The organism is Rhizobium rhizogenes NBRC 13257, from assembly GCF_000696095.1.
Lineage (GTDB): Bacteria > Pseudomonadota > Alphaproteobacteria > Rhizobiales > Rhizobiaceae > Rhizobium > Rhizobium rhizogenes.
The window spans coordinates 57,672-288,357 of sequence record NZ_BAYX01000006.1; the positions used below are offsets into that span (position 1 = coordinate 57,672).

A 230,686-nucleotide genomic window follows, 5' to 3' on the forward strand; every position below is an offset into this window, starting at 1 on the left:
CCGTCATGATCGCGAGCCAGAGCGTACGCCAGGCGACGCCGCAGCGGTCGCCGACGACGAGACAACTTAAGCTCCAGACCGAGGGATCCTGGATGTTGGTAATGAAGCCATCCGGGTTGAACGATCCATCGAAAGCCTGGAAGGCGCCGACGAACATGCTGCCGACCGGGTAGAAAACGAAGATCGCGACCAGGATGATCAGCATGGCAATCGCGCTGACGACGAAGGCATCGCCCTTCATGACGCCGCGTTCGGCAAGGCCAAAAGAGAGCAGCAGGACGAAGACGATGCCGGTGAGGACAGCGCCCGCGCCCATCGGCGGCTGCCCATCCGCAAGGGCGCCGAACAGCGTTTCACTGATCGTCCAGCTCCAGCCGGAGGTGACGATTGCAAGGCCCTGCAGCGTCAGAAAGAAAATACCGAGGCCCCCCGCCCAGGCAAGCAGCGCACCGCGGTGCATCGGATTGGACAGGAAGCGCGCGACGCCGCCAAGCAGAAGCAGCACAACGGCTGCTGCGAGCCACCACCGACCGTGCTGGACGATTTCCAATAGTCCGGGTGCTGTGGAGGGGTCGCCCGGAAAACTGGAAAGCCAGCCAAAGCCGAAGAAGCCGCCTTCTATCCGATACCATGGGAGTAGTATCAGGGCGGCTATGCCGAGGAGAAGCACGATATCCAGCGGGCGATTGCTTTTGGTCATGGTTGGATTCCGCGTCCCGTTCTCTATCCGTTGGAATTGACGCCGGCCGGAGGAGTTTCGCTCCGGCCGCGCAAATGGTCGAAACAGGGCGTCAATTCGCCTTTGCGGCGATTTCCTTGTCCCAACGTCCAAGAAGAGCCTTGCGAACCGTGGGGTCGCCATACTTCTTGAAGTCGTAATCGATGAGCTTGATGTCCTCGAACTTCGGCGCCTCCTTCGGAATTGCCGCCGATTTGTTCGATGGCAGCTGGTAGGACTTTGCGTCCTTCATGTGCGACTGCGCATCGGCGCTGAGCGCCCAGTCGTACCATTTCTTGGCGTTCTCAAGGTTTCTGGCACCCTTGATGATCGACATCGAGCCGATCTCGTAGCCGGTGCCTTCGCAAGGTGCGACAGCCTTGATCGGGAAGCCCTCGACCGTCTGTGCGACGGCGTCGTGCATGAAGACGACGCCGATCGTCGCTTCACCGCGCGCGGCTGCCTTAACAGGTGCCGAGCCCGACTTGGTGTATTGCGAGATGTTGGCGTTGAGTTTTGCCAGATAATCGAAGGCCTTGTCTTCGCCCATGATCTGCACCAGCGTTGCCAGCGTATTATAGGACGTGCCCGAGGAGTTCGGATTGGCGATCTGGATCTCGCCCTTGTAGGAGGGGTCGAGCAGGTCGGCCCAGCACTTCGGCTCCTTCAGGCCCTTCTTCTGCAAGATCGCGGTATTGTAGCCCCAGCCGAGTGCGCCGGCGTAGACGCCGACTGTCCGGTAATTCGCACTTTCGGCCTGCTTCTTCGCCCAGTCCTGAAGCTGGTCGAAGAGTGGCGATTTATACTCCTGGGTCAGGCCTTCGGTCGCGGCCTGCAGGTGAGGGTCGCCCGTACCGGCCCACCAGATATCTGTCTTCGGATTGCGCGCCTCGGCGCGGATCTTCGCATAGGTCTCGCCTGCCGAGAGGCGGACCATGTTGACCTTGATGTCGGACTGTTTCTCGAACAATCCCTTCATCAGATCGCAGACCTCGGGATCAGCAGAGCAGATGACGTTGAGATCGCCTGCGGCATGAGCGGAATAGGCAGCAAAAGATACCCCCGCGGCAAGCAGTGCCGCGGCCAATTTAACCGATCGCATAATGTCCTCCTGGTGACGACGGCGCCTCCACGCCATCCGCTTTTGCAAGCGTGTGCAAATGCTGCACGAGCTAGTTATCCGTGTCAACCACTAATGTCATAAAACTGTCACATATGATGACTCACAAAACTTGCACGCGATTGCAAATCGTGCACAATTGCGATCGATATGTTGAGGACAGCTTGTGTCGGATAAGGTCTTTGTAAGCGCCGATGAGGTCGCCAGGAAAGCGGGCGTTTCGCGCTCGGCCGTCTCCCGTACCTTTACTCCGGGGGCGAGTGTTTCGGAAAAGACCCGGCAGAAGGTGATGGAGGCCGCCGAAGAGCTCGGCTATCACGTCAACCAACTTGCACGCGGTTTGATGCGCAATGAAAGCGGTATCGTCTGTCTCATCGTTTCAGATGTCGCTACGCCCTATCGCTCCGCCCTCCTGCGCGAATTGACGCTACAGTTGCAGGCCGCCGGCAAGGTTGCCATGCTCGTCAATACTGACCGTTCCGATGGCGGTGTCGATCGCGCACTGCATCAGGCCATACGGTATCGGGCCGATGCCTCGATTATCCTGTCCGGCCTGCCGGACAAATCCATCACTCAGCTTTGTTTGCGCAATGGTCAGCGGTTGGTTCTGATCAACCGCGACGATGATCAGCCGGGGCCGCTGCGCATCAATCTCGATGACCATGAGGCGGCAGGACGCGTGGTGACGGCCTTTGTCCGCGCCGGCTGCACCCGGCTTGCATTTGCCAATTCCGAAGCGGGTACGCCCAGTTTGATGGCCCGGGAGACGGGCTTCATAGCGGCGGCCAAAGCACATGGTCTTGATGTGATCGTAGAGCGCCATGGTTGGACGGGATATGAGGCCGGGAAGGTCGTCGCACAGCGGATGCTGACCAGGAAGGAAAGACCCGACGCGGTATTTTGCGCGACCGATCTGCTCGCATGCGGGTTCATGGACGCAGCGCGCCACCAGTTTTCTCTGTCGATCCCGGATCAGCTTTGTATCGTCGGCTTCGACGACATCGAGCAGGCATCGTGGACGTCATACCATCTGACGACATTTGCGCAGCCGGTCGACACGATCGCGCGTGAAGCCGTCACATGGCTCGTGGACGGACGAAAGGATGCGCCCGATGGCCAATCGTTGAAACTGCATGCTGATTTGGTCTGGCGTGGCTCGGTGCGGGGAGGATGAGCCTTGCCTGTGGATACAGGGCGTATTGTTGCCGCGCGGGATGACGAAACCGCATAATCGGTGTCATGGGAACCAATGTCTGGGAAGAAGAGCAGAACATATCTGGGGCAATTGGCGAGCGAGGCCGCGAAGCTTTTCAGCGGGCGAACGATCGAGCAATATGCCGCGCTCTGCTATCGGAGACAGCCTTCAGGCGATAGCATCGAAGTCCTGCTGATTACGTCACGCGACAGCGGCAGATGGGTCATCCCCAAAGGATGGCCGATGGACAAAAAGCTTGCGCATCAGGTTGCCGAGCGGGAGGCCTGGGAGGAAGCAGGCATCAAGGGAAAGGCGAAGAAGAAGCCTTTTGGTTACTATACCTATCTCAAGCTGTTGGATTCCGGCGAAAGGATACCATCGCTTGTGCAGGTCCATCTTCTTGAAGTCTCGGGGGTCTATGCTGAATTTCCGGAAAAGGACCAGCGATCAATCGCTTGGTATCGGCCATATGAGGCGGCAGCTCTTGTGCGGGAGCCGGAACTCAAAAGCCTTTTGCGCATGATGGAGGATGGATTTCATAAATCCCTTCAAGCGCACAAGAAGATTTGCTGACATCGGCGACCTTTTTACTGAAACTCCCATGGCGTCGACAGCTGAACTACATTGCAGAGCAGTGGCTTATGCGATGATGTCTGAAATCGAATGCGAGTTCGATTTTTTTCAAGAGCGACAATGGTATCTCTAGCAGGCTTCAAAAGGGCTTCCCAATCTCGTCGCTAATCCGAGTCTGATTATTGAGATAAGTGGGACTTTGGGGTTGCGCCCCGTCGGGTGTGTGGAACTGGCGCCTCGCTTCGCAAGTTTAAGGTCGGATTTCGAACCAGCCTCTCGTGGCACGAATAATGTTCCAGAGCTTGCCTGGAAGTACAATCGCCGAAGCCATGGATGGGCTCAACGCAACAGCGATTTCATGATCTCGTTCGCTTTGCGCCAGCTCAACCCATTCCGGATTCATCACCAGCCCCTGTCCGACGGCGATCAGGGAGAGACCTAACTCCAGGGCTCTTTGGGCCTGTTCAGGTGCTCTGACTTGGCCTGCGGCGATGACGGGTATACGGCCGGCGACGCGCTCGACGATAAGCTCAGCGATGGGACTGCCGTCGGCATCGCCGATGGGTTTGGTATGAAGCACGCTCGATAGCGACACATGCATGTAGTCCACGCCGGCCACGACGAGACGATCAATGAGTTCGTAGGTATCACCGATCCGAAGGCCGCCTTCGTCAGCTTCTTCGGGCGAAATCCTGTATCCCAGCAAGAACGGCCGCTGTGCATGCAGGTCGATGATCCGCTTTACCTCCCGGACGACCGCGAGTGGGAAGCGCATGCGGTTCTCCAATGAGCTGCCCCATTCGTCGTCCCGCTGGTTGAACAGCGGCGAGAAGAAGTTCTGGATCAGAAACCCGTGTGCTCCATGCAATTCGACGCCATCGAAGCCTGCCTCGATTGCACGACGCGTGGCTTCGCCAAAAGCGATTATGACGTCGAGAATTTCATTGTGGCTTAAAGCCCGCGGTGTGTTGTCACCATTGTTGAATGCACCCTGGGCAGCCTTCAGGGCGCTCGCGCTGACGATCTCGCCATTCGGAACGAGTTCCGGTACGGCTTTGTTGCCGGCATGGAAGATCTGGAGGATGGCCGGCGCACCGCCGCTCTTGGCCGCCTCTGCCAGACGGCGCAGGCTGGGCGTGAAGCTATCGCTGTGGGATGCGAACTCGCCCGTAAAGCCGATGCCATTCGGCAGGACATGGGTGCAGCCGGTAATCACAAGGCCGACGCCTTTTGCCCTGCGGCGATAATAGGCGACCTCTTCGTCAGAGACGGTTCCGTCCTCATTACCAGACCATGTCGTCATGGGTGCCATGGCAATCCGGTTGCGAAGGGTAATGCTATTGACGAAAGCGAACTCTTCGAAAAGTTTCGCATGTGTCTTGCTCATGATCTCGATGTCCTCTTGCCGCTCTAACAGCGCATGGTGCTGAGCAATAAATAGTGGAGGACAGGTGTGCTGATTAGGCGCTATAATCTGCATAAACTTAGAAATAGGATTTATGAATGAGAAAAGGTGATTTCAGCGAGTTGGCGGCATTCATAACCGTCGTGGAAGAGGGAAGTTTCACTCGCGCGGCCGCGAAGCTTGGCCTCTCTCAGTCCGCACTGAGCTACGCTGTTCGAATGCTCGAGCGACGTCTGGATGTGCGTTTGATTTCGCGGACGACGCGCAGCCTGTCGATGACAGAGGCCGGGGAGCGCCTATTTAACAACCTGCGTCCTGCATTCGATCATATCGACAGCGAAATCGCAGCGCTCACCGCCCTGCGCGATAAACCCGCAGGCACGATTCGCATCACCACCTTTCGGCATGCCGCCCGAATGGTACTCTGGCCCGCGCTGCTGAAGCTTGCGCCTGAGTATCCTGACATCGTCGTTGAGATCAGTGTTGATGAAGGGCTCACCGATATCGTCGCCGGCCGATTTGACGCTGGCATTCGCCTTGGTGAACAGGTCGAGAAGGACATGGTATCGGTGCGGGTGAGCCCTGAGGTTCGAATGGCGGTCGTCGGATCGCCCTCTTATTTTACCAATCGAAAACGCCCGGAAACGCCACGGGACCTGAACAACCACTCTTGCGTAAGCTATCGGCAGAGCCGGGGAGGTGGTCTCTATGCTTGGGAGTTCGAGCGCGACGGTGTCGAGCTGGAGGCGCGTGTTAGCGGATCGCTCATTCTCAACGACAACGAGATGCTGGAAAATGCGGCCCTTGACGGACTTGGACTGGTCTACGTCTTCGAAAGTCAGGTTTCCCAACATATTGCCGAGGGACGGTTGATCCGCGTTCTGGAAGATTGGTGCCCGCCATTTCCGGGCTATCACCTCTACTATCCAAGCCGGCGACAACATACGCCAGCCTTCTCGCTCCTGGTGGAGGCACTCCGTTACAGGGGGCCGTAACCAGCCGATTTGCGTCGCGCATATGCTGGTGCGGACGACTGCCTCCACGATATCAGACGCTCCGGACCGCCGCTCAGCGCCAGTATTTATCAATCTCATTTCTAGCCCCATGCAGAAAATAGGGGCTAATCGCGCATTGCCGCCCTCCTTATCTCCCCTCACGGGGACGGACGTCAAAACCATTGTGCCGGTGAAGTGATCTAACTCGCTTGAGCGCAAGATGAACTGACACGGATCGTCCTCCTTAGATGAAACGACGGCTTCGCCGCCAAATTTCAGGAGACGACTTATGGACAAAAACAAGCAAGGGGTGGCTTCGAATGCTGGGGAGCACCTGGGCCTCGGTCGCCGCGATTTTTTGATCAACGCCGCGCTCGCCGGGGCGGTATTACCCGTCGCATCGTCGGCCTGGGCCGCCTCGCCGGATCAGTCCCAGATCTCTACCTTCCAGGCAGGACAAGGCCAGATGAAAACGCGCAAACTCGGAACGCTGGAAGTCTCGAAATTGGGAGCCGGATGCATGAGCATCAGTGCCAACTATGGCCCACCCGCCGATAGAGCCCAGGGTATCAACACTATTCGCGCCGCTCACCAAAACGGTGTCACATTCTTTGATACCGCTGAAGTCTATGGGCCCTATACGAGCGAAGAGCTCGTCGGAGAAGCGTTGGCACCCATTCGCGATCAAGTGAAGATCGCAACCAAATTCGGCTTTGCAATCGATGGCACGATCGGACTGAACAGCCGGCCCGAACGGATCAAGCAGGTGGCAGAGGCCTCACTCAAACGGCTGAAGACCGATCGCATCGACCTATTCTACCAACACCGCGTCGACCCGAACGTGCCGATCGAAGATGTGGCCGGCGCGATCAAGGATATGATCCAGGAAGGCAAGGTTCTGCACTTCGGTCTGTCGGAGCCGAGCGCCAGGACAATTCGCAAGGCACATGCGGTCCAGCCTGTGTCGGCGGTCCAGACCGAATACTCCGTGATGGAAAGAAGCCCGGAACACAACGGCGTTCTCGCCGCATGCGAGGAGCTAGGCATCGGCTTCGTCCCTTGGGGTCCCGTTGGAATGGGCTATCTCACAGGGAAAATGGACGGGAACACAAGGTTAGATGCGAAAACCGATCTCCGAACGACATTCGATCGTTTCAGTCCTGACAATCTGGCGGCCAATATGCCGTTCGTCGAGTTGTTGAAGCAGTTCGCCGAAAAGAAAGGTGCAACACCCTCGCAGATCGCGCTCGCCTGGCTACTGGCGCAGAAGCCTTTCATCGTTCCTATCCCCGGCACGCGCAACATCGATCATCTGAATGAGAACCTGGGCGCGCTTCGGGTTGAGTTGACGCCGGAAGACCTCCGCGAGTTCGGAACGGCTCTCTCGGCACTCACAGTGCACGGGGCACGCATGAACGAAATGCAAATGGGACTGGTTGACCAAACAACCTAGGCGTCCAGCCGATTGTCGCCCTGCCGGATGTCCGCGATGGGCCTGGCAAGGCGTTCTCCGCACGAAAATGCTCATGCAAATACAGCCCACCTGATCTCATCGGGTTCGCCGGAATAGGGCGATCTCGATTACGTGTGTCAAATCTTGCCCAGCGGGCAAACGAAGGGAACGTAAATGGCTGAAGCCAAACCCGAGAAAATTAATGCACCATTCGCCGCGATCCTTCGTCTTGTCGTGATCGTGGTCGCCTTCGTCTTCAGTGCCATCTGCCTATTCAGCTCTTCGGCAATGGCGCAAGCAACCGGAAACCGAGCCACGTTCCCTAAGAATTTCGACGAATACGTGCTCTATGCGACCTACGATCGTGGCTCTTCCAAAGAGGAAGCGTTTGCGACCCGCGCAACCCTGGAGATCGCGAAGAGCGGCCGACCACTTCCGCCGGGCACGCAATTGGTCCTCGGCATCTGGTCGGATTATAAACTCACTGGTTATTTCGTCATGGAGAAAGGGCTGGATTGGGGTCTCAGTGTCCCAGAGGAGCAGCGCACCGGAGACTGGCATTTTCAGCAGTTCGATACGAATATGCAGGTGAGGCGGACCGCGTTCGCCGAGCGGTGCCAGTCGTGTCACGGGTCTCAGGCAGACAATGACTTCATGTTCACCACCGACAGAATGCGGGCCTACATCCCTTGAAGCCGCTGTTTCTCTTGCGGTTGTTCTTCGATTTTGTGGCGGTCGGCTTGTTGCTGGCCGCTCTGGCCTACAATTGGCTCGGTAACGTGGGGCATGAAATCATCGGCACCGGCCTGTTCCTGCTGCTGATCAGCCACAACATTTTCAATCGCCGCTGGTACGGCACAATCACCAGGAACTGGCGCGCGCCGCGCGGCATCGTCACTAAACTAATCAATCTAGCACTTCTGATCACCATGATGACCCTGCTCGCCACCAGCGTCATCATCTCGCAGACGGTCTTCGGCTTCCTGCCATTGACCAGCAGCTTCACCTTACGCCAGGTCCACGCGTCGGTGGCTTATCTGGCACTTTTGATCGCCGCCGTTCACCTTGGCTTGCACTGGTCGATGATCATAGGCGTTGTGAGCAGCAGGCTCGGCATCACGACTGAGAGCAAGCTCCGCACGGCTGTTTTCCGCGTGGTCGCCATCATGATTGCTGCCTGCGGCATTTGGAGCTTGTTTGCAGTCAATGTCGGGTCGAAGCTGTTCATGCAAACACGCTTCGACTTCGGGGATTTCGAAACGGCGACGTTGCCATTATTTCTGCACCACATGGCAATCATCGGATTGGGTGCGTTTGTTGCCCACTACGGCATGAAATCGATCAAGGATCGGAAGCGCCTGGCGGCATAGTCCGGCTACGGGCCCGTTAAATCCAGGGCCTATTCAGAAATACAATTTCTATCTTCATGCGAATTATGCATCCTAATCAAATAGATTGAGCCGATCTATCTTCCTGTCTGTCGAGACCGGGAGTTAAGCGTGATCAGGATTTGGTTCATCACAGCTGTGAGTATCGGCATCACCGCAGCGATCGCCCTGATTTTCCCGGGCATCGAAGGTCGCTTCAGCGACATACGAGCCGGTGACGAACTTTCCAGATCGACGGATCGGCTCTCCAATTCCCTCAACGGAAAATCAAAGGATCTTACGCAATGAAGAAATTCGCTTTCGGTGTGGCCGCCGCCATTGTCTTGAAGATCGCTACACCCGCTTGTGCCCAGGATCTGCAGGCTCCCGGTTACATGATCGCCAACTACACGATCAAGGATCAGGCCGGCTATAACAAGTACATGGAAGAGGCCGGTCCGCTCGCTCCGAAATTCGGCGGCAAGATCATCGTATTCAACCTGAATGCCACGGCAGTGGAAGGCGAACCGAAAAAGGTCATGGCCATCGCTGAGTTCCCCAGCCTGGCCGACGCGCAGCGTTTCTACAATTCTCCGGAGTACACAGCCGCGAGGAAATTCCGCGTCGCTTCGACCGAAGGCTCCGTCATCATCACCGAAGGCTTTGTCCCTCCGAAACAGTGACGGCTGAAAGTGGCTGCACGAGCCCTTAAAGCGCGTCCCGCCTTCCAACTTTAACGTCTCAACAAAAACCAAGGAGCCTGACATGGGCAATCAGTATGACACCACCGTTCAGCATGAAGGCGCCGCCTCAAACAGCCGGCGCCAGCTTCTGAAAGCCGGCGCGGCGCTCGCCACTCTCCCCATCATCGCTGTCTCCGCTGCAAACGCGCAGGCTGCGGACAACCAAACGACAACAGGCGCAACCGTGACCGACGCAAAGACTGAAGAATTCATCAACGGCATGGCCGACCTGATGGCGCATTCGACCCGTACCCCCATCCTGCGGTGGCCAAACGAATACGGCATGGACTATGAGGAGATTTTCTTCCCGGCGATGGATGGCGTGACAATCGAGGGCTGGTTCATTCCTGCCGATTCAGACAGGCTGCTCATCTTCAATCACCCGATGCCCTGCAACCGCTATGGCTATCCCGGTCATCTGGATCCTTGGAAGAACTTCGGCGGCTTCGAGGCAAACTTCCTGCCCGAATACAAGATCCTGCATGACGCGGGCTACAACATCATTACCTACGATATGCGCAACCATGGCCGTAGCGGCGCCGGCAGCGGCGGCGTCAATGGTCATGGTGTACTCGAATATCGCGACGTTATCGGATCGTTGCGGTATGCCAAATCCCGTCCCGACACCAAGGACATGAAGACTGCCCTTTACAGCCGTTGCCTGGGCGCCAATGCCACGATCGTCGGCATGCATAAGCATCCGGAGGAATTTTCCCACATCAAGGCGATGGTCGCACTTCAGCCCGTGACGCCGGCGGTGTTTGTCCAGACGGCGATGGAGAACCAAAAAATCGCAAATGGTGTCGACCTGTTCGACGCGGCGTTTCACAAGCGCACCGGCTATCATCTCATCGACGTCTGGCCGATGGAATATGCCAAATCCGTGACGGTTCCGACACTGGTCGCGCAGGTTCGCAACGATTTCCTGACCAAGCCGTCCAATGTCCAGGAGATCTATGACACCCTTTCCTCAAAGGACAAGAAGCTCTTCTGGATAGAAGGCACGGACCAGCGCTTCGAGGGATATAACTACTTCGGACGCTATCCGCAGCTGGTGCTCGACTGGTTCGCCACTCACATCAATGTTGCGTAGGCGGAGACGTCTCACGCCATAAATAGAAACCCATGTTTTGATGCTCGATCGCCCAATTCTCCTTATGCTTATGAGGGAGGATTGGGCACGGTGCGATTTCGTCTCGGCGATGGATAAAGTGGGATCTGGCCCTGTGACGTTTGGCGGCCTGGCTTACGGTTTCGGGGCAAACTTCTCGCTGCATTCATAAATGCTATTTCTAAGTTCATGCAGATAATGCCAGCTAATCCTATCGAACCAAACGATCTATCTTCTGGTTCATCAAGAACAGGAGTTAGACATGAGCAGGGTTTGGTTCATTACAGGTGCAGGCAGCGGTATCGGCGCCGCAACTGCCAGAGCGGCACTTAAGGCTGGTGATCGCGTCGTTGCGACTGGCCGAAACCTCGACAAGGTACGGAGCGCTCTCAGCGATGTCGCAGGCGACCGCCTCGCGTTCGTCCAGTTGGATGTCGCCAATGAGGAACAGGCGAGGACCGCGGCGGATGAAGCCGTGAAGGCATTCGGCCGCATCGACGTTCTGCTCAACAACGCGGGCTACAGCCTGCTTGGCAATTTCGAGGAATTGAGCACCGCGGAAATCGAGGGTCTGATGTCGACCAATTTCTACGGGGTCATGTACGTCATGCGCGCGGTCCTCCCGGTCATGCGCAGGCAGCGATCGGGCCGGATCATCAACATCAGCTCACTTGCCGGGATCATCGGCTTCAAGCACTGCGCGGCCTATAGTGCCTCGAAATTTGCCGTTGAAGGCCTCTCGCAGGCGGTTGCCCAGGAAGTCGAACAATTCGGCATCAAGATCACCGCCGTAGCACCGGGTTTCTTCCGGACGGATCTCCTCGATGCTCAAAACGCCAAATATGCCGCCAGCACGATCGAAGACTACGCGGCCGAGGGTAGCGCTGAAGACATGTGGTCAGGCTATAACGGTAAACAGGGCGGCGATCCTGCGAAGCTGGCTGATGTCCTTGTAACGTTCGTCGGCTTGGAAAATCCGCCAAAGCAGTTCGTCGCTGGAAGCGATGCTCTTGCGGCCTACAAATCGGTGCTTGAAGGACGGTTAGATGAACTGCGCGCATACGAGGAGTTGTCCAAGTCGACAGACGGTTCTTTCTGAAGATCGAGTGACTGGCCCACTGCGAGTGGCACATCGCTTCAAGGCGTTGTCGTAATGATTATGATTTAAAACTCGTTTTCGATCGATAAGCTTGCCCGGTTGCGAATTTCCGTTCACGCAACCGAAGCGGTGCCGATTGAGGTGTCAGAAAACCAATATCGTTGCAACAACCCCAGATATGCCTTCGGCAACCACGGTGGGTCCATGAGCAACGTCCGTCCAATGTGTCGTATTTGAGTGATAGAGGAAATTATCATCTATATATCCCAGTCGCCCGACGCATAGGAATCGTGGGGTCACATCCGTTCAAGACCCCTACAGAATGTCTCTCATGCGAGATAGTCCTCAAGCAATGGCTTCGCCAGTCGACCTGCGGTAAGATGCGCCGGAGGGGCCATCGCGGTCAGCGGGGAGGGGGCATGGAGCGCCGTCTTGCAGCAATTCTGATCGCTGACGTCGCAGGCTACAGCCGCCTGAGCCAGATCGACGAGGAAGCAACGCGCCGCAGCTTCAAGACTGACCTGGATGATCTCATCGAGCCCAGAATCGCTGAACATCACGGCCGGCTGGTCAAGACCATGGGCGACGGCCTGCTCGTCGAGTTTCATAGCGTCGTCGACGCCCTGCACTGTGCGATCGCAATCCAGCGGGAGAAGGCGAAACAGAAGCAGAACCTGGCCTCCGGCGATGCTGTACCGCTGCGGTTCCGCATCGGGGTTAATCTCGGCGACATTATCGTCGAGGACGAGGATATTCACGGCGATGGCGTAAACATCGCCGATCGCATGCAGACGCTAGCCGAACCGGGCGGCATCGCCATCTCCGGCACGACATATGATCAGGTAAAGACGAAGATCGATGCCGGTTTCATTTCGCTCGGGCGGCAGAAAGTCAGGAGCATTGTCGAGCCAATCCGGGTCTACCAAGTCGTTTTCGATCCGGCGGCTGCCCGCCGGTTTCCGCGATGGTCCAAGCGCGTCCGCCGCGGCGCCATCCTGGCCATCGTACTATCTCTGATTGCCGGCGGCGGCGCTTATCTCTGGCAGAGGCTGGACATCGGTGAGACGCCGGCACTCGTCCGCCGCTTCGCCTATCCTCTGCCAGATAAGCCTTCGGTTGCCGTCCTTCCTTTCATCAACGTCAGCGGCGATTCAGAACAAGATCATCTGGCCGAGGGGCTGACGGACGATCTGATTACCGAACTTTCCAAAGTGTCGGGCCTTTTTGTTATTGCTAGGCATTCGGTTTTTGCGTTGAACGCCACGGGCAAGACTACGGAGGTAGCAGCTGAGCTCGGCGTGCACTACTTGCTCGAAGGCACGCTGCAGCGGGCGGGGCCACAGTTGCGGATTAACGTCAAACTGATCGACGCGCTGACAGGGCTCTCCATGTGGGCGGAACGCTACGACCGGCAATATGCGGATCTCTTTGCAATTCAAGACGACGTGACGGGCAAGATCATCTCGGCTCTGAAGGTGGAGCTTAGCGAAGGCGAGCGCACGCAGATCGAGAAGATCCCGAGCGACAACCTCGAGGCTTACGACTATTACATGCGCGCGGAGCACGAAGGGTTGCTCTACAGCGACGTGGAGACCTATCGCCGAACGCTTTCCTATTACCAGAAGGCGATCGATCTCGATCCGAATTTTGCCGACGCGCATGCGGGGATCGCACGTGTTGCAGTCGATGTCTGGCGCAACGACTACAATTTTCTCTGGTCGGCGGCGGTGGCGCGCAAGATCGCCTATGACGCGGCGGGGCAGGCGCTGAAGCTCGACCCGAACAATGCGCGCGCTCATACCGTACTCGCCTTGTTGCAACTGGTCGACGGGAGGGAGGCCGAAGCCCGAGAGTCGGCAAACCGGGCTGTGGAGGCCCAGCCGAACAGTGCTGAAGCCGCAGGTAACTTGGCACTGATCCTGTCCCATACGGGAAACCATGACGAGGCCATTGCCGAAATCGACCGGGCGCTCAGGCTCGATCCGTCGCCATCGCCGAGCTTCCAGCTGCTGGCGGGCATCGTTCTCTACACGGCGCGAGACAATGGCCGTGCTGTCCCTCTAATAGAAGCGGCGCGCGACGCATTGCCGAACGTCGAACCGGCGCGCGAATATCTGACGGCGGCTTATAGCTTTGATGGCGACCGGGTGCGGAGCGCGGCGGAGAAGACTAAGCTTCTGGAACTCTTTCCGGAAAGCAATCTCGCCTATTACGGGTATCTCTACGATTACTGGCGTCCAGTCGAACTGGAACATCACCTGACAGGGCTGAAGGCTGCGGGCATTCCGGCATGGCCTTTCGGGTTTGTCGGGAACGATGCCGATCAGCTCGACGAGAAGGCGCTGCGCGATCTCATCGACGGAAAGACCTGGGCCGGAAAACACAAGAACGGAACGGCCTTTGTCCAGTATTTCGACAAGGCAGGCAACACCGCCTACAGGAGCGCCAATACCAATATTACCGGCACGGTCGACGTGAAGGGAAACAGGCTGTGCGAGAGGTTTAGCGGGTACTTCCTGGATCGCATGGTCTGTGGGCAGGTCTACCGGAACAGGGACGCCGGACAGCTCGACGCCCAATATGTCCACGTGACCCCTCAGGCACTAAGCTTCTTTTCGCCGGCGCCATGAGGGTCAGTCTGCCGGCATGTGCTGCCAGTCCTTTTGCATTTTGTCCGAAATCAGCGTGTTCTGGACTTCCGACCAGTGTTGCTTGGAGTCGACGACCTTTGTCGGCTTTTTCTCGAAGCCGTCGGCGGCGCCCGGATCGTAGCTCAGGTACAGCTTGCCATCGATGATGCGCCAGGCATTCGGATCGATATTGGTGGTCACCGTGCCGAACGAAACGCCGTCTGCACAATAGCCGCCGTATTGCGGCGCGTATTTGCCGGGATCGGCGATGAACAGGTCACGATTCCTGGCGCTGGCGAAATGCCACTCGGCACCAAGCCAGCGGTGCGAATAGGCCGCGGAACCTTCGATGGCCTTGTTTTCAGTGAAATATGCCACCGGATCGTATCCCTTGATCGCGACGTCACCGAAATAACCGGTGTTGACCGGCTCCTCGGCACAGACCGGCGCGGCAAAGGCGATTGCCAGGCCTGCGAGGATCAGCGCGGCGGGTCCTGTCTGTTTGCGAGACATGTTTCGGTCCTCCCTTTTTGGGCAGTGAATATGGCGCTATTGACGCTTGGTGCATTCGGCAAAGAGCCATTCGCCGACGAGATCAGCCTTCTGGCAGACCGCTCCGGCTTTCAGCAGTAGTCTGACCGCATCCCAATGGGACCGCCATCCTGCCTGGGTCAACGGCGTGTAGCCGTTCCGTTCCTTGGCTTCTAGGTCGGCCTTGTGTGCCACCAGGAAGGCCACCACATCGGCTTGTCCTTCCTCCGCAGCAGCATGCAGCGGCGACATATGATAGAAGTTCTTATCATCATTGACTTTCGCACCTTTCGACACGAGCAGCTCGACGACGTCGAGATGCCCGCCGTAGGCGGCGGCGTGCAGTGCGGTAAGGCCGCCCTTGTTGCGGCATTCGATATCGGCACCGTTTTCCAGCAGTAGTGCGACGATATCCTTCCGCCCGGCGAGCGCAGCAATTAGCAGGGGCGGCTCGCCGGACTCGTTTGGTGCGGCGATATCAATGCCGGTCGCGATCAATCGGGTCACGCTTTCCCGATCGCCGGTCCGGGCGGCGTCATGCAGCGGCCCTGCGTAGACGAGCGGCGTCCAGAGCAGAAGGCATACTATAAATCCGCTGACGACCCTCATCGCATACCTCGTCCAATAGAATGGAACTCACCGGCGCGAAAGAGTACGCAACTTATCACGAATACGGGCTCTGTCGCAAACTCGAAGTTGAGACGGGGAAATGCTTCTGCTCAGCTTTTACGCGGCCAAGATTTCAAACTGATCGACAAGTGACGGTGCGGAATTGTCTGCGTACCTGGCTTGTCATTTCCGCATCATGTGAACCATTTCAATGCCGCACAGGATAGTTGTTGCGCAGGTGATCGATTTGATGCCGAACATAGACCGGATCCGGCGCTTGATTCGGCGATGGTCCTGCTCAATCCGGTTATCGAGGTATTGGCTCTGCTGGATGCGGAGCGGCTTCAGTAGCCGTTGCGATTGGTCTCGAAGCCAGCTCTCGCCATCGCAGGCAAGATCGCGATGGCTGCGATGAGAGATTTGAAACGCACGGTTTTCCCTTTCGGTCGCTCCGGTTAAAATTTAATCTGGAGGCCGATATTGCCCTCGAGTATCCGTGTTTTCTCATCACCAAGATTTGTCGTATAGTCCGCTGTTGCGAAGATGCTTACCTTTTCCGTCAGACTTGCGGTGATACCGCCGCCGACTTCCAAAGATGTCCCATCGAGTGTCGTTACAATGGGATTCCCTCCGAAACTGACTGTCTGATCGGAGGAGAAATTGTGCCAAAGGTTCGCCTTCAAATAAGGCTGCAGCGTTCCCGACGCCGTCTGATAACTGCCCTGAAGCCGCAGGCCAATTCGTCCAGTCACAGCGTTATCGGCGTCGAATGAGACCGGCGAAAATCGATCGGATTGATCATCAAGCGACAGGTGTTGCAAGATCAGCTGTGCTTGCGGTTCGAGTGCCCACTGCTCCGTGAGGATGACGGGGTAACCGCCTTCAAGGGATGCGGAGACGGCCGTTCCGTCGATACGAATGCTTTCACCAGCATTCGAGCTGGCATCACCGCTGAACCAGGTGCCCATCACAACACCATCAATGTACCAGCCTTCCGGCGCGACATGAGTCCAATAGCCGCCGAAACTCGTCCCGTTGACATGCACATCGCCGACCGCAAGATCGTTCCAGCCGAGGGCTCGTCCTTTGACATCACCCTTCATGTTCGCATAGCCGAAGAACAGGCCGAGGCGATCGACATGGCCACTGTCCGATTCATGGCCAAAGAGATCCTGTCCGGCTTGGAGGCCGAACAGATGACCGTCGAAGTTCGGATCGACCGTCCCTTCCCATTTCGTGTCGACAGACTGGCCGAAAACACGTCCCCACGCCGCCGGCAGGTAGCCGCCGCCTTGAAGCAGCATCTGTTCTCCCCGCCGCTCGTGAAACGTTCCGAGCGTCGATAGCGCCAAGTGGTACGCGGCAGGTGCGACGACGGAATAGGTCGGCACTTCGACACGATAAAGAGGAACCACATCTCCGGTCACAGGCGTTGCTCCCGGTGTGGGCGGAGCGACCGTAGTGCCCGGAACCGACACAGGCGCCGCCTGGGTTGACAGCACAGACGATTGTGCGGGGGGATCAGCCGGTGCTGCAGGCGGCGGTGCAGGAGGAGCCTGCGCGGCGGGATCGGTTTCCTGCACGCCCGATGACGTATCCTCGGGTTCAGGATCGTCAGGATCGACAGGAAGAGGCGGTACGGGTCGCGTTTGTGGTGGTGGCGATGCCGCTGTTTCCGGCATTTGCGGCTCGGGTCCTGTGAGCTGGGGAGACAACGGATTGGGGGCCGGAGCAGGTATCGGTGATGGGCCGGCGAGAGGTGTTGTGATCGCTGAGCGCAGATACCAGTTGTCCTGCGTGTTGGCGGAAATGCCGCCCTTGAACAGGTAGTATTCGTAGGCGCCGGCGGCGACGCGGCCATCAAGCGAGAAGGCACCGCTTTCTGTACGGCCGCCGTTCACCGCTTCAATGACCATAATGCCGTCTCGGGTCGTGGCGGCGCCGGTTCCGCCGACGTTCACAATCCCCATGCCAGTTGTTCCTGAGGCAGTGCCTCCGCTGATCACCAGCTTGTCGGACGCCGAGGCATCATTGCCAAGGATGGTGTTCAGAAAAATAGTACCGTTATTGCCGGCATAATTGCCGGCGATTGTGAATGTGTCGGTAGTGCCGTTGCCCGCATTCGTCAAATCGATGCGGCCGGCATTTAGAACATTGGCAAGCTGTCCGGCAGTGAAGGCGGCAATCCCTCCATTGGAGCCGCCGCCAAACAATGTGCTCGATGAATCTACAGTCAAGGTGCCGCTGGTCGTATCGGCGTCGCCAAGCGTCAGAGTACCGTCAAAGGTAAGCTCTGTATCATTGGTGAGATCGATCGTTTCCCAGCTGTCGAAGCGGGCAACTTCACCAGTGGAGACGTTGTCGAAAGTCAATCGATCGACGCCGAGGCCACCGGTAATTCGCGTGGAGGCACCAATATTTGAATTCGTAAGATTTCTAAGCGTGGCCGTGTCGTTATCACCGCCGAGATCGACGGCGCCATAAATGATACCGCCGCCGTCCCAGGTGAATGTATCGGTGCCAAAGCTCATGGTCACGTTGCCACCAACCGAACCCCCCGTTACCGTCACGCTGTCGGCGCCGCCGCTGACGCTGACATTGCCGCCTATCGCCCCGCCCGAAAGAATGACAGTGTCGTTGCCGAATCCGGTTACGAGATTGCGATCGATGGTCCCGCCTGACATGTCGAAAAGGTTGTCATCAAGCTTCATGTTGACGCGCCCGATGCGGCCACCGGTCATGACAGCGCGATCGCCATCATCGAAAGCGTCGATGATGCGTCCGTCGGACATGAAGAACGTGTCGAGATTGTCACCCTGATTGAGCGACCCAACCTCGCCGCCCGTCATTCGGAAATCGTCGACGCCGCTGCCTTGCTGGACATTGCCAGTAACTTTGCCGCCGGAGATAATGAAGAGGTCGGCTCCATTGCCTTGGTCGACGCTTCCACTGATCGTTCCGGAATGAAGCTCTATGATATCGGAACCGGCGCCGAACGAGACATTGCCATTGATGGTGCCGGTCCCGCCTTGAGGCATGAGCAGCGAGTTATTGCCCCCCGAATCGGCAAGGCCGCCAATCGATATTCCACTGTCGCAGACGTAGGTATCATCACCGGTCGGCGCTGCAAAAGTGCACGCCGCGTTCACGGAACTGGAAAAGAAAATGACGGTCCCAAACGTCAGTGTCGTCCCGGACAAAAGGATTGCCCGAGATTTGGCCGCGATACGATATTGCATTGCCCCCTCCCGTCTTTCCACAGCACTGCCATGGAAAGTTATTTCGCCCCTCTAAAACAGTATTAATCTATTCAACTACTGGTGGGCAACCCGGAAAGTATCAGGTGGAAATTGCTCGATTAAACGCAAGTCCGTCAGGTGAACGCGGGCGACAGCGGCGTGGTTTGCGTCGCGATCTCACTCAGTTTTACATTTCGTCGTGACCCTACTTCGATATAGAAATAGCAGATTCATCAATGGGTTAATGGCGACTGGATGGATCAACGTCAAATGGAAATGCGGGTCAGAACGTTATGAAACTCGACACTCCGCCCGTGGAGGCATTGGTGTCCTTGGTCTTCCCAAAGAGAAGGTCGTGCTGACGGGCGACCAGGAATGCATCAACCGGCTTGAGAAGAACAACGTAAGTTCGCAGGCCTATCTCGGCACGCTCGCTTCGGTTCTGGGGCATCCGATAGACGGCGTTCTCTTCCGATATACGGCATTCGATATCAGTTTGCCGCCGGACGCCAAAAGGATTGACGAAGACTGGCAGGCGAATAGGAAGACGAATGCGGAGTTCACCCTGAACGACTTGCCCTCACGGGAGGGCGTGGAAGCCTTCCCGCAGACGCTTTCTTTGCTGAGGCGATTCAACCCCGGTGGTATCGCCAACATCGATCCGAAACAGGTGATCGCATCGGGAGCCGCGGAACGGCACCAGATCCTTCCGCAAGAGGCCGGGCTTCTGCAATTGCTGCAAGACGGATCGCTGGAGGCGAGTGGAAAGGGCTACCTCGCCCGCAAGCCGTTCACCAGGTATCCGGCGGGGTTGGCCGGAGCACATTCGGTTACCTTTGTCTTCCCGGAAGCGATGCAGCTTCCGGCGGGGAGCCGGCCAGGGCCATTCGCGCGTACAGGTCTTGCTTGGTGACAATGGGCCGAAGCCTTGGTGTGAAGCAGTATTCGCATTGAAGAATTTGGTGGGTAGCATAGGAAGCGAAGTGAAGCTGTAGGCCCCGACGTCTGAACTCAGTGGGTTCAAGTTCGTTTCCCTTCAAGAGCGCCCTCTGCGACTGGCGTCGGAAAGCCCATTGATTCAGCGTAATGACGGGTCGAAAGTTCAAATCCGCGCCAGAACGTTTTGGGCTCAGTAGCAGTTCATTCGAACAAGGCCTCTATCTCAGCACATTTTTATGCGGCTTGATCGGGTCAGGAAGATCTTGATGTCCGAGCAATGAAAGCAGTTCCCGCTCCACGGTTCGCTGCATCGCATCCAACGGCAGAGCGTTTGGTTCCCGGCCGAATGGATCCTCGAGTTGATGGCCCAGTGCATCGAGCCCGAAGAATGTATAGGCAACGATGAGAACGGGTAGAAGTGTCCACCAATCCAGGGAGCCGGCCAGCGCAAACGGCAGGGTCACGCAAAAGACAAGCGCGGTGCGGTGGAGGAGCAGGGAATAGGCGAACGGCACGGGTGTAAGCGCTATCCGCTCGCATCCGCCCTGCACCTCGGAGAGCGCGGTGATTTGGCCCTCCAGGACCGAGTAATGGATTGCTCCGATCTGGTGCCCGCGCATGAGCGTCAGGCAATGTTTTCCGATGTGATCGAGTACAGCGTTTGTCGGGTTGGGATTGTTTGGACCGAGGCTCATATCGAACCAGGGCTTGATCGCGGCTCGCTCGTCCTGGCCACGCAAGCGCGCAACCAGCCCGGCGGAGAAGCCGCACAGGCCGTGAAGAAGGAAGGTCCGGTCACGCTCCTCCAAAGCGGAGGTCTGGCGTGCGAACGACCGACAGGCGATGATCAATTCGCCCCACAGCTTTCGCCCCTCCCACCAGCGGGCGTAACAGGCGTTGTTGCGAAAGCTCATGAAGACCGAGAGCGCGATGCCGATCAGGGTGAAGGGAATGGCACTGATCCGCGCGAAGATGCCCGGATGATCCTGTGCCGCAAAGATTGCCACTATACTGATGAATGAAATTCCAATGAGATGGGGAGCGATCCGCGGCAATATCGAGCCGTTGATTGCAAACAATATATCCTTGAAACTGGGTTTCGAGCGTAAGATCATTTCGATATCCGTGATGTCGCAAACATTTCCCATGCACCTGGTATCGCGCATCTGAGAAAACCGCGCCGAAGCCTCCCCATCGTTACAGGTGCGATCGTGGAGGCAGCCGTTCCATGTTTGGCCCCTGTGCCGCTTCCAGCAGATTCTGTCGTATTCATAATTCGTGCCAGATTCCGGGGCGAAGGAAAGTCAATGGCTTAGCGTTTGCTCTCACAGCTCTCTCGGACAAATTGTCCAAATTGCCTGGACAATTTGTCTATAGATTTCAATAGGATAACGTGTTTTACTGTCGCCACGATCATTTCCGTGGGGGTGCTGAAGACATGGCCGACAACAAGCCTCAATACAAAACCTACCACCATCCTGCCGGTGGATGGGGTGCTGCGGCTGCAACGGCAAAGGTATTGCTTGAGCAGAGCGTCGTCACCAAAGGATCCCGGGCTCTGCTCGCCATGAACCAGCCGGGTGGTTTCAAGTGTCCGAGCTGCGCCTTTCCAGATGCCGATTGCAAGAAGACCCTCGAGTTCTGCGAGAATGGTGCAAAGGCTCTCGCGCACGAGGCAACCAAGTTCAGAGTCACCCGCGAGTTCTTTGCAAAGCACACAGTGACTGAGCTGATGGAGCAGTCGGACTATTGGCTTGAGATGCAGGGCCGCCTGACGGAGCCGATGCGCTACGATGCGGCGTCCGATCGCTACGTGCCGTGCGATTGGGATACGGCGTTTGCGATGATCGGCGATCATCTGCGGGCGCTCGAAAGCCCCCATCAGGCGGAATTCTACACCTCGGGCCGCACGCCGAACGAGGCTGCGTTCCTGTATGCGATATTCATTCGCGAGTTCGGCACCAACAATTTTCCGGACTGTTCCAACATGTGCCACGAGCCGACGAGCCGTGGCCTGCCTCCCGCCATCGGCGTCGGCAAGGGGACGGTTATTCTCGAAGATTTCGAGCATGCCGAAGCCATCTTCGTCATCGGACAGAACACGGGGACGAACTCACCTCGCATGATGACCAATCTTGTCGAGGCGCGCAAACGCGGCGTCCCGATCGTTGCCGTCAATCCCATGCCGGAGCGCGCGCTCATCCGCTTCACCGAGCCGCAGGATGTCGTGCAGATGGCAACCTTCGGATCGACGCCGATCGCGAGCGAATTCGTTCACATCCGCATCGGTGGCGACCTCGCCTTGTTCAAGGGGATGATGAAGGTGATCTTCGAGCGTGAAGCAATGGGCGAAAAGATCATCGACACCGATTTTATTGAAAAACACACTGTCGGGCTGGATGCGATCCGCGACGATACCCTGGCTCAGGAATGGTCTGACATCGTCAGAATTTCCGGACTGGAAGAGGCTCAAATTCGCCGCTGCGCCGAGATCTATATTCGCTCGCGCGCGACGATGATCTGTTACGGAATGGGCCTTACCCAGCACCAGCAGGGCTCGCGGCTCCTGCAACAGGTGGTGAACCTGCTTCTGCTGCGCGGCAATTTCGGAAAACCGGGCGCCGGTATTTCTCCCATTCGTGGTCATTCGAACGTTCAGGGCGATCGTACGGTCGGGATCGATGAAAAGCCCACCCAAGCCTATCTCGACCGCGTCCGCGATGTCTTCGGCTTCGAACCGCCGCGCGAACACGGACATCACACGATCGAATCCGTGGAAGCGATGGAAAATGGCACCGCCAAGGTCTTCATCGGCATGGGTGGAAACTTCGTCAGAGCGATCCCGGATACCGACCGATCCTATGCTGCTATGCGTAAGCTATCGCTGACGGTCGGAATTGCGACGAAGCTGAACAGGGGGCATGTCGTTCACGGGCGAGATGCCCTCATCCTGCCTGTCGTTTCCCGTTCCGAACAGATACAGACATCGGCTGGCGAGCAGTTCGTCACGATCGAAGATTCGATGTCCAACGTCACGGCCTCTCGCGGCGTTTTGACGCCGGCAAGCCCGCACGCGCTTCCGGAGGTGGAAATCGTCTGTCGCATGGCGCTTGCGACTTTGCCGAACAGCAAGGTTCCGTGGGAAAGCTATATCCACGACTACAATCTCATTCGCGACAAGATCGCTGCGGTCTATCCGGAGATTTACAGCGACTTCTCGGAAAAGATCAAAAACCCGAAAGGGTTTCATCTCGACGTGCCGCCACGCCGCCTCGTTTGGCCGACGCCGAATGGCAAGGCGAATTTTCTGCTTCTACCCGGTCTCGAGGTCAATGTTCCGATCGCCGACCCGTGGATGTTGCGATTGGCCACCGTCCGGTCGCATGACCAGTTCAACACGACCATCTATAGCTACAATGACCGGTATCGCGGTGTTTACAACGACCGCATGGTGCTCTTCATGAATGCCGAGGATCGTGCTGACAGAGGCCTGGAAGAGGGCTCTCGTATCACGCTTGAAACGATCAGCGATGACGGCATGCAGCGTCGCGTGGATGGCTTGACGGTCCTGGATTATCCGATGCCGCGCGGAGCGATTGCCGGATATTATCCGGAACTCAACCCGCTCCTGCCTCTCGATTACTATGATAGGATCAGCGGCACACCTGCCGCCAAATCAATACCAGTGCGCGTCGTTGCAGCCTGAGCAGACCTGAACTGTCGATCAGCCGCCTGATCTTCGGTGACCACGGTTTGTCGAGGAAGTGTATTCTGGATTTTCCATTGGGGAGGAAGAGACGTTGCTTGAGCAGCTGGATCCAGTGATTTTGGCGCGTGCGCAATTCGCGTTCACCGTCTCCTTCCACTTTATCTTCCCGGCATTTTCGATCGGGCTCGCGAGCTATCTGATGGTGCTCGAGGGCCTGTGGTTGAAGACGGAAAAGGGCGTTTACGCCAATCTCTATCGTTACTGGCTGAAGATCTTTGCCGTTGTATTCGGCATGGGCGTCGTTTCAGGCGTGGTCATGTCCTACCAGTTCGGCACCAATTGGTCGGTCTTCTCGACCAAGGCAGGTCCGATCGTCGGTCCACTCATGGCTTATGAAGTGCTGACCGCGTTTTTCCTGGAAGCCGGGTTCCTCGGTGTGATGCTGTTCGGCATGAGCAAGGTCGGCAAGAAGCTGCACTTCTTCGCGACCTGCATGGTGGCGCTCGGCACGCTCATCTCGGCGACATGGATCATTGCGGTCAATAGCTGGATGCAGACGCCGGCGGGCTTTGCAATCAATGCAAAGGGGCAGTTCGTGCCGGCGGGTTCATGGCTGCCGATCATCTTCACCGCCAGCTTTCCCTTCCGCCTTGTTCACACTGTCATCGCCGCCTATCTCACCACGGCGTTCGTCGTTGGCGGTGTCGGCGCCTGGCATCTCCTCAAGGACCGCGCCAATCCCGGCGCGCGCAAGATGTTCTCTATGGCGATGTGGATGGCTGCCATCGTCGCGCCGATCCAGATCCTCGCCGGTGACGCGCATGGCCTCAACACGCTGGAACACCAGCCGGCCAAGGTTTTGGCCATGGAGGGTGACTATGAACCGAGCCCGAATGGCGCGCCGCTCGTTCTGTTCGGGCTCCCGAGCAACGACGAAGCCCGTGTCCGGTATGAAGTTTCCATTCCCCATCTCGGCTCCCTGATCCTCAAGCATGATCCATTCGCACCACTGCCGGGCCTGACAGACTTTCCGCGTGACCAATGGCCGCCGGCGCATATCATATTCTGGTCGTTCCGGATCATGGTTGCGCTCGGCTTTGCCATGCTTGGGATCGGTCTCTGGAGCCTTCTGGCTCGCTTTCGCCGGAAGCTTTACGACTGGCCGTGGCTGCATCGCGCTTGCGTTGTCATGGGGCCAGCCGGCTTCGTTGCGGTGATTGCCGGCTGGGTGACGACCGAAGTGGGGCGTCAGCCTTTCACGGTGTACGGATTGCTGCGAACCGCGGAATCGCATTCGCCGCTTGCAGCACCCGCCGTCGCCGTGTCGCTTCTCGCCTTCGTCGTGATCTATTTCAGCGCCTTCGGTGCGGGCACCTATTATTTACTGCGCCTGATGTCGAAGCCGCCAGAGCGGGGAGAGACGGAGCCGCCGAACGTGCCGCAACGCGCGGCGGGTATCACACCAGCGCCAGGCTTCATAGCGCCTTTGCCGGGGAAGGAATAACCATCATGGCCAGCATTGATCTGACTATCGTCTGGGCAGCGGTCATCGGCTTCGCGGTGATGGCCTATGTCGTGATGGACGGTTTCGACCTTGGCATCGGCATCCTATTTCCAACATTTGAGGTCGGTGACGAGCGTGATCAGGCGATGAACTCGATCGCACCGGTATGGGACGGTAATGAAACCTGGCTGGTCATGGGGGGAGGCGGACTGTTCGCTGCTTTCCCGCTCGCCTACGCGATCATTCTTCCGGCGACCTATCCGTTGATGATCGCGATGTTGCTCGGCCTGGTCTTTCGCGGTGTCGCCTTCGAGTTTCGCTGGCGCGATCCGCGTCATCGTCCGTTCTGGGATGTGGCCTTTTCCATCGGCTCGTTCGTTGCGGCATTGGCGCAGGGGATCACGCTCGGTGCGATCCTGCAGGGAATCCACGTCGAGAACGATGCCTATGCCGGCGGCTGGCTCGACTGGCTAAGCCCATTCAGCCTGTTGACAGGTATCGCCGTGGTCGTCGGTTATGCCTTGTTGGGCGCAACCTGGCTCATCTGGAAAACGGAAGGGTCGAGCCAAAGCCATGCGCGCCGCGTAGCCTTCTGGGTTGGTGCTGCAACGCTCATTGCCCTCGCGGCGGTGAGTGCGGCGACGCCGTTCCTGGCCTATGATTACTGGCGGCGTTGGTTCGCAATGCCCGGTGTGTTGCTGACCGCCCAGGTGCCATTACTCGTACTCATCTGCTCGGCAACGTTTTTCTGGAGCTTGCGGCGTGAATTCGAACGTGCGCCGTTCCTCATGGCCCTTGCGCTGTTTTTGCTGGGATTCATCGGTCTGGGGATCAGTATCTACCCCTATATCGTGCCGCGCGCGGTAACGATCTGGGATGCCGCCGCGCCGCGCGAGAGCCAGATCTTCATGCTTTTCGGAGCGCTTGTCATCATTCCCGTGATCCTCGTCTACACCGGTTGGGCCTATTGGGTGTTCCGAGGCAAGGCGGGCGTCCACGGCTATCACTGATGAGTCCCGTCGCCCCTCTTTGGAAGCGCCTTGCGTGGATGGCTGCCATCTGGGCGGCGAGCGTTGCCGCGCTTGGGCTGGTCGCAGGTGTGATCCGGTTATGTTTGCACGGTTAAGGCTATTCGATCTGGGTCAATGCAAAGGAGGTGCGCGATGATATCCGACTCGCATTTGCATCCACCCCCGTCCGCGCGGCTTGTCGTTTATGCAGCCCTCGCCGGCAATATTGCCGTTGCAGTGACCAAGCTTGCCGCAGCCATCATCACGGGCAGCGCGGCCATGTTCAGCGAAGCGGTGCATTCGATTGTCGATTCCGGCAATGAGGGATTGCTTCTTTATGGCTATCGCCGGGCCGCGCGGCGACCCGACATCTTTCATCCGCTGGGATTTGGTCGCGAGCTCTATTTCTGGAGCTTCATTGTCGCCCTCTTGCTGTTCGGGCTTGGTGCCGGCGTATCCTTGTATCAAGGGTGTCTCCACATCATGGCTCCCCAAGCCGTCGAGCATGTCATAGTGAGCTATGTCGTGTTGGGTCTTTCTTTCCTCTTCGAAAGCACGTCCTGGATCATCGCATGGCGCAATTTCGCGAGAGTGAGGGGAAAGCTCGGTTTCTGGACGGCGTTCCGGCGAAGCAAGGATCCACCCTCCTTCATGGTGTTGTTCGAGGATAGCGCGGCTCTCATAGGGATTACGATTGCCGCGGCGGGGATAGCGGCCGCTGAGGTGTTCGAGATGCCGGTTTTCGATGGCATTGCATCCATCCTGATCGGGCTTGTCCTTGCGGTTACAGCCCTTCTGCTGGCAATTGAAAGCAAGAGCCTGCTGATTGGCGAACGCGCATCGCCGGCACTTGTCGACGCAATCTGCCGGATCGCTCAGGAACAGCCGGGCGTCATCCACGCCAACAGCGCACTCACAGCGCAACTGGCGCCCAACCAGGCGGTGGTAGCCCTCAGCATAGAATTCGACAATGCGCTCGGTACCAAGCAGATCGAGGCCTGCGTGGCCGCGATCGAAAAACGGGTCCAAGCGACCCATCCCGATGTGGTCGCGCTCTTTGTGAAGCCGCAAACCCTGGGACAGTTCGAGAGCGCCAGAAAGAAGCGGTTCGGCGACTACCTGTTTCCCATCACACGATCGTAGCTTTGAATACACGGCTATGTGGCGGCGCAAAGCCGTCTTCATGGGGACGTGGCGCAGCTGCCATCGACATTCTGTCCAATTCCGATCAGACAGAATGTCCGCGTTCAATAAAGGCCGATCTTCAAGTCATTGATATAGCTATAATTTATGCATTGGCATGCCTGTTGCGTATAGCTCTGTTGCATTGTGGATGGCAGCGCCAGCAGGGCCGCAATGCCGTCGAAGCGTAAACAGACGAGGGGTCTACAGGCCGTCCTGCAGGGTGCACTCGAAAACACTTCAGTGATCAAAGGAAGGTTCCATGACGACTATCAATCGAACTTCCGCACTTTTAGAAGCATTCGCCGAAGCGCGTGCGAAATGGGGGTGGTTTGTTGCCCTCGGAATCGTCTTCATTGGTGCGGGCGTGATTGCGGTTGGCAATCTGCTTCTGGCGACGCTTGCGACGGTCTATTATGTTGGTGCGCTGATGGTCGTCGCCAGCATTATACAGATCGTCCAATCCTTTCGGGTCAAGAGCTGGGCCGGTTTCGTTTTGTGGCTTCTCAGCGGCGTTCTCTATGCCGCCGCGGGCATTACCACCTTTTTGAATCCGCTTCTGGCATCGTTCATTTTCACGCTGTTGCTGGTACTGCTTGCTGTCGCGGCAGGCGTTTCGCGCATATGCCTCGGTTTCCGGACAAGCTCCGAATCCGGCTGGGGATGGATCGTCGCGTCCGGCGTGGTGACAACAATCGCGGGATTGACCTTCCTGCTTGGTTGGCCAGTTAACAGTCTATGGCTGCTGGGATTGATTTTGTCCGTCGATCTGATTTTCCAGGGCTGCGCGTTCATTGCATTCGGTCTGCGTTTGAGAACGGCACACGAGGAGACCGTCTCAGCGTGAATGGTCGCCGGGATACAGGTGATATCGAGGAGCGAACCAATTCGTGGGAGAGATGAAATGACTGGAAAGACCAAACCGGAAGATGGACATCATCGGGCAGCCGAATCGGCCGCAACCGTTGAGCAAGCTGCAAAGAGCTCGCACGAGGCCGCGCGTAATCAATTTGGCGGAACCAATGCCGACCATGCCGCGACACATGATGGCCGCGCAGAGGCCTTCGCCAAGCTCGAGGCAGAGAATGCTGATTTGAAGGATCGTCTGCTTCGAGCCTTGGCGGAAGTCGAAAATGTGCGCCGTCGCGCCGACCGCGATCTGAACGATACACGACAATATGCTGTCGCGAAATTTGCCGGCGACATGCTGCGTGTGGCTGACAATATGGAGCGCGCCATCGCCAGCATTCCCGCCGAGGCGCTGAAGGATGAGGGGGCGTTCAAGACGCTGATTGAGGGTATCGAGCTCACGGAAAAGGAAATGCTGCGCTCTTTGGAAAAGCATGGCGTCAAGAAGCTCAATCCCATGGGAGAGCGCTTCGATCCCAATTTCCACGAGGCGCTGTTCGAGCTGCCCGATCCCTCCGTGCCGAACGGTACCGTCACCCAGGTTGTCGAGCCGGGATATGTCTTAGGGTCGCGCCCGCTGCGCCCGGCCAAGGTCGGTATCGCGCGCGGTGGCGTCCAGAGCCAGCCTGTCCCGAGGGGAGAAGGGGAACCGAAGGGTTGAACCCATAGGCATGTCATCGAAGCCGCTCGGGGTCGTGTCAATCCTGCGGAGCGTCAGTTGACGGCGAGGAAGAATCCGACGGAGCCACCGGCGATAGCTTGATCATCGTCTGTTGAGCCATTGCGCTATTTGCGATGACGATGTGGCGTTGATCGTCGGTTTTCAGAACCGTATAGCCCAGCGAGATGTTTTCGACTTCTCCGACCTCAAGCCCGGTCGGCGCCTGGATCTGAAGGCGATCGCCCTGTCGGAACGGTTTATAGAGAACGAGGCTTATTCCGGATACCAGATTGCCGAGCGTCGTCTGTGCCGCCAGTCCCAAGATAACCGACATCAGGCTGACGCCGGTCAGCAAAGCAGTGCCTAATCGATTGAGGGCCGGAACCAGGTGCGCGTAGAATGTGATCAACAACACCCAGATCATCAGGATCGAGAGGCGGCTGAGAAAGGAGATCGTGATCTGGTCGATGCGCTCGGATTTGTCATGTCGGAGCACCTCGATCATCAGTCGTCGAACCAGCCAGGAAAGGCATATCCCGACAAGGAAAAATAGCCCTGCGAGTAACGTTGCGCCCATCAGCTGGTTCGGGTCGATAAATCTGAGCATCGATTGGTTCTTCCAAGAAGTTGCTGGGCTATCACCACCCTGAAGCTTTGCTAAAAGTCCAGAACGGGAACTAGGGAGTTGGCAGGCAGCGCGGGGCCGCCAGCCGGCCGTCTGACCAGCATCTCGGCGCTTACCAGGGGAAGTTGGGCGGACGCCGATTGGCGTGGGATAATATCGGCGTGATTGCCGGTACGGCGCGCGTAAAGGAACATCTCGCGGGCGTCCGCGATCGCCACGGGCGCAGCCAGCGGCAATTCCCGCCAGTCAAGCGCGGTGTCAAATCCCCGACCCGACAGGGCGCAAAGCAGTGGCGCGAGGAACAGTCGGGCAACGGTCATCGCCGCAGACGGATTGCCTGGCAGTCCAAGCACATGCTTTCCGTAGAGTCGGCCATACCAGACCGGTTTCCCGGGCTTCATCGCCACGCCGGCGAATTTCAGCTCAAGCCCGAGCATCTTCAAGGCAGGCCGGGCCAGATCTCGATCTCCATGGGAAGCGCCGCCGGCAATAACAAGGACGTCGGTGTCAACGCACGCTAAAGCGACGGCCGTGCGGATGGCCTCGGCGTCGTCCGAGAGGAGGGCTGCCCCAGCTGTGTCCGCACCCCATTGTTTTGCCATCAGCTGGAGCGGCAATGTCAGACTGTCGGGTATACGTCGATCGGTTGAAGCCGCCGCTCCCGCAGGGGCAAGCTCGTCACCGCTGGTAATGACGCGCAGCCTCGGCCGCTTGTAGACATGCATGGTCGGCTGATCGGATGCGGCGGCGACCAGCAATCTTGGCGGATCAAGTTGCGTGCCCGGATCGAGAAGAACTTGCCCTGCATGGAAGCCGGATCCCTTCAGCCGAACGTGGAGTGCTGTGGGCACGGGGCCAACGATGCGGATAATTCCATCCCGTTCTCCGGTCAGCTCGAAGGGGATAACGCGATCCTTGCACCGCGGCATGGGCGCACCCGTCATGATCCGCACCGTCGTCTCGGGGCCAAGCGCAGGAGGTGCGGCATCGCCGGGATAGCTTGCGCCAACGAGGCGGAAATCTCGCCTGTTCGCCTGCACCGCACGGTCTTCTACGGCGAAGCCATCCATCGCAGCGACATCCTCGCGCGGCGAGTCGACGCGTGCTCTTACTGCTTCCGCCAGTACCCGAAAGCCGGCATCCCCGATCGGGATCTCCTGTGATGCCAGTGGCTCTGCTTGCGAGCGCAAGATGGCATGCGCCTCGTCGAGCGTATGTGGTGCGGCGCACGGTATTTCCATTACTGGCATTCCCGCATGGTAGCGAGTGTCGTCTCGCTGCAATTCGATTTTGACATCTGATCCAACATCCTGCTGCCTCTCATGGTCACCAGCATCTCCGCAGCAACAAGCGTGCCATTCCGTTACGCTAGCAACATCAATGGCTTAGGTAATATTTTCCTTCGTTTTCAGACATTTTGTCCAAATGTCGGGAGAAGTTGTCCTCGGCGCTTCTGAAAGAGCGCGCGTGTCCCGTCTCATCTGACATGAGCATGCCTTCGCCGACCATCGCTACCGTCTTTGCGTCCCCCAAATTCGGTACGGACAATTTGTCTGGCTCTGCAAGGACATCTTGTCCTTCGTCCCCATTCTTCCCTTCCTAACCCATTGAAATTGTTATTTTCGTAAACTGGCACGTCTGTTGCTGTCTTTTATGGGTGGGGAATATCGACGTGTTATGCGCGCAGGGGAGAAACGGGCTGGCATGCGAATGCGCCGGGCAAGACGAGATGGTTCGATTGCAGAATCCAAGGCGGGGGAACCTTGTCGCGATCGATTTGTTTTTAGGGATCTTCCCCGAAGAGTGGGCCGGTTCCGACATGGCGAACAGCCCAAGGAGAACATCGGGCGGCGGAGATGCGGCAAGAAGCTCCGTAGATCTTAGAGTTCCGGCTATCGCCGCGCCAATGAGCCGAACAGACACGGAATAGACCATAAATCTAAATTCAAAGAGGAGAAATGTGGTGGTCAAAGTCATCGGAATCGATTTGGGAACGACCAATTCTTGCGTAGCCGTCATGGAGGGCAAGAATACGCGGATTATCGAAAATTCCGAAGGCGCGCGTACGACGCCTTCGATTGTTGCGTTTACAAGTGACGGTGAGCGCCTGGTTGGGCAGCCGGCCCGACGGCAGGCGGTGACCAATCCCACCAACACAATCTTTGCCGTGAAGCGTTTGATCGGTCGCCGTTACGACGATCCGACCGTCGAAAAGGACAAGGGACTGGTTCCCTACAAAATCGTCAAGGCCGGGAACGGCGACGCCTGGGTCGAGGCCGAGGGCAAGACCTACTCGCCGTCGCAAATATCGGCTTTCATCCTACAGAAGATGAAGGAAACGGCGGAAGCCAATCTTGGTGAGAAGGTGAGCCAGGCGGTCATCACCGTGCCGGCCTATTTCAACGACGCGCAGCGTCAGGCTACGAAGGACGCCGGTAAGATCGCCGGTCTGGAAGTCCTGCGCATCATCAACGAGCCGACAGCGGCAGCGCTTGCCTACGGGCTTGAGAAGAAGAAGCAGGCCAAGATCGCGGTGTACGATCTCGGCGGCGGCACCTTCGACGTTTCCATTCTCGATATCGGCGACGGCGTCTTCGAGGTGAAGGCGACCAACGGCGATACGTTCCTGGGCGGTGAAGATTTCGACATGCGCCTTGTCAATTATCTGGCGGATGAATTCCAGCGCGAGCAAGGGATAGATCTGAGAAAGGACAAGCTTGCTCTGCAGCGTCTGAAGGAAGCTGCGGAAAAAGCCAAGATCGAGCTTTCCACATCCACACAGACCGAAGTCAATCTGCCGTTCATTACGGCGGACGCTACCGGCCCGAAACATCTCCAGGTCAAGATCACGCGGGCGAAGTTTGAGTCACTGGTTGAAGATCTCGTGCAGAGGACTATCGAGCCCTGTCTCAGCGCCCTTAAGGACGCGGGCCTGACAGCCAACGAGATCAGCGAGGTGGTGCTGGTCGGCGGTATGACCAGAATGCCGAAGATCCAGGAAATCGTGCAGAAGATTTTCGGCAAGGAGCCGCATAAGGGTGTCAACCCGGACGAAGTGGTTGCGGTCGGTGCAGCTATCCAGGCGGGCGTGCTGCAAGGCGATGTCAAGGATGTCCTGCTTCTCGACGTTACCCCATTGTCGCTCGGCCTTGAAACATTAGGTGGCGTCTTCACCCGCCTCATTGAGCGCAACACCACTGTGCCGGCCAAAAAGAGCCAGGTGTTCTCGACTGCCGAGGACAACCAGAACGCCGTCACGATCCGCGTTTTTCAGGGCGAGCGTGAAATGGCCGCCGACAACAAGATGCTCGGGCAGTTTGACCTGATGGGCATTCCGGCGGCACCACGCGGCGTGCCGCAAATCGAAGTGACCTTCGATATCGACGCCAACGGCATCGTCAATGTCTCGGCGAAGGACAAGGGCACGGGCAAGGAGCAGCGCATCCAGATTCAAGCCTCGGGCGGCCTGTCGGAGGCCGACATCGAAAGAATGGTCAAGGACGCGGAAGCGCATGCCGTCGAAGACAAGAAGCGCAAGGAAGCCGTGGAGGCAAAGAATTCTGCGGAAGCACTGCTGCATGCGACCGAGAAGGGCGTGGCGGAACATGGTGGAAATCTGTCGGAGGCCGATCGCCGCGCGATCGAAAATGCGATGGCGGACCTGCGCGAAGCGGTGAAAGGCGACGACGCATCCGCGATCAGTGCAAAAGCGAGCGCCCTGCAACAGCAGTCAACGAAACTGGCGGAGGCGGCTCAAGCGGGGACGCAGAGCCCGTCCGATACCAGCGCGTCTCAGGCTGCCAATGACGATGTCGTCGATGCCGAATTCACCGAGGTGGAAGACGACGACAAAAAGACCTCACCGTAGCGGGTCTTGTGCGGCGGGGTTGGTGCTCAACCCGGCCAAATCGAGTGCAGTGGCCGGGATACCCCGGCCACCCGTATCCGGCCGGTGTGCATGTTTCGTGATCAATAAGATTCTTCCGGAGTAAGTTGTGAAAAATCCTTACGAGGTTCTCGGTGTTGCCCCGACGGCGTCTGCGGCCGAGATGCAAAGCGCGTACCGCAAGCTTGCGAAGAAGCTGCATCCGGATCTCAATCCCGGCGACAAGACGGCTGAGGAAAAATTCAAGGAGGTCGCGGGTGCCTATGACTTGCTCGGCGATGCCGAGAAACGGAAACGTTTCGATAGCGGTGAAATTGACGCTTCGGGCGCCGAGCGGCCGCAACATCCATATTATCGGGATTTCGCCGGCGCGGATCAGGGCCATCCCTATTCGGATACCGCCGGATTTGCTGACTTCATGGATGCGGACGATGCCTTTGCCGAGCTTCTGCGGCGCGGCCAGAGAGGGCGTGCGAACCGGCGCGGGCAGGATATGCACTTCCGTCTGCCGATCGATTTCGTGGAATCGATCGTGGGCGCCAACAAGCGCCTGACATTGCCGGACGGTGGCACGCTCGACGTGAAGATCCCGCCGGGTTTGGTGGACGGACAGGTCCTCCGTCTCAAGGGCAAGGGGGCACCTGGTGCCGGCAAGGGCACTCCCGGGGATGCCCTGATCGAGGTTGAGGTTCTGCCTGACCGGCGCTTCACCCGCGAGGGTGACGACATCTCCCTGGAGTTGCCGATCTCGCTGTCCGAAGCGGTCCTTGGCGGGCGTATCCGCGTTCCCACCCCGACCGGGGATGTCACGATGTTGGTGCCAAAGGGGTCGAACACGGGGACGACCTTGCGCCTGAAAGGCAAGGGTGCGCCTCATCGTGGCGGCGGCCAAGGCGATCAGTTTGTCAGGTTGAAGGTGGTTCTGCCGAAATCCCCGGATCCCGAACTCGAGGCGTTCGTGGCGAACTGGAGCGCCGGGAAAGATTTCAATCCGCGCGAAGATAGGACATCATGATGAACAAGCAGGAGTTTCTAACCTCTTCAGGCCTTCAGGTTCAGACTCTGGAATTCTGGCTCGAGCAGCGCTGGATCATCCCGAAGAAGCAGGCGACCGGTGGGATCGGGTTCTCCGACATCGATATCGCGCGTGCCCGTTTCATCCGAGAGCTACAGGAGAATCTCGGAGCGAATGACGAGGGCATCGACGTCATCCTGCATCTGATGGATCAGCTCCACGGAATGCGTCGGGCGCTCGCGCAGTTGCGCCAGGATATGCAGGAACGCTCGGTTTAGCGATGCCGTCGCCTGGTTGGCAGTCAACGTGCAATTTTGCCTCGGCTTATTTGTCGCTCTGCGGAAAGTTGCGGCGTTGATGTAATCTATCGTTGCGTAAATCGTCATGCTAGCCCGTCAGTTGGCTGATGTCGGAGGGAAGTTGAATGGCACAGGATCGAACCAATGATAGTGCCGAGCCTGTCACAGACCCGGAGTTTGGGCCGTGGCTGGCCCAGGCATCGATCCTGATCGTTGACGACGAGCCCGGCATACGCAATTTCCTGGTCAAGATTCTTCTGCCACGCTGCAAGCTGATTGAGGTGGCCGCAGACACGAAAGAGGCGTCGCGCAAGCTCGACGAGCAGAATTTCGATGTCGTCATTCTCGACAATATCATGCCGGGTCAAAATGGTCTCGATTGGCTTGCCGAACAACGCACCATCGGCTTCTTCGCCGATGTCATCCTGATGACCGCATATGCCGATCTGGATACCGCGATTGGAGCCCTGCGCGCCGGTGTCGTCGATTTCATTCTAAAGCCGTTCCGCTCGAACCAGTTGCTGAACGCCGTGGCGCGCTGTCTCGACCGGATGCGGTTGCAGCGCGAGAATGAGGTTCTGCGCCAGGAGCTGAAATCGCCATCGCATCAGATCTTTCTGCGCAACAAGCTGCTTGGCGAATCCAAGGCGATCCAGCACGTCCGCGAGACCATCGCACGCGTTGCGCCCTTACCGACCTCGGTCCTCCTGACCGGCAAGTCCGGAACGGGGAAGGAGGTCGCCGCCCGTTCGCTTCACTCTCTTTCCAACCGATCCGACAAGCTTTTCGTGCCGATCAATTGCGGTGCTATCCCTGCCGATATGATCGAAAGCGAATTGTTCGGTCATCTGAAGGGGGCTTTCACCGGCGCGGGGAGAGCTCGCGAAGGCCTGTTCATGCACGCGCATGGCGGCACCGTGTTTCTCGACGAAATCGGCGAGCTTCCCTATGCGCTGCAGACGAAGCTACTCCGTGTGCTGGAGGATCGCCGCGTGCGGCCCGTCGGCTCGGAACGCGAGGTTCCCTTTGATGCACGTTTCGTCTTTGCCACCAATGCCGATCTTCCAAAGCGCGTCGAGGCCGGCGCCTTCCGCGCCGATCTTTATTTTCGCATCAACGTGATGCAGATTCATCTGCCGCCGTTGAAGGATCGCGGCGATGATGTGGCGGAGCTCGCGACGCTTTTCATGCGTGAATTTGCCCAGCAGCTTGGCATGCCTCCGATCGCGATCGATGACAGGGTCCGTGCCTCGCTCGCGCGCTATGATTGGCCGGGGAATATCCGGGAATTGCGGAATCTGATCGAGAGAACGGTGATCCTCGGCGGCTTTCCGGAAGACATCGAGAGGGTCGCCGATGACGATGATGGCCATAGTGGGGGGCACAGCCTCGCGGAGATCGAGCGGCGGCATATTCTGTCCGTCCTGCGCGAGGTCGGCGGCGACCGCGAAGAAGCGGCTCGCCGGCTGGGTATCTCGCGCAAGACCGTCGACCGCAAATGCGTAAGTTGGCATGTTTAAACGCGTGCCCGGCATGATGATCGGGAAAAGATCCGTGCGCCACCGCCTGCTGGCGATCGCGCTTGTGCCGATGCTCGTCATCCTGCCGCTGCTGCTTGGCATCAGCATTTACCGCTGGAATAGCCGGTTCGATGCCATGACCGTCTCCAAGGTCAATGATGACCTGACGATCGCGCATCAATATTTGGGCCGGATCCTCGAGAATACGGAGGGCCAGCTTTTTGCCGTGAGTGAATCGGCCCGGTTTCAGGAGCTGCTTCAGAAAGGCAATGGCTTAAACGGCAATTTTTCGGCCTTTCTCAAGGGAACTGCACAGGGACGCAGGTTCGATTTCCTCTATGTTGTCAGCGACGACGGACATATCATCGTCAGCGGATACCCGATGAGTTCCCCGCCCATCCGCTGGAATTGGCCGGCCATTGGCTCGGCCCTTGAGGGCCGCTCTAAGACGAGTATCGATGTCTTTGGACAGGCCGAACTTGCTGCGATATCGCCGGAACTCGCGCAACGGGCACGCATTGAGATTGTTCCGACCGTTGGAAGTGCTGCGACCAACCTGACCGAGGAAACACGCGGTCTGGTCCTCCAGTCGGCAATCGCCTTGATACTACCCGACGGTCGGCGCGCAGCCCTGGTCGGTGGTATCCTTTTGAATCAAAACCTCGCCTTCGTCGATACGATCAACGACCTCATCTATCACGGCTCGGGTCTGCCCGAAGGCAGCCACGGCACGGTCACCTTGTTCCTCGATGATGTCCGTATCAGTACCAATGTGCATTTGTTCGAGGGCCGTCGGGCCATTGGCACGCGCGTCTCGGCTGAGGTTCGCAACGCCGTGCTTGACCAGGGACGAACGTGGCTCGATAGCGCCTTCGTCGTCAATGGCTGGTATATCTCAGGCTATGAGCCGATCCTTGACAGCTACAATCGCCGGGTCGGCATGCTCTATGCGGGGTTTCTCGAAAAGCCGATTACTCAGGCAAAATACGAGACATTGCTAACGATCGTAGCCGCATTCCTCATCGCTGTTGCTGCGACCGTTCCGCTGTTCCTGATATGGGCCCGCAGCATCTTCAAGCCCCTTGAGCGCATGACCGGCACCATCGCCCGTGTGGAGGGCGGCGATCTCTCCGCGCGAACTGGTCCCGTCGAGAATAGGGACGAGATCGGCCAGGTGGCGTTGCATCTGGACCATTTGCTCGACCTCACTCAACAGCGCGACGCCGAGCTGCGTCAATTGAACGAGGAACTCAATCAGCGGGTCGAGCAACGGGCGCTTGAACTGCACGACGCGACACGGCAATTGGAGACGACGACCAAGCAACTCGTGATGTCCGAGAAGCTGGCGGTGATTGGGGAGATCACGGCGGGGGTCGCTCACGAGATCAACAATCCGATTGCGGTCATGCAAGGCAATCTCGAAGTGATCCGCGAGGTGATGGGATCCGATGCCGACAATGCCAGTACGGAGTTTCGCCTTATCGGTCAACAGATGCATCGTATCTCGGAGATCGTCACCAAGCTTCTCCAATTCGCCAAACCACAGGAATATTCCGGCTATTCCGAACACTATGCCGCAGCCGGCATCGTCTCCGACACATTGCCGCTCGTCCAGCATCTGCTCAAGAAGACGACGATCGCACTTGAAAGGGAAGATCGTGCCTTGCGGCCGATCATGATGAGCCGAACCGAATTGCAGCAGGTTCTGGTCAATCTGATCGTCAACGCCATACATGCCATGCCGAATGGCGGGCGGCTGACCTTGCGAACGATTGACTCCGACATGGACGGGCAGGCGGGAGTTGCCATTCAGGTCGAGGATACGGGCATGGGCATGGCGCCGGACGTGATTCAGAAAATCTTCGATCCGTTTTTTACCACCAAGACCCGGGAAGGCACGGGGCTTGGCCTTTCGGTCAGCCAGATGCTGATGGCGCGACAGGGCGGCAAGATCGCAGTCAGGAGCGAGCCCGGCAAAGGCACGACGTTCACCGTCTGGATGCCGGAAGCACATTGACGCTCTCAGGCTCGCACGGACATTTTGTCTTGCATTCTCCCGACATATTGTCCGCCTTTGATAGCTGCCTGATCATATCTCGTTGATTTCATTGCCCGCTCGAACTGGCACGCTCGTTGCTCAAAGACTCTCTGAAGCAGGAGCGATGGCATGCGTCCGGAGGAGGTGGCTCAATGAACGCGGAAAAATATACAGATCGTGCAAGAGGCTTCATCCAATCCGCGCAGTCGCTTGCCACGCGAGAGGGAAACCAGCAATTTACACCTCTCCATATTCTGAAAGTTCTGCTTGATGACAGCGAGGGTCTTGCCGGTGGCCTGATCGACCGCTCGGGCGGCAATTCGCGTGCGATCCTCAGCTCGACCGAAGACGCCTTGGCAAAATTGCCGAAGGTGACGGGTGCGGGGGCCGGACAAGTCTATCTCGCGCCCGAAACCGCGCGCCTCTTTACGGCCGCGGAACAGGCAGCGGAAAAAGCAGGCGATAGCTTCGTGACGGTGGAACGGCTGTTGCAGGCGCTTGTCGCCGACAAGCACGGCGAAGCCGGAAAACTTCTCGCACAGGGAGGCGTTAATCCGCAACAGCTCAACGCGGCCATCAACGCCTTGCGCAAGGGTCGCACCGCCGATAGTGCCTCGGCTGAAAACGCTTATGACGCGCTGAAGAAATATGCTCGCGATCTGACGCAGGCGGCGCGGGACGGCAAGCTCGATCCCGTCATCGGACGCGACGAGGAAATCCGCCGCACGATCCAGGTCCTTTCGCGGCGCACCAAGAACAATCCGGTGCTGATCGGCGAGCCAGGTGTCGGCAAGACTGCCATCGTCGAAGGGCTGGCATTGCGGATCGTCAACGGCGACGTACCGGAAAGCCTGAAGGACAAGCAGCTGCTCGCGCTCGATCTCGGTGCGCTGATCGCCGGCGCGAAATATCGCGGAGAATTTGAGGAACGTCTGAAAGCCGTGCTGCAGGAAGTTACCTCCGCTGCGGGCGGGATTATCCTGTTCATCGATGAGATGCATACGCTGATCGGCGCCGGAAAAACCGACGGCGCAATGGATGCGTCCAATCTGCTGAAGCCGGCCCTGGCGCGGGGCGAGCTGCATTGCGTCGGGGCCACCACGCTCGACGAATACCGCAAGCATGTCGAGAAGGATCCGGCGCTTGCGCGGCGGTTCCAGCCGGTGTTCGTGCCGGAGCCGACGGTCGAGGATACGATCTCGATCCTGCGCGGGCTGAAGGAGAAATACGAACTCCATCACGGGGTCCGGATCGCCGATTCCGCCTTGGTGGCGGCTGCGACGCTGTCAAACCGCTACATCACGGACCGCTTCCTCCCCGACAAGGCCATCGACCTGATGGACGAGGCCGCGGCCCGGTTGAAGATGCAGGTCGATTCCAAGCCGGAGGAGCTGGACTCTCTCGACCGTGAGATCATACGGCGCAAGATCGAGCAGGAGGCGCTCAAGAAGGAAGCGGATGCCGGTTCCAAGAGCCGGCTGAAGACGCTCGGCGAGGAATTGACCAGGCTGGAAAAGGCGTCGGCCGATTTGACCTCGAAATGGCAGTCGGAGAAGGGCAAGCTCTCCGACGCCCAGAAGATGAGGAGCGAGCTGGAACAGTTTCGCACCGAACTCGCCAATGCCCAGCGCTCCGGTGAATATCAGCGGGCTGGCGAGCTTGCCTACAGCACGATCCCGGAGCTTGAGAAGAAACTCGCCGCCGTCGAAGCCAGCGAGAATTCCTCGATCACCGAAACGGTGACGGCCGACAATATCGCGCAGGTGGTGTCGCGCTGGACAGGCGTGCCGGTCGACAAGATGCTCGAGGGCGAGAAGGATAAGCTTCTTCATATGGAAGAGATGCTTGGCAAGCGCGTCGTCGGCCAGGCGCAGGCCGTGCGCGCTGTGTCGACTGCCGTCCGGCGCGCCCGTGCCGGGCTGCAGGACCCCAGCCGCCCGATCGGCTCGTTCATGTTTCTGGGTCCCACTGGCGTCGGTAAGACCGAGCTTGCAAAGGCGCTGGCGGAGTTCATGTTCGATGATGAAACGGCGATGGTGCGTATCGACATGTCGGAGTTCATGGAGAAGCATTCCGTCGCGCGGTTGATCGGCGCTCCTCCGGGATATGTCGGCTATGACGAGGGTGGTGTGCTGACCGAAGCCGTGCGGCGGCGGCCCTATCAGGTCGTGCTCTTCGATGAGATCGAAAAGGCGCATCCGGACGTGTTCAACGTCCTGCTGCAGGTTCTCGACGACGGCCGCCTGACCGACGGTCAAGGTCGCACAGTCGACTTCCGCAACACGCTAATCATCATGACCTCGAACATCGGCGCGGAATATCTCGTAAACCAGCCGGAAGGCGAAAAGACAAGCATGGTGCGCGGTGAGGTCATGACGATGGTGCGCGCGCATTTCCGTCCGGAGTTTCTCAACCGCATCGACGCCATCATCCTGTTTCACCGGTTGCAGAAGAGTGAAATGGGGCAGATCGTCGAAATTCAGTTCGCGCGATTGCGGAAAATCTTGGATGATCGCAAGATCGAGCTTACGCTCGATGCGAAGGGGAGGACCTGGCTTGCCGACAAAGGGTGGGATCCTGCCTATGGCGCCCGTCCGTTGAAGCGCGTGATCCAGCGCTACGTACAGGACCCGCTGGCGGAAATGATCCTTGCGGGCGATGTGCGTGACGGTTCAACGGTGAAGCTCTCCGCGGGCAAGGACGGCCTCACATTCAATGGAAAGAAGCCGGTGATGGTGGAGGAAGACGATTTTGACCTCGTCTGAACCGACTGTCCAACAACCCGTTTCAGTCGTGGTGTCGAGGACGAATTTGACCCGATCGCCGTACGACCATTGGCAACGTTTTATCGAGGCAACAGCTGAACGAAGGAGAAAGCTGCAATGACGGACAAGATCAAGGAAAATATGGAAGTCATCGGTGCCGATGGCGTGCACGTCGGAACGGTGGATCGCCTGGAGGGCGACCGTATCAAGCTCAAGAAGAGCGACAGTTTCGGGCGCCATGAGGGACATTATCACTACATTGAGATCGGTTTCGTCGCGGGCGTCGAGGGGGACAAGGTTCGTCTCTCCGCGAATGCCGACATTGCCGTGACCCTGGAAGAAGAACAATCCGGGCGGCCGGTCAACTTGTGATGAACGCCTTGAGGCAGCCGGTCAGGCTGCCTCAATCACTCTGGTCTTTGTAAGGCTGGGTGTCCCAGCGTCAACTTCGTCTTCAACCTGGGAAAGTTGCAGCGATGCCAGAATATGATCTCTACATCAACGTCAAGAAACCCGGCATGGGCCTTTATGTGCACACCGGCGCGGCTCTCCCCGATTTCGCGGATCCGAAAGACTGGGTCTTCGATGGTACCGCGGCACAGGATCTGTTGCCGCCGAGCGTCGTGGAAGGTGTCGAAGCGGATGGGCATGCCTTTCGCGACATGGATTGATGGCGTCGAGAGCCGACGGATGAGCAGGCCGCATTCTCAACAAAGGACAACAAACGGATCGCCAATGGACGCAAATTCTCCCACTGCCATTTCTCAGCCGGTTGTCGCAAAGCTGACGCGGGCAGCGATATTTCTCGTCGTGACAGTCAATTCCGGCTCGCAGCATGATGCGACCGTTCGCGCCTTGTGCGGCGATCTGTCCGGACTGCTGCGTGCCGTCGGGTTCCGTGACCTCGAGGGCCGGCTGTCCTGCGTCATGGGGTTCGGCTCCGACGCATGGGACCGACTTTTCGGAACGCCAAGGCCGATGGATCTGCATCCGTTCCGCGAGATCCGCGGTCGGCATCATGCCGTCTCGACACCCGGCGATATCCTCTTTCACATCCGTTCAACCCGCATGGATCTCTGTTTTGAACTGGCAGCACAGATCATGTCGCGGCTCAGCGGCGCGGTCTCTGTGATGGATGAGGTGCATGGCTTCAACTATTTCGACGATCGCGACTTGATCGGCTTCGTCGATGGCACCGAGAACCCGGTGGATCAGGACGCGGTCAAGGCGACGATCATCGGCGAGGAGGACCTTCCCTTTGCTGGCGGCAGCTATGTCGTCGTGCAGAAGTATCTGCACGATCTGACGGGGTGGAACGAAGTACCCGTCGCCGAGCAGGAAAAAATCGTCGGGCGCATGAAACTCTCCGACATCGAACTGGATGATGCCGTCAAGCCAAGCTACGCGCACAACGCCCTGACGACCATCATCGAGGACGGCGAGCAGCTGGAAATCGTGCGTGACAACATGCCGTTCGGCGAGGTCGGGAAGGGGGAGTTCGGTACCTATTTCATCGGCTATGCCCGCTCGCCACGCAGGATCGAGCAGATGCTCGAGAACATGTTCATCGGTCGGCCGCCTGGAAATTACGATCGGCTGCTCGACTTCAGCCGCGTGGTGACCGGAACGCTGTTCTTCGTGCCCACCGCGACGTTCCTGGATGATGTTGTGGCTGGTGATGCGGCCCCATCGGTTATTGCCCCGAGTTCGAAAGAGCCCGAGGCGGCGGAGAGAGTTCAGTCGCGATCGTCCCCAGGCGACGGCTCGCTCGGTATTGGTTCTTTAAAAAATGAGGCAGGTTATGAATAATCTTCATCGGCAATTAGCCCCCATCTCCGACAGTGCTTGGGCACAAATCGAAGAAGAGGCGTCTCGCACGCTCAAGCGCCATTTGGCGGCGCGTCGGGTCGTGGATGTGCAGGACCCTGGAGGTGTCGAACTGTCGGCGGTCGGCACCGGCCATCTCAAACCTATCCCGGGACCTGGCGATGGGGTTCAGACTGCGCTTCGCGAAGTGAAGACACTTGTCGAGCTGCGCGTTCCGTTCAAGCTGACGCGCCAGGCGATCGACGATGTGGAGCGCGGCGCGGAAGATTCAGACTGGTCGCCTGTCAAGGATGCGGCGCGCAAGATCGCCTTCGCCGAAGATCGCTCTGTCTTCGATGGATATGCCGCGGCGGGGATTCAGGGCATTCGCGAGGGCAGCAGCAATCCGATATTGCCCTTGCCTTCCAATGTGAGGGGATATCCGGATGCGGTCGCCAAGGCTGTAAGCCAGTTGCGATTGGCCGGTGTCAATGGCCCCTATGCGCTTGTGCTGGGCACAGAAGCATACACCGCAGCCAGTGGCGGCAGCGACGACGGTTATCCGGTCTTCCATCATATCGAGCGTGTCGTCGACGGAGGGATCATCTGGGCGCCTGCTAACGAAGGAGGATTCGTACTCACAACTCGCGGCGGCGATTTTGAGCTGGATATCGGCCAGGATATCTCCATCGGTTACCTAAGCCATTCCAGCACTGTCGTGGAACTGTACCTTCAGGAGACCTTCACCTTCCGGATGCTGACCGCTGAGGCGGCTGTCGTGCTCGCGCCTTCGGAAACGTGATCGTGAAAGCGATACGGCTGTTGAATTCCGCCGTTATTTGACCCGTCTTTCCACTTGGCGCTGACTCTGCTAGGCGGAGACAGGCCCATGAAGGGCTTCACTATTTTGAACTAATTGTGGACTATCGTGAAATGGCAAACGAGGTGAGTTTCGTATGGAATTCAACATCCCGCGCACAGGTCTCATAACTGCGGTGGTAATCCCCCGTTTCTAACGGGGGATTACAATGAGAGGGAGAACCAGGCTCGGCTTCTCGTCGAAAGTAGTTGCAGATTGGTGATGAACTCGCCATATAATTGAAATATGGGCGGCCGGAAGTCAGTGTGGCAAAGTGGATACACTTGTCGCTGGCTAAGCAGAAAGCCGTAATTTCCTAAAAATAGTCCGTAATTTTCTAAAATACCGCTGTCACGAATGGAGCGATGCTGGCCATCGTAACCATTCGGTGCGCTATGGACACTCAATTCTCAGGTTTTGAAATCTTTGCTCCGAAAGTCGAGGTAGCCCGGACTGCCTTGCAACGGCAATACGCCGACCGCCTACCTGCGCTGAACTTGATCATTTATTTGCCTGCCTTGCCTATGGGTTGACCTCCCCGGCCTATGCCGAACGGGAACCGGCCCTTCATTTCGATATCTGCCGCGCTCTGGTTGCGGAATGGAGTTGTTTGTCCGGTTTCCAGCATGCTGGCAAAGCCAGGACCAAACAGGATCAGATCTGACAGGACTTCTATCGCGTGATGGATTTCGCCGCCGGCATCGAATGTGCCCGAGGCATCGATCACCCGTGACTTGAGTGTAGTGCCATACAGCTAACCCTTACGAATTCGGCGATGCCGATGCTTCAATCGATCGGGAGAGTCCGCATGAACACTGACAAGATTATTATCTTTGACACCACATTGCGTGACGGCGAGCAAAGCCCCGGGATCAACCTTGACGCCAGTGAAAAGGTCGAGATCGCGCTCATGCTTGAAGGGTTGAAGGTCGACGTAATCGAGGCCGGCTTTGCCGTCTCCAGTCCCGGCGAGTTCGACGCGATCAAAGCCGTGGCGCGCGTCGTCAAGGACAGTACGATTTGCAGCCTGAGCCGCGCGGTCGAGCGCGATATCGACCTGACGGCGGAAGCTGTTTCCGGTGCGGCGTCGTCCCGCATCCATATCGTGCTGGCGACCTCACCTATTCACATGAAATACAAGTTGCAGATGACACCGGAAAACGTGCTCGAACATGCCGTTCGCGCGGTGCTCCACGCGCGGCGCTATTCTGAGGATATCGAGTTTTCCTGCGAGGACGCGAGCCGGTCGGAACCGGAGTTTCTCGCGCGCTTTGTGGAACAGGTGATCAAAGCCGGTGCGACCACGGTCAGCCTGCCGGACACGGTCGGCTACGCGACGCCGCACGAATATAGCAAGCTGTTCACCTATTTGCGTAATGTCGTGCCGAATGCTGACAAGGCCGTGTTCTCCGCGCATTGTCACAATGATCTGGGTATGGCTGTTTCCAACTCGCTTGAAGCGACCCGGCAGGGCGCGCGCCAGATCGAATGTACGATCAACGGCATCGGCGAGCGCGCTGGTAACGCGTCGCTGGAAGAGATCGTCATGGCGCTGCATACACGCGAGGATTTCTTCCGATGTCAGACGTCGATCGAAACTCGCCGGTTGACCGCTGCATCCCGGCTCGTCTCGGAGATCACGGGCTTCGTTGTGCAGCCGAACAAAGCGATCGTCGGTAAGAACGCCTTTTCGCACCAATCCGGCATTCACCAGGATGGCATGCTGAAGAACCCGTTGACCTACCAGATCATGACGGCCGCGGAGGTCGGCGCCGACGAGTATCGGCTGGTGCTCGGAAAGAATTCGGGCCGCAACGGTTTTCGCATGTGCATGCGCGCTCTGGGCGTCGAGTTCGGCTCGGATGCTGATCTTGATCTCGCTTTCTCCCGCTTCAAGGATATCGCCGATCATAAGGCATCGCTTTGTGATGAAGATCTTCTGGCGACGGTTGCGGGTATGGAGGCGCTCTCCAGGGAAAAAAGCATCGCATAATGCTGCTTCCAGAACATGGCATCGGGAATGGCTGTGTGTCGGAACCGTGTTTGCTTCGGATCCGGGGAAGCGGGCGTCAATGTTGCGCAGAATTGAGGAACAGGGGTCATAGCGGAGAGGCGAGCAAATGACGGTGAATCTTCCGGTCGAAACGACAAGCGATGTTCGGGCCATCAAGCTGAAAACAGGATATGAATTCCTGATCGACACCCTCAGGACCTGGCATGTGCATCACTATGCCGGCGTTACGGGGGGAGGGGTCATCCATTTGCTCAAACATCTCGAGCCGATGCGTATCCCCGACGACGGTGCCGAAACCCCGGTTTTCTTCAATATCGGAGAATATGTCGCCGGCTTCATTCCCCTTGGATACTATCTCGCAAGCGGGAAGATCAGCGCGGCTATTGCAACGACGGGAGCCGCAACGCGGTTGCTGACCTGCGGCCTGAGTGACGCGAAGCTGCACAATATTCCCGCAATCTACCTCATTCCCCTCAGTCCAGCAGATACGCGACATCGCGCACCGCTGCAGGACACGAGCCCGGAGGGGGCCGGCGTTGTGGCTCAGTTGAAGGCCGAGCTGCCGTCCGGCACGTTCGTCCTGGACGACCCAGACCGTATCGAAGAACAACTTGAGCAGGCGCGCAGGCATCTCGATCAGGGCTCGCCGATCGCACTCCTGATGCCGCCGGAAGCACTCGGACAGATGGTGCCTGAGCCGGTCTATGAGCTCCGGCATGGCAATTATGCCAATAAGCCTGATGACATCGACCAAGCGTCTCTTACCTATTTTCTGGCCGAGTTCCCGCGGCAATCGGCCGGGCGTCGGGTGATCGTGCTCGCCGGGGAAGAGGCGGCCATGTATCCAAACATGCCTGTCCTCACCACACGTTTGTGCAAAGCATTACAGGCACCGATCGTCTGGAGCATAAACGGGGCGAATGCGGTGGCGCGTAATAACACCTTCGGTTTCGGCTATCTGGGCTTCGGCGGCAATGATCGCGCAATGCAGCTCTGGAGAAGCCTCGGCCCCGACGATGTTGTCATTACGCTCGGGTTTTGCCCTGACGAATACACCCTGAATTTCTCTGACATACCTGCCCATACGACATGGAACTTCACCAACCTGACCGCCCCATACGGCAGCGTTGGGGGCGAGTTTCGACATCGTGTGCGCGGCGAATATTTCGATGTTCGAGGGCCAATCGATCAGGTTCTGAGCGAAGCGATCGTCCGGCTCGAAGATGTCCGACCGCCGCGCCCTCCGGCACCGGCTTTTGTGGCCGATCTCAATGATCGCGAGATCATGCCGCCGCGCGCCGGGACAATCGATATTGCCCGATTTTACCAGGAGCTCGATCGTCAATGGCTGCCGGGAAGCATTGCATTCGATGATGTGTGCCTTGCCTACAAAGACCGTCAGTATGTCACGCAGCGCCCGCATCCGAACGTCCGCTTCCATTCGCTTTATCGCGGTTCGGCAATGGGCGGGGCATTCGGGACGGCAATCGGCGCAAAGCTTGCAAAACCGGACGCGACGGTCTTTGCTTTTACGGGCGACGGATGCTTCCGGTTGATTGCCGGTTGCCTGGCCGAAGCCCGATCATTGGGGATCGTCTTGTTCGTGCTGGACAACGGTGCACTCGGCATCATGGTGCAGGGCCTGCCCGTGGTCATTCCGGACTATTCATCCTCCCGCTATCACAGCGATCTGCACCGCATCGACTTTGGATCGATGGCGCGCGCATGCGGCTGGGAAAGCCGCAAGCTGATGCCGGATCTAAGCAATCTGGCTGAGATTATGCGCGAAAGCTACAGTCCGGGTCATCCATCCATATTGGTTGAGGTCCCGGTCGACGCAGAGCAGGTGGTTGGACAAAATCCGCGGGCGAACAATTTATAGCATTACCCCTTTCATACATATCGCCGGTCGCGCGAAAAGCATTTCCATTACGGGGAGCGCCATGAACACGGGCACTGATCTGGATTTCTTCAATCTTCTTTCGCAGAGCTATTTCAGGTTCACAAAGAAATCGCTGGTGCCCGAAGAGCGGGATGCTTCCATTGCTGCACGCTGGCTTTATGAAGATGCGCCCTTCTGTCTGCTGGCCCACAATACCGATGCCGATCCCCGTTTCATCTATGCGAACAGGACGGCGCAGGCATGTTTCGAATACGACTGGAATGAGTTTGTAGAACTTCGCTCGCGCTTTTCCGCCGAAACACCGGATCGCGAAGAGCGTCAGCGCCTGCTCGATGCCGCCAAACGGGATGGTTACATCACAGAATATCGCGGGTTGCGCGTGGCAAAGTCAGGAAAGCGATTTTGGGTCGATCATGTGACCCTCTGGCAATTGATCGATGAGAACGGCAGTCTGCACGGACAGGCGGCTCTTGTTCCTTATTGGCATGATGTTTGAGCCGAGAAACAGGCTTCCTGCGCCTTCTGCACTTTCAGGCTCATTTGCGAAGTCTGGCGGTAAACTGCCGATGATGGAGAGCAGCATTCAGGCTGGAGCACAGACAGACTTTTAGGGGGTGATCTTACCTTCCGCAAACCAGCCCAGTGTTGCTCGATACCGGGCACCGACGGTTCTCGATCGGTTGACGCGCCGGGTTCTCTCTACGCAGCATTATCTCAAACCGATAAGCCGATGTCGAAGACCGCGAGCGAGGATGGAACCTAATGTTGTTTTCTTGGTTGGGATTTGTGAGTCCAAACCAATGGAGGACGTCATGCAAGACAGGCCCAAGGAACACGGCACCTCGCAGCAGCGACCGGATGCGGAGATACGCCAGGAAATCCATGAGAGACTAGACGAGGATCCGTTGCTGGATGCCGGTGGCATCTTCATTTCTGTCATCGGCGGCCGTGTCCTCATCGAGGGCTCGGTCGAAAACGACGAGGCCAAGCACCGGGCCGAAACTCATTCCCGACAGGTGAGCGGCATCAGCGGTCACGATAGCAATCTTTGTATCCGCAAGCCGCAGTAGGATGCGAGGCCAACATGCGCGCTTTGTTGTTCGTCATTCTGGGACTGATGGTGGCGTCGATCCTCAGCATTATCGTCATCAAACCGTTCGTGACCGGTACCAACCAAGATTCGACTGTCGACCAGAAGACCATCGAGCAACCGGCACCAAAACCGTAACGCTTTGACAAATTACTGGTTCTTGGGCGTGTCGTTTCCATGTTCCTCCGGTACATGGTTGGGCGGGATGACCGGCGTGTTGCCGACGGGCGGCGCTGGCTTTTCCAATTCGCTGTCCCCGGTTGCCGGCGGTTTCAGCACGCCGCCGCATTCCGAGAGCTTCGAGTTTTCGCTCCTCGGATTTGGTGTCGCCTGGCCATCCATTGTCTGGCCGCTTGTATCGGGTGCCTGGCAACGCTCTTTGCTCGGCGTCTGTTGTGCTGTGATTCCCGCCGGTATCGCCGCCATCAGCGAGGCGGATACAAGGAAGACCACTCCGTGATTGGACGGAAACCGCCCATTCCGCCGCTTATCCATGATTTTCTCCATCGTTGAAAGGACGGAGGTTGCAGGCCGGATGGATAGGAAGCTCGGCTGCCGTTTCGTTGGCCATGGAGAGAAAACGGAAAAATCTCCCTGTTCTTCAGCACCATCATGTCCGTTTGACACGGCCTACAGCCTCATAAAACTAACGCATGGCTATGTGCATGGTTCCGCTCGAAACAGGTCGGTTTTGCGGATTACAAGAGGTCACGGTCGAGCGCCCTTCCATCAATTGCAGGGCCATGCTTCGGCTTCCTTCAGGGCGGAGAAGTCCCGCACAGTTAATCTAGGGGCTATTCAAGCCTTTGGTTCGAAGTGGCCGGCCATTCGCTCCGCCGTGTGACGTCCCCGACTGCTTACGCCAAAGCTCCAACCAGGCCCGTTAACGTGACTGTGCCGGCAATTGACATGCCTCGTTCGTTCTGTATTCTTTTATAAAAATACTTATAACATAATTAAGGAACAATGAACCGGGAGACTTGTATGAAGAACCTCGTCGCATTGCTGCTCGGCACGGCACTCCTTGCTTTGCCTTCGATCCTTCTCGCCCAGGAAAGGGGAGGGGTGATCAACGTCGCCACGATCGGCGAGCCACCGACCCTCGACCCAATGTCGTCCACGGCAGATCTCGTCGGCATCGTTACCCAGCACATTTTCGAGACGCTTTACACGTTCGACAAGAGCTGGAAGGTAACCCCGCTTCTGGCTGAAAGCCTTCCGCAGATCAGTGCTGACGGTAAGACCTATACGATCAAGCTGCGCACCGGCATCAAGTTTCACAACAACACGGATATGACATCCAAAGACGTCGTCGCATCGCTCAACCGATGGGAAAAGGTCGCCTCTCGCGGCAAGCAGGTGGCAGGCTTCATCGAGGCGATTGCGGCCGTCGATCCCACGACCGTCAAGATCACGCTCAAGCAGCCCTATGCGCCACTGACCTCATTGCTCGCCTTCAACAATTCCGCGGCAATCATCATTCCGGCCGACAAGCAGGATGAGCCGATGAAGGAGTTCATTGGCACCGGCCCCTATATGCTCAAGGAGCGCAAGGCTGATCAATATATTCAACTCGTGCGTTTCGATGGCTACAAGTCGCGGGATGGCGAAAGCGACGGTTATGGTGGCGCCCGTCATCAGTATCTCGACGAGATCCGTTTCGTGCCGGTCCCCGACGCAAACACCCGCGTCGAGGCGGCGGTTTCCGGCCAATACGATTATGTCGATTCCATTCCTGTCGAATCCTTCGACAAGTTGAAGGCATCGACGGCTTCGCAGCCGGTCATTCTGAAGCCATTCGGCTATCCGGTGTTCGTCTTCAACACCAAGGACGGCATCGCCAAGAACATCGAAATCCGCCAGGCGATCCGCCAGGCGCTCAACATGGAAGACATGTTGGCGGCGGCGTTCGGTAGCCCGGATTTTTATGCGCTGAACGGAGATATCTATCCGAAAGCCTATGTATGGCACACGGATGCCGGCGTCGACGGGGCGTATAACATCGGGAAGCCGGAAGAGGCCGCGCAAGCGCTGAAGAAGGCGGGCTACAATGGCGAGCCCTTGCGTATCCTGACCAGCCGCCAGTATGAATTTCACTACAAGATGGCGCAGGTTGCGGCGGAATATCTCAAGCTTGCCGGCTTCACCGTCGACTTGCAGGTCGTCGATTGGGCGACGCTCACCCAGCGCCGTACCGATCCGAAGCTGTGGGATATCTACATCACCCATAGCCCCTTCCTGCCCGAGCCCGGCTTGATCGGCTCGCTGTCGACGAGTTCGCCGGGCTGGTGGGATACGCCGGCGCGCCAGGCCGCTGTCGATGCCTTCACAACGGAAGTGGATCCCGACAAGCGTGTCGCGCTGTTCGCGAATGTGCAGAAGGCGATTTACGACGATGTCCCCTTCATGAAGATCGGCGATTTCAACGCGGTGTCCGCCGTATCCACAAAGCTCGAGGGCGTCACTCCCGCTCCCTGGCCGTACTTCTGGAACGCTTCGATCAAGAAGTAGCCTGACCAACACGGGCGGCCGGCCCTTTTTGGCCTGCCGCCTCTTGATCATCCCCTGGTCGTTGGCCGGAAGGATCAGCCAATCATGATACGTTACGTTCTACAGCGCCTCTTCGGCATGATCGTCGTCATGTTTCTGGTCGTCACGATCGTCTTCATCATTGTCCGTGTCACGCCGGGCGATCCGGCGGCCGTGATGCTCGGGCCGGATGCGACACCGCAGGATATCGCCGATCTTCGCGCCCGACTGGGTCTCGACCAATCTCTGGGGATCCAATATCTCTACTATATAGGAAAGCTTCTGCAGGGTGATCTTGGCCAGTCGATCTTCCTGAATATGCCGGTGACCTCGGCGCTGCTCGATCGCGCCGAGCCGACGTTTTTCCTGACGCTGTTCTCCCTGGCCATCGCCTGCATCATCGCGCTGCCGATCGGAATTTACGCGGCATACCGGCGTGGGTCATTCGTTGATCAGGCGGCGACCGCCGTGGCGATGTTTGTCGCGAGCATACCGAGCTTCTGGCTCGGCCTCATCCTCATGCAGTTCTTCGCAGTGCGCCTCAATCTCTTTCCTGTTTCAGGCTATGGCGGCCCCGGCTCGAGCTTCGTCGACCGCATGTATCATCTGATGCTGCCGGCCTTCGCGCTCGGTGTCGTTTCATCGGCACTGATCCTTCGCTTTACGCGGGCCTCGATGCTGGATGTGCTTGGCGATGATTATATCCGCACCGCCCGCGCCAAGGGCCTCGTCGAGCGCCGGGTCATCCTGAAGCATGCACTCAAGAATGCCCTGATTCCGATCCTCACCGTCATCGGCCTCACAGCCGCGGTGCTGATTTCAGGCGCCGTGGTGACGGAGACCGTCTTTGGCCTCCCGGGCGTTGGCAACCTGGTCGTCTCCGCAGTGCTCAGGCGCGACTATCCGGTGATCCAGGGCGCGCTGCTGGTCATCGCGGCCCTCTACGTGCTGATCAATTTTGCTATCGACATGCTGTATCTGCTGATCGATCCGAGGGTGCGTTACTGATGACGGATATTGCCATCAAGCCTGCTCAAAGCGAGCGCAGTAAATTCTTCCGCCGGCTTTTCAGGAGAAAGACGGTCGCCATCGGCGTCCTGATCCTCACGATCTTCGCGCTGCTTGTAATCTTTGCACCCTTGATCGCTCCTTATTCGCCCTCGAAGCTTTCCATCGTCAATCGCCTGAAGCCGCCGAGCGGCACGTTCTTCTTCGGCACCGACGAGTTCGGACGCGACATCTTTTCGCGCACCATCTTTGCCGGCCGCCTGTCGCTGCTGGTGGGCGTCGCCGTGGTCACATTGTCGGCAGTGATTGGTGTGACGCTTGGATTGTTAGCCGGCTTCTTCCAGCAGCTTGACACCCCGATCGCTCGCCTGATCGACGCGATGATGGCCTTTCCGGATATTCTGCTGGCAATCGCGCTGGTCGCCGCACTTGGTCCCTCGCTGACCACCGTGATCATCGCCCTTTCGGTTGTCTACGCTCCGCGTCTTGCCCGCATCGTGCGCGCATCGACGCTGGTTCTCCGCGAACTGCCCTATGTCGAAGCCGCAAAGGCGCTTGGAATATCGACCTTTCACATCATGACACGACACGTATTGCGCAATCTGCTGTCGCCGATCCTCGTCCAGGGTACCTTTCTCTTTGCCAATGCGATGCTGGCCGAAGCGGGGCTTTCTTTCCTTGGGCTCGGCGTCAGCCCGGAAATACCGACCTGGGGAACGATGATCGCGGCCGGCCGGCAATATATCGGTCAGGCCGACTGGATGACGCTGTTCCCCGGTATTGCCATCATTCTCTCCGTGCTCTCGCTGCAGATGGTCGGCGACGGACTGCGCGATACTCTCGATCCAAGACTGCGAAAGGACCTGTAATCATGTCATCCGGGGATCAGGCGAGAAAGCCGCTTCTGCTCACCAACGTCAAGCCCATGGCCTTCGGCAATGCCGCGCCGCAAGGGATGATCGATATTCACGTTGGCGCCGATGGTCATATCGCCGCGATCGGACCCTCGTTGTCCGTTGCCGACGATGTTACGCGTATCGATGCAAATGGAGCATGGATCTCGCCCGGCTGGGTCGACCTACATGTGCATATATGGCATGGCGGCACCGATATCTCCATCCGCCCATCGGAATGCGGTGCCGAACGCGGCGTAACCACGCTGGTCGATGCCGGATCGGCTGGCGAGGCGAATTTCCACGGCTTCCGTGAATATATCATCGAGCCATCCCGAGAGCGGATCAAGGCCTTCCTCAATCTCGGCTCCATCGGCCTGGTCGCATGCAACCGCGTAAGCGAGCTGATGGATATCCGCTCCATCAATCTCGACCGGATCCTGGAGGTCTATGCCGAGAATAGTGAGCATATCGTCGGCATCAAGGTTCGTGCGAGCCATGTCATTACCGGTTCGTGGGGCGTAACGCCGGTCAAGCTCGGCAAGAAGATCGCCAAGATCCTGAATGTGCCGATGATGGTGCATGTTGGCGAGCCGCCGGCGCTCTATGATGAGGTTCTTGAAATTCTCGGTCCTGGAGACGTCGTTACCCATTGCTTCAACGGCAAGGCGGGTTCGAGCATCCTGGAAGACGAGGATCTCTTCAACCTCGCCGAACGGTGTGCGGGCGAGGGCATTCGCCTGGATATCGGTCACGGTGGCGCCTCCTTCTCGTTCCAGGTGGCCGAGGCCGCGATCAAGCGCGGCCTGTTGCCGTTCTCGATCTCGACAGACCTGCATGGCCATTCGATGAACTTCCCGGTCTGGGATCTGGCCACGACGATGTCGAAGCTGCTTTCGGTCGGCATGCCGTTCGACAAGGTCGTGGAGGCCGTCACCCATGCTCCGGCATCCGTCATCAAGTTGTCGATGGAAAACCGCCTGTCGGTTGGGCAACGTGCCGACTTCACGATCTTTGACTTGGTCGACTCCGAGGTGGAAGCAACCGACTCCAACGGCGATGTCTCGGTGCTCAAGAAGCTCTTCGAGCCGCGCTACGCCATCATCGGCAGTGAGGCGATCGCAGCCAGCCGCTACATTCCAAGAGCCCGCAAGCTCGTGCGCCACAGCCACGGCTATTCCTATCGGTAACCACGGCGCCAACTACGATTTCAGACAGGAATTTGCGTGAACAGGTCCCCAGCAATGACAACAACCATCGGTTCTCCCTATGAACGGCTAGCCGCGCTCGGCATTGAGCTGCCGCCCTCGCCGCCGCCGATAGCCAATTTTGTTACGCATGTGCAGGAAGGGAATATCCTCTATCTTTCGGGACAGGGCCCGCGCGAGGCAGACGGTTTCATGCATTCCGGCAAGGTCGGAACTGATGTCGCCGTCGACGACGCCTACAGGCACGCGCGCCTGACCGGCATCAATCTGCTCGCGGTCATGCATGAGGCGCTCGGGGACCTGTCCCGCGTCAAGCGCGTCGTCAAGCTGCTCGGCATGGTCAATGCGGTTCCGGGCTTCGAAGACCATCCAAGCGTCATCAACGGATGCTCGGATCTCTTCATTGCTGTTTTCGGCGAGGCTGGTCAGCATGCGCGCTCGGCTGTCGGGTTCGGCTCGTTGCCCGGCAATATCACCGTCGAGATCGAAGCGATCATCGCCCTGAACGACTGAAGGAGAGTGTCCTAATGGTTGCGCCAGCCCATCACTTTTTCTATCCGTTCAGCCGAAGCACGCACATGCGCGGTGTAGTGGTTCTCGTCGGAAAAGGCCTTCTGTTCCGGCAGGACGATGGAGATGGTGGCAACGCATTGGCCATCCCGATCGCAGATCGGCGAGGCGATGCAGGCAACGGCATAATCGGACTCGCCGGCCTGGATCGACAGGCGATCACCGAAAGCCCTGACGGCTGCTTCGGAAAGGGTCGCCGGATCAACCTCGGCGCGTCCCGTCGGCGAGGAGCGCGCGCATCGCCTGAAAAGCTCGATACGCTCGTCCGTGGCCAGATGGCCGACCAGAAGGCGACCCGAGGCGGTCCAGTTGAGCGGCACGCGGGTTCCGACGCGAGAGGCGACCTGAAAATGGCTCGGCCCGTCGGCCATGGCAAGCACCAGCATGTGATCGCCGTCGCGCCCGCATACCTGCACCGTCTCGGCTACCTCCCGGCAAAGATCATGCATTTCGTGCGTCGCCACGCTCATGAAATCCAGCGAGCGAGCATAGGCGAGCCCGTAGTGGTAGAGCCTCGGACCAAGCCAAAGGGCACCGTCCGCGTTGCGCGTCAGCATGTTCTTTTCGACAAGATCGTCGACAATCACGTAGATCGTGGAAAGCGGCGCCTTGACGGCTTTGGCAATCGCGTAAACTCCGAGAGGAGAACCAGTTTCGTAAAGATAATCAATCACCTGAAGCGCACGATCGATACCGCTGACGCGGGAGCGACGAGCAACCTTGGTGCTTTCGTCGTCGGTCGGATCCGCGCCGTCGGGATCGTCCGGAGATGATATCTTTGCGTCCAATTCCATGCTCCTCGAGCAGTTTTAGAGCCTATTACATTATTATGGCATAGTTGTCGATGAGGCAATCGAAGCGATCCTCGTCGTCGAACAGAGAGACAGGAGAAATAAATGTCCGATGATATCCGTGCATCGATCGGTCTTCGCCCGGTCATCAATGTGTCCGGTACGATGACAAGCCTTGGCGCTTCCATCGTCATTCCGGAAGCAATCAGGGCGATGTCGTCGATCTCGCCGCAATTCGTCGAGATCAACGATCTCCAACGCAAGGCAAGTGCCGTGATAGCGCGCCTGACCGGAGGCGAGGCGGGTTTCGTAACGGCATCGTGCTCGGCCGGCATCAGCCTTGCCGTTGCGGGCGCCATCACCGGCAACGATCTGCTGGCCATCGAGAGACTGCCGGATGTCGTGCCGGAGAAAAACGAAGTCCTCGTTCAGATGGGGCATGTGGTCAGTTACGGCGCGCCTGTCGATCAGGCCATAAGGCTTGCGGGCGGCAAGGTCGTTCTGGTCGGCCAGGCGACCTCCACGCACCGGTTCCACATGGAAAATGCCATTACCGAGAAGACCGCCGCCGCTGTCTATGTCGTCTCGCATCATGTGGTCGACCACGGGCTCCTGAACCTCAAGGAATTCGTCGAGATCGCCCATGCCAAGGGTGTGCCGGTGATTGTCGATGCCGCTTCGGAATATGACCTTAAGGTTTTCGTTGAGCAGGGGGCGGACGTGGCATTGTATTCAGGCCACAAGTTCCTCGGAGGGCCGACGTCGGGCATTGTCGCGGGCAGGAAGGAACTGGTCCGGCATGCATTCCTTCAAAACATGGGCATCGGCCGCGGCATGAAAGTCGGCAAGGAAAGCATCTTCGGCGTGATGGCCGCGCTCGAAGCTTGGGAAAAGCGCGATCACGCCGGTATCCGTGAACGTGAAACCGGCTATCTCAATCTTTGGAAGCAGACGCTGGATGGCCGCCCGGGTGTTACGGCCCTGATCGAACCCGATCCCACCAACAACCCACTGGATCGACTGCGCGTCATTCTGAATCCGCAGGAGGCCCATATTACCGCCTGGGATCTGTCAGATGCCTTGGCGCGGGGTGCGCCTCCGATCATCGTCCGTGACCACAAGGTGGAGCATCAATATTTCTATCTCGATCCCTGCAACCTGCACCCGGGCGAGGAGATGATCGTGGCGGGACGTCTGTCCGAGGAGCTCGACAAGGCACGCGCTTCCAACGAGATCATCGCGACGCCCATCGAAAATCGCAGCAAGCATCGCTTCGACGGAATGTTGCGCTGGCCGGATTGATGCGCCACGCCTGCCCGAAACGACAAGGAACCAAGCATGGCCAGCATGGACGCGCAGACGGTCGACGCCGCTGAACCGGTTCTCTCGGTCGAGAACCTCACGACCTCGTTTCTGATCGATGGGGATTGGAAACCGGTTGTCCGCGACATTTCCTTTACGGTTGCGCCGGGAGAGACCGTCGCGATCGTCGGGGAGTCCGGATCGGGAAAGAGCGTGACGTCGCTCTCGATCATGCGGCTGCTGCAGAGAGACATGAGCCGCATCGAAGGCAGGATCATGCTGGGTGGTGATAACCTTCTGGCGCTGCCGGAACATGCCATGCGCCGCGTTCGTGGCAACGAGGTTGCCATGATCTTTCAAGAGCCGATGACCAGCCTCAATCCGCTCTTTACGATCGGCGATCAGATCTCCGAGGCGTTGCTCTGCCATTCACCGATGTCGAAAGCCGAGGCACGCGCCGAGACCATCAGGCTTCTGGAGAAGGTTCGCATCCCCTCTGCCGCTGCCCGTTTCGATGAATATCCACATCGCTTTTCCGGCGGGATGCGCCAGCGCGTGATGATTGCAATGGCGCTTGTGTCGAAGCCGAAACTCCTCATTGCCGACGAGCCGACAACGGCGCTCGACGTCACCATTCAGGGGCAGATCCTCGACCTGATCAAGATGCTTCAGGAAGAGGAGGGGACATCGGTCCTTTTCATCACTCACGACATGGGCGTGGTGGCGGAGATCGCCGACCGGACGGTGGTCATGTATCGAGGAGAGCAGGTTGAGACCGGAGCAACGGCCGATATTTTTCATCGCAGCAAGCACCCTTACACTCGCGCCTTGCTGTCGGCCGTACCCGTGCTCGGTTCCATGAAAGGGCATGTTCGGCCGCTGCGTTTTCCCGTGGTCAACACGGCAACGGGCGAATCCGATGTGCCCGAGGAAGCCGTCGACACGGTTGTCTCCAGCCAGCGCCCAGTCCTGGAGGTCAGGAACCTCAGCAAGCGCTTCGATATTCATTCCGGCCTGCTCGGGCGCCTGAGCGGCCGCGTCCATGCGGTCGAAAATGTCACCTTCGATCTCCACGCTGGTGAGACCTTGTCCCTGGTAGGTGAATCCGGTTGCGGCAAGTCGACGACCGGTCGCGCAATCATGCGCCTGATCGAGCCAAGTGATGGCGCGGTGGTGGTGGAAGGCAAGGATGTGCTTTCGCTCGATAAGAAGGGCATGCGCCAGATGCGCAAATCGGTGCAGATGATCTTTCAGGATCCCTATGCAAGCCTCAACCCGCGCATGACCGTTGGTGCCGCGATCGCCGAACCTTATCTGGAACATGGAATGGGCACGGCAAAGCAGGCCAAGGATGTGGTGGCCGACCTACTATTGAAAGTCGGGCTCTCGCTGGAAATGGCAACGCGCTACCCCCATGAATTTTCCGGCGGCCAGCGCCAGCGCATATGCATCGCCCGCGCCCTTGCGCTGGAACCGAAGGTCATTGTTGCGGATGAGAGTGTCTCGGCGCTCGATGTCTCGATCAAGGCGCAGGTCATCAATCTGATGCTCGATCTGCAGCAGAGCCTCAACCTTGCTTTCCTCTTCATCTCGCATGATATGGCGGTCGTGGAGCGGGTTAGCCACCGTGTTGCCGTCATGTATCTCGGCGAGATCGTCGAGATTGGCCCAAGGGCGGCGATCTTCGAGAACCCGCAGCATCCCTATACGCGGAAGCTGATAGCAGCTGTTCCTGTGCCGGATCCGGATCGCCGCCGCGAAAAGCGCACTGTCGCAAACGACGAGATCAAAAGTCCGATCCGGCCAATCGACTACCAACCCGCAAACGCCGGCTACCGTGTTGTTGGGCCGGGCCACCTGGTGGCTGCCGCCCTATAGGCCACTATTAGGCCCATACCCTGAGCGCCCGTTCCATCCTATCGGCTGCGAAAGTGACGACATAGGCGATCACCATGTAGACCACGACAGCAATCAGGAAGGCTTCGAGGTAGTAGAAGTTCAGCGCAGCGGTCAATTGCGACTGCGCGAAGATGTCGACGACCTCGATGGCAAATCCAAGCGAAAGCGCCTTCATGATGACCATGATCGAATTGGCGAGATCCGGGATCGCCGCAACGATCACCTGGGGCAGCATGACCCGCCGGAACAGTTGGCTCCGTTTGTAGCCTAGCGAGTAGGCAGCGTCCGCCTGGCCGGTGTCGAAGGAATTCAATGCGCCCTTCACCACCTCAGCCTGGAATGCGGCGACGCAGAGCGTCAACGCGACGATGAGCGTAACCCAGTTCGGCGTCGCGTGACCGTTGAACTCCACCCCGACCAAAGAAGACAGGAAGTGAAGTGCCGGCGGAAGGCCGTAATATGCAAGGAAGATCACGATCACCATCGGAACGCCCTTGAAGACGATCTTGTAGGCGACCACCAGCTCCCGCAACACGGGGACGCGCCGATACTCCGCCATCGCAAACAGGCTGCCGACGATCGTCGAGAGGATGAAGATCGCGAGCGCCATGGCGAGCGTTACAGGAACCGCACCAAGGATGTCCCAGAGATCGGGAAGAAGGACTTCGGAATCGAACATGTCATGACCTCCTTTCGATCAGACGCTTGCCATGATGGTGGCCTTGGCCGTCGCGGTCCTGGGCGCGAACTTGGAATTTCGCTTCTCGAAGAACCGCACGATGAGCCACGCCACGAGGCATAGCAGCGAATAGATTACCGCCAGCACGAGGTAGGTCTCGAACTGGTACTGATTGTAGTCCCGCTGCATGACCAGATGCGCCGTCGCCATCACGTCCGCCGCACCGATGTACATGACGAGCGCGACGTTGTGGATCAGGTAGATGATAGAGTTCCCGTAACCGGGCAGCGCGATGTGCACCGCCTGCGGACCGACGACGCGGGCAAGCTTCTGCCGGAAACTATATCCCAGGCTGTCGGCCGCATCGTGTTGACCGCGTTCGACGGCCAGGTAGGCCGGCCGCAGAACCTCGGACAGGTAGCCCCCATGGTAGAGGCTGAGGCCGAGCATCGCAGCGACATTAGGGGAAACGAAGTCGTCGATCTTCAGCAGGCCGACGACAAGCGGGAGGCCGTAAAACGCGACGAACAACTGGAGGACGACCGGAACGCTCCGGGCATAGGACACGTAGAGATCGGCCAGTTGGCTGACCACGGGGATCCTTCGAACCCGGAACGTCGTCGCAATCAACGCCAGCACGAAGCCGACGACCATGGCTGTGAACGTGATCGCGAGCGTCAGGGGCAATGCCTTGAACAGCTCGGAGAGCGTTATGGAAAGGTCCACCTTGGAACACTCCTTTTTGCGATTTCAGCCTTGATCGTCAGCGCGTGGCGTGCCGTTACTTCATGTAGGTAGTGATGTCCTCGCCGAACCATTTCTGCGAGAGCTTGGCGAGCGTACCATCGGCCTTGAGCTCCTTCAGAGCCTTGTCGATGCCATCGGAAAGCGCCTGGTTTTCCGCGGAGCGGTGGATCAGGACGAAGGTGTTGTTGATCGAGACAGGCTCGCTCGCCTTGATGTCGAGCTTCTGGTTGTCGATCACGGTCTGTTCGCCCAGATTCGACGGCAGAACCAGCGCGTCGTACTTGCCGTTCTGGACTTCCTTCAGGCGGTCCGGGTACGGGATTCCGGCGCTCGACGCGGTGATCTCGATCTTGGTGTCGGGGTTCTTTTCCTGCCACGCGGTGGCGAATTTGTAGATGCCGCCGCCGGCCGTGACAGGCACGATCTTCTTGCCGACGAGGTCCTTCATCTCGTTGATGCTGCTGTCCTTGCGGCTGTAGATCTTGATCAGGCTGGCGCCGATCGGGCTTTCCGGAATGAGGAACTGCTTTTCACGCGCGGGCGCCCGATAATAGCCGCCGGTCGCGATATCGTACTTGCCGGTTGCCAGGCCGGTTTCCTGTGCGATGTCCGCGGCGCCTTCCATCTCGAACTTGTACTGAGGGAGTTTCGCATTGATCGCCTTCAGCACGTCGGGCTCGTAGCCCTGGGGTTCGACACCGATCGCGCCCCACGACAGCGGCTTGGATTCCGCCGCCGTCGCGATCTTGATGGTCCGGACGGAATCCTGGGCATAGGATGCGCCTGCGGTAGCAAGGGCGATTGCAACGCCTGCTACGGCAAGGCCGAAGGTACGGCGGGAAGTTGACTTGATGTAAGACATGTCAGGCATCCTTTCTCTAGTGGATTGCAAGCTCGGAATTGAGGAATTGTGCAAGGCGTGGGTTCGACGGAGCATCGAATATCTCTGCCGGACTGCCGTCGGCTGCGACGACACCCCGGTCCATGAAGACGATGCGGTTCGAGATGTTCTTCGCGAACTGCATTTCGTGGGTGACGAGAAGGGAAGTGATCCCGGAGGACGTGACGTCCTTGATCACCTTCAGGACCTCGCCGACGAGTTCGGGGTCGAGCGACGACGTTGGTTCGTCGAAAAGCATCACGTCTGGTTTGACCGCGAGCGCACGCGCGATACCGGTACGCTGGAGCTGGCCACCCGAGAGCTGGGACGGATAATGGTCCAGCTTGTCGGAGAGGCCGACGCGGTCAAGTTCCCGCCGAGCGATCTCGCGTGCTTCGTCCTTCGACTTGCGCTGCACGACAACAAGCGGATCCATGACGTTCTGAATGACTGTCATGTTCTTGAAGACGTTGAACTGCTGGAAGACCATGGCTGTCCGGAGCCGGATCGCCTGGATTGCATTCTTGTCCGGGCGTTGGAAGTCCATCTTGATCTGGTCGAACGCGATGGTTCCGGACGCGGGCTTGGCGAGGTGGTTGATGCATTTCAGCAGCGTGGTCTTGCCGGTGCCGCTCGGGCCAATGATCGAAACGACGTCGCCGCGCTTTACCGAGAGATCGACGCCGTTCAGGATCTGCGTGCTTCCGTAGGACAGCTTTAGGTTCTTGATCTCAAGCATTTCTGGTCGGTGTCCTTTCGGAGGATAGTTCGGAAAGCGTTTCCGTCTCGTCGTCCGCCCATTCGTCTCCAAGGAGTTCGGGCGTGTCGAAAGCTTGAAGGTTTTCGAAATGGCGCTCGCGGTCGGCGACGAAGAGCGCTCTCACGATGCCGCGGGCGAGCCGGTCGGCGCCCTCGCTGATGGCGGGAATGTCGCCGGTGAGCTTGCCGTGGCTCAGCGTGGCAGGAAAGTTAAAGCAATGAATCTGCGACAGTGCAGGGCACGCGCCCGGCTCGATTTCGAGGAACTCGAACGCCTCGCCGAGGTCGGGCGAGCCTTCCAGTTCACTGTTCGGCATGTCCGCCGGCACGGGAAAGCGGTCGCGCCAGAGACGGATGTGGGACGCGACGGCGGCGAGTTCCGGCCGGCTTGTCAGGTCGACCTTGAAACCCGTGCCGAAGATCAGGAAGTCGACCGGATAGCGCCCCTTCGGCGTCGTCACCACGAGATGATCGTCGTCCTGCGCCAGCGCGGTGATCGGGTTTTCCAGATGAAGATGAGCCTGCGGGAACGCGCTGACGCGCAGCACGCTCGGCCGTGGCGGTGGCGTCTGCTGGTCCATAGCGTAGTGCAGGAATTGCCATTTCCATTCGTCGGGAAGGCCCGCAAAACCATGGACGACGCCCTGGCTGCCGATGCCGGTGAATTTGTTGATCCGCGGCAATTCCTTCCGCCGAACGAACATGTCGAGGCGTGCCGCCCCAGCTTCGAGAGCGGTCGCGGCATTGTCCATCGCCGAAGCGCCGGCTCCTACGACACCGATGCGCTTGCCCTTCAGCGCGGTGAAATCGATCGCATCGGCAGTATGAGCCCAGAGCTTCCGATCGATATGGTCGGCGATGGAAGGCACGAACGGTCCACCCAGGCCGTCACGGCCTGTCGCGAGAACCACATGGCGCGCGACCGTCGTTTCGGTCCGGCCGTCCCGACTGCAGACGACATCGAGCATGCCGTCCGCGCGCGGGAGAACCGCGTCGACGGATATTCCGTTGCGAACCGGAAGGTCGAGCACCTGCCGGTACCAGATCAGGTAGTCCATCCAGATTTCGCGCGGTGCCCGGTCGAGTGCGCCCCAGGCTTCGGCGCCGTACAGCGCTTCATAGTAGGCGCGGAAGGTGAGGGCCGGCAGCCCCATCGCCGGACCGGTCAGTTGCTTGGGAGAGCGGAGGGTTCTCATCCTTGCGAAGGTGATCCACGGCCCCTCGTGCCCGGCTGGCGCCTTATCGAGCACGACATGGTTGGCAACGCCTAGCCGCTTCAACATTCCGGAAGCGACGAGCCCGGCCATGCCGCCACCGATGATCACGACGTCGACGACCGGCTTGCCGTCGACGTCGCGGGAAGGAACCCAGGACTTGGCCGGAAGCTCAAGCCAGGCGAGATCCTGCTTCAGTCGTGCCTCGAGGGCGTCGAGTCCTTGAGGGACGGAGATCGGGTCGCTCACGAAGGGGTTCCTTCCGGCAGCATCGTTTGTCCGTATACGGTGTCGGCCAGGGCCTCGACGCCGCCTGATTCATGCAATCGGCAACCCGGCATTGCCAGCGCCACCGCGCGGGCCGCGTCAATGACAGCGGCGACGGTCGGCGTCATCGGCAGTGCGGCAGGCGAGATCGCGCCGAAGAGGAAAGGTATGGTGTGGTCGAGTACGCGCATCACAATGCCCTCGAGCGGGACACCGACGACGGTTGCCGGCTCGACGATGGCCACTCCCAGTCCGGCACGGACCATTGTAAGGGCCGTCATCGAGGCGTTGACGTCGATCATCCGCTGCGGCACAACGCCCGCCCTTTCCAGAGCTTCGTCGACGCGGTGCCGCAGACGGTACGGGTTCGCCAAGGTGATGATGCGCCGGTCGGCAAGATCTGCGAGACGCACGACGTCGTCACTGGCGAGCGGATCGTCTGCGGAGAGAGCGACCACACATGGCGCGTCGGCGACCCAGTGGACGTCGAGGCCGGGATGCTCCAACGGCAAGCTTGAGATACCGAAGTCCGCCGATCGGGCAAGCACGGCCTGCACGACGTTCTCGGCGGCGAGCGCCTGCACATGAAGATGACGCGGAATGAGGCTCGGTGCGACGGCCGCGATCGCCTGCGGCAAGATGCCGGCCGCAAGTGACGGCGTGGCGGCGATCGTCAGTGACGCCGGCTCGTCCAGACCGATCGCGTTCGCCCGTTCGCGGATATGGGCAAGGCTGGCCAGGTGGCGTTCGACCTCGGCATGAAAGAGCAGGCCGCGTGCGGTCGGACTAATGCGCGGTCCGCTTCGATGCAGCAACGCATAACCGATATCGGCTTCCAGATCCTGAATGAGCCTGGTGACCGCCGGCTGCGAGCGCCCGAGGAGCCGCGCAGCCCCGGTCACGCTGCCAGCGGACATCACCGCTGCGAAGGCTTCAAGTTGCCGGATATCGAAAGAGTTAGAATGCATAATGGACATCAAACATTCTCCTTCATGTCAGTAAAGCATGACAATTCTCAATTGGCGAGGATCAATAGATAATTATTCTGCATCAAGCGCTTGCAATCATTAATATTTGACATAATTGGACGGCAAGCCTACCTAGTTCGAATGCCTGCTGACGTATTGAGGAGCCTGTTTTGACACTCATCGAAACCCTAGTCTCCGTGAAGCCGGGTTCCGCGCTTGCGCAAGCCATGGAGAAACGCGCCGAGATCTTGCGTCTGAGCGAAGCGGCCCATGACGCAGTACTCCTGCCGCGCGATCCCGGCGGACTTTCTCACGGACTGAGGGCCGCGCTTGCCGCCCGTATGGCGCGGCAGAACCGCAATCCGGCGCTCGCAAGCCACTACGATACCCTTGTGGCTCAAGCCAACGACCCGATTACGGCCACGCTCGCAGACCCAGAAAACAATGTGACGGACCTGCGTACTGCGGAGATCGTTCGCCATGCCGATCGCCTGACGGTCACGCCACGCGATGCGACGCGTGCAAATGTGGAAGCGTTGCGCCAGGTCGGCGTAACCGACGCCGATATTGTCCGGCTCGCGGAGCTTGCGGCCTTCGTCAACTACCAGGTTCGTGTGCTCGCCGGCCTGAAGCTGCTTGGAGAAATGCGATGAGCGAGGTCGTCCATACCTTCACCACCACGATACCGCGCTGGCAGCCCTACGTGGTTCCAGTCGATTTCGCGACCGCTACCGAAGAGCAGCATGCTGCGATGCAGATGACGCCATCCAACAAGGGCATCTCGCCCTATGTACTCACCCTGGCTCACGACCCTGAGACGCTCGCAGTCCGCTCACCCTTGTTCAATCTGATCATGTATGGAAAAGACGGGCTGGCCGGAAGCGAACGCGAGCTGGGCGCCGTCGCCGCCTCCGTCGTCAACCGCTGTGTCTACTGCGCCGCCGTCCACGCATCGCGGTTCAACAACCTGACGAAACGTACGGATGTTATCGAAGCTGTGTTTGCAGACGGTCTCGCGGCGACGCTCGACGAGCACCTCCAGGCAATCTTCGACTTTTCGGCACGGCTATCGACCACACCGCCCGAGGCGACGGTGGCCGACGCACAGGCGCTGGCCGATGTCGGGCTCGACGAACTGGAAGCTCTCGACCTCGTCCTCTCGTCCGCCATCTTCGGCTGGGCGAACCGTCTGATGCATACGCTCGGCGAGCCGATGCAGGACTAAATGGTCCTGGCGTTCGGCCTGTGCCGGCTGGGCGGTACTGGTAATTTGTCCGGGAGCACGCGGTGACCAGAGGAGGAGGTTTGAGCGGTCACATAGGATTGGCTTTGTGCCTGTATCGTCATATGGCGGGTAAATCCCCACTTTTGTCACATGTCTTAAACGTCACTTTCAAGTATCGCTCTGGCGTGCGCCAAAAAGATATGGAAAACTTTAGATTGTAACAAAGCTCCTTCGTCAGAGAGGGAGTTACAGTTGGTGTTTGCAATATGCATAGCAGCTCGCTGCTATGCATATTGAGAAATCGGGCTTTCGCAAAGCGCCACTTACTGCTGGGCTTAACTGCTGACCGCGAAGATGCGGCCGATCGTATTGAGCAGGATCTGGGCGGCAAGAATAGCCGTAGTGCCGGTGTGGTCGTAGTCGGGCGCGACTTCGACCAAATCGATGCCGACAATCTCGCCGCGCTTGGCCAGCCCTGCAATCAGCTCCAGAACCTCGTAATAGATGAAGCCACCGTGGCTCGGTGTGCCGGTACCAGGGGCGATTGAAGGATCGAAACCGTCGATGTCGATGGAGAGATAATAGCGTTTTCCCTCAGGAATGCGCTCCAGCACATTTTCCACGCCGAGCTTGCGGATTTGCCGAACGGAGAGGATTTCCGATCCATGCGCTCGGGCATAGTCATAACCTTCCTTGGCGGTGGAAGAGACGTTGCGGATGCCGAGTTGCGTCATGCCCGTAACCCACGGCTTTTCCGAGGCGCGGCGCATCGGGCTGCCATGACCGTAGCGGACACCATGACGCTCGTCGACGAAATCGAGATGGGCGTCGAACTGCACCAGATGAACCGGCTCCTGATCGCTGAAAGCGTTGATGCAGGGAATGTTGATGGAGTGGTCGCCGCCGAGTACGACGGGGAGCGCGCCCGCGGCAAGGATCTTGCGAACACCGAACTCGATATTGGCGTGGCTCGTCATCGTGTCGGTGTGCACGATGTCGGCATCGCCTATGTCTACGATCCTGACGCCTTCGAGATAGGTGACGTCATCTTCGTGATCATAGGCTCCGGCATGGCCGAAGGAAAACAGCGTGGAAGCCTCGCGGATGCTGCGTGGCCCGAAGCGGGCACCGGAGCGCCATTGCGTGCCGAAGTCGAAGGGTGCGCCGAGGATTGCGACATCGGCGTCGATCGCGTCCCAGTTTTCGACATAAGGGCTTTTGGCGAAGGTGGAAATGCCGACGAAGGGTAGATTCAGCCGGCCCGTATTGTAACCGTGAGCAGCCATGGGTCTTCCTTTCAAGATATCAAAATGCGCGTTCGCGCCAGGTTTGCAGGAATTGCGAAAGGCGCTCGCTTTTCGGCGCCGCGAAAAGTGTTTGCGGCGGACCGTCCTCAACAATGCGGCCCCCGTCCATGAAGACGACGCGGTTGGCCGCGTGCGCGGCAAACCCCATTTCGTGGGTGACGATGAGCATGGTCATGCCTTCGGAGGCGAGCGCTCTCATGACCGAGAGAACCTCGCCCACCAGCTCCGGGTCCAGTGCCGAGGTCGGCTCGTCGAACAGCATCACTTTCGGTTTCATGGCGAGCGCCCGGGCGATTGCCACGCGCTGCTTCTGCCCACCGGAAAGATTTTCGGGACGGCGGTCGGCGAACGCTGTGAGCCCCACCTTGGCCAGCGCCGCGTGTCCTGTTGCTTCCGCTTCGGCGCGAGTGACGCGGTGGACGAGCCGGAGCGCAAGCGTCACGTTGTCGAGCACGTTCATGTGCGGCCAGAGATGGAAATGCTGGAAGACGATGCCAAGAGGACGGCGAGCGTCGGCCAGCTCCTTCGTGCCGGCACGTTCACGCCCCAGTGGCGTCTCCCGCCAGCCCATCATCCGGCCGAACACATTCACCTCGCCGGCGTCGTAGGGATCGAGAAAGGCAATGGAACGCAGGAGCGTGCTTTTGCCTGAGCCGGAGGGACCGATGATGCAGGTGACATCGCCGGCATGAATATCAAGATCGATGCCGTTCAGTACCGTTCTTCCGCCGAAGCGTTTCTCAAGTCCGCGAACCGATATCGCCGCCGGTGTTGCTGTCATGTCAGAAGCCTTTCGCTGCAAGGCGGCGCTCTGCGTAGAAGCCGATCCGCGCAATGGTTTCAACGAGCGCCCAATAGAGCAGGGCGACGGTCACGTAGGGCGTGACGACCGCGAAACTGATGGAGCTGATGGTGCCCGCGACTTTCGTCAGTTCGCCGAGCGTGATGACGGACAGAACGGCCGATTCCTTCACCAGATTGATCGCCTGCCCAATGGAGGGCGGAAGCGTCAGCCTCATCGCCTGCGGTAGTTCCACGTACAAGAATGTCTGGCCGGGTGTGAGGCCGAGCATGGCGGCCGCCTCACATTCGCCCTTCGGCACCGCATTGAACCCTGCGCGGAAGATTTCCGCGAAGGGGCCAGCACCATAAAGACCGAGACCGACAATGCCGGCGACATAGGGGCTGAGCACCAAACCGAATTGCGGACCGCCGTAATAGAGAAGGAAGAGCACCAGTGCCAGAGGTGCGCCGCGGGCGAATTCGACATAGACCCGGATCGCTAGGGACAGGGGCCGCAAGCGGCTGCGCAGGGACAATGCCAGCAGGATGCCGACCAGAACGGCGATGCAAATTCCGCAAGCCGACACGGCGGCCGTGATGGCAAGACCGGAGAGATAAAGCGGAAGATCGTTGAAAAAGCCGATCATCATCGTCTGGCCCCTTGCGTGAGGCGGCGCTCCATCAAGAGACCGATACCGGCCAAAGCCGCGCCGACGGCCACATAAAGCAGAAGGGCTGAGGCATAGGCCTCCAACGGGCGGAATGTCGACGCCGCCACTTGCTGTGCCCTGCGGGTGACATCCATGACCGCGATGACGGAGACGAGGGAAGAATTCTTCACCAGCGCCTGCATCTCGCCGACAAGCGCTGGCAGCATCGTGCGTACAGCTTGCGGCACCTCGATGCACAAGAAGGTTTGAGCCACCGTAAGTCCAAGCATTTCGGCCGCCTCGATCTGTCCCCTCGGCACTGCCAGAAGTCCCGCGCGGTAGATCTCCGATTGGAAGGCGGCGGTGTTGAGTGCCAGTGCCAGGGCAGCAGCTACCGGCGGCTCCAGTTCGAGGCCGAGAAATGGCAGCAGATAGAAGATAACGAGAAGCTGGACGAGAATCGGCGTGCCACGCCAGAACGAGACATATAGTCCGGCGGCGGCACGTCGCAGCCGGCCGCTGCGCGAGGCGGCCGCAAGCAGCACGGCCAGTGGCACGCCGAGCAGAAGCGCCGAAAAGCTGACCGTGACGGTGGTGAGGAGACCATCAAGAAGAGCTGGCCAGACGCCTGCCAATGTTCTGTCCATGAGCGGTTCCCCCTTGCCCTTACTTAGCGGCGGGAAGCGCTTCCGGCAGTTCCATTGGAGCGCCAAACCACTTTTTCTGCAGCTCGGCAAGCTTGCCGGATTTGTTGAGCTTGATGAGTTCCGCGTCGATCAGCGCGTTGAGCGAGGTGCTGTCGGCGTCGTTGCGGCCGGCCCAGGAGAAATAGGTCTTCGGTCCGAAGGTGGGCAGCACGACTTCGAAGATATCCGGCCGCTGGCGCGCCGCTTCAAGCAGGTTCGGCAATGAGTTGACGACGGCGTGGATGCGACCCGTAGCAAGGTCGGCATAGGCTTCGGAGAAGTCGGTGTAGGTCGAAACGGTTACGTCGGCCTTACCGGAAGCTTTCAGTTCAGTCGTGAATGTCTCAAGCGCCGCGAGTTGGGCGGAACCTGCCTGCGAGCCGACGGGCTTGCCGGCGATATCTTCCGGCTTGGTGATTTCGGCATCGCCCTTTCGCTTTAGCACAGCCATCGTGGCATCCGCGATCGGTACAGAAAGATGATAGGCGTTCATGCGCTCCGGCGTGACTGTGACCGAGGTGACGACATAATCGAAGCGGCTGGCAGCAAGACCCGGCAGGATACCCTGCCAGGGCAGATCGAGGCGCTTCAGCTCGACTCCGGGCAGTTCTTTCATGACGTCTTCCATGATGTCGGCGGAATAACCAACGATCTTCCCACCCTCGACAAATTCGAACGGCGCAAAACGCGCCTCGGTGGCGACGGTGAAAACCTTCGTCGTCTTGATTTTGTCGAGCAGGTCGGCCGCGTGCGCGACGGGTGCCATCATGGCGACAGCAAGCGCAGCGCCCGCCAGAAGGATTCTCGAATTCCGGATGATTGTCATAGTCTTGTTCCCCTGCTTTTTCGAGATCGTTTCGTGATCCCTGAAGGAGAGGAAAGCATGGACAATAGCTCAGAAAAATAGGAAAGTGATGAAGTTTACATCAGAATTATTAATGTGAGGACAGCGGATGCTGCTGGCTCAATCCGATCTCCGATCCTTGACGGTGTTTCGCGCAGTCGTAGAGCATAAGAGTTTTCTCGGCGCGCAAATCGCGCTCGGCCTCAGCCAGTCCGCCATCAGCTTCCACATCAAGGCGCTGGAAGATCGTTTAGGTTTCAAGCTGTGCCGACGGGGCCGCTCAGGTTTCGAGCTGACGGATCGTGGCGTTATCGTACACGAGCGGTCGAAAGGGCTTTTTCTGGCACTCAATGCCTTTGAAAGCGACATTGGCGCACTCAAAAACCGCATTACCGGCACACTGAGGCTTGGCCTGATCGACAACACCATCACTGATAGCGACCTGCCGATCCACCGGGTGATTGCTCGTATCAGCGAGAAGGCCCCCGAAGCGCGCGTTGAACTGGCAATCGACACCCCTGACGCGCTGCTTTCCGAAATCGCCAATGGCGGATTAGACATCGCGCTTTTACCGGAAACACAACCCTACCAGGGTCTGAAGCTCTCCCGACTTCGGGAGGAAATCCATTCGCTCTACTGCGCCCAAGGGCACCCGCTCTTCAAGCAAGGGGGCGCAGAGCTGACGATAGAACATATCGAGTCTTTCGATTTCGTGGTGCGGCCGTACGCCAACATGCGTGAATTGCAATTCTTTCCGCGGGCACGAACTCGCGCAGTCGCCTCGAATATGGAGGCGCAGGCGATGTTCATTATGTCCGGACACTATCTCGGTTACTTGCCCGACCATTATGCCCGCGACTGGGTTCAGAAAGGTTGCTTCCGACCGCTTATGCCGGATGAAACTCGAATTCACTCCACCTTCATCATAGCCACGCGTTCCGCGGAAAAACCTTCAACCATCCTTGACTTCTTCATCCGCGAACTGGCCGGCATTGCGTCGGAATCCTTACACAAGAGGCATTCTCCCGCAGTGGCGGGCGTGGCGCGGCTATAAGGCTTGCCCAATTCTGCGGTGGTATAAAGTTCCCGCAATCATTTCACCGTTGATGCGGACCACCGGCGACACGAATTTCATGGCGGAGGTGATGAAAACCTCGGCGGCGGCTAGCTCTCATGGGCTGTGAATGCGCGTTCTTCCACCGCGCAGTTCACAAGCATAACCCTTATGGAAGGGGCGGGCGGGCAAAGGGAGCGAATTCTATCCCTTCCGCGGCGAGTGCGTTGCGCAGCGACTGTGCCATTGCGACAGCGCCAGGAGTATCGCCATGGACGCAGATGCTGGCCGCCTGGACCGGCAGCTTGCGGCCACCGATGGTTGGGATTTCTCCGTCACGAACCATGGACAAAACCTGGTCCATGCTCTTTTGCAGATCATGAATGACCGCGCCTTCTCGCTGCCGGGATGTCAGCATGCCGTTGTCGTCATAAGTCCGGTCGGCATAGACTTCGCAGGCGATTTTCAGGCCGGCCCTTTCGGCAGCCTTCATGGTCTCCGAATAGGGAAGGGTGAGGAAGACGAGAGAGGGATCGACAGCCTTGATGGCACGCACGCAGACATCCGCCAGGATAGGATCTTCGGCTGCCATGTTGCCGAGCGAGCCGTGGGTCTTCATGTGGCTGATCGGCCAGCCGAGTGCGCTTGCCATGCCCTGGATCGCAGCGATCTGGTAGATCAGTTGCGCCTCGATATCCTCGGGACGTTCGCCGGAGATGCGGCGCCGGCCGAAGCCGTAGAGATCCATGAAGGAGGGATGCGCGCCGATTGCAACGCCTGAAGCCTTGGCGGCGAGGATCGTGTCGCGCATGACCACCGGATCGCCGGCATGGAAGCCGCAGGCAATATTGGCGGTCGTGATCAGTTCGAGCATGGCCTTGTCGTCGCCGATCGTATAGGCGCCGTAGCCTTCTCCCATGTCGCAGTTCAAATCAATCGTTGCCATGCAGCTTGCTCCCAGTCGACGATTCCGGCCTGATACGGCAGCATAATTCTCTACCGTTCTGTTGCATTGCACGAACTTTGTTCATATCATCCGGCCACGGTTGACATACAGTTGGTATACTGAAATAGCAAGTCCGATGAATTTGGAAAGCGCACCGATTTTGACAAGCGGTGCTCTCTTTCCGATTTGCCAGATTGACGGAAGGAGGGGTGTCGGCGCAATGGCCGAAATGTTCCCACGCATTCGCGCTTGCGGCGACAGCATGCTGTCGGTCGAACTCGCCGATCATATCGACGATGGTGTCAACAGGCGCATCATCGCGCTCTTCGATGAGCTGAACCGTAATCCCGTTGCGGGCATCGAAGAAATGGCCCCGACCTATCGTTCTCTCAGCGTCATCTACGATCCCGCGATCATCCGCGGTGGAGCGCTTGCCGATGCGCTGCAAAAGCGACTCCAGGCTTTGTCCGTGACAGATACCGCCTCGCGCTGCTTCAGCGTACCCGTCGTCTACGGTGGCGCCGTCGGAATCGATCTCGACGAGCTGGCTCGCATGAAGGACATGACGACGGTCGAACTCGTCAATCTGCACGCGAGCGTCGAATATCGTGTTTACATGATCGGCTTTGCGCCCGGTTTCGCCTATCTCGGCGGCCTCCCGGATGTGTTGCATACGCCGCGGTTGGCCGCGCCGCGCCAACGGATCGAGGCAAGTGCCATCGGCATAGGCGGTAAACAGGCCAGCATCAATTCAGTGCCGGGGCCGAGCGGTTGGCGCTTTATCGGCCGCACGCCGGTCAGGCTTTTCGATCCTCATCGGACGCCGCCTTTTCTTCTCAAGGCCGGAGATCGCATCCGCTTTCGTCCCATTGGTGAGGCCGAGGCGGCGCGTCTCGATACGATGGTCGCTGCGGGCCAGACCGTTCTGGAGCCCGAAGTAGCATGATGCATTTGCGGATCCTTCAAGCGGGGCCCATGGTGACGGTTCAGGATCGCGGCCGCAGGGGATTGCTGCATTCCGGCGTCTCCGGCTCCGGGCCGATGGATGCGCCGTCCTTCCGTATTGCCAACGCACTGGTGGGCAACAGGCAGGATATGGCGGCTCTTGAGTTTGCCAGCGCCGGCGGCACGTTCGAGGTCACCGAGCCGGTTCGTTTTGCCGTCACCGGCGGCGACGTGGATATCCGGATAGACGGCTCGGCCGTGCGCCCATGGGAGAGCCATGATCTCTTTCCCGGGTCTACGCTCGTCGTCGGCGGCTTGCGATCGGCCGTTTGGGGATATGTCGCGTTTGCCGGCGGCATCGATACGCCGTTGATCTTGGGTTCCCGCGCCACGCATTTGCGCACCGGCCTCGGTGGCCATGAAGGACGTTGCCTGCGGACTGGCGATCTCTTGCCGATCGGTTCCCTCGATCCCATGCCGCATCTTGCGCTTACAAAGCCGTGGCGCCGATCCAATCGCCCCATCAATGTCGTGGCAGGGCCGCAGGATGATTATTTCGATGCATCCGCTTGGCGTACCTTCCTTGGGAGTTCGTTCGTCGTATCCACCAGCCGCGATCGCATGGCGCAAATGCTGGATGGGCCTGTGATCTCGGCCTGCCGAGGCAACGATATCGTCTCGGATGGTACCACACTTGGATCGATCCAGATCCCAGGCTCCGGCCGGCCGATCGTCTTGATGGCCGAACGCCAGACGACCGGCGGCTATCCGAAAATAGCGACTGTGGCCTCCGTCGACGTGCCACGGTTGGCGCAGATCCCAAGCGGTATGGCGATCCGTTTTCGCTTGATTTCCCAAGCCACGGCAGAGGCGCTGCTGGTCGCAGAGCGACAAGCCCTGCAGGATGTGATTACGGATCTGTCCGAAAAGACAAAGCCAATGAGCGTCGCACAAGAGGTAGCGCCATGACACAACCGCTTGCCAAGCAGGCCTACACCAAGATCATCGAAATGATCCTGTCGGGCGCGCTCATGCCGGGGGATGCCTTGCAGGAGGCCAAGCTGGGCGACGCGCTGGACATGTCGCGCACACCCGTTCGCGAAGCAATCAAACGCATCGAAGCCGAAGGGTTGGTGACGCAGGATGGACGCTTCCTGAAGGTGCGACAGCTTTCCGGCGAGGAGGTGGAGGAAATCTTCTTCTTGCGCCAGACGCTCGAAGCCCATTCGGCTCGCGCGGCGACGGGGCTTCCCGCCGGTCGACTGGATGAGATAGAGGCGCGCGTCCGCCGTCTGCAATTGGAGGGACCGGGGGAAGAGGACGAACAGCGTCGTGTCGACGACGACTTTCATCGCATGTTGGCGGCGGCAACCGGCAGCAGCATGATCGTCGCCACCATCGACGATCTCCGCCGTCGCACCTGCATGTTCGACCACAACCAGGTTCCGGATCGCTTTCTTAAAGGATGCGCCGAGCATCTCGAGATTATCGCCGCGCTACGGGCGGGTGACGGCGAAACGGCAGGCCGGCTGATGGCCGTGCATGTCGCCAATGCGCGCGATGCCATTCTGGCGCGCCTGAAATCCTCCGACGAGGGATCCGATCGATGAAATGTCTGATTGTCCAACCGGTTCATGCCGACGGCATTGCGCTGCTTAGGGAGGCAGGCATCGAGCCGGTATTTTGTCCTTCTGCGGATATGGCAACGGTCGCCCGCATGATCCCCGGCTGCGAGGCGGTGATCACCAGGGATGCTGGCCTTTCCGCTGCCGCGATCAATGCTGCTGATGCGTTGCGTGTTGTCGTCGTGCACGGTGCCGGTCACGATGCGGTCGACAAGGAAGCGGCAAGCGAACGAGGCGTGCTTGTCTGCAATACGCCGGGTGCCAATGCGCGGTCGGTGTCGGAGCTTGCTCTCGGCCTTGCGCTAGCTGTTGCGCGGCTAATCCCGGCTGCGGACCGCAGCGAACGAGCCGGCATAAGAGGGTTCCGCGAGATGGAGACCTTCACGGAATTGTCCGGCAAGACGGCTCTCATTGTCGGCTGGGGTGCAACCGGCGCAGGGCTTGGTCGCATGCTGAAGGCCGCGTTCGATGCACGCGTTCTGGTCTATTCGCCTCGCGCAGCCGATGTGGAGGGTTTTGAGCGGATGGAAAAACTCGAAGATGGCCTGGCACAGGCGGATCTAGTCTCGCTGCACACCCCACTACGGCCGGAAACGCGCGGTTTGATCAATGCAAAAGCGCTCTCGCACATCAAGCCTGGCGCCATTGTCGTCAATACCGCACGGGCAGGTCTGGTGGATGAAGCCGCCCTTGCCGAAGCCATTGCCTCCGGGCGCGTCGCCGGGGCGGGACTTGATGTCTATTCCCACGAAGCGCCATCCGGACCCCTTGGTCAGTCGAACCGGGTGATCTTTACGCCGCATCTCGGTGGTGCAACGCTTGAGGCCCTGCGTCGCGTGGCTATCGGCTCGGCTCGCAATGTGCTGATGGCCCTTTCCGGTGAGCGCCCGGCGACTGCACTCAACGATCCGGTCCGGAGTTACGCATGAGCCGCATTATCGAAGACACCATCGATCGATTGCTCGATCGCATCAACGCCATTTCGGAGCCAGGGCCGGGCTATACGCGTCCATCCTACAGTGCACTGGAAACTGCCGCCCATCGTGTCATCGCTGAGGAGGCGGAAACCCTCGGCCTGTCGGTGACGCGGGACGCTGCGGGCAATCTCTTCGCCCGGCTGCCGGGCAGGGACCGCGCGGCCACTCCCCTCTATATCGGCTCGCATCTCGATACCGTGCCGATGGGCGGTGCCTATGACGGGCAGGCCGGGGTTGTCGGCGCCATGGCCCTTGCCGCCGCCTTCGTCGATAGCGGCTCGGCGCCGCCTGCTGATCTGGTGGTGACCGTGACGCGGGCGGAAGAGAGCGTCTGGTTCCCGGTTTCCTATATCGGCTCGCGCGCGGCACTCGGGCGGCTTTCGGCCGAAGAGATGAAGGCGGTCCGGTTCGATACCGGCCGGACGCTGGTCGATCACATGCGCGAGGAGGGTGGCGATCCGGAGGCTGTCGTTTCCGGGCCGGGGCTCGCGCCCGCACGCTTTGTGGAGCTGCATATCGAGCAAGGCCCCGTTCTCGATGAGGCCGGCGAAGCCTTCGCCATCGTCGACGGCGTGCGTGGCGGGTTGCGCTATCGCGACGCCCGCATCAACGGTGTCTGGGCTCATTCCGGTGGTGCGCCGCGTACCGCGCGTTCCGATGCCGTTTTTGCCCTGGCGGATCTGGTGGTCGCGATGGATCGAAGATGGGGCGCAATCCTGGAGGAAAAGCATGATCTTGCCGTGACGGTCGGCCGCGTCGATGCGGCCAGTTCCGAACACGCTTTTGCCAAGGTGCCTGGCCGGCTCGATTTCTGCCTCGACCTGCGCAGTGACGATCCGGCCGTTCTTGAGCGGATGGATCGGCTGGTGAAGGCAGAAATTGCGTTGATCGAGCAAGCGCGCGGTGTTTTCTTCGAGCTTGGCCTTCAATCACGCAGCCAGCCGACGCGGCTCTCAGTGCAACTCGGCGATGAGATCTACGAAGGTGCGCGCCGGCTCGGCTTTTCGCCACGCCGGATGCTGTCTGGCGGCGGCCATGATGCGGCCGCCTTCGCCCAGGCGGGCTGGGAGTCGGTCATGGTGTTCCTGCGCAACTGGGATGGCAGTCATAATCCCAAGGAAGGCATGGATCCCGCCGACCTTGCGACCGCAGTTCGTGTGCTGCACGAGGCATGGATGAAGAACGGCCAGGAGAGCCCATGAGCGAGAAGGAAACATTGGCCCAGCAGGCCTATCGCGACGTCAAGCAGCGTATCCTTGCGGGCACTCTTCCGGCGGGCGATGTCCTGACTGAAAGAGCCCTTGCCCAGGAATCCGGCATTTCGCGCACGCCGTTGCGCGCGGCCATCTCCCGGCTGGAAAAGGAAGGCGTCATTTCGCGGCTTACCAATGGTGCGTTGATGGTGCGGCCCGTCACGGTGGAACAACTCCTTGAAATCGTCCAGATACGACGCCTGCTCGAAGGTGCTGCCGCAGCCAGGGCTGCCGGACGACCCATGACGCCGGCACTGGAGCAGTCCCGCGAGGCGATGCGCGCCTATGCGCAGGGAGGCGACGTGGCCTTCGATCAGTTCTGGCTCGATGACGACGTCTTTCATCTGGCCGTCGCGGAGGCTGCTGGTCTCAGCCTGCTGCCGGCCATGATCACGGAAATGCGCGGCATCGCCCGGCGCTGTACAATCACCCGCACCCATGACCGCTTCGATCAGCAGGCGCGTGAACATCTCGACATCATCGAGGCAATCGAAGCGCAGGACGGCGAGCGTGCCTGCGCCGCTATGCAAGCCCATTTCGATAGTGTCCGTAGCCGTTTTTTGGGCTGGCTTGACCGACGCTAATGATGGAAATTGTGATCGCACCAGATGTTTGAATTCGCAGAACTGCGCGGCCGCGAAGCCGCTTTTACCGAAACGGAATTCGCTGAAAGGCAGTCGCGGGCCCGCGCCGCCATACGGGCGGCCGGTCATGAGGCACTCGTCGTCACCGGACCGGAAAACATCTACTGGCTGACGGGTCGGCAGACGGCGGGCTATTTCGCATTCCAGGCGCTGGTTTTGCCTGTCGAGGGCAATCCCTGCCTCCTCGTGCGCGAGTTGGAACTGGTCGGATCGGTCGTCAACACATGGCTGCGGGATATCCGTACCTACCAGGACGGCGAAGATCCAGCCGTGGCATTGGCGGGACTTCTGAAGACACTCGGCATCTCCCGCCCGGCGATTGAACTGGGAGGCTGGTTTGTTTCGGCGGTCATGGCCGACAGGATTGCCCAGGAGATCGGTCACGGCGACTTGATAGACGGCTCGGCGATCCTGCCTCCGCTCAGAATGGTAAAGTCGCAAGTGGAGCTGGATGCGATCAGGGCTGCGGCAGGCTATGCCGAAGCGGGTATCGTGGCCGGAATCGCTGCCTGTGACGCCGGCGTGGACGAGAACGCGGTTGCGGCTGCGATGCTGGCTGCCGCAACCGACGCCGGATCGGAAGCCATGGCGATGGAGCCCTTGGTGTCTTCGGGGCCGCGCAGCGGCCTGCCGCATATGACATGGCGCCGGCGGAAGCTGACGGCGGGCGATCCTGTCTTTCTCGAGTTGGCGGGAAGCCACGCCCGGTATCACGCCGGCTTGATGCGCGCCGTCTGGATCGGCCATCCGCCCGACGAAGCGCGCCGGATGATGGACTGTGCGCTTGCCGCCCTTGAGGCTGCCCTTGCGGCGATCCGACCCGGCGTGCCTTGCAGTGTGCCGCATGAGGCGGCGCAGAAGGTGATCGACGCGAAAGGCTATCATGCGGCTTTTCGCAAGCGCATCGGATATTCGATGGGGGTCGCCTTCGCGCCCGACTGGGGCGAAGGCGGAATTCTCAGTCTCTTCAGCGGAGTGTCGCAATTGATCGAGCCGGGCATGGTCTTCCATCTGCCCGCGACCTTGCGAAGCTACGGTGTCTGGACCGTCGGCGCTTCCGAAACCGTGATCGTTACCGAAACCGGGGTTGAGCCGCTATCGACGCTACCGCGTGACCTTGTCGTTCGATAGAGAGGCGGGGTCTGGCTAAACTTCAGGCGTAAGCGCTACCACCAGAAGCTTGGCGATTTGGTCAGGAGTTCGTTGCCGTTTTCGCCGATGATGATGATGTCCTCGAAGAAGGCCGCACCGACCCCTTCGAGCGAGAGAAAGGCTTCCACGCCAAACACCATATCCTTCTCGATGTGGTCTTGCGGCAACGACATACTGGTGGAGATGCGCGGCAGTTCGAAGCCGAGCCCGATACTATGGCCGAAGAAGGGGAAGTTCTTCATGATCGGCGAGACGGAGCCGCCGAACGCTGCCGTCATGCGATCACCCTCCGCTGCCACGTCGAGAAGCTTCGCACCCGGCTGCATCATGTCGGTCAGGGCGTGCACGATACCTGCGGCGGCCTCGATCAGCCGACGCTGGTCGTCATTGGGTCTGCCACGAACGCCTGTGCGGCCGGGGTCGAGATAATAGCCCTGATAGAAGGCTGCATGGAGGGTACCGGTGACGATGTCGCCTGGTTGCGGCGTATCGGCGCTGTAACCGGTCAGCGGAAAGCGCTGATCGAAACCGAGCGTATCGCCGTGATTGCAGCCGATCATTTGGAGGCGGCCGCCGAAGCGCACCACCTCGCGGGCCGCCTCGCCGGCGGCATCCCGTTCGGATAGTCCGCCTGTCAGTCCTTCCATGAGCCGGTTCAGCCCGATAGTCGCCGTCTCGCCGGCGATCCGGAAACAGTCGAGCTCGCGTGGGCTCTTGATGCGTCGGACGTTGCGGATGAGATCATCGGCCTCGATCCATTCCACCTGCGGAGCTCCGTCAACGAGCTGGCTGTAATATTTGACCGGGATGAAATTCGTGCCCACCAGCGCAACACGGCCCGTGATACCCCGTTCGACCAGCGCCTTGGCGACGCTGGCAAAGGGATGGTTTGAGGAGCGCACGTCGGCGATGGAGACGAGATCGTCGCGCACTTCCGGTTCGTCGATGTGCAGTTCCGGCGCTTTGCCTTGCTGCAGGATGATGCCGGAAAAAGAGCGGGCCGACCAGATCAGCGAATCCATGCCGCCGCTGATGGCATAGTGATTGGACAGATAGAGAATGTCGCCGCAATTGTCCGTCGTGCCGCCGCCGCGCCCGAAGACCACGGCCGTCTCGAAGCCGCGCGCCTTCATCTCTGCGAGAACACGCGCCCAGCGTGCCTCGTATTCATCGAGCGGAAAATATCTGGCCATGGCACGGTTCCTTTGACGCGCAAGCACCTTTTGACGCTGGTCGGCTGAAGGCGCAAAGCTTTTCAAATTTCGGTACACCAACTGTATTCAACGGTCAACGCATGCCGTGATCCATCGGATGTGTTCGGCCGTCCCTCTCAGCTCTTAATGACTATCTTTTGCGCAGGAGGGCTGATTTTTTACGCAGAACGCCAATCATTTTTGCAGTAAATCATTGAAAAACAACCTTGAATTCCATTGGTATACCGAATAGGCTGAAATCTGAAAGTCAATGGTCGGGCGAACGGACCATAGAAGCCTCGAGTTCCAATGAGGCCCGTGCCCCGTCGAAACGCGAGTTTTGCATCATGACCGAATGTTCCGAAATCGTGCCGGCCAGCCATGGGCGCGCCTTCACGATGCACGCCGGCCAGTTCGCCGTCATCACCAATAGTCATGGCAACCAAGTCGTCGACACATGGGCAATATCGGCCGATGATCCGAGCGATATCATGTCGATGGACCATACTCGATCGGTCAATAGCAACATCTTCTTCAAGCAGGGCATGTCGGCGGTCGGCACCAGTCGCCTCAAGATGCTGACGCTGGTTAAAGACAGCGCAGCGCTGGCGCATGACACGCTTCTCTGCCCCTGCAATTCCGCTCTCTATCGCGAACTCGGTTGCGAGGAGGAGCATCGCAGCTGTTCGGGCAATTTTCACGAGGCGCTTGCCGAGAAAGGCATCGTCCAGTCGTTCACCCCGGCATCGCTCAATCTTTTCATGAACGTGCCTGTCCGGGGCGATGGCGTCGTCGAGCGCCTGCCTCCTGCATCGCAGCTAGGCGACCGGGTTGCGCTGCGCGCCGAGATGGACCTTCTCCTGGTGCTCTCTGCATGCCCACAGGACATCACCATCATCAACGGAGCAGCTCGCACGCCGAAGGATGTCGCGGTTGATATTCTCGACCAATTGCCGTCGGGGGACGAATGATGCCGGAGCCGATTCTGACCCTGCGCGACATCCGAAAGAGTTTCGGGGACAATGAGGTCTTGAAGGGAATTTCGCTCACCGTTACGGCGGGCGAGGTGGTCTCGATCATCGGCGCCAGCGGCTCGGGCAAGAGTACCTTCCTGCGCTCCATCAATGCGTTGGAAATGCCGCAATCCGGCTTCATGGATTTCGACGAGCTTTCGTTCGACTTCCGGCCTGAGTCGCGTCAGTTCCCAATGCCGGCGCAATTGCAAGCGCTGCGGCGACGGGTGGGCATGGTGTTTCAGAGCTATAATCTCTGGCCGCACATGACGGTTCTGGAAAATGTTATCCATGCGCCGGTCAAACTCCTGAAGATGCCGCGCTCTCAGGCGGTCGAGGAGGCCGAAGCGCTGCTGTCGCGCATCGGGCTTTATGAAAAGCGGCATAGCTATCCCTCCCGACTGTCCGGCGGCCAGCAGCAACGCGTGGCCATCGTCCGTGCTTTGGCGATGAAGCCTCGCCTGATGCTATTCGACGAGGTGACATCGGCGCTTGATCCGGAACTTGTGCATGAGGTGCTGGTGCTCATGGCATCGCTGGCTGCGGAAGGCATGACCATGCTTCTCGTCACGCATGAGATTGCCTTTGCCCGAGACGTTTCTTCCCGGGTTCTCTTTTTCGACAAGGGCGTCGTTGCCGAATCCGGAGCGCCCGGCATCCTGCGCAATCCGCAAAGCGAGCGGTTGCAGCAGTTCCTGCATCGCATTCTGCATGACCAATTTGGCTCCCTTGGCATGGATGTATCCAACGGGGAGGTGCTTTCATGAGCGAAGCGTTTCTTGAAGAACTCAAGCTTTACGGGCCGGGTTTTGTCGAGGCGGCCTGGACAGTGCTCTGGCTGACGGTAGCAACCATCATTTTCAGTTGGATCTGTGGTCTCGCGGCTGCCCTGGCGCATGGATCGAAGTGGCGTGCCGCGCGCATGGCATCGGCTTTCTATGTCTGGTTCGTTCGCGGAACGCCGACGCTTATTCAAGTTTTCATCATCTATTTCGGATTGCCGGCCTTTGGCATCAAGCTTTCTCCCTTTGTCGCCGGCGTCCTGTCGCTCGGGATCAACAGCGGCGCTTATGTCGCGGAGATCATTCGTGGCGGCCTTTCGGCCATTCCGCGTGGGCAGACGGAGTCGGCGCTCGCGCTCGGCTTCAGCCCGTCGGAGACCATGCGCAGCATCATCCTGCCACAGGTCTCTCGCATCATCCTGCCGTCCATCACCAATGAGGCGATTTCGACGTTGAAGAACACGTCGCTGCTGTCGACGATTACGGTGGTGGAACTGACGCTTTATGCGCAGACCCTGATTGCTGCGACCTTCCGCCCGTTCGAATTCTACATCACGGTTGCGATCATCTATCTCGTCCTGACCACCATTCTCACCCAGCTTTCAGCTTGGCTGGAGCGGCACTATGCGGCCCAGACCTGAACGGTCGTGGTCTGGGCCACGCGCACCGGGAAGTTTTATGCGCCGCGAGGCGAAGACGATACCTCACCAGATCAATAAAAGGGAACAATAGCCATGAAATTCAAACTGTTTGCATTCGCTGCCACCATGCTTGCCGCCGCCGCCTTTGGTAACGCGCCGGCTTCGGCCGCTGGTCTGGAGCTCCTGGAACCCGGCAAGCTGCAGGTCGCGACCGAGGGAACATTTGCGCCTTTTAGCATGCGCGCTCCCGACGGCTCGCTCGACGGTCTGGAAATCCGCGTGATGAAGGAAGTGGCCAAGCGTTTGGATCTCGCCTACACGCCTGTCCTCATCAAATGGGATTCGCTCCTCGTCGGCCTGCAGGCCGATCAGTATGACGTCATCAGCGCATCCATGGACATCACGCCCGAGCGTCAGAAGAAGGTTACCTTCGCCAACGGCTGGCTGGAATCGGGTGGTCGCATCATCGTTTCGAAGGGGTCGCCAATCAAGAGTGCCGCCGATCTGAAAGGCAAGACAGTCGGCGCGCTCGTCTCTTCCACCTTTGCCAAGATCGCCGAGGAAAAGGGAGCCGTCGTCAAGGGCTACAAGGCCGAGGCCGACGCCATGCAGGATCTCGTCAACGGAAATATCGATGCGACGATTACAGACTCGATCGCTGGAGCCTATGCGGTCAAGAACGCACATATGCCGCTGGAGATGACGGATGACTACGTCAGCCACATTCAAAAGGGTTTTGCTATCAAGAAGGGCAAGCCGGAGCTCGTGAAGGCTATCAACAAGGCTCTCGCGGATATGGTGGCCGACGGCACTTATGCAAAGCTGACCACGGATTTGGTCGGCTTCGATCCGGCGCCGAAAGACCCGATCAAATCGGTCGAGTAGGCAGTTGTACGGCAGATGCCCTACCTGTTGACGGGGAATAACATCGCATCCGCGTGATGCAAGCAAATGTGCTTGCGCTTTCGCAGGAGCGCAAAGTTCAGAGGTTCCGGTTAGCATCGATCGGAACCTCGTTTCGCATGCACACCATATATCGCAGCCTATATCGGCATGAACGGCAGGATTCGTTTGCTGCGCATTTTCCAAAGCATTTAAGCGTGGTGACCTCTAACTCGAAGCAGGAGCCAGAAGGCATCAACCAAATATCCCCCTTGAACTGCGAGAACATGGCACCTATCTGCGGCTCAACCCGCTGGTCCGGGCCCCTCTGGTGAGAGCCGTCGGCGCTCTTGCGATGTCGGACCTTTTCCGACACCGTGCGCCGACTGAGGTTCTCCTTCGTGGAAACATCATTGTTTTTCGTTGAGTGGCTTGGAAAGCCGCTCTGGATGTGGGCAGGTTTCATTGCCCTCGTCATCGCCATCCTGTCGTTCGATCTCGGCATCCTGCATAAGCAAAACAAGGAGATCGGCGTCGGCGAGAGCATCAAGCTCTCCGCCCTCTACATTTCTCTCGGCCTCGCCTTCGGCGGCTGGGTCTGGTGGTATCTCGGCGCCGATTCCGGCCTTGCCTATATGACCGGCTTCGTCGTCGAAAAGACCCTGGCGCTCGACAACGTCTTCGTCATCGCCTTGATCTTCTCCTTCTTTGCCGTCCCGCGTCTCTATCAGCACCGGGTGCTCTTCTGGGGCATTCTCGGCGTGATCGTGCTGCGTGCCATCATGATCGGCGTCGGCGCGACACTGGTGGCTGAATTTTCGTGGCTGCTTTACGTATTCGCGGCGTTTCTCATCATCACAGGCATCAAGATGCTGGTGATGAAAGACGTGGAACCCGACGTTTCCAACAATCCCCTTGTCCGCTTCATGCGAAACCGGTTCAACGTCACCGACAGCCATCATGGCGAGCGGTTCTTCGTCAAGCAGGCCCATCCGCAGACCGGCAAGATGGTCTGGTTCATCACCCCGCTGTTCATGGCCCTGGTCGTGATCGAAGTCGCCGACGTCATCTTCGCTGTGGACTCGGTTCCCGCGATCTTCGCGATCACCACGGATCCCTTCATCGTGTACACTTCCAACATCTTCGCGATCCTCGGTTTGCGCGCCCTTTATTTCGCGCTGGCGGCCATGATCCATCGCTTCAAATATCTGAAGCCGGCCCTGGCCATCGTGCTGGTCTTCATCGGCTCGAAGATCTTCGTTGCCGACATGCTGGGCCTGGAAAAGTTTCCGGCTGCCCTCTCGCTCGGGATCACCTTCGCGATCATCGCAAGTGGCGTGGTCTGGAGCCTGCTCAAGACGCGCGACACAGTGAAGAACGCTTAAAGCTCGCCGCGCACCTGCTGATGTGGCAGGTGCGCGGCCCCTCATCTCCCAACAAACGCCTAACAAGGAATAGACATGCTCTCCAATCTCATCGCATGGCTCTTTGCCACTTTCGCCATCGCTCCCCTTCAGGCCGAGATCGAACAATACGCGGCCGCCGCAAATCTGCCGGTGGAGATCGTCCAGCAATCACGAACATGCTTGTCATCGCAAGTCCCTCTGCTGGTGCAACGTGCATCGCAGGATAGTTACTGGACCGTCACCACCATTGTCGGCGTGGCGACCGGCTGGAGCAACCCGGCGGACCTGCTCGACAAGAACAATCCAGCTTGCGCAGCCATCATCGGCCTCATTGAAAACAGAGCCACTGACGCCACCTGATAAATTGCAAAGCCGATCATTCCCCGGATTCGGAGTGGCGAGATCACATGACTGAGCAGTCAGCCGGCGCGGCACCACAAGAAGAGATGGCATCGGTTCGCCTGAAAGAATTGGCAAAGCTTGCACAATCGCAAGGCGGCGTCAGCGTGAGGGAGGTGCTGTCCGGTCTTGGCCGGACCAGCATGGCTTTCACCATTCTTTTTCTGGCACTGCCTGCCCTCACGCCGATACCCGGACCTTTCGGGATGGTATTCGGGAGCGCGCTTGCCCTTGTTGCGGTGCAAATCGCCATGGGACGTCAGACGCTGTGGCTTCCGGCCTTCCTCAACCGGCGTAGACTGTCGTCGGCAGTCGTTGATCTCGTCGTCCGCTACAGCGTTCCGATCATTGCCAGAGTTGAGGCAATTATCCGCCCAGGCCGCCTGGTGATGTTCACGGGCAGGATGATGCAGTGGCTGCTGGCATTTCCGATCTTCGTGTTGGCGATTGCTATCGCACTGCCAATCCCGTTCGGCAACTTTCTGCCGGTTCTTGCACTGACGGTGATTTCCATCGCCCTGATGGCAAGAGATGGGCTTGTGACCCTGGTCGGCGTCATCCTGTGCCTACTCGCATTCGCCGCCACCGCCGGGTTGGTGCACGTCGCTGTTGCGAGTTTGAGCGGGATCGGCTCATGAGCACGCGTGCCGCTCCAGCTAAGCAATTAAGCCGGCTACCTAACTTCGCCGCGTTGCAAGCAGCGTGATAGCGCCAGCCCGGGATTGCCCCATGGTTGGGCCAAACGGTTGCCCGCCCATGGGGGCTTCTCTATCGCACCCTCGTCGCCGCTTCTGCCTTCAGCCTGCTTACGATCCGCCGGATTGTGCGAGGATTGATGTTGAATTCCGCCATGATTTGACCCGTCTTTAGAGTGAACCCCTCCAGCTGGGAAGACGAGACAGGCAACCCATCAAGGCATGGGTTGCCTATGGGGTCACGAGGCAGGCGACCAGCCCAGGTTCGGGGCCACTGTCTCCGCGAGGTCGGTCAGCAGCCGCACGTTCTCGGCAAGACCGAAGGCGGGTGGTAGAAAGAGGACAATCTCGTCTGCGGCGGCGAGGCCCGGGTCGTTGAAAACCGCCTCGGTCACCTGGTCGGGAGTGCCCTGGAAAACAGGGCAAATTTGGACTCCGGACGGTTGGTTGGCTGGCGCGGTCGGTGTGAGGGCGCCTTTGGGGCGGGATGCGGCGATGCCCAGGGTGCGGCGCTCGAGGTCGTAGGCGGCGTACTTCTCCCGGAGCTCGGCGGTGGTGCCGACCAAGATCGAGGCGGCTACGGTGACCGGCGGCGGCTCGGTGCCCCATGTCTCGCGCCAGGTGGTACGGAAAGCCTTGATGCTGCGGGCCTGATACTCCCCGAAGGTCTCGCCCTCGGCATGGTCGTGCTGCACGGTGCCGGAGATGAGCCCGATCCCAAGCTCGGCAGCCTGCACCGCCGAGCCCAGGCTGGCCGAGCCTTGCCTAATCCGGGAGCGCAGGGTTGGGCTGTGCGGTGTCACGCGCAGTTCGATGCCTTCCGGGGCACCCTGGTTCGGCCCGGCGACGGTGTGGAGGACCTCGCCCGAGATCGCGGCGAGGAAGCGCGCCTGGCGGCGCCTGGCCTCCGTGCGGGCATCGGTGTCGACTGTACCGAAGACAGCGTCGAACGCCGCGTTGGCGCCGGTAGAGATGGCCAGCTCCAGCCGGCCGCCGATCAACAGGTCGGTCGTGCCGGCCGCCTCGGCAAGCAGGATCGGATCCTGGTAGCGCATCGGGATGACCGCCGAGCCCAGCGTGATATGCTTGGTGTGCTGGCCGGCCGCGGCGAAGAACGGAAGCGGTGAGGACAGATAGTGGTCGAAGTGCCGCTGGTAGGCCCAGCCGGACTGGTAGCCCAGCCGCTCTGCGGCCTTGAACAGCTCGATCCCGTCGCGCAACCCCTGCGCCGGCCCGGCATCATCGTTGAAAGACACGCGGGTATTGAAGCCGAGCCGCTGCTTGGGGCGGAACGGCGCGGACAGGGCGCCGGCAGGCACGGTCGCGGTCATGCGATTTTTTCCTCGCTGAAGACCCGTTGAGGTTGAGGCTGGGGCACGCGGGCGATACGAGCGGCGCCGGACGGAATCGATTCCAGCAGCGACCGGGTATAGGGCTGCTGAGGGTTGTCGAAGATGTCGGTGACGGTCCCGTGTTCGACGATATGTCCGCGCTGCATCACCGAGACGGTATGGGCGAGTTGGCGCACCAGGGCCAGATCGTGGGAGACAAATACATATGTCAGCCCAAGTTTGGCTTGCAGCGAAAGCAGCACTTCGACGATGTCGGCCTGGACACTGACGTCGAGCGCGGAGGTGGGCTCATCGAGCACGATCACATCCGGCTTGAGGACCAGCGACCGGGCGATGGCCACGCGTTGGCGTTGGCCACCTGACAAGGCTGCAGGATTGCGCGCAAGCAGGTGCTCGCCGAGCCCGACATTGGCCAGCGCTTCGCGGACCCTTGCGGCCCGCTCTGTGGCGGTTCCAATCTTGAAGCGGTCGAGCGGTTCGCGCACCAACTGCTCGACTTTCCAGGTCGGGTCAAGCGAGGTGAACGGGTTCTGGTAGACGAGCTGAAGGTGGCGCCACACCGCGCGCAGCGACTGGTGCGAGCGATCGTTGAGCTGTTCGCCAGCCACGGTGATGTTCCCGGTATCGGGTTGCTCCAGCCCAAGCAAGAGCCGGATTGCGGTCGTCTTGCCTGAACCCGACTCACCGACCAGCGCATGCGTGGTGCCAGCCTGGACGGCAAACGACACGTCGTTGACGGCCGTCAGAACCTTGCCGTCAACCGCGAAGGTCTTCGTGACGGCGCTGACCTCGATTTTCGGTGCCTTGCTGGCGTTTGTCTTGAGAAAACGGAAGCCGGGGTCGCGCAGCCGGGCGTAGCGGTCGGGGTTGAGGGCCGGGACGTCGGCGTGCAGCTTCTTCGCGTATGCCGATGCCGGCGAGGAGAACACGGCTGCGGTGCCGCCGGCCTCCTGGACGATGCCGTCCTTGAGCACCACCAGAGAGTCCGCCCGCTCGGCGGCGATCGCCAGGTCATGGGTGATGAGGAGCAGGCTGATATCCAGCTCGTACTGCAATTTGGAAAGCAAATCGAGGATGCGTTTCTGGATCGTGACGTCGAGCGCGGAGGTCGGCTCGTCCGCAACCAGCAGCAGCGGCCGTGGAAGGACCGCAAGGCCGATCAGCACACGCTGCAACATGCCGCCGGACAGTTGGTGCGGGTAGGAATCATAAACTCGCTGCGGGTTGTCGAGCCCAACTTGAGCGAATGTCTCCAGGATGAGCGCCTTGCGACGTGTCGTATTGGGCTCGTCGATGAGCGCGGCTGCCTCCATCGCCTGGGCGCCGATCGTCCGCACCGGGTTGAGCGAGTTGCCTGGATCTTGCGGGACAAACCCGATAGCACGTCCCCGTAATGGCCGGAAATGCCGCTCCGAGAGCCCCAGCACCTCCTGGCCGTCGAAGTCGACGCGGCCACTCGCGCGTCCACCGGCCGGGAGCAGTCGCAGTACCGCGCGGGCAATCGTCGATTTGCCCGAGCCCGATTCCCCGATGAGAGCAAGGCTCTTGCCACGGCCCAGTTCGAACCCGACGTTGGTGACGACCTCTTGCTTTCCGTAGGCGACCGACAAGCCGCCGACGCGGAGCAGTGGAGCTGATCGTTGAGACGTTGAGCCGGTAATATCGGTGCGAGCGAAAAGCTGGGTCAGTCTGTCTTGCGGAGCCATCGGCTGATCCTGTTTACAGAGAGGACGGTTGCGATCGTAACGAAGGCGGGTGCGTAAACCAGCCAGGGCCATTTGAGGTAGTCCTTGCCGATCGAGATCAGCAGGCCCCAGTCGGAGGCCGGTGGCGGGTCGCCGTACCCGAGGAAGGCAAGGCTGGCGATCACCAGGATCGAGTCGCCGAACTGCAGCACGGCAAGCGGCAATACCGAGCGCGATGCGTTCGGCAATACGTGGCGCCACAGGATGTGCCAGCGCGACCCGCCGAGGAGAAAGGAAGACTCGACGAATGTCGCCTGCCGGGTCTTGATGACCTCCGAGCGCATCACCCGGGCGAAGAGGGCCACAGCCGAAACACCCGTTGCGATGGCGGCGTTTGTGGTGTCGAAGCCGATCGCGGTGACGACGATGACGGCCAGCAAGAATTTTGGAATGGCGAGCAGCACGTCGACCAGGCGGGCGAACAGGGTGTCAACCCAGCCGCCGAAGAAGCCGGCCAGCAGGCCGATGAGGCCACCGGCGACAACGCCGATGACCACGGCGATCAGCGCGCTCGCCACAGATGAGGCTGTGCCATAGACAACGCGGGTGTAGAGATCGCGGCCGAGATGATCGGTGCCGAACCAGTGCGCGGCACTGGGGCCAAGCAGCTTTTGAGCAGGAACACCGTTGATCGGGTCATAGCTCGTGAACAGGCTCGGGGCGAGCGACCAGGCGATCGCAAGCGCGACGATCGCGAACGAGAGAGCGACGGCCGGCGGCATACGCAGGGCTGTCAGCCGGCTGATCGCCGTGACACGCGAGGTCGGGTAGGCGGAGGCGAGGGTCATGAGGTCACCGCCTTGGAAATGCTAACGGAGCCTTCGTCAGCCGTGGTTGGGCGGCGCTCGGGAGCGCCGAGGAGCTTGACGCGCGGGTCGAGCAGCGGGTAGGCGAGGTCGGCGATCAGGTTGACAATCACAAAGACCACCGCTGCCAACGAGACGACTGCCTGAAGGACGGGCAGGTCCTGCGTGCTCACCGACCTTTGCACCAAGCTGCCAAGACCGGTGCGCCCAAAGACCGTCTCAGTGATCAGCGAGCCCCCAAGCAGCTCGCCGATCGTCAGCGCAACGACAGTGACGACCGGGAGTGACGATGGCTTGAGCAAGTGCTTGACGAACAGCCGCATTTGCCCGAGGCCGCGGCCCCGTGCAACGGCGGCGTATTCCTGCCCGGACTCATGGTCGAGGTTTGCGATGAGCACTTCGGCGATTTGTGCGGAGATGGGGATGCCGAGCGCGATCGCCGCGAAAAGTGTCGCCCAGACGCTGTCAGGCTCAATCACACGAAAGACGCCGAGTTGGAAACCAAAGAGGTGGATCAGCACCAGGCCGATCACGAAGTTCGGTACCGACAGGAACAGCGACGGAAAGCCTCGCAGCAAGCCCTGGCCAAGCCGTTTTGGAAGAAACTGTGTGCCATAGGCGATCACCGCCGCGAGCAGAAGCGCGACGACGAGGCCGGCGGAAGCAAGGACCAGCGTCGACGGGAGCACCTCGGCGATCAGCGTTGTCACGGGCCGATTGGTCCGCATCGACAGGCCCAGATCCCCGGTGACAAACCCGGAAAACGATGTCCAAAGCTGGACCGGGATCGGTTTATCCAGACCTTGGGCGGCGATGATCTCCTTGATCTCCTCCTGTGTGAACCCATTCTGGGGATTGTTCAGGACGTTGGAGATCGGGTCGCCCGGCAGGATGCTGACGACAACGAAGGTGAAGACATAAGCCAGCAGGATCACGACGATCGCCTGCACGAGGCGCTTTGCGGCGTAGTTTAGGTAGGCTTTGCTCATGCCTGTCACCTTCTTTGCGCGGTTGAATTGCGGGCTATTCGCTTTTCGTGGCCGTGTAGTAGCTGGCATAGGCGACACCGTTGTAGACCTCGCCCTTGAGCTTGGGAGACTGAGCGTAGATCCGCTGAACGATCTGTGTGCGCGGGATGAAGTAGCCCTGATCGAGAATGTACTTCTGCAACTCGTCGAGGAGGGGTTTGCGAATTTCTGTGGAGCCGGCGCTGGCGATCTTGTCACGTAGCTCATTGAGCCTCGTGTCGCTCTCGTCGAGAGCGAACCAGTTCTCGCCGTTGTTGGCGTTCGTCAGAATGCTGGCGACGGTCCCTGCGTCGATGAAGCTACGCGTCACCTCGTAGGCCGGCACGGCCGGGCCGCCGTATTTGACCTTCTGGCCGTAGGTGACAACATCGTAGGCACGGATGGCGACTTTCCAGCCAATCTTGCCGAGTTGCTGGGCGATGAGCTCATCGACCGATTTGGACGTAGCAAGGTAGGGGTTGGAATTCAGTATCAGCAATAGCGGCTCGCCGTTCTTCGTACGGATGCCGTTTGCGCCCTTTGTCCAGCCTGCCTCATCAAGGAGCTTTTCAGCCTTGTCGGGATTGTACGCCAGCAAACTGCTTTGGTCGGTCGCTCCCGGCACGTTGCTCTGGATGAAGGACGTCGCAAGCTTCCAGTCGGGCGTGTAGACGGTGTCGATGATCTCCTGGCGGTTAATGCCGGCCTGGAGGGCCTGACGTACTTTCACGTCATCGTACGGCGCAAGCTTGGTGTTGATCGCCCAGCCGTTGACGAAGCCGAGATAGCGTGGTGTCGCGATGGTGAAGCCCTCCGACTTGAGAGACTCCAGTTCCTGCGGCGAGGCGTTGTAGGCGACGTCGGCCTGGCCTGACTGCACGGCTGCAACGCGCAGCGACGGTTCGGTCACCAGCTTGTAGGTAATCGTGTCGAGATAGGCTGGACCGGTATGACCGACCGCCGGAGGACCCCAGTTATAATCCTTGCGCTTGACCAGCTTGACGAAGTCGCCCTCCTTCCAGGAATCGACCACATAGGGGCCGCTGCCAGAGGTCTTGCTCAGATCAGCCTGCTGGGGGGCGGGCTGCGCGATGGTCTTCGGGGAGATGAGGATCGAACCGTGGTAGCCGAGAGTCGGGATGAAGCCGAGCGTCGGCTTCTTGAAGAAGACCTTCACTGTGCTTGCATCAATTGCCTCGGCATGGTCGTAGGTTTTCGGGAAGAGACCAATCGGATTGATGCCCTCGGTCTTGCGGCCGGCGTACCAGATGTCGAGGTTGGCGACGACGGCCGACGCGTCGAGCGGGGTGCCGTCGGAGAAGGTGACGCCGCTCTTGAGGTGCAGGGTGAACTCTGTGGCGTTGTCGTTCTGCTCCCAGCGCTCGGCGATCCAGGGGCTGACCTTGCCGTCAGCGTCGACGTAAAGGAGCTTATCGGTCACATGACCCCAGATGTGGCCCTGGAAGCTGGAGATCGCGCTGTTGTTCGGAATCCAGGTGTCGCCCAACGAATCGATGAGGAAGGTGATGTCACCTCCGTTGTGTGGGCTGTCAGCACTCAGAGCCGGGGCGAGGCCTGCCATCGTCACCAAAGCGCCGGTTGCCACGGCGGACGTGGTGATCAGCAGACGGCGCCGGGAGAGGGACAACGAAAAAAGGCGTTCGGTCATGAAGAGGTCCTGATGGTTCTGGTTCTGAGAAATCCTGAAACAGAGCCTATGCAGGCGGAGCCGAGGGAGAAAGACTAGTTGTTCTTTTTCTACTAATTTTATGGATTATTTTGTTCAGTTTTAGCGTGTGGAAGGGTCAGCTTTTTTCAGGGCTTGTCTGCGAGGGAGCTGCGCGTTCAAAACCCTCCTTGGTGATCAGGGTCTCCGTGCTGATCTCATTGGGATCGATTTTGGACCTTGGGTCCCTCGAATATCCGCACTGGCGGCGCTTCGCCAACTAACCGTTCGACCTCCACCCTTGTAAGCTGTCCGGTCGAAGCCTGGGCCAGCTGCGAGGTCCCAACGTCGTGTGTCAGGATGTTCGGGTTGCCGTGAATGCACATCGCGCTGTCGGCGGTTGGGGCGTCCGGCTCGAACCATGCACCTGTTGCCAACTGCATGACCCCCTTACGCACGTCCTCGCTTATCACCGCTGCGGCGAGGCAACTGCCGCGGACGTTGAACAACCTCACGATGTCTCCATCCGAGATGCCACGCTCAACCGCATCTACCGGGTGGATACGAACCGGCTCGCGGCCCTTGATTTTGGTGGAGCGGCTGAAATCACCATAGTCCAGCTGGCTATGGAGCCGCGAATGTGGCTGGTTGCAGACCAGATGCAGGGGATAGCGCTCGTCCGCCTTGGTCTCCGCCCTGGGGGGATACCATCTCGGATGGCCGCGGCAATCGTCGTAGCCGAAGCCCTCGATCGTCTGCGAAAAGATCTCGATCTTTCCGGATGGCGTCTGCAGCGGGGATCCGGACGGATCATTGCGAAAGGTGCGGGCCGGTCCGCCATCGTCAGGCTTGAGCGGCAGGCGCATCTCTCCATGGTTCCAGAACGCCTCGAAATCTGGAGCCTCGTGTCCACCGGATGCGAGCGCCGTGCGCGTGGTCTCGAACAGGAAGGCAAGCCAATCCCGGCTGGTGCGATTTTCGGTGAACTCTTCGAATTTTCCAAGATGGCGCGCTATTTCGGAGAAAATCTCATAATCGTCTCGCGCTTCCCCGACCGGCTCGATCAGCTTCTTCATCGCGATCATCAGAGGATCACGATCCGCCGCGCCGATATCGTCACGCTCAAGCGTGGTGGTCGCAGGCAATACGATATCCGCGTGACGCGCGGAGGACGTCCAGGCCGTCTCATGGACGATGATGGTCTCCGGCCGCTTGAATGCCGCCCGCAGCCTGTTGAGATCCTGATGGTGATGAAACGGGTTGCCGCCTGCCCAATAGACGAGGCGGATATCGGGATAACGCATCGTGTGGCCGTTATAGTTGAACTCGTCGCCCGGATTGAGGAGCATATCGGCGATGCGCGCGACGGGAATAAAATCCGGCACTGGATTTTTGAACTGGCTAAGGGTCGGCAGTGGAACGGCAAGCTGGGCCTTGCCGATATTCCCCAATGCACCGAGGGAATAGGCATAGCCGCCGCCATCCAGTCCGATCTGTCCGAGCATTGCGGCCAGCACGATGCCCATCCAGACAGGCTGCTCGCCATAGTCGGCGCGCTGGAGAGAGTGGCTGACCGTGATCAGCGTCCTTGCCTGTGCCATGGCAAGCGCGAGCTGCTTGATGGCATCAGCACCGATGCCACAGATGCCGGAGGCCCATTCCGGGTTCTTTTCGACACCATCGCTCCGCCCGAGCAGATAGTCCTCGAAACGCTTGTATCCGACCGTGTAGCGGTCGAGAAAACCGCGGTCGTGCAATCCCGCATTGACGAGCGCATGCGCGACACCGAGCATCAGCGCGACATCCGTGCCCGGCACGATCGGCAGCCACTGCGCATCCAGCTCGGCGGGAAAATCGTCTTTCAGTGGGCTGACGAGCACGAAGCGGGCACCGCGAGCGCTCGCGCCGTTCAGCGTCTGGCGGACGATATGCGAACTGATGCCGCCGCCATGCACGTCCGCATTCTTGATCGCCATTCCGCCGAAGGCGACGATCAGTAAGCTGCTCCGTTCGATGGCATCCCAGGTGACACTCTTGCGGTCGAAATGGTCATATGGCCCCAAGACGTGTGGGATGATGACCATTGCAGCACCGGAGCTGTAGGTATTGACGGATCGCACATAGCCGCCGAGCACATTCAGAAACCGGTGGATCTGGCTCTGTGCATGATGGAAGCGCCCGGCACTCGACCAGCCGTAGGAACCGCCGAATATGGCCTGGGGTCCAAAGTCTCCGTAAACGCGCCGAAGTTCTCCAGCAACCAAATCAAACGCTTCTGGCCAGCTGACGTCCACATAATCATCTGCGCCGCGATCCTGCGCATTACCTTTCTTGCTCTCAAGCCAGCCGCGCCTGACGGCGGGACGCCTGATGCGCGCGAGGCTATGAGCGATCGCGGCGAGGTTGCCCAACAAGGGCGATGGATACGGGTCGGCCGGATGGGGACGAATTTCGAGCTTTCCGTCTTCGTAGCGGCCAGAAAACGCGCCCCAATGGGAGCTATGGGTCTGGAACGTGTTCATTTGCAAAATACCCGGGTAATCAAAGCGTTTATCAACAGGCCACCCGTTTTTCTCGATGCGTTCGGAAACGTGATGCTGATGAATTCGGTCGGCATATAATTATTCCCCAGGCTTGCTGCATCGGATTCTGTATGGATGCTAATGTGCGCCCGTGGGCGCAGAAAGACAGGTCATTCTTTTTCTATAGAAATTATGGAATTTTATCCCGCCTCGGCTCGGTTGATGAGTTGCAGGCGGCTTAAGCGATAAATGATCAGGTCGCGTACGGTGCCGACCTTGCCGCTCTCGACAAGGTCGCTCGGTGTGAAGGTTCGAGAACGCTCACCTTCCAAAAATTTGCAACGAAGCGCCAAACGTCCCGTTTGGCCGGGACAGTGGTATCAGGTGCCGGGAATGGGCTCCCAGGCTAAATCGTCGGTCCGGGAAAACTGTGGAATATGGGCAAGGCTCTGAATGAGGTCACAGTCGGATCCCAGCGTTTCCTGCCAATCCCGTGCCTCTGTCAGGACAACGCCAATGCCGATAACGTCGGCTCCTGCCTTGCGCACCAGTTCGAGCGATCCCTTAAGGCTGGATCCGGAGGCAACGACGTCGTCGACCACGACCACGCGCTTACCTTTGAGAAGCGGAATCGCGGCGCGGTCCAGCAGCAAGCGCTGTTCGCCCTTGGAGGTAATGGAGGAGATTTTCTGTTCCAATGCATTCGCCAAATGGATTTTTGGCGACTTCTGCAGGATGACGTAATGGTCGAGTCCGAGCGCACGAGAGACTTCGATTGCGACGGGAATGCCAAGTGTCGCCGTGCCGACGATGATGTCGGGCTTGAGCGGTGCGAATTTGGCGGCAAGTTTGCGGCCGATATGTTCGCCGAATTTCACACCGAGATCGATGACCATCATCAGCGAAATGGCGAAATCCGGCTTGATCGCCACGATCGGCAAATCGACCGGATAGCCGGAAACATCGACTCTCCAGTTCTGTCCGGTTCTTGGGTCCGTGGTCTCAGAGGTCATCGGTTTTGTCCTTCATGCTAAGGCGCGGCTCGACCATGAGGCCGACATGGCGCCAGGTTGTCCGCTTGTGTTTCAGATCATACCCGTAAAGGGTGAGAGAGAACGAAATGGCGTGCGCCATGCGGATCGCCTGAACGAGCAGCGGAATGCCGCGGGCCAGCGCGAAGCGCAGTTTCGTGGGCAGGCTGACATTGTCGATCTCCATGCCGCGAGACCGCTGCGCGTCCGCAATGCGTTCGAAATCGTCGCGCAGCATTGGAATGACGCCGAAGGTCAGCGAGAGAACGAGCGTGGCAATCGGCGGCAGCCGTGCGGCGCTTGCTGCTGCCAATATCGAGCCCGGCGTACTTGTCTCCATGACGAAATAGAAGGCGGCTGTGGTTGTCATCAGCCTGGCCGCCATCGCGGCGGCGACAGACAAGGCGTCGCCTGTCGAAAGGCCCTGTAGCCAGAGGTTTATCATCCAGCTCAGCATGACCATGCCGGTGAGCAGGGTGGCACCCTTGATATAGCCGCGAAGACCAGGGACGCGTATCACCCATAGAAGGATCAGACAGGCAAGCGCGAGGGGCACGCCGAAGCGCCAGTTGGGAGCGAGCCAGGCTGCCAGCATGATGGCAAAGGCAATCCCCAGCTTGATAAAGAAATTGAGCTCATGAAGCCGCGTCATGCCATGCTCCAGGCTGCGTTATCATAGGGCACTTGCCAGCCGAGAGAGCGGAAGATGCCGCTTTCCCAGCCATCTTCGGGCCTTCCCTCGAACGCGATCGTGCCATTGTCGAGGATCATCAGACGGGTGGCCAGATCATCGACCAGTTCCAGATCGTGCGAGATCAACATCACCGCACGTCCCGAGGACTGCATTGACGAGATGAAAAGTTCCAGCATTTGCCGGCCCTTGATGTCCCTGGCCAAAAGCGGCTCGTCGATGATGGCGACAGCCGCGCCGGTTGCGTCGGCGCAAGCAAGGCCCAGCAGAGCCTGCTGGCGGGCCGAAAGCGCAAATGGATTGGCCTCGGCGAGGTTGGAGAGTGCATAGCGCTCCAGCGCTGCCGTGGCGCGGGCGATGATGGCTGGGTCGCTGGAGGAGGCGGTCGAGGCCGTGATGGCAAAGATCACTTCACCGAGTACGCTCATATTGAACAGAATATGGCGCATGTTCTGGGGGATATAGGCAATCTTGCGCGCGCGGGCGGCAACGGACCAGTCGTCGGCCTTCGTCTCGCCGAAGAGGATGGAGCCTGCGGTCGTTTTCAGAAGTCCGAGGATCGATTTGAACAGCGTCGTTTTGCCGGCGCCGTTGCGGCCGATAAGTGCAAGCACCTCTCCAGCCCGCACCTCGAAACTCACATCCTTCAGGACCGGGTTTCCGTGCGAGCGGGAAAGCTGGCTCGTCAGCTTCGAAACGGTCAACAGCGGGCGGCCCGTCTCAACGGTCTGTCGCGCGGGCCGGGAGCGCATCGGCGGCAGAATGCCGGCTTCGATCCAGGCGGCATCCTCGGTGAGAACAGCCTTTGGCGGCATGCTTGGAGAAAGGCTGCCGTGACGCAACAGAGCGATGCTGTCGATCACCGAATGGAGTGCCAAAGGGTCCTGCTCCGAGATCAGCAGGATCGGGACGCTATCCGACACCTTCCGCAGGATATTGGAAAGTCTCATACGGGCAGCGGGATCGAGCCCGGTGGTCGGCTCGTCCAGCACGAGGATTGCCGGGTTCGAGGCGATCGCTGCGGCAATGGTGACCATCCGCCGTTCACCACCCGAGAGGGTCAGAACCCGACGGCCACGCAACGCCTCCAGCTCGAATTCCGCAATCAGCTCGGCGAGCCGGTTGCGGATCACGTTCTGCTCGACACCCTTGTTCTCCATCGGGAACGCGATGACATCCTCGACACAGATGTCCCAAAGCTGGTCTTCGCTATTTTGAGCCACGAAGCCGATCGTGCTGAACAGCTCTTTCTTGGTGAAAGAGTGTAGCGGACGGCCGGCAAGTTCCACCTGGCCGGAGAACTCGGGAGCGTGAATGAGGCGCGGGATCAGGCCGGCGGCAACGCCGAGCAGCGTCGACTTGCCGCTACCGGCTTCGCCACAGACAAGAAGCCGTTGCCCCTCGTCAAGCGTGCAATTGGTTTCGGCAAGCACCGGTGCGGGACCGCCGAAACCGATCGTCAGATTGGCAATATTGAGCACTTGTTGATCCAGATCGGGTTCAGAAGCGCTTGAAGCCGGCGGGATGTGCACTCTTTAGAATTTTCAGGGCCGGGATGATCAGCAGCGGCGTGCCCACGACCATCGGGACGATGTCGGACAGGCCGAGATAGCCAAAACCCCACCAGAACGGAAAAATGCCGAGATAGGCGAGGCTTGCGGATACCGCCACCACCATAATCAGCCCGATGACAAGGCAGGCCACAGCAATCTTGATCAGCGCCAGGCGATCAAAGACAGTCTTGGCGGGATCGAAGAGGACCCCCGGCACAAGGCCGGTCAGGCCGACCATGACGCCATCGACGATGAGCGAATGTGCGGGGATGAAAGTGCCGGCGAGAAGCGACCAAACGATAGTACCGAGATAACCGCAAATGAAGCCGCTGCGCCAGCCGAGCAGGATACCGATCACCGGTGGCAGGAAGGCAAAAATGCGCCACTGGATGACGCCGGGCACGAGCTGGATTGGATTGGCATAGGCCCAAAGTACACCCGTGGCGGCAGCCGCCACGATCGAGAGTACGATGGGAAAGAGAGTATTGCCGTCAGTTTGCGATACGGTTGCTGGCTGCATGTTTTTGTCCCCTTAAACGTAACTTCAAGAAACTCTCGGAAAACCGGCTGCAACGGTTCTCCGCAATGGCTCAAATGCAAATTTGGTCTCGATCACATGCCGCCTGGCGATTGCGGGAAGACAGTTCAGGAAAGTCGTCGAACGTCGCGCTACACCTGTGCTGCATCCCGTTGAGCCGCAGAGCGTCTCCGCTGGGCCTGTGTCAAATGCTTGTTGACCAAAGCTCGGTCATCCATCCAAGCGTCTTTCTCGGTCGTGGTATCGGGGATCGCCACCCCAGCGATCATGTCGAACTGGGGAATGTGGCTGAGGCTGGCGACCAGGTTGGCGTCCTCGCCCAGCAGGTTTCGCCAGGCGTGCCCCTCGGTCAGAATGGCACCGGCACCAATTATATTGGCGCCAGCGCGGCGCACGAGCCTGATTGCTGCTGCCATACTGGAGCCGGTGGCAATGACATCGTCGACAATGAGAACGCGCTTGCCTTGGAGCAGGCTTATCGAGCGGCGATCAAGCAGAAGGCGTTGCGGCACTGCGGTCGTAATGGAACGCACATCCTCGACCAAGGCATCGGCAAGGTGAAATTTCGGTGATTTCTGCAGGATGACATATTGGTCTATACCAAGGCGCCGTGAGACTTCGATCGCGACCGGGACGCCCAAGGTGGCGCTGCCGACGACGATGTCGGGCCGCATCTGCGCAAAATGATTGGCAAGAGCATTGCCGACGATGTCACCAAACCGGATACCCATGTCGATTACCATCAGCAGCGCGATCGCGCGTCGGTCATTCAGCCGGATAATCGGTAGGCTGAAATTCTCGCTGGCAATCTCTATCTGATAGGTTTGCGGGGTCTTCAGATACATAAATGCGGCCTTTTGCCATCATAAGTTGCAGGTGAAGTATTATCCCAGTAGACACTAGGTCGCCCGGCTTTTACAACCAACAAAATTCGTCCGGTGTGTTTCCTTTTCTTCAACGAGGTACTCTTCCCGAATGAGTAGGCTTTTGTTTTCTCGGTTCGCACATTATCTCGACGAGATCGCTAAACGCGGCTCGATCAGAAAAGCCGCGGAGAAACTGAATGTCTCGGCTTCCGCGATCAATAAGCAGCTCATCGGTGCCGAGGAGGAGTTCGGTGTTGCCTTATTTGAGCGTCTGCCACGAGGCATGCGGCTGACCTCCGCGGGTGAATTGCTCATTAACGGTTATAGAGAATGGAATAAGGACCTTTCCCGGATCAAATTCGAGATCGAGGAATTGAAGGGGCTTCGCCGTGGCGAAGTGAAAATTGCCGCCTCGCAGGAAACTGTGCCCGACTTTCTGCCCGCGGCGCTCGCGCGGTTCATGAAGGATCATCTTCGCATTCGCAACTCGATCACGGTGGCGGATTCGGACCGTGTGCGTCAACTGGTCAGGGACGGAAGCGTAGACTTCGGACTGACGTTCAGTCCCCCGCCTCTACCGGGGGTCGTTGTCACGCGTTCGGCTGACTTTCACCTGATGGCCATGTTGCCGGCAAGTCCCGGTGTGAAGCAGCCGGATAGCATGTCTATCGAAGAATTCTTCCAAAAGCCGACGATCGTCCCTGATGCCAGTAGTCACTTGCGTGATGTTGTCGACATTGCCGCCGCACGTATCGGTGCGAGGTTGCAGCCCGTCTTGACGACCAATAGCTTATCGCTCATGCGTTCCATGGTTCGCGAGGGGTGCGGTTTCGGTGTGACGGCCGTGGCTAAGGGCATGCCCTTGAAGGATGATGAGGGAATACATTGCTCCCGCATAGCTGATCGTGGTTTGCCACCGATGGTGCTGTCGCTGATCGTCGACCCACGGCGCAGCCTCTCCATGACCTCCATCATCGCGCGGAGGTATTTTGAGGAATATTTCGATGAGCTCGCACTTCAAGCGGACGAAGCGCTTCACCGTTCGTTGGAGCAATCGAGTTCAGACAACGAGCGATCCGGCGCCGAGTGACTGCAGTTTCAGCCATTGCGTCGTAACGAGCACTTATGTTCCAAGCAGTTTGGCGTGAGGTTTCGCGCCATTGGCAAGATCCCGCGTATCCTTGTGAAGTGTTCCCACATCAAATGCAGCGATCGGAGTATCCGCGATATTGTACGCTCGCGTACTCAACCGTAAGATGATGGCGAAGGCTTCCTGTTGAAGAAAAGGAAACGCACCGGACGAATTTTGGTGCTTGTAAAAGTTGTGCCGACCTATGTCTATGGAGACGGTATCGTTTGGTTCTAATGCTCGGGGCGGCAAGGCGGTAAGCACGCCTCCGGAGGCCTCCACAAACCTCTCAGACTGAGATCACGGTTGGTGAATTAAAATCATATGTCTGAAGTCAAAGCCTACCTTCTGAACGCAGCTGCCGAAACGATCCGGACCGTGATGATTCCCGCAGCAGATCAGCTTACGCATATCTCCAAATTGATCGGAAGCAGCGAGATCGATGTCGTTCGCATCGAGGGCTCTCATCTCCTCTACGCAGGGGCAAATAGCCTGACCGACGGGGTTCACAGCGTAACGGACTTGAAAGGCCACGGCTCGCCGTTTGCTGGCAATCTTCTTATTGTCGGTGCCGATGAACGTGGCGAGATGACGAATGCCAGCGACAGTATCGGGCACTTCGCGACGAAACTGACGATCGTTCGCCCGGTCTTCGTGCCTGTCTTCGAGACGTTAACCGGCCCCGACATCTTCGGAACCCGCGTCATCCGCCTGGATGTTCGCATTGAGCGGTCTGCCCCCAAAATCATCGACTGAGTACCAGATGGGAGAATGGAGGCTCTTTGTCGAGAGCAATCGCAATCTTCAGGATTTGTGAAGCGGCAGCGAACACCGAGTGATGATTTTTCAGAGCGACTTTGAAAGCCGGTGCATGCGCGAACAGCGCCGACAGTGACCCCACAGCACCACCAGGCGTTCAATGCCAAATCCACTAGGGACAGTGCTCGCGGCCGATTCACACACCCGCGAAATGGCACAGGACTTTTCCGCCACCCATGCGTTGGCGTGGCGTTGGGGCAGCAGTTTTGCAAATATCCTGCGCCATGGGACAGCGCGGATGAAATGTGCACCCCGCCGGTGGGTTGAGGGGACTGGGAGGCTCGCCCCCCATCAGCGTGCGCGCTCTGTTCGGCGCCAGCACATCGGGTATCGTCTGAAGGAGAAGCTGCGTGTAGGGATGTTGTGGATTGGCAAAGAGCGCTTCCGTTTCCGCCTCCTCGACAATACGGCCCAGATACATCACGGCAATCCTGTCGGCCATGTGACGCACGACGGCAAGGTTGTGGCTGATGAAAAGATAGGTCAGTCCGAGTTCGTCCTGAAGCCGGCGCATTAGATTGAGAATTTGCGCCTGGACAGAAACGTCCAGCGCGGAAGTGGGCTCGTCGCAGACGAGGAATTCCGGCTCACCGGCCAATGCGCGGGCAATCGAAATTCTCTGTCGCTGGCCACCCGAAAACTCGTGTGGATACCGCCTGGCGTCATCGGGCGACAGCCCGACGACGCGCAGCAGCTGCGATACTCTTTCCGTAATCTCGGCAGGCGACGTTCTCAGTTTGAACTCGCGGATCGGCTCGGCGATGATATCGCCCACGCGCCATCGGGGATTGAGGCTCGCATGGGGATCCTGGAAGATCATCTGCGCTTCCATTGGCTTACCGCTGGCGGAGCTGCCGAAGACAATCGCACCTTCAGTCGGCTCATGCAGTCCTGTCACCAGACGCGCGACAGTTGATTTGCCGCAACCGGATTCGCCGACAAGCGCGAGGCACTTGCCCTTTTTCACGGTGAAGGTCACGTCTTGAACGGCCTGCAGATATCGCCTGGGCTTGCGCTCGATCACCCGGTTCAGCCATGGTGCCGAGACCTCGAAGACACGGGTCAGCTGGTCGACTTCGAGAGCGTTTTCGATATCTCTCATCGGACACCTCCTTCGATCAGCCAGCAGGCGGCGGCACCATGCTCGTCCGCCTGAGTGAGCGATGGTCGTTCGACGCGACAGCGCGGCATCACATCCCGACAGCGCGGATTGAACGCACATCCGGAAGGCATGGCGTTCAGGCGCGGCATGGCGCCGTCGATCTGCGCAAGCGTCTCAAGCCGCGCGCCAAGCGCCGGGATCGAAGCCATGAGCCCACGCGTATAGGGATGCTTGGGACGTGCGAGGACTTCCGCCACGGGACCGATCTCAACGACGCGACCGGCGTACATCACCGCAACGCGGTCGGCGGTCTCCGCAATGACGCCCATATCATGGGTGATCAACATGACCCCCACCCCCTGTTCGACGCAAAGGCGACGCAGCAATGCCGTGATCTGGGCCTGGATCGAAACGTCCAGCGCCGTTGTCGGCTCGTCGGCGATGATCAGTCGAGGGTTGCCCGCCAGAGCCAGTGCAATGACAACGCGCTGGCGCATTCCGCCCGAAAACTGATGCGGATAGTGGTCCACCCGCTCTTCCGCGCCGGGAATGCCGACATGTTTCAGCAGTTCTATAGCCCGAAGCCGAGCGGCAGCTTTGTCGATATCGGAGTGCAATCGAACGGTTTCGACGAGCTGCTGTCCGACGGAAAAGAGAGGGTTGAGCGACGTCAGCGGGTCCTGGAAGATGGCTCCCACCTTGCGTCCTCGAACCTTCTCCATCTGCCTCTCGTTCAGGCTATCGGTGCGCTGACCGGCAATGCTGATTTCGCCGGCGATGACGCGACCCGGCGGTTCCAGCAGGCCCAGCACGGCCATCCCTGTCATTGACTTGCCTGCACCGGATTCGCCGACGACGCCCAAGATTTCTCCCGGACCGATCGTCAACGAGACATCGGACAAAGCGGCAAGCGTTCCCCGCCGGGTCGGAAATTCAACCGAGAGACCGGATACCACAAGTGGCGGTTCGTGAGCCGTTTGGGTCATTGCTGCTCCAGGACTGGGTAGCTTGGTGGGAAGATCGAGCTGACCGGTGGGTGTCGATAGGTTCGCTCCGGATAGAGGGAAACCAGTCTGTCGAATTGCGCCTGCGCTCCACCGCGCGCGGCCACCAGATCAATTCCGGCAACTGCGCCATCGCGCATCGAGATGCGCCCGTCGACGATCGTTGCCTTGGTAATGCGGCCGGTCGCCCCATAGATCAGCGTCTGAACCGGATCGATGCGGGGCGCGATCATGGCATCGCTCATGTCGAAAACGGCGATATCGGCCTTTGCGCCGGGTGCAATTCGGCCGAGATCGGGGCGCCTCAGCGCATCGGCGCCGGCAATTGTTGCCGAGTCATAGAATTCGGATGCGGATGCAGCGTCACCTTTGCCCTCGGTGATGCGATTGGCCATCAGGCCAACGGCAAGGTTCAAGACCATGTCCGGCGGTGCGGTGTCGGTGCCCATGCCGATACGGATGCCCATCGCCTTGAGGCGCGAATAGGATTTGAGCGCCGATCCGTGGCGTGCCGATACAAGCGGACAGTGCGCGACCGTTACGCCACTGTCGGCATAGAGGGCGAGATCCTCATCCGTTGCGACCGTTGCATGCGGCGCGATGAGGCGAGGGGAAAGCAATCCGAGATCGGCGAGCCAGCGTGGTGCTGTGACGCCGCGCAGTCTTTGCATGGTCTGGAGTTCCATTTCGCCCTGGGCCATATGCAGCCGTACCGGCAAGTCTAGGTCGTCCGCTCGGGCGAAGGTCTGCCTAAGCAGGCTTTCCGTGCACGTTTCGACCCTGTCGGGTGCAAACATGCCTGAGATGAGACCATCCGCATGGCCGTGGATGCGGCGGGCAAAGTCTGTGGCTTTCGCCAGTTCCGCCAGGCCTCGGGCTTCGTCGAAGACCGTCTGCATGGTGCCGGCCTCGTCGAGGACCACGCCGCCGCTGCGATAGGCCGGTCCCAGCCAGACGCGCAGCCCGAGATCGTCGGCTGCCTGAGCGGCGGCTTCGAATTCGGCGACGGTCTCTCCCCAGGCCCGGTAGAAAAGCGATGCAATCGGCAGCGCCGATGTGATCCCGTTCAGCAAAAGTTGCGCGAAGGCATAGCGTTTCTGGAACGCCAGCTCTTCGGCTGTGTACATCTCGCGGGATTGCGCCGCATAATCGGCGGGCCAGACCCGCCCTTTCTTCCAGCCCGGCTGGTTGTCCATGGCAAGCACGGTGGTATCGAGGTCGGAAAGCGCGTCGAGATCCACGAAGCCGGGGCCAATGAGGGCCTCCCCCATGTCATATCTGGCTGCAAGCTCACCGGCGAAGCGATGTCCGACCCAGACGATGTGATCCCGCTCGATGACGATTTCGCCGTTCTCGATCAGCCGCCGTCCATCCGGGGTGTCCGCAATGATAAATCGCGCTGCTAGCGCCCAGCGTCCTTGCGGACGGTGCCCGAGCGGAAGATCCGACCAGCTCATGGGCGTTCTCGCAGGCTTTTGCCATCACGGGCGACGACGTTTCCGGCGGTGACGACCAGCTTTCGGGGCGCATGGGTGACGATTGCCTCGGCAAGCGTTTCCCCTTCGAGCAGCACGATGTCACCACGTCCGCCCAGGGCGATTTCATGGCCGGTCCTCTCCATCACAACGGCGCCACCGGTTGTGCAGACATGCAAGGCCAGCGGAAGCTCGTCATCGCGACGCAGATTGTTTTTCATGCCGAGAAGCATGGCGCGTTCGAGCATGTCGCCGTTACCATAGGGACCCCAGGTGTCGCGGAAGCCGTCGACGCCAGCACCAAAGCGGACGCCTGCCGCCAGAAGCCGCTTCAGGGATGGCGTCTCTCGGGATGGCGGCGCCGTTGTCAGGATCGGGATGTCGAGTTCGGCGCATGTATCGATCAACGCCTGCGTCATGTTCCAATCCGGGTGGCCGAGGCAAAAGGCGTGGCTGACGGCGACCTTGCCCTGCAGCCCGAGCGCGCGGACGCGTTCGAAAATCATCTCCATGGAAAACGCGCCCAGTTCGCCGGACTCATGCAGATGAATGTCGATGCCTTTGCCATGCCTTTCCGCGATGGCGAAGATCGTATCGAGATGGCCCTTGGGGTCCTTGTCCATGCCGCAGGGGTCAAGGCCGCCGACAAGATCCGCACCCATTGCCATCGCCCGATCCAGGAGCTCATCCGTGCCTTGCCGGCGCATAAGCCCTGATTGGGGAAATGCAACGATCTCGATTTCCACAATGCCGGCAAGCTGCCTGCGGGTCTCCATGACACCTTCCAGCGCAATGAGGCCCTGGTCGGTGTCAATATCGACATGAGTCCGGATCAGAGTGGTGCCGTAGCCGACGGACTGCAGCGACTGGCGCATGGACTGGATGTGGGCATCCAGCCCGAGATCACGTTTGACCTGGCGCTCGTTGTCGATCTTGTCGATGAGCCGCGGCCCGACTTCGTTGACATACCAGGGATAGCCGAGCAGCGACTTGTCGAGATGGGTATGGGCATCGACGAGGCCAGGAATGGCGATGCGTCCGCAGGCATCTTCGACCGTTATAGCCTCGGCTGCGATGTTCTGGCCGACGGCGGCAATACGGCCGTCCACGATCAGGATATCGGCGAGGTCCTTGCCCATGGGGCGCGTGTTGGTGATGAGAAGCTTGTTCATGTGACGTCCTCAGCGCAGTTTGGGGTTGAGTGCATCGCGCAGCCAATCCCCCAGGATATTGATCGAGACAACCAGCAGGCAGAGCTGAATGGCCGGGAACAGGACGATCCACCACAGTCCCGAAAACAGGTATTCGTTGCCGATGCGGATCAAGGTGCCGAGCGATGGCTGCTCGACGGGCATGCCGACACCGAGGAAGGAAAGTGTCGCCTCGATGAGAATCCCGAAGCCGAAATTGAGCGTTGCGGTCACCAGCAGCGGCGTGGTCGTATTCGGAAGGATGTGCCTCAGCATGATCCGCCGCGCCGGCACGCGGATCAACCGGGCCGCCTGCACATACTCCTTGTTGCGCTCGACCATCGTCAGAGCGCGCACGGTGCGGGCATATTGCACCCAGGCCGAAAGCGAGATGGCAAACACGATCACTGACGATGCGCCGGCGTCGCGCAGTCCGGGCGGCAGCATCTGGCGCGCCATGGCCGACACGAGGATGGCGATCAGCATCGTCGGCATCGAAAGAAGGACGTCGCCCGCCCGCATCAGCAAACCGTCGGCCCACTTTCCATAATAGCCGGCGATGAGGCCAAGCGTGGCCCCGACCGCCAGCGAGACGGCGACAGAGGCTGCGCCGATCACGATCGAAGCGCGAGATCCATAGAGGATAGCCGAAAGCACATCGCGGCCCTGAAGATCGGTGCCCAACAGGTAGGGCCACTGACCATCTGCGCTCCAGATCGGCGGCAACTGGGCGTTCAGCAAATCGAGAGATGCCAGATCATAGGGATTTTGCGGTGCGATCCATGGTGCCAGAAATGCCGATGCCAGCAGCAAAGCCAGGACAATGGTGGCGATGATGGCGGAGGGATGCTTCTTGAAGCTCCACCACAGATCCGTATCGGCGATGCGGCGGCGAAGGGAGGGGCGCCGGGACACAGGTTTCGTCGGATTGGCCGTTTCGATGCCGCTCATGGGGTGCTCCTCTCGGTCAGGCTTTGCGCAGACGCGGATCGACGACGGCATAGGCGACATCGACGAAGGTGTTCAGGACGACAAAGATGAAGGCCACGATGCAGAGATAGGCGGCCATCACAGGGATATCGACGAAGGTGACTGCCTGCATGAACAGCATGCCCATGCCGGGCCATTGGAAAACGGTCTCCGTGACCAGGGCAAAGGCGATGAGATTGCCAATCTGCATTGCCGTCAAAGTAATGACCGGCATCAGACAGTTTTTCAGCGCATGACGAAACCACAGCGATCGGCGCCGAACGCCGCGGGCGCGGGCGAACTTGATGAAGTCCGAACGCAGGGTTTCCAGCATCTCGGCGCGAACAAGCCGCATGACAAGCGTGATCTGGAAGAGCGATAGTGAGAGTGCCGGCAGCACCAGCGCGGCGCGCCCGGAAGAGGTAAGCAGCCCCGTTGACCACCAGCCGATCTGGACGATATCGCCGCGCCCATAGCCGGGTAACCATCCAAGAGACACGGAAAACACCAGGATCAACAGAATGCCGACAAGAAAGCTCGGCAGGGAGATTCCGATCACGGAGGTGAATTGAAGTCCTTCCGCCCACCATCTTCCGCGCCCGATGGCGGTGAAGACACCAAGCGGAATGCCGACGACGAGCGAGATGATCGTAGCGATGAGCACAAGCTCGAATGTCGCCGGAAACCGCTCGCCGATCAGCTTGATGACATCCTGCTGGTTTCGATAGGAAAGCCCGAATTCGCCCTGGGCCGCCTTGACGACGAAGCGGACATATTGCGTCAGGAATCCGTCGTTCAAGCCGAGTCTGGTGCGCAGTTCGTCATGTTCGGCCTGCGTGGCACTTTCGTTCATCATCATTTCGACGGGATCGCCGACGAAACGGAAAATCATGAAAGCGATGAAGGTGACGGTCAACATCACGAGGATCGCATTGCCGATGCGCTTTACGAGGAAGGCGATCATTGCGCTTTACGTCCCTGGTTTTGATCGAGCCCGATTTTTCGTGAGGGAGGCCCGCCGCCGTAGGGTGCGGCGAGCCAAATTGCATCGTTACTTCTTCACCAGCCATAGGCGGGGAAGGTTGTCGGCAAAGAGCGGCAGGTCCGCGACCTTGTTCGCCGTCGCCCAAGTCAAAGGCTGCTGGTGCAACGGGATCATCAGCACATGCTCCTTGGCAACCTTGAGGGATGCCGCTTCCAGTGCCAGGCGCTTGGTTTGATCGAGTTCGACCGCCGAGGCTTCCGTCAGTCTGTCGAATTCGCTGTCCGACCAGCCGCCCCAGTTGAAGATGCCATATGTGCCGCCCTTCGTGTGGAGGACCTGCGAGGTGAGGCTGTAGGTGTCGAGCATCGGGAGGGTCGCCCAGCCGAGCGTGTAGACATCGACCTGCCCATTCGAGCGCTTCGGCGTCTGGACTGCGCGGGGTCCCTGGTCAAGCTTCGGCTTCAGCCCGACGCGCGACCACATGGAAGCCACGGCCTGGCAGATCTGCTCTTCGTTGACGAGCGTGTCGGTGCAGTTGAAGTCGAAGGCGAAATCCGCAGCGCCTGCCTCCTTCAGGAGCGCCTTTGCCTTTTCCAAGTCGGCCTGCAGCGGTGTATCGAGCGCAGCGTCGTAGCCCGGAATCTGCGGTGCGACGAGCGTGCCGGCACTACGAGACTTTCCACGCATGACCTTCTTCTTGATGAGGTCAAGGTCGATCGCGAGCTGCATCGCCTGACGAACGCGCACGTCTTTCATCGGGTTGGGAGCGCCGGAAAGGAGCGTGTCGCGCTGGCTGAAGCCGATCATGACCGTGCGCAGGTCGGTGCCCTCGAGAAGCTTGACGTTCGGCGAAGCCTGCAGGCGGGGAATGTCCTGAACGGGCGCCTTGTCGGTGAAGTCGATATCGCCGGCCAACAGCGCCGCCACGCGTGTCGCGTCGGACGCAATCGGTGTGAACTCGATCCGGTCGATATTGTGCTGCGGCTTGTCCCACCAGCCATCGAACTTGACGAAAACGGTCTTGGCGTCGGGCTGGCGGCTCTCGATTTTGAAGGGACCGGTGCCGTTGGCATGATAGGTCGCGTAGCCTTCGACGCCCGATCCGACGTCGGTCGGGGCCTCGGTATTGTTGTCCTTCAGCCAGCCGGCATCGAAGATGTAGATCGTTGTCAGATCATTGAGAAGGAGAGGGTAGTTCGGCGTGACATCGATTTCGATCGTATGGGCGTCGATGACCCGCGATCCTTTATAGGCAGGAATGTTGCCCTTGAGCGGTGATTTCGGATCGCTGGCGCGCACCAGCGACGCCTGCACGTCTTCCGCCGTAAAATCGGCGCCGTTGTGAAATTTGACGCCATCGCGGAGCTTGAAGCGCCAGGTCGTCGGCGAAACAACTTCCCAGGATGTGGCAAGTGCAGGCTCGATCTTCAGGTTGCGATCGTAGCGCACCAAGCCTTCGTATACGTGATTGAGCACTCCGAGCGTAAAACTGTCGCCATAGGAATCGGGATCAAGCGAACCCAGATCGCGTGATGCGCCCCAGCGGAATGTCTCTGCTCCGGCTGGCAGGGCCAGGCCGAGCAGTAAGGCTCCGGCGAGAAGTAATTTTCCAATTTTGATCATATTGTTCCCCGATCTTTATATTGTATGCAATTTCTGCTAAAAATCAGCGATTTTCTAACGAAAATGGCGTGATCGCGCCAAAATCGGCGCCGGTATTCTAGCGGCAATCTTAATTCGCTTGCAGAGCGTACCAAAATTCGTATTCTAGATCGTATGCAATATCAACATAAATTTGCATGCGATTTTTATCCGTTTATGGCAGACAAAAATTGTGCATATAGAGGCGCAATGAAAAGCACCGCCAAACCACGCGATGGAGAGCTCTATGTCCACGAACCAGACGCGCAGTGATGCCATTTACGCTTCACTGAGACGGGCGATCCTTGAGCAGGCGCTGAAGCCTGGGGTTAAGTTGCCGGAGGATTCCATCGGCGACACCTTCGGCGTCAGCCGTACGAGCGCTCGCAATGCGCTTGTGCGCCTGGTTTCCGACGGTCTGGTCGAGATCAAGCCCAACCGGGGTGCCTCGGTCGCCATGCCGACGTTGGAGGAGGCACATGAGGTCTTCGCCCTACGCCGTTGCCTGGAGCGAGAAGTCATCGAGCGGCTCTGCACGCGTATGCCGAAAGACGGGATCGATGCGCTGATATCGCATGTCCGCGAAGAGGAGCGCGCGCTGCGGTCGTCCTCGCCACGGTCAATCCGGCTGGCCGGGGAGTTTCACATTCTGCTGGCCGAACTGACCGATTCGAAGCTGTTGATCGACTTCATCAGCCGGGTCGTGTCCCGCTCCTCACTCATTCTTGCCCGGTTCGGCCGACCCCATTCCGCTGAATGCGGCATCGATGAGCACATCCAGCTTATTGAGGCTCTGAAGCAGCTCGATCGCGCGCGCGCGACGGAAATCATGGATCACCACCTCCACGCCGTCGAAGACCGCGCGCGTGTCGATGAGGATGATGCGCCGGATGTCGGGGAGATATTGAGCCGCTACCTGGCTGTTTCCGACTAACGACAAAGACATCCCGGCATCGTTGTAAAAGTGGGGCATGCCGGAGACGACAAGGAAAATATGACAATGACGGTGCCCAAGAGCCTGCCCAGTGCGGCTGATTTTACGCGGTTCGATTTTGGTTCGCTTACGCCGCGTGAGTGTTACAAATTGCTGATCGGCACTGTCGTGCCGCGTCCCATCGCCTGGGTGACCACGGTCGATACTGAAAATCGCGTCAACGCTGCGCCGTTCAGCTTTTTTGGCGTCCTGTCTGCCGATCCGCCGATCCTGGCGATTGGCGTCGAAAATCACGGCGATCTGAGCTTCAAGGATACCGGGCACAATATCCGCCAAACCGGCGAGTTCACCGTGAACATCGTCGGAGCCGAAAACCTGGATGCCATGAATGTGACTGCCGTCCCATTTCCCGCCGGCGTTGACGAGCTGGAACGCGCAGGGCTTACGGCTTTGCCAGGCACTCATGTTCGCTCGCCCTATATCGCGGAGGCGCCGGCGGCTTTCGAGTGCCGTCGCCATGTGACCTTGCAGGTTGGCGGCTCGCGAGAGATCGTCATAGGTGAGGTGCTCGCACTGCACATCAGGTCGAACCTCGTCAACGAGCGTCTACATATCGACCCGAAAGGCTTGAACGCCCTCGGTCGAATGGGTGGCCACGGCTATGTCAGAACGGGCGAAACGTTTGATCTGCCAACGATGTCGCTGGATGAGTGGACCGCGGGGATCAGTTGAGGAAGCGCTCTTCGCCCTGCCGGTCTTAGGCTTGGCGACGCCGATCTTGCCGACCGAACTGAGCGCCGGCATGTCGAAAAGTCGTCGGCTGGGCCTGCTTGACTGCCAGCCGACCGGTTCATTTCCTCCGGAAGGCGCCGGATTGAGCCATGAGGAGCGAAAGGCTGTCGCTCCTCACAGCAGTTGGATCAGCCTCTGGGTAGCTTCGAAACTGAGGGTGCCTTTGATGGAGAGCAGGTGATAGCTATTTGGAGCGGGAGGCCGGCTTGGGCTTTTTGGCGGTACTTATGCCGAGCTCGCGGTTCAGTTTCTTTTGCGCGAGCTTCCGCGTACGGCGGATCCCCTCGGCCTTCTCGCGAGCGCGCTTTTCGGAAGGCTTTTCATAGGACTCGCGAAGACGCATTTCCCGAAAAACACCCTCTTGCTGCAACTTCTTCTTCAGAAAGCGTAGCGCCTGATCGACATTGTTGTCTCTAACAAGGACTTGCAAGCTTTTCCCCTGATATAACCATGTTCATTTGTTCGGAGAGATCCATACGCTCAGAGCGGAGGGCTTGGCAATGATACTCCGCCCCTTCTACAGTGATTTGAGAACATAAGAGTTACGATTTCTGCGGGAAAGTGCGTTGATGCAATGGAATAGCGGGCCACCGACGCGCGGTTAGCGTTACAGTGTCAGCTTTCCTTCTGTTCGCAAGGCAGATGCCGGGAGCGCATATCCCGGCATTCGTTGTCTATATACCACAGCCGGCCCGAAGGCAGATTCAAGCGTGGTGGACTTCCGTTCCCTGGATAGCGGACAGGATCCAGTCCGAACCGGGCTTGCGCATGAAGGTCCAGATTTCGGTCGTTTCCGAGGCATTGCGATCGTCGCCGTCGACAAGCCGGCCCGTCTTGCGATCGAGCAGTGCGTCGACGCTCGAATAGCGCATCGCCAGGGTGGCGTATTCGGCATTGTCCTCGCGCCAGGATTCAGCAATGTCGCCCTGCAGCAGGCGGATATCGGTGACGCTGTTGCGGACGCCCTTGGTGGCGTTCTCGCCAAGCTCCTCGGCAAGATAGGACATCGCCTCCGGCGTGGTCAGCCGGCGCAGCGTGGCATAATCCTCGGCACCGTAGGCTGACTGGACTTCGGTCAGAAGCTTTTCGAAGCGGTCGAGGTCGGCTTGCTGCAACCCGATCTCGTCATTGGCTTGAGCCGGCTTTTTCTGCGCGGTGCCTGCTATCCCGCCGCCGATCGGCGGGATGGGAAAGGAGGAGGGCTTGGATGCATTCATATTGAACGACGCATTCGCTCCGGAAGGTGCATATTGAGGTTGTTGGCGGTTTGCGAAAAACCGCATGGCGAAGCGGATAGCCATGAAGATCAGCGCGGCTTGCAGCAGCAGGCCGAGGAAGCCGAAGCCGCCGCCAAATCCATGGCCGATCAGCATGCCGAGAAGACCGCCGGCGATCAGTCCGCCAATCATCGAGCCGCCGAAGCCGCCAAAGAGGCCGCGACGCGGCTGCGCAGCGGCGGCACCGGCCACTGACGGCGTCGCGGTCTGCTGCTGGGGCGTCATTGTCCGTTCGATCGGCGCGGCCTGCGTCGGGGCTGTCCGCGTTACGGCCGGTGTGTCGAAGGTTCGCGTTCCACGGCTGCCAAACCCGCTGGATCCGGCGCGACGTGCGTCGGCATCGTCAAAGCTCACAATGGAGGTGGCGGCGGCGAGGACGACGATGGCTGCGACCTGAGCGAAACGTGGAATTGCGCGGAACATTGGTTCTCCTGTCCTTGGGCAGAAAAGCGATTTTCAGCCTATATAGGAATGCAATCTTGCGATTGTAAGTTCGCGGGAGAACTTCCTTTTGGGCGAGGCAGGCGCGAGTTCTTAAATGCCTGACCCGTCAAGGTTCTTGTCGTCGTCGCCTTCCCATGGCGGAGGCATTGAGGCGCGACGGAGGTTAGCCGAGGGCATCGGCATCCAACATTTCAATTCCGGTTCGGCATATTCGATGATCTGCCCGGGTGAGGAATCGGACGCACGCCACCCTTCTCCCGCAAACTGATCGCCATTCGACCAATATGCGAGGTCAACTTCCGCCGGCCCCTGCTCAGATGGTCGGATCGTGACCAGAATCCGACTACCGTCTTTCGGTGCACTTGTCATATGGCGCCAACGGTCTGCCTCGTCCATCGCTTTTCCTCCAGCTTGCTACCGGTTGCGAATGTCGCCTCGCCATTGAAAGTGGTCAACTCAAACTTTGCACAACCCATTTCTGTTGATTGTCTAGCTAGACGCTCTCGATGAGCGACGCGGCTGTATCTCGCGGTCATCGAAGCCAATTCGCGTGGTCGTGCATTTTGGGAGCGCGAAGGCTTTCGCTCAACCGATGTTAGCCGTATCGACACGACTGGCGGCAAAAATGTACTTCACCGTCTCTCAGGTGCTCATCGTTGCCAATATGCCGCGACGCTGAAGCGGGAACGGTCGGCGGCCATCTCGGTTTTCATGAAGTTGCGGATGGCGCGGGCTTCGGTCTGCTCGCAGGCAACCCAGACGAAGGTTTCGGGATCGGAGGTGGGTACGAGATCGCGCAGGATCCGTTCCAGCACGCCAGTGCTTCCCGCGGCTGCCTGGTTGCGATGAAGCCATGTGACATTCAGCGATGCGGCCGAAGGCAGCGATTGTTCCTCGTGCCTGTCTGCCACTTCCAGGAAAATCCGCAGCTCGGCTTCCGCAGGCACAGTGGCCGCGATGCGGGCGATGGCAGGCAGGGCGGTTTCGTCACCGGCGAGGATGAGCTTGCGGGCAGCGGGCACGCCGCCGCCGCCGGGACCGATGAGGCCTGCCCGGTCGCCGGGACGGACATTCAGGGCCCATGATGCGCCGGGAACATTGTCGCCAGCATGCAGCACGAAATCGATATCCATCTCACCCTTGGCAAGATCGATGCTGCGGATCGTATAGGCGCGGATGGTCAGCGCATCCTCGCCCCGTGGCCAATGGATGCGGCCGTCCGGTTCGGTATGCGGCCAGACCGCCGCGCGGTCCTTCGGCGGGATCAGCAGGCGCACATGCAGGCCGCCGTCCAGGAAGTGTTTGGCGTCCTCGGTTGCGACGGTCACGCGGCGCATATGCGGGGTGATGTTGCTCGCACGAATAACGGTGATCTCGCGGAAATCGGGAATGACGGCAGCCTGTGGCCCGTCGGCCCAGGTGAGGTCGAGCGTCTCGCCGGATGATGCAAAGAGGCGTTCGGCAACCATGCTGCGGACCGTGAACAGCTTGGAGGCGGTCGGGCAGCGCAGTTTGATGTCGAGGCGGTTTTCCGACACGGCGATATCGGCGCTGCCGATAACGGTTTCCAGCCGCGCGCCTTCGGCACTTCGCGTCACCGTCACATGCTCTGCCAGGTGCTCGCAGAGTTGATCGAGCAGGCGCCCGGCATCGGCATGGGTGGCGGTGCCCGAGGCGGTGAAATCTCTCGCATGCATCATTGGATAGCCTCCTTTTGCATCGCCTTTGTGTTTCAAACGAGGACGAAGATCGCCGTTGGGCGATCCTCGGTTGTCTGCCATAGTGGAGGATTAAAGTATACTTTTATTCTCCACTTACCACTTTTTGCTGAGCTTGAAGGTAATGGTTCTCGCCTCGCCGTAGCCGCAGACATTTTCCCCGGCGCAACCCGCGACATAGGTCTTGTCGAAGAGGTTGGCGACGTTGAGCGAAGCGCCCCAGCCCTTCTTCTCGTAGCGGATGCCGGCGTCGAAGAGTGTCGCGGAAGGCACACGCAGGGTATTGGCCTCGTCCGCCCAGGACTTGCCCTGATAGCGCACGCCGGCGCCGATGCTGAGACCGTCAAGCGCATCGTTGGTGAAGGCGTAGTCGAGCCAGAGAGAGGCTGTGGAGTTCGGCACGAGATAGGGCGAATTGCCGACGACGGAGGAATCGATGTCCTTGGTAATTTCGAGATCCGTATAGGAATAGGAGCCGAGCAGCTTCCAGTTGTCGTCGAGATTGACCTTGCCTTCGAATTCGACGCCGCGCGAGCGAACCTCGCCGATCTGCCGCTGCAGGAAGGTGACGGGGTCGGTCAGCGCCATGTTCTTGCGGTCGATCTGGAAGACGGATGCTGTGAACAGGCCGTCGATGAAGTCGGGCTCATATTTGATGCCGGCCTCATACTGCTCGCCCTTTTCCGGTGTCAGGCCGCCGCCGGTGACGCTGGTGCCGACTAGGGGCCTGAAGAAGGTGCCGGCGCTGACGTAGGGGGTTATGCCGTTGGAGAACTCGTAGGCCAGGCCCGCTCGGCCGCTCGGCGCATTTTCGTTCGAGCGGTAGGTGGTGCCGACCGTTGCGTCGGAATTGGTGTCGACGAAGTCATAGCGGCCATTGAGCGTCAGCAGCCAGCCGCCGCCAAAGCGCATCTGATCCTGCGCGTAGACGCCGAGTTGCTGCTGCGTCAGGACTTGATCGAGGTAGACGAAGTTTGCACCCTGCGCGGTGCCGTAAACCGGGTTGGTGGCGCTGATCGGGTTGGAGCCGCAGCACGCCTGGACCTGGTCGAGCCGGTAGATCGAGTAATCGGTGCCGATCAGGAAATCATGGCTGATGGGGCCGGTATCGAACTTGTTCTCAGCGCGGGTGTCGACCGAGAAAGTATCCACCTTCGAGCGTTCGAAGAAGCCGATGCGGCTCAGCATATAGTTCGGATCGTCATAGGACGGATCGAGCGGATTGCCGTCGACATAACCGTTGAGATAGGGGCCTTCCTCGCGCTTGTAGAGATGGCCATAGCGCGCATTCTGCGACACGGTCCAGCCGCCGTCGAAATCGTGCGAAAATTCGTAGCCGAGCATCTGCTGGGCGTACTTCAGATTGTCGATACTGCGCTCGCCATAGAAGGCGTCGCGCTTGATCTTGCCATAGGGCGCATCGACCACGGTACCAACATAGGGGAAGAAGCCGTTGCCGCTGTGAATCTCGTCAAGGCCGCTCAGCATGCCGTAGACGGTGAGCTTGGTGGAGTCGTCCGGAGAGACGGTGATCTGCGGCATGATGAAGCCGCGCAGATCGTGGGTGCCGTCACTATAGGTATCGCCGCCGGCGACCTTACCGGTCAGCCGGTAGCGATAGACGCCGTCGGCCGAGAGCTTGTCGGAAAAGTCGAAGCCGACAAAGGCGTTGCCGAGATTGTTGATGCCGATCTCGGTGTAATAATAGGGATCGTCGGACGGCTCCTTGCGCACCATGTTGACGAGACCGCCCGGATTGGATCCGCCGTAGAGCACGGAGGAGGGGCCCTTCAACACTTCCACGCGCTCAAGCATGAAGGGGTCGATCTGGAAGCCGCCGAAGCCATAGCTGTAAAGCGTCAGGCCATTCATGAAGACGCCGGTCTGGGTGGCGTCGAAGCCGCGAATATAAAACCAGTCGGTATCGCCGTCATTGCCGAAGGGCTGCGTGGTGACGCCCGGTGTGTAGCGCAGCACCTCGTCGACCTTGTTGGTGATGCCGCGATCCTGCATTTCCTGCCGGCCAATGACGGAGACCGATTGCGGCACCTCGGTGATCGGCGTGTCAGCTTTCGAACCGGCTGTCGTCTTGGTGGCGACATAGCCCTTGACCGGGGCGGTGCCGTTCTTTTCGCTGTCCTTCTGCCCGCCCTGGATGACCAGTGGCTGCAACACCGTCGGGCTCTCTTGCGCCACAACCTGCGCGCTTGAAAGGATCGTCGCGATGGCCACGCCCGCCATCAGCCGCCACATCGATACGTCTTTGCTCAATCCCTGCATGTTCGTCATCAGTCCCAACTTCGCGCCCTGTCGGCTCGACCAAGTGGCCAGCCCCTTAAATAAGATGAGCAATTAACTCATATTTATTGGCGCGGCTTGTCTGATCCTGGGGAAATTGAATATTTTTGGGCAATTCTCCGCGATGTCGGCAATTGCTCGAGGGGTGTGGCATTTAGGCAATCTGGCTTCTCTTCCAGCTTGCCGGGGTGGTGCCGACATTCTTGCGGAAGACGCGGGTGAAATGCGCCTGATCGGCAAAGCCGGTTTCGACGGCGACATTGGTGAGCGGGGTGTCGCCTTTCAGCAGCAACTGCTTGGCTCGCTCGAGCCGTGCCCTGGTCTGCCATTGATGTGGCGGCAGGCCGGTGGAGGCCTTGAAGGCGTGGCTGAAATGCGACTGCGACAGGCCGGTCAGCGATGCCAGCTCTTCCAGCCGGATCGTGCGCAGGCAATTTGCCTCGATGTAGTCGACCGCGCGCCGCAATTGCCAGGTGGCGAGTTCGCTGCGCCGGCGCGGTTGCGGACCCCGCAGCTGCAGCACATTGATCAGCAGCGACAGCGTCAGGCCGTCGCCGTAGAGATCGTGCAGCGGCTCCGGATTTTCGCATTCGGTCGCGATCAGCTCGGCCAGCGCCATCAGCCGTGGATCGGAGAAATGCAGGCGTGGATTGTCGAGACGCGACGGATCGATATCCTCCATCAACCTTTGGCCGATGATGTCGGCATCGAAATGAATATCGAGATGACGTACGAAATCGATGCCGGCAAGATCCGCCCAAAGCTCCATACCGGCGGGAATGTAGGACATTCTCTCGTGATCATAGTCCTGCGACCGGCTTTGGGCGCGGGGCGAAAGCCTGACGCCATTCGTGCCGGAGCCGCGCTGGTCGAGCAAGATAAAGAGGCGTGGATCCTCGGCGACATAATAGCCGCCGGCGCGGGCCGCACAATTGACGTTCCAGACATCGGCGACGATGCCGTTCCATTGCCGCCGGTGGACACCGTCGACAACGGAAAAGCCGCCAATCCTGTTTTGCATCCTTGGCTGAAACATCGTCCCCAGCTCTAAGCTTTGCCGCAGGCAATAATCCTTCTTAATACACTCAAGTTATTATAGCAACAAAATCGCCATGGCAACGCGGTGCGTAAAGGGTCAGTTGGGGCGAAGCTCTGGTGGTTCGTTACAATTTTTATAACGACATGATGATTGACTCATTATACCAGGTGAATTATCACTCCTTCAAATTGGGGAGGGTTGGGGTGATGAGGAGCATGCTTTTTTGTGTCGCCGATATGACGGGTATCGGCTCCCTGGCGATTTGAAGGGATCGCGTCGCGGCTCGGAAAATCGAGGTAAGTGCGGCTGATCCTGACTAGCTGCGTCACTCATCCTTGATGCTCGCGATCTTCGCTGACGAGGCAGAGGCAGCACTGAGAGAGCCGTTCCCGCGTCCTTCGCAGGCAAGCGGCATGCGTTGGATCTTTCGATGCAAGTCCGGGATACGCGCAAGTCACCCTTAGCCGGCACGCAAGCAACCATATTGACCATCTGAAACGAGGCTGTGTTACGCGCCGCGATCGGGGATCGTTGGGAGGCAAAGCCGTATAGGGAGGAAATCGGATATCATGAGTGACCTGCAAACTGGCATTGCCCCTGCGGAGCAATCGGCGCTTAGAAAGATTTCATGGCGATTGGCGCCTTTCATCGGGCTCATGTTCTTCATCAATTTTCTGGATCGGACGGCTATCTCGTTTGCCGGTCCCAATGGCATGACGACCGATCTCGGCCTGACCGCCGCGCAATTCGGCTTTGCCGCCGGGATCTTTTTCCTGGGCTACATCGTTCTCGAAATTCCAAGCAATCTGGCACTCCACAAATACGGCGCGCGGCGTTGGCTGGCGCGTATCATGGTGACGTGGGGTATCGTCGCGCTGCTGTTCACCTGGGTGAGCAGCGCAACGGAGCTCTACACGCTGCGTTTCCTTCTCGGTGTCGCCGAAGCCGGCTTCTTTCCAGGCGCCATCCTCTTTCTAAGCGGCTGGGTACCCTCCCGCCATCGCGCAAAGATCCTGGCGCTGTTCTATCTCGCCCAGCCGCTGACGACCGTCATCGGCGCTCCCGTCGCATCCCTGCTCATTCAGGCGCACGGCGCGTTCGGGCTGGAAGGCTGGCGCATCATGTTCTTCGGCGTTGCCGTTCCTGCCATCATCGTCGGCATCATCACCTGGTTTTACCTCCCCGATACACCAAAGGATGCAAAGTGGTTGACCAAGGCGGAGAAGGATTGGCTGGTCGGTGAGCTTGCAAATGAGGAAAAGGCAATCAGCAAGTCGCACGGCAGCATGGTCGGCAAGGCGCTGACGAGCGGTCGGGTCTGGCTGCTTGCTTTGGTCTATTTCGGAATGATCTACGGCCTTTATGCGCTCGCCTTTTTCCTGCCGACGATTATCGCCGGCTTTGAAGCGAAATTTGCCACCAAGTTCGACGTGTTCGACAAGGGGCTGATTACCGCCATTCCTTACCTGCCGGCGGCAGTCGCCCTGTACTTCTGGAGCAACGACGCTTCGAAGCGTGGGGTACGCACCTGGCACGTTGGCATTCCCGCCTTGGTCGGCGCAGCCAGCATACCGCTGGCTCTCTATATGTCCTCGCCTGAAGCAACGATCGCCGTGATTGCCATAACGGCCTGCGCGATCTTCTCCGCCCTGCCGAATTTCTGGGCGCTGCCGAGCAAGTTCCTGACCGGTGCCGGGGCTGCCGCGGGCATCGCCTTGATCAATACGATCGGGAATCTGGCCGGCTTTGCCGCGCCATACATCACCGGCGCCGTCAAGGACATGACCGGCTTCTATCAGTTGCCGATGTTCATTGTCGGAGCGTTCATGTTGCTATCGGCTATCCTCGTCTTTTCCATCAGACAGCCTCGTTCGCCGGAAGGCGCTTTGAGCCTGGCATCTCGGTAAGCGAAAACGGCGCTGATCGGACACTTCCTTTGATACGAAAATGGCCGGGGCTTTCGCCCCGGCCATTTTCTATGAAGCTAGATCTTAGTCTCTTGTATCAGGTATCAGGCCGCCCTCAGAAGGTCGCCATGCGGATCGAGGACATATTTCGTCGCCGCACCCTGATCGAAGCTTTCATAGCCTTGGGCAGCATCATCCAGCGAGATGATCTTCGCATTGACGATGTCGGCGATCGGTAGCCGGTCGTGCAGGATCGCCTGCATGAGCTGGCGGTTATATTTGATGACCGGCGTCTGGCCAGTATGGAACGACTGCGCCTTGGCCCAGCCGAGACCGAAGCGGAGCGAGAGATTGCCTTGCTTGGCTGCACTGTCGACGGCGCCCGGATCATCGGTGACATAGAGGCCGGGAATCCCGATCGATCCCGCCGCCCGCGTGATTTCCATCATCTGGTTGAGCACGATGGCCGGCTGTTCACCGCCGGAATGTCCGCGTGCCTCAAAGCCGACGGCGTCAATGGCGCTATCGACTTCGTTCGTGCCGACGACTTGAGCGATCATGTCGCCGAGACGGTCGCCCGCCGAAAGATCGATCGGCTCAAAGCCCACTCTCGCCGCATGGGCGAGACGATCCTTGTTGAAGTCGCCGACCATGACGACGGCGGCCCCGAGGATGCGGGCAGAGGCGGCAGCGGCGAGGCCGACCGGACCGGCGCCTGCGACATAGACGGTCGAGCCGACGCCGACGCCAGCGCGAACGGCCCCATGAAAGCCGGTTGGCAGGATATCGGAGAGCATGGTGAGATCGCGGATCTTCGCCATGGCCTTGTCGCGATCCGGGAATTTCAGCAGATTGAAATCGGCATAGGGAATGGTGACGTAACGGGCCTGTCCGCCGATCCAGCCGCCCATGTCGACATAGCCGTAGGCGCCGCCGGCGCGCGACGGGTTCACGGTCAGGCAAACGCCGGTATCCTGCGATTTGCAGCAGCGGCAGCGGCCGCAGGCAACGTTGAACGGAACCGAGACGATGTCGCCGATTTCCAGCATCTCGACATCGATGCCCTTCTCGATCACCTCGCCAGTGATCTCGTGTCCAAGGATGAGGCCGGGCATGGCAGTGGTGCGGCCGCGTACCATATGCTGGTCGGAGCCGCAGATATTAGTCGAGATCACCTTCAGGATAACCCCGTGCTCGATGCGGCGGCCGTCCGGCGCCTCAAGCTTCGGATCGTCAATGTCGCGGACTTCCACCTTGCCGGGCCGCATATAGACGACGCCTCTGTTCCTGCTCATACTCACTCCTCCTATGGGTTTCGATGCATGGATCCCGCCGCCGGCAAGACCGGTGACAAGCTCTCCCAACCGACCTGCCTCCTCTGCAGACCGGCCAACCACGGCGCTTCCGAACGACGCCTAAACGCGGACCGAAGCGGCCCCTTGAACACCATGAGCAGACCACGATGGACGGCGGACAGAGGCAGTGAAAACGACATGAGCGCGGTGCAAAGACGACAGCCCGCGGATTAAGTGCGGCGACGGTACTGCAAACTTATCAGGTGAGGCGATGTGGAAGAGGTTGGTGATTGGCTGATGACGGCGAAGCGTCCCTGATTACCCGTTCAATATAGCCGCTTGCCGCTCGCCGGGTCGAACAGATGTACCTTCTGCGCATCGATCCTGAGCGGGACGGACTGTCCAACCGATACAGACGGACGGTCCCTGACGGACGCGATGATCGATTGGGAGCCGGCCTGCAATTGCAGGTGCGTGTCGGAACCTGTCGGCTCGATGATGGTGACCTTCGCCTGCACTCCGTCCGTGTCGACGGCAATATGTTCGGGCCGGATGCCCAATTGAACGGACTGTCCGATGTGGGCGCGTGCATGATCCGGCAGCGGCCAATGCACACCCTCCGCTGCTGCCAGTTCCGCCGTTCCGTTCCGCTCGACGACCTGACCCTCAATGAAATTCATCGACGGCGATCCGATAAATCCGGCGACGAAACTGTTCGCGGGTCTATCGTAGATTTCGAGCGGCGAGCCGACCTGTTCGATATGGCCGCCGCGCATGACCACGATGCGGTCGGCCATGGTCATGGCTTCCATCTGGTCATGGGTCACGTAGACCATGGTGGTGCCCAAGCGTTGGTGCAAAGTCTTGATTTCCGTCCGCATTTGAACACGTAACTTGGCGTCGAGATTGGAGAGCGGTTCGTCGAACAGGAACACCGCCGGATTGCGGACGATGGCGCGCCCCATGGCCACGCGCTGGCGCTGCCCGCCGGACAATTGCCGCGGGTAACGGTCGAGGAGCGCGGTGATATCAAGAATGCCGGCGGCGTCATTGACCTTTTGTTCGATCTCCTGCCGGCTGCGGCGCGCCAGTTTCAGCGAAAACGCCATGTTGTCGCGAACGGTCATATGCGGATAGAGCGCGTAGGATTGAAACACCATGGCGATGTCACGCTCATTGGGCTCGAAGTCGTTGACGACACGGTCGCCGATTTCGATCTCGCCATCGCTGATGCTTTCAAGCCCGGCAATCATCCGCAGCAGGGTGGATTTGCCGCAGCCCGAAGGGCCGACGAGCACGACGAATTCTCCGTCCTCTGCCGCGACGGATACGCCGTGCAAAACTTCGAGTGCACCGTAGCGTTTGACGGCATTGCGGATTGTCAGTTTCGCCATGTCTTCGCTCCCAAGAGTCTGCAGGCGCCTAGCGCCCACCCATGCCCGCATTGAGGGCGATACTGTTGTAGATGAGCTTCTGGAGGATGATCGCGAGGAAAATCCCCGGAAGCATGGAAAGGGCGGCGCCCGCCATCAGATAGTTCCACTGCGTCCCCTGTTGCGTCTGGAACAAGGTGAGCCCCACCGGCAGGGTAGCATTGTCGGCTCCGGTCATGACGATCAGCGGCCAGAGAAAATTGCTCCACTGCCCCATGAAGGTGAACAGCGACAAAAGCCCGATGGCCGGCATCGACAGTGGCACGATGATGCTGACCAGGATGCGCAGCCGCGAGGCGCCGTCTATCCGTGCCGCTTCTTCAAGTTCCATCGGAATGGAGAGAAAGAACTGCCGCATCAGGAACGCGCCGAAAGTGCCGAAGGCGACCGGTAGGATCACGCCCGGAAAGGTGTTGACCAGGCCGAGCCTGTTGACGATCAGAAACAGCGGAATGATGAGCATCAGCGGCGGCACCATGAGCGTGCCGATATAGCCGAGCAGCAGCATCTCGCGTCCCCTGAATTTCAGCCGCGCGAAGGCATAACCCGAAAGGCAGGACACCACGACGGTGATCGCCGTGACGCAGATGGCGATGATGGCGCTGTTGAGGAAGAAACGGCCGAAGGGCAATCTGGTCCAGGCGGCTGCGAAGTTGCCCCATTCGAAGACCTCAGGCAGAAGACGCACTGGTATCGCCATCACCTCGGCGTTAGAGCGCACCGCATTCGAGACCATCCAGAAGAACGGGAACAGGAAGGCAAGCGCGACCAGAAGCAGCGCGGCGTGATTGAAAATGTCGAGCGCCAGCTTTCGGCGTGCCGTGGCCTTGGACTTAAGCGTCATAGTGCACCCATTTGCGCTGGAGCCAGAATTGCAGGGCTGTCAGCGCCATGATCAGCGCGAACATCACCCAGGCGATGGCTGAGGCGTAGCCCATCTGGAAGTTCTGGAAGCCGCGCTGGTAGATGGCGTAGCCGAGCGTCGCGGTCGATGAGCCAGGCCCGCCCTTGGTCATGACGTAGATCTGGTCGAAGACCTGCAACGAGGTGATCGCCGTCATCACCGTACCGAAGAACAGGGTGGGAGAGATCAGTGGCAACCGGATTTTCCAGAAGCGGTCCCAGGCCGTCGCGCCATCGATCCGCGCGGCTTCCAGATAGGTTGCCGGCACCATGTCGAGTGCTGCGTTGAACAGCACTGTATTGTATCCGATGCCGGCCCAAAGCGAGGTGATGATCACCGCCTGCATGGCCAGCATCCGGCTGTTGAGGACGCCCGAAAACGGCAGCGAGAGCTGCGCCATAAGGCTGTCGAAAAGGCCACCGCTGGTGAAGATCAGCATCCAGACGATGGCAACCGCAATCAGCGGCGTGAAGGTGGGGAGAAAGAAGACCACCCGGAACCATCGCTGGCCGATCTTCAAACTGGAGATCCATGTCGCCAATCCCAGCGATATGATGATGTTGAGGACCAGATACTCGGCGGTGAAGAAGATAGTGTTGCGCATGACCGTCCAGAATTGTGGATCGGTCGTGAACAGCCGCGTATAATTGGAGAAGCCGACGAAACGCGGCGTGCCGAGCAATTGCCAGTTGGTGAAGCTGAGCGCGATCGAAGCAAGGATCGGCAGCACGAGAAACAGGAAAATGCCGATAAGGCCGGGCAGCAGGAAGAACAGGGCTGTCCATCCTTCTCCCCTGAACCACTTTCTGGAACGTGGCCTTGGTCTCGCATTGAGGGCGGTGTGTTTGGCCAGCATTATGGGCCTCTCCTTTCCGGCAAGCGGCCTGCGCTCGGGCCGATGCACCCGGCCGCAGGCCCGCCAGGCGCCGAGGGTTACGGAAGCTGGCTCTGAATGTCGGAAAGCACGCCTTCAGGCGTCGAATCTCCCGTCAACGCCACCGGTACATACTGCATCACCAGGTTCTCGAATTGGTTCCATTTCTCGTTGATGCGGAAGGGGGTCGTGTGGGCGAACATATATTGCAGTGTGTCGCGGGTGCCGGCGACATTCTTGGCCGCCCCGTCATACCAGTAGGTCTGCTGGGCAAGTCGCGCCGGGAGTGCACGGCCGGCTGAGCCCAGGATTTCCGCCGCTTTCGGACCGCTCAGCACCTGCAACGCCTTGAAGGCGGCATCCTTGTGTTGGCTTGCCGCCGAAATACCCCAGCCTGAACCGGCGGTGATGAAGCGCGAGGGGCCGCTGCCACGCGGGAGTGGCGCAATGCCGATCTTGAAGTTGACGTTGGCCTGCGCCGTAATCAGCGTCCACGGACCATCGATATACATGGCGACGCTGCCGGATGCGAAACGGCCGCTGGCCGCCGATGCGTCTGACGCGGAGGCAAAGACGGGAGACAGCTTGTCCTTGGCGGTGAGATCGGCATATTTGCTGAAGGCTTCGACAAAGCCTGCATTGGTCAGGTCGAATTCGTTGTCGGCATTGAAGTATTCCGCGCCGAGCGCAACCGGGCCGGCGATGAAGTCGAAGGCCTGCGTTCCATAGCCGTAAGTCCCGTCCTTGGTCAGTGCCTTGGCCGTGGCCTTGAAGTCGTCGAATGTCCAATCCTTGGCCGGCTCTTTCAGGCCGGCCGCCGCGAACTTGTCGCGATTGTAGAACACCATCCACGGACCGACGTCATAGGGCAACGCATAGAGTTTGCCGTCATGCGAAAGGCCCGACATGATCGAGGTTTCGAAGTCCGCAACCTTCACATCGCTTTTCTTCACATAGTCATCGAGCGGATCAAGGATCGAATAGAAGTTCGGCATACGCATGGACTGCATCGAGACGATATCGGCGACCTGGCCCGATGCGGCTAGAACCGGCAGACGCGTCCAGTAGTCCGTCCAGCCGGAAAGCTGCAGCTTGACCTTGATATCGGGATATTGCTGCGTCACGAGATCGGCCAACTGCTGCCAGAGCTGTGCGTCGTTGGGTTCACCCCACATCTGCCATGTGACGGTGACCGGCGCATTCTGCGCCTCAGCGCCGATGCTGGGCAGGAAACTCGCGGCCAGGGCGGCCGCAAAGACCAATGAGCGTTTCATGATGGTTCCTCCTCCTCAAGGACCATGGTTGCGATGACGGTCGTCAGTGTCCGGACCTCTCCTCCGGTTTGGTCCTGCAGTCTCCTCAGGCTGCGATCAGTGCCTCCAGATCGGCGATCATTCCGATCAGTTCCGTTCGCTGGCGCCGCCAGGCGTCCGGATCGTCTCCCGGTTCCAGAATAGCGGTCATCCGCGACAGGAAATCGGGTGGCAGCAGGTCGAGTTCGGCCGCCATGGGCAGGTTCCAGCCATCACCCGGATAATAGGCCCGGTTGAAGGCAAAAACGGTCTGCAGAATGGCATTGGCCAATTTCCCCGTTAGTCCCACCAGAAAGACGAGGTCACGGCGAACGACCTTGCTTTCATAGTGATAGTCCTTGGCCCAATAGCGCAGAATGTCCATGTGCTGGCGCAGAACCGAGGCCCTGAGTGCCTCGGGATATTGCGCCAGCTGCTGCTTCCATCCCGCCAGCAGGCCGCGTGGATCGGCGATGATCTGCTGGCTGGAAAGGTCCGTCGGCAGATGATAGCCCCATATCGTCCACTCGAAGTTCTTGGGCACCGCAACACCGGCAAGCCAGGTGTCCAGATCTTGTTGCACGCCGGCATAGCGGCGCATCCAGATGCCGTCCATCCGGATCCCCTCGACCTGCCAGCCACGCATGGCCTCCTCGAAGCGCCTCCATGAGCCGGTCTGCCTAAGGTCCGGCCCGCGATAAGCATCGGCATAGACCCGGAAGTCGAAATCCGATTGGGCATCCGATCGTCCCTTGCCGCGCGAGCCGGCCAAAGCGACGGCGCCATTGCCGTCTTCTGCCAGATCGGCGATCAACGGCGTCATCGCGGCAATGAGTTCGTCTTCGCGGCTCATGACAGCACCGACCGGAGGACGCTCAATCCTTCAGGATCAGTTCGATCACCGGAACCACCACATCGGGCTTCAGGACCGGCAATTCGAGGGTCAATATGCCCTCTCCGACGGCAACGCCGATGTTGGAATCCACCTCCGCGTCCGGATCCAGCCAGTGCAGTTCGCTGGCGTCGTGCAGGAACTGCGCGTATTTCACCTTGCGCCCCAGTCCCTCGATATGGATATGCCGGAACGGCCAGGTCTGCACATGCAGATAGAGCCGATTACCCTTCTGGGTAAAGCGGCAGCCGTTCGGCGCCTTGTAGGCGGACGGGCCTGCTCCGTAGATGGCGCGCCCGTTGAGCCGCATCCAATCTCCATAGGTATCGAGCGCGGTGATGGCGCGGGCGTCGAATGTGCCGCGTCCGGTTGGGCCGACATTCATCAAGAGGTTGCCGCCAAGCGAGACCGTGTCGATCAGGATATTGATGAGCTGGCCGGCATCCTTCCAGGTCGTCTCGTCGCGATAATAGCCCCAGGAGCCGCTGAAGGTGTGGCAGGCTTCCCAGCGCACCGGCAGCCCGGCGACGGTCGGCGCGACGCGCGGCGTATATTGTTCCGGTGTCACCAGATCGGGCATGTGATCCGCGTCGCGTGGCAGGTCGAGGCGGTCGCCGATGATAATGTCAGGTTGTAGCTCGCGCACCAGTTTGATCAGGCGATCGCTTTCCCAATCGGCGCGGCCCTTGCCGGGAAGCCCCTTGTGCACGCGGCGGGGATAGCTGAAGTCGAACCAGATCACGTCGATCTTGCCGAATTCGGTCAAAAGCTCGGTCACCTGGTCGCGCATATATTGAGCATAGCGGGAGATGTCACGGCCCTCATTGAGCTTGGCCGCATCGGGATGGTTGCGCTGCGGGTGATGCGTATCGATCGGGAAATCCGGGTGATGCCAGTCGAGCAGCGAATAGTAGAAGCCGACCTTGAGCCCCTCGGCCCGCAGGGCTTCGACGTAGGGCCGGATCAGATCCTTGCCATAGGGCGTATTGGTGACCTTGTAGTCGGTGACCTTGCTGTCCCAGAGGCAGAAGCCTTCATGGTGTTTGGCGGTCAGTACGACATATTTCATGCCGGCGGCGCGGGCACGGCGCGCCCATTCGCGGGCGTCGTAGAGGTCCGGATCGAAATTGTCGAAATACTTCTGATAGGCCTCGGTGGTGAATTCCTCGCGGTTCTTCAGCCATTCGTGCCGTGCGCCAAGCGCGTAGAGCCCGAAATGGATGAACATGCCGAATCTGTCTTGCGTAAACCACGCCTTGCCGTCGCCTGCATCGCGGCCACCACTGATCGTTGCTATGTTGCTCACACCATCCTCCCAAGATTTTGAGCTTTATCGAACCGGTTCGATTTAATCATTGATTCTCTCGTCCCGGATGTCAAGCGCGCTGTTGAAATCGTCTGCCGGCATATTGCTTGTATTCCTGTAGATGTTAGATATGTGACGAAGGGTTGCATGAGAATGTGCCTTCGCCGGATAGGCTGAAAGCGATAGAAGCGGTTCGAAAATCTGATGGCCACAATTCGCGATGTTGCCAAACTCGCAGACGTATCGGTGTCGACGGTCTCACTGGCCTTGAGCAATCCGGCTCGCGTCAGCCCGAAGACTCTTGAAAAAATCCGCCATGCCGTCGCCGCGGTTGGTTTCGTTGCGGATCCGTTGGCGCAGAGCCTGGCGCGCGGACGCAGCCGCATGGTCGGCTTCGTCGTCGGTAATGTCGGAAACCCGTTTTTCGGTGATATCCGGCGCGAACTGGAGAACTACGCGCTCGATCACAGCCATTTCGTGCTCGTGACCGACTCCTCCGGCAAGACTGAGCGCGAAAAGGCCATGGTCGAGCATTTGATCGGTCTCAAGACGGCGGGGCTGGCGCTTGCCCCATCGGGACATGATCAGGACTATGTCGACTTCATCGGCGGATTGAATGTTCCGATCGTCTGTTTCGACCAGAAGGTTGCCGGCATCGAGCGTGACTTCATCGGCTCCGACAACCACCTCGCCGGAGCGATGCTCACCGAACATCTCCTGCAGCTCGGCCACAGGCGTATCGCCTTCATTGCCGGCCCGAGCCATATGCACACTGCGACCGAACGCTATCGCGGTTTTATGGATACGATGGCGAATGCGGGGGTCGAGGTTAACCCGAATTTCGTCGTTGACGGACAGTTCACCCGTACCGCTGGCTACGAAGCGGCGATGCGCCTGCTCATCCAGCCTGAGCGCCCCACCGCGATCCTCGGCGCCAACAACGCGGTGGCACTCTCCGCGCTGCAAGCCATGCAGGAACTGGGCTTCCGTTGTCCCGACGATATTTCGCTCGCCATGATCGACAATGTGCAGTGGAGTTCGGTCATCACCCCACGCATCACCATGGTGGTTCAGGACACGCTGGCGCTCGGCGGCATCATCGCCCGACGCCTCATGCATCGGATCACCAACCCGCAAGGCGCCGTCGAGCCGCCGCAGGATTTCGTGCTGACTCCGAAATTCGTTCCCGGCAATTCCTGCCGCAGGATTTAGAGACCATGTCGGGTGCCGAGATTGGGACGGGATCAGAAGGGGAGAGACTGCCTTATTCGCCGGCTAAGGAGGCAGGCAAGCTGGACGGAAAAAAGAGGTTGGCGGAGCGGTTTCTTATGGCAGAATGGACGTGGCAGAGCATTTCGTCAGCATGGCGGGCTTCTTTGCCTCTGGGAGTTTCGATTGTGCGGCATTGTAGTGCCGTAACGTCGATGGCGGACAAGGGAAGAGCGAATGGACCTTCATCTCAAGGATAAAGTTGCAGTCATCACCGGTGGCTCCAAGGGCATTGGCCTTGGGATCGCCAAGGCTTTCGCGCGCGAGGGTTGCCATGTCGTGATCACGGCGCGTACGGCTGCCGAAGTCGAAGGTGCGGCCGCAAGCATTGCAAGCGAATTCGGCGTCACGGCCCGCGCCGTCGCTTCCGACGTTTCCTCCGCGGAGGGTTGCCAGGCGATCGTGGATGCCGCGGCAAAACTTGGCGGCGCGGACATCTTCGTTTCGAACGCCGGCACCGGCTCCAACGAGACCATCGCAAATGCGCCCGATGAGAAGTGGCAGTCCTATTGGGATTTGCACCTTATGGCGGCCGTGCGGCTCAGCAGAGCGCTCGCCGACCAGATGGAGGCCAAGGGCGGCGGCGCGATGCTCATGAATGCATCCATCTGCGCGGTGCAGCCGCTCTGGTACGAACCGATTTACAATGTCACGAAAGCAGCACTTCTGATGTTCGGCAAGTGCCTGTCGGTCGAGATGATCAAGCGCAATATCCGCGTGAATGTCGTCAATCCCGGCCTTATCCGTACGCCCGACTGGGAGAAGACGGCCCGGGAACTGGCAGGAGACGGCTGGGAGGGTTATCTGCAGAGCGTCGCGGACGAACATGCCGATATCCGCCGTTTCGGTTCGGTTGAAGAGCTTGCGGACTTCTGTGTCTTCATCTGCTCTCCCCGCGCATCCTATAGCGTCGGCTCGGCCTACCATGTAGACGGCGGGATGCTGGCGACAGTTTGAAGCCAGCCTTTCTGATGCCTTTGAGTCTCGCCGTCATCCGCCGATTACCATTGACGGATGATGGCGCAGCTATCCGTGCTTACATCTATTGAGATCTGACGACCCGACCCTCTTCGGCCTTGTAGAAGAACTGGCTGGCCACGAGCCAGCCTTTGAGTGGCCTCAGAGGCGGAATGCATGTCGCCAGCATGAACGGTAAAGTCAGCAAGGCATGCACCCAGATCGGCGCGCTGTACTGAACCTCAAGCCAGACGGCGAGAAACACGCTCGGCACACAGGCAAAGCAGATGACAAAGAAGGCCGGCCCATCGGCGGGATCGGCAAAGGAATAATCCAGCCCGCAGACCTCGCATTCCCTGGCGATGGTCAGAAATCCGTTGAACAGATGACCCTGGCCGCAACGCGGGCAGCGCCCACGCAGCCCGGTCTGCAAGGGTGAAAGTGGCGGCCAATCCATGTCGGCGGACATCTCGGTAACTCCTGTTGAAATGAATGCATTCAATGTCGTAATTGATTGCATTCAATATAGATGCGCTTTAGTGAAGTGAATGTCCACTCGACATAATGACGCATCCGGCCGCCAACAGGGGGCGGCGCATTTCGCTTTCAAAATCAGGTGTGTGGGCAGGTTAGAAAAACGATCCGGTCATCTCGGGCGGTCCTTCGAGCGCATGAGCCATGAATTCGATGGCGCTGCGCAGCTTTTCGCGGCTGATCGGACCGCCGAGGCAGATACGGACTACTTCCGGGGCCGGGCCTTCGACGGTGAATGCATCGCTGGCAACGACACCGAGGCCGGCGGCGTTCATGTGGCTGCCGAAGGTGGAGCGAGTCCATCCATTGGTCAGCGGCAGCCATATGTTGAAGCTCAGTGGATCGGCCTCGAAACTGCCGGGGGGCAGGAGGGAGGCGACGAGCGTCTGGCGAGCGGCGGCTTCCGTGCGAATGAAGCGAAGGATGGTGTCTGCGGTGCCGTCGTCGATCCAGCGTGTCGCAAGTGCCGCCATCAGCGGCGAGGCCATGACATTGTTGGCGCGCATGGCGCTTGCGAATGGCCAGGCAGCCTTGGTGTCGGGTGCCACGACATAGGCCAGGCGCAACCCTGCACCGATGCATTTTGCCAGTCCGCCGATGTGCCAGGTGAGGTCCGGCGCCATTGTCGCCAGCGGCGGCGGCGCATGTAGCGGAATAAAGCCATAGGCATCATCCTCGACGATCGGCACATGATACTTGCGGGCTATGGCGCAGATTTCCTCGCGGCGCTTTTCGGGGATCGTCACCGTCGTCGGGTTCTGCAGGGTCGGGTTGAGATAGAGCGCCTTTGGCGCAAGCCGTCGGCAGGCATCGGCCAGCGCATCGGGCAGGATGCCATGCGCGTCCATTGGCAGGCCCGATAGATTGAGCCGCAATTGAGCTGATATCGAGCGTATGCCGGGGTAGGTGATGTTCTCGGAGAGAATTGTTTCGCCGGGCTTGGCCAGCGTCCCGAGGATGGCAAGCAAGGCGGGATGAGCGCCCGGCGTAACGAAGATCCGCTCCTGTGACGGTACGAGGCCGCGCCGGCTCAGCCAAGCGGCGGCGGCATCCTTGTCCATGCTGGAGCCGCCAAAACCCTGATAGCGCAGTAGCGGGATCATGTTGGCGGCAACGGCGGAAAGTCCCTCTTGCATGCGGGCAATCAGCTCGGGATCGTCTGTCTCCGGCGGCATGTTCATCGAGAAATCGACAATTGATGTCCGGCGTGGATCGGGCGCCAAGGCCGAGGTAAAGCCGCGGCGGTCCTTGTCTTGGCCGCCGGTGACGAATGTGCCGCGGCCCACTTGCGTATCCACCAGTCCGCGTTTTCTGGCTTCGATATAGCCACGGGCGACCGTGGTGAAATCGATGGAGAGGCGCTTGGCCAGTTCGCGTTGCGGCGGCAACCTGTCGCCGATGACCAGCCGACCGCTTTTCAGGTCTATTTCGATGATATCCGCGATTGCAGCATAGCGTGGGCCACTGCTCAGGCTCAGGTCGGGAAGCCAGTCTCTCATTGCGCTTAGAATCCATGCTCTTTTTATATTGACTGTATATTGTTGCGTATTTTCATTGTCATCAGCAATTTCTCTGCATCAGGCAGATCTTGAAGTCTGTTGGCGTCAAAACAGTAAAGGCGCTTTAAATTGAATGCATATTGAATGCATTCATATCGTGCAATGTTGCACGGTTTTTGCTCTCCCGATTGCTCCTCCATTATGCTGACTCAAGTTGCAATTTAAAAATTGAATGTATAATTGAATGAATCAATGGTGATTTTGACTGTAATTTGTGCAGCATCAACTTGGCACGGTGATTGCAACATCCTGTTCGTACCCCACACCGAAATCGGGACAGAAACAGGAGCCAGCAATGCCCGCAGTCACAACACCAGCCCATGCCGACGGCGATTTCTTCGTTGATTATGAGGAAAAGGTCTTCGAGGACGTCCAGGCCAAGGCCGGCGACAAGGCCCTCATCACCTTTCACACGGTTGCCTTCGAGGGATCGATCGGCCTCGTCAACCTGCTGCAAGCCAAACGGCTGAAGCGCAAGGGTTTCGAAACAGCCGTGCTGCTCTACGGTCCGGGCGTGACGCTCGGCGTGCAGCGTGGGTTTCCCAAACTCGGCAGCGAAGCCTTTCCAGGCCATCTCAATTTCAACAACCAGATCAAGGGTTTCATGGAAGAGGGCGGGAAGGTCTATGCCTGCCGCTTCGCGCTTCAGGCGCTCTATGGCCATGGCGAGCAGGCGCTCATCCCGGGGATCATTCCGATCAGTCCGCTCGACGTGCTTGATCTGATCCTCATCCATCGCCGCGACGGTGCCTTCATCCTCGATACGTGGACGCTCTGACCGGGCCGGGTGGCGGCACTTGTGCCGCCACCCATCAAACATGCGCAAAGGAGTTCGCCATGCAGAAAAAGTCGACCGTCCGGGTCGCAGCCGTCCAGATTGCGCCGGATCTGACATCGCGGGAAAAGACGGTGGCACGCGTGATCGAGGCGATCGCCCAGGCATCCGCCAAAGGCGCGGAGCTTGTGGTTTTTCCCGAGACCTTTGTACCGTGGTATCCATATTTCTCGTTCGTGTTGCCCCCGGTCTTGTCCGGCAAGGAGCACCTGCGGCTCTACGAAGAGGCGGTGGCAGTACCGAGTGCGACCACAAGAAGCGTGGCGGCCGCAGCTCGTGAACATGGCATCGTCGTGGCGCTCGGCGTCAACGAGCGCGATCATGGCACGCTCTACAATACGCAACTGCTTTTCGATGCCGATGGCAGTCTGATCCTGAAGCGGCGCAAAATCACCCCGACCTTTCACGAGCGGATGATCTGGGGCCAGGGCGATGCCTCGGGCCTGAAGGTCGTCGACAGCGCCATTGGCCGCATCGGCGCGCTGGCCTGCTGGGAACACTACAATCCGCTTGCCCGCTATGCGCTGATGGCACAGCACGAGGAAATCCACATTGCCCAGTTTCCGGGCTCCATGGTCGGGCCGATCTTTGCCGATCAGATGGAGGTGACGATCCGTCATCATGCGCTGGAAAGCGGCTGCTTTGTCGTCAATGCCACGGGATGGCTGACGGATGATCAGATCGTTTCGATCACGCCGGATGCGGGCCTGCAAAAGGCGCTGCGGGGCGGCTGCATGACGGCGATCATTTCCCCCGAAGGCAAGCATCTCGTACCGCCACTCACCGAAGGCGAGGGCATCCTCGTCGCCGATCTCGACATGAGCCTCATCCTCAAGCGCAAACGTATGATGGATTCGGTCGGCCACTATGCCCGGCCCGAGTTGCTGCACCTCGTCATGGATGCACGGCCGGCCGCGCCGATGAGGACATCGACCATACCCGACGCCTTCCCCGGCGAGACATTGACAACCGACATGACCGATGGAGAACAGGATGCGTCTTTCGACGGAAACGCTGATCAACGAATTGCAGTCCTTCGGAGCCCGGCTGGTTGATCCCAAGGCCGGCCAGGAAAGCCGGCGCGGCGGAGCGGGGCCGTCCGACCACAAGGCGCTGACCATCGACGGCATGACCGTCATGGTACCGGTGCACACGGCGCCGGCCTTCGAAAGTCCTTATCTGGTCGAGAAGCCGGATGAGACGGGCAGGAGCCGGATCAGTCGCGATGGCACCGTCATCGGTGAAGTGTCCTTTCCGCTCCGCCCGAGATTTTACGAACGCTCGACGACGGAGGGTATTCCCTATTCGCAGATCGCGGTCCTGCACGGCAAGGACGTGCTGGCGACAACCGTGCTGCAAACCTGCATCCGCTACCAGAGCCGCACCAAGACCTGTCAATTCTGCGCCATCGGCCAGTCGCTGGCGGCTGGAAGGACGATCGCTCACAAAACGCCGGCGCAGCTGGCCGAAGTGGCGAAAGCCGCGGTCGAGCTGGATGGCGTCAAGCATATGGTGATGACGACCGGAACGCCGAGGGGCGACGATCGCGGCGCCGCTGTGCTCGCCGAAAGCGCCAGGGCCATCAAGGCGGCCGTTGACTTGCCGATCCAGGCCCAGTGCGAGCCGCCGGAGGACGATATCTGGTTCCAGCGCATGAAGGATGCCGGCGTCGATGCGCTCGGCATGCATCTCGAAGTCGTGACCCCTGAGATCCGCGCCCGCATCATGCCGGGCAAGGCGCAGGTCGGGATCGAGAAATACATGCGGTCCTTCAAGGCGGCCGTCGAGGTTTTCGGACGCGGTCAGGTCTCGACCTATATTCTTGCCGGGCTCGGCGATACACGCGAGGCGATCCTCGAAATTTGCGAGGAATTGATCGCAATCGGCGTTTATCCCTTCGTCGTGCCCTTCGTGCCGATCTCCGGCACGCCGCTCGAAAGCCATCCTGCGCCGAAGCCGGAATTCATGCATTCGATCCTCGGCCCGTTGTCCCGGATGTTGGTCGCAAGCGGTCTGAAGGCCGTCGACATCAAAGCCGGTTGCGGCAAATGCGGCGCCTGCTCGGCCCTTTCCACCTATGAGAGGACGTTGACGCCATGATTTTCGAACCGTTCTCAGCGTTCAACGCCAGCGAATACATGGTGAAGTTCACCACATCGGCCTGGGAGCGCCGTGAGGCCTATGCGCTTCGTCGCGATGTTTTCTGCAAAGAGCAGGGGGTATTCAGGGACGATGATCGCGACGGCATCGACGAATACGCGATCCCGATCGTCGCCCTGTCGATGATGGGGGTCGCAGCCGACCGCGTGGTGGGCACGGTCCGCATCCATGAGGAGGAACCCGGTCTCTGGTGGGGTTCGCGGCTTGCCGTTCATTCGGATTTCCGGGCGATCGGCGCGCTGGGCACGACGCTGATCAAGCTTGCGGTTTCCTCCGCCAATGCCTTTGGCTGCCACACATTTCTCGCCAATGTGCAAAGCCAGAATGGCCTTCTGTTTCGCCGTCTGCATTGGGAGGTTCTGGACGAGTTCGAAATCCACGGAAAACCGCATCTGCGGATGAAGGCCGATCTTTCCTACTATCCGCCTTGCCGCACGCCGGAAACCGGCTTTGTCGCGCTGCCGAAGAGGGCGGCGTAATGAGTGGAGACCTCGACATCTCCGCTTTTGCTGTGCGGCTGGCTGCGACTTCGGGCATAGCAGCCAAGCAGGATATCGGCTTTGCGGCATCGAGCCTCGGGCTTGCCGGCCAGCCTGTGGCTGTCGGTGACGATTGTGCCGCGATTGCCGATGGCGACGGCTATCTGCTGTTCGCCATCGAAGGCTTCATCAATGAGTTTGTCGCCATTGACCCCTGGTTTGCCGGCTGGTGTGGCGTGATGGTCAACATTTCCGATATCGCCGCCATGGGCGGCTGGCCGATCGCTGTCGTCGACGCGGTCTGGGCCGATGGAGAAGCGGGTGCGAAACCGGTGCTCGAAGGCATGCGCGCCGCAGCCAGCACATACGGCGTGCCGATCGTCGGTGGCCATACCAATATCAGAACCGACCGGAGCCAGTTGTCCGTTGCCATCCTTGGCCGGGCCAGAAAGCTGCTGACCAGTTTCGATGCAAAGCCGGGCGATGTGCTGGTGGCGGCCGTCGATCATCGCGGTGCTTACCGCGAGCCGTTCAGCAATTTTCAGGCGGCCATCGGGGCGCCCGCGGAACGGCTGCGCGACGACCTGAACATCCTGCCGGAGATCGCAGGGGCGGGGTTGGTGCTGGCGGCCAAGGATATCAGCCAAGGCGGCATTATCGGCACGGCGATCATGCTGGCGGAATGCTCCGGGGTCGGGATCGACATCGACGTTAAGGCTATTCCCTTGCCGGAAGGCGTAAGCCTCGACCGCTGGCTCGTCACTTTCCCGAGCTACGGCTATTTGCTGTCGGTGACGCCTGACAAGGTCGATGCCGTCATCGAACGGTTTACAGCGCGCGGCATTGCCGCTGCCGCCATTGGCGGGGTGAAGGCCGGAAGCGAAGTGGCGATCGTCGACAAAGACGCGCGCGCGGTCGTGCGAGATCACGCGGCTGAACCGCTGCTGCAGCTCGGCCGTGTGGAGTTGCCCGCATGAGCCGGTCCTTGCGCATTGCCATGCTGACCCATTCCACCAATCCGCGCGGCGGCGTGGTCCATTCCATGTCGCTTGCCGAAGCGCTGACCGGTCTCGGCCACGAGGTCGTGCTGCATGCGCCGGATGCGACAGGCAAAGGTTTTTTCCGTACGCCGTCCTGCGAGGCACTCTGCATTCCGGTCGAGGCTGCATTGTCCGACATGACGGATATGGTCGAGCAGCGGATCGCCGACTACGTACGGCATTTCGAAAGTCCGGCGACCCGATCCTTCGATGTTTATCATGCCCATGACGGTATCTCAGGCAATGCGCTGGCAACCCTCAAGGCACGCGGATTGATCCCTCGTTTTGCCCGCACGGTGCATCACATCGATAGCTTCGCCGATCCGCGTCTTATGGCATTGCAGGATCGTTCGATCGATCTTGCCGACGCGCACTTCTCGGTCAGCGCGACATGGCAAAAGGCCCTGCGCAATGACCGTTCAATCCTTGCGACTAACGTTGGAAACGGTGTCGACGCCGAACGTTTCACGCAAGTGTCCGCAGAGAGGACCGACGCGTTGCGTCGGAGGCTTGGATTACGGGACGGGCCGATCTTTCTTTCGGTCGGTGGCGTCGAGGCGCGCAAGAACACGATCGCCATTCTCGAGGCATTCCGTCAGGTGCGCGTCCTGCATGCTGATGCGCAACTCGTCATCGCCGGCGGTGCGTCGCTGCTCGATCATCGCGGCTATTACGGCCGCTTCCAGCAAGCGCTTGCCGCCATGGGGAGCGAGGCCAATTTCGTTCATGTGGTCGGCACCGTCGCGGACGAGGATATGCCCTCGCTCTATCGTCTCGCCAGTACGCTGGTGTTTCCATCCTTAAAGGAAGGTTTCGGACTCGTCGTTCTGGAAGCCATGGCAAGCGGGGTGCCTGTGGCTGTCTCGTCGATCGCTCCCTTCGACGAATATCTCGGCGAGGACGATGTCGTCTGGTGCGATCCGGCCAAGCCTGCGTCCATTGCCGATGCCATGGTCGTATCGCTGATGCCCGCCGTTCACACGGCACTCGGCAGGCGCGGGTATGAGGTCGCGGCGCGCCATAGCTGGAGCAGCGTCGCCGCCGCCCACCTTCCCGTCTATCACGGTCTGTTGGAGCATGCCCATGCCTGAAATGCGCTTTGTCATCACCTGGCCCGACGGCCGCAGCGAGGAATGTTACTCGCCCTCGCTGGTCATTCGCGATTTCCTGGCCGAGGGCGAGAGCTATCCCGTTGCCGATTTTCTCGACCGCAGCCGCAAGGCGCTGACGATCGCCAGCGACCGGGTCGAGGCAAAATATGGCCATCCCTGTTCTCTGGCGCGCGGCCAGCTTGCGCGCATCGAGCACGCTGCCGTCACCTATCTCCCTGACGCGGATGCCCGCGTCCGCTGTGAAACCTTCATTCTCTAAAAGGAAAAGCTATGCCCACTTTGGAGCCTCATTACAGTGCCGTCGTCATCGGCGGCGGCCAGGCCGGCCTTTCGGCGAGCCATTATCTGAGAGAGCACGGCATTGATCATGTCGTGTTCGAAAAGAAGACCATGGCGCACAAATGGCGGGAGCAGCGCTGGGATGCCTTCTGCCTGGTCACGCCCAACTGGCAGTGCCAGTTGCCGGATCATCCCTATGACGGCAACGATCCGCATGGCTTCATGATCAAGGACGAGATCATTGGCTATGTCGACCGGTTTATTCGCAAGGTCGACGCGCCGGTCTTCGAACATACTGCGGTGACCGCGCTCGAAAAGGCTGGCGATCTCTATAGGATCGAAACCTCAGCCGGAACGGTAACCGCCGATAGCGTGATCCTCGCCACCAGTCTCTATAGCGATCCGGCCATACCGCGCGCCGCCGAGCGCCTGCCGGATAACATCATGCAGCTTCATACCGCCGATTATCGGAATTCCGATCAACTGCCCGAGGGCGGGGTCATCGTCGTCGGCTCCGGACAGTCCGGTTGCCAGATTGCCGAGGACCTGCATCTTGCGGGTCGCAAGGTGCATATGGCGACCGGCAATGCACCGCGTTGCGCGCGCTTCTATCGGGGGCGCGACGTGGTCGACTGGCTTTCCGACGTCGGCCAGTATGACATAACGGTCGAACATGATGGCATGGGCAAGAAGAAGCATGACACCAACCATTACCTGACGGGCCGGGACGGCGGCCGGGATATCGACCTGCGGAAATTCGCGCTGGAGGGCATGGCGCTTTACGGCCGGATGTCCGGCGTCTCGAATGGCAAGATGCTGTTCGAGCCGAACCTCAGGGCCAATCTCGACGACGCCGACCGGGTTTATAATGGCATCAACGCGCTGATCGACAAGCACATAGCCGCAAACAACATTGATGCACCGGCTGGCTCGCCCTATGTTCCGCTATGGGAGCCGGAGATCGAACCTGCGGAAATCGACCTTGTGGCCGAAGGTATCGGCGCGGTCATCTGGGCGACGGGTTTCCGGCCGGACTGGTCCTTTGTCGGCTTGCCGATTTTCGACGGCACCGGTTATCCGGTCCATCGACGTGGCGTCACCAGCGTAGAAGGAAGTTATGTCCTTGGCATGCCCTGGCTTTGGACGTGGGGCTCCGGCCGCTTCCTCAGCGTCGGAAAGGATGCGGAATATGTGGTGGGTCAACTTGTGGAACGGCTGGCTACCGGCCGGTCGGTGCTCAAGCAGGCAGCGAACGGATGAGCCTCGCGATCTGCAATGTCGAGATGTTCCACCAGCCCTCCAAGTGCGTGCTTATGGAACGGGCGCTCGAACCGCATATTCTGCTCGGCATGCCGCAGCTGACGCCCTTCGGCCTCTCAGAGACCTGGCTGATGAAGGAACTCGGACATCGCCATTGGCTGCTGTTGGCAAGGCGCATGGGCATGGACGATGCGGACTTTCGCACCGCCGACGGGACCGAAACCTATGCGGCGATCTGCGCGACATCGCTGACAAATGCGCAGCTCGATCGGGCGCGCGCCAATCAGGTGCTGTGTATTCAGTCCGTGCTTGAACCGGTGTCGAAGACCCAGGTTGCCTCACGACACCGGCTTCTCGTCGATGGAGAGCCAATCGGCGATGTCGAGCTCCTCTCGGCCTTTGTTCGTCGGACGCGCGAGAACGACAATGTGTCGATCGCTCGCGTCGAGTTGCCCGGTACACATTGTTTTCCGGTGCGGCTGGAAAACACGCTTGCCCGGATTGCATCGGACGTCCGCAACGGTCGTTGCGAAACCCATCTCGGCATGGCGGTGGCGGATCGGAATGTTCTGCGGGATTTTCGTTTTCAACCTGCCACAACCCAGGAATTCAATGGAGCCGGCTTGCTCTATTTCGCCCACTTCCAGGCTTTCGTCGCGCGAGCCTTAGAAAGCTGGTTTCCCGACGGCGCATTCCGCAACATAACCCAAAGGGATAGCTTCTTCCTGGGCAATGCGGGCATCGGCGAACCGCTCAGCGTGGAGCTGACGGCCATGGACCGCCGAACAATGTCGGTGGCTTGCAACCTCCGTCGCTCCGATGGCGACCTCATTGGGCGCGTGTTTCTAACGGCGGCGCACTAAGCGCAGTGTGAAGTGCTTTTGTCGGTAGCAATCACGGTCCCTTGAGATTAAAAGACAAACGACATGCTGGCCGCTTCATAATGAAAATGTTATGGAAAATACGCTGCATGATGCCAGATTGGGCGGGTGGAGCGCTGCCTGGAGGAGACAGCGAGGCGAGGCAACTTATGTCATTTCATCGATGAACGCAGTTCAGCGGCATTGGATAGGTCCGCCGCTCAAGTTTGTGCGCTCTGAATGATAATGCAATGGGTTGGATCGCAATTGCCTGGTGTCCGGTAGGCCTAGCTCTTTGTGGTGTCGCTTGTTGAATGATGGGTTCGGGAGAGTTGGAAAAATTTCAATCGAAAGCGGAAGCCGTGACGATTACGGCTCCTCGGGCTGTTCGCCTGAATAATGTGTCGATTTCTTTCGGGATTGCTGGCGGCAAGCGCTTCGACGCGGTGGCTGACACCGATCTTGATGTAGCGGGCGACGAATTTCTAGCCATTGTCGGGCCGACCGGCTGCGGCAAATCCACGCTTCTCAACGTGGCGGCTGGGCTGCTCGAACCGGCGTCCGGGTCCGTCGAGATTTTCGGGCGGCCTCTGAAGGGGCTGAACAGGCAAGCCGGCTACCTGTTTCAGCAGGATTCGCTGATGCCATGGAAAACCGTGCTCGAAAACGTCGCCATCGGTCTGGAAGTATCCGGCGTGCCAGCGAATGAAGCGCGCAAATCGGCGGTGGAATGGCTTGAGCGCGTTGGTCTCGGCGGCTTTGCCGATCGTTATCCACGCATGTTGTCAGGTGGTCAGCGCAAGCGGGTCGGATTGGCTCAGGTGCTCATCCGCAATCCGAAGCTGTTGCTGATGGACGAACCGTTCGGTCCGCTCGACGCACAGACCCGCCTCATCATGGGCGACCTTCTCCTGAACCTCTGGTCGGAGGACAAGAAGGCGGTGATGTTCGTCACGCATGATCTCGATGAGGCGATTGCGCTCGCGGATCGCATCGTCATCATGTCGGCTGGGCCGAAATCCCGGATCATCGGCGATTTCCGCGTCTCGATCCCCCGGCCGCGCGATATCGCCGAAATCCGCCACGACCCGGCCTTTACCGAACTGCATAAAAGCATCTGGCATGCGCTGCGAGAAGAAGTCATGACCGCCTATCAGCAGACCAACGTGGCCGCCCAATGACCAGAACGAAGCTCCTGGCCTGCCAATTGCTGGTGGCGATCGTCATCGTCGGTGCGTGGTATCTCGCAACGGCAACGCATGTCTTCGGTAACCCGCGAACTGCCGCATTCTTCTTTGCCGATCCGCTCAAGGTTGCCGCGCGCATCGTGAAATGGTTCGCTGACGGATCGATCTGGTATCATCTCTGGGTGACGCTGTCGGAATCCCTTCTGGCATTTTTTATCGGTGCGATCGGCGGGGTGGCCTTCGGTTTCTGGTTTGCGCGGCGGCCCGTGGTGGCCGCTGTCTTCGACCCCTATGTGAAGGCCGCCAATGCCTTGCCGCGCGTCGTCCTGGCACCGATATTTGCCCTATGGTTCGGTCTCGGCATTTGGTCGAAGGTGGCGCTCGGCGTCACGCTCGTTTTCTTCATCGTCTTTTTCAACGTCTATCAGGGCGTCAAGGAAGTGAGCCCGACCGTGCTTGCCAATGCCCGCATGCTCGGCATGAACGAGAGGCAGCTGCTGCGCCACGTCTATATTCCCTCGGCCTTGTCCTGGATGTTTTCGAGCCTCCATACCTCGGTGGGATTTGCCGTCGTCGGCGCGGTGGTCGGCGAATATCTGGGTTCGGCCGCAGGCCTCGGCTATCTCATCCAGCAGGCCGAAGGCGTGTTCGATGTGACCGGCGTCTTTGCCGGCATGTTCGTGCTGATGGCCTTCGTCCTCATCGTCGATTGGCTGATGACGAAGGTCGAGCGGCACATGCTGCGGTGGCGGCATTAAGCGATTTCAATTTCGATGAGTGGAGGAAAACATGGAACGCAGGACATTCTTGATCGGCACAGCCAGCATCGGTGCTGCCGCCTTCTTTCAGGCAAGCGTGCCGGCCATCGCCGATGACGCGAAGCCGGAAAAGCCGGATCTGACGCTCGCCGTCGGCGGCAAGCCGCTGCTCTATTACCTGCCGCTGACGATTGCCGAAAAGAAGGGCTTCTTCAAGGAAGAGGGGCTGAACGTCACGATCAACGATTTTGCCGGGGGCGCGAAATCGCTGCAGGCGCTGATCGGCGGTTCGGTCGATGTCGTCGCCGGCGCCTACGAGCACACGATCCGTATGCAGAACAAGGGGCAGGATATCGTCGCCATCTGCGGCCTGGGCCGGTTCCCCGGGATCGTGATTGCCGTACGCAAGGAACTCGCGGGCGAGATCAAGTCCGTGGCCGACCTCAAGGGCCGCAAAATCGGGGTGACGGCGCCCGGTTCATCGACCGCGCTGATGCTGCAATATGCGTTGCAGAAGAACGGGCTGGCGCCCACCGATGTCGCATTGATCGGCATAGGCGGCGGCGCAAGCGCCGTTGCGGCGATCAAGAACGGCGAGGTCGATGGCCTGTCGCATCTCGATCCGGTAATCGCCCAGCTTCAGTATGAGGACCAGGTTTCTGTCCTTATCGATACGCGGACGGAGGCTGGAACACGCGCGCTGTTCGGCGGCCCGAACCCGGCCGCAACGGTCTATATCCAGCGCAGCTTCGCCGAGGCCAATCCGGTGACGACGCAACGGGTGACCAATGCCTTCCTGAAGGCCTTGAAATGGATCGAGCAGGCAAAGCCGGAAGACGTGGCAGATACCGTGCCTGAAGACTACCTTCTCGGAAACCGCGACCTTTACATACAGGCCTTCAAGAATTCGAAGGAAATGTATTCACCTGACGGCATGATCAGCGAGGAAGGCTACAAATCGATGATGAGTGTCCTGAAGACGCTTGACCCGGAATTGGCCGATGCCGACGTGCCCTACGACAAGACTTTCGATCCACGTTTCATTAAGGCGGCCAAGCTATGATGTCATGATGCCCTCGACTTTGGCTCCGGCTCGGTGTTTCGCGCCGGAGTTTCAGTGGGCAATCATGTAAGGATCATGGATGAATGTCGACCTCGCCGAGGACACCATTCCATGGCATCAGCCATTGGTGATCCGTATGAGCACGCGGTCGAGCGCTGCCGTCAGCGCTGTCATGCCGCCGTTGCGGTCGAAGTCGGACAGGACCTGCTCGTTGAGACCGCCCTTCGTCGCAAACTCGCGGCTCATCTCCTCGAATGGAATCTCGCTGGACTTGAGCGCGGTCTGTGAGAGGCTGGCGAAAAGCGGAGCCAGGTAAGCGCGTGCCGTGCGTTCCGGCATTCCCTTATCAGTGAGCCAGCCTGTGGCGCGATCCATGATGCCAAAATATGTAGCCATCATCGCGCTTGCCGCCGCCAGCAGGTCATATTCCTCTTTGGTGTCGCATTCGACGGCAGTTCCCAAAGAAGAGAATAGCGAAGCGACGTCGCGGTCCGGCGGATAGATTGTGGTCACACCTTCGCGCTGGGCAACAAACGGCAGGGGAACCGCCTGCGTCAGGCGAACGTTCTGACCGATCCATTCGGTGAGCGTGCCGCGATCCACGGCGGCGATCACGCTCACCACAACCTGGCCTTCGGGGAAGTTGAGGCCCCTGACGACATCCTCGGCGACCTGTGGCCGGATCGCCAGGAACAGAATCTCGCAGGCATCGACGACCGCCTGGTTATCGGCGGCAATTCGCACTGCCGGAAATTTTTCCGCCAGTCTTGCCGCAACATCGGCGTTGCGAGGCGAGATGATGACTTCGCTTGCAAGAGGTGACCCCGTCAGCATACCGGTCACCATCGCCTCGGTGATCGCGCCCGTCCCGACAAATCCGACTTTCATGGCTGATATCCTGATTATTCCGCCGCGCGGAGCGACAATGGTGCTGCGGTTCGACAATGTCACGACGAGATCCTCGCCGGCAAGGCGGATAGACACCACGCGGACCGGGGAGCGCCACATGCCGAAACAATGTTGTTTTCCGGGCCTACATGGTTGAACGGGGTCATCTGAAACTGGTGGCCGCCAATTTCAATCAGGTCTCCTTCAGCTTCATCGACCCGTCGAGGCTTCCGATGAGCGTGGAACTGGCCTGATTGAGACCCGCAACATCCACTGGAATGCCATGCGCCTTGAACCGCTGCACCACCTTCTCCAGCGCCGCGACAGCGGTAATGTCCCAGAAGTGTGCTTGCGACACGTCGATGAGGACCGCCATATCGCTCGCATCCTGAATGTCGAAGGCCTCGACGAAGACATCGGCGGATGCGAAAAAGACTTGGCCCGAGACACGATATGTCAAACGACCGGCTGAAGCGTCCGTCTCGGTTTCCACCCGCAATAGGCGGGCGACCTTGAAGGTGAAGAAAACGCCGCTCAGGAGGACGCCCACAGTTACGCCCAGCGCCAGATTGGCGCTGAACACCGTAACGAGAACGGTCGCGACCATGACTGCACTCGACATCTTGGGATGAATGACGACCGCGCGCAATGACGACCAGTCGAAAGTGTCGATCGACACCATCACCATGATGGCCACGAGTGCCGCTACGGGAACCTGAGAAACCCATGGCTTCAAGAGGACCATCAGAACCAGCAGGAAGGCACCTGCAAACAGGGTGGAGAGACGTCCGCGTCCGCCGTATTTCACATTGCTGACGGTCTGGCCGATCATGCCGCAGCCGGCGATCCCGCCGAACAGGCTCGCCGCCGCATTGGCGATGCCGAGGCCGGTACATTCCCTGTTCTTCGAACTCGGAGTGTCGGTAAGATCGTCAACGACGCTGGCCGTCATCATGGATTCGAGCAGGCCCACCATGGCGATGGCGAGCGCTGGGCCAGCGATGATCCTCAGCGTTTCCAAGGTCAGCGGAACCGCGGGCCAGCCAAAGACCGGAAGAGAGTTCGGTAGTTTCCCGAGGTCGGCGATGGTCATGACCGGAAGCTGGAGGCCTATCGAGGCGATGGTCAGAATGAGAATGCAGATCAATGGCGACGGGATCGCCGTCGTGATCCTCGGAACCAGGTAGATGATCGCCAGGCCGGCGGCCAGCATGGCGTAGGCGATCCAGTCTCCCCCGATGATATGCGGAAGCTGGGCTGCGAAGATCAGAATCGCCAGCGCGTTGACGAAGCCGGTGCGGACCGACTTTGAAACGAACCGCATGAGGACGCCGAGACGCAAGAGCCCGAACAGGATCTGAAAAAGGCCCGCCAGCAATCCTGCAGCGAAGAGGTAAGGCAGCCCGTGTGCGTGGACCAGGGGGGCGGCAACGAGTGCGACCGATCCAGCCGCCGCCGAGATCATCGCGGGGCGCCCGCCCGTAACGGCGATGACGATGCCGATGACGAAAGACGCGAACAGGCCGACCTGCGGGTCGACACCCGCAACGAAGGAAAAGGCGATGACCTCGGGGATCAGCGCGAATGTTGCGACGGCTCCAGCGAGCATTTCGCGCATGGGATTGGCAGACCAATCCCGACGGATGGATGAAAGCTGCATATGATGAGTTCTCGCAAAGCATGGCGAACACGCTCTGTTGAGCGGTTGTTTGGATGGCATGCAGGTTTTGCGTTATCTGGCGGATCGGCGGCCAGAAGAGCCACCCGGAGTTTCACCGGGTCCGTGGTGAGTGCATCGTTTATAATCCGCATGTTTGCCGCGACGCAACATGAAATCGCCCGTCGTCCGTGGCTACCCGGATGTCGACCCGTTGATGGTTTCGATCCCTTCAAGGCCTAAAAAACAATCATCCTTTGTGGAATCCACGAAACAGTTGCGTTATATGCATAGGTGCCGTGAGAGATTGTGTCTGTTTTAAACCGATTGAAACGCCTATGTTCCAACCATCGAAACGACGCCGGAGCCGAGCAAGGTTGCTGACGTCATCAGCCCTCAGGAAAGGGGATTATCATGAACGTAGCACGCTCTTTCAACAATTGGCGCAAGTTCCGTCAGACCGTTAACGAACTCGGCCGCATGTCCAGCCGCGAACTGCAGGACCTCGGCATCGATCGCGCCGACATCCGCAGCGTTGCCCGCGCATCGGTCGCGCGCTAACCGCACGGACTTATCGCCTCCAAGACTGCTCGACGCCCGCGCATGACGCGGGCGTTTTTGCATCGGTCTTCCATGGCCGAAGCCTGTCAGGCGGGCCTTCCATCGCGAATTCTTTCCGGCATGTATTTCTTGCATAGCTGCAGTGCAGCATAAGGCATGGTAATGATTTATATTCGGAGTATCTTCAAACCATCGAAGCGATGCACCTCCTCCCGCAGAGCTTCGAATTTCAGACGGCCCACTCCTCCTCCCAGGGACGTCTGTAGGAACAGGGACACTCCTCCTCCCAGTCGCTGTTCGGTTTTTTTCGAAAAGCCTGCCGCACCTCCTCCCGCGGCAGGCTTTTTCGTTTCTGGGCGGTGTTCCTCTTAACGGCCGAACCGCAGATCGAGCCAATCGTCCTGGAGGGACGTGACTCGAGCTTCATGATGTCGGTGTGAGTCCTTGCTATTTCCTGAACCAAAGCGCGACGCCATTGGCGGCGACAGCATCGACAAGCCAGCCGCTCTCGAAGGCTAGAGGCGAAAAACCGCCGAGCGCGAGGGCATCTGCTGCGGTCTTGAGTGAGCGGACTTTTAGTCCGAGGGCGACCTTTCGCTCATTGCCCTCAAAGCTCTGCGGAATGGCTGATCCGAAACGGGCGACGGCCTTGTCCTCAGAAAGGATATGGATCGTGACACCGCCAGCTTGGATGACAATACCATCCTTGTCGATCCGGGGCGCCGTCGTCGCTGGGAGCCCGTCGAAGAGTTCGGTAATCGTTTGAGGCTTACGGCTGACGATAAAGACGTCACTGATATCCAAAACGCTGTTCGGATGGTCCTGATCGACCGGGCGCCACACCAGCTCCGGCGTATTGTGCTGACAAAAGAAGAAGCGGCCATTGGAAATCGCGTCCTGGCCGAGTTGGAAGGTCCGGAAACTGGCAGGTTTCTGTACGCCATCCACGTCAACGGGGCGGGAGAAGTCTTTCCAGTCGGTTACCGGTTTGCCGGCGGTGGCCAGTTCGCCTCGCAAGGTTGCAGCGTCGGTCGTGCGAAAGGCAAGACCATTCAGGCCGACCGGATAGGACCAGAGATCGCTCAGTTTCTTATCGTCCCCCGGCGGAAATCCCAGAAGCTCGAGATAGGTCTCGCCGAAGACGGCAAGATGGTTGATGGAGCCGAGCGTGTGATAGCCCCGCCGGGTCAGCGTGAAGCCAAGCTTGCGGTAAACCGCCGCTGCGGCATCGAGTTGGTCGAGAACGCCAATGACAGCGTGATCAAGACCGAGTGGCTGGACTGTAACGGACATGGATGGGGCCTTCGAATATTGGCTATAGTATTGGATCGCCTGTTCTCGCTGAACCCGACTCGTGCTTTCGTGCCGGGTGCGAGCCCTCATTCACCCTTGTTCCAACCTTTGCTTTCGGCTGTCTTCGCGACGAGGGATGCATAGTCCTTGCTGATTTCGTCCAGTTTTTTCATCAGCTCGGAATCCGGCCCGCCGAGCCGGTTGATATAGTCTTCGCCTTCTTTGGACTTGTCCCAATCATTCCCGATAAAGCGTGCCGTTGCCCTGCCGGAGGCAGATACTTCCGGCGCCGGTGCGCCAAACGATGCGGCAGCTTGCTTCAGGCCGTCAAGGAAGGTTGTGTCGTCGAGGCCGCTATAGGGTTTTCCTTCGGAATTCGTGACGTTGAGGAAGATTTGCTCGTCCCCGAATGCCGTGTAGCCGCCGCCCAAGCCCTTTTTCGACGCCTCTGCCGTCTCGAAGAATTTCTGCGCGACGGCGGCGTTGAGGCTATCCTTGGGGAACCGCACGACAACGAAACCGGTGCTGCCAGCTGTGTCGTCCAGGCGAGAGACGAGGACGCTATACTGGCGGAAGATATAACCAAGAGAGCCGGCCAGGCGATCTGCCACGGCATCATCAAGTGCTCCTTCGGTCTGAAGCGAGGCGTTGGTTTTCAGAAGATACCCGCCGGGCGTTACCTCCGTCTCCAGGGTCCCGAGGTCGATGCCATTGGCCACTATGATCTTCGGTACGATGTCTTTCAGCACTTCGGCCGAGAAGGCCGCCCGGTCGTCATAGCTCGCTTGGGCGAGCCGTGGCAGATCGAACCCTGCGGAAGGCGTCGCCTCATAGGACAGAAGCACTTTTTGGTCTGCAAGGGCCGTATTCTGGAAGGCAAACGGGATGACGGCAGCGAGAACTGCTGCTCTCAATGTGGTTCGCAACACGAGGGCTCTTTTGGCGAAAAATCCGTTTGGCATCCATTATGTTCCTGGTTGAGCGCTACAGTGCTTTTGTTATCGATCATGGCAGAGGCCGATCGTCGCAAAGGGAGGCGAGGTGGACTGTCAACGATGATGCCGGTAGCGGCGCGCCGAGATTTCAGCGGAGAGCTCGTCGCATCTCGATTGCAGTTCCCTGTCGATGCCGTCGTCGAAATGATCGTCCAGGAGCAGGAAGCGATACTCCTGAGCAAGCAGCCTCGTTTCAAGATCGTCGCGCTGGGCGGAGAGACGGAAGAAGTGGCGCAGCCTGCCCATGACATCCCTCCGATCAGGCGGCGCGATCGACGCGGTTGCCAGAGGCCGAGATCAGCTTGTGGATTGCCCGCTGCACGTCGGAGGCGGAGGCAAAGTGCTGGCCGTCAAGATCATGCACATGAAACTTGACGGCGATGAACTTCAGCAGGTCCCTGTCCGGAACGACGATTCCCACCGGCACGCCGGCATATTCGATCACTTGTTTTGCCATTGCGATCACCCGCTAAAATCTGCCCTGCCGACTGGATTACCGAGTGTATTCGGCGGGGCAGCGTTTATAATCTACTAATTTAATAGACTATATGGCGCGAGCATCTGGATGACCATTCCGGTTGATGCCAAATAACCCGCATGATCGTAGAAAAGATTTCTAATATGCAGGGCGCGCGCAGGTGACCTTGCGAGCGAACCGGCGGAGTTGTTTGCGATATTGGTGGGGGCGTATTCCTGGCGCTGTTGATAGTTCCCTCGGCTCATGTCCCGTGTGTTTGGACGATGAAGCTTGCCTGAAATCCCGACGCCATCATGCTGGCGCAGCGAGGAGTATCCATTGGCGGAGGGGGCGCCAGGCGTAGGTTGGGGGCGTTAACGCCTGGCGCAGTATGGTTCACCGGGTAGTGAACGACCTATCAATACAACCGTCTCTACCCTGCGTATAGACGCCCAAACGGGTAGGTGCGGTAGTGTAGGTGTCAATGTAAGGACACATAATTTGGCGTTCGATTTCAATCTCGAATGCCAGGTGCGGTCGCTTTCGGAATGGGCTGCCAACAACTACTTTCAAAGCTTTGTCACAGCGCCACGTCTCCACTCATTGCCGCCGATCAGCCTTTAAGGGTCGGATAATCCCAAAGGTCCACCAGCCGCCGCCGCGCCTCTTTTACGATCTGATGGTAGTCTTCCTTAAACGGAGCGACGAGTTGTTTCTCAAGACTTGCGAGAACGCCGTGGAGCACGGCGCATTCCGCCGTGCTTTCGAAACACTTGCTGTCGGGGGTAGGGGTATGAATTGCCTTCGAATCGCACCAGCGAGACAGAAGCTCGAAGAGCACGATAGCCTCGTCAGCGCTGAGGTGGATTTCTGCATCGTCATGATGCGGATCTGAGGTGTTCGTCATCGTGTGATCCTACACGAGCAATGTCGCAATTCCAGCCTTCGCGCACAAAACCGCCGGTCGGAAATGGCGCTTCGCCATAAAGAAACGCTATGGCGGCAGAATGGAGTTGTGTTGGCCAGATACGCGTCTATGAACCTACTGTGACGAGGAAGAACCGCAAAAGCGGCACCAGGCACGTCACGGCAAAAGCCGGGCGATCGCATCCGAAAACGGAGTGGGAACATGATGCATACGATAACCCGCAGAGCACTTTGTATTTCTACCGCCATGCTGGCACTGGTGACGCTCGCGCCGAATATTTCGGGCGCGGCGAGAGCCGAAGGCGCTCCCATCAAGCTCGGGATCGTCGCGCCGATGAGCGGCCCGAACGCCCGATATGGTGCATTTTCGATGCATGGCGCGGAGCTCGCCGTGAAGGAAATCAACGATGCCGGCGGCGTCGACGGGCATAAGATCGAGCTCTACAATGCCGACAGCCAGGGTACGCCTGTCGAAGGGGTCTCTGCCACTCGCCGCCTGATCGATGAAGACGAAGTCGGCTTCGTCATTGGCGACGTCTCCAGCTCGGTGACGCTTGCGATGCAGCCCGTCGTGGAGGACGCCGAAGTCCTGCTGCTGAACGCCGCCTCGTCAAATCCGAAGATCACATACGGAGCGGGCGTCGGCGGTTTCAAGTGGACCTACCGCAATTACCCCACGGATGAAAACCGCGCGCTTATCGTTGCGAAGTATGCCGCCGAACAGCGCGGCTTTACCAAATTTGCAGTCCTTTCCGTCGACAGCGACTATGGTCGCTCTGCCATCGAGTTCACCAAGAAATACCTGCCGCAGTTCAAGGGTGAGATCCTTAGCGAGGATTATTACAAGGAAGGCGAAGTCGACTTCCGCAGCGTGCTGGCGAAGATCCGGGACAATGGCGCGCAGGCGATCATCCTGTACGGCCTTGCCGATACAACGCCGATCATTGCGCGGCAGATGATCGAGCTTGGTCTTGCTGGCAAGGTAACCCTGATCGGCAACGGCGAGTTCAACACCGAGAAGACCATTAAATCCGCTCCGACGGCGCTCGAAGGTGCTGTCGAGGCCGCCGCCTGGATACCGGCATGGGATTCACCGGCCAGCAAGGCCTTTGTCGAAAAGTTCACCGCCACCTATAAAGAAGCGCCCAACAACCACGCCTACGTCCATTGGGACACCGTTCATCTGCTTGCCGAGGCTATCCACGAGGCGGGCAGCATCGAACAGGACAAGGTGCGCGCGGCGCTCTCCAAGATAAAATACAACAGCCCCGTCGGTGAGGTCACCTTCGACGATCACAACCAGGCGCGCCTGCCGATGATCCTTCTTCAGATCGAGAACGGCAAGCCGAGCATCAAGGGCGCCTATACGGCGGACATCCAGTACCCTGCCCAATAACCGAGCGCGAGGAATATCACCATGTTCTCGACCATCCTCGAGCAGGTCATCAACGGTATCGTGACGGGCTCGGTCTATGCGATCGTCGCTGTTGGTATGACGATGATCTTCGGCGTGCTCAGGGCTATCAATTTCGCCCATGGCGAATATTACATGCTCGGGACCTTCGGGGCATGGTTCGCGATCGACTATCTCGGCTTGTCCTATGAAGCGTCCATCATAGTGGGCGTCCTCTCGACGATCGTCGTCGCTTATGTCGTGGGAAAGCTTGTCATGCAACGCATGGTCGGCGCTCCGGCAGAGTCCGGGGTGCTTGCCACGCTTGGTATCGCACTCGTTCTGCAGAACACGGTGATCCTCGTCTTCGGCGGCGGATACAAATTCTTTTCCGGCGGATATATCGAGCCGGTCTCGATCCTCGGATTCAGTCTGGCGGAGCAGCGCATCATCATTCTGGTCGTCTGTCTGCTGGTCTTCATCGGCCTTGAGTTGATGGTCACCTACAGCCGCATGGGCAAGTCCATGCGCGCCGTGTCCCAGAATGTCGAGTGCTGTGAAGTCGTCGGCATCGACGTGCCGCAGGTGGTGCTGCGGACCTTCGTCCTGGGGGCGGCACTGGCCGCGCTCTCCGGCGTGCTGACCGCGCCGGTCAACGTCAGCCTCTATGGCGGCATGGGAGAACTCATCACGTTCAAGACGCTGCCGATCATCATCATGGGCGGCCTTGGAAACGTCCGCGGCACATTCTTTGCAGCCATGATCCTGGGCATTGCTGAAAGTCTGGTGGCGACCTATGTGGGGCTTCAATTTCGCGACACGGTCGGCTTTGCAACGCTCATTCTGATGCTGATGTGGCGACCGCATGGGCTCTTCTCGACGCAGGCGCGCTTCTAAGTGCATCCCGCCGAAACTTTCTCGAATTTTGAGGACTCGATATGTCTCTCACGGAAACGACTGAACAGCTGCGCCGACGCGATTTCCGTGTTCCGCTTGCCGCCATCCTGCTCGTGCTTGCGCTTGCTGCTCCCTTCATCGGCAGCCGCTATGTCACGCATGCGCTGATCATTGCGCTCATCTTCATGTTGCCAGCCCATGGGCTGAACCTGCTCGTCGGCTACACCGGGCTGCTTTCGCTGGCCCAGGCCGCCTTCTTCGGCATCGGCGCATACACGGCCGGACTTTTGGCGGTGACCTATGGGACACCATTCTACGTGAATGCGGTCGCGGCGGGGCTTGTTGCCGGAGCCATCGCACTTCCGCTTGGTATTCCCGCACTTCGCTTGCGCTCGACATCCTTCGTCATGTGTACGCTCGGCTTCGTCATCATCGGCCAGGCGATCGCCAAGAACTGGATTTCCGTGACCCGCGGCGACATGGGATTGTCGGGAATACCGAAGCCGCATTTCGCGCTCGGCCCGTGGTCCTTCACTGTCTCGGGGACCACGAACTTCTATTATCTGGCTCTGGCCGTCGGTGCGCTCGCAACCCTTGTCGTCTGGGCGATCGTCCGCTCGCCGGCTGGCCGTAACATGATTGCCATCCGCGAGAACGAAACGCTTGCGGAGTCCGTCGGTATTCCGACGTGGCGTTACAAGCTGATCGTCTTCATGATCAGCGCCGTTTTCGCCGGGGTGGGTGGCAGTCTCTACGCTCACTATCTGACCGTCGTCAGTCCGCTGACGTTCCAGATGTATTATTCGACGACAATGCTGATCATCGTACTCGGCGGCGGCGCGGGGATGATCTCGGGAACCGTCTTCGGTAGCCTCCTCTTCGTCGGCCTGACGGAAGCGCTGCGCGTCACGCCGGAACTTCGGATGATCGCCTACGGGCTTTGTCTTCTGGTGCTCGTCTTCTGGTTCAAGAAGGGTTTTGCTCCACTCATCAATCGCTTCTGGAATGCGATCGGAGGTGCGAAGTGAGCCATCTCCCCATTCTCGAGATCAAGAACCTCAGCAAGTCCTATGGTGCGGTCAAGGCCGTCAACGACGTCAGCATCCATATCGACCGCGGTGAGATCGCCGGGCTGATCGGGCCGAACGGCTCCGGCAAGTCGACCTTCTTCGACTGCAGCACGGGCCTCGCCAAGCCAGATTCAGGAACCGTCATCCTCGATGGTCAGGACATTACCGGCTGGTCGCTGAACCGCATTGCCCGCGAGGGCCGCATGCTCCGCTCGTTTCAGAAGACCGTGACGTTCAAGTCGCTCGATGTGGAGGAGAACCTCGTCATTGCCGGCCAGATGTTCACCTTTCCGTCGCTGCTGTCGACATTCGGGCTTGGCAGGCTGTCGCGCCAGCGGATCGTCGGACTGCGGGAAAGAGCACGCGATCTCATCAAGATGGCGGGCCTGTGGGATGTGCGCCACCAGCCGGCGGGTAATCTCTCCGGCGGCCAGCAGAAGCTGATTCAGTTCGCGTCGATGCTGATGCCGGAACCGAAGATTATCCTGCTCGACGAGCCAATGGCCGGTATCAATCCGAAGATCATCGAGCGGGTGGTCGAGACGATCCTCTATGCGAACAAGTCGCTCGGCGTCAGCTTCCTGGTGATTGAGCACAACATCGATGTCGTGACCAGCATTTGCCAACGCGTGATCGTTCTCGATCAGGGAACGAAGCTCGTCGAGGGCTTGCCGCAAGACATCATTCAGGACCAGCGCGTCAGGGAGGCCTATCTTGGAGGCTGATTCCAACCTTTCGATCCAGGGCCTGAAGGCAGGCTATGGCAATCTCGATATCCTCAACGGCGTCGACCTCGATGTACCCGCCGGCCAGTTCGTCGCGCTGATGGGGCCAAACGGAGCGGGCAAGTCGACGCTGCTCAAGACGCTCTATGGCATGACCACCATCAAGGGCGGCAGCATCGGCTGGCGCGGCAAGAACATAGCCGGCTACAAGTCGCGCGCCATTCTGGGGGAGGGTATTTCCTTTGTGCCCCAGGGGCGCTGCAACTTTCCGGTGATGACCGTCGACGAAAACCTGCAGATGGCGGCCTATACGATCCGTGATGCCAAAGTGAAGGCAGATCGGGACTATGTCTATGATCTGTTTCCGATCCTGAAAACGCGCCGCTCGACGCTTGCCGGCAACATGTCGGGTGGGGAACAGCAACTGCTTGAAGTGGCCATGGCGGTCCTCCAGCGGCCGAAAGTTCTTTTGGTCGACGAGCCTTCCGTCGGCCTGTCGCCAGCGGCCATCGGCGTGGTGTTCGATGAGCTTCTCCGTCTTCACGCCGCAGGCCAGACGATCCTTCTTGTCGAGCAGAACACGAAGAAGGCAATGGAGGTCGCCGAGCGCGCCGTTATCCTGCGTCTCGGCAAAGTCATCTGGGACGGCCTGCCGAAGGACATCACGCATGATGAGCTTGGCGAACTCTTCCTGACCGGAAAGATGCGCGGTGAAACCGACGCCGTTCATTAATGCCGCGTTGAACAGCTCACAACCAGAACTGAGGAAACTCCCATGAGCACTTTTGTGCCTGCATCGCGCGTGTCGAGAATCAAAGTGTCGCCCAGCACGGCGGCGGCGGCGCGCGCCCGCGAACTGAAGGCAGTCGGCCGCGATATCATCGACATGACGGTGGGCGAGCCCGATTTCGATACCCCGGAGAATGTGAAGGCCGCCGCACATGCGGCCATCGATCGCGGCGAGACGAAATACACCGCCGTGAACGGCACGCCGGCGCTTCGCAAGGCGATCATCGGCGACTTCGAACGTCGTCTCGGCCTGCGTTATGCCGATAACGAGATCTGCGTCGGCGGCGGTGCAAAGCAGATCCTGTTCCTGGCACTGATGGCCAGCGTCGAGGGCGATGCGGAGGTCATCATTCCCGCGCCCTACTGGGTCTCCTATCCCGATATGGTCATCGCCAATGATGGCAAACCGGTCATCGTGCAATGCCCGCAGGAGCAGGGCTTCAAGCTGACTCCCGAAGCGCTCGAAGCGGCCATCACGCCGAAGACGCTTTGGCTGATCCTGAACGCTCCATCCAATCCGACAGGCGCCGCTTACACACGGGCCGAATTGGAGGCGCTCGGCGCGGTGCTCCTGCGTCACCCCCATGTCTTCGTTCTCTCCGACGACATCTATGATCAGGTCTGGTTCCGCGATGAGCCGATGACGACTTTGGTGGCGGCCGTGCCGGCGCTGAAGGATCGTGTTCTGCTCGCCAATGGCGTATCGAAATCCTACGCGATGACCGGTTGGCGCATCGGCTATGCCGCCGGCCCGGCGCCGATCATTGCCGCGATCAACAAGCTGCAGTCGCAAATGTCGTCCTGCCCGTCCTCGGTGAGCCAGGCAGCTGCGACACACGCACTGACAGCCGATCAGTCCTTCGTCAGCGAAAGCGTGAAGGTCTACAAGGAGCGTCGCGACTATGCCTGCGCGCGTCTGAACGCCATCCCGGGCCTGTCGTGCCTTGTGCCGGATGGAGCCTTCTATCTGTTTCCGAATTGCGCCGGTGTCATCGGCAAGAAGACGCCGGATGGGAAGACGATCGAAACCGATCTCGATTTCGTGCTCTATCTATTGGATGGTGTTGGCGTGGCCGCGCTCCAGGGCACTGCCTATGGCCTGTCGCCATATTTCCGCCTGTCCATCGCGACATCGATGGACGCGATCAAGGTTGCCTGCGACCGCATCGAGAATGCAGTAGCGGCTCTTCGCTAACAGCCATGCGCCATGCGGGAGGGGCTTGCGCCGCTCCTGCCACAGGCCTTAGGTTCCACGAAACAATAAGCCGGGAACCATGAGCGTCGATTTCAGAAAACTGCGAAGCTTCGTCAAGATCGTCGATACGGGTAGCGTTTCGCGCGCCGCCAGCATTCTGCGCACCGCACAGCCGGCTTTATCGCAGCAGATCGCGGCGCTTGAGGCGCATTTCAAGCACAAGCTCCTGATCCGCAGCAATGTCGGTATCGCGCCGACCGAAGCCGGGCTTATTCTCTATCGCCATGCGCAACTGCTGTTGAAGCAGATCGAGCAGGCGCAAACCGACATCAATCAATCCACGCGATCTCTTGCCGGACGCGTGTCCATCGGCCTGGCGACGTATTCGACGTCGAGCGCGCTATCGCTGCCGATCATTAAGGAAATGAAGGCGCAGCATCCGAAGATCGTCGTTCATATCAACGACAGCTTCGGCCATATCCTCAGCGAATTGATCATGACCGGCAAGATGGACATGGCGCTGATCTACTCGGCCAATCCAATCAAGGGCGTGACGCTGCAGCCGCTCTTTCGGGAAGAAATGTTCCTCGTTTCTCCGCCGAGTTCAACGCTTCCTGGCGCTGCGGGTGAGCCCTTGCCATTGTCAGCCCTGAACGAAATCCCCCTGCTTCTACCCAGCAAGGGCCACCTTCTGCGCCGGCTTATCGACGAGGCGCTGGCGAGAGCTCGAGCCGAGCCGGACGTGGTTTCGGAAATTGAATCGGTTCCCGCGCTCAGTGCCGCCGTTCTCGATGGGCTGGGGTCGACAATCCTGCCCGCCTCGGTGGTCACCGAGACATCCGGCTTTGCGGGCGCTGAGGTTCGCGCGCTCGTTCGGCCGGTCATCGAGGCGACCGTGTCGCTTTGTGTTTCCGACCATCTCCCGCTTTCCGAACCTGCGCTTGCCGCGCGGTCCGTCCTCCTGGAAATCGTCGGCAAATTGATGGCCGGCCATCATCCGGGCATTCGCGCGGTATAGAAGTTTTGCCATAAGCAAACCCTATGGCGGCAGACTGTAGTTGTGTTGGCCAACACAAGCCCCCGTCACCTAACCTCCTAGCAGATAACGGGTTCGCAAGGTCGGACCCAGGCACATCGGCGTTTCGGCGCCGTACAGTCGCTTCGAGGGAAATATGGCAAAACTGGCTTTCGACACCGGCGGTACCTTTACCGACTTCGCTCTTTTGGACGACAACGGCAAGCTTCATCTTCACAAGGTCCTGAGCACGCCGAAGAACCCGGCGGAGGCCGTCGTGCAGGGCGTCTCGGAACTGCTGGAACAATTCTCCGGATCGATCGCCATCGAGAACTTGCAGGTGCTGGGCGCGACGACGGTCGTCACCAATGCCGTCCTCGAACGCAAGGGCGTCGAGACGGGCTTCATCACCACCGATGGCTTCCGGGATATGCTGCGCATCCGCAATGAAGGCCGTTACGATCTCTACGATCTGAACATCAAGTATCCCGATCCGCTGGTCACCCGTGCCAATAGCTTCGGTGCGGAAGAACGCATCGCCGCCGATGGTTCGGTCATGACGGAACTCAAGGAAGAAACCGTTCGCGAGATTGCCGGACGGTTGAAGGAAAAGGGGATCCGCTCCGTCGCGGTCTGCCTGCTTCACGCCTATAAATATCCGCAGCACGAGCAGCGCGTCGCAGCGCTGATCCGTGAAGAAGACCCTGACATCTTCGTCTCGCTTTCTTCGGAAGTTTGCCCCGAAATGCGCGAATTCGACCGCGCCTCGACGACGGTCGTGAATGCCTATACCCGGCCGCAAATGGCGGGCCATGTCGCGCATCTCCAGCGCGAGTTTGCCAAGAAGGGCATCGATCGTCAGGTTCTCTGGATGACATCGTCCGGCGGTCTGGTTCCGAGCAGCCGCGCAGCCGAGCTTCCGGTTCGGTTGATCGAGTCCGGTCCGGCCGCCGGAGCCGTGGCCGCCGCTGAATTCGGACGCATTGCAGGCGAGGGTAGTGTCCTCTCCTTCGACATGGGCGGTACCACCGCGAAGCTCTGCCTCATTCCCAACGGTGAACCGACGGTCGGTACCGATCTCGAGGTTGCGCACTACCAGCGCTTCCGCAAGGGCTCCGGCTTTCCCCTGAAGATCCAGTCGATCCAGATGATCGAAATCGGCGCAGGCGGCGGTTCGATCGCCGCCAAGAACCCGCTCGGCCTGCTCGATGTCGGCCCGCGTTCCGCCGGCGCTCTTCCGGGGCCTGCCGCCTATCAGCGCGGCGGCACCGAACCGACGGTTACCGACGCCGACATCCTGCTCGGCTATATGGGGACCGAGTCCTTCGTCGGTGGATCCTTCAAGGTGTCGAAGGATGCCGCGCGCGACGCCATGACCAAGCTGGCAAATGCGCTGGATGTCAGCGTCGATCGCTGCGCCTGGGGTATCCATGATCTTGTCAACGAATCCATGAGCAAGGCGGCCGCGATGCACGCCACGGACCTCGGCGTCGATCCGAGATCCCTGCCGATGGTCGCCTTCGGTGGTGCCGGCCCCGTCCATGCCTATGGCATCGCCCGCAAGCTTGGCATCAAGCGCGTCATCTGCCCGACCGGCGCTGGTGTGACATCTGCTATTGGTCTCCTGATCGCTCCCGTTGCCGTCGATTTGTCCGTAAGCCATCCGATGGCGGTGGATGCATGGGATCTGGACGGCATGAACAAGCTGCTCGATGACTTGGCAGCGCAGGGAGCGGAGGTTGTTTCCGCCGCGGGCATTGCCAAGGAGACAATCACCAACCGTTATACTGTCGACATGCGCCATGTCGGTCAGGGCCACGAGATCACGGTCGCATTGCCCGACCGCAGCCTGCCACAAGAGGAATTCCTCAAGCAGCTTCTCGACAATTTCTTCAAGCTTTATCGGGAGCTCTTCGGACGTACGGTCGCGGCCTCCGTCGAAGTCATCACCTGGCGTCTTCGTGCCAGTGGTGAGAAGGATCAGGTCACCCGTCCGCATGAGACTGAGGTTGCCGATGCGAGGAAGGGAAGCCGTCAGGTCTACTTTCAAGAGTTGGGGACATATACCGAGACCTCGGTCTACGACCATTACAAGCTCCCTGTCGGTCAGGAGTTGAAGGGCCCGGCGATCGTCGAGCAGCGTGAATCAACCGCGGTCGTCGGCCCGAGTGGCGTCTTCCATGTGGATGCCCACGGCAACCTCGTGATCAATATTCTCTAAGGAGGCCCAGATGTCGAAGCCCGCTACCGATTTCAACGACCCGATCAATCTTCAAGTCATGTGGAATCGCCTGATCTTCATCGCGGACCAGGCCGACAACGTCCTCGGCAAGACCGCGTTCTCGCCGATCGTGCGCGAGAACCATGACTACGTGACCGTCCTTCTCGACAGCAAGGGTCGTGCACTTGCGCAATGCACCTGGTCGATCCCGGTCTTCATCACCTCGCTTCCGGCCGCCGCGCAAAAATACTTCCTGCCGAAATTCCCGGCGGAGGCTCTGGAAGAGGGCGATGTGCTGGCCACAAACGATCCGGAGATCGGCACCGGCCATCTTCCCGACGTGACGATGCTGACGCCGATCTTCAAGAACGGCAAGGTCGTCGCCTATGCCGGCTCGATTGCGCATCTTCCCGATATTGGCGGCGCACCGCTGCATTCCGAGGCGAGCGACATCTTCGAGGAGGGCATCCGCTTCCCGATCGTGAAGCTGCTCAAGGCGGGTGTCCCCAATCAGGATGTCTTCGATATCATCGCCGCCTCCGTTCGTCTGCCGACGGAGGTGAAGGGCGATCTGGAATCAATGATCGCCGCCAACAACGTCATGGGCCGCGAGCTCCTGAAGTTTCTCGATGAATATGGTCTTGATGACGTCGACGGTCTTGCCGAGGCGATCCATTCCCGATCGGAAGCGCAGACCCGCAAGGCGATCGGCGAATGGCCGAATGGCACCTATAGCGCCGAAGTTCTTCTCGACGGCTACGATGTCGATGTGAAGCTGAAAGCCTCCGTCATCGTCGGGGATGATTCCATCCATGTCGACTATGCCGGCACATCGGATCAGGTTCTGCATTCGATCAACTGCCGGACGAACTACCGCTATGCCCATTCGGTTTATGCGCTGAAGTGCCTGCTCGACCCCGAGACGCCGAACAACGAAGGTTGCATCGTCCCGATCACCGACGAAGCGCCGCTTGGCAGCATCCTGAACCCCCAGCAGTGGACCGCGGGCAATTCGCGCAACCTGATCGGTCACGTCATTCCCTCGCTGATCTTCAAGGCGCTGGAGGGCGTCGTTCCGGACAAGGTCATGGGCGATAGCGGCGGCGCGCCGATCTGGGCGGCCAATTGTGTCGGTCAGCGGGACGATGGCTCCCAATATGGTTCCGTGCAGAACTTCCATGGAGGCCAGGGCGCGCGGGCCGAACTCGATGGCCTGGACACGCTGAGTTTCCCGTCCAACTGCAAGGTGACCGCAATCGAGATGTTCGAAATTGCAGTGCCGGTGCTGACGGAGCGCAAGGAGTTGATCGCCGATTCCGGCGGTGCCGGAAAGCATCGCGGCGGTCTCGGGCAACAGGTGGTCCTGCGTAATCTCGGCAAGACCCCGATGAATATCTATCTCGCCTCCGAGCGCGTCCGTCATCCCTGCTTCGGCGTTGTCGAGGGACAGAACGGCACGGCCGGCAAAGTATCGAAGGACGGCAAGCCGCAGTTCCCAAAGGGGAAGGTCGTTCTGAAGACTGGCGAGCGCCTTGAGGTCGAAACGCCGGGCGGCGGCGGCTGGGGTCGCGCCAGCGAACGGTCCGTCGAGATTATCGAGCAGGACCTTGCCGAGGGCTTGATCACGCCGAAGGCAGCAAAGGCCGTTTATGGCTATAAGGCTACGTCTGCCGCCGCAGCGGAATAGGAGAAAGTCATGGGTCTGCTTGATGGGAAAATCGCACTGGTCACCGGGGCAGGGACGGGTATCGGCCAGGAGGCCGCCATCCTTCTCGCCAAGGAAGGCGCCCGTGTTGTCCTCACCGGCCGACGTCTGACGCCACTGCGCGAAGTCGCCGCCAGGATCGAAAAGAAAGGCGGCAGTGCGTTTACCCGCGCGCTCGACATCGAATCCCGCGAGGAGATCTTCGCGACGGTGAAATGGATCCGCGACGGCATCGGACCGGTGGACATTCTGGTGAACAATGCAGGCAGCGCCAGCAAAGTCCTGAACGCACGCTTCCTCGGCGAGGATGAATGGAACTCGACGGTCAATGTGAACCTGACCGCAGTCTTCAATCTGACGCAGGCGGTCCTGCCTGACATGATCGCCAAGGGGGAAGGGACCGTCATCACCGTCTCGTCGCTGGCGGCACTCAATCCGAACCTGCTCGGTGGTGCAGCCTACGGCGCGGCGAAGGCGGGCGTGAAGAACTTCATGACCTTCGTTCACAACACCTACCGCAATCAGGGCATCCGCGCGACGACCATTCTTCCAGGCGAGACCAATACGCCGATCATGGACAACCGGGCACGACCGCCGCTGGAGACTGAGCGTGCCATCATGCTCGATCCGCACGACGTTGCGAGAGCAATCCTGCTCTGCGCCAGCCTGCAGAAGGGAGCGATGATACCCGAGCTCCATATCTGCCCGACATTCATGCGCGATACCTCGGCCGATATCGAGACCGCGCGCTGGGTGGGAGCGCCGGCAGACACGCCTGATCTGCCCAAGAAAGAGAAATAGGAGGAACATCATGAACGGTGCCAAATTGCGCGCCCGGCTTCAAGCCGGCGAAACCATCACCATGTTCACCCCGCACCACTCTTCGTCGGGCCTTTCAGCCCGCTTGGTCGAGCTCGGCGCGGACTCCATCTTCGTCGATTGCGAGCACGGCACCTGGAGCTTCGAGGATGTCCGTGCGACATCGCAGATCGTCCGTTCGGTCGGCGGCGCTGCAATCATTCGCCCTCATTCGCATGAGCGGCCGGTTCTCATCCGCTATCTGAACGCCGGCGCCGATGGGCTGATGGTGCCGATGGTGGACACGGCCGAGCAAGCCCGCGCCGTCGTCGACGCCGTCCGATACGCTTTGCCGTCCGACTATGAAAAGCGTCTGGTCGTCAGCATGATCGAGACGCTCGAGGCGATCGACAATCTTGACGAAATGCTCGCTGTGGAGGGCATCGACGTCTTCTTCATCGGACCCGGCGATCTCTCGCAGAATATGGGCTTTCCGCCAGCCCCGCCTTTCGGTGAGCCACGTCCGATGGAAGTCATCGAAAAAGTGGCCTACGCGGTCGGGAAGATACGGGCTGCCGGCAAGGTCGCGGGTACCCTCGCGACTGCCGAGGAGCTGCCGCACTGGCTCGATAAGGGGGTCCAGTTCTTCTACATCCACTCGGATCCGTTTCTGCGTCGCGGTCTAGCAGGTATCAAGCAGACGCTGGCTCAATAATCGGAGCAGGGGTCATGCTCGCTACGATCCGGGTTCGAAGCCTGTCGAGGCGAGCATTTGATGGCAATTTTTGGTTGATCAAGGAGATGACATCTGCATTTCTACTACACGGTTAGATTTCAACAGCTTTTATGAACTGTGTATTAATGATTGCAATATAGATGCCAATCCATGGAAGCGATGTCACGTCGGCATGATCTGGATTTTCTCAGGGTCGCAGCATTCATGCTGCTGATCGTCTATCATGTCAGCTTGATGTACAACTCCAGGAGCTTTCTGCTGAAGTCGCAGGACAGCTCTGCCATGTTCGATGTGATCCATCTGTGGACACATCCTTGGCGCATGTCGCTGTTGTTTCTGATCTCAGGCGTTGTAACGGGGATTTTGCTGACGCGGCAGGCTCCCGAGGCGTTGAGGAGTGTGCGAACGAGGCAGTTGCTGGCCCCATTGCTGGTCGGTGTTTTGCTTCTGATCCCACCCCAGATGTACGTCTGCCTGAATGGCCGTTTGGGCGTGGATATCAGTCTTCTGGACGTCTTCCGGCATTATCTGACCCTGACGCCTGTTCCGCTGCCGGATGGAGGCGTGGTCAATCTCCTGGGAATGCAGCACCTGTGGTATCTCGCCTATCTCTGGGCGTATACGGCTATCCTGACGCTTGCCCTGTCGGTCTGGCCGGGGCTGTTGCGGCGAGCAGGGGACTGGTTAATGCCCTGGCTGGCGGGCAAGTCGATCTTGATACTGCCTGCCATATTATTCATTCTACTGAGGCTCGCTTTGCGGCCAGTTTTCCCCCCAACGCTCGATATCTTGACCGATTGGTATAGCCACGCGGTCTATCTGGTGTCGTTCCTGTTGGGCGCGGTGATAGCCACGCGCAGCGATTGCTGGGATACGATTGTCCGCATGCGAAAACCCGCCCTGATCCTGGCGTTGGCATGTGCGTTGTCTCTCGCGATACTCTTTCCTACCTTGCCTGGTGGAGAACCGGGAATCTGGCGACGGCTTGTGGGGAGGGTGCTCGGCGGTACCTTCCAGTGGTGCGCGATCGTCGCGATTCTCGGGTATGCGAAAATGTGGCTGAATTCGGATAATACCGTTATTCGCTATTTGAACAGGGCCATTCTCACCTATTACGTGCTTCACCAGACGGTCATGCTGCTTATTGCCTACGGGTTGCATCAGTTCGGGCTCATGTCGGCCTCGACTTTCATTCCGATTGTGGTTGCGACGCTTGCGATATGTGCGCTGGCGTATGAGCTGAAACGGCGCCTGGAAGTCTCCTGGCGTCTCTGGAGCGGCGCTCGCGTTGCTTAATTCGGTGTCTCCATCTCCGGGCAACAGTCAGTTTTGCGGTGATCATCCATCGGTCTTGAAATCGAGGTCGAGTTCGCAGGCGGGCAAGCCTCTCAGCCCCCAATTCACCGGGTCAATCTCAACGAGAATGGTTTCGATGTCTCCGGCCGGAATGCCGAATGCTGAAAGCTGAAAGCTGAAAGCTCGTTGACCATCGCGGCATACAACCGTCGCTTGGCGTCGAGCGGGCGACCGGAAAACAGCTTGATTTCGATGACCAAGTAGGCCGGTCCATTGCCGGGAGGCACGATGATTGCGTCTGCATCATACTCGATGAGGCTGGTGCAACAGTCGTCACTCGGGACTTCCAGCCCCGCCAGAAGCGCCCGCTGCACCGCCTCGAGAATGTCGGGGCGACGATCGCCAATCCAACCGCGCCGCGTTTCTATTCTGACAGCAGGCATGATTTCCCTTTCAAGCCGAGATAGGCCTTCACGTTTTGGCCGGCCCGAAAGCTTTGCGGCAAATCGCGCTCAATGCGCCGGCGTCCGGCAATCGAGGATGCCCCGCAAGTGAGGCAGGACCTGATCCCTCTCCGCGTCGATAAAGAAATGGTCGCCGTCGAACCATTCCACCGTGCATGACGTGCTCGTCTGGTTTTTCCATGTGGCGACCTGATCCAGGCGTATGTGCGTGTCCGTTCTTCCGGCAAGCACGTCGATCGGTATCGCCAACGGCTCGTCGGGCACATAGCGATAGGTTTCCACCATTTCGAAGTCCGCTCTCGTGGTCGGCAGGCAAAGCTCCATCAGCTCACGCTGACCGAGGAGATCGGCGGGAATGCCGTTGAACGCGGTCAGCGCGTCGAGCAGCGCATCGTCGCCGAGCGCGCTCAGGCGTCGTCGCGGATCGCGCGTGTCCGGTGCGTCCGCGCCCGATACGATCAGCGCGGTCGGTTCTGACAGCTGCTGGCGCCGGAGTGACCGAGCGACCTCGAATGCCATCAGAGCACCGAGACTGTGACCGAAGAATGCAAAGCGGATGCTGGCGGACGCCGCGGCGATCACTGGCGTGACAGCCGCGACGGCATCGTCGAGCGACCGGTAGGGCACCTCGTGAAAACGGCTGCCGCGACCGGGCAGCCGTATGCCCCATATTTCGATGTCAGGCGCCAATGCGGCTTGCCAGCCGAGATAGGACGCTGCATCGCCTCCTGCATGGCTGAAGCAGTAAAGGCGAAGCCGCGGGGACGAACATTGCCCGTTAACGAACCAGCGGGACGAACTCATGATATTTCCTTTCGAACACGAACGTGCGGCCCTTCAAACCGGCGCGGCGAGCTTCGATGGCTCGCCGCGCGCCAATCGTCATGCCGCAGATCGAACTGCGCTGTGGGCGGTCGATCGCTGCGCACGATAGCCATCGAGAATCTGCCGCATGACGGAACGGGGATACTTACCGCGCGAAATAATACCACCGGTTTGCCCGTTGGCGACCGCGTAGCGTTCGTCGCGCATCAGGATCCGGTGGGCTTTCTGCAGGTTCCAGTAGGGTATGCCGGGGAGCAGGTGATGCGTGAGGTGCAGATTGTCACCATGCATACCGATGAACGCCCGTTCCCACCAGGCGGGAAAGCGATTGCGCGTTACCAGGAGTTCGTCGTCTTCCTTGCCCAACAGGCCGAAATGCTCGGACACCTCGGAAAGCCAGCCAATGATCTGAAATGTCGTCAAATAGGGAACTAGCCAGAACAGGACATATCCGCTTGGACCCGCCGCCGCGAAGAAAATGGCGAAAATGATGGCATGAACGGAGAGCAGCTTGAGTGCGCCGATGGGTGAGCCGAGCAGTGCCGCCAGACGATGGCGAACAAGGTAATTCAGATAGCTGATGACCTTGAGCAGGAATACGGTTTTGAGAAGGTGCTTGAAGACGAATTCAAACCGGTCCTCCGCGCGCTGCAGGCCGGATTCTATGTAGTAGATGTAGTCCGGATCCTTGTGCGGGTCGCCAAGATAATGGTGATGCATCTTGACGTGTGAATGATGGTATGAATCGAAGTCCTGAAACACCGGCAGGCCGGTCAAGTATTGGCCGATGAAGCGGCTGAGCCGGCGATTGCGCGCGAGCGTCATGTGGGCCGCCTCATGCAACAGGGAAGCAAACGCACGCTGCCGTGAGCCGATGAGCAGAATAGTCAGCGGATAGGCGTAAGGGGAAAGCTTGAAAAGGCCGACCGCGACGGCGATGACCAGGATATCGGCCGTCCATCCGAGCAGCCAATGCCAGTCGTTATTCGCGTAAAGAAGTTTTAGATCGGCCTTTATCGCACTGCTGAACCTGAATTTATTCAGTGTTTCCTTCGCTTCTTTCTCCATGGCAAGCTCCTTGCTTACACTTCGCGTTAAAGTGGCTCGCAAGCTAACAAATCGGTTTTTCTTCATCGTCCGGGAAGTTTCCTGCGGGATTTTTCCCGGATTGTGCGAGTAGCCGCTCCGATGTCTTCCTTCCACGGCCAATCATTGCGCTTCGCTGCGAGCCTGTGCTCGCGCCGAATACCAATTCCGCAATCTCGTCAGCCCGATGAATAAGGAGTGCTTCATGAGCTATCTTGTCGATGAAAGCGCCGATGCTTTCGACCAACTGAGCAACGCAGCCGGACGCACGTACCCGACAGGTACCGAGGCGCGGTTGTCGATGTCGCAGGAGCAGGCGTGGTTTCTGGAAATGCTTGTCCCGGACAGCATCGCCTATAATTTCCAGGCCGTGCTGAACCTGCATGGCGAACTCGACATCGGCGCGCTCGAGCGTGCCCTCGGGCGGCTCGTGGAGCGGCATCAAAGTCTGTCAACGGTGTTTGTCGACCACGGCGGCGAGCCGCAGCAGCGGATCGAGGATGCGTGGCAGGTGACGCTCCCCGTCGTCGACCTGTCGAAAACGGCGGACTCGATGCGCGATGCCTATGCCGCGTCCCTGATCCGGATGGAGACCGCACAGAAGATTGACGTTGGAACGCTGCCGCTGATGCGCTGGGTGCTGTTCAAACATGGGGATCATGACCATTCGCTGCTGCACATCGAACACCACCTCATTCACGACGGCTGGTCATTCCGCCTGTTCCTGGGCGAGCTGAGTCACTTCTACAACGAGGAACGCGGCCGTCCCGAACTTGCGGCGCTGGAGCCCGCGATCCAGTTCATCGACTACTGCAACTGGGAGCGCGCATGGCTCGATTCGTCTGCCGGACGCGTCGGCCGCGAGTTCTGGCGGCGTCGTCTTACCGACTGGTCTGCGCACGGCCATTCGCCGTTTCCGCAAGCGCAGGCGCGTGTCACTGGGCTCGATTTCGTCGGGAGCTCGGTGTCCGTTCCATTCCCCGCCGAACTTGCCAGCCGGTTGAAGCACTATGCATCGGTAAACAAGGCGACGCTGTTCGAAACGATGTTCTCGCTGTTTGCCTCCGTCGTCGGAACGCGGTCCGGCAACACGCGGCAGATCGTCGGCACGGCGGTTGCGAACCGCGACATTCATGGCATTCAGAACACGATCGGAATGCTGGTGAACATGTTGCCGCTGCGCGTCGAGCTGCAAGGTGACACGCGCTGGCCGACGCTGCTCGAGCGTGTGAAGGATGAGATCCGCACGGCATGCGCCTATTCGCATGTGCCGTTCTCGAGCATGGTGGCCGACCTCAAGCCCGCGCGTGTGGCGAACCTGCTGCCCTATATCCAGGTCGGGTTCAGCTTCCATAATTCGATGACCCGTCAGCTTGAATTCGACGGGCTCGACGTCGATATCGTCGAAGGCCTCAGCAACGGATCGGCGAAGTTCGACCTCAACGTGATCGTCGTTTTCGACGACGAAGCGCGGCCGGAAGCGGGTGGTCGGTTCCTGCTCGAATACTCGACGTCGTCGACGAACGAGACGGGTGTCGTCTCGCTGATGGACGAGTTTTTTGCGTTCGCCAATGCGTGGCTCGCCAATCCTGAGACGCATCTTAAGGATGTCGTGCATGCAAGCTCGGCCGCAGAGGCGACCAATGAGCGTGCTTCTGCCGAGGACGACGATGGTGCGTTCTGGGCGGCGCAAATCGAGACCGACGCCGGCGAACTGGTTCCCGACCAACTTGGCGCACTCGTCGGCACCGAGCTTCGCTTCGACCGGCTTGATGTCGCGCTTGCCCGTGAACCGCTTGAGCGTCTGCGCCAGTCGTGCGAGACCGTCGGTATCACACCCGCCGTAGCACTATTCGCCCTGCACGCAACGTCGCTCGCGCGCTTTTCGGGCAATCTCGACGTGCTGGCCGGTCTTGTCGCCGACAACGACGTCCAGGCACTAAAGACGCTCCTGCCGGTTGCTGTGCATGTGGATCCAACGGCCTCGTTCGCAGTCACGTTCCGTACGGCGGAGGAGCTGTGCCGGCGCGCATGCGAGCACTACGCTCGCTCGCCGGACGTGTTGTCCGCCGTAATCGATGCGTGGCAGCAAAGCTCGGGGCGGTCGGCCGCGTCACTGCTGCAATCGGCGTTCGGCGTCGCAAACGACGTGGAGGGCATATCCGCTGCCGGTCGTGCCCGCATCGAGATGATCGTACGAACAGAGGGTGACGACCCGGTGCTGAGTGTCCGCTACGCATCGAATCTGTTCTCGAAACATGCCGTGAAACTGCTGGTGGAAGACTTCTCGAGGATGCTCGATGCCGCCGCAGCGTCGTTGGACACGACGCTCCAACAGGCGGGTGCCGCGCTCGACGACAACCGCCTCCGCGCGATCAGCGAAGGCGTGCGTCCGCTGTGCCAGCAGTCGACGCTGCATGAAATTTTCGAGAGTTGGGTGGCGATACAGCCCGATTCCGTCGCCGTGCGCAGCGGCGTGTGCGTCTGGACCTATGCGGAGCTCGACGCGAGAGCGAACGAAATCGCGGAGCGGCTACTGAGTAACGGCGTGCAGCCCGGCGAAGCCGTTGCGGTGTGCATGCCACGCTCACCATGGCTTATTGCGGCGCTGCTTGGCATCCTGAAGGCTGGCGGCTGCTACCTGTCCATCGACGCCACGCTGCCCGATGCACGCCGCGACTGGCAGCTGCGCGAGGCAGACGTCGCGCATGTGCTCGTCGATGCCTCAGCGCCGGCATTCGCCGATCACATCGCCGTGCATCGCATTGACGGCACATTGGTTGAATCCTTGGCCGGCGTCCGGCCCGCGAGCCGACCGCGCGTCGATACCGACGCGCGGTGCTACTACATGTTCACATCAGGCTCCACCGGCGAGCCAAAGGCCACTGCGAGTGATCATCGCGCGGTGATCAACCTGGTGACCAACACCGACTACCTGAAGATCGGTCAGGATGACCGGTTGCTAGTGTTCGCGCCGCTTGCGTTCGACGCATCCACCTTCGAGATTTGGGGTGCACTGCTGAATGGCGCGCAACTCGTCGTCCAGCCCGGCGCACTCGCGAGCCTCGAGGAACTGGGCGATACGCTTGCCACGCAGCAGGTAAGCATCCTGTGGCTGACATCGGCGCTGTTCCAGGGGATGGTGGAGCAGCATCCGGAGGTGCTGGCGGGTGCGCGGCGCGTGCTGACCGGCGGCGACGTGGTGTCCGCCGATGCCATGCGTGCGTTCTTCGCGGCTGGCGGCCGCCAGCTGACTATTGCCTACGGACCGACCGAGGGGACAGTGTTCACCACCGCCTACACGCTCGACGCGGCGGAGGAGGTGAGCGGCCGTGCCCTCATCGGCCGCCCGATCGCGCATCGCGATCTCTACGTGGTCGATGTATTCGGCAATCTGGCGTCAGAAGGCGTGCCGGGCGAACTTTACGTCGGTGGCGGCGTGACCGGCGAATACTTGAAACGCCCTGAACTGAGCAAGGAGCGCTTTGTGCGGCTGCCATGGCTGTCCGAGCACACGCTGTTCCGTTCCGGCGATGTTGGACGTTGGACGACTGACGGTCAGGTCGAGTTCCTCGGGCGCCGCGACAGCCAGATCAAGATCCGTGGTTTCCGCATCGAGACGGGCGAGATCGAACAGGCAATCCGAGGGCTCGAAGGTGTCGCGCACTGCGCGGTGATCGTGCGTGCACAGGGCGTGGACAAGCAGCTCGTCGCCTTCGTTGCCCCGGTGCGCGGCGTAACCCTTTCGGGGTCGGCGATCCGCGACGCATTGCGGCAGGCATTGCCCGATTACATGGTACCCCTGAACGTCTACTCGATCGAGCGGCTTCCGACGACGCCAAGCGGCAAGCTGAACAAGCGCGCACTGCTCGAGCTCGCTGCGCAGCCGAACCCCGTTTTCGTCGACGAGCCGGATACTGAAGCCGTTTCTCTCGAGAGACTGATCACGCCGATCTGGGCGGATGTCCTGAAGCTCGACAAGGTCGAGCGACATCAGGATTTCTTCGCGATCGGCGGACATTCGCTTGCCGGCATGCGGATCATGTCACGATTGAGCAAGACGCTAGGCCGTCGCCTGCCGCTCGACATGCTGTTCCGCTATCCGACAGTCGCATCATTCGCCGAGGCTATAAAAAGCGGTGGAGAGGTATCGCGGCAATTGTTGCCTGACCATACTTCGCCGGTGCGCGGCCACTCGATCGAACCGAGCCCGACGACATCCAGCGACAAGCCGAACAAGCGCGCGCTGTCCGAACCCACACCGCAGCTGGCCGCCATTTCCGCCGATGTGCCGGACATCGCGGCCGGTTCCCTGGAGGGGCTGATCGCACCGGTCTGGGCGGACGTCCTCAAGCTCGACAAGGTCGAGCGGCATCAGGACTTCTTCGCGATCGGCGGACATTCGCTTGCCGGCATGCGGATCATGTCACGGCTGAGTAAGACGCTGGGCCGTCGTTTGCCGCTCGATATGTTGTTCCGCTACCCGACGGTCGCGTCGTTCGCCGAAGCTATCACAGATGGCCACGACGTCGCGCATCTCTGAGTGCTGCCCCGCCGCGCGGACCGGTCCTGCAGCGACCGGTCCGCGCCTCCCTCCTGTCCCGAATTACCGTGGCACGCGGCATGCGCGCCCATTCCACATGGAGCAACACATGGATTCCCTATATTTGATCGCTTCGCCCAATCAGTCCGACCCGGCAGCTTCGACTGGTTTGTCTACCGCTCAGCAGAGCCTTTGGTTCCTGAACCAGCTCGAGCGCGGCGGGGTCACGTACAATGTTCCATTCGTGCTGCGCTTCTCCGGCCTTCTCGATCCCGACGCGCTGGCGCGCGCACTTGATGTCGTGCAGCAACGGCATCCGGCGCTCCGCTATCGCTTCCCAGGTGCCGACGGGCAGCCATCCGCGCAGTTGAGCGAAGAGACCGTCACGCTGAACCAAGTGGACCTGTCGGGCGACCCGGATGCGGAAGCACGCATCACCGATCTGCAAAACGCCGAGGCTCGTCATGTGTTCGATCTCGAACGCGCCGCACCGATCCGTACAACGCTCGTTCGCGTCGCCGATGATGATCATCTGCTGATCGTGATCGTTCACCACATCGTCTTTGACGGCCGCTCCGTACAGGTCTTCCTGAACGAGCTTGCCAGCGCCTATGCGACGCTCGTGCAAGGCGATGAACCCGACGCGTCACCGGTCGATGAGGGGCTTTATTCGGATGGCGCCGCGCTCGATGAGGATCTGGCGATAGGTGTCGAGTACTGGCAGCAGCGCCTGTCGGGAGCGCCGTCCGTGCTGCCGTTGCCGCTCAATCATCCGCGTCCAGCCACACGACAATTCAAGGGCCGGCGCGTTGCCTTCGCCGTGCCTTCCGATGTGGTCGACAAACTGAGGCGCATCGCGAGCGCGCGCAGCGTGTCGCTGTACATGGTTGGGCTGACGGCCTTCGCCGTGCTCATTCAGCGGTTCACGCATGAGAACGACGTGGTGATCGGATCACCGATCTCCAATCGCTACGATCTCGATTGCGAGGACGCCATCGGCTATTTCGTCAACACCCTGCCGAACCGCATCGACCTATCCGGCGCACCGTCCTTCGCCGATCTGCTCGATCGCGTCCGCGTCGCCGTGCTTGAGATGCTGCAGCATTCATACGTGCCGTTCGAGAGGATCATCGAAGCCGTTCAGCCGCCCCGCTCGCTCAGCCATGCCCCGATATTCCAGGTTCAGTTCGACCTGGCCGCCGAAGGCTTCACGGCGTCGTTCGGCGCCGCCCTCGATACGCATTTTTATACGCTCGACTCGTGTAGCGCAAAATATGACCTCAGCCTGACGCTACAGCTCGTCGACGATGGGATGAACGGCGTATTCGAATATGACAGCGACTTGCTCGACGACGCGATCGTGCAACGCATGGGCGACGGTCTCGTGCATATTCTGCAGCGTTTCGCAGCCGAGCCGGATACTCGGATCGACGGGTTCTCGCTGCTGTCGCCGGACGCTGCCGCAACGATGCTGACGATAGCAAACGACGGCGCGCATGATCCAGACACGGCGTTCGTGCCGTTTCACCGCGCTTTCGAGGCGGTTGCCGCGTGCGCTGACGATGCCGTGGCGCTGGTCTATTCCGACGCGCGTCAGACCTATGCGTATGTCGATGCGCGCGCAAACGCGCTCGCCGCGGGGCTGTTCGATTGCGGCGTGCGCCGTGGCGACCGCGTCGTCGTGTTCCAGCATTACGGTCCGGATGTCATTGTCGCTCTGCTGGCGATCCACAAGGTCGGCGCGGCATTCGTGCCAGTATCACCGAGCGATGCGCGCCACGCGGTGCTCATCGATGATGTCAACCCAGCCGCACTACTCGTCGCCCGCCTGGAGGACGGTGCGGCGCTCGGCTATCCTCTCGTTGCAATCGAGGATCTTGGTCGGGACGCAGAGGTGCTGTCCCCCAACCCGGACTGGGGTGGTACGCAAACCGAGGCGGAGGACATCGCATACATAATCTTCACCTCCGGCTCTACCGGCCAGCCGAAGGGCGTGGAAGTGTCGCACGGCAGCTGGATATCGCTGTTCCATGCGTTCGAGGCAGTTTATGGCCGCAGCGAAGTCGGCGTCACCGCCGTATTGCAGATGGCGACCCACACGTTCGATGTGTTCATGAGCGACGTGATACGCGGGCTTGGCGGCGGCGGGCGGTTGATCATGTGCCCGCGCGACAACCTGACCGATCCGGAGGCGCTGTACGCTTTGATCGAGCGTGAGCGCGCGACGATCATGGAGTTCGTGCCTGCGGTCGTGCGTCTGATGATCCAGTATCTCGAACGCACCGGCAAACGCCTGAATGGCCCGCGTACCATCACCTGCGGCGCAGACGTGTGGTTTGTGCACGAATACCGGAAGCTGCGCTCGCTGTGCTCACCGCAGACGCGCCTGCTGAGCGTCTACGGCGTCACCGAAGCCACCTGCGAAAGTGCAACCTTCGAGCCGTGTGACGACTCTTATGAGCTCGAGCGTAGCTTGCCGATCGGCACGCCGCTGCCGAATACCGCAATGTATGTGGTCGACGGCGCGCTGAACCTGGTGCCTCTCGGCGTGCCCGGCGAACTCATGATTGGCGGTGGCGCCGTGGCGACCGGCTACCTGAACAGGCCGGAGCTGAGTGGAGAGCGCTTCCCGACCGGTTCATTCGGCGCGGACGGAGGCTTCGTGTCCGATCCGGGCGGCCGGCGTTTCTACCGCACCGGCGATTTGTGCCGGCATCTTGCCGATGGAACGATCGAATTTCTCGGCCGGCTCGACAACCAGGTCAAGGTGCGCGGCTTCCGGATCGAACTGGGCGAGATCGAAAGCGTGCTCGCCGACCACCCGGCCGTGCGTGAATGCGCTGTCGTCACGCGGCAGGCGCCCGGCGACGATCTCGAACTGGTCGGTTACGCTGGCACAAGTGCAAGCGCAGAGGCGCTGCTCGACTATCTGCGCACGCGTCTGCCGGCACATATGGTGCCGCGCGTGATCGTCGTGCTGCCAGCATTGCCGTTGTCGGCAAACAGCAAGATCGATCGTAAGCGCCTGCCCGATCCGGACTGGGCGGCAACCGCGCGCTCATATACGGCACCGCAGAACCCGCTCGAGGCGCGACTCGCGAAGGACTGGGAAGCTCTGCTCCAAACGGAGCGGGTCGGCGTGCACGACAACTTCTTCGAACGGGGAGGTCATTCGCTGCTCGTCACACAGGCTCTCGCGCGCATCCACAGTGCGTTCGGCGTCAAGCTGAAGGTGGCAGACCTGTTCGAGCGGCCGACTATCGCGCAACTCGCCGAACGCGTGATGCAGGAAATGATGACACTGACGCGAGGGCTGGCTGCGGCGGACGTGCCGGAGCCGATTATGCGCGCTGAGGGGATCGAGCGTCAGCGCCTGTCGTTTGCGCAGAAGCGGCTATGGTTCGCGCAGCAATCGGAGCCGATATCGGCGTACAACATGCCGGAGATTTTTCGCTTGCGCGGCGCGTTGGATCTGCCGGCGCTCGAAGCCGCGTTGAACCGCGTGATCGAGCGCCACGAGGTGCTGCGCACCCGGTTTACGGCAGCCGTGCAGACATTCACCGACGCTGCCGGCGTCACGCGCAAGGAACCGTTGGCGGAGGTCGATCCGCCGGCGTATGTCACGCTCGACGTTGAGCATATCGACCGCTCGCAGCTGACCGAACGGCTCGCGCGCGACGTGCAGCGGCCGTTCGCGCTGGATCGTGAGTGGCCGATCCGCGCGACTTTGTTTCGCATTGCCGATGACGAACATGTTCTGTGCGTCGTGCTGCATCACATCGCCTATGACGGCTGGTCCAGCGCGTTGATGCGGCGGGAACTTGCGGCCGGCTATCGCCCGGCTGCCGGCAGCGTATCGGCAGCGGCTAAACCTGCACTGCAGTACCAGGACTACGCGGCCTGGCAGCGTGTGCAGACCGAAACGCCGGCCTTCACCGAGCACGTAAATGCATGGCGGGAACGCCTGAGCGATCTACTGCCTGCGCTGCCACTGCCGGAGCGTGCAAGCGTGCTCGCGACAGACGGCCCTGCCGGCGGTTACGTGCCGTTCGCGTTGCCGGAGGCGTATTCCGCGCAATTGGGACGGCTCTGCCAGCGCCTGAACTGCACGCCGACGATGGTCGCGCATGCCGCGTTCTCGATCCTGCTGCATCGCTATACCGGTCAGGACGATGTCGTCATTGGCATGCCATTCGCTGGTCGGGATCATGTCGACAGCGAGGCGCTGCTCGGCTTCTTCGTCAACCTGCTGCCGGCGCGGCTGCGCGTCGAAGGGCATCAATCGCTCGCCAATGTGATTGCTGCGAGCCGGCGTGCGGTGCTTGATGCCGAGGCCGCGCAGATGGTGCCGCTAGACCATTTGGTCGAAGTGCTGAACCCGGAGCGCATGCCGGGCCGGCACCCATTCTTCCAGATAGGGCTCGTCGTGCAAAGCGGGCCGTCTGTCGCGCTCGATATGCCGGGCGTCGTCGTCGAGGAGATCGGATTGGCGTCGAGCGATGTCAAGCTTGACCTGATGCTGGAGCTGCGGGCGATCGACGGGGTGCCGCTTGGCGGCGGCTTCAAATACCGGACATCGCGCTACGATCGCTCGCTGGTCGAAGGGCTCGCTCGGCACTTCCGGGAGTTATTACAAAACCTGCTTGCCGACGCCGACCAGACGGTTGCTAGCGTCGGGATTTTGTCGGCGGATGAATATGACGCTCTGACGCGTGTCAGCAACGAAACGCGGCGCGATTACAGGGATACGAGGGACGTCATCGCACAATTCGAAGCGCGTGTGGCGTTGGCGCCAGACGCCGTTGCGCTCGAGTTCGACGGCCGGCATTGGAGTTATGCACAACTGGATCGGCTGGCGAACCGTCTTGCCAACGAGCTGATTGCGCGCGGCACGACACCGGGCACGCGCGTCGGCCTGTTCACCGGGCGCCATCCATATCTGGTGGCGGGTATGCTCGGTGCGTTGAAGGCGCGGTGCGCGTTTGTGCCACTCAATCCCGAGGATTCGATGGAGGGCACACTCGGTTACACCATCAGCGACGCGGGTGTGAGGCTCATCATCGCGCACCGCGGCCTCGCGGAACGTTGCGAGCCGCTCGGGCTTGCAACGCTGCTTGCCGACGAGTTCGACGACGATACGCCGGCGCCGCCGCCGCGCTGCGTGCGCGAGCCTGAGGACCTGGCCTATGTGCTCTACACCTCCGGTTCGACCGGCCGGCCGAAGGGCGCGATGATCACGCAGCACAATCTGCACAATACGGCCAACGCATTTGTCGAGTGCGTCGGGCATCACGCCGGCGCGCGGCAGCTGCAGTATTTTTCGCCGGTGTTCGACGGCGTGTGCGGCGAGGTCTTTCCGGTCCTTGTCAGCGGCGCAACGCTGGTCTTCGCACACACCGGGCAATTGCTGCCCGGCCCCGAACTGCTCGACCTGCTGCGCACGGCGCGCATCACGCACCTGCAGATCACGCCGACCGCACTCAGGCTTTTGCCCTATCGCGATTTGCCGGATCTGGCGGTGATCGTGGCCGCGGGCGAAGCCTGCCCGCTGAACGTCGCGCACATGTGGGCGATGGGCCGGCGCTTCATCAATGGCTACGGACCGACCGAGACGACAATCTACGCATCGGCGACCGACTATTGGGACGCGCGCGGCGCACTGGTGTTGCGGCCGATGGCGAACGTTACCTTCTATGTGCTCGACCGCTACCGGAATCCGGTACCCTCTGGCGTGCCGGGTGAGCTCTACATCGGCGGCGACGGGGTCGGGGCGGGCTATCTGAACCTTGATGAAGTGACCGCGTGTAGCTTCTTGTCGGACCCGTTCTCGTCTGAACCGGGCGCATTGTTCTATAGAACCGGCGACTATGTGATCCGGCAGCCGAACGGTAGCCTCGCCTATGTCGGGCGCGCCGACTCGCAGGTGAAGATCCGCGGCTTCCGTGTCGAGCCCGGCGAGATCGAGGCGCGCTTCAACTCGTTGCCCGGTATCGAGCAGGCGGTTATCGTCACGCCGCTCGACGCGCGCGGCCACCGGGTTCTCATCGGTTATTACGTCGGTGAGCCAGCGGAGGATGTGGTACGCGTGTTGCTCGCGCGGCAGCTGCCCGCGCATATGGTGCCGGAACGGCTGGTGAAGCTGCCCGAGTTGCCGCTGGGCCGGACCGGCAAGGTCGATCGCAAGGCGCTGGCGACCAGGGTTGACGAGCCGATTGCCAGTGAACCGGCAGTCGTCGAGCCGGAGGTCGTTGCAGCGGCCACGCCACTTGTTCGCGCCCCATCGAGTGGCAAGAGGCTGCAGGCGCGCGTGAAGGCGATCTGGCAGCAGGTGCTTGAGCGGGACGACATCGAGCCGGACAGCAACTTCTTCGATCTCGGCGGACATTCGCTGCGTATCGTCGAGATGCGCAAACACCTTGAGGATGCATTCTCCACGCGGGTCGCGATGACGGATCTGTTCGAGCACCCGACGCTGAGCGGGCTTGTCGCACATCTCAAGCGACTTCAAGTCGACGTTGTGGACGACGACCGGCCCGTCGATATGCCGGCACCTCTACCAGCGCCCGTCGCCGATGGCGCTATCGCAGTGGTCGGCATGGCCGGGCGCTTTTCCGGCGCGCCCGATCTGCAGGCGTTCTGGGACAATCTGGTTGAAGGCATCGAATCCACGCTGCACTATAGCGATGAGCTGCTTGCCGAATATGGCGCGGATCCTGCGAAGCTCGCGCAATCGGACTTCGTAAAGCTTGGCAATCGGCTTGAGGACGTCGACAAGTTCGACGCCGAATTCTTTGGCTACTCGGCACGCGAGGCGGCGCTGATGGACCCGCAGCAGCGGCTCTTTCTCGAATGCGCCTGGGCGGCAGCGGAAGCGGCCGGCTATGGCGGCGGTGCTGGCGGGCGGCGGGTCGGCGTGTTCGCGAGCGCAAGCACGAGCCATTATCTGCTCGACCACGTCTATCCGCGCCGCCGAGAGCTGAAGCTCGAAAACATCCAGTGGCTGCTTGGCAACGGCCGTGATTTCCTGGCGACACGCACCGCCTACAAACTCGACCTGTCCGGTCCGGCGGTGACGATCGAGACCGCGTGCTCGTCGTCGCTGGTGGCCGTGCATAATGCATGTACGAGCCTGCTTGCGGGCGAGTGCGAGATGGCGCTTGTCGGTGGCGTGTCGATCGAAGCCGAGTATTATGGCTATCGGCCGATGCAGGGCAGCATCATTTCGAGCGACGGCCTTTGCCGGCCGTTCGACGCGGATGCCAGCGGCACGACGGGCGGCAGCGGCTGCGCGGTCGTCATGCTCAAGCCGCTCGCAAAGGCGATCGAGGACGGCGACCATGTGCACGCGGTCATTCGTGGCTCGGCGATCAACAATGACGGATCGGCCAAGGTCAGCTACACCGCGCCGAGCGTCACCGGGCAGGCCGAGGTCATTGCCACGGCGCTTGAGCGCTCCGGCCTGCCGGCGGAATCGATCGGCTACGTCGAGGCGCACGGCACCGGCACACGGCTCGGCGATCCCGTCGAGTTTCGCGCGCTCGCGACAGCCTACGCAGGCGCCGCGCCATGGCCTGAGGGCCGCCGCTGCGCGCTGGGTTCGGTGAAAAGCAATATCGGCCATCTTGACGCCGCCGCCGGTATCGCCGGCTTCGTCAAGGCGGTGCTTGCGGTCGAACACGATGTGCTGCCGCCGAGCCTGAACTTCTCGCAGCCGAATCCTGAAATTGATCTTGAGGGCAGCCCGTTCTACGTCAACACCGAGCGGCAGCCGTGGCCCGCGTCGCCATGGCCGCGCCGCGCCGGCATCAGCTCGTTCGGGATCGGCGGCACCAACGCACACATTATCGTCGAGCAGCCGCCCGAGCCGTTGCCGCGCGAGCCGAATGACGAGGGCTGGCATGTGCTGCCGCTATCGGCGCGGTCGCCTGAAGCGCTGCGGCGTACGCGCCGCCGGCTCGCCGACCATCTGCGTGCGACGAGCGCGCATCTGCCGGATATCGCATTCACCTTGGGTGCCGGTCGCACGCGCTTCCCTTTCCGGGATGTGCTTGTGTGCCAGACGCGCGAACAGGCAATTGCCGCGCTCGAGGCACCGCTCGCCGTGCCAACCCGCGAGTCCAGTCAGGACCGTCCGGTCGTCTTCATGTTTCCGGGGCAAGGCTCACAGCATGTTGGCATGCTGAGGGGGCTTTACGAAAGAGAGCCGGTGTTCCGTGATGTGCTGCGCGAATGCGCGGCACTGCTTACCGCGCAAGGTGGCCCGGACATCCTCGGCTATCTGTATCCTGATCCGGCGCGCGAGGCCGAGGCTGCCGCCGCGCTCCGCGAGACGGCGGTTGCGCAGCCGGCCCTGTTCGCGGTCGAATACGCCTGCTCGATGCTGCTGCAAGCGCGCGGCGTTCGACCGAAAGCGCTGATCGGACATAGTCTCGGTGAACTGGTCGCCGCTTGTGTCTCCGGCATCTACACGCCGAAGGATGCGCTGGCGATCGTCGTCGAACGCGGCCGGCTGATGCAGCGCGCCGGACGCGGCGCGATGCTGGCGGTTACTCTCGATGAACAAGCGTGCGAACGCTGGCTAGGCACCGACGTCGAGCTCGCGGCCGTCAATGGCAGCCGCCAATGCGTGCTTGCGGGCAGCATCGACGCGATTGCACGGTTGCAGCTCGCGCTGGCTGAAGCCGGCGTGCAGAGCCATCCGCTGAAGACATCGCATGCGTTTCATTCGCGGATGATGGAGGACGCGGCGCAACAGCTCGAGGTCGCTATTGCGGCAATTCCGGTGCATGCCGGCACGGTTCCTATCGTGTCGAACCGCAGCGGTATCTGGCTATCGCTCGATCAGGCGAACCATGCTGCTTACTGGGCTTCGCATCTGCGCGATACCGTACGCTTTGCGGACGGCATCGCGATGCTGCTCGACGAATTGGATGCGCCGATCCTGGTCGAGGTCGGTCCCGGGCAGGCATTGCGAAACGCACTTCAGTCCGATCCTGATGCATATACGACGACTGGCTGCGGCCGTCATCCGCGCGATCGTGCGGACGATGCGCAGACGTTTGCAAACATGATCGCGGCCCTTTGGCGTCTCGGAGCTGCGCTCGACTGGCAGAGCGCGAGTGGGGACGAGAACGGCCGGCGGGTGCCGCTGCCCACTTATCCGTTCGCACGCGACCGGCATTGGATCGATGCGGAGGGCGCGGAGCTGCGGGCGAGGCCTGCGGTATATCGCCATTGGCGGCAGCTGAGCGGGCAGCGCTGGGAGTACGAGCTCGCGCTGTCGCCGACGCTGTGGCTTGTCGACGAGCATCGCGTCTTCGACGGCAAGCCGGTGCTGCCGGGCACTGGCTGCCTGGAACTGGTGCGCGGCGCGTTCGAACGAATGGGCCACGGTTCGCGGATTGAGTTCAGCGACGTATATTTTCCGGCGCCGCTCGTGCTTGACGACGACAGCAGCGTCCAGATCGTCCGTGTCACCTTCCGGAGTGATGAGGACGGCGCGCAGGAATTCGTGCTCGCATCCGCACTTGATGGCGATAATGGCCAGCTGACGATCCACGCGCAGGGGAGGATCACCGCACACGAGCATTCGCCCGCAGTGTCATCCGCGTTTGAGCGCGTTCGCGCGGATCGTGCGGACACGCTCGCGAACGCGTCGGCACGCCAGTCGCTCGATGAGCGGCTCGGGCTGTTCGGCCCGCGCTGGCACTGCTTCCGCTCGCTCTGGCTTGCAGAGGACGAAGGTGTCGCGCATCTTTCGCTTGCCTCGGATTTCGTGGCGGATATCGGGGCTTTTCCGCTTCATCCCGCGTTGCTCGATATGGCGACCGGCTTCCTGTCGGCGATGGAAAATCGTGGCGCGCGGTTGCCGTTCCACTATGGCAAGCTCAAGATCCATGCGCCGCTGACGGCAGAGCTCTTTAGCCACGCACGCCGCGTGCGCGAGAACGTCTATGACGTGACGCTGTTCGCGGTGGACGATGCCGGTGAAGTCGGGCTGGCCCTAGTCGAGATCGAGGGCTTCACATTGCGCGACGAGCGTGCTGCACCCGACACCGCGGATCGCACCGATCCGACCAGCTGGTGCACGCGGCCGGCGTGGCGGCCGGCGTTGCCTCCGCGGGGCGAACCGATGCCGGAAGGGCCGTGGACAATCGTTGCACGGGGAACCACCGACCCCACGTCGATCGCGACGGCCGTGCCGCCGGGCAGCCTATGGATCGGCGACACCGACGGATACGCTGTGCAACTCGAAGCCGCTGCACAGCCGACGCACATCGTCTACATCGTCGGCGACAGCGTTCCGCATGGCGCGGGACATCCGGCAAATGCGCTGTTCGGCGATCTGATGCGGCTGTTGCGGGCCGCCGCGCCGAAGGCGCCGCATGGCACGGTCTTGACGCTCGTCACGGCCGGCGCCTGCGCGGTGCTCGCCGACGAGCAACCACGAGCGGCACAGGCGGTGCTGCTCGGTGCGGTGCGAGCCGCGATGTGGGAGTTTCCAAACCTGCGCTGCCGCCATATCGATCTGCCGGTGGGGGCGGGGAGTGCCGATCAAGCTGCGCTTCGTAACGCGCTTGCCCGGCACGATCACCACAACCATTCACCGCTCGCGCCGACCGTCGCGGTGCGCGACGGTGCGTTCTACGAGCCATATTTCCGCTCATTGCCCGCATTTGCAACCGCGCCACGTTTCGTAGACGGTGGTGCATATGTAATCACCGGCGGCCTCGGCGGGATCGGCCTCGCGCTCGCTACGCATGTCGCGATATCCGCCACAGCGCCTTGCCTGTTTCTCGTGTCGCGTTCGGGAGCATCGCACCCGAGTGCCGAAGCATCGATCGCCGCGCTCAGCGCACTTGGCGCGGTCGTGACCGTCGTTCAAGCGGATTGCGGCGACCGCGATGCGTTCGCGGCGGCACTTGCCGATATAAAGAGCCATTGCGGCCGGATCGACGGCGCGATCCACGCGGCGGGCGTCGAGGCGAGCGGGCTCATTCAGCTCGCCGAGTCTGACGCATGGACCCGCGTGCTCGCGCCGAAGACGATCGGCACGGATGTGCTGATCGATGCGCTGCGCGACGAGCAGCCCGATTTTATCCTGCTGTGCTCATCGCTCGCCGCCGTCCTCGGCGGCCTTGGCCAGGCGGATTACGCGGCTGCAAACGCCTATGTCGACGCCTCGGCACAGGCGGCGCGCCGCGAGGGATTGCCGGTGGTCGCGGTGAATTGGGACGCATGGGCCGAGGTCGGCATGCGCGTCGCATACGACCGCGCGCATCCGAACCAGGCGCCGATCGACGCGACCAGCGGCTTGCTCAACGCCGAGGGCTGCCGACTGTTCGACATTGCGCTCGCGCATGCCGACGCGCAAATCGTCGTGCACAAGGCGCAGGATATCGAAACGTTGATCCGGTCGCTTGCGAACGAGCCTGACAGAGCCGGGCCGCGCGGTGTTGCATCATCTGCGACAACGGCCGAGCATGTCGCGCCGCGCAACGCGCTCGAGCGGCAATTGGCAGAGCTGTGGCGCGAGTTGCTGGGCGGCGAGCTACCTGGCGTCCAGGATGACTTCTTCGATCTCGGTGGTCATTCGCTGCTTGGTGCACAGTTGATCTCCCGTGTCCGGGAACGCTTCCCTGAGTGCCTGACGCTTGCCGAGTTTCTCGACGAGCCGACGATCGAACGGATGGCGGCTTCGCTGGGTACCGTCGAGGAAACCGGCGATGCGCCGGATGACGGCATGCGCTACTGCCTCGTTCCGGTGCAGCGCGTGGGCGGAGGCCGGCCGTTCTTCTGCCTGCCTGGCATGGGGGGGAACGTGAACCAGGTGCTGGCGCTTGCGAAGGCGATGGGCAGCGAACGCCCGTTCTACGGCCTGCAATGCCTCGGGCTGGACGGCAATGCCGAGCCGCATGGCAGCGTCGAGGAGATGGCGGAGCTCTACATCCGTTGCATCCGTTCGGTCCAGCCGGAAGGGCCGTATTTGCTGGGTGGGCACTCGCTCGGTGGCAAGGTCGCGCTCGAGATGGTACGCCGGCTCGAGGCGAACGGTGAGGCCCCCGGCCTGCTTGCGCTGTTCGATTCCGCAGCGCCGCCCTACTTGCGCTTAGCGACGCCAAGTGATGCGCAGGTGGTCGGTTCGCTGCTGAGTATCTTCGGGCGCTACTCCGGCAAGCCGGTCGAGGTGACACGCGAAACGCTCGATCGGCTCGAAAAGCTAGAACATGAGGAGCGGATCCGCTACCTGAAGGATGAGCTGCAATCGCTCGGGTTGATCGACGCGCGCGCGGACGAGGGCAGCATCCGCGGTATCTTCAACGTCTACAAGGCTGCGGCAGCGTTCGGGATGAACTACGATCCGCCGAAGGTTCCGCTGCGTTCGTCGCTGCTGCTTTTCCGCGCCATTGACTCTATGCCCGCGGGCATCAATCTACCGGAAATCCGGCAGACGCCGGCCTGGGGATGGGAGGACTTCAGCGCCGCGCCGGTCGATTGCCACGACGTGCCGGGCGACCACTTCACCTGCCTGTCGGCGGAGTATGCGGGCGAGATCGCGCGCACGCTGAAACGGCGCCTGGTGGAGTTCGACTGATGGGCACCAAACCGAACCTTACCGACGCGGGCGGCGCGCCTGTATGCTCCGAAGGCGCGGCTTTGTATGCCGCCGGTCGAGATCGCGCGCTGCCGGTGGGGTTCATCCTGTGGATCCTCGCGCTCGACGTGCTCGGCATGGGGCTGGCGATGCCTGTGTTGCCGACGCTGATCGCCGAGTTTGCGACGGTGCCCGCGCAGCGGGTGTCGCTCGTGCTGGGAGCGGCGATCGCGTCGTACTCGGCGACGCAGTTCCTTTTCGCGCCGATGCTCGGCGCGTTGAGCGACCGGTACGGGCGCCGCGTGGTCCTGCTTGTCGCATTGGCGGGCATGGCGGCCAGCAACTGGATGGTCGCGCTTGCCGGCGGGCTGGTATCGCTGCTGATCGGCCGCGCGCTCGGTGGCGCGTCGGCGGCAAACATCGCGACGGTGATGGCCTATATCGCAGACGTCAGCGACGGCGAGCGCCGTACGCATCTCTATGGAAGCGTGGGGAGCGTGATCGCCGTCGGGCTCGTTGTCGGACCGGTGGCGGGCGGCTGGCTCGCGTCGATCAATCCGCACCTGCCGTTCATCGTTGCCGGTGCGCTCGCAGCACTCAATCTGCTGTATGGTTGGTTCTATCTTCCCGAAAGCTTGCGGCAGGAAAACCGTCGGCCGTTCGAATGGCGGAGAGCGAATCCGATCGGCAGTTTGTACGCGCTGTTTCGTAACGGCTCGATGCGTCCCTATCTGCTCGCTGCCATCTGCACATGGTTCGCATATGGCGTGTTTCAGAGTTGTTTCGTGCTGGCCAACCAGGTGCGCTATGGCTGGAACGTCGTTGATGCGTCCTGGGCGCTCGCCGCCTTGGCGCTCGGCATGGCATTGTCGCAGCGCTATCTGGTCCGCCGCCTGACGGCCCATTTTTCAAACCGATGGATCATTTCGATCGGATACGGATGTTGCAGTGTCGCGTATCTTTGCTATTTCGCTGCGTCGTCGCCATGGCTCACTTGTGCCGGGATCGCGGCGCAGGCGTTGGGTCTAGTCGCGGAGCCGGCGATGCGAAGCGAGTTGTCGCGTTGTGCCACCGAACGTCATCACGGCGAACTGCAAGGCGGCCTCACATCGATGCTGAGCCTCGTCGGCGCGATTGCGCCTTTGCTTGGTTCCTACGCCTTGACCGTTGCGGGGGGAGGAACGGGCGATCCGGCGACGGTCGGGTGGCCTTTCGTGATTGGCGTTGCGATGTATGCGCTGGCAATTGGCAGTCTTTGGCACACAAATGATTAGCCGGCTACCTAATAAAAATTCCTCGGCATCGGATTTCACCAAAAAATGCTTGCGTTCCGCTCCAGGCGCGACCGCCCCATATGTATTCGGACATGACAGCATTGCGCCTTGGCCAGAATGTTACATCTGGAGATTAAACACCGCGTCAACCGGTGTTCCCCGCCAAATCGCAGACGCATCGGGATCGGCAAACAATAGCCTGAGGTGGCCTATGAGCTGTCCGGCTCTGGGATCGGCCAGGCGATAGATAACGGCGCGGGCTGATCGCTTACCCACGATGATGCCAGCTTCCCGCAACTCGCCCAATTGCTGGGACAATGTCGGCTGATGCACGTCGAGCATGGCTTCCAGTTCGGTTACCGAACGCGCTCCTTCCACCAGGGCACACAATATCGAAAGGCGGACCGGGTTCGCCATTGCCTTCAGGAAATCCGATGCGGCGCCGATGGCGCGGCATTTAACCTTCTGCCGGTCCCTGGCTTCGTGCCTCTCGGCTTTCATGACATTCATCGTGACGTTCTTCATCATGCAGCGTTTGCCGTGAAATAGTTTTCTCTCGACCCGAAAAAGTTTGATCGAAACGTTCTTCGATTGCAATCGGGCTTCCATTATATAATTTTATATATTGAGAATTTCAACGATCGCGGAAATATTCATGGCCTTGAGGATCGGGTTTCATCCGAACAATCTGCATCTTAGTCTCGCGGCCCGCTGGCCCGGGGCATTTGCGGATTTCGATCCCGAATTCGTGCCCTACCAGGAGGGGCGGGAGACTGCCGCCAAGCTTGCCGCCGGCGCTTTCGACATCGGCGGCACCGGATCGACGCCGCCCATCCTGGCGGCTGCCTCCGGTCTATCGGTGATCTATGCAGCCGGCTCGTCGCCAAGGCCCGCCAATGGGGCGATTTTGGTCAATCGCCAATCCGAAATTGAAAGCCTGGCGGATTTGAAAGGGCGTTCGGTCGCTCTCGTCGATGGCTCCTTCCTGACCTATTTTCTTGCCAAGGGCCTGGAGGAGGCCGGCTTCGAACTGCCGGACGTGCATCGCCATGATCTGTTGCCGGTGCCGTCTCGCGATGCATTGAGATCCGGTGCGATCGACGCCTGGGTGGCGATGGCCCCGCATCTTGAGCAGTCGCTGTCATCAGGGGAGTTCCGGGTGCTTGCCCATTGCGGCGCGACCATCCCGAACCGGTCGACCTTTTGGACGATCAGCGAGCGTGGGCTGAGTGCCGATGTCATCGATGGCTTTGCGAGTGAGCTGGCGCGGATCGGCAACGCAATTCAATCCGATCCGGAAAAGGCGGCCGCACTTCTGTCCGAGAATGGGACTGAGGTGGAGCGGCGGGCCTGGACGCGCGTCGTCAATGAACGGGACTGGCATGTCGTTCCGGCCAGCGACGTGATCCTTCGCGAGCAGCAGGCGGAGGCCGATACCCTGTTCCGTCACAAGGACCTGGCGACCAGGCTTGAGATCGCAACCAACACCATCGCGGGGAATTCATAGCCATGAACGTTCTTTGGTACATGTGCGCGCCGGACGGCGCTTATCCGTGGAAGCCCGAGGGGTCACGCACGATCGACTACGGCTACTACAAGCAGTTGGCGCAAGCTTACGATCATCTCGGTTTCACCGGCGCATTGTTTGCAACGGGTGCCCACGATGTCTGGCCGCTGGCGGGGGCGCTGCTGCCATATACAGAGCGGATGAAGTTTCTTCTGGCATTCCATCCCGGTCTGATAGCCCCAACCTTGCTGGCCAAGATGGCCGCGACGTTCCAGGAGTTTTCCAACGGGCGACTGCTTCTGAACGTGGTATCCGGCGACGCCAAGATGCTGGGCGCTTACGGCATGACGCTGCCGCACGACGAACGTTATGACATGGCCGACGAGTATCTTACGGTCTGGCACCGCCTGATGGCTGGTGAAAGCGTGACCCATCACGGCAAGTATTTCCAGACGGAAGGCGCCAAGCTCGCGCTTCCGGCAGGCTCTTCCATCCCGGCGCCGCCGCTCTGGTTCGGCGGTTCGTCCGACAGCGCCATCGAGGTGGCGGCCAAACATGTCGACACCTACCTCTCCTGGGGCGAAACGCCTGAACAGATGGGCGAAAAGGTTCTACAGGTGAAAGCGCGGGCCGCCGCGCACGGGCGCGAGCTGAACTACGGCATCCGGCTCTATGTCATCGTGCGGTCGACCGATGCGAAGGCTTGGGAGGCCGCTGCCGACCTTTACGAACAGATGGATGATGCCGCCATTGCCGCCAATCAGCGTTTCGTGTCGAACACCGATTCCATCGGCCAGCAGCGCATGAGCCGTATGCACGGTGGTATCAAGCCGGACAATCTGCGAGACCTGGAGATATCGCCGAACCTGTGGGCGGGTATCGGTCTTGTCCGTCCCGGCCCGGGAACCGCGATCGTTGGATCGCCCGACACCGTCATCCGCACGCTCGAGGCCTATCAGGCCGTCGGCGTCGACACCTTCATTCTGTCCGGCATGCCACTGCTTGAGGAAGCCTATCGCTTCGGCGAGACGGTCCTGCCGAGATTACCGGTCGAGAGATTGATCCCGGAGAAGAAGCAGTTCACCTGGTCGACGCTGTTCGACCGCGACCTCTCGGGAAAGAAGGCGAATGGTTGATACCCGCTCTACCGGGCAGGCGCTGGACCGGCCTGCCGACCCGCAGATTGGGGGCCAAGGACGCAAGGTTCGCCTCGGTTCCCTCCGCCGTCTGGCATCACCGCTGGCCATCCTCGTTCTCTGGCAGCTTTTGAGCGTCGCCGGCCTGTTGCCGCCGCGCATCCTGGCATCTCCGGTTCAGATACTGGCCGCCGGGGCAAAGCTGACGGCATCGGGCGAGCTCGTCATTGGCCTTGGCGTGTCGTTTCTGCGTGTGGCAGTCGGTTTCTCCATCGCTCTCGTGGTGGGGGTATTGCTCGGCCTCATTTCCGGGCTTTCCCGCTTTGGGGAAACGATGATCGATCCGCCAATCCAGATGCTGAAGGCGATGCCGTTTCTAGGGCTTCTGCCGCTGTTCATCCTGTGGTTTGGCATTGGCGAGGTGCCGAAGGTCGGCATGGTGGCATTCGGCTGCGTTTTCCCGATTTATCTCACTCTGCACGGCGGCATTCGCGGCATTGATCGCAAGCTGATCGAGGCTGGAAAGACACTTGGTCTCGGAACGTTCGGGATCGTGCGCCATATCGTGATCCCCGGTGCGCTGCCGTCGTTGCTCGTCGGTGTCCGTTACGGTCTCAGCGTTGCCTGGCTCAGTCTCGTGGTCGGCGAACAGATCAACGCATCGAGCGGGATTGGCTACATCATGACCTATGCGCGTGACTTCCTGCAAACGGATGTGATTGTCGTCTGCCTTCTGGTTTACGCTGCGATGGGACTTTTGACGGATGGGCTGGTGCGGATCATCGAGGCCTATGCGCTGCGCTGGCGCCCAGTGGTGACCGCATGAGCGCGCTTGTCGATATTCAGGGCCTGAGCCGATCGTTCGGCGGTCCGGCGGTGCTCGATGGCATCGATCTTCAGATAAAACCGGGAGAGTTTGTCGCGCTGCTCGGACGCAGCGGCTCCGGAAAATCCACGCTTCTGCGCGTCCTGGCCGGGCTCGACGAGGCATGTGCGGAGAAAGCCGAGATCCCAGTCGGGCGCGCTGTCGTCTTCCAGGAGCCGAGGCTGATGCCGTGGAAGCGCATTATCGACAATGTCGCTCTCGGCGTGAAGTCCCCGAACGCTCGCGAAGCGGCCGAACAGGCGCTTGCCGATGTCGGACTGTCACATCGCCGTGACGCCTGGCCCCTGACCTTGTCGGGTGGAGAGGCGCAACGGGGGGCACTCGCACGCGCGCTGGTCAGAACACCGCAATTGCTGTTGCTCGACGAACCTTTCGCAGCGCTCGACGCGCTGACGAGGATCAGGATGCATGCACTTGTCGATGAGCTGTGGCGCAAGCATCGGCCGGCCGTGTTCCTGGTGACGCATGACGTCTGGGAAGCCGTGGCGCTGGCCGATCGGATTCTCGTCATCGATCAGGGGCGCTTCAGTCTGGAAATCAACGTCGATATTCCTCATCCTCGGCAGCGAAGCGACCCGCGAGCCACCCAAATCGAATCCGACCTGCTGTCGCAGCTTGGCGTCGAACAAAACCACCTTAAACACCATCAAGCCCCTCGGGCGGAACGGATGACACATCCATGAAGAAGCGTTCTTTTTTTAAGGCATTTGCGGCCGCCACCCTCCTGTCCCTGCTTGCGCCGATGGCACAGGCCGCGGATCAGGTCGTCAGGATCGGCTGGCTGCGTGGTCCGAACGATCTGACCCTTGCCAAGTCGCGGGGCACGCTGGAAAAGGCGCTGGCCGAAAAGGGCATCAAGGTCGAATGGGCCGGTCCCTTTCCGGCCGCAGCTCCGGCATTTGAAGCATTGAACGCCGGAAGCATCGATATCACTGCGGGCAGTTCGACATCGTCGATCGCGGCACTTGCCGCCAAGATTCCGCTTGTCGTCTTCGCCTACCAGAAGATGGCGGCCGGCTCCGAAGGTGTGGTGGTGAAGAATGGCGCCGGCATCTCGTCGCTGAAGGACCTTGCCGGCAAGAAGGTCGCCGTGAACCGGGGCGGGACCGGCGAATATCTGCTGATGCGTGGCCTCGAAAAGAACGGCGTCGATCCATCGACCGTCACGCGCGTTTATCTCAGCCCCAGCGACAGCGGACCGAGCTTCGTTCAAGGCCATGTCGATGCCTGGGCGACCTGGGATCCCTTCCTCACGATTGCCGAGAAAACCTATGACGGTAAAGTCCTTGCCGACGGCGCGGCGATCGGGTCTGACAATGCCGTCGTGCTCGTCGCAAGCCGCGAGTTTGCATCCAAGAAGCTGGATCAGCTGCAAGCCATATTCGATGTCGTGAAGAGCGAGAACGCCTGGTCGCTAGCAAACAAGGCAGAGGCGGGCGCGATCTGGGCGAAAGAAATGAATATTCCGGCCGAACTTGGTGCAAAGATCGGCGAGAATAACGCCGTGCCCACGACCGCTGTCACCGATGCCGACGTCAAGCAGATCGACAATATAGCTGAATGGTATGTGAAGAGCGGCATCATCCCGGCAACGCCGGATATCGCCGCCGGGGTGATCACCCTGAAGTAGGCCGCACCTTCAAATCATCTCGGCAGGGGCACCAAAGATGCTCCTGCCGAATGCTTGTGGATTGAGCGAGCAGTTAGCCGCTCGTTGCTGTTGTTGTCTGCTGCCATCTGGTTCATGGCGGACGGACGACTGCTACAGACCACCAAGCCGAATGATTTTTTTGGAGGTCATGAGCATCCGCGGGCGGGAACCTTTCTTCAATCTGTTTTGAAATCCTGACAAAGCGCCGACCGTTTACACGGGGGCGAAGATTGGACGCCGATAAGGGGTCAGTTCCCAGCGGAAATCGACATTATGTTTGTTCGTGTTGTTTCCCATCCTTTCCGAGCGGACTGCAAATCGCGTGATGCAGGTTGCGTCGGCAAGGAGCCTGCCTCAAATTCCTTGAGTTCAGCAACTTGGAGTAGATATCGCCTCTTTTCCTGAGCGCTCCAGAAGAGATATGGTAATGCATATTATTGTAATTGTTGTATAAATGTTCTTTTTGAAGATTTATACAGAATACTTTTAGTAGAATATGTCTGTGTTTCGGCGAAATTTAATTCGGCAATAACCAATTCTACATAGTTTATACCCATGGATTGCGATTTGTATCCAGGAATATCTTATGATAAAACATAGATAAGCTTGGAGGGTGGGATGTTATATCTGCGTCACGCCGTGACCGTTGTGTTGAGCGCGATGCTGCTCGCACCGGTGTCTTCGAAAGCCGCCGAGAAGGTCGGCCAGGCGGTGCTGATTAAAACCGAAGTTACGGGCGCAGGAGGTCCACTGACAGTCGATGACCCCGTCCACCGGGACGAGCGAATCCGCACCTCCCTTTCGGGCCTTGGACAGTTCACATTTCGAGACGGCACGAAATTGGCTGTTGGAGCCGGCTCGTCTGTTGTCATCGACAAATTCGTTTTCGATGACTCGGGCTCAGTCAAAAAGCTCACCATAAGGGCCGCAAAGGGCACTTTTCGCTGGATGAGCGGAAATTCAAACTCTTCTGCGTATCAAATCGTGACGCCCGCCGGAACGATCGGCGTGCGCGGGACGGCATTTGATTTTTATGTCGGGGCGAACGGCACGACTGCGATCGTTCTTTTGAATGGCGCCGCGCAGTTTTGCGGCGCGGGTGGCTGCAGGCAGTTGAAACAGCAATGCGACTGCGTTGTTGCTAAACGCAATGGTCAGATAAGCGATCCTCGCCGGGTCAACCGCGGCGTTCTCAAGACGCTCGGCAACCAGCGAGCTTTGCCGTTTCTGTCTGGGGATCAACGACTTTCGGGACGAATGGGCTTTTTTGGCGGCTGCGGTCTGTCGACGGCGATGAAAGATCGGCCTAACGGGATATCTCCGCGTAGCGCTCCGGCAAACAATCCTGCTCCGACACAGCACGATACGCCTAGCGTACCTAGCACGCCGAAATCGCCACGCGCCGAGACGCCCGCTGCACCTAGTCCGCGAGAAACTCCCAGCACGCCGAATGTCCCAAATCCGCCAAGCACGCCCGACAAACCGGACAAGCACGATGGCGATGAGGGCAAGCATCAGAATCATCATGACCATCATCATGGCAGAGGCGACCATGGGTGGGGGGATCACAACCGCGGTGACCAAGACAGCGATGGCCATGACGGCGATCGTGGCGATCACGGCGGCGGGCACCACCATCGGTAGCGCAGGAGGAGTTGCGAGCGACGGCTGCAAAATCAACTAGATGTCGGCCGCTTTGTCTGCAGGCTCGTCGACGAAGTGTCCGGCTCGGCGCGAAATCTGGCTGTAAAACTCGTGCAACAGTCCTGTCGTCGCGACCTGCGCCTTGAGTTTTGCTGCGCCGACAAGTTTGCGGCTGGTCGTTGACCGTGTTCGCAGGGCAGCGACAAGCCGCCTGTGCATGGCCTGAAGTTCGACAAAATCAGCGGTTTTCGCCAGGCGCGCATCACCGACCACCGCGAAGAGCTCGGTTCGCCTGCTCTTACCCTTCAGCGTCAGCGCTCCCGCCTCGAGCAGAGCGCAATCGGGCAGCAGGCTTGCTGTCGGTTCGGATACCAGAATGTCAAAATTGATATCCTTGCAGGCAGATTCGATACGCGCGGCAATGTTCACTGCATCGCCGACTGCGGTGTAATTGAAGCGTGTCTCGGCACCCATATTGCCGACGCATGCAAGCCCCGTATGTATGCCGATCCCTATTCCGACGCGCCGGGCGTCTCCGAATCCGAATGCATCGATGTCGTTGAGGCGGGCAAGCGTTTCCCGCATGCCCAGGGCTGCTTGCACGGCTTTGCCGGCATGGTCGGAGACATCGACGGGAGCGTTCCAGAAGGCCATGATTGAGTCTCCGATGAATTTGTCGAGCGTCCCTTCATTGACGATGACATGGTGGCTCAGCGCATCGAGCAGCGTGTTCAGAAACGCGACGACGGCGCTCGGGGTCATCTCCTCGCTGATCTGGGTGAAGTTTCGCACATCGACGAACATGACGGTCAGCTCGCGCTCGTCTCCTCCAAGGCGCAGGGCATTGCGCGTATGCTCGATGCGATGGAGCAGCGATGGTGAGAGATAGTGGCCGAAAGCCCGCCGCACGTCGCGCCGCTCCCGATCGATCACGAGAAAGCGGAATGCCGTCGCGGCGAAATGCGTGATCGATCCGGCGACGATCGGTGCCAGTGGGTCGAAGAGAAGCCCCCCATAAAGGAAGGCGAGCCAGGAGGCGACAAGGGCAAAAGAGGTAATCAGCAGGCCGCACGCAAGTGCGACGGCCGGATTGACGAAGGTGGTGAGGATCACCAGAAGGCCGCCCAGCACGGCGATGGACAGGATTTCCAGCCCGTCTGCCCAATCCGGCCGGGAAAGGAAGCGGCCTGAAAGGATCTGCTCGACGATCTGCGCATGGATGGAGACACCCGGCACGTTTTCACCAAGGGCCGTTGTGCGGACATCCTGGAGCCCTGAAGCAGAGGTTCCGACGAAAACGATACTGCCTTCGATGGCGGCTCTGATATCGGCGGAGACGTCTTCGGTCGCAAGTACCTTGCTTGCCGAAATATACCGTTCCGTAGTGTCGGGGCTGACATAGAGCCAGAGCTCTCCTGCCGCCGTTACCGGTACCACGAAATTCCCGATCTTGACCCGGGTCAGTGTATTCGGCGTGTCAGGCGCTGCGTCGAGTACGTAGGTGGAGGCTCCCTGTGCGACACGGAGCGCTTCGAGCGCAAGATTGGGGTAAAGCTGCTTGCCGTCGCTGAGGAAAAGCGGAACCGCGCGCACCACTGCCGATGATGCACCCGGATTGAGGCTGATATGACCGAGGCCTGCGGCATTGGCTTCCAATTGCGGTTGCAGCGGCGTCGCGGCCTTGATTGCGGGCGGTGCATCGAAGGGACTTTCGCCGGTATAGGCAAAGCCTGCCTTCACCGATGGCAGATAGTCTCCCTCGTTGGAGAGGCCGAAGCCCAGCACCACCGGCCTTCCCGATAGCGATCGGGAAAAAATCTCATCATTATCCGGTAGCTTACCCAGCAGTGAGGGATCGATGCCGGTGACATCGCGAACGACATTGCGCGGCGACAGGCGGTCGGGCTCGGCGAAGAGGATATCGAAAGCGATAGCGGAGGCGCCCATATCGGAAAGCCTGTCCACAAGGGCGGCAATCCGGTTTCTCGGCCAAGGCCATTGACCGAATTCGCGTAGCGACGCTTCGTCTATATCGGCGACCCGGACAGGTTGGTTCTCGAAGGTCCGGGGCACCAGGCGCTGATACTGGTCAAATGTCAAATCGCGGGCGAGCCTTAGCAACGGAGGATCGCTTGCGCGCAGGATCGTCAATGCTGTGACGAAGGCCAGGCCGATAACGACGCCAATTTGCTGCGCACGCGTCACCATTATGGTGTCAGCCCCTTTGCCCTGCATCCCCGGCAATAAGTAACGATTCGAAGAAATACAAAAATCTATTGGTCCGCTGCTGCGCCAAGGAAGAATACGCTGCCTTGTTCCCAGGCACGATGCAATGATCAAAATATCGAAGAGATAGGGAACAGAATTTTTGCACGGCGATATCCGGTTCTGTCACAAATCCTATTCGCGGATAGAAAACGCCTTACGCTGGACGAATTTCAGGCGGCCATTGCCTCGAATTGCTCTTTGAGGGTTGGCGCTGGGTTGAAAGCGAAACGCCCTTGCCGCTTGCGCATCATCTGAATCATCTCGGGTACTGGCCAAGTTGTTCGACCTTGTCCTTGTCAACGCGGGCGAGGTCGAAACCCCGCCCGAGATTCTGCGTGCGAAGTCTCCTAGTGCCGTCCTTGCCGCGGCGTGTCCCAAGCTGCTGTTTCCATCCTTCCCGCTCAGATTGCGGCAGTGCGAGGGAATTGGCCATATTTCTGCTGCGCTGCGGCGACGAAATCGTCTTGACGGATTCGACTTCACAACCCTTAATAAACTGATCTGCTGGACCAACCAGTGGACCGGAGGGGAGCGATGGACGGAAGTCCGATCTTAAGCGAGGTACCGAATATCGCGCGGAGCCTCGCCCGCCGGACGGCGCGTGACGTCATCGCCGAGAAGCTGATGGTCCTGATCGCCACCAACATGTTGCGGCCGGGCGACGAGTTGCCGGGCGAGCGCGAATTGGCCAATGTTCTCCATGTCAGCCGCGAAACGGTGCGCGGCGCTATTCAGACGCTCGCCGGGCAGGGCATCATCGAGATTTCGCATGGCAGCCGCAGCCGCGTCTGCAAGGTCGATCTCAGCCACATCACGGTGACGATCGCTTCTCCTAACGCCATTGACAGCTACGATCTGGAATCGGTTCACGCAGCGCGTCTCCACATCGAACTCAAGGTCGTCGGCGATGCCGCCGAGCGGATCGATGAGGCGACGCTGGCAAAGTTGCAGGCGCTCTTGGAGGCGCAGCGTCTCGGCGGAGACGATGCGATGCGTTTCCTAATTTGCGACCGCGAGTTCCATGTTGCGATCTATCGCGCCTGTGGGAACCCGCTCCTCGCCGCTTTCGTCACCGATCTATACACCTACATGATGCATTACCGGCGCAACGCCATGTCCAAGCCGGGCGCCATCGAGGCGAGCTATAGCGATCATCTCTCCATCTTCGAGGCCCTCACGCGGCATGATCGGGAGGCCGTCGTCGCGGCGTTCGAGCATCATCTGACGCGCATTTATGAAACGACCAGGATTCTGCTGGCCACCGACAAGGCGGTTCGAGCCAGCGAGCATGAGGAGATCTGACTGATATGCATGTGATGGTTATCGGGGCGGCCGGCATGATCGGCCGCAAGCTGGTGGAAAAGATCGCTCTGGAAGCGGAAGTGCTCGGCCGCGAGATCGACAGGTTGACGCTCGTCGATGTCATTGCGCCGCCGGTGCCGGCCGCGCTTGCATCCATTTCCACCGCCCTGACGGTCGATCTCTCCGACGCCGGCAGTGCGACCAGGCTTTCCGGCATGCGGCCGGATATGATCTTCCATCTCGCGGCGATCGTCTCCGGCGAGGCCGAGGCGGATTTCGACAAGGGCTACAGCACCAATCTCGACGGCACGCGGTCGCTGTTCGAAGCCATCCGGCACGAGGGGCAGAAGGAACCTTACAGTCCCCGCGTCATCTTTGCCTCGTCCATCGCTGTTTTCGGGCAGCCCTTTCCGGACAAGATCGGCGACGATTTCTTCACGACGCCTCTGACGAGCTACGGTACGCAGAAGGCGATCTGCGAACTCCTGCTTTCCGATTATTCGAGGCGGGGGATTTTCGACGGCATCGGCATTCGCCTGCCGACGATCTGCATCCGGCCCGGCAAGCCCAACAAGGCAGCCTCGGGCTTCTTCTCGAACATCCTGCGCGAACCTCTTGTCCATCAGGAAGCCGTGCTGCCGGTGGATGAGAATGTCCGGCACTGGTTTGCCAGCCCCCGTTCCGCGGTCGGCTTTTTCATCCACGCCGCGCGGATGGACAGCAACAGGATCGGGCCGCGCCGAAATCTCACCATGCCCGGCCTGTCCGCGCTTGTCGGCGAGGAGATCGAGGCGCTGCGCCGCGTCGCGGGCGAAAAAGCGGTCAAACTCATCCGCCGCGAGAGCGATCCCGTCATCCGCTCAATCGTTTCGGGATGGGCAACGGATTTCGATGCGCAGCGCGCGACGGCGCTCGGCTTCAGGGCGGAAACCAATTTCGATGAGATCATCCGGATCCATATCGATGATGAGCTTGGAGGGAATATCTGAGATGCCGCAATCCGCAGCCGCACAAAGAACCCAGGTCGCTCTCGTCACCGGCGGAGGCACCGGCATCGGCCGCAGCATCGCCAGGGCGCTGAGCGCCGAGGGCTATGCCGTTGTCATCACCGGCCGCCGCAGCGATGTGCTGGAAAAAGCCGCCAGTGAACTTGCTGCCGAGACCGGCGGTACGATACGGGCGATCGCTTGTGATATCGGCGCCGCCGAGCAGGTCGCTGAGCTCTTCGGCAAGGTCAAAGCCGAGTTTGGCCGGCTCGATCTTCTCGTCAACAATGCCGGCAGCGGCGCTCCGGCAATCCCGCTGGAAGACATCACCTTCGAACAGTGGAGCGGCGTGGTCGCGGCCAATCTTACCGGCGCCTTTCTTTGCACGCAGCAGGCATTCAGGCTGATGAAGTCGCAGGAGCCTCGCGGCGGCCGGATCATCAACAACGGGTCGATTTCCGCGACGACGCCGAGGCCGAATTCCGCCCCCTATACGGCGACCAAGCATGCGATCACCGGCCTTACGAAATCGACCGCGCTCGACGGACGGCCATACGATATCGCCTGCGGCCAGATCGATATCGGCAACGCCGCGACCGACATGACCGCGAGGATGAGTTCGGGTGTGCTGCAGGCGAACGGGGAAATCGCCAGCGAACCGACCATCTCCGCCGAACATGTTGCTCGCGCGGTCGTCTACATGGCAGGCCTGCCGCTGGAGGCAAATGTCCTGACCATGACGGTGATGGCGACGAAGATGCCGCTCGTCGGCAGGGGATAGAATGTGAAGTCGAATTGGCGTGCATTCTGGCGGTGAATATCCCGGAGGAGGGGGCGACCGGTAGATGAAGCCAAAAATGGGGACAAGTTCTGGGAGGGGCTTTTATGGCAGGTGTCGAGTTTGTCGATGTCAGGAAATCGTTCGGGGCGTTCCCGGTCATCAAGGGCGTGAACATCGAGATCGCGGACGGAGAGTTCGTGATCCTCGTCGGGCCGTCCGGATGCGGAAAATCGACGCTTCTGAGAATGCTTGCCGGGCTTGAGAATATTTCCGCCGGCGAGATCCGTATCGGCAATCGTGCCGTCAACGCGATCCCGCCAGGAGACCGCGACATAGCGATGGTGTTTCAGAACTATGCGCTCTATCCGCATATGTCGGTGGCGCAGAACATGGCTTTCTCGCTGATGCTCAAACGCTCGCCGAAAGCCGACATGGATCAGCGCGTCAACAAGGCCGCGGAAATCCTGGGTCTTACCAAGCTTCTCGACCGCTATCCGCGCCAACTCTCGGGTGGCCAGCGCCAGCGTGTCGCTATGGGCCGGGCAATCGTGCGCGATCCGCAGGTCTTCCTCTTCGACGAACCGCTTTCCAACCTTGATGCCAAGCTTCGGGTCGCCATGCGCGCGGAGATCAAGGAGCTTCACCAGCGTCTCGGCACCACGACCGTCTACGTCACGCATGATCAGATCGAGGCGATGACGATGGCCGACAAGATCGTCGTCATGCATGATGGTGTCGTGGAGCAGGTGGGAAAGCCGCTCGACCTCTACGATACGCCCGCCAATCTCTTCGTCGCCGGCTTTATCGGTTCGCCGGCGATGAACATGATCAAGGGCCGGCTCAATTCGGAGAATAGCAGCCAGTTCATCGCCTCGGACGGAACCGTCCTGCCGGTCGCGAACCCGCCTGCAAGCGCAAAGGGTCGCGATCTCGTCTATGGGCTGCGCCCGGAATATATTGCGCTCGACCCCAACGGCCTGCCGGCGGAGATCACCGTGATCGAACCGACCGGCTATGAGACGCAGATGATTGTCCGGTTTGGCGGCAGCGACGTCAACTGCATCTTCCGGGAGCGGATCGATGCCCGACCCGGCGATACGCTGCGCATCTCCATCGATGCGCCGCATGTCCATCTGTTCGATGCCGAAGGCGGGCAGAGATTAAGTATCTGATGCCGCTTCAACGGTGAGCGGGAGGAAGAGGAGTCTTCCTGCTCATCCGTCGATGCGGAGGCATCCGGCACGCTCGGATGCAATGGTCGTCGTTCACCAAGCGGGAAGGTGGGCGCCGGGGGATTTGCTCCCGTTTCAAAGGAGGAGAATATCATGACATTCAAGAGACGTGACTTTCTTGCCGCCTCGGCGGCAGCAGCCGGTATCGCCGGCCTTTCGCCGCTCGGTATCCGCCCGGCTTTCGCCCAGGCCGAACCCAACTACACGCCCGAAAAAGGCGCCAGTCTCAGGCTTCTTCGTTGGACGCCCTTCGTCAAGGGGGACGAGGATGCCTGGATTGCAAATACCAAGAAGTTCACCGAGGCGACCGGCGTTGAGGTTCGTGTCGACAAGGAGAGCTGGGAGGATATTCGACCGAAGGCGGCCGTCGCCGCCAATGTCGGTTCCGGCCCGGACATGGTGATGTGCTGGTTCGACGATGCCCACCAGTATCCCGACAAGCTGGTCGATCTGACGGAACTGGCCAACTATCTCGGCAATAAATATGGCGGCTGGTATGACGGCCTGCGCGGCTATGCAACCCGCGGCGACAAGTTCATCGCCATGCCGCTGACCGCGATCGGCAATGCCGTCGTCTATCGCGATAGTCATGTGAAGGCTGCGGGCTTCAGCGAATTCCCCAAGGATACCGCGGGCTTTCTCGAACTTTGCAAGGCAATGAAGGCCAAGGGCACGCCTGCCGGCTTCCCGCACGGCAAGGCCGTCGGCGACGGCAACAATTACGCCCATTGGCTGCTTTGGAGCCATGGCGGCAAGATGGTGGACGAAAGCGGCAAGGTGACGATCAACAGTCCCGAGACGCTGGAGGCTATCCATTATGCGAAGGAGCTTTATGCCACCTTCATCCCCGGCACGGAAAGCTGGCAGGACATCAACAACAACCGGGCCTTTCTTGCCGGACAGGTATCGCTGATCGCCAACGGTGTGTCGGTTTATTATGCGGCTAAGAAAGATCCGAAACTTGCCGAGATCGCGGCCGACATCCGCAGCACAAACTTCCCGATCGGCCCCATCGGCAAGAGCGTCGAGCTGCACCAGACGAGCTCGCTGCTTCTCTTCAGCCATACCAAATATCCGGAAGCCGCCAAAGCCTATATCAAGTTCATGATGGAAGGCGATCAGATGAACGCCTGGATACAGGGATCGAGCGCCTATTGCTGCCAACCCCTGAAGGCCTTTGCCAACAACCCTGTCTGGACCGCCGACCCGGTGCATGCGCCCTATGCCCGCGCTTCGGAAACGCTGCGTCCGAACGGCTATGCCGGTCCCCTGGGCTATGCGTCTGCAGGCGTGATGGCCGATTACGTGCTTGTCGACATGTTCGCCGCCGCCGTGACCGGCCAGCTGACGCCGGAGGATGCGATGAAGGAAGCCGAGCGCCGGGCGAACCGTTACTACAAGGTTTGATCCCGCGCGAAGATCTGCAGCATGCCGGCGACGGCATGCTGCGACCGCCCATCAGGAGGTAATACCATGTCGACCGTGACATCCGGGGATACGACGCGCAGTCCGATCAGATCGCTCATGCGAAACAATAATATGCTCGGCTTCCTCTTCATGTTGCCGGCCGCCATCTTTCTCGTTTGTTTTCTCACCTATCCGCTCGGGCTTGGGGTCTGGCTCGGTTTCACCGACACGCGGATCGGGCGCACGGGCAATTTCGTCGGATTGGAGAATTATGAATTCCTGGCTCAGGACTCCGTCTTCTGGCTGTCGGTCTTCAATACGCTACTCTACACCTTCGTGGCCTCCATCCTGAAATTCGTGCTCGGCCTTTGGCTGGCTCTGCTTCTCAATCAGCATCTGCCGTTCAAGTCGTTCTTCCGGGCGATCGTCCTTCTGCCCTGGGTCGTCCCGACGGTGCTGTCGGGGTTGGCATTCTGGTGGATCTACGATGCCCAGTTTTCCATTCTCTCATGGTCTTTGATGAAGATGGGCCTGATCGATAGCCCGATCAATTTCCTCGGCAATCCGATCAATGCGCGCATCTCGGTCATCGTCGCCAATGTCTGGCGCGGCATTCCCTTCGTGGCGATTTCGCTGCTTGCCGGTCTGCAGACCATTCCTGCTTCGCTTCAGGAAGCGGCATCTCTGGATGGCGCTACAAGCTGGCAGCGCTTCCGTCATGTGACGCTGCCGATGCTGACGCCGATCATCGCCGTGGTGATGACGTTCTCCGTGCTGTTCACCTTTACGGATTTCCAGCTCATCTATGTTCTGACCAAGGGTGGACCGGTCAACGCGACGCATCTGATGGCGACGCTTTCCTTCCAGCGCGGCATTCCCGGCGGTCAGCTCGGCGAGGGTGCGGCGATCGCCGTCGCAATGATCCCCTTCCTGCTTGCCGCCATCATGTTCAGCTTCTTCGGTCTGCAGCGCCGCAAATGGCAGCAGGGCGGACAGGACTGAGTTCGGGAGAACGCCATGAACACCAAAGCCAACACCGCCACTCCGGTCCTGACCGACAATGTCGAAGGCATGAGCTATCTCAACCGACTGCCTCGGCGCATCGTCATGCTCTATCTGCCGATGGCGGTCTTCGTCTTCGTGCTGCTGTTTCCCTTCTATTGGATGGCCATAACGGCGATCAAGCCGAATGCGCAGTTGACCGATTACGACAATTACAGCCCCTTCTGGGTCGTCGAGCCGACGCTCGATCACATCAAATACCTGTTCTTCGAGACCTCCTATCCAGGCTGGCTCTGGAACACGATCCTGGTGGCAGTCGGATCGACGGCGCTGTCGCTGATCGCCTCCGTCTTCGGCGCCTATGCCATCGAGCGCATACGCTTTACCGGCTCGCGTTCGATCGGGCTGCTGATCTTCCTGGCCTACCTCGTTCCGCCGTCGATCCTCTTCATTCCCCTGGCCTTCATCGTCTTCAAGCTGGGGATCTACGATTCCAGACTGGCTCTGATCTTTACCTATCCGACCTTCCTCATCCCGTTCTGCACCTGGCTGTTGATGGGCTATTTCAGATCGATACCCTTCGAGCTGGAAGAAAGCGCGCTGGTCGATGGCGCCAGCCGGTGGCAGATCCTTATGAAGATCATCCTGCCGCTTGCCGTGCCAGGGCTCATATCGGCGGGCATCTTCGCCTTCACGCTTTCCTGGAACGAGTTCATTTATGCGCTCACCTTCATCCAATCCTCGGAGAACAAGACCATTCCGGTTGGCGTTCTGACGGAATTGGTGCGCGGCGACGTGTTCGAATGGGGCTCGCTGATGGCCGGTGCCCTATTCGGCTCATTGCCGGTCGTCATTCTCTACTCCTTCTTCGTCGACTACTACGTTTCGTCGATGACAGGTGCGGTGAAGGAATGAGGAAGGCCGACAGGGGCGAAGGTGCAGGTTTTGCTCCCAAGCCCTGGATCTAAGCGTCTGTGATCGTTTAATATGCAGGCCCATCACCCGTCGGCGGCGGTAAGTTGCCGGCGGGTTGTCTCTGTTTGGATTGCACACTGATTTCGCCGGAAAATCGTCCGCAGGCATCGCAAGGAGAGGGGACATTCCTGCGGTTCACAGTTGGTGGCGTTTGGCTTGACGGTGGTCTGGGAGCATTCAATAGAACTTGTCTTCTTCAGTCATAGTTTTGCAAGCATAGTAGCAAAGTATGATGTAATATATAATTTACATAATATTATGATATCCGGTATTTCTCCGCGATTATTCTCGAGATTACTGATGATGTTTACGCAATGTAAACCATATTGTCGCAGCAATGTAGCATCAGGTGGAGACCGGGGTGTGGGCGGATGATTGAGCGCCCGGAAATTTCGGGATGATTGAGGGTCGGTAATATCAGGCCCTCATCCGGTGCAACGTTCCCTTGCCCTGTTTGCCGCGGAAGCTTGGCGTCAGCAGCAAAAATTCAAAATCTCGGGTGGGGAACCTTCATGGCAAGTCTGAAAGCATTCGGCATCGTTACGCGCTTGGCGGCAGGGTTTGGCTTCCTGCTCATTCTGATGATCGGTCTGACATTTTACTCAACCGGTCAGGTCGGGAAGATCGATCACAATCTCGGATTGATCAATGACATCAACAGCGTAAAGCAGCGCTACGCGATCAATTACCGAGGCAGCGTTCACGATAGGGCAATTGCGATCCGGGACGTAACGCTCGTGACATCTGCGGATGAACGGCAGACTGCTGTGAAGGTTATCGAGAAGCTCGCCTCGACCTATTCGGAAAATGAAAAAAAGATGGCGGAGATGGTCGCTTCGCCGGCCGGCGCTACGGCCGAGGAGAAGGCGATCCTCGATGAGATTTCCGCGGTACAGGCCAAGACCAATCCGCTGGTTGCCGAGATCATCGCGCTTCAGGACAAAGGCGATGGAGACGCGGCCCGCAAGATCCTTCTGGAACAGGCCAGACCTCAATTCGTCGCCTGGCTGAAAGCGATCAATAAGTTCATCGACTATCAGGAAGCCCTGAACAAATCGATCGGAAGCGAGGTTCAAGGTGCTGCCGGCGGCTTCCATTCGCTCGCTCTGACTGCGCTCGGTATTGCTATTCTCCTGGCATTCGTGGCCGCCGCATTTACGGCGCGCTCCATTACCGGGCCGCTGGACAAGCTCCAGAGCTCGCTGCGGTCGATGGCGGAAGGCAACATGGAGGGCGACCGCAAGCTGGAAAAGCGTGGCGATGAAATCGGCATGCTGGCCCGCGCCGTCGCCGCACTTCGGGATGCAATCTCGGCCAAGGCCGAGCGAGACGCGGATACAGAGGCGACGCGGGCCATTGGCGAACGCAAGAGGCTCGAAGCTGAGGCTGCGGAACGCAACGCCTTGTCGGAACAAACCAATGCCGCTGTGAACCAGCTGGCCGATGGCCTTCAAGGGTTGGCAGACGGCGACCTGACACGCCAGATTACGAGCCCGTTCATTCCGTCGCTCGACCAGCTGCGCGTCGATTTCAATCAGGCGGTGGAGAGACTGCGACTGGCGATGCAAAAGGTCGCCGCGAATGCGAGCGCCATCGCATCGGGTGCGCAGGAAATTCGCTCCGCCTCCGACGATCTTGCGAAGAGGACGGAACAACAGGCCGCCTCGGTGGAGGAAACCGCCGCAGCGCTGGAAGAGATCACGATCACCGTGTCGGGGTCCAGCAATCGCGCGCAGGAAGCCGGTCATCTCGTGCGCAAGACAAAGGAAAGCGCTGAGCACTCCGGCCGCGTTGTTCGTAGCGCCGTCGAAGCAATGGGCAAGATCGAAACGTCCGCGATCGAAATTGGAAACATCATTGGCGTCATTGACGAGATCGCCTTCCAGACCAATCTCCTTGCGTTGAATGCAGGGGTTGAGGCAGCGCGCGCTGGTGAAGCGGGAAAAGGCTTTGCCGTCGTTGCGCAGGAAGTGCGCGAGCTTGCCCAGCGCTCGGCAAAGGCCGCAAAGGAGATCAAGGACCTGATCAACACGTCAAACGATCATGTTCGAAACGGTGTCTCCCTGGTTGGTGAAACCGGAAAGGCGCTTGAAGAGATTGTCGTCCAGGTTCAACAGGTTGACGGCAATGTCGGGGCTATCGTAGAGGCTTCGAGGGAACAAGCAACGGGTCTCAAGGAAATCAACACCTCCGTCAATACGATGGATCAGGGTACGCAGCAGAACGCTGCAATGGTCGAGCAGGCCACGGCCGCGGCCCATAACTTGGCGTCCGAGGCAGAAGCCTTGTTCCAACTGTTGTCGGAGTTCAGAATAAGCGGTCAAAGTATCTCCAATCGCGGCAAACCCGCTGCTATTGCTGCTGCGGGTACGACATCGAAGCCCATCACGTCGCCGGCACGCCGCCTCACCGCGAAGCTGGCTACCGCTTTTCAGGGAAATGCGGCTAGCTCGGACGGAAGCTGGGAGGAATTTTGACAACCTCCATCCTTTCGGCAAAGCAGTAATTTCGCAGTTGTTGAGGTCTTGCCGCAAGCCCGGCACCCGTCATGGTGCTTCGGTCTTCGCGGCGGTTTCCGCCACCTGCGCGCGCCACTGCCTGACCAGTTCCCGCCGCTGCCCCGGATAGCGATCGGCCAGGAGTTCAGCCCTTTGGATCCGGTCGGCGCGAAATATCCGGAAGTCTCCTCGCAGTTCGCACCAACCGGCAATGATCCGCCTGGAATCGAAGAATGCGACAGCGATCGGCCAGATGACACGCTCGCTGTCGGCATCCTTGGCATCCCGATAGACGATGCGGAGCTTCATCTGCTGCTGCATGGCCTGACGCAGAATCTTGAGATCGACCGCGGGTGCGGCAAGCGATGGGCGTGAGATATGGAAGTCGTTGTCGTTCAGTTTGCGCCGGAGTTCTAAGGGAAGTACGGCTTCGATTTTGGAGAGGGCGTCCTGCGCTGCGGAGTGCAGTTCCTCGTCGGCTTGCCGGCTGACCCACTGCACGCCGAGCGCAATTGCCTTGATCTCCTCTTGCGAGAACATCAGCGGCGGCAGCATGAAACCCGGTCTCAACACATAGCCAAGACCGGGCTCGCCTTCGATCTCCGCGCCTATGGACTGCAGGAGTATGATATCCCGGTAGATCGTTCGCAACGACACGCCCGTCTCCTGGGCGAGATAGTTCCCAGTCACTGCTTGCCGATGGCGGCGCAGAATCTGAAGAATTTCGAACAATCTCTGGCTTTGGGACATTGTGGCATCCTCGCACAGATCGTACCGAAATCCACCGACCTGCAGATTGGGTGTGATCGGACCTAATCCATACGGACCAAAACCTTTCCGGTGACTTTATAACCGCCTTCGAGGGCCGTCAGCACGCGGATTGCGTCGATCAGCGGCACGATTTCTCCGATTGGAAGTTGCAGCTTACGCTTGGCGGCCGCCTGAGCAAGGCCATCCAGGATATCGGCCCTTGCCGAGCAAACGATTGGCTTGAGTTTTCGATTGAAGATGGCGCGAATGAACTTGCCGGGCGTCGGGTCGATGTCGAGGAATACACCCCCCTGGCGTAGGAGGCCTAATCCGGTCGCCACCTTCATGGTGCCGGCGGTGTCGTAGACGACATCGAAGCGGTCGCGGATCTTCGATAGATCGGTCGTCCGATAGTCGAACAGCGGCTCTACCCCCAATTCGCGGGCACGCGACATCGCGGCTGCGCTACAGCTACCCGCGACCGTCGCTCCCAGCATCAACGCGAGCTGGACAGCCGCCTCGCCAACAGCACCAGTGCAGCCATTGATGAACACACAGTTGCCGGCCATCACCTTCGCTTTGTCGACAATACCGTTCCACGCGGTCACACCCGGCGTTCCCAGGCATGCAGCCTCCTCGAACGATATAGCCTCCGGTTTATGGGCAAGGAAGGTTTCGGGAGCGATCACGGCTTCGCCAAGTGCTCCGCCATCCTTAATGTGAGCGGAGCCGAACACCGCATCGCCACGCTTGAAGCGGGTCACGCCGGGGCCGACCGAGATCACGGTTCCGGAAAAATCGCTGCCCATGGCGCGGGGGAACTTTTTCCCCGTCACCATTTTCAGGTAACCGTTGCGTACCTTCCAGTCTATCGGGTTGATGGCGGCGAAGTTGACCTTCACCGCAACCTCCTGGTTACCCAGGACGCGAAGCTCGAAATCTGCGAACTTCATCACTTCCGGACCACCATATTGGTCATATTGGATCTGCTTCATAGTCGGCATTTCTCTTGAGGGTTGCTTCAACGACTTCGGCTAGCGGCGTGCTCAGTCGTCCGAGACGGCGCGGCAAATCGGCACTTTCAGTATGCCGTTCACCATGCCGGATACAGAGTTCGTGGCTGGCGGTGCCGATTGCAAACAGCGGCAACGATGTCGTTGGTTGTTACGCCGCGGCGCACTAGAGTTTCAATCACGAGCCGCCCATGGCGGCCCGTCGTTACAATGTGATCATCCTGGGATGCGCTTGGACGGCGGCGGCCTAGGGCTGCTTGATTGTCGCCATATAGGCGGCGTAGGGCGTCGGATCGTAGATCACTTGGGAGGATGCAATCTTGCCATCCTTGATCTTGATCAACTCGGCGACAATTGAATGCGGGACGGGATGAGTTTCAACCTGATAGACAATAGCGGCCTGCTCATCGTCGCCATATACGGCCAGGACGTCCATCTTCTTGAGCATGCGGGCAAAGCCGTCCTGGAAGCCACGAAATGCCTGCATACCGGTGATCGTCCCGATCGGAGAGATGCAGACGACATCTTCAGCCGAGATCTTGACAATGGCGTCGACGTCCTTGTTTGCCATTGCTTCGATGTAGGTGCGAGCGATCTTCGCGGCGGCTCCGTTGTGTTCAGCCATGATTGTATCCTTTCGTAGTGATGTGTGGCTGAAACAGTTCTAGGCTGGGCCAGTGACATCTAATGTCAGTAGGGTACGGTTTCTGATTGTGTATATTTGAGTTATACAACTTTTAGATGATTTCCCTTACCGGATAGCTGCCCGCCGCAGGTGAGCTAGCCGGCGCCGGCATTTCCGTCGTTCAGCGACGGCGGTCCTCTGTCGTCTCTAGCGGCATAGGAGGAGTCTTTCTCCCGTAACCTTGCAATTTTCGCCGATACAACCTCGGCGACAAACTCCGTCGCCGTAGGCACACATAAGTCTACGATCGAAAAATTGTATTTTATAAATATTGCGAATGTGTACAAAGAAAATACAATTTTGTTGACTCACGCCTGAGTGCATGCAAACTTTCGGACATCGGCCGCCAAACTCGCCTCAGAGCGGCCCTGAATTGTCCGGAGGTTCTCGATGAAAAGCAGCAAGAGCAGTCTGTACGACGACCTGAAGCGTCAGATTCTGACCATGGAACTTGATCCGGACGAGGACCTGGACGAGGCAAGTCTGAGTGAGCGCTATGGGCTTTCGCGCACGCCGGTGCGGGAGATTTTCCGCCGTCTTGCGGGCGAAGGATATGTCGATATCCGCGAGAACAAAGGTGCTCGGGTCATCCCGATGAACCACTCGACGCTCAGGAACTTCTTTCTCGTCGCTCCGATGATCTACGCGGCGATCGGCCGTCTGGCGGTCCAGAACTTCAAGCCCAAGCAGCTTTCCGATCTCAAGGATACCCAGGAGCGCTTTCGCGCGGCAAGCCAATCCACCGACCCGCTTGCCATGGTTCTGGAGAACAATCGCTTTCACGAGATCATGGGCGAGATGTCAGGCAATGTTTACCTGCAGCCCAGTCTCGGACGGCTTCTCATCGATCACGCCCGCATCGGCCATACGTTCTTCCGGCCACGCAACGAAAACATGAATACGCGCTTGAGGCTGTCGGTCGAACATCACGACGGCTTCATTGCCGCGATCGCCGCCCACGATGAAGACGCCGTGGTCGATCTTGTTTTCGAGCATTGGGAACTCTCCCGCGAGAACATGGAGATGTTCATCGCACCTGAAGGATTGAAGGCGGACGCGCTCGTCGGGGCCGTCTCCGCATCGTTGGAGAAACAATCGTGAAATTTGAAGGCATCTATCCGCCAGCGGTTACGCCCTATGCGGCCGACGGCACTATCGACAGGCAGGCATTTGCCGATGTCCTGGAGTCCCTCGCCGAGGCCAAGGTTCATGGCATCATCGTCGGCGGTTCTACCGGCGAGTATTATGCTCAAACCGCGCAGGAGCGTTTCGATCTCGCAGCCTATGCGAAGGATGTCCTTGGAAGCCGGATGCCGCTGATTATCGGCACGGGTGCGACGCGCACCGAGGACTCCGTCGCGTACGCCAAGGCAGCCAGGGAAATCGGCGCAGACGCAATTCTCGTCTCCTCGCCGCCCTATGCCATGCCGACCGATCGGGAAAATGCCGTCCACGCGCTTGCGATCGATCGGGCCGCCAACCTGCCGATCATGCTCTACAACTATCCCGCCCGGATGGGCGTCTCCATGGGCGAGGAGTACTTCTCCCGCGTCGGCAAGTCGAAGAACGTCGTCGCCATCAAGGAAGCCTCCGGTGACATGGCGCGCGTCCATATGCTGGCGCGCGACTTTCCGCATATCGGCCTGTCCTGCGGCTGGGATGACCAAGCGCTCGAATTCTTCGCCTGGGGCGCCCAAAGCTGGGTCTGCGCCGGCTCGAACTTCCTGCCGCGGGAGCACGTCGCGCTCTATGAGGCATGCGTTCTCGAAAAGAATTTCGACAAGGGTCGCCGGATCATGTCCGCGATGCTTCCCTTCATGAACGCCCTCGATGGCGGCAAGTTCGTGCAGTCGATCAAGTTTGGCTGTGAGCTGAGCGGACTGAAGGTTGGTCCGGTCCGAGCGCCGCTTCGTCCCCTCAATTCCGAAGAGAAACGCGCGTTTCAAACCGTCGTCGCCAATCTCAAGCGCACGGTTGCGCAGATCACATCGGGAGCCAACCATGCATGACGTTCTGACCGCGGGTGAATATGCAGCAATAGCGCAGACGCTTGAGCTTCCCGGAAACGCCTTTATCAACGGCGCGTTTCGTCCGGCCGCATCCGGAAGAACCTACGAGACGATCAATCCTGCCACCGGCAAAGTCCTGACCTCCGTCGCTGCTTGCGATGCCGAAGATGTCGACTATGCCGTCAGCAAGGCCAAGGAAGCCTTCGATGACGGTCGCTGGCACCTGCGCTCGCCTGGAGAACGCAAGACGGTCCTCCTCAAATTCGCAAAGCTCCTGGAAGAAAACAGCCATGAGCTGGCGGTCCTGGAGAGCCTTGATAGCGGAAAGCCGATCCGCGAATGCCAGACGGTGGACGTACCGGATACGATCCACACGATTCGTTGGCATGCGGAACTGATCGACAAAATCTACGACAACACCGCTCCGGTCGGCGCAAACGCCTTGACGCTTGTCGTCCGCGAACCGATCGGCGTCGTCGGTTGTGTTCTGCCCTGGAACTTTCCTCTGCTGATGCTGGCCTGGAAGATTGGGCCTGCACTTGCCGCGGGATGCTCGGTGATCGTGAAGCCGGCCGAGCAGACCTCGCTGACGACCTTGCGTGTTGCCGAACTGGCCCATGAAGCCGGCGTTCCGGCGGGGGTTCTTAACATCGTTACCGGGACCGGCAAAGATGTCGGGGAGCCGATCGGCCTGCACAAGCATGTAGACATGGTCAGCTTCACCGGCTCGACGGTGACCGGAAGACGGTTCCTCCGCTACGCCGCCGACAGCAACCTGAAGCGCGTCGTCCTTGAATGCGGCGGCAAAAACCCTGCCGTCGTTATGGACGATTGCGAAGACATTGATCTCGCGGCCGAACAGGTCGTGGCCGGGGCCTTCTGGAACATGGGCGAGAACTGCTCTGCGACCTCAAGGCTCATCGTTCACGCCTCGATCAAGGACGAGTTGCTGACGCGTGTCGGCGCCTATCTGCGTGACTGGAAGATGGGAGATCCACTCGATCCGGAAAACCGTGTCGGCTCGCTGGTGAGCCCCGAGCATTTCGAGAAGTTGAAATCCTATCTCGATCACGCCGCCAAGGAGAAGCTCTCCGTGGTGTTCGGCGGCCAGACGGACAAGTCGATCTTTGTGGAGCCGACGGTGATCGATGGCGTCGATCGAAACAGTCGCCTGTTCCAGGAGGAGATCTTCGGGCCGATCCTGTCGGTCACCACCTTCACCACCCTGTCGGAAGCCATCGCATTGGCCAACGACACGCCCTACGGCCTGGCGGCGTCGGTTTATACCGGCAGCCTTCGCAATGCGATCAAGCTGTCCCGCGAAATCCGCGCGGGTGTGGTGACGGTGAATTGCTTTGGCGAAGGCGATGCGACCACGCCGTTCGGCGGGTTCAAGGAGTCCGGCTTTGGCGGCCGCGACAAGTCGATCCATGCACACGACCAGTACACCGAGTTGAAGACGATCTGGATCGACGTCTCGGATCGGTCGGTGGACGAGACGGTCAGATGACCACCAAGTCCGTCAAACGCCTGCCGGTGGAAAACGGCATTTCGGGCTGGGAGGCGATCAGTCAGCGTTCGTTTCCGGTCCGGAGCCTGGAAGGCGACGTGACGGCGGACTGGCTGATCATCGGCGCGGGTTTTGCGGGCCTATCCGCGGCGCGTCGCCTGCTCGAACTTCGCCCGGACGACAGGATCGTCATCCTGGAGGCGAGCGAAGCGGGTAAGGGCACCGCGGGCCGAAATTCGGGCTTCATGATTGATGTTCCGCACAATCTCTCCTCCAGCGAATATTCGAGTGGCGGCACAGATGCCACTCGACTGGAGATGGCCCAAAACCGCTCTGCGATCGCCTTCGCCACACAGGCGGCTGACGAATACGGAATGTCGCGTGAGACTTTCGATCCCTCGGGCAAGATCAATGCTGCGGCGACGGCGCGGGGCATGAAGCTGAACCTAAGTTTCGGCCAGTCCCTGAAGGGTGCGGGCGAGAAGCACGCTTTCCTCAACGCGGCCGAGATGCGCGAGATCACCGGATCAGACTACTATCTCGGCGGGCTTTACACGCCGGGTGCGGTTCTGATCCAGCCGGCGGACTATATCCGTCAGTTTGCCGCCGGGCTTTTGAGCAAGGTGGAGCTCCTCGAGCGTTCGCCCGTCACCTCGTTGAGGCGTGAGAATGGGACCTGGACGGCTGCATCCGCGCGCGGAACGGTCACTGCGCCCAAGGTGATACTGGGTGTGAACAGCCATATAGAAGATTTCGGCCATTTCCGCGGCCGCCTGATGCACATCTTCGCCTACGCCTCGATGACTGCGCCGTTTCCGGCGGAAGATTTCGGCCGCGATGTCTCGGGGCGCGACAGATGGGCGCTGCTTCCCGCTGACGCGATGGGGGCGACGGTTCGTAAGATCACCTCCGGCGGACAGTCGCGCATCGCGATCCGCACCAAATACACCTACGAGACGACCACCAGCGTAACGGATCGGCGCATGGCCAGAATGGCCGAAGAGCACAGGAGTTCGCTCGATGCGCGGTTTCCGGGTCTGAAGGGCATACCGTTTGCACATAGTTGGGCGGGGCGTCTCTGCCTTAGCCGGAACCACGTACCCGCCTTCGGCGAGATCGAGGAAGGGCTTTACTCCGCCTGCTGTGAAAACGGGCTCGGAACCGTGAAGAGCACCCTGGCTGGCATGATGGCGGCCGAACTGGCGACCGGGACCACCTCCCGGCATCTCGAACAGTACATGGATCACCCGCAGCCTGCGAGGCTACCGCCGGAGCCGTTCGCATGGCTCGGCATCAACTCGGTGATCCGATTGCAGGAATTGCGTGCTGGCCGCGAAGGATGACCTTTCAGCCGCGCAATGGCGAAGACCGGGCACGCTGCGGGTCTTCGATAAAAATGGGAACAAAAACTAGGAGAGAAACCGTGAAGACATTGTGGAAAGCATTATGCGCCGCTGCGATGGTCGGAATGACCATGCTGCCCGCTCGCGCTGAAGAAAAGACGATTACGATGGGGACCCTGTCGTGGGAAGACCTGACGCCGATCACCGGGATCACCAAGAAAGTGCTCGAGGACTCTGGTTACACCGTCAAGGTGACAGAATTCTCCGAATGGGGCATTGCCTATGCTGCGCTCAGCAAGGGCGACATTCAGGTCCTGGCCTCGCAGACCGATTATGTGGCCCAGGACTACTGGGACAAGAACAAGAACCGCCTTGAGAAGATTTCGCCTGTCTCGCACGGTCTCTATCAGGCACTCGTCGTTCCGAAGTACGTGCCGATCGACTCGGTAGAGCAACTCAACGAAAATGCCGACAAGTTCGGCGGCAAGATCATCGGCATCGAGCCGGGATCCGGCCTGATGCGCGATGCGGCGAACGCTGTCAAAGCTTATGACCTGAAGCTTCAGCTCGTCGAAGGCAGCACGGCGGCGATGACCGCTGCCCTGAAGTCGGCGATCGACCGCAAGGAATGGATCGTCACCACGATCTGGGAGCCGTCATGGATGGCCCAGAAATACGAGGTGAAGTTCCTCAAGGATCCGAAGGGCATCTTCCCGCCGCCACAAAGCTACTACTGGATCGGCCACAAGGGCTTCTCGGCGGATTACCCGCATGCGCGCGAAGTGATGGCCAGCGTCTACATTCCGCTTGCCGACATCACTTCCATCAACGGTGAGGTCAAGGACGGCAAGACCATGGACCAGGCCGTGAAGGACTGGACGGACAGCCACGCGGATCTCCTGAAGCGTTGGGAGAACATCAAGAAGAACTAACCGACGGATTGATCGCCCGGTCCTTTTCCGGGCGGTCAATCCCAACATCAGTCGACAAGAGAAGCCAGCTTTGAACTGGTTCCAGGGGATCGAGATGAACAAATCGGATATCGGCAACAGCGACATTTTGATCGACTGCCAGTCGATCTGGAAGATCTTCGGCGACAAGGCCGGCGTGGCTGTAAAAGCCGTAGTGGAAAAAGGGTTGACCAAAAAGCAGGTCCTTCAGGACTACAACTGCGTGGTCGGCGTCTCCAATGCCAGCATTCAGGTCCGTCGCGGTGAGATCTTCTGCATCATGGGATTGTCCGGCAGCGGAAAATCTACGCTCATCCGGCTTCTCAACAGGCTGATCGCGCCGAGCCTTGGCAAGGTGATCGTAAAGGGGCATGACCTCGCCACGCTGAGTGCTGCGGACCTCCGCCAGACGAGAGCCCGCCACATCGGAATGGTCTTTCAAAGCGTTGCACTTCTGCCGTACCGAACGGTTCTCGAGAATGCCGCCTTTGGGCTGGAAGTTCAGGGGATCGGCAAATCGGAGCGAAACAAGATTGCGATCGAGGCACTTGAGAAAGTGGGCCTTGCCGACTGGCTGTCCCGTTACCCGGCAGAGCTGTCGGGCGGCATGCAGCAGCGTGTGGGCCTGGCTCGTGCAATTGCGGCAAATCCGGAAATCATTCTGATGGACGAGCCGTTCAGCGCGCTTGATCCGTTGATCCGACGCCAGCTTCAGGACGAGTTTCGGCAGCTTACGAAGGAGCTGGGAAAGTCGGCGGTTTTCATCACCCACGATCTGGACGAAGCGATCCGCATCGGAGACCGGATCGCGATCATGAAGGATGGTGTCATTATCCAGGTTGGTACGGCCGAGGAGATCGTGCTCAATCCCGCTGATGATTACGTGGCGGAATTCGTTGCCGGGATATCCCGTCTCCATCTCGTAAAGGCCCACTCGGTCATGAGTTCGGTCGCCGAGTATCAGCGGGTACATCTGAACTCCGACATCGCTACGCTGACGACCACGACGCCGGAAGCGGACATCGACGAGCTGATCGGCCTCACCATGCAATCCGATCGCGATGGCATCGCGGTGGTCGATAGCGGTTCTATCATCGGTGTCGTCACCACCCGAAGTCTCCTGCGAGGCGTCAAAGGCACGCAACCCGACGAACTTGGCGCGGCATAATCCGTATCTCTAGTTGGAGCGTTCCGAGATGGACAGTTCAAGTTTTGCAGATGCCTTCGACACGACGACGGACGCCGCACTCGAATGGGTCAGCGACAATGGCGGGTTTGTTTTCGACTTCTTTCGAACCGTCCTTGAAGGATTGTACGATGGTGTCCTCTTGGCGCTGCAATTTGCGCCCTTCTACGTCGTTGCGATCGTCATCGCTGCCTTGGGTTGGCGGTTGGTCAACGTATGGTTCGGCATATTCGCCGCCGTGGCCTTGGTGTTCTGCGCAGCGATCGGCCTCTGGCCCGAAACCATGAGCACGCTGGCCCTCGTCATTACCGCGACATTCCTGGCGTTGTTTGTTGCAATTCCCGCTGGTGTTATTGCAGGGTTTGTACCGGCGCTCGATCGGATACTCGAGCCGATCCTCGATCTCATCCAGACCATGCCTCCCTATATCTATCTGCTTCCGGCAATTGCACTTCTCGGATACGGGCCTGCAACTGCGCTGGTCGCCACCGTCATCGTAGCCATGCCGCCGGCATTCCGGCTGACCTCTCTCGGTATTCGGATGACGCCGCTGGAGTTCGTGGAACTGGGTCAGGCCAGCGGCATGACCGGCCTGCAAACCTTCTTCAAGATACGGCTGCCGTTTGCGATGCCGAGCATCATGGCGGGAATAAATCAGAGCCTGATGATGGCGTTCGGGATGGTGGTGATAGCGGGGATCGTCGGCTCCGGCGGGCTTGGCGAAACCATCTACGGTGCGATACGGACCCTCGACATTGCCAAATCCATCAACGCCGCGATTGCAATCGTTGTCCTGACGATGGTTCTCGATCGTCTGGCACAGGGCGCCGCGCGCGTCAGCTATGGAGGACGGACATGAATCCTTCAATTCTGGACTATTCGCCGGGAGTGCTGCTTGCGCCGGCGGTTGACTGGCTCAACACCAACTTCCACCCGCTATTCGCGACGATCAGCGCCGTGATCGAAGCCGTGTTGAATGCCATTGAAGCCGTGCTGCTGTCGCTGCCGCCTTACGCGGTGATCGCCTTGGTCGTCATATTCGCCTTCTCGGTTGCTGGCTGGCGGGTTGCCATTCTTGCGGCATGCGCTCTCGGCTTTTGTCTGACAGCCGATCTTTGGGTGCCTTCGATGCAGACGATTTCGCTCGTTACCGTTGCGGTCCTCATCTCCGTCGTCATTGCGTTCCCGCTCGGGATCCTGGCATCGCGAAATAGGAGCATCGAGGCACTCATCCGGCCCATTCTCGATATCATGCAGACCGTGCCGCCTTGGGTCTATCTGATACCGGCCGTCATGATCTTCAGCCTCGGACGGGTGCCCGCGATTATCGCAACGATCGTCTACGGTGTCCCACCCATGCTGCGGTTGACGACGCTCGCCTTCCGTCAGGTGCCGAATGATCTGAAGGAGCTCGGCCAGGCAATCGGCGCGTCACCGACCTCGATCCTTCTCAAGATCGAGATCCCGTCCGCCAAGCCGACGCTGGTGGTCGGCCTCAACCAATGCATCCTGCTCTCCCTGGCCATGGTCGTCCTGGCTGGCCTCGTCGGAGCGGGCGGCCTTGGCGCGGAGGTAACCAGAGGCCTGACACGCATGGAAATGGGTCTCGGGCTTCGCGCCGGGCTCTGCATCGTTGCGGTCGCTCTTTTGCTCGATAGGCTTTCGCGTGGTGCGCTTCAGCGAAAGCGCACGGCACCAACATTCTAGCATTTCCGGAGTTCACACATGCGCCGCAGTTTCTTTTGTATCGATTCACACACCTGCGGGAACCCGGTTCGCGTTGTCGCCGGTGGCGGACCGTTGCTGCCCCATATCTCGATGGCGGAGCGTCGCGAGATCTTCGTCCGGGACCACGATTGGGTCCGCAAGGCGCTGATGTTCGAGCCGCGAGGGCATGACATCATGTCGGGCGCGATCATCTATCCTTCCGTTCGGGAAGATTGCGATTTTGCCGCCTTGTTCATTGAGGTCAGCGGTTGCCTGCCGATGTGCGGGGCAGGGACGATAGGCCTTGCGACCGTGGCGATAGAGGAAGGCCTGATCACCCCGAGGGTGCCGGGCAGATTGTCGATCGAGACGCCAGCCGGGAAGGTCGACGTCGACTATCAGCTGAAGGACGGTTTCGTGGAGGAAGTCCGGCTCTTCAATGTCGCGAGCTATCTGCATAGCAGGGATATCGTTGTCGACGTCTCCGGTTTGGGTTCTCTATCCGTCGATATTGCCTATGGTGGGAACTTTTACGCCGTCATTGAGCCTCAGGAAAACTGGAGCGGGCTGGATGGCATGAGTGCCACCGATATCGTTACGCTCAGCCAGAGACTTCGTGACGCGCTCTCTGTGGTCTGCGATCCGGTTCACCCCGACGACGAACGCATTCGGGGCGTGCACCACGCAATCTGGTGTGATGCAGCCGGCAGCGAAAACGCCGATGGCCGCGGTGCCGTTTTCTATGGAGACAAGGCAATTGACCGATCTCCCGGCGGCACCGGCACCTCGGCGCGCATGGCACAGCTTTATGGTCGCGGTCGTCTTGGAATTGGCGATTCATTTCGCAATGAAAGCCTGATCGGAACGGTGTTCGAAGGGCGCATCGAAGGTGCAGCCTTGGTCGGCGGTATCCCGGGCATCTTGCCGAGTATAGGCGGTTGGGCCAGGGTCATCGGCCACAATACAATCTTCGTCGACGAACGTGACCCACTCGCCCACGGCTTCCAAATTCGGTAAATGACAAGGGGAGAAGGACGGAGCATGTCCCGCCGAGACGGCTAAGTCCGCATGTATCGAAAGCATTGGTGCTTTCGAAGGCGTGAAACACGAGGTTTTGAAATGAAGACGAGAGATCACGCGCAGTCTTCCGGCAACGCCGCGCAAAAGAAGCGGCTGAAGATCGGGTTCGTGCTCGCGAGGTCTTTCACCCTTTCCGCCTTTGCCCTGTTTGTCGATACATTGAGACTGGCAAGCGATGATCTGGATCGCTCCGGCCGTGTTCTTGCCGATTGGCACGTACTCGGCAGTACCCGGCACCTCATCACCGCAAGCTGCGGTGTGCAGGTTGCGCCGACCTCCGACTTCATCGATCCCAGCCAGTTCCATTACATCGTCGTTGTCGGGGGACTGCTGAACCTGGAAAACCCCGTTGACCGCGAAACCGTCGAATTCCTGCGGCTGGCCGACACCAAGGGCGTTCCGCTCATCGGGCTCTGCACGGGCTCCTTCATCCTTGCGGAAGCAGGCTTGATGAAGCGGCATCAGACCTGCGTGAGCTGGCTGCATTATCAGGCTTTTCGCGAACGCTTTCCCGATCACGACGTTCGCTCGGATCGTATCTTCAACCTCGACCGCACGCGCGGCTCATGCGCCGGCGGCAGCAGTGCTGCCGACATGGCCGCGTCGCTCGTGCGGCGCTATATCAGTAGGGATGCGGAGCGAAACGCGCTGGAAGTGCTGCAAATCGAGAAGGCACGATCCCCCACGGATATCCAGCCCCGGCGTCCTCTCTATGAGGATTTCGAGGATACCCGCGTGAAGGCGGCGCTGATCACCATGGAGCAGCATCTCGACGGGGAGCTCTCGATCGAAAAACTCGCTGCATTGGTCGGGCTGTCCCGCCGGCAGCTCGAGCGGATTTTCCTGGAAAAGGCAGGCATCTCCCCCGCCAAGGCTTACAATCTCGTCAGGCTCGAGCGTGCCAGGACGCTTTTGACGCAAACCAAAAGCTCGGTGATCGAGGTCGCGCTGGACGTCGGCTTCGAAAGCGCTTCGCATTTTTCGCGGTGCTGCAAGCGCATGTATGGACGGACGCCAACGCAGATTCGAGCAGCAGCGGCGCAGCCTTGAACGGGTGAGGAAGGCCGCGCTGGATAACGGCTCCGGTCTCAGCCGCGCAACAGCGGGAGCAGTTGATCGCCCTGCCGCTTGATTTCGGACAGATAAGGCGTGTCGGAAAGCACGAAATGCGTGATGCCCAGATCCTCGTATTTGCGCAGCGAGCGAGCGACGTCCTCGGCCGAACCTACCAGCCATGTGGTGCCGGCACCGCCGCCGCCGAACTTGCCCGGCGCGGTATAAAGGTTGTCGTCGAGGACGTCACCGCGCTCGTGCAGAACGAGCAAACGTCGTTGGCCAACCGCGATGGACTGCCGATGGTCGTTCCAGCCGGCGCCCTTGCTCTTGGCCATCTCGGCGACTTTCGCCTCGGCATCGGCCCAAGCCTGCTCCGTGGTATCGCGGACCAGCGTGGTGATCCGCAACCCGAACTCCAGCGGAGGTAGGTCGCGATCCAGCGTCGTGCTCAGCGCCTTGAGCCGCTCGATCCGCTCGCGAACGCCGTCGAGAGGTTCACCCCAGAAGAGCTGGACATCGGCCTCGGTGGCTGAGACCTGTTCGGCCGCCTCCGAGGCGCCGCCGAAGTAGAGCTTGGGATGCCGGCGGCTTCCGCGAGCCTCGATGCGCGGCGCCACGGTGGACTCGGTGACCCGGAAATGCTCGCCCGTGGCGGTGACGTTTTCTTCGGTCCATAGCCTGCGAACCAGCCGCATAAACTCCCTGGTGCGGGCATAGCGGTGCGCCTGATCGCCCTCGCTGTCGCCATATGCGGCCAGGTTATCCAGACCCGACACGACGTTGACGCGCACCCGGCCACCGCTCAGCTGATCCAGCGTGGCCGCGGCGGACGCAAAATTCGCCGGCCGCCAATAGCCCGGGCGGATCGCGATGAGCGGTTCGAAGGTGGTGGTGCGCGCGGCGAGCGCAGCCGCCACGGTGAAGGTGTCGGGCCGGCCCCAGCCGGTGCCGATAAGCGCGCCTTTCCAGCCGTGTTCCTCCAGCGCCTTTGCATGGGCGGTCAACGTCTCCAGGCTATTGTGATTTTCAACAGCGGAATCGCCGCGGTGGCCGGCTTTCACGTCGTTCGGGATATACCAGAGAAATTCGGAATTGCTGCTCATGGGGTGGGCCTGCATTTCTAAAAGTTGGGTTTGCACGGGAAGGCGAGCCTATCATGCGAACAAGAGCTTCGACCCGAGAATGCACGGGTCAGGGCCGGTCGGGTTGTCACGCATCATGAGTGGCGCCCGCTTCGCCGCCGCTATCCTCAGGCGGCGTTTGTCGTTCGATGTTCAGGTTGCTGGTGATCCAGTCGCCCGCGCACCTCGTTTCCGCGCTTCAGCAGATTGAGGATGGGGCAGAGCTTCTCCACGGTCGCATACAGTTTGGCGACGTCCTCGGAACTTGCGGGAGATACCAGCGTAACCAGGTAGCTGATATCCTGCGGATAGACGGGAATGTTTTCGTGTCCTTCTGCACCCGCGCGTGGATCGATGGTGGCGGAGATTTCCGCATGCAAGGATTCCAACGGCACACCCTGATCGGAGGCATGGATCAGATAGGTATGGGTCAGGCAGCTCGAAAGCGCGCCAAGAAGCAGTTCCGGGGATGATGGACCGAGATTGTAGCCGGCGAAATCGGGCGGGCTGTCGGAAATGACCTGAAAATCCCGGATCCGGATGCGCCGCACGCCGCTGCGGCCCTCGGCGCTCGCACTGGCTTTCAATGTGACCGCGCTGAGTTCACCCGATTTGACCCGCGCCCGCCGATCGAGCAACGCTTCGCGCTTCTGTCCGAGATATTCATTCAAGGTTGTCATCGCTGCTTTACCCCAAACTCGTCGGTTCGATCCGTCGCCGACAAAGGCTGAATGCACGACGGATGTGTGCCCAACTTATAGCCATGGGAGAGTATGGTAGTCTATAAAAGTTATAGACTTTCCGGTGGCTTCAGGCGAAGAAATTTGCTGATATGAGACGATCTGTAAAAAAATCAGGTCCGACGACACGGGAGGGGCTGCTAGCCCAGCACATACGGACCTTCCATTGTCTTTATCATCTACAAAGGACCGACCGTGACGCTCTCCATCCTGACACCTGAACTGGCCGAACAATTCGCCGGCATCGCGCTTGGTCATGTCCGGCGCGAATATCCCAACAATCTCGATCATGCGCTCGCGGGACCGCAGGACGCCCGCACGCCGCGCGATCTGCATCCGATCTTTTACGGCAGCTATGATTGGCATTCCTGCGTGCACAGCTATTGGCTGCTGGCGCGCCTGCTGCGTCGGTTTCCTGAACTTTCATTTGCCGCTCGCGTTCGCGGCCTGTTCGATGAACAATTCACTGCCGAGAAGGTTGCTGCGGAATGCGCCTATTTCGCAGCACCGACGGCGCGTGGCTTCAAGCGGCCCTATGGTTGGGCATGGTTGCTGAAGCTCGCGACGGAGTTGGCGTTGCTGGATGACCTGCGCTGGTCGCGGGCACTTGCGCCGCTGGCGCAGGTCATCGCCCAGCGTTTCCGTGATTTCCTGCCGCTTTCGACCTATCCGATAAGGGTCGGCACCCATTTCAACACCGCTTTCGGGTTGAGGATGGCGGCGGATTATGCCGCTGTCACACAGGATGCTGCGTTGACAGGGCTCCTCCTTGATACGGCCAGGCGCTGGTATGGGGCGGACGCCGATTGCCCGGCCTGGGGCGAGCCGAGCGGCGACGAATTCCAATCTTCCGCGCTGGTCGAGGCGGAGTGCATGCGCCGCCTGTTGCCCGGGGAAGACTTCCTGCCGTGGTTCGACCGTTTCCTGCCACGGATTGCGGCGCATGAGCCGTCGACCCTGTTCCGGCCAGCAACGGTCACGGATCGCACTGATGGTAAGATCGCCCATCTCGACGGGCTGAACCTCAGCCGGGCCTGGTGCTGGCGTTCTCTGGCCGCCGCTTTGCCCTCGGGCGATCCCCGCCGAGCCATTATGCTGGAGGCGGCCGACCATCACTTGGCTACGGGTCTCCCGCACATCGCTTCCGACTATATGGGTGAGCACTGGCTTGCCACTTTTGCCGTGCTCGCGCTCGAGAATGAGGTCTAGAGATGTTCGATGGCGTCGCTACACAGGCGCGACAGAAAAGAAAGAAGGGCTCTCGGCATGAACCGGAGCCCTTTAAGTTTGAAGGTCAAACCTCCAGAGGGAACAGCCAACGCAGCGAGACCGGGAGGAGGGAAACGCCGATCGCGTTGACTGTTCTGATAATGCCTCCGCCGTGCTTCAAAGGCGACATATGGACTGACCTATTTTGCGCCTTGATTTGACATATATATCTAATATTTAGCGGAAACTTGAAAAATGCCGGCGTCGCGCCTGGAGCCTTTCGGCTGGAGGGTTCAGGTCGGCCGCCGCCGGCCGGTGGTGTGGCTACGCGATGGATATTCGCTTCGAGATAGCCGTTTGGCAGCGCTCCAATGAGGAGATATTGTCCCAACGAAGGGAGTGATTGGCAAAGCGTATGGCTGATTTCGATGACGTGCCCGAAACGCCTGATGATGACATGTTGCTCGTTCACGAAAAGAGTGGGCCTTACGTAAGCGTCACTATCTTGCCGCATTGACTTGGTTTTACCCATGTCGCTGGCTGGTTTGATCTTGCTGCGCGCCTTGTCGTGCACCCCCGGTGAGGTTCATCCAGTCAGCATCGCCTGTTTGCCGCCTCCTTTAATCCGGCTGCAAACGCACGAGCCGCATGATTGCCCGTCTCTCCGGCTCCATTGGGAACATCCCTTCACCATTTATGAGTTTGGCGGCTCTCGGCGCTCGCGATCCTTGGCATATGATGGGACTGCCAAATTTTACCAATCGCTTACATGCCGGGCCGAGAGGCAAAATAATCCCCTTTTATATACATTAAAACCATAGATTTCCTGTATTGCGCGGACCGCCCCGCCTAATTTCCCCATCTGCCCGTCCAGGTACTCAGCAGGGGAATTTCATGAGCCGCCAAATTCGTTTTAACGCCTTCGACATGAACTGCGTGGGTCACCAGTCGCCGGGCCTATGGGCGCATCCTCGCGACAAGTCCTGGAAATACAAGGATCTGGACTACTGGCAGGATCTCGCCCGCACGCTGGAGCGCGGCATCTTCGATGGCGTCTTCATCGCGGACGTTATCGGCTATTATGATGTCTACAAGGGATCGAATTATCACGCCATTGAGCAGGCGGCACAGATTCCGGTCAACGATCCCCTGCAGCTTGCAGCTCCCATCGCGCTTGCGACGGAACATCTCGGCATCGGCATCACGGCTTCGACGTCCTTCGAGCATCCCTACACCTTTGCGCGGCGTCTTTCGACGGCGGACCACCATACGAAGGGTCGCGTCGGCTGGAACATCGTCACCTCCTATCTGGAGAGCGGCGCGAAGAATATCGGGCAGGGCGGGCTCCGCCGGCACGACAACCGCTACGAAGTCGCGGCCGAATATGTCGAGGTGCTCTACAAGCTCTTCGAGGGGAGTTGGGAAGAGGACGCCGTGCAGCGCGACCGCGACCGCCGTATCTTCACCGATCCGTCCAAGGTTCACGAGATCGGCCACAAGGGCAAATATTTCGAGGTCCCAGGCTATCATCTATCGGAACCCTCGCCGCAGCGCACGCCGGTGCTCTATCAGGCCGGTGCTTCAGGGCCAGGCAAGACATTTGCGGCGGGGCATGCCGAGTGCATCTTCGTCGCCGCGCCGACGAAATCCGTCCTCAAGCACTATGTCGCCGATATTCGCGCGCGCATCGCCGCGGCCGGCCGCGATCCGAAGAAGGTGTTCATCTATACGCTCGTCACCATCATCACCGACGAGACGGAAGAGAAGGCGCAGAAGAAGTTCGAGGACTACAAGCGCTACGTCTCTTATGACGGCTCGCTGACCTTCATGTCCGGCTGGAGCGGTATCGACTTCGGGCAATATGCGCCGACCGACGTGGTGGAGCGGATCGAAACCAATGCGATCCATTCCTTCGTCGAGCATATTGCCGGCGGCGACAAGTCCTGGACCATCGATGAGCTCGCGCAGTTTGGCGGTATCGGGGGCATGGGACCTGTCTTCGTCGGCTCATCCCAACGTATCGCCGATATCCTGCAGGAATGGGTCGAAGAGACGGATGTCGATGGCTTCAACATCGCCTATGCGGTGACGCCCGACAGCTTCGAGGATGTTGTCGGCCATATCGTGCCGGAGTTGCAGAAGCGTGGCGTCTATCCGACCGCCTACAAGCCCGGAACCTTGCGTGAAAAACTCTTTGGCGACGGACCTTACCTGCCCGTCAACCACCCGGCGAACGGCTTCCGCGACATAGAAGCGGTGAAGCAGCGCGAGGCGGAAGCGGGCGACGCGCCCCTGCCGTTAAAATCGGTCGGTGCGTGATGACCGGCCTGCTCGAACTCCATGACGTGTCCCTGTCCTTCAAGGGTGTACGCGCGCTCAACGCGCTGAGCTTCAGTGTTGCAAAAGGAGAAATCTGCGCGCTGATCGGTCCCAACGGCGCGGGTAAAAGCTCCTTGCTCAACGTCATCAACGGCGTGTATCGGGCCGATTCCGGCGATGTTGTCTTCGATGGCGAGCGGTTCGAGGCCATTCATCCCTTCAAGGCTGCTCATCTCGGCATCGGCCGCACCTTTCAGCACAATGCACTGTTTCGCCGCCTGACGGTGAGGGAAAACGTGCTTGCGGGCATTTCTCGTCACGGCAAGGCGAGCTTCCTCGAAAACATCTTCCGCTTCGGCCGCGACGCCGGGGAGCGGCGCGATTTCGAGGCTCGGTCCAGCAGGATTATCTCCTTCCTTGGCCTCGAACCCTATGCCGACACGGTCGTTTCGACCTTGCCATACGGCGTTCAGAAGCGGGTCGATCTCGGACGGGCGCTCGCAGCTTCGCCGAAGCTCTTGCTCCTCGACGAACCCATGGCCGGCATGAACCAGGATGAGAAGCGGGACATGAGCCGGGTAATCGCCGAGGTCAATCGCGCTTTCGGCACCACCATCGTCCTGATCGAGCATGATGTCGGCATCGTGCTTGGTTTGGCCAGCCATGTCGTCGTGCTGGATTATGGCCGCAAGGTCGCGGATGGCGGACCGGACGAAATCCGCACCAATCCCGACGTCATCTCCGCCTATCTCGGCACGGTTCATTAGGGGGCGACGATGGGATATTTTCTCGAAACCCTGATCACTGGCCTCTTCGCCGGCCTGATGTATGGCCTGGTCGCCATCGGCTTCGTGCTGATCTACAAGGCCTCCGGCGTCTTCAACTTCGCGCAGGGCGCGATGGTGTTCCTCTCGGCACTGACATTCGTCACGCTGGTCGAACGGGGCATTTCCTTCTGGGTCGCCTTTGCCATCACCTGTGGCGTGATGATCGCGACGGCCGTCGCGATCGAGGCGCTCGTTCTTAGACCCTTGCGCAACCGTGATCCGCTGACCCTGTTCATGGCGACGCTGGGTTTAAGCTTCGTCATCGAGGGCGCGACGCAGTTTTTCCTCGGCACGGACGTGCATATGCTCGATATCGGGATCGATGACATCGCCAGCGATTTCGGCGGCATATTGATCAGCCAGTTCGATATCGTCGCCTCGCTGATTGTGGTCGGGCTCGTTATTGTCCTTGCTATCGTCTTCAGCAAGACGCGCATGGGGATTTCCCTGCGCGCCGTTGCAGACGATACGCTCGCCGCCCAGTCCATCGGTATCCGCCTGCCGCAGATCTGGCGCATCGTCTGGAGTGTCGCAGGCATCGTGGCACTGGTTGCCGGGCTTTTGTGGGGCGCGCGGCAAGGCGTGCAATATTCGCTGTCGCTGATCACGCTGAAGGCTCTGCCGGTGCTGATCATCGGCGGCTTCTCCTCCATTCCCGGCGCCATTGTCGGCGGTCTGATTGTCGGCGCGGCTGAATCCTTAGCCGACATCTATATCGGCCCGTTGGTTGGCGGCAGCGTTTCCACCTGGTTCGCCTACATCCTGGCAGTTGCCTTTCTCCTTGTCCGCCCCGCCGGTCTCTTCGGCGACCGCGCCATCGAAAGGGTCTGATCCATGAGCGTCTCCAACAACGTGCTCACAGAGGCCGCCGCCACATCGTCGAAGAGCAATCTGCGCATTCTGGCTGTTATCGCCGGATTACTGCTGCTCTTCGTCGCGGTGCCGCTTGGCGCCAGCGACTATTGGCTAAGCTCGATCATCATCCCGACGCTGGTGATGGGCCTCGCCGGGATCAGCCTCAACCTTCTGATGGGCTATGCCGGACTGGTTTCGTTGGGATCGGCGGCCTTCATGTCGATCGGAGCATTCACTGCCTATAATCTGATCCTGCGTGCGCCTTTCCTGCCGCTACCGGTGGTGCTTCTGGTCTCGGGCCTCGTCGCCGCTGCTGCCGGTGTCGTCTTCGGGCTTCCGGCGCTTCGGATCAAAGGCTTCTATCTCGGGGCCTCGACGCTTGGCGCCCAGTTCTTCTTCGAATGGGTCTTCAGCAATTTCACTTGGTTCTCCAATGATAGCCAGTCGCTGACGATCTCGGCGCCGCGTCTCGCCTTTCTTGGGCGTGATCTCCAGTCTCCCGCCGGCCGATACCTGCTGGCAATCTCGGTTGCCACGGCGCTGATCGGCCTTGCCTTCCTGATCGTGAAGAGCCGTCTCGGGCGCGAGTGGATGGCGATCCGTGATATGGACACCGCCGCCTCGGTGATCGGCATCCGCATCGCGCGCCGCAAGCTGCAGGCCTATGCGATCAGTTCGTTCTTTCTGGGCGTAACCGGCGTTCTCTGGGGCTTCGCCTATCTCGGCACCTCCGATGCCCACACCTTCAATCTCGACAAGTCGTTCCAGGTGCTCTTCATCGTGCTGATCGGCGGCACCGCAACGATCTTCGGCAATTTCCTCGGCGCGGCCTTCATCGTGCTGACGCCGATCCTGCTCGACCGCATCGTCCTTGCGGCCAACCTCTCATTCCTGGGCGATCAGGGCGCGCTGACCAATCTCCAGCGCGTCATCTTCGGCGTGATCATCATTCTGATCCTGATCAAGGAGCCGGACGGGCTGGCGGCGCTCATACGCCGGGCAACAGCCGCCATCGGCAAATGGAAGCGCGGGGCGACATAGACGTTCCTTTTCAAACAAGGACGAACCTCCGGTGTCGGGTTCTTCCTCCCAAACAGTCAGGCGCCGCCTTCTTTCATTGTACCAACGGGGTTTCCAATGTCATTTTTCAAGAAAGCATTCATGCTGGTCGGGGCGATCGCCATCGCAGCGTCTACGGCAGTTGCGCCATCCTACGCGGAAGAGGGAACGGGACAGCAGCTCTTTCCGCTGTTTTCCTATCGCACCGGGCCCTATGCCCCATCGGGCATTCCCCAATGGGCGGGATATCGCGATTATTTCAACTACATAAACGAGAAGGGCGGCGTCAACGGCGTCAAGATCTTCGTGCAGGAATGTGAGACGGCCTATACGCTGGAGCGGGCATTCGAATGCTATGAGCGCTACAAGAACGGCTACGCCGGCGCGCCGGTTGCTGCCCTCTTCACCACGTCGAGCGGCTTCGATGCCGCGATTTCCGACAAGGCGCGCATCGATCAGCTGCCGATCGTATCGGTCGCCGGCGGCCGCGGCGATGCCGTTGATGGGAGTGTCTTCCCCTACCAGTTTCCGCTTCTCTTCGATTACTGGACGGAAGCCTCGATTGTCATCGAGCATATCGCCAATCAGGTGGGTGGCTACGACAAGCTGAAGGGCCTAAAGATTGCCACGCTCTACCATGATTCCGGATATGGCCGTGAGACTATCCAGCCGATGGGAATCCTCGCCAAGAAGTATGGCTTCGAGGATATCCAGATCCCCGTACCGCATCCGGGCGAACAGCAGCAGGCACAGTGGCAGCAGATCAAGCGCGCCGGTGTCGACTGGGTATTCTTTCGCGCCTGGGGCGTGATGTCGCCGGTCGGCCTGAAGACGGCCGCTCGCGTCGGCTTCCCGGCAGACCGAATCATCGGTGATATCTGGACCGGTTCCGAGGAGGACGCGCGCCCGGCGGGTGCCGCGGCCAAGAATTACCTCGCCGTCTCCGTCTATCCGTCCGGCACCGATTTCAAGATCAGCCAGGAGCTGAAGAAGAACATCATCGATGCCGGCAAGGGTGATCTCAAGGATCCCACGAAGTTCGGCTCGGTTTACTACAATGCCGGCCTCGTACAGGCGATCATCTTCACCGAGGTCCTGCGCACCGGGCAGGCGAAGTTTGGTAACCGTCCGCTGACCAAAGAGGAAGGCCATTGGGCTGTCGAGCATCTCGACATCACGGCTGAACGGATCGAAGAACTCGGCGCAACCGGCTTGCTGAGCCCGCTGAAGGTGACGCCGCAGGATCATGAGGGCCAGCCGGCCGCCAAGATCGTGCAGTGGGATGGCACCAAATGGAATGCTGTCACCGGCTGGCTGAAGGGCGACAGGCCGCTCTTCAAGGATGCGATCTTCGCCAAGGCCGCCGCTTATGCCAAGGAAAAGAACTTGCCCCCGCGCGAGCCGGTGGCGAACTGACAGGCGGGTGAGCGGATGAGCGTTGTTGGCGCAACACAGGGCGGGCAGCTTGAGGTCCGCACCATCGAGGCTCTTTACGGCCAGGCGATCCTGGCCGTGAGGGACGTCTCGCTCAAGGTCGAGGCGGGGGCGATCGTCGCCCTCCTTGGGGCCAACGGCGCCGGAAAGACGACGACCCTAAAGGCCATATCGAACCTGCTTGGGCCGGAGCGCGGCCATGTCAGCCGAGGGTCGATCACCTGGGACGGAGAGGCGATCAATCGCCTTTCCGCCTCGCGGCTGGTGGCCAAGGGTGTTGTCCAGGTTCTCGAAGGCCGACACTGCTTTCCGCAGCTGACGGTCGAGGAAAATATCCTGTCCGGCGGCTTCCTGCGTCGCCCCAAGCGGCGCGACCTGCAGGCCGATCTGGAACAGATCTACAACTGGTTTCCACGGCTCAAGGAAAAACGCCGGACGAAAGCGGGCCTTACCTCCGGCGGTGAACAACAGATGGTCGCCATAGGCCGTGCGCTGATGACCAAACCGCGCCTCCTGCTTCTCGATGAGCCGTCGATGGGTCTCGCGCCGATCATCGTGCAGGAGATCTTCGAGATCATCCACACGCTCAACAAGCAGGGCGGCGTCAGCTTTCTGATCGCCGAGCAGAACGTCAACCTGGCGCTGCGCTATGCCGATTACGGCTACATTCTCGAAAACGGCCGCGTCGCCATTTCCGGGACGGCGGAGGAACTACGGGCGCGCGACGACGTCCATGATTTCTATCTCGGCGGCAACAGCGCCGAAACACAGGACCAACAGGGATACCCACACTGATGACACAGATCGCACAAGGCTGGGGCGCCGGCCCGAGTGAGAGATACGAGACGATCGCGGCGCGGTTTCGTCCGATTTTTGACGATATCGCCAAGGATGCCAACCGCCGCGAACTGGAGCGCGATCTGCCTTTCGACGCCATCAAAAGGCTCAAGGAGGCCGGTTTCGGTGCCGTTCGTCTGCCGCGTGAGCATGGCGGGCAGGGCGCAACGCTGCCGGAATTCTTCAATCTCCTGATCGAGCTTTCAGCGGCGGATTCCAACATCACCCAGGCGCTGCGCGCCCATTTCGGCTTCACCGAGGATATTCTCAATTCGAAGTCGGCCGAGCGGCAGAAGGTCTGGTTCGAGCGGATCGGCCGTGGCGAGATTGTCGGCAGTGCCTGGACGGAGATTGGCAACGGAGCTGGGCTCGACCGCTTCTCAACCCATGTTTCGGGCGACGACGGTTCCTTGGTTCTGAATGGCGCCAAATATTATACGACCGGTTCGCTCTACGCCGACTGGATCGATGTCGGCGCCTCCGATGCGAAAGGCGAGGGGATCGCGGTTGCCGTGCGCCGTCATGCTGAAGGGGTCGATGTGGTCGACGATTGGGATGGATTTGGCCAGGTCCTGACGGCAAGCGGCACCACCACATTCACCAACGTCAAGGTGACCGAGAACGACATCGTGCTTGATGATAACAGGTTCAAATATGGTGCTGCCTTCTATCAGCTCGTCCATCTGGCGACCCTTGCGGGCATTGGCCGGGCAATCACCAATGATGTTACCAAGGCCGTTGCGGAGCGCACGCGGACTTATACCCATGCGGCAGGCCCCCGTTCCAGCCAGGACCCGCAGGTTCTGCAGGTCGTCGGGCGAATTCGTGGCGGTGCTTATAGTTCAAGTGCAATCGTGCTTCAGGCGGCAGCGTCGATCCAGCGGGCGTTCGACACCCGCTTCATCGACGATCCGGAGCTGGAGGAAAAGGCGAACGTGATTGCCGAACTGGAAACAGCGCAGGCCCAGACCGTCATTTCGGATCTGATCCTACAGGCATCGACCATTCTTTTCGACGCATTGGGCGCCTCGGCGACCAAGAAGCCGAACGGGTTGGATCGCCATTGGCGCAATGCCCGTACGCTCTCTTCTCACAATCCGCGTATCTACAAGGACCGCATCATCGGAGATTTCGCCGTCAATGGAACGCCGCCCCCTTATCAGTGGCGGATTGGTACGCCGGCTTGAAGGTCGCATGCATCCAACGTCTGCCGGTATCCCGTCAGCACGGGACACCGGCATGTTCGACCACGGAAGGTCTATTGCTGCTCAGGGCGCGACGCGCACGATCAGCTTTCCGAAATTCCTTCCTTCCAGCAGACCGAAAAAAGCCTGCGGCGCGTTTTCAAGTCCGTCGACGATATCTTCCTTGTACTTGAGCCGGCCTTCGGCGATCCATGTTCCGGCTTCGCGATAGAAGTCGGGACGCTGGTCGGTGAACTCGCGTTGTATGAAGCCGCGTATCGTGAGGCTTTTGCGCAGGATTGCGCGCATCACGGCAGGGAGCTGATCCTGTCCGCTCGAGGCGGAAGGGCCTTCGTTGTAGTGCGCGATCAGTCCGCAGACCGGGACGCGCGCGAAGTCGTTCAGCAATGGAAACACCGCGCTCCAGACATGGCCGCCGACATTCTCGAAATAGACATCGATTCCATTCGGGCAAGCAGCCGCGAGCTGCGCGGGGAAATCGCTCGAATGATGATCTATCGCGGCATCAAACCCGAGCTCTTCGCGTATGTAGTCGCATTTCTCTGGCCCACCCGCGATCCCGACAGCGCGCGCACGAAAAATCTTCGCCATTTGGCCAACCGCAGAGCCAACCGCGCCGCTCGCTGCCGCGACCACGAGCGTTTCGCCGGCTTTGGGTTTGCCGATATTGCGAAGCCCGGCATAGGCGGTAAAGCCGGTCATTCCGAGAATACCGAGTGCCGTCGTGATCGGTGCTGCCTCCGGGTCGAGCTTGCGCAGGGCGGTGCCGTCGGAAATCGCATAGCTCTGCCAGCCGGAATGCGAGAGGACGATATCCCCGGGGTTGAACGCCGTGTTGCGGCTGCGTGCGATCCGCGCGACCGTGCCGCCTTCCATCACGCCGCCGATGTCGACCGGCTTGGCATAGGACTTGGCATCGTCCATGCGCCCGCGCATGTAGGGGTCAAGGGAAAGATAGAGGATCTGGAGAAGAACCTCGCCCTCGGCAAGATCCCGGACAGGCTCCTGCTCAAGCCTGAAGTTCGCCGCCGTCGGTGTTCCGGATGGGCGCGACGCAAGGACGATGCGGGTGGAGACGGGTTGGCTGGCCATGCGTATGTTTCCTCGTGTCGATTTTTGCTTCTAGGTATCAGGAATTTGTTTCAGATGGGGCGGCCCATGGGTTCCCAACGGCAGTTGATGGCATCTGCATCCCTCATTCCCATTTGACCTTGGCGCAGGGTCGCCAGTCCTTGTCGAGTATGATGCTGCCTTGAGATGGCTATCCGCAAAGCAATCTCCGGCATCTGCCGGTTTGCAGTTTATCTGTCTGAGTAATCCATAATTTATCTGGATTATGTAGGCAATAGCAATCGCTTAGGGATAGAGATGGCTTGCACGATGTTGTGAGTTCACGACCTGTTATCTTCGAAGGATCTTTTCCGGAGACAGGGGTCCTTATGGGGTCCGATGCTTCAGATGCTCTCAGGCGTGATGATCTCGAAGGGAACCACGCGCTGCAGGATCGTCGTGCTGCTTCGATTATCCAAGCCGGCGAGCATCGTGGCGATCAGAGCGTCGGAGGTCTGCTCGAGTGGATGGCACAGAGCGGCGGTGATCAGGCCTTCGGTGAGCCCCTTTCGCGTTTCCGGGCCGATGTCGCGGCAGATGATGCGGACATTCCTGCTTTTCTCCTCAGGAGCTTCGCGAACCGCGCGCAGGACCCCGGATATGCCGCCGCCAATGATGAAAACGCCTCGGAGATCATCGAGCTCGGACAGGAGTTCGCTGACCATGCGATAGGCTTCCTGTGGTTCCTCGTGCGTGGGCCGGCTATCGTCGACCTGGAGATGCGGCGCGTGTTCGCGGATGTAGGATCGGAAGCTCGCGTCGGATATATCCTGGCACTGATAGCGATGGTTTCCGATGAACACTGCGAGGCGTCC

Annotated in this window: 201 protein-coding genes, 1 pseudogene and 1 other annotated feature (2 of these 203 only partly in view); of the genes and pseudogenes, 124 read left to right on the forward strand and 78 right to left on the reverse strand. The window is 59.7% G+C overall.

Translation table 11 applies throughout. The features are described from left to right. Window positions 1–700, reverse strand: the 5' end (the start) of a protein-coding gene (locus RRH01S_RS14490) for an ABC transporter permease (RefSeq protein ID WP_034515694.1). It extends 1,526 nt beyond the left edge of the window; the window shows 700 of its 2,226 coding nt (coding positions 1–700); its start codon is at window positions 698–700; the stop codon falls past the left edge of the window. A gap of 91 nt (window positions 701–791) precedes the next feature. Beyond that, a complete protein-coding gene (locus RRH01S_RS14495) occupies window positions 792–1,820 on the reverse strand; it encodes an ABC transporter substrate-binding protein (RefSeq protein WP_042472320.1) in 1,029 nt (342 codons plus the stop codon). Window positions 1,821–2,004: 184 nt separating this feature from the next. Between RRH01S_RS14495 and RRH01S_RS14500 the strand changes: the two genes are divergently transcribed. Further along, window positions 2,005–3,012, forward strand: a complete 1,008-nt coding sequence (locus RRH01S_RS14500; RefSeq protein ID WP_034515690.1) for a LacI family DNA-binding transcriptional regulator — start codon at window positions 2,005–2,007, stop codon at window positions 3,010–3,012. A gap of 75 nt (window positions 3,013–3,087) precedes the next feature. Next, on the forward strand, window positions 3,088–3,606 hold the full coding sequence (locus RRH01S_RS14505) for an NUDIX hydrolase (RefSeq protein WP_034515688.1): 519 nt from the start codon (window positions 3,088–3,090) through the stop codon (window positions 3,604–3,606). 250 nt (window positions 3,607–3,856) lie between these two features. Here the strand turns inward: RRH01S_RS14505 and RRH01S_RS14510 are convergent, their stop codons facing one another. Continuing rightward, window positions 3,857–4,993, reverse strand: coding sequence for an NADH-dependent flavin oxidoreductase (locus tag RRH01S_RS14510; protein WP_042472322.1), 1,137 nt, complete (start codon window positions 4,991–4,993; stop codon window positions 3,857–3,859). Between the two features lie 116 nt (window positions 4,994–5,109). Between RRH01S_RS14510 and RRH01S_RS14515 the strand changes: the two genes are divergently transcribed. From RRH01S_RS14515 to RRH01S_RS14550, 8 genes are all read left to right on the forward strand, one after another. Then, window positions 5,110–6,006 carry a LysR family transcriptional regulator gene (locus tag RRH01S_RS14515; protein WP_015918136.1) on the forward strand — a complete coding sequence of 299 codons (897 nt, stop codon included), beginning with the start codon at window positions 5,110–5,112 and terminating at the stop codon, window positions 6,004–6,006. 289 nt (window positions 6,007–6,295) lie between these two features. Next, window positions 6,296–7,459: an aldo/keto reductase gene (locus RRH01S_RS14520; protein WP_174010759.1), complete on the forward strand. Its 1,164-nt coding sequence runs from the start codon at window positions 6,296–6,298 to the stop codon at window positions 7,457–7,459. 174 nt (window positions 7,460–7,633) lie between these two features. Next, on the forward strand, window positions 7,634–8,152 hold the full coding sequence (locus RRH01S_RS14525) for a cytochrome P460 family protein (RefSeq protein ID WP_042472326.1): 519 nt from the start codon (window positions 7,634–7,636) through the stop codon (window positions 8,150–8,152). Then, window positions 8,149–8,829, forward strand: coding sequence for a DUF4405 domain-containing protein (locus RRH01S_RS14530; protein WP_034515681.1), 681 nt, complete (start codon window positions 8,149–8,151; stop codon window positions 8,827–8,829). The genes RRH01S_RS14525 and RRH01S_RS14530 overlap by 4 nt, the downstream gene beginning before the upstream one ends. A gap of 302 nt (window positions 8,830–9,131) precedes the next feature. After that, window positions 9,132–9,509, forward strand: a complete 378-nt coding sequence (locus RRH01S_RS14535; RefSeq protein ID WP_012649622.1) for a DUF1330 domain-containing protein — start codon at window positions 9,132–9,134, stop codon at window positions 9,507–9,509. Between the two features lie 82 nt (window positions 9,510–9,591). Continuing rightward, entirely contained in the window at window positions 9,592–10,662 is a 1,071-nt protein-coding gene (locus RRH01S_RS14540) for an alpha/beta hydrolase family protein (RefSeq protein WP_034515678.1), read from the forward strand. 280 nt (window positions 10,663–10,942) lie between these two features. Beyond that, the gene (locus RRH01S_RS14545; RefSeq protein WP_042472333.1) at window positions 10,943–11,779 is read left to right on the forward strand and encodes an SDR family NAD(P)-dependent oxidoreductase; all 837 of its coding nucleotides are present in this window, start codon (window positions 10,943–10,945) and stop codon (window positions 11,777–11,779) included. A 419-nt stretch (window positions 11,780–12,198) separates the two neighbouring features. After that, window positions 12,199–14,409: an adenylate/guanylate cyclase domain-containing protein gene (locus RRH01S_RS14550; RefSeq protein ID WP_034515674.1), complete on the forward strand. Its 2,211-nt coding sequence runs from the start codon at window positions 12,199–12,201 to the stop codon at window positions 14,407–14,409. A gap of 3 nt (window positions 14,410–14,412) precedes the next feature. Here the strand turns inward: RRH01S_RS14550 and RRH01S_RS14555 are convergent, their stop codons facing one another. The 4 genes and pseudogenes from RRH01S_RS14555 to RRH01S_RS14565 form a co-directional block, all read right to left on the reverse strand. Then, on the reverse strand, window positions 14,413–14,922 hold the full coding sequence (locus tag RRH01S_RS14555; protein WP_007694784.1) for a YHS domain-containing (seleno)protein: 510 nt from the start codon (window positions 14,920–14,922) through the stop codon (window positions 14,413–14,415). A 36-nt stretch (window positions 14,923–14,958) separates the two neighbouring features. Further along, window positions 14,959–15,549, reverse strand: a complete 591-nt coding sequence (locus tag RRH01S_RS14560) for an ankyrin repeat domain-containing protein (protein ID WP_034515672.1) — start codon at window positions 15,547–15,549, stop codon at window positions 14,959–14,961. Window positions 15,550–15,666: 117 nt separating this feature from the next. Next, window positions 15,667–15,882, reverse strand: a pseudogene (locus tag RRH01S_RS33470) (DDE-type integrase/transposase/recombinase); the annotation flags it as partial. A gap of 122 nt (window positions 15,883–16,004) precedes the next feature. Beyond that, entirely contained in the window at window positions 16,005–18,788 is a 2,784-nt protein-coding gene (locus tag RRH01S_RS14565) for an autotransporter family protein (protein ID WP_042472337.1), read from the reverse strand. 355 nt (window positions 18,789–19,143) lie between these two features. On the opposite strand from RRH01S_RS14565, the gene RRH01S_RS14570 reads away from it, so the two are divergent. Beyond that, on the forward strand, window positions 19,144–19,701 hold the full coding sequence (locus RRH01S_RS14570; protein WP_042472340.1) for a hypothetical protein: 558 nt from the start codon (window positions 19,144–19,146) through the stop codon (window positions 19,699–19,701). A 244-nt stretch (window positions 19,702–19,945) separates the two neighbouring features. On the opposite strand, the gene RRH01S_RS14575 is transcribed toward RRH01S_RS14570, so the two are convergent. After that, window positions 19,946–20,893 (reverse strand): bestrophin family protein, encoded by a 948-nt coding sequence (locus tag RRH01S_RS14575; protein WP_234884969.1) that lies wholly within the window; start codon window positions 20,891–20,893, stop codon window positions 19,946–19,948. Window positions 20,894–21,165: 272 nt separating this feature from the next. Here RRH01S_RS14575 and RRH01S_RS14580 point away from each other — a divergent pair, with 272 nt between their 5' ends. The 7 genes from RRH01S_RS14580 to grpE all read left to right on the forward strand — a co-directional run bounded on the left by RRH01S_RS14580 (window position 21,166) and on the right by grpE (window position 28,702). Continuing rightward, window positions 21,166–23,433: an FdhF/YdeP family oxidoreductase gene (locus RRH01S_RS14580; protein WP_042472343.1), complete on the forward strand. Its 2,268-nt coding sequence runs from the start codon at window positions 21,166–21,168 to the stop codon at window positions 23,431–23,433. A gap of 94 nt (window positions 23,434–23,527) precedes the next feature. Then, window positions 23,528–24,940 carry a cytochrome ubiquinol oxidase subunit I gene (locus RRH01S_RS14585; protein ID WP_042472347.1) on the forward strand — a complete coding sequence of 471 codons (1,413 nt, stop codon included), beginning with the start codon at window positions 23,528–23,530 and terminating at the stop codon, window positions 24,938–24,940. A gap of 2 nt (window positions 24,941–24,942) precedes the next feature. Further along, window positions 24,943–25,950: a cytochrome d ubiquinol oxidase subunit II gene (gene cydB, locus RRH01S_RS14590; RefSeq protein WP_269155995.1), complete on the forward strand. Its 1,008-nt coding sequence runs from the start codon at window positions 24,943–24,945 to the stop codon at window positions 25,948–25,950. After that, window positions 25,950–26,066 (forward strand): DUF2474 family protein, encoded by a 117-nt coding sequence (locus RRH01S_RS33475; RefSeq protein ID WP_080515886.1) that lies wholly within the window; start codon window positions 25,950–25,952, stop codon window positions 26,064–26,066. Before cydB ends, RRH01S_RS33475 begins: the two co-directional genes overlap by 1 nt. Before the next feature lie 37 nt (window positions 26,067–26,103). Beyond that, window positions 26,104–27,093 carry a cation diffusion facilitator family transporter gene (locus RRH01S_RS14595; protein ID WP_042472349.1) on the forward strand — a complete coding sequence of 330 codons (990 nt, stop codon included), beginning with the start codon at window positions 26,104–26,106 and terminating at the stop codon, window positions 27,091–27,093. A 301-nt stretch (window positions 27,094–27,394) separates the two neighbouring features. Beyond that, window positions 27,395–27,979: an HdeD family acid-resistance protein gene (locus RRH01S_RS14600; protein WP_042472353.1), complete on the forward strand. Its 585-nt coding sequence runs from the start codon at window positions 27,395–27,397 to the stop codon at window positions 27,977–27,979. A gap of 57 nt (window positions 27,980–28,036) precedes the next feature. Beyond that, the gene (grpE, locus tag RRH01S_RS14605; RefSeq protein WP_042472355.1) at window positions 28,037–28,702 is read left to right on the forward strand and encodes a nucleotide exchange factor GrpE; all 666 of its coding nucleotides are present in this window, start codon (window positions 28,037–28,039) and stop codon (window positions 28,700–28,702) included. 37 nt (window positions 28,703–28,739) lie between these two features. Here the strand turns inward: grpE and RRH01S_RS14610 are convergent, their stop codons facing one another. Together RRH01S_RS14610 and RRH01S_RS14615 are read right to left on the reverse strand one after the other, a co-directional pair. Next, the gene (locus RRH01S_RS14610) at window positions 28,740–29,309 is read right to left on the reverse strand and encodes a mechanosensitive ion channel family protein (protein WP_042472359.1); all 570 of its coding nucleotides are present in this window, start codon (window positions 29,307–29,309) and stop codon (window positions 28,740–28,742) included. 50 nt (window positions 29,310–29,359) lie between these two features. Further along, window positions 29,360–30,568 carry a molybdopterin molybdotransferase MoeA gene (locus RRH01S_RS14615; protein WP_052365209.1) on the reverse strand — a complete coding sequence of 403 codons (1,209 nt, stop codon included), beginning with the start codon at window positions 30,566–30,568 and terminating at the stop codon, window positions 29,360–29,362. A gap of 722 nt (window positions 30,569–31,290) precedes the next feature. Here RRH01S_RS14615 and dnaK point away from each other — a divergent pair. From dnaK to RRH01S_RS14665, 10 genes are all read left to right on the forward strand, one after another. Then, window positions 31,291–33,195 carry a molecular chaperone DnaK gene (gene dnaK / locus RRH01S_RS14620; RefSeq protein ID WP_042472364.1) on the forward strand — a complete coding sequence of 635 codons (1,905 nt, stop codon included), beginning with the start codon at window positions 31,291–31,293 and terminating at the stop codon, window positions 33,193–33,195. A gap of 127 nt (window positions 33,196–33,322) precedes the next feature. Next, the gene (locus tag RRH01S_RS14625; protein WP_034515647.1) at window positions 33,323–34,228 is read left to right on the forward strand and encodes a DnaJ C-terminal domain-containing protein; all 906 of its coding nucleotides are present in this window, start codon (window positions 33,323–33,325) and stop codon (window positions 34,226–34,228) included. Next, entirely contained in the window at window positions 34,228–34,506 is a 279-nt protein-coding gene (locus RRH01S_RS14630; protein ID WP_012649641.1) for a chaperone modulator CbpM, read from the forward strand. Before RRH01S_RS14625 ends, RRH01S_RS14630 begins: the two co-directional genes overlap by 1 nt. A 146-nt stretch (window positions 34,507–34,652) precedes the next feature. Beyond that, the gene (locus RRH01S_RS14635) at window positions 34,653–36,047 is read left to right on the forward strand and encodes a sigma-54-dependent transcriptional regulator (RefSeq protein ID WP_042472369.1); all 1,395 of its coding nucleotides are present in this window, start codon (window positions 34,653–34,655) and stop codon (window positions 36,045–36,047) included. Then, entirely contained in the window at window positions 36,040–38,064 is a 2,025-nt protein-coding gene (locus RRH01S_RS14640; RefSeq protein WP_042472372.1) for a sensor histidine kinase, read from the forward strand. The genes RRH01S_RS14635 and RRH01S_RS14640 overlap by 8 nt, the downstream gene beginning before the upstream one ends. A 173-nt stretch (window positions 38,065–38,237) precedes the next feature. Continuing rightward, window positions 38,238–40,850, forward strand: a complete 2,613-nt coding sequence (gene clpB, locus RRH01S_RS14645; RefSeq protein ID WP_042472375.1) for an ATP-dependent chaperone ClpB — start codon at window positions 38,238–38,240, stop codon at window positions 40,848–40,850. A 117-nt stretch (window positions 40,851–40,967) separates the two neighbouring features. Further along, window positions 40,968–41,222, forward strand: a complete 255-nt coding sequence (locus RRH01S_RS14650; protein ID WP_042472379.1) for a DUF2171 domain-containing protein — start codon at window positions 40,968–40,970, stop codon at window positions 41,220–41,222. Between the two features lie 104 nt (window positions 41,223–41,326). Further along, window positions 41,327–41,521, forward strand: coding sequence for a hypothetical protein (locus RRH01S_RS14655; protein WP_042472382.1), 195 nt, complete (start codon window positions 41,327–41,329; stop codon window positions 41,519–41,521). Window positions 41,522–41,585: 64 nt separating this feature from the next. Next, window positions 41,586–42,659, forward strand: coding sequence for a Dyp-type peroxidase (locus RRH01S_RS14660; protein WP_042472385.1), 1,074 nt, complete (start codon window positions 41,586–41,588; stop codon window positions 42,657–42,659). Then, window positions 42,652–43,458, forward strand: a complete 807-nt coding sequence (locus RRH01S_RS14665) for a family 1 encapsulin nanocompartment shell protein (RefSeq protein WP_042472388.1) — start codon at window positions 42,652–42,654, stop codon at window positions 43,456–43,458. The genes RRH01S_RS14660 and RRH01S_RS14665 overlap by 8 nt, the downstream gene beginning before the upstream one ends. A 562-nt stretch (window positions 43,459–44,020) precedes the next feature. Here RRH01S_RS14665 and RRH01S_RS34415 read toward each other — a convergent pair. After that, complete coding sequence (locus tag RRH01S_RS34415) at window positions 44,021–44,242, reverse strand: hypothetical protein (protein ID WP_034515639.1); 222 nt, start codon at window positions 44,240–44,242, stop codon at window positions 44,021–44,023. 81 nt (window positions 44,243–44,323) lie between these two features. Between RRH01S_RS34415 and RRH01S_RS14675 the strand changes: the two genes are divergently transcribed. The 5 genes from RRH01S_RS14675 (at window position 44,324) to RRH01S_RS34420 (ending at window position 48,660) form a co-directional block, all read left to right on the forward strand. After that, complete coding sequence (locus tag RRH01S_RS14675; RefSeq protein WP_052365211.1) at window positions 44,324–45,508, forward strand: 2-isopropylmalate synthase; 1,185 nt, start codon at window positions 44,324–44,326, stop codon at window positions 45,506–45,508. A gap of 127 nt (window positions 45,509–45,635) precedes the next feature. Continuing rightward, a complete protein-coding gene (locus RRH01S_RS14680) occupies window positions 45,636–47,411 on the forward strand; it encodes a thiamine pyrophosphate-dependent enzyme (protein ID WP_042472391.1) in 1,776 nt (591 codons plus the stop codon). A gap of 61 nt (window positions 47,412–47,472) precedes the next feature. Then, window positions 47,473–47,928 carry an MEKHLA domain-containing protein gene (locus tag RRH01S_RS14685; protein WP_037221577.1) on the forward strand — a complete coding sequence of 152 codons (456 nt, stop codon included), beginning with the start codon at window positions 47,473–47,475 and terminating at the stop codon, window positions 47,926–47,928. 316 nt (window positions 47,929–48,244) lie between these two features. After that, window positions 48,245–48,502 carry a BON domain-containing protein gene (locus RRH01S_RS14690; protein WP_051696710.1) on the forward strand — a complete coding sequence of 86 codons (258 nt, stop codon included), beginning with the start codon at window positions 48,245–48,247 and terminating at the stop codon, window positions 48,500–48,502. A 14-nt stretch (window positions 48,503–48,516) separates the two neighbouring features. Then, window positions 48,517–48,660: a hypothetical protein gene (locus RRH01S_RS34420; protein WP_007694799.1), complete on the forward strand. Its 144-nt coding sequence runs from the start codon at window positions 48,517–48,519 to the stop codon at window positions 48,658–48,660. A gap of 12 nt (window positions 48,661–48,672) precedes the next feature. Here the strand turns inward: RRH01S_RS34420 and RRH01S_RS14695 are convergent, their stop codons facing one another. Continuing rightward, window positions 48,673–49,017: a hypothetical protein gene (locus RRH01S_RS14695; RefSeq protein WP_042472395.1), complete on the reverse strand. Its 345-nt coding sequence runs from the start codon at window positions 49,015–49,017 to the stop codon at window positions 48,673–48,675. Between the two features lie 489 nt (window positions 49,018–49,506). Here RRH01S_RS14695 and RRH01S_RS14700 point away from each other — a divergent pair, with 489 nt between their 5' ends. From RRH01S_RS14700 to RRH01S_RS14720, 5 genes are all read left to right on the forward strand, one after another. Then, entirely contained in the window at window positions 49,507–51,033 is a 1,527-nt protein-coding gene (locus tag RRH01S_RS14700) for an ABC transporter substrate-binding protein (protein ID WP_042472397.1), read from the forward strand. Window positions 51,034–51,117: 84 nt separating this feature from the next. Beyond that, window positions 51,118–52,059 (forward strand): ABC transporter permease, encoded by a 942-nt coding sequence (locus RRH01S_RS14705; protein WP_007694806.1) that lies wholly within the window; start codon window positions 51,118–51,120, stop codon window positions 52,057–52,059. Continuing rightward, on the forward strand, window positions 52,059–52,928 hold the full coding sequence (locus tag RRH01S_RS14710; RefSeq protein ID WP_007694808.1) for an ABC transporter permease: 870 nt from the start codon (window positions 52,059–52,061) through the stop codon (window positions 52,926–52,928). Before RRH01S_RS14705 ends, RRH01S_RS14710 begins: the two co-directional genes overlap by 1 nt. Window positions 52,929–52,930: 2 nt before the next feature. Beyond that, entirely contained in the window at window positions 52,931–54,142 is a 1,212-nt protein-coding gene (locus RRH01S_RS14715; RefSeq protein ID WP_042472401.1) for an amidohydrolase/deacetylase family metallohydrolase, read from the forward strand. 54 nt (window positions 54,143–54,196) lie between these two features. Further along, window positions 54,197–54,673, forward strand: coding sequence for a RidA family protein (locus RRH01S_RS14720; protein WP_007694813.1), 477 nt, complete (start codon window positions 54,197–54,199; stop codon window positions 54,671–54,673). 11 nt (window positions 54,674–54,684) lie between these two features. Here the strand turns inward: RRH01S_RS14720 and RRH01S_RS14725 are convergent, their stop codons facing one another. Next, complete coding sequence (locus tag RRH01S_RS14725; protein WP_042472404.1) at window positions 54,685–55,524, reverse strand: IclR family transcriptional regulator; 840 nt, start codon at window positions 55,522–55,524, stop codon at window positions 54,685–54,687. A 102-nt stretch (window positions 55,525–55,626) separates the two neighbouring features. Between RRH01S_RS14725 and RRH01S_RS14730 the strand changes: the two genes are divergently transcribed. After that, a complete protein-coding gene (locus RRH01S_RS14730; protein WP_042472406.1) occupies window positions 55,627–56,823 on the forward strand; it encodes an aminotransferase class V-fold PLP-dependent enzyme in 1,197 nt (398 codons plus the stop codon). 36 nt (window positions 56,824–56,859) lie between these two features. Continuing rightward, complete coding sequence (locus RRH01S_RS14735) at window positions 56,860–58,701, forward strand: ABC transporter ATP-binding protein (protein ID WP_037221590.1); 1,842 nt, start codon at window positions 56,860–56,862, stop codon at window positions 58,699–58,701. A 7-nt stretch (window positions 58,702–58,708) separates the two neighbouring features. On the opposite strand, the gene RRH01S_RS14740 is transcribed toward RRH01S_RS14735, so the two are convergent. From RRH01S_RS14740 to RRH01S_RS14765, 6 genes are read right to left on the reverse strand one after another with little or no spacing between them, the layout of a single operon-like run. Further along, window positions 58,709–59,401 (reverse strand): amino acid ABC transporter permease, encoded by a 693-nt coding sequence (locus RRH01S_RS14740; RefSeq protein WP_012649660.1) that lies wholly within the window; start codon window positions 59,399–59,401, stop codon window positions 58,709–58,711. Between the two features lie 18 nt (window positions 59,402–59,419). Further along, window positions 59,420–60,127, reverse strand: a complete 708-nt coding sequence (locus tag RRH01S_RS14745) for an amino acid ABC transporter permease (RefSeq protein ID WP_042472412.1) — start codon at window positions 60,125–60,127, stop codon at window positions 59,420–59,422. A 55-nt stretch (window positions 60,128–60,182) separates the two neighbouring features. Continuing rightward, window positions 60,183–61,010: an amino acid ABC transporter substrate-binding protein gene (locus RRH01S_RS14750; RefSeq protein WP_042472415.1), complete on the reverse strand. Its 828-nt coding sequence runs from the start codon at window positions 61,008–61,010 to the stop codon at window positions 60,183–60,185. Between the two features lie 16 nt (window positions 61,011–61,026). Beyond that, window positions 61,027–61,767 (reverse strand): amino acid ABC transporter ATP-binding protein, encoded by a 741-nt coding sequence (locus RRH01S_RS14755; RefSeq protein ID WP_007694822.1) that lies wholly within the window; start codon window positions 61,765–61,767, stop codon window positions 61,027–61,029. After that, on the reverse strand, window positions 61,760–63,250 hold the full coding sequence (locus RRH01S_RS14760) for an NAD(P)-binding domain-containing protein (protein ID WP_042472418.1): 1,491 nt from the start codon (window positions 63,248–63,250) through the stop codon (window positions 61,760–61,762). The genes RRH01S_RS14755 and RRH01S_RS14760 overlap by 8 nt, the downstream gene beginning before the upstream one ends. Then, complete coding sequence (locus RRH01S_RS14765) at window positions 63,247–64,245, reverse strand: LysR family transcriptional regulator (protein ID WP_034515617.1); 999 nt, start codon at window positions 64,243–64,245, stop codon at window positions 63,247–63,249. The genes RRH01S_RS14760 and RRH01S_RS14765 overlap by 4 nt, the downstream gene beginning before the upstream one ends. Before the next feature lie 161 nt (window positions 64,246–64,406). On the opposite strand from RRH01S_RS14765, the gene RRH01S_RS14770 reads away from it, so the two are divergent. Together RRH01S_RS14770 and RRH01S_RS14775 are read left to right on the forward strand one after the other, a co-directional pair. Then, window positions 64,407–64,889 (forward strand): CMD domain-containing protein, encoded by a 483-nt coding sequence (locus RRH01S_RS14770; protein WP_037221600.1) that lies wholly within the window; start codon window positions 64,407–64,409, stop codon window positions 64,887–64,889. After that, window positions 64,886–65,461, forward strand: a complete 576-nt coding sequence (locus RRH01S_RS14775) for a peroxidase-related enzyme (protein WP_007694826.1) — start codon at window positions 64,886–64,888, stop codon at window positions 65,459–65,461. Before RRH01S_RS14770 ends, RRH01S_RS14775 begins: the two co-directional genes overlap by 4 nt. A 335-nt stretch (window positions 65,462–65,796) precedes the next feature. Here the strand turns inward: RRH01S_RS14775 and speB are convergent, their stop codons facing one another. The 5 genes from speB to RRH01S_RS14800 are packed head-to-tail and all read right to left on the reverse strand — an operon-like array spanning window position 65,797 to window position 69,713. Further along, window positions 65,797–66,747 carry an agmatinase gene (speB, locus tag RRH01S_RS14780; RefSeq protein WP_034515611.1) on the reverse strand — a complete coding sequence of 317 codons (951 nt, stop codon included), beginning with the start codon at window positions 66,745–66,747 and terminating at the stop codon, window positions 65,797–65,799. Between the two features lie 19 nt (window positions 66,748–66,766). Further along, complete coding sequence (locus RRH01S_RS14785) at window positions 66,767–67,549, reverse strand: amino acid ABC transporter ATP-binding protein (RefSeq protein ID WP_034515609.1); 783 nt, start codon at window positions 67,547–67,549, stop codon at window positions 66,767–66,769. A gap of 1 nt (window position 67,550) precedes the next feature. Next, a complete protein-coding gene (locus RRH01S_RS14790) occupies window positions 67,551–68,201 on the reverse strand; it encodes an amino acid ABC transporter permease (protein WP_007694831.1) in 651 nt (216 codons plus the stop codon). Next, a complete protein-coding gene (locus tag RRH01S_RS14795) occupies window positions 68,198–68,848 on the reverse strand; it encodes an amino acid ABC transporter permease (protein WP_042472422.1) in 651 nt (216 codons plus the stop codon). The genes RRH01S_RS14790 and RRH01S_RS14795 overlap by 4 nt, the downstream gene beginning before the upstream one ends. 19 nt (window positions 68,849–68,867) lie before the next feature. Beyond that, window positions 68,868–69,713: a transporter substrate-binding domain-containing protein gene (locus tag RRH01S_RS14800; RefSeq protein WP_042472425.1), complete on the reverse strand. Its 846-nt coding sequence runs from the start codon at window positions 69,711–69,713 to the stop codon at window positions 68,868–68,870. Window positions 69,714–69,840: 127 nt separating this feature from the next. Here RRH01S_RS14800 and RRH01S_RS14805 point away from each other — a divergent pair, with 127 nt between their 5' ends. After that, complete coding sequence (locus RRH01S_RS14805) at window positions 69,841–70,785, forward strand: LysR family transcriptional regulator (protein WP_042472428.1); 945 nt, start codon at window positions 69,841–69,843, stop codon at window positions 70,783–70,785. A 169-nt stretch (window positions 70,786–70,954) separates the two neighbouring features. Here RRH01S_RS14805 and RRH01S_RS14810 read toward each other — a convergent pair whose 3' ends face one another. Then, window positions 70,955–71,731 carry a LamB/YcsF family protein gene (locus RRH01S_RS14810; protein ID WP_042472431.1) on the reverse strand — a complete coding sequence of 259 codons (777 nt, stop codon included), beginning with the start codon at window positions 71,729–71,731 and terminating at the stop codon, window positions 70,955–70,957. A gap of 220 nt (window positions 71,732–71,951) precedes the next feature. On the opposite strand from RRH01S_RS14810, the gene pxpB reads away from it, so the two are divergent. From pxpB to RRH01S_RS14845, 7 genes are read left to right on the forward strand one after another with little or no spacing between them, the layout of a single operon-like run. Further along, entirely contained in the window at window positions 71,952–72,677 is a 726-nt protein-coding gene (pxpB, locus tag RRH01S_RS14815; protein ID WP_012649674.1) for a 5-oxoprolinase subunit PxpB, read from the forward strand. After that, complete coding sequence (locus RRH01S_RS14820) at window positions 72,677–73,645, forward strand: 5-oxoprolinase subunit C family protein (protein WP_258719663.1); 969 nt, start codon at window positions 72,677–72,679, stop codon at window positions 73,643–73,645. Before pxpB ends, RRH01S_RS14820 begins: the two co-directional genes overlap by 1 nt. After that, window positions 73,642–74,286 (forward strand): GntR family transcriptional regulator, encoded by a 645-nt coding sequence (locus RRH01S_RS14825; protein WP_042472440.1) that lies wholly within the window; start codon window positions 73,642–73,644, stop codon window positions 74,284–74,286. Before RRH01S_RS14820 ends, RRH01S_RS14825 begins: the two co-directional genes overlap by 4 nt. Further along, window positions 74,283–75,230, forward strand: a complete 948-nt coding sequence (locus RRH01S_RS14830; RefSeq protein WP_042472443.1) for an NAD(P)-dependent oxidoreductase — start codon at window positions 74,283–74,285, stop codon at window positions 75,228–75,230. The genes RRH01S_RS14825 and RRH01S_RS14830 overlap by 4 nt, the downstream gene beginning before the upstream one ends. Continuing rightward, entirely contained in the window at window positions 75,227–76,480 is a 1,254-nt protein-coding gene (locus RRH01S_RS14835; protein WP_042472444.1) for a Zn-dependent hydrolase, read from the forward strand. Before RRH01S_RS14830 ends, RRH01S_RS14835 begins: the two co-directional genes overlap by 4 nt. Further along, window positions 76,477–77,115 carry a GntR family transcriptional regulator gene (locus tag RRH01S_RS14840; protein WP_007694847.1) on the forward strand — a complete coding sequence of 213 codons (639 nt, stop codon included), beginning with the start codon at window positions 76,477–76,479 and terminating at the stop codon, window positions 77,113–77,115. Before RRH01S_RS14835 ends, RRH01S_RS14840 begins: the two co-directional genes overlap by 4 nt. Window positions 77,116–77,139: 24 nt before the next feature. After that, window positions 77,140–78,306, forward strand: coding sequence for a M24 family metallopeptidase (locus RRH01S_RS14845; protein WP_042472446.1), 1,167 nt, complete (start codon window positions 77,140–77,142; stop codon window positions 78,304–78,306). Between the two features lie 35 nt (window positions 78,307–78,341). On the opposite strand, the gene RRH01S_RS14850 is transcribed toward RRH01S_RS14845, so the two are convergent. Then, window positions 78,342–79,520 carry a M24 family metallopeptidase gene (locus RRH01S_RS14850; protein WP_042472448.1) on the reverse strand — a complete coding sequence of 393 codons (1,179 nt, stop codon included), beginning with the start codon at window positions 79,518–79,520 and terminating at the stop codon, window positions 78,342–78,344. 347 nt (window positions 79,521–79,867) lie between these two features. Between RRH01S_RS14850 and RRH01S_RS14855 the strand changes: the two genes are divergently transcribed. From RRH01S_RS14855 to RRH01S_RS14885, 7 genes are all read left to right on the forward strand, one after another. Further along, complete coding sequence (locus RRH01S_RS14855; protein ID WP_042472450.1) at window positions 79,868–80,491, forward strand: DUF1989 domain-containing protein; 624 nt, start codon at window positions 79,868–79,870, stop codon at window positions 80,489–80,491. After that, window positions 80,491–81,300 (forward strand): amino acid ABC transporter ATP-binding protein, encoded by an 810-nt coding sequence (locus tag RRH01S_RS14860; RefSeq protein WP_042473060.1) that lies wholly within the window; start codon window positions 80,491–80,493, stop codon window positions 81,298–81,300. Before RRH01S_RS14855 ends, RRH01S_RS14860 begins: the two co-directional genes overlap by 1 nt. Then, complete coding sequence (locus tag RRH01S_RS14865; protein ID WP_007695203.1) at window positions 81,297–81,956, forward strand: amino acid ABC transporter permease; 660 nt, start codon at window positions 81,297–81,299, stop codon at window positions 81,954–81,956. Before RRH01S_RS14860 ends, RRH01S_RS14865 begins: the two co-directional genes overlap by 4 nt. 93 nt (window positions 81,957–82,049) lie before the next feature. Next, window positions 82,050–82,841 carry a transporter substrate-binding domain-containing protein gene (locus RRH01S_RS14870; RefSeq protein ID WP_037221622.1) on the forward strand — a complete coding sequence of 264 codons (792 nt, stop codon included), beginning with the start codon at window positions 82,050–82,052 and terminating at the stop codon, window positions 82,839–82,841. 446 nt (window positions 82,842–83,287) lie between these two features. Further along, on the forward strand, window positions 83,288–84,223 hold the full coding sequence (locus RRH01S_RS14875) for a TerC family protein (RefSeq protein WP_042473062.1): 936 nt from the start codon (window positions 83,288–83,290) through the stop codon (window positions 84,221–84,223). 75 nt (window positions 84,224–84,298) lie between these two features. Beyond that, window positions 84,299–84,604 carry a hypothetical protein gene (locus RRH01S_RS14880; RefSeq protein ID WP_034515578.1) on the forward strand — a complete coding sequence of 102 codons (306 nt, stop codon included), beginning with the start codon at window positions 84,299–84,301 and terminating at the stop codon, window positions 84,602–84,604. A gap of 47 nt (window positions 84,605–84,651) precedes the next feature. Beyond that, on the forward strand, window positions 84,652–85,281 hold the full coding sequence (locus RRH01S_RS14885; RefSeq protein WP_042472454.1) for an exopolysaccharide biosynthesis protein: 630 nt from the start codon (window positions 84,652–84,654) through the stop codon (window positions 85,279–85,281). A gap of 296 nt (window positions 85,282–85,577) precedes the next feature. On the opposite strand, the gene RRH01S_RS14890 is transcribed toward RRH01S_RS14885, so the two are convergent. From RRH01S_RS14890 to RRH01S_RS14940, 11 genes are all read right to left on the reverse strand, one after another. Beyond that, window positions 85,578–86,669, reverse strand: coding sequence for an LLM class flavin-dependent oxidoreductase (locus tag RRH01S_RS14890; protein WP_042472457.1), 1,092 nt, complete (start codon window positions 86,667–86,669; stop codon window positions 85,578–85,580). Beyond that, entirely contained in the window at window positions 86,666–88,396 is a 1,731-nt protein-coding gene (locus RRH01S_RS14895; protein ID WP_042472459.1) for a dipeptide ABC transporter ATP-binding protein, read from the reverse strand. Before RRH01S_RS14895 ends, RRH01S_RS14890 begins: the two co-directional genes overlap by 4 nt. Further along, entirely contained in the window at window positions 88,375–89,223 is an 849-nt protein-coding gene (locus tag RRH01S_RS14900) for an ABC transporter permease (RefSeq protein WP_042472462.1), read from the reverse strand. Before RRH01S_RS14900 ends, RRH01S_RS14895 begins: the two co-directional genes overlap by 22 nt. After that, entirely contained in the window at window positions 89,220–90,230 is a 1,011-nt protein-coding gene (locus tag RRH01S_RS14905) for an ABC transporter permease (protein WP_042472464.1), read from the reverse strand. The genes RRH01S_RS14900 and RRH01S_RS14905 overlap by 4 nt, the downstream gene beginning before the upstream one ends. Window positions 90,231–90,264: 34 nt before the next feature. Then, on the reverse strand, window positions 90,265–91,917 hold the full coding sequence (locus RRH01S_RS14910; RefSeq protein WP_037221654.1) for an ABC transporter substrate-binding protein: 1,653 nt from the start codon (window positions 91,915–91,917) through the stop codon (window positions 90,265–90,267). Between the two features lie 215 nt (window positions 91,918–92,132). Then, window positions 92,133–94,436, reverse strand: coding sequence for a molybdopterin guanine dinucleotide-containing S/N-oxide reductase (locus RRH01S_RS14915; RefSeq protein WP_042472466.1), 2,304 nt, complete (start codon window positions 94,434–94,436; stop codon window positions 92,133–92,135). A gap of 380 nt (window positions 94,437–94,816) precedes the next feature. Beyond that, complete coding sequence (locus tag RRH01S_RS14920; protein ID WP_007693353.1) at window positions 94,817–95,449, reverse strand: phosphoribosyltransferase family protein; 633 nt, start codon at window positions 95,447–95,449, stop codon at window positions 94,817–94,819. Beyond that, window positions 95,439–96,119, reverse strand: a complete 681-nt coding sequence (locus RRH01S_RS14925; protein ID WP_042472469.1) for an energy-coupling factor transporter transmembrane component T family protein — start codon at window positions 96,117–96,119, stop codon at window positions 95,439–95,441. The genes RRH01S_RS14920 and RRH01S_RS14925 overlap by 11 nt, the downstream gene beginning before the upstream one ends. Next, window positions 96,116–97,639, reverse strand: a complete 1,524-nt coding sequence (locus RRH01S_RS14930) for an ABC transporter ATP-binding protein (protein WP_042472471.1) — start codon at window positions 97,637–97,639, stop codon at window positions 96,116–96,118. Before RRH01S_RS14930 ends, RRH01S_RS14925 begins: the two co-directional genes overlap by 4 nt. A 19-nt stretch (window positions 97,640–97,658) precedes the next feature. After that, entirely contained in the window at window positions 97,659–98,231 is a 573-nt protein-coding gene (locus RRH01S_RS14935) for an aminotriazole resistance protein (protein WP_012649715.1), read from the reverse strand. 149 nt (window positions 98,232–98,380) lie between these two features. Then, window positions 98,381–99,094 (reverse strand): phosphoribosyltransferase family protein, encoded by a 714-nt coding sequence (locus RRH01S_RS14940; RefSeq protein WP_042472473.1) that lies wholly within the window; start codon window positions 99,092–99,094, stop codon window positions 98,381–98,383. A gap of 130 nt (window positions 99,095–99,224) precedes the next feature. Here RRH01S_RS14940 and RRH01S_RS14945 point away from each other — a divergent pair, with 130 nt between their 5' ends. Both RRH01S_RS14945 and RRH01S_RS14955 read left to right on the forward strand, forming a co-directional pair. Continuing rightward, window positions 99,225–100,205, forward strand: coding sequence for a LysR family transcriptional regulator (locus tag RRH01S_RS14945; protein ID WP_042472475.1), 981 nt, complete (start codon window positions 99,225–99,227; stop codon window positions 100,203–100,205). Between the two features lie 363 nt (window positions 100,206–100,568). Further along, the gene (locus RRH01S_RS14955; protein ID WP_034515542.1) at window positions 100,569–101,000 is read left to right on the forward strand and encodes a hypothetical protein; all 432 of its coding nucleotides are present in this window, start codon (window positions 100,569–100,571) and stop codon (window positions 100,998–101,000) included. Between the two features lie 199 nt (window positions 101,001–101,199). On the opposite strand, the gene RRH01S_RS14960 is transcribed toward RRH01S_RS14955, so the two are convergent. From RRH01S_RS14960 to RRH01S_RS14990, 7 genes are all read right to left on the reverse strand, one after another. After that, window positions 101,200–102,165, reverse strand: coding sequence for an ABC transporter ATP-binding protein (locus RRH01S_RS14960; protein WP_042472479.1), 966 nt, complete (start codon window positions 102,163–102,165; stop codon window positions 101,200–101,202). Continuing rightward, entirely contained in the window at window positions 102,162–103,151 is a 990-nt protein-coding gene (locus RRH01S_RS14965) for an ABC transporter ATP-binding protein (protein WP_042472482.1), read from the reverse strand. The genes RRH01S_RS14960 and RRH01S_RS14965 overlap by 4 nt, the downstream gene beginning before the upstream one ends. Next, window positions 103,148–104,626 carry an amidohydrolase family protein gene (locus RRH01S_RS14970; protein ID WP_042472483.1) on the reverse strand — a complete coding sequence of 493 codons (1,479 nt, stop codon included), beginning with the start codon at window positions 104,624–104,626 and terminating at the stop codon, window positions 103,148–103,150. The genes RRH01S_RS14965 and RRH01S_RS14970 overlap by 4 nt, the downstream gene beginning before the upstream one ends. Beyond that, window positions 104,623–105,816 carry an amidohydrolase family protein gene (locus tag RRH01S_RS14975; protein WP_042472486.1) on the reverse strand — a complete coding sequence of 398 codons (1,194 nt, stop codon included), beginning with the start codon at window positions 105,814–105,816 and terminating at the stop codon, window positions 104,623–104,625. Before RRH01S_RS14975 ends, RRH01S_RS14970 begins: the two co-directional genes overlap by 4 nt. 9 nt (window positions 105,817–105,825) lie before the next feature. After that, entirely contained in the window at window positions 105,826–106,785 is a 960-nt protein-coding gene (locus tag RRH01S_RS14980) for an ABC transporter permease (RefSeq protein ID WP_042472488.1), read from the reverse strand. A gap of 16 nt (window positions 106,786–106,801) precedes the next feature. Beyond that, window positions 106,802–107,767, reverse strand: a complete 966-nt coding sequence (locus RRH01S_RS14985; protein WP_007690718.1) for an ABC transporter permease — start codon at window positions 107,765–107,767, stop codon at window positions 106,802–106,804. Between the two features lie 87 nt (window positions 107,768–107,854). Continuing rightward, window positions 107,855–109,411 carry an ABC transporter substrate-binding protein gene (locus RRH01S_RS14990; RefSeq protein ID WP_042472491.1) on the reverse strand — a complete coding sequence of 519 codons (1,557 nt, stop codon included), beginning with the start codon at window positions 109,409–109,411 and terminating at the stop codon, window positions 107,855–107,857. Window positions 109,412–109,676: 265 nt separating this feature from the next. On the opposite strand from RRH01S_RS14990, the gene RRH01S_RS14995 reads away from it, so the two are divergent. Together RRH01S_RS14995 and RRH01S_RS15000 are read left to right on the forward strand one after the other, a co-directional pair. Further along, on the forward strand, window positions 109,677–110,363 hold the full coding sequence (locus RRH01S_RS14995; RefSeq protein WP_051696709.1) for a GntR family transcriptional regulator: 687 nt from the start codon (window positions 109,677–109,679) through the stop codon (window positions 110,361–110,363). Between the two features lie 66 nt (window positions 110,364–110,429). Then, window positions 110,430–111,095, forward strand: a complete 666-nt coding sequence (locus tag RRH01S_RS15000; protein WP_042472493.1) for a flavin reductase family protein — start codon at window positions 110,430–110,432, stop codon at window positions 111,093–111,095. A 244-nt stretch (window positions 111,096–111,339) separates the two neighbouring features. On the opposite strand, the gene rpsU is transcribed toward RRH01S_RS15000, so the two are convergent. From rpsU to RRH01S_RS15030, 6 genes are all read right to left on the reverse strand, one after another. Next, window positions 111,340–111,585, reverse strand: coding sequence for a 30S ribosomal protein S21 (gene rpsU, locus RRH01S_RS15005; protein WP_007690712.1), 246 nt, complete (start codon window positions 111,583–111,585; stop codon window positions 111,340–111,342). A 274-nt stretch (window positions 111,586–111,859) separates the two neighbouring features. Beyond that, entirely contained in the window at window positions 111,860–112,855 is a 996-nt protein-coding gene (locus RRH01S_RS15010; RefSeq protein ID WP_042472497.1) for a TIM44-like domain-containing protein, read from the reverse strand. Window positions 112,856–112,966: 111 nt separating this feature from the next. Then, window positions 112,967–113,272: a hypothetical protein gene (locus RRH01S_RS15015; RefSeq protein WP_007690709.1), complete on the reverse strand. Its 306-nt coding sequence runs from the start codon at window positions 113,270–113,272 to the stop codon at window positions 112,967–112,969. A gap of 254 nt (window positions 113,273–113,526) precedes the next feature. Beyond that, the gene (locus RRH01S_RS15020; RefSeq protein WP_080705441.1) at window positions 113,527–114,576 is read right to left on the reverse strand and encodes a siderophore-interacting protein; all 1,050 of its coding nucleotides are present in this window, start codon (window positions 114,574–114,576) and stop codon (window positions 113,527–113,529) included. A gap of 114 nt (window positions 114,577–114,690) precedes the next feature. Next, complete coding sequence (locus RRH01S_RS15025; RefSeq protein WP_042472501.1) at window positions 114,691–116,883, reverse strand: TonB-dependent siderophore receptor; 2,193 nt, start codon at window positions 116,881–116,883, stop codon at window positions 114,691–114,693. Window positions 116,884–117,046: 163 nt separating this feature from the next. Next, entirely contained in the window at window positions 117,047–117,928 is an 882-nt protein-coding gene (locus tag RRH01S_RS15030; protein WP_042472504.1) for a helix-turn-helix domain-containing protein, read from the reverse strand. 572 nt (window positions 117,929–118,500) lie between these two features. Here RRH01S_RS15030 and RRH01S_RS15035 point away from each other — a divergent pair. Then, window positions 118,501–119,838 (forward strand): MFS transporter, encoded by a 1,338-nt coding sequence (locus RRH01S_RS15035; protein ID WP_042472507.1) that lies wholly within the window; start codon window positions 118,501–118,503, stop codon window positions 119,836–119,838. 104 nt (window positions 119,839–119,942) lie between these two features. Here RRH01S_RS15035 and fdhA read toward each other — a convergent pair whose 3' ends face one another. The 7 genes from fdhA to RRH01S_RS15070 form a co-directional block, all read right to left on the reverse strand. Next, window positions 119,943–121,133 carry a formaldehyde dehydrogenase, glutathione-independent gene (gene fdhA, locus RRH01S_RS15040; RefSeq protein WP_007690696.1) on the reverse strand — a complete coding sequence of 397 codons (1,191 nt, stop codon included), beginning with the start codon at window positions 121,131–121,133 and terminating at the stop codon, window positions 119,943–119,945. A 326-nt stretch (window positions 121,134–121,459) separates the two neighbouring features. Next, complete coding sequence (locus RRH01S_RS15045) at window positions 121,460–122,527, reverse strand: ABC transporter ATP-binding protein (protein WP_042472509.1); 1,068 nt, start codon at window positions 122,525–122,527, stop codon at window positions 121,460–121,462. Between the two features lie 28 nt (window positions 122,528–122,555). Continuing rightward, window positions 122,556–123,410, reverse strand: coding sequence for a carbohydrate ABC transporter permease (locus RRH01S_RS15050; RefSeq protein WP_034515524.1), 855 nt, complete (start codon window positions 123,408–123,410; stop codon window positions 122,556–122,558). Then, window positions 123,400–124,326 carry a carbohydrate ABC transporter permease gene (locus RRH01S_RS15055; protein ID WP_042472513.1) on the reverse strand — a complete coding sequence of 309 codons (927 nt, stop codon included), beginning with the start codon at window positions 124,324–124,326 and terminating at the stop codon, window positions 123,400–123,402. The genes RRH01S_RS15050 and RRH01S_RS15055 overlap by 11 nt, the downstream gene beginning before the upstream one ends. 77 nt (window positions 124,327–124,403) lie before the next feature. Continuing rightward, a complete protein-coding gene (locus RRH01S_RS15060; RefSeq protein ID WP_012649735.1) occupies window positions 124,404–125,618 on the reverse strand; it encodes an ABC transporter substrate-binding protein in 1,215 nt (404 codons plus the stop codon). Window positions 125,619–125,703: 85 nt separating this feature from the next. After that, window positions 125,704–126,489: a DUF4037 domain-containing protein gene (locus RRH01S_RS15065; protein ID WP_042472517.1), complete on the reverse strand. Its 786-nt coding sequence runs from the start codon at window positions 126,487–126,489 to the stop codon at window positions 125,704–125,706. A 22-nt stretch (window positions 126,490–126,511) separates the two neighbouring features. Next, entirely contained in the window at window positions 126,512–127,834 is a 1,323-nt protein-coding gene (locus tag RRH01S_RS15070; RefSeq protein WP_007690682.1) for an alpha-L-fucosidase, read from the reverse strand. A 204-nt stretch (window positions 127,835–128,038) separates the two neighbouring features. Between RRH01S_RS15070 and RRH01S_RS15075 the strand changes: the two genes are divergently transcribed. Both RRH01S_RS15075 and RRH01S_RS15080 read left to right on the forward strand, forming a co-directional pair. Continuing rightward, window positions 128,039–129,046, forward strand: coding sequence for a LacI family DNA-binding transcriptional regulator (locus tag RRH01S_RS15075; protein WP_007690681.1), 1,008 nt, complete (start codon window positions 128,039–128,041; stop codon window positions 129,044–129,046). A 234-nt stretch (window positions 129,047–129,280) separates the two neighbouring features. Beyond that, window positions 129,281–130,060: an SDR family NAD(P)-dependent oxidoreductase gene (locus tag RRH01S_RS15080; RefSeq protein ID WP_007690680.1), complete on the forward strand. Its 780-nt coding sequence runs from the start codon at window positions 129,281–129,283 to the stop codon at window positions 130,058–130,060. Window positions 130,061–130,145: 85 nt separating this feature from the next. On the opposite strand, the gene RRH01S_RS15085 is transcribed toward RRH01S_RS15080, so the two are convergent. After that, the gene (locus tag RRH01S_RS15085; protein WP_007690679.1) at window positions 130,146–130,529 is read right to left on the reverse strand and encodes a DUF983 domain-containing protein; all 384 of its coding nucleotides are present in this window, start codon (window positions 130,527–130,529) and stop codon (window positions 130,146–130,148) included. A 160-nt stretch (window positions 130,530–130,689) separates the two neighbouring features. Further along, the gene (locus RRH01S_RS15090; RefSeq protein WP_042472522.1) at window positions 130,690–132,093 is read right to left on the reverse strand and encodes an aminotransferase-like domain-containing protein; all 1,404 of its coding nucleotides are present in this window, start codon (window positions 132,091–132,093) and stop codon (window positions 130,690–130,692) included. Between the two features lie 355 nt (window positions 132,094–132,448). Between RRH01S_RS15090 and RRH01S_RS15095 the strand changes: the two genes are divergently transcribed. From RRH01S_RS15095 to RRH01S_RS15150, 12 genes are all read left to right on the forward strand, one after another. Further along, a complete protein-coding gene (locus RRH01S_RS15095) occupies window positions 132,449–132,931 on the forward strand; it encodes an MSMEG_0572/Sll0783 family nitrogen starvation response protein (protein ID WP_007690674.1) in 483 nt (160 codons plus the stop codon). Window positions 132,932–132,990: 59 nt separating this feature from the next. Next, window positions 132,991–134,043 carry a Nit6803 family nitrilase gene (locus tag RRH01S_RS15100; protein ID WP_042472528.1) on the forward strand — a complete coding sequence of 351 codons (1,053 nt, stop codon included), beginning with the start codon at window positions 132,991–132,993 and terminating at the stop codon, window positions 134,041–134,043. Next, window positions 133,970–135,088, forward strand: coding sequence for an MSMEG_0568 family radical SAM protein (locus RRH01S_RS15105; RefSeq protein ID WP_042472531.1), 1,119 nt, complete (start codon window positions 133,970–133,972; stop codon window positions 135,086–135,088). Before RRH01S_RS15100 ends, RRH01S_RS15105 begins: the two co-directional genes overlap by 74 nt. Next, window positions 135,085–135,627 carry an MSMEG_0567/Sll0786 family nitrogen starvation N-acetyltransferase gene (locus tag RRH01S_RS15110; RefSeq protein WP_042472534.1) on the forward strand — a complete coding sequence of 181 codons (543 nt, stop codon included), beginning with the start codon at window positions 135,085–135,087 and terminating at the stop codon, window positions 135,625–135,627. Before RRH01S_RS15105 ends, RRH01S_RS15110 begins: the two co-directional genes overlap by 4 nt. Further along, window positions 135,627–136,604, forward strand: a complete 978-nt coding sequence (locus RRH01S_RS15115; RefSeq protein ID WP_042472537.1) for a sll0787 family AIR synthase-like protein — start codon at window positions 135,627–135,629, stop codon at window positions 136,602–136,604. The genes RRH01S_RS15110 and RRH01S_RS15115 overlap by 1 nt, the downstream gene beginning before the upstream one ends. Next, entirely contained in the window at window positions 136,601–137,758 is a 1,158-nt protein-coding gene (locus tag RRH01S_RS15120) for an MSMEG_0565 family glycosyltransferase (protein WP_042472540.1), read from the forward strand. The genes RRH01S_RS15115 and RRH01S_RS15120 overlap by 4 nt, the downstream gene beginning before the upstream one ends. Further along, window positions 137,751–138,038, forward strand: a complete 288-nt coding sequence (locus RRH01S_RS15125; RefSeq protein WP_041723345.1) for an MSMEG_0570 family nitrogen starvation response protein — start codon at window positions 137,751–137,753, stop codon at window positions 138,036–138,038. Before RRH01S_RS15120 ends, RRH01S_RS15125 begins: the two co-directional genes overlap by 8 nt. An 11-nt stretch (window positions 138,039–138,049) precedes the next feature. Next, window positions 138,050–139,318, forward strand: a complete 1,269-nt coding sequence (locus RRH01S_RS15130; protein WP_042472544.1) for an MSMEG_0569 family flavin-dependent oxidoreductase — start codon at window positions 138,050–138,052, stop codon at window positions 139,316–139,318. Continuing rightward, window positions 139,315–140,181 (forward strand): Pnap_2097 family protein, encoded by an 867-nt coding sequence (locus tag RRH01S_RS15135; protein WP_042472547.1) that lies wholly within the window; start codon window positions 139,315–139,317, stop codon window positions 140,179–140,181. The genes RRH01S_RS15130 and RRH01S_RS15135 overlap by 4 nt, the downstream gene beginning before the upstream one ends. Before the next feature lie 314 nt (window positions 140,182–140,495). Beyond that, the gene (locus RRH01S_RS15140) at window positions 140,496–141,359 is read left to right on the forward strand and encodes an ABC transporter ATP-binding protein (protein ID WP_042472550.1); all 864 of its coding nucleotides are present in this window, start codon (window positions 140,496–140,498) and stop codon (window positions 141,357–141,359) included. Further along, window positions 141,356–142,123: an ABC transporter permease gene (locus RRH01S_RS15145; protein WP_007690647.1), complete on the forward strand. Its 768-nt coding sequence runs from the start codon at window positions 141,356–141,358 to the stop codon at window positions 142,121–142,123. Before RRH01S_RS15140 ends, RRH01S_RS15145 begins: the two co-directional genes overlap by 4 nt. A 31-nt stretch (window positions 142,124–142,154) precedes the next feature. After that, a complete protein-coding gene (locus tag RRH01S_RS15150; RefSeq protein WP_007690645.1) occupies window positions 142,155–143,186 on the forward strand; it encodes an ABC transporter substrate-binding protein in 1,032 nt (343 codons plus the stop codon). 117 nt (window positions 143,187–143,303) lie between these two features. Here RRH01S_RS15150 and RRH01S_RS15155 read toward each other — a convergent pair whose 3' ends face one another. Both RRH01S_RS15155 and RRH01S_RS15160 read right to left on the reverse strand, forming a co-directional pair. Continuing rightward, on the reverse strand, window positions 143,304–144,074 hold the full coding sequence (locus RRH01S_RS15155) for a pyrroline-5-carboxylate reductase (protein WP_007690644.1): 771 nt from the start codon (window positions 144,072–144,074) through the stop codon (window positions 143,304–143,306). A gap of 193 nt (window positions 144,075–144,267) precedes the next feature. Beyond that, the gene (locus tag RRH01S_RS15160; protein ID WP_042472555.1) at window positions 144,268–145,734 is read right to left on the reverse strand and encodes a SulP family inorganic anion transporter; all 1,467 of its coding nucleotides are present in this window, start codon (window positions 145,732–145,734) and stop codon (window positions 144,268–144,270) included. Between the two features lie 70 nt (window positions 145,735–145,804). After that, window positions 145,805–145,860 (reverse strand) — a sequence feature (sul1 is cis-regulatory element that is thought to sense ions involved in sulfur or methionine metabolism; They are found in Alphaproteobacteria). A 285-nt stretch (window positions 145,861–146,145) separates the two neighbouring features. Between RRH01S_RS15160 and RRH01S_RS33490 the strand changes: the two genes are divergently transcribed. Continuing rightward, complete coding sequence (locus RRH01S_RS33490; RefSeq protein ID WP_007690640.1) at window positions 146,146–146,292, forward strand: DUF1127 domain-containing protein; 147 nt, start codon at window positions 146,146–146,148, stop codon at window positions 146,290–146,292. A 447-nt stretch (window positions 146,293–146,739) separates the two neighbouring features. On the opposite strand, the gene RRH01S_RS15170 is transcribed toward RRH01S_RS33490, so the two are convergent. The 5 genes from RRH01S_RS15170 to RRH01S_RS15190 all read right to left on the reverse strand — a co-directional run bounded on the left by RRH01S_RS15170 (window position 146,740) and on the right by RRH01S_RS15190 (window position 149,944). Continuing rightward, window positions 146,740–147,585: a VOC family protein gene (locus RRH01S_RS15170; RefSeq protein ID WP_042472561.1), complete on the reverse strand. Its 846-nt coding sequence runs from the start codon at window positions 147,583–147,585 to the stop codon at window positions 146,740–146,742. A gap of 86 nt (window positions 147,586–147,671) precedes the next feature. After that, complete coding sequence (locus tag RRH01S_RS15175) at window positions 147,672–148,547, reverse strand: hypothetical protein (RefSeq protein ID WP_234711701.1); 876 nt, start codon at window positions 148,545–148,547, stop codon at window positions 147,672–147,674. 87 nt (window positions 148,548–148,634) lie between these two features. Further along, a complete protein-coding gene (locus RRH01S_RS34430; RefSeq protein WP_007690634.1) occupies window positions 148,635–148,826 on the reverse strand; it encodes a hypothetical protein in 192 nt (63 codons plus the stop codon). 13 nt (window positions 148,827–148,839) lie between these two features. Then, window positions 148,840–149,037, reverse strand: coding sequence for a hypothetical protein (locus RRH01S_RS15185; RefSeq protein ID WP_007690633.1), 198 nt, complete (start codon window positions 149,035–149,037; stop codon window positions 148,840–148,842). Between the two features lie 613 nt (window positions 149,038–149,650). Beyond that, window positions 149,651–149,944 carry a hypothetical protein gene (locus tag RRH01S_RS15190; RefSeq protein ID WP_007690631.1) on the reverse strand — a complete coding sequence of 98 codons (294 nt, stop codon included), beginning with the start codon at window positions 149,942–149,944 and terminating at the stop codon, window positions 149,651–149,653. Window positions 149,945–150,166: 222 nt separating this feature from the next. Between RRH01S_RS15190 and RRH01S_RS15195 the strand changes: the two genes are divergently transcribed. The 12 genes from RRH01S_RS15195 to RRH01S_RS15250 all read left to right on the forward strand — a co-directional run bounded on the left by RRH01S_RS15195 (window position 150,167) and on the right by RRH01S_RS15250 (window position 163,804). Next, on the forward strand, window positions 150,167–151,360 hold the full coding sequence (locus RRH01S_RS15195; protein WP_042472564.1) for an ABC transporter substrate-binding protein: 1,194 nt from the start codon (window positions 150,167–150,169) through the stop codon (window positions 151,358–151,360). Window positions 151,361–151,381: 21 nt separating this feature from the next. Continuing rightward, complete coding sequence (locus RRH01S_RS15200; protein ID WP_042472567.1) at window positions 151,382–152,254, forward strand: branched-chain amino acid ABC transporter permease; 873 nt, start codon at window positions 151,382–151,384, stop codon at window positions 152,252–152,254. 41 nt (window positions 152,255–152,295) lie between these two features. Further along, the gene (locus RRH01S_RS15205) at window positions 152,296–153,282 is read left to right on the forward strand and encodes a branched-chain amino acid ABC transporter permease (protein WP_034515489.1); all 987 of its coding nucleotides are present in this window, start codon (window positions 152,296–152,298) and stop codon (window positions 153,280–153,282) included. Continuing rightward, a complete protein-coding gene (locus RRH01S_RS15210) occupies window positions 153,279–154,049 on the forward strand; it encodes an ABC transporter ATP-binding protein (RefSeq protein ID WP_042472570.1) in 771 nt (256 codons plus the stop codon). The genes RRH01S_RS15205 and RRH01S_RS15210 overlap by 4 nt, the downstream gene beginning before the upstream one ends. Continuing rightward, window positions 154,039–154,782, forward strand: coding sequence for a branched-chain amino acid ABC transporter ATP-binding protein (locus tag RRH01S_RS15215; protein WP_007690620.1), 744 nt, complete (start codon window positions 154,039–154,041; stop codon window positions 154,780–154,782). The genes RRH01S_RS15210 and RRH01S_RS15215 overlap by 11 nt, the downstream gene beginning before the upstream one ends. A 42-nt stretch (window positions 154,783–154,824) precedes the next feature. Then, window positions 154,825–156,033, forward strand: coding sequence for an aspartate transaminase (locus RRH01S_RS15220; RefSeq protein WP_042472573.1), 1,209 nt, complete (start codon window positions 154,825–154,827; stop codon window positions 156,031–156,033). Between the two features lie 79 nt (window positions 156,034–156,112). Beyond that, window positions 156,113–157,051, forward strand: a complete 939-nt coding sequence (nac, locus tag RRH01S_RS15225) for a nitrogen assimilation transcriptional regulator NAC (protein WP_042472577.1) — start codon at window positions 156,113–156,115, stop codon at window positions 157,049–157,051. Window positions 157,052–157,205: 154 nt separating this feature from the next. After that, window positions 157,206–159,269, forward strand: a complete 2,064-nt coding sequence (locus RRH01S_RS15230) for a hydantoinase/oxoprolinase family protein (RefSeq protein WP_042472580.1) — start codon at window positions 157,206–157,208, stop codon at window positions 159,267–159,269. 10 nt (window positions 159,270–159,279) lie between these two features. Beyond that, complete coding sequence (locus RRH01S_RS15235; RefSeq protein ID WP_042472583.1) at window positions 159,280–160,956, forward strand: hydantoinase B/oxoprolinase family protein; 1,677 nt, start codon at window positions 159,280–159,282, stop codon at window positions 160,954–160,956. Between the two features lie 9 nt (window positions 160,957–160,965). Beyond that, window positions 160,966–161,775 carry an SDR family oxidoreductase gene (locus RRH01S_RS15240; RefSeq protein ID WP_042472586.1) on the forward strand — a complete coding sequence of 270 codons (810 nt, stop codon included), beginning with the start codon at window positions 160,966–160,968 and terminating at the stop codon, window positions 161,773–161,775. Window positions 161,776–161,785: 10 nt separating this feature from the next. Then, a complete protein-coding gene (locus RRH01S_RS15245; RefSeq protein ID WP_042472589.1) occupies window positions 161,786–162,487 on the forward strand; it encodes an HpcH/HpaI aldolase family protein in 702 nt (233 codons plus the stop codon). 171 nt (window positions 162,488–162,658) lie between these two features. Further along, on the forward strand, window positions 162,659–163,804 hold the full coding sequence (locus tag RRH01S_RS15250; protein WP_234711702.1) for an acyltransferase family protein: 1,146 nt from the start codon (window positions 162,659–162,661) through the stop codon (window positions 163,802–163,804). Window positions 163,805–163,908: 104 nt separating this feature from the next. On the opposite strand, the gene RRH01S_RS15255 is transcribed toward RRH01S_RS15250, so the two are convergent. The 3 genes from RRH01S_RS15255 to gntB form a co-directional block, all read right to left on the reverse strand. Beyond that, complete coding sequence (locus tag RRH01S_RS15255) at window positions 163,909–164,247, reverse strand: tautomerase family protein (RefSeq protein ID WP_234711703.1); 339 nt, start codon at window positions 164,245–164,247, stop codon at window positions 163,909–163,911. Between the two features lie 69 nt (window positions 164,248–164,316). After that, on the reverse strand, window positions 164,317–165,072 hold the full coding sequence (locus tag RRH01S_RS15260) for a thioesterase II family protein (RefSeq protein ID WP_042472594.1): 756 nt from the start codon (window positions 165,070–165,072) through the stop codon (window positions 164,317–164,319). A 78-nt stretch (window positions 165,073–165,150) separates the two neighbouring features. Continuing rightward, window positions 165,151–166,161, reverse strand: a complete 1,011-nt coding sequence (gene gntB, locus RRH01S_RS15265) for a guanitoxin biosynthesis L-arginine gamma (S) hydroxylase (protein WP_042472600.1) — start codon at window positions 166,159–166,161, stop codon at window positions 165,151–165,153. A gap of 223 nt (window positions 166,162–166,384) precedes the next feature. Between gntB and RRH01S_RS15270 the strand changes: the two genes are divergently transcribed. The 3 genes from RRH01S_RS15270 (at window position 166,385) to RRH01S_RS15280 (ending at window position 184,591) form a co-directional block, all read left to right on the forward strand. After that, a complete protein-coding gene (locus RRH01S_RS15270) occupies window positions 166,385–170,722 on the forward strand; it encodes a non-ribosomal peptide synthetase (protein ID WP_042472603.1) in 4,338 nt (1,445 codons plus the stop codon). Between the two features lie 109 nt (window positions 170,723–170,831). Continuing rightward, window positions 170,832–183,317, forward strand: coding sequence for a hybrid non-ribosomal peptide synthetase/type I polyketide synthase (locus tag RRH01S_RS15275; RefSeq protein WP_042472608.1), 12,486 nt, complete (start codon window positions 170,832–170,834; stop codon window positions 183,315–183,317). Further along, window positions 183,317–184,591 (forward strand): tetracycline resistance MFS efflux pump, encoded by a 1,275-nt coding sequence (locus RRH01S_RS15280; protein WP_042472611.1) that lies wholly within the window; start codon window positions 183,317–183,319, stop codon window positions 184,589–184,591. Before RRH01S_RS15275 ends, RRH01S_RS15280 begins: the two co-directional genes overlap by 1 nt. A gap of 120 nt (window positions 184,592–184,711) precedes the next feature. On the opposite strand, the gene RRH01S_RS15285 is transcribed toward RRH01S_RS15280, so the two are convergent. Continuing rightward, entirely contained in the window at window positions 184,712–185,119 is a 408-nt protein-coding gene (locus RRH01S_RS15285; protein ID WP_234711704.1) for an ArsR/SmtB family transcription factor, read from the reverse strand. A gap of 127 nt (window positions 185,120–185,246) precedes the next feature. Here RRH01S_RS15285 and RRH01S_RS15290 point away from each other — a divergent pair, with 127 nt between their 5' ends. The 6 genes from RRH01S_RS15290 (at window position 185,247) to RRH01S_RS33495 (ending at window position 191,415) form a co-directional block, all read left to right on the forward strand. Beyond that, on the forward strand, window positions 185,247–186,098 hold the full coding sequence (locus RRH01S_RS15290; protein WP_080705437.1) for an ABC transporter substrate-binding protein: 852 nt from the start codon (window positions 185,247–185,249) through the stop codon (window positions 186,096–186,098). Between the two features lie 2 nt (window positions 186,099–186,100). Further along, window positions 186,101–187,234, forward strand: coding sequence for an LLM class flavin-dependent oxidoreductase (locus tag RRH01S_RS15295; protein ID WP_007700274.1), 1,134 nt, complete (start codon window positions 186,101–186,103; stop codon window positions 187,232–187,234). After that, window positions 187,227–188,060, forward strand: a complete 834-nt coding sequence (locus RRH01S_RS15300) for an ABC transporter permease (RefSeq protein ID WP_007700275.1) — start codon at window positions 187,227–187,229, stop codon at window positions 188,058–188,060. Before RRH01S_RS15295 ends, RRH01S_RS15300 begins: the two co-directional genes overlap by 8 nt. Next, the gene (locus RRH01S_RS15305) at window positions 188,057–188,803 is read left to right on the forward strand and encodes an ABC transporter ATP-binding protein (protein ID WP_042472618.1); all 747 of its coding nucleotides are present in this window, start codon (window positions 188,057–188,059) and stop codon (window positions 188,801–188,803) included. Before RRH01S_RS15300 ends, RRH01S_RS15305 begins: the two co-directional genes overlap by 4 nt. Then, window positions 188,800–189,750, forward strand: coding sequence for an aliphatic sulfonate ABC transporter substrate-binding protein (locus RRH01S_RS15310; protein ID WP_042472621.1), 951 nt, complete (start codon window positions 188,800–188,802; stop codon window positions 189,748–189,750). The genes RRH01S_RS15305 and RRH01S_RS15310 overlap by 4 nt, the downstream gene beginning before the upstream one ends. A 639-nt stretch (window positions 189,751–190,389) precedes the next feature. Further along, window positions 190,390–191,415 (forward strand): FecR family protein, encoded by a 1,026-nt coding sequence (locus RRH01S_RS33495; RefSeq protein ID WP_080705438.1) that lies wholly within the window; start codon window positions 190,390–190,392, stop codon window positions 191,413–191,415. Window positions 191,416–191,451: 36 nt separating this feature from the next. On the opposite strand, the gene RRH01S_RS15320 is transcribed toward RRH01S_RS33495, so the two are convergent. Then, entirely contained in the window at window positions 191,452–193,623 is a 2,172-nt protein-coding gene (locus RRH01S_RS15320) for a CHASE2 domain-containing protein (protein ID WP_234906947.1), read from the reverse strand. A gap of 594 nt (window positions 193,624–194,217) precedes the next feature. Here RRH01S_RS15320 and RRH01S_RS15325 point away from each other — a divergent pair. The 8 genes from RRH01S_RS15325 (at window position 194,218) to RRH01S_RS15360 (ending at window position 203,845) form a co-directional block, all read left to right on the forward strand. Then, complete coding sequence (locus tag RRH01S_RS15325; protein WP_042472631.1) at window positions 194,218–194,985, forward strand: FadR/GntR family transcriptional regulator; 768 nt, start codon at window positions 194,218–194,220, stop codon at window positions 194,983–194,985. Between the two features lie 5 nt (window positions 194,986–194,990). Continuing rightward, window positions 194,991–195,974: a D-erythronate dehydrogenase gene (gene denD, locus RRH01S_RS15330; RefSeq protein WP_042472635.1), complete on the forward strand. Its 984-nt coding sequence runs from the start codon at window positions 194,991–194,993 to the stop codon at window positions 195,972–195,974. Window position 195,975: 1 nt separating this feature from the next. Continuing rightward, a complete protein-coding gene (locus RRH01S_RS15335) occupies window positions 195,976–196,752 on the forward strand; it encodes an SDR family oxidoreductase (protein WP_042472638.1) in 777 nt (258 codons plus the stop codon). A gap of 104 nt (window positions 196,753–196,856) precedes the next feature. Next, window positions 196,857–197,924, forward strand: coding sequence for an ABC transporter ATP-binding protein (locus RRH01S_RS15340; RefSeq protein ID WP_007700298.1), 1,068 nt, complete (start codon window positions 196,857–196,859; stop codon window positions 197,922–197,924). Between the two features lie 153 nt (window positions 197,925–198,077). After that, complete coding sequence (locus RRH01S_RS15345) at window positions 198,078–199,391, forward strand: ABC transporter substrate-binding protein (protein WP_007700301.1); 1,314 nt, start codon at window positions 198,078–198,080, stop codon at window positions 199,389–199,391. 66 nt (window positions 199,392–199,457) lie between these two features. After that, complete coding sequence (locus tag RRH01S_RS15350) at window positions 199,458–200,393, forward strand: carbohydrate ABC transporter permease (protein ID WP_007700304.1); 936 nt, start codon at window positions 199,458–199,460, stop codon at window positions 200,391–200,393. Window positions 200,394–200,408: 15 nt separating this feature from the next. Then, window positions 200,409–201,308, forward strand: a complete 900-nt coding sequence (locus tag RRH01S_RS15355; RefSeq protein ID WP_012649781.1) for a carbohydrate ABC transporter permease — start codon at window positions 200,409–200,411, stop codon at window positions 201,306–201,308. 572 nt (window positions 201,309–201,880) lie between these two features. Further along, window positions 201,881–203,845 carry a HAMP domain-containing methyl-accepting chemotaxis protein gene (locus tag RRH01S_RS15360; protein ID WP_042472642.1) on the forward strand — a complete coding sequence of 655 codons (1,965 nt, stop codon included), beginning with the start codon at window positions 201,881–201,883 and terminating at the stop codon, window positions 203,843–203,845. 69 nt (window positions 203,846–203,914) lie between these two features. Here RRH01S_RS15360 and RRH01S_RS15365 read toward each other — a convergent pair whose 3' ends face one another. The 3 genes from RRH01S_RS15365 to RRH01S_RS15375 all read right to left on the reverse strand — a co-directional run bounded on the left by RRH01S_RS15365 (window position 203,915) and on the right by RRH01S_RS15375 (window position 206,254). Beyond that, window positions 203,915–204,616 carry a helix-turn-helix transcriptional regulator gene (locus tag RRH01S_RS15365; protein ID WP_042472645.1) on the reverse strand — a complete coding sequence of 234 codons (702 nt, stop codon included), beginning with the start codon at window positions 204,614–204,616 and terminating at the stop codon, window positions 203,915–203,917. A gap of 62 nt (window positions 204,617–204,678) precedes the next feature. Next, window positions 204,679–205,611 carry an NAD(P)-dependent alcohol dehydrogenase gene (locus RRH01S_RS15370; protein WP_042472648.1) on the reverse strand — a complete coding sequence of 311 codons (933 nt, stop codon included), beginning with the start codon at window positions 205,609–205,611 and terminating at the stop codon, window positions 204,679–204,681. A 265-nt stretch (window positions 205,612–205,876) separates the two neighbouring features. Next, window positions 205,877–206,254 carry a nuclear transport factor 2 family protein gene (locus RRH01S_RS15375; RefSeq protein WP_007700323.1) on the reverse strand — a complete coding sequence of 126 codons (378 nt, stop codon included), beginning with the start codon at window positions 206,252–206,254 and terminating at the stop codon, window positions 205,877–205,879. Window positions 206,255–206,704: 450 nt separating this feature from the next. On the opposite strand from RRH01S_RS15375, the gene RRH01S_RS15380 reads away from it, so the two are divergent. The 10 genes from RRH01S_RS15380 to RRH01S_RS15425 all read left to right on the forward strand — a co-directional run bounded on the left by RRH01S_RS15380 (window position 206,705) and on the right by RRH01S_RS15425 (window position 217,149). Continuing rightward, window positions 206,705–207,415 (forward strand): GntR family transcriptional regulator, encoded by a 711-nt coding sequence (locus tag RRH01S_RS15380; protein WP_007700326.1) that lies wholly within the window; start codon window positions 206,705–206,707, stop codon window positions 207,413–207,415. Then, the gene (locus RRH01S_RS15385; protein ID WP_007700329.1) at window positions 207,412–208,323 is read left to right on the forward strand and encodes a dihydrodipicolinate synthase family protein; all 912 of its coding nucleotides are present in this window, start codon (window positions 207,412–207,414) and stop codon (window positions 208,321–208,323) included. Before RRH01S_RS15380 ends, RRH01S_RS15385 begins: the two co-directional genes overlap by 4 nt. Beyond that, window positions 208,316–209,833 (forward strand): aldehyde dehydrogenase, encoded by a 1,518-nt coding sequence (locus tag RRH01S_RS15390; protein WP_042472653.1) that lies wholly within the window; start codon window positions 208,316–208,318, stop codon window positions 209,831–209,833. Before RRH01S_RS15385 ends, RRH01S_RS15390 begins: the two co-directional genes overlap by 8 nt. Further along, complete coding sequence (locus tag RRH01S_RS15395; RefSeq protein WP_042472658.1) at window positions 209,830–211,176, forward strand: NAD(P)/FAD-dependent oxidoreductase; 1,347 nt, start codon at window positions 209,830–209,832, stop codon at window positions 211,174–211,176. Before RRH01S_RS15390 ends, RRH01S_RS15395 begins: the two co-directional genes overlap by 4 nt. A gap of 80 nt (window positions 211,177–211,256) precedes the next feature. Then, window positions 211,257–212,108, forward strand: coding sequence for a glycine betaine ABC transporter substrate-binding protein (locus RRH01S_RS15400; protein ID WP_007700339.1), 852 nt, complete (start codon window positions 211,257–211,259; stop codon window positions 212,106–212,108). A gap of 94 nt (window positions 212,109–212,202) precedes the next feature. Further along, window positions 212,203–213,294 (forward strand): quaternary amine ABC transporter ATP-binding protein, encoded by a 1,092-nt coding sequence (locus RRH01S_RS15405; protein ID WP_042472660.1) that lies wholly within the window; start codon window positions 212,203–212,205, stop codon window positions 213,292–213,294. A 28-nt stretch (window positions 213,295–213,322) separates the two neighbouring features. Next, entirely contained in the window at window positions 213,323–214,171 is an 849-nt protein-coding gene (locus tag RRH01S_RS15410; RefSeq protein WP_042472663.1) for an ABC transporter permease, read from the forward strand. After that, window positions 214,168–215,019, forward strand: a complete 852-nt coding sequence (locus tag RRH01S_RS15415; RefSeq protein WP_042472666.1) for an ABC transporter permease — start codon at window positions 214,168–214,170, stop codon at window positions 215,017–215,019. The genes RRH01S_RS15410 and RRH01S_RS15415 overlap by 4 nt, the downstream gene beginning before the upstream one ends. Window positions 215,020–215,037: 18 nt before the next feature. Further along, a complete protein-coding gene (locus RRH01S_RS15420) occupies window positions 215,038–216,036 on the forward strand; it encodes a 4-hydroxyproline epimerase (RefSeq protein ID WP_042472668.1) in 999 nt (332 codons plus the stop codon). 102 nt (window positions 216,037–216,138) lie between these two features. Beyond that, complete coding sequence (locus RRH01S_RS15425) at window positions 216,139–217,149, forward strand: GlxA family transcriptional regulator (RefSeq protein WP_012649795.1); 1,011 nt, start codon at window positions 216,139–216,141, stop codon at window positions 217,147–217,149. A 38-nt stretch (window positions 217,150–217,187) separates the two neighbouring features. On the opposite strand, the gene RRH01S_RS15430 is transcribed toward RRH01S_RS15425, so the two are convergent. Together RRH01S_RS15430 and RRH01S_RS15435 are read right to left on the reverse strand one after the other, a co-directional pair. Then, window positions 217,188–218,258 (reverse strand): LLM class flavin-dependent oxidoreductase, encoded by a 1,071-nt coding sequence (locus RRH01S_RS15430; protein ID WP_042472670.1) that lies wholly within the window; start codon window positions 218,256–218,258, stop codon window positions 217,188–217,190. Window positions 218,259–218,404: 146 nt separating this feature from the next. Continuing rightward, complete coding sequence (locus RRH01S_RS15435; RefSeq protein WP_042472673.1) at window positions 218,405–218,956, reverse strand: OsmC family protein; 552 nt, start codon at window positions 218,954–218,956, stop codon at window positions 218,405–218,407. A gap of 255 nt (window positions 218,957–219,211) precedes the next feature. Between RRH01S_RS15435 and RRH01S_RS15440 the strand changes: the two genes are divergently transcribed. The 8 genes from RRH01S_RS15440 (at window position 219,212) to RRH01S_RS15480 (ending at window position 228,743) form a co-directional block, all read left to right on the forward strand. Then, window positions 219,212–220,225, forward strand: a complete 1,014-nt coding sequence (locus RRH01S_RS15440) for a DUF2891 domain-containing protein (RefSeq protein WP_042472677.1) — start codon at window positions 219,212–219,214, stop codon at window positions 220,223–220,225. Window positions 220,226–221,119: 894 nt separating this feature from the next. Further along, entirely contained in the window at window positions 221,120–222,544 is a 1,425-nt protein-coding gene (locus RRH01S_RS15450) for an LLM class flavin-dependent oxidoreductase (RefSeq protein WP_042472682.1), read from the forward strand. Next, the gene (locus tag RRH01S_RS15455) at window positions 222,544–223,311 is read left to right on the forward strand and encodes an ABC transporter ATP-binding protein (RefSeq protein WP_042472687.1); all 768 of its coding nucleotides are present in this window, start codon (window positions 222,544–222,546) and stop codon (window positions 223,309–223,311) included. The genes RRH01S_RS15450 and RRH01S_RS15455 overlap by 1 nt, the downstream gene beginning before the upstream one ends. A 9-nt stretch (window positions 223,312–223,320) precedes the next feature. After that, the gene (locus tag RRH01S_RS15460; RefSeq protein ID WP_012649802.1) at window positions 223,321–224,202 is read left to right on the forward strand and encodes a branched-chain amino acid ABC transporter permease; all 882 of its coding nucleotides are present in this window, start codon (window positions 223,321–223,323) and stop codon (window positions 224,200–224,202) included. 3 nt (window positions 224,203–224,205) lie between these two features. Continuing rightward, window positions 224,206–225,267, forward strand: a complete 1,062-nt coding sequence (locus RRH01S_RS15465; RefSeq protein ID WP_007700366.1) for a branched-chain amino acid ABC transporter permease — start codon at window positions 224,206–224,208, stop codon at window positions 225,265–225,267. A gap of 96 nt (window positions 225,268–225,363) precedes the next feature. After that, window positions 225,364–226,701: an ABC transporter substrate-binding protein gene (locus tag RRH01S_RS15470; RefSeq protein ID WP_042472692.1), complete on the forward strand. Its 1,338-nt coding sequence runs from the start codon at window positions 225,364–225,366 to the stop codon at window positions 226,699–226,701. Between the two features lie 15 nt (window positions 226,702–226,716). Further along, window positions 226,717–227,514 carry an ABC transporter ATP-binding protein gene (locus RRH01S_RS15475; protein WP_007700369.1) on the forward strand — a complete coding sequence of 266 codons (798 nt, stop codon included), beginning with the start codon at window positions 226,717–226,719 and terminating at the stop codon, window positions 227,512–227,514. Beyond that, complete coding sequence (locus RRH01S_RS15480) at window positions 227,514–228,743, forward strand: acyl-CoA dehydrogenase family protein (protein WP_042472697.1); 1,230 nt, start codon at window positions 227,514–227,516, stop codon at window positions 228,741–228,743. Before RRH01S_RS15475 ends, RRH01S_RS15480 begins: the two co-directional genes overlap by 1 nt. An 81-nt stretch (window positions 228,744–228,824) precedes the next feature. On the opposite strand, the gene curA is transcribed toward RRH01S_RS15480, so the two are convergent. Next, window positions 228,825–229,853 (reverse strand): NADPH-dependent curcumin/dihydrocurcumin reductase, encoded by a 1,029-nt coding sequence (curA, locus tag RRH01S_RS15485; RefSeq protein ID WP_042472699.1) that lies wholly within the window; start codon window positions 229,851–229,853, stop codon window positions 228,825–228,827. A gap of 362 nt (window positions 229,854–230,215) precedes the next feature. Continuing rightward, window positions 230,216–230,686, reverse strand: the final stretch of a protein-coding gene (locus RRH01S_RS15490; protein WP_007700372.1) for a LacI family DNA-binding transcriptional regulator. Its footprint extends 567 nt past the window's final position; only the last 471 of its 1,038 coding nucleotides appear in the window; the start codon falls outside the window, past its right edge; it ends in the stop codon at window positions 230,216–230,218.

Coding starts and splice junctions, on each gene's coding strand:
- RRH01S_RS15030 (WP_042472504.1), bottom strand. CDS start 117,928: ATGTTTCAGCCAAGGATGCAAAACAGGATTGGCGGCTTTTCCGTTGTC.
- RRH01S_RS15465 (WP_007700366.1), top strand. CDS start 224,206: ATGAGCGTCTCCAACAACGTGCTCACAGAGGCCGCCGCCACATCGTCG.
- RRH01S_RS15275 (WP_042472608.1), top strand. CDS start 170,832: ATGGATTCCCTATATTTGATCGCTTCGCCCAATCAGTCCGACCCGGCA.
- RRH01S_RS14755 (WP_007694822.1), bottom strand. CDS start 61,767: ATGCTTGAGATCAAGAACCTAAAGCTGTCCTACGGAAGCACGCAGATC.
- RRH01S_RS15230 (WP_042472580.1), top strand. CDS start 157,206: ATGGCAAAACTGGCTTTCGACACCGGCGGTACCTTTACCGACTTCGCT.
- RRH01S_RS15130 (WP_042472544.1), top strand. CDS start 138,050: ATGCCCACTTTGGAGCCTCATTACAGTGCCGTCGTCATCGGCGGCGGC.
- RRH01S_RS14735 (WP_037221590.1), top strand. CDS start 56,860: ATGGCCAGCATGGACGCGCAGACGGTCGACGCCGCTGAACCGGTTCTC.
- RRH01S_RS33490 (WP_007690640.1), top strand. CDS start 146,146: ATGAACGTAGCACGCTCTTTCAACAATTGGCGCAAGTTCCGTCAGACC.
- RRH01S_RS15120 (WP_042472540.1), top strand. CDS start 136,601: ATGAGCCGGTCCTTGCGCATTGCCATGCTGACCCATTCCACCAATCCG.
- RRH01S_RS14915 (WP_042472466.1), bottom strand. CDS start 94,436: ATGAACACGTTCCAGACCCATAGCTCCCATTGGGGCGCGTTTTCTGGC.
- RRH01S_RS15360 (WP_042472642.1), top strand. CDS start 201,881: ATGGCAAGTCTGAAAGCATTCGGCATCGTTACGCGCTTGGCGGCAGGG.
- RRH01S_RS14830 (WP_042472443.1), top strand. CDS start 74,283: ATGAAATGTCTGATTGTCCAACCGGTTCATGCCGACGGCATTGCGCTG.
- RRH01S_RS14695 (WP_042472395.1), bottom strand. CDS start 49,017: ATGGATAAGCGGCGGAATGGGCGGTTTCCGTCCAATCACGGAGTGGTC.
- RRH01S_RS14740 (WP_012649660.1), bottom strand. CDS start 59,401: ATGTTCGATTCCGAAGTCCTTCTTCCCGATCTCTGGGACATCCTTGGT.
- RRH01S_RS15140 (WP_042472550.1), top strand. CDS start 140,496: ATGGGTTCGGGAGAGTTGGAAAAATTTCAATCGAAAGCGGAAGCCGTG.
- RRH01S_RS14690 (WP_051696710.1), top strand. CDS start 48,245: ATGCAAGACAGGCCCAAGGAACACGGCACCTCGCAGCAGCGACCGGAT.
- RRH01S_RS15320 (WP_234906947.1), bottom strand. CDS start 193,623: ATGGTGACGCGTGCGCAGCAAATTGGCGTCGTTATCGGCCTGGCCTTC.
- nac (WP_042472577.1), top strand. CDS start 156,113: ATGAGCGTCGATTTCAGAAAACTGCGAAGCTTCGTCAAGATCGTCGAT.
- RRH01S_RS33475 (WP_080515886.1), top strand. CDS start 25,950: ATGAGTCCCGTCGCCCCTCTTTGGAAGCGCCTTGCGTGGATGGCTGCC.
- RRH01S_RS15000 (WP_042472493.1), top strand. CDS start 110,430: ATGACGGTGCCCAAGAGCCTGCCCAGTGCGGCTGATTTTACGCGGTTC.
- RRH01S_RS14600 (WP_042472353.1), top strand. CDS start 27,395: ATGACGACTATCAATCGAACTTCCGCACTTTTAGAAGCATTCGCCGAA.
- RRH01S_RS14655 (WP_042472382.1), top strand. CDS start 41,327: ATGCCAGAATATGATCTCTACATCAACGTCAAGAAACCCGGCATGGGC.
- RRH01S_RS14960 (WP_042472479.1), bottom strand. CDS start 102,165: ATGAGAGATATCGAAAACGCTCTCGAAGTCGACCAGCTGACCCGTGTC.
- RRH01S_RS15260 (WP_042472594.1), bottom strand. CDS start 165,072: ATGAGTTCGTCCCGCTGGTTCGTTAACGGGCAATGTTCGTCCCCGCGG.
- RRH01S_RS15095 (WP_007690674.1), top strand. CDS start 132,449: ATGCCCGCAGTCACAACACCAGCCCATGCCGACGGCGATTTCTTCGTT.
- RRH01S_RS14845 (WP_042472446.1), top strand. CDS start 77,140: ATGTTTGAATTCGCAGAACTGCGCGGCCGCGAAGCCGCTTTTACCGAA.
- RRH01S_RS14835 (WP_042472444.1), top strand. CDS start 75,227: ATGAGCCGCATTATCGAAGACACCATCGATCGATTGCTCGATCGCATC.
- RRH01S_RS15175 (WP_234711701.1), bottom strand. CDS start 148,547: ATGCCAAACGGATTTTTCGCCAAAAGAGCCCTCGTGTTGCGAACCACA.
- RRH01S_RS14885 (WP_042472454.1), top strand. CDS start 84,652: ATGACTGAGCAGTCAGCCGGCGCGGCACCACAAGAAGAGATGGCATCG.
- RRH01S_RS14840 (WP_007694847.1), top strand. CDS start 76,477: ATGAGCGAGAAGGAAACATTGGCCCAGCAGGCCTATCGCGACGTCAAG.
- RRH01S_RS15425 (WP_012649795.1), top strand. CDS start 216,139: ATGAAGACGAGAGATCACGCGCAGTCTTCCGGCAACGCCGCGCAAAAG.
- RRH01S_RS15390 (WP_042472653.1), top strand. CDS start 208,316: ATGCATGACGTTCTGACCGCGGGTGAATATGCAGCAATAGCGCAGACG.
- gntB (WP_042472600.1), bottom strand. CDS start 166,161: ATGGAGAAAGAAGCGAAGGAAACACTGAATAAATTCAGGTTCAGCAGT.
- RRH01S_RS15455 (WP_042472687.1), top strand. CDS start 222,544: ATGACCGGCCTGCTCGAACTCCATGACGTGTCCCTGTCCTTCAAGGGT.
- RRH01S_RS14705 (WP_007694806.1), top strand. CDS start 51,118: ATGATACGTTACGTTCTACAGCGCCTCTTCGGCATGATCGTCGTCATG.
- RRH01S_RS15255 (WP_234711703.1), bottom strand. CDS start 164,247: ATGCCTGCTGTCAGAATAGAAACGCGGCGCGGTTGGATTGGCGATCGT.
- RRH01S_RS14715 (WP_042472401.1), top strand. CDS start 52,931: ATGTCATCCGGGGATCAGGCGAGAAAGCCGCTTCTGCTCACCAACGTC.
- RRH01S_RS15060 (WP_012649735.1), bottom strand. CDS start 125,618: ATGAAACGCTCATTGGTCTTTGCGGCCGCCCTGGCCGCGAGTTTCCTG.
- RRH01S_RS14945 (WP_042472475.1), top strand. CDS start 99,225: ATGAGTAGGCTTTTGTTTTCTCGGTTCGCACATTATCTCGACGAGATC.
- RRH01S_RS15220 (WP_042472573.1), top strand. CDS start 154,825: ATGAGCACTTTTGTGCCTGCATCGCGCGTGTCGAGAATCAAAGTGTCG.
- RRH01S_RS14900 (WP_042472462.1), bottom strand. CDS start 89,223: ATGACCCTCGCCTCCGCCTACCCGACCTCGCGTGTCACGGCGATCAGC.
- RRH01S_RS15155 (WP_007690644.1), bottom strand. CDS start 144,074: ATGAAAGTCGGATTTGTCGGGACGGGCGCGATCACCGAGGCGATGGTG.
- RRH01S_RS15115 (WP_042472537.1), top strand. CDS start 135,627: ATGAGTGGAGACCTCGACATCTCCGCTTTTGCTGTGCGGCTGGCTGCG.
- RRH01S_RS15010 (WP_042472497.1), bottom strand. CDS start 112,855: ATGTTCCGCGCAATTCCACGTTTCGCTCAGGTCGCAGCCATCGTCGTC.
- fdhA (WP_007690696.1), bottom strand. CDS start 121,133: ATGAGCAGGAACAGAGGCGTCGTCTATATGCGGCCCGGCAAGGTGGAA.
- RRH01S_RS14775 (WP_007694826.1), top strand. CDS start 64,886: ATGAGCGAGGTCGTCCATACCTTCACCACCACGATACCGCGCTGGCAG.
- RRH01S_RS15090 (WP_042472522.1), bottom strand. CDS start 132,093: ATGAGAGACTGGCTTCCCGACCTGAGCCTGAGCAGTGGCCCACGCTAT.
- RRH01S_RS15135 (WP_042472547.1), top strand. CDS start 139,315: ATGAGCCTCGCGATCTGCAATGTCGAGATGTTCCACCAGCCCTCCAAG.
- RRH01S_RS14650 (WP_042472379.1), top strand. CDS start 40,968: ATGACGGACAAGATCAAGGAAAATATGGAAGTCATCGGTGCCGATGGC.
- RRH01S_RS15305 (WP_042472618.1), top strand. CDS start 188,057: ATGAGCGCGCTTGTCGATATTCAGGGCCTGAGCCGATCGTTCGGCGGT.
- RRH01S_RS15350 (WP_007700304.1), top strand. CDS start 199,458: ATGTCGACCGTGACATCCGGGGATACGACGCGCAGTCCGATCAGATCG.
- RRH01S_RS15285 (WP_234711704.1), bottom strand. CDS start 185,119: ATGATGAAGAACGTCACGATGAATGTCATGAAAGCCGAGAGGCACGAA.
- RRH01S_RS14685 (WP_037221577.1), top strand. CDS start 47,473: ATGAACACGGGCACTGATCTGGATTTCTTCAATCTTCTTTCGCAGAGC.
- RRH01S_RS14730 (WP_042472406.1), top strand. CDS start 55,627: ATGTCCGATGATATCCGTGCATCGATCGGTCTTCGCCCGGTCATCAAT.
- RRH01S_RS15310 (WP_042472621.1), top strand. CDS start 188,800: ATGAAGAAGCGTTCTTTTTTTAAGGCATTTGCGGCCGCCACCCTCCTG.
- RRH01S_RS15020 (WP_080705441.1), bottom strand. CDS start 114,576: ATGATGCATGCGAGAGATTTCACCGCCTCGGGCACCGCCACCCATGCC.
- RRH01S_RS14910 (WP_037221654.1), bottom strand. CDS start 91,917: ATGACCGAACGCCTTTTTTCGTTGTCCCTCTCCCGGCGCCGTCTGCTG.
- RRH01S_RS15470 (WP_042472692.1), top strand. CDS start 225,364: ATGTCATTTTTCAAGAAAGCATTCATGCTGGTCGGGGCGATCGCCATC.
- RRH01S_RS15370 (WP_042472648.1), bottom strand. CDS start 205,611: ATGAAGCAGATCCAATATGACCAATATGGTGGTCCGGAAGTGATGAAG.
- RRH01S_RS14925 (WP_042472469.1), bottom strand. CDS start 96,119: ATGACGCGGCTTCATGAGCTCAATTTCTTTATCAAGCTGGGGATTGCC.
- RRH01S_RS15200 (WP_042472567.1), top strand. CDS start 151,382: ATGTTCTCGACCATCCTCGAGCAGGTCATCAACGGTATCGTGACGGGC.
- RRH01S_RS14980 (WP_042472488.1), bottom strand. CDS start 106,785: ATGAGCGGCATCGAAACGGCCAATCCGACGAAACCTGTGTCCCGGCGC.
- RRH01S_RS15430 (WP_042472670.1), bottom strand. CDS start 218,258: ATGAGCAGCAATTCCGAATTTCTCTGGTATATCCCGAACGACGTGAAA.
- RRH01S_RS14540 (WP_034515678.1), top strand. CDS start 9,592: ATGGGCAATCAGTATGACACCACCGTTCAGCATGAAGGCGCCGCCTCA.
- denD (WP_042472635.1), top strand. CDS start 194,991: ATGCATGTGATGGTTATCGGGGCGGCCGGCATGATCGGCCGCAAGCTG.
- RRH01S_RS15295 (WP_007700274.1), top strand. CDS start 186,101: ATGAACGTTCTTTGGTACATGTGCGCGCCGGACGGCGCTTATCCGTGG.
- RRH01S_RS14880 (WP_034515578.1), top strand. CDS start 84,299: ATGCTCTCCAATCTCATCGCATGGCTCTTTGCCACTTTCGCCATCGCT.
- RRH01S_RS14920 (WP_007693353.1), bottom strand. CDS start 95,449: ATGACCTCTGAGACCACGGACCCAAGAACCGGACAGAACTGGAGAGTC.
- RRH01S_RS14820 (WP_258719663.1), top strand. CDS start 72,677: ATGCATTTGCGGATCCTTCAAGCGGGGCCCATGGTGACGGTTCAGGAT.
- RRH01S_RS15420 (WP_042472668.1), top strand. CDS start 215,038: ATGCGCCGCAGTTTCTTTTGTATCGATTCACACACCTGCGGGAACCCG.
- RRH01S_RS14810 (WP_042472431.1), bottom strand. CDS start 71,731: ATGGCAACGATTGATTTGAACTGCGACATGGGAGAAGGCTACGGCGCC.
- RRH01S_RS15290 (WP_080705437.1), top strand. CDS start 185,247: ATGGCCTTGAGGATCGGGTTTCATCCGAACAATCTGCATCTTAGTCTC.
- RRH01S_RS14975 (WP_042472486.1), bottom strand. CDS start 105,816: ATGAACAAGCTTCTCATCACCAACACGCGCCCCATGGGCAAGGACCTC.
- RRH01S_RS14675 (WP_052365211.1), top strand. CDS start 44,324: ATGAACACTGACAAGATTATTATCTTTGACACCACATTGCGTGACGGC.
- RRH01S_RS14890 (WP_042472457.1), bottom strand. CDS start 86,669: ATGACCGCGACCGTGCCTGCCGGCGCCCTGTCCGCGCCGTTCCGCCCC.
- RRH01S_RS15450 (WP_042472682.1), top strand. CDS start 221,120: ATGAGCCGCCAAATTCGTTTTAACGCCTTCGACATGAACTGCGTGGGT.
- RRH01S_RS14985 (WP_007690718.1), bottom strand. CDS start 107,767: ATGATCGCCTTCCTCGTAAAGCGCATCGGCAATGCGATCCTCGTGATG.
- RRH01S_RS15205 (WP_034515489.1), top strand. CDS start 152,296: ATGTCTCTCACGGAAACGACTGAACAGCTGCGCCGACGCGATTTCCGT.
- RRH01S_RS14905 (WP_042472464.1), bottom strand. CDS start 90,230: ATGAGCAAAGCCTACCTAAACTACGCCGCAAAGCGCCTCGTGCAGGCG.
- RRH01S_RS15375 (WP_007700323.1), bottom strand. CDS start 206,254: ATGGCTGAACACAACGGAGCCGCCGCGAAGATCGCTCGCACCTACATC.
- RRH01S_RS14990 (WP_042472491.1), bottom strand. CDS start 109,411: ATGATCAAAATTGGAAAATTACTTCTCGCCGGAGCCTTACTGCTCGGC.
- RRH01S_RS15245 (WP_042472589.1), top strand. CDS start 161,786: ATGAACGGTGCCAAATTGCGCGCCCGGCTTCAAGCCGGCGAAACCATC.
- RRH01S_RS15475 (WP_007700369.1), top strand. CDS start 226,717: ATGAGCGTTGTTGGCGCAACACAGGGCGGGCAGCTTGAGGTCCGCACC.
- RRH01S_RS15015 (WP_007690709.1), bottom strand. CDS start 113,272: ATGGACGAGGCAGACCGTTGGCGCCATATGACAAGTGCACCGAAAGAC.
- RRH01S_RS14660 (WP_042472385.1), top strand. CDS start 41,586: ATGGACGCAAATTCTCCCACTGCCATTTCTCAGCCGGTTGTCGCAAAG.
- RRH01S_RS15435 (WP_042472673.1), bottom strand. CDS start 218,956: ATGACAACCTTGAATGAATATCTCGGACAGAAGCGCGAAGCGTTGCTC.
- RRH01S_RS15100 (WP_042472528.1), top strand. CDS start 132,991: ATGCAGAAAAAGTCGACCGTCCGGGTCGCAGCCGTCCAGATTGCGCCG.
- RRH01S_RS14580 (WP_042472343.1), top strand. CDS start 21,166: ATGGCCGACAACAAGCCTCAATACAAAACCTACCACCATCCTGCCGGT.
- RRH01S_RS14860 (WP_042473060.1), top strand. CDS start 80,491: ATGCCGGAGCCGATTCTGACCCTGCGCGACATCCGAAAGAGTTTCGGG.
- RRH01S_RS14575 (WP_234884969.1), bottom strand. CDS start 20,893: ATGCGCGATACCAGGTGCATGGGAAATGTTTGCGACATCACGGATATC.
- RRH01S_RS15410 (WP_042472663.1), top strand. CDS start 213,323: ATGGACAGTTCAAGTTTTGCAGATGCCTTCGACACGACGACGGACGCC.
- RRH01S_RS15355 (WP_012649781.1), top strand. CDS start 200,409: ATGAACACCAAAGCCAACACCGCCACTCCGGTCCTGACCGACAATGTC.
- RRH01S_RS15460 (WP_012649802.1), top strand. CDS start 223,321: ATGGGATATTTTCTCGAAACCCTGATCACTGGCCTCTTCGCCGGCCTG.
- RRH01S_RS14525 (WP_042472326.1), top strand. CDS start 7,634: ATGGCTGAAGCCAAACCCGAGAAAATTAATGCACCATTCGCCGCGATC.
- RRH01S_RS14710 (WP_007694808.1), top strand. CDS start 52,059: ATGACGGATATTGCCATCAAGCCTGCTCAAAGCGAGCGCAGTAAATTC.
- RRH01S_RS15250 (WP_234711702.1), top strand. CDS start 162,659: ATGGAAGCGATGTCACGTCGGCATGATCTGGATTTTCTCAGGGTCGCA.
- RRH01S_RS15085 (WP_007690679.1), bottom strand. CDS start 130,529: ATGTCCGCCGACATGGATTGGCCGCCACTTTCACCCTTGCAGACCGGG.
- curA (WP_042472699.1), bottom strand. CDS start 229,853: ATGGCCAGCCAACCCGTCTCCACCCGCATCGTCCTTGCGTCGCGCCCA.
- RRH01S_RS15480 (WP_042472697.1), top strand. CDS start 227,514: ATGACACAGATCGCACAAGGCTGGGGCGCCGGCCCGAGTGAGAGATAC.
- RRH01S_RS15055 (WP_042472513.1), bottom strand. CDS start 124,326: ATGCTGGCCAAACACACCGCCCTCAATGCGAGACCAAGGCCACGTTCC.
- RRH01S_RS15300 (WP_007700275.1), top strand. CDS start 187,227: ATGGTTGATACCCGCTCTACCGGGCAGGCGCTGGACCGGCCTGCCGAC.
- RRH01S_RS14965 (WP_042472482.1), bottom strand. CDS start 103,151: ATGACCCAAACGGCTCACGAACCGCCACTTGTGGTATCCGGTCTCTCG.
- RRH01S_RS14785 (WP_034515609.1), bottom strand. CDS start 67,549: ATGACAGCAACACCGGCGGCGATATCGGTTCGCGGACTTGAGAAACGC.
- RRH01S_RS15105 (WP_042472531.1), top strand. CDS start 133,970: ATGGAGAACAGGATGCGTCTTTCGACGGAAACGCTGATCAACGAATTG.
- RRH01S_RS15395 (WP_042472658.1), top strand. CDS start 209,830: ATGACCACCAAGTCCGTCAAACGCCTGCCGGTGGAAAACGGCATTTCG.
- RRH01S_RS14505 (WP_034515688.1), top strand. CDS start 3,088: ATGTCTGGGAAGAAGAGCAGAACATATCTGGGGCAATTGGCGAGCGAG.
- RRH01S_RS14850 (WP_042472448.1), bottom strand. CDS start 79,520: ATGGCCAGATATTTTCCGCTCGATGAATACGAGGCACGCTGGGCGCGT.
- RRH01S_RS14720 (WP_007694813.1), top strand. CDS start 54,197: ATGACAACAACCATCGGTTCTCCCTATGAACGGCTAGCCGCGCTCGGC.
- RRH01S_RS14825 (WP_042472440.1), top strand. CDS start 73,642: ATGACACAACCGCTTGCCAAGCAGGCCTACACCAAGATCATCGAAATG.
- RRH01S_RS15325 (WP_042472631.1), top strand. CDS start 194,218: ATGGACGGAAGTCCGATCTTAAGCGAGGTACCGAATATCGCGCGGAGC.
- RRH01S_RS15335 (WP_042472638.1), top strand. CDS start 195,976: ATGCCGCAATCCGCAGCCGCACAAAGAACCCAGGTCGCTCTCGTCACC.
- RRH01S_RS14610 (WP_042472359.1), bottom strand. CDS start 29,309: ATGCTCAGATTTATCGACCCGAACCAGCTGATGGGCGCAACGTTACTC.
- RRH01S_RS14520 (WP_174010759.1), top strand. CDS start 6,296: ATGGACAAAAACAAGCAAGGGGTGGCTTCGAATGCTGGGGAGCACCTG.
- RRH01S_RS14800 (WP_042472425.1), bottom strand. CDS start 69,713: ATGACAATCATCCGGAATTCGAGAATCCTTCTGGCGGGCGCTGCGCTT.
- RRH01S_RS15080 (WP_007690680.1), top strand. CDS start 129,281: ATGGACCTTCATCTCAAGGATAAAGTTGCAGTCATCACCGGTGGCTCC.
- RRH01S_RS33495 (WP_080705438.1), top strand. CDS start 190,390: ATGTTATATCTGCGTCACGCCGTGACCGTTGTGTTGAGCGCGATGCTG.
- RRH01S_RS14855 (WP_042472450.1), top strand. CDS start 79,868: ATGACCGAATGTTCCGAAATCGTGCCGGCCAGCCATGGGCGCGCCTTC.
- RRH01S_RS15195 (WP_042472564.1), top strand. CDS start 150,167: ATGATGCATACGATAACCCGCAGAGCACTTTGTATTTCTACCGCCATG.
- RRH01S_RS14495 (WP_042472320.1), bottom strand. CDS start 1,820: ATGCGATCGGTTAAATTGGCCGCGGCACTGCTTGCCGCGGGGGTATCT.
- RRH01S_RS15150 (WP_007690645.1), top strand. CDS start 142,155: ATGGAACGCAGGACATTCTTGATCGGCACAGCCAGCATCGGTGCTGCC.
- RRH01S_RS14550 (WP_034515674.1), top strand. CDS start 12,199: ATGGAGCGCCGTCTTGCAGCAATTCTGATCGCTGACGTCGCAGGCTAC.
- RRH01S_RS34430 (WP_007690634.1), bottom strand. CDS start 148,826: ATGGGCAGGCTGCGCCACTTCTTCCGTCTCTCCGCCCAGCGCGACGAT.
- RRH01S_RS14510 (WP_042472322.1), bottom strand. CDS start 4,993: ATGAGCAAGACACATGCGAAACTTTTCGAAGAGTTCGCTTTCGTCAAT.
- RRH01S_RS14870 (WP_037221622.1), top strand. CDS start 82,050: ATGAAATTCAAACTGTTTGCATTCGCTGCCACCATGCTTGCCGCCGCC.
- RRH01S_RS14565 (WP_042472337.1), bottom strand. CDS start 18,788: ATGCAATATCGTATCGCGGCCAAATCTCGGGCAATCCTTTTGTCCGGG.
- RRH01S_RS14875 (WP_042473062.1), top strand. CDS start 83,288: ATGTGGGCAGGTTTCATTGCCCTCGTCATCGCCATCCTGTCGTTCGAT.
- RRH01S_RS14665 (WP_042472388.1), top strand. CDS start 42,652: ATGAATAATCTTCATCGGCAATTAGCCCCCATCTCCGACAGTGCTTGG.
- RRH01S_RS14515 (WP_015918136.1), top strand. CDS start 5,110: ATGAGAAAAGGTGATTTCAGCGAGTTGGCGGCATTCATAACCGTCGTG.
- RRH01S_RS15075 (WP_007690681.1), top strand. CDS start 128,039: ATGGCCACAATTCGCGATGTTGCCAAACTCGCAGACGTATCGGTGTCG.
- RRH01S_RS14595 (WP_042472349.1), top strand. CDS start 26,104: ATGATATCCGACTCGCATTTGCATCCACCCCCGTCCGCGCGGCTTGTC.
- grpE (WP_042472355.1), top strand. CDS start 28,037: ATGACTGGAAAGACCAAACCGGAAGATGGACATCATCGGGCAGCCGAA.
- RRH01S_RS14995 (WP_051696709.1), top strand. CDS start 109,677: ATGTCCACGAACCAGACGCGCAGTGATGCCATTTACGCTTCACTGAGA.
- RRH01S_RS15185 (WP_007690633.1), bottom strand. CDS start 149,037: ATGGCAAAACAAGTGATCGAATATGCCGGCGTGCCGGTGGGAATCGTC.
- RRH01S_RS15160 (WP_042472555.1), bottom strand. CDS start 145,734: ATGCAGCTTTCATCCATCCGTCGGGATTGGTCTGCCAATCCCATGCGC.
- speB (WP_034515611.1), bottom strand. CDS start 66,747: ATGGCTGCTCACGGTTACAATACGGGCCGGCTGAATCTACCCTTCGTC.
- RRH01S_RS14790 (WP_007694831.1), bottom strand. CDS start 68,201: ATGATGATCGGCTTTTTCAACGATCTTCCGCTTTATCTCTCCGGTCTT.
- RRH01S_RS15345 (WP_007700301.1), top strand. CDS start 198,078: ATGACATTCAAGAGACGTGACTTTCTTGCCGCCTCGGCGGCAGCAGCC.
- RRH01S_RS15190 (WP_007690631.1), bottom strand. CDS start 149,944: ATGACGAACACCTCAGATCCGCATCATGACGATGCAGAAATCCACCTC.
- RRH01S_RS15240 (WP_042472586.1), top strand. CDS start 160,966: ATGGGTCTGCTTGATGGGAAAATCGCACTGGTCACCGGGGCAGGGACG.
- RRH01S_RS14895 (WP_042472459.1), bottom strand. CDS start 88,396: ATGGCTCCGCAAGACAGACTGACCCAGCTTTTCGCTCGCACCGATATT.
- RRH01S_RS14630 (WP_012649641.1), top strand. CDS start 34,228: ATGAACAAGCAGGAGTTTCTAACCTCTTCAGGCCTTCAGGTTCAGACT.
- RRH01S_RS15125 (WP_041723345.1), top strand. CDS start 137,751: ATGCCTGAAATGCGCTTTGTCATCACCTGGCCCGACGGCCGCAGCGAG.
- RRH01S_RS14555 (WP_007694784.1), bottom strand. CDS start 14,922: ATGTCTCGCAAACAGACAGGACCCGCCGCGCTGATCCTCGCAGGCCTG.
- RRH01S_RS15340 (WP_007700298.1), top strand. CDS start 196,857: ATGGCAGGTGTCGAGTTTGTCGATGTCAGGAAATCGTTCGGGGCGTTC.
- RRH01S_RS15365 (WP_042472645.1), bottom strand. CDS start 204,616: ATGTCCCAAAGCCAGAGATTGTTCGAAATTCTTCAGATTCTGCGCCGC.
- RRH01S_RS14865 (WP_007695203.1), top strand. CDS start 81,297: ATGAGCGAAGCGTTTCTTGAAGAACTCAAGCTTTACGGGCCGGGTTTT.
- RRH01S_RS15050 (WP_034515524.1), bottom strand. CDS start 123,410: ATGACGCTTAAGTCCAAGGCCACGGCACGCCGAAAGCTGGCGCTCGAC.
- RRH01S_RS15110 (WP_042472534.1), top strand. CDS start 135,085: ATGATTTTCGAACCGTTCTCAGCGTTCAACGCCAGCGAATACATGGTG.
- RRH01S_RS14935 (WP_012649715.1), bottom strand. CDS start 98,231: ATGCAGCCAGCAACCGTATCGCAAACTGACGGCAATACTCTCTTTCCC.
- RRH01S_RS15280 (WP_042472611.1), top strand. CDS start 183,317: ATGGGCACCAAACCGAACCTTACCGACGCGGGCGGCGCGCCTGTATGC.
- RRH01S_RS15235 (WP_042472583.1), top strand. CDS start 159,280: ATGTCGAAGCCCGCTACCGATTTCAACGACCCGATCAATCTTCAAGTC.
- RRH01S_RS15145 (WP_007690647.1), top strand. CDS start 141,356: ATGACCAGAACGAAGCTCCTGGCCTGCCAATTGCTGGTGGCGATCGTC.
- RRH01S_RS14700 (WP_042472397.1), top strand. CDS start 49,507: ATGAAGAACCTCGTCGCATTGCTGCTCGGCACGGCACTCCTTGCTTTG.
- RRH01S_RS34420 (WP_007694799.1), top strand. CDS start 48,517: ATGCGCGCTTTGTTGTTCGTCATTCTGGGACTGATGGTGGCGTCGATC.
- RRH01S_RS15270 (WP_042472603.1), top strand. CDS start 166,385: ATGAGCTATCTTGTCGATGAAAGCGCCGATGCTTTCGACCAACTGAGC.
- RRH01S_RS14750 (WP_042472415.1), bottom strand. CDS start 61,010: ATGTCTTACATCAAGTCAACTTCCCGCCGTACCTTCGGCCTTGCCGTA.
- RRH01S_RS14805 (WP_042472428.1), top strand. CDS start 69,841: ATGCTGCTGGCTCAATCCGATCTCCGATCCTTGACGGTGTTTCGCGCA.
- RRH01S_RS14615 (WP_052365209.1), bottom strand. CDS start 30,568: ATGGAAATACCGTGCGCCGCACCACATACGCTCGACGAGGCGCATGCC.
- RRH01S_RS14955 (WP_034515542.1), top strand. CDS start 100,569: ATGTCTGAAGTCAAAGCCTACCTTCTGAACGCAGCTGCCGAAACGATC.
- RRH01S_RS14545 (WP_042472333.1), top strand. CDS start 10,943: ATGAGCAGGGTTTGGTTCATTACAGGTGCAGGCAGCGGTATCGGCGCC.
- RRH01S_RS14680 (WP_042472391.1), top strand. CDS start 45,636: ATGACGGTGAATCTTCCGGTCGAAACGACAAGCGATGTTCGGGCCATC.
- RRH01S_RS14535 (WP_012649622.1), top strand. CDS start 9,132: ATGAAGAAATTCGCTTTCGGTGTGGCCGCCGCCATTGTCTTGAAGATC.
- RRH01S_RS15045 (WP_042472509.1), bottom strand. CDS start 122,527: ATGGCGAAACTGACAATCCGCAATGCCGTCAAACGCTACGGTGCACTC.
- pxpB (WP_012649674.1), top strand. CDS start 71,952: ATGGCCGAAATGTTCCCACGCATTCGCGCTTGCGGCGACAGCATGCTG.
- RRH01S_RS14970 (WP_042472483.1), bottom strand. CDS start 104,626: ATGAGCTGGTCGGATCTTCCGCTCGGGCACCGTCCGCAAGGACGCTGG.
- RRH01S_RS14940 (WP_042472473.1), bottom strand. CDS start 99,094: ATGTATCTGAAGACCCCGCAAACCTATCAGATAGAGATTGCCAGCGAG.
- RRH01S_RS15380 (WP_007700326.1), top strand. CDS start 206,705: ATGAAAAGCAGCAAGAGCAGTCTGTACGACGACCTGAAGCGTCAGATT.
- RRH01S_RS14560 (WP_034515672.1), bottom strand. CDS start 15,549: ATGAGGGTCGTCAGCGGATTTATAGTATGCCTTCTGCTCTGGACGCCG.
- RRH01S_RS15035 (WP_042472507.1), top strand. CDS start 118,501: ATGAGTGACCTGCAAACTGGCATTGCCCCTGCGGAGCAATCGGCGCTT.
- RRH01S_RS14635 (WP_042472369.1), top strand. CDS start 34,653: ATGGCACAGGATCGAACCAATGATAGTGCCGAGCCTGTCACAGACCCG.
- RRH01S_RS14795 (WP_042472422.1), bottom strand. CDS start 68,848: ATGGACAGAACATTGGCAGGCGTCTGGCCAGCTCTTCTTGATGGTCTC.
- RRH01S_RS15415 (WP_042472666.1), top strand. CDS start 214,168: ATGAATCCTTCAATTCTGGACTATTCGCCGGGAGTGCTGCTTGCGCCG.
- RRH01S_RS14725 (WP_042472404.1), bottom strand. CDS start 55,524: ATGGAATTGGACGCAAAGATATCATCTCCGGACGATCCCGACGGCGCG.
- RRH01S_RS15405 (WP_042472660.1), top strand. CDS start 212,203: ATGAACAAATCGGATATCGGCAACAGCGACATTTTGATCGACTGCCAG.
- RRH01S_RS15025 (WP_042472501.1), bottom strand. CDS start 116,883: ATGACGAACATGCAGGGATTGAGCAAAGACGTATCGATGTGGCGGCTG.
- RRH01S_RS15065 (WP_042472517.1), bottom strand. CDS start 126,489: ATGAGCCGCGAAGACGAACTCATTGCCGCGATGACGCCGTTGATCGCC.
- RRH01S_RS15170 (WP_042472561.1), bottom strand. CDS start 147,585: ATGTCCGTTACAGTCCAGCCACTCGGTCTTGATCACGCTGTCATTGGC.
- RRH01S_RS14640 (WP_042472372.1), top strand. CDS start 36,040: ATGTTTAAACGCGTGCCCGGCATGATGATCGGGAAAAGATCCGTGCGC.
- RRH01S_RS14765 (WP_034515617.1), bottom strand. CDS start 64,245: ATGTCCATTATGCATTCTAACTCTTTCGATATCCGGCAACTTGAAGCC.
- clpB (WP_042472375.1), top strand. CDS start 38,238: ATGAACGCGGAAAAATATACAGATCGTGCAAGAGGCTTCATCCAATCC.